The organism is Phenylobacterium sp., assembly GCF_965284355.1.
In the GTDB taxonomy this organism is placed as follows: Bacteria; Pseudomonadota; Alphaproteobacteria; order Caulobacterales; family Caulobacteraceae; genus Phenylobacterium.
Genome location: NZ_OZ260078.1, coordinates 57,100 through 277,915 on the forward strand (window position 1 = coordinate 57,100; position 220,816 = coordinate 277,915).

A 220,816-nucleotide genomic window follows, 5' to 3' on the forward strand; every position below is an offset into this window, starting at 1 on the left:
CGCTCGAGCAGCCAGGTCTTCTCCGCGGGCAGGGCCAGAAGCGCCCCGGTGCCAGAGAGGATGAGCAGCAGCAGGAGACTGCCGAGCCCGAGGAGCTTGTGCAGGTCGTAGAGCCGCCGGCTGCCGGAGGCGTGGCGCTTGTAGGCCAGCGCCTTGCGCAGGCTGCCGCGGGGCCACCAGACGACGAGGCCGGTGAGCAGGAGGACGAGCGTCGCCACGCCTGTCCAGCCGACGACATCGTTGCCGAGCTCGCCCGCCAGCAGGTTCATGTGCAGGTCGTAGAGCCAGGTCATGAGGTAGTCGCCCCAGCGCGCCTCGCGCAGCACCTCGCCGCCATCGGGCGTGAGCCAGACCATCAGGGGATCGATCTCGTGGTGGCTGACGTGGGCGCCGGCGGGCGGGTAGTAGCGGGCCGGGATGGCGCCTGGCCGACCGGTGACCTCGAACGACCACTTGCCCGTCTCGCCCGGCCATTCGGCGCGGACCGTGGCCAGCGCCTGGTCCCAGACGGGCGAGGTCCAGCCCGGCGCGGGCCCGGCCGAAGCCACGCGGATCTCCGGGTGCAACAGCGCGTCCAGCTCGATGTAGAAGACCAGCGCCGCCCCTGAGAGGGCGATCACCAGGAACGGCAGGCCCAGCGCCAGGCCGAGCCAGAGGTGAATCCGTCGGATCCAGGGGCGGAGGTGGAACGGGCGGGGCCTGGAGCCCGCGCCCGCGGGGGAAGCCGTCATGTGAAACTCGTGCGGCCCCGGCGGACCGGGGCCGCGCCTAGGGTCAGAACTTGCGGGTGAACTCGATCTCGACGCTGCGGGGCTGGCCGAGGAAGACCAGGTAGGACGAATACCCCGACCAGTCCGCGTAGAGCGCATCGGTGAGGTTGCGGCCGCGCAGCGTGACCTTGCCGAACGGCGCGTCCCAGGCCACCGCCGCGTCGAGGGTGGTGAAGCCGTCCGCCTTCACGGTGTTGGCGTTGGACGTGAAGAAGGATCCGCTGTGCCGCACGATGCCGCTGAAGGTCAGCGGCAGGGCCTCGGGCGAATAGGTGACCACGAGGTCGGCCAGGGTCTCGGCCACATTGGCCGGACGGTTGCCGGAGCGGTTGGCGCCGCCGGCCTCGATCAGCTTGTCGAACTCCGCGTCGAGCAGCGTTCCGCTGAGTTCGACGCGCCATTCGTCGGTGACCGACCAGTCGAGCGAGGCTTCGATCCCTTTGGAGATCTGGCTGCCGCCCTGGACGGTGACGGCGGGGTTGGCCGGGTCGCGGGTCAGGATCTTGTCCTGGCGGATGTGGTAGGCCGAGGCCGTCAGGGTCAGACGGTCTTCCAGCGCCGTGTGCTTGATCCCCGCCTCATAGGATTCCCCGGTGGTGAGGTCGAAGGTGGCGTTGGCGGCGCTGAGGAACAGCAGGCCGCCCACCGGCGTCGCGGCGCGGGTGAACTGCGCATAGAGCTGGGTCTTGGGACGCACGCTGTAGACCGCCCCCACCCGCCAGGAGATCGGATTGTAGTCCTGGCCGTAGGTCTGGACCGCCCCCGTCGTGGCGTTGAGCACGCGGCGATCCAGCGAGATGTCGTCGAAGCGGATGCCCGCCACCAGCAGCAGGTCCGGCGTCAGGTTGAACGCGTCCTCGGCGAAGAGGGCGCGGGCCTTGACGTCAGCCGTCACGTTCTGCCGGGTCGAGAAGTTCGCCGGGGTGTCGGCGGGAAAGAGGCCGCGGACCGGCGCGTAAGGATCGACCGAGGTGGTGGTCCCGAAGCGCCGCACGGTGAAGAAGTCGGTCTCGCCGATCTCGAACCCGGCGGTGAAGCGGTTGCGACGCCCGCCCAGGTCTCCGTCGTAGGAGGCCTGCAGCCGTTGGTTCCAGTACTGGTGGTCGTGGCTGATGAAGGTGGTCAACCGGTCGAACCGGCTAGTCGCGCGATTGAAGCTGTAGTCGTCGGAGTCGCGGTAGCTGCGGTCGGCGTCATACCAGCTGGTGTCGCTGACGATCTTCCAGTCGTTGGTGACGGCGTACTCGGCGCGGGCGCGCAGCCAGGTGGCGTCAGACTTCACCTTGCCGTCGAGCGTGTCGTAGTTGCGGCTGCGGATCGCCTTGTCGAGCACGAGGCCCGCCGAGCCCGAGATGACGCTGGAGGGGTCGCGGGCCGTTCCGGCCGCCACCAGGGGCGTGCCGTAGTAGGCCGTGCCGAGCCTGTCTTCGAAGTAGTCGGCCGACAGGGTCACCGACAGGCGGTCGGTTGGCTGCCAGAGGAAGGCCGCCGTGCCCGCCAGGGCGCGGGAGTCGGTGTCGTCGATCCAGCCGGAGGATCGGCTGTAGGCCAGGTCGGCGCGGACCGCCGTCGTCTCGCCGACCGGCAGGTTCAGGTCGCCGGCCAGGCGCGTGTTGCCGAAGCGTCCGTAGCTCGCGAGGACCTCGCCGCCTGTCCGGCCGAGCTCGGGCCGCCGCGGCACGAAGTTGATCGCGCCGGCGAGCGCGCCCTCGCCGGAGGTCACCGAGGCCGGGCCCTTGATCACCTCGATGCGTTCGAAGGCCCAGGCGTCCCAGTTGCGGATGCCGACGTCGGAGTTGGCCATCCGTACGCCGTCGTAGAGGTAGTTCACCGCCCGGTAGAAGCCGCGGACCGAGGCCGCCCCCACCGAGCCGGGAATGTTGCCGGAGGCCACCCCCGGCGCGGCGTTCATGGCCTCGATGGCGGTGCGCACGCCCTGGCGCTGGAAATCCACCTGCGTGAGGGTCTCGATCGCGGCCGGCGTTTCGCGGTCGCTGAGCGCGAGACGGCCCGCGACCTCCGCCTGGATTTCGAGCTGCCGCCCGGTGACGACCACGCCTTCCACCTGGTTTTCGGCGAGCGCGACGCCAGGCGCGAGGCAGGCGACCGTAGCGGCGAGGAGTGTGCGGAGTTTCATGAGAGGCCTTATTCTCTGATTGTCGTGTCGAGGTCGAAGGGTGTGGCCGGGCTTCAGCGCCGGGCCGCGTCGAAGAGGCGGTTCGCCTCATTCCAGTTCAGCACCGTCCACCAGCCGGCGAGGTAGGCGCCCCGGTTGTTCTGGTGCTTGAGGTAGTAGGCGTGTTCCCAGACGTCGTTGGCGACGATCGGGGCGCCCTTCACCGGGGCGTCGTCCATCAGCGGGTTGTCCTGGTTGGGGGTGCTGACGACAGCCAGCTTGTCACCCGTCCAGATCAGCCAGGCCCAACCGGACCCGAACCGCTGGGCGCCTGCGGCCTCGAACGCCTTGCGGAAGGCCTCCATCGAGCCGAAGTCGCGCTCGACCTGCGCCTTGAGGGCGGCGGAAGGTTCGCCGCCTTGCCCCACGGGCGCCATGAGCCGCCAGAAAAGGCTGTGGTTGTAGTGGCCGCCGGCGTTGTTGCGCACGGCCGGCGGATGTTTTGAGACCTCCCCCAGGATCGCGTCCAGGGACTTGCCCTGCAGAGCGGGCGTCGCGGCGACGGCGGCGTTGAGGTTGTTCACATAGCCTTGGTGATGCCGGCCGTAGTGGATCTGCATCGTCTGCGTGTCGATGACCGGCTCCAGGGCCGCGGCCGCGTAGGGCAGGGCGGGAAGCGTGAAGGCCGCCGTCGCCGAAGCGGGGGCCGGCGCCGGGGTCTGGGCGCCGGCGGGGACGGCCGCGGACAGCACAAGGACGGCCGCGAGGCTCGCAAAGGTACGCATGTGGAACTCCATCTGTGGGTGGTTCAGGAGTGTCGGGCGGCAAGGCCGCCAGGCGCGCCGTGCGGGGCGTGGGCACCGCAACCGCAGGCGTTGGCCGGCGACACAACCACGACGGGTTCAGCGGCGGGCTTCAGGCGCGGGACCGGGATCGCCAGCCCCAGAAGGGCGCTGGCGACGACTGTCGTCACGAGGGCCAGTGTGCGGAAGGTCATGAGGGGCTCCCTTGGAGGTGGGTTGGACTGCAAATAGGGGCGTGGGCGGCGAGGCCGCCGCGCCGGGCGCGATCGAGGGCCTGGGCGAGCGCTTCGGCGAAGGTGGCCCGCTCGCTCGGGGGCAGGAGCGCCGCGACGGGGGTCGCCGCGTCGCGACGGGCCAGGCGCAGGGCCACGCAGCCGAAGTCGGGGTGATCGTCCCGCTCGAGTCGCGTCCAGAGCGCCGGGAGCCGCAGTTCCTCGTGGACCTCATCGCCGACGCCGCGGCGGATCAGGATTTCGCCGTCGGAGATCCGGACGTCCTCGAAAGCCCGGGCGCTGCGGCGCGCGGCATGGAAGGCGAAGGCCAGCAGCGCCACGTCGAGGCCGATGAAGGGCGCGACGGGCCAGTAGCCGCGCGAGACGAACAGGGCCGCTACCGCGAAGGATGCCGCAGCCATGATGCCTAGGGCGATCCACTGTCCTTGACGCCCAAGCGAGCGGTGGGGAGTGATATGCACGTCGAGGAGTGCGGCGGTTTCTGGCGCCACGCTCATGCGGGCGCCTTTCCGACCAGCGGCAGTATGCGGGCGACGATCTCGTCCGCCGACGCGCCATACCGGATCGGCTCGACGAACGTTCCCTTGCGGTCGAAGAGGTAGACGGCCGAGGAATGGTCGACGGTGTAGCCGCCCGGCGTCGCCACCTTCTGGTGGTAGACCCGGTAGGCCTTGGCGGCTGCGTCGACCTGCGCGAGCGACCCGGTGAGCCCGCGGATGCGCGGGTCGAAGTTGGACAGGTAGAGCTTCATCCGGTCGGGCGTGTCGCGTTCGGGATCGACCGAGACGAAGACGACGTTCACCCGCGCGGCGTCGGGGCCGAGGTCCTTGAGGGCCTGGGACATGACGGCCAGCGTCGTCGGGCACACCTCCGGGCAGAACGTGAAGCCAAAGAAGATCGCGGTCGGCTTGCCGAGCAGGTCGCGCTCGGTGACCGGCCGTCCGTCCACGCCGACGAGGGTGAAGGAGCCTCCGATCCGGACCGCGTCCGCCTGGCTCCCCTGCACGGGCCGGCAAGCGGTCGCGGCAAGCGCCGCCATCACCGAGATGAGGAGCCGGCGGCGTTTCACGGCGCGGTCCCGTGGTCGCCGTGCCCGGCGTGGGGGTCGTGCAAGGCGTGGACGTCCTCGCCGGGCTCCGAAGCGTCGCGCACGGGCGCCTGGAGCGTCAGCGGCGCGGCTTTCCCGAACCGCAGGGTGAGGGTGACAGTGTCACCGGCGGTCAGGGCCTTGGTTGGGGCGATCAGCATGAGATGCAGGCCGCCGGGCGCCAGGGCGACGGGGCGGTCGCCCGGCAGGTCGAGCGCCTCGAGCTGGCGCATGCGCATGACGCCGCCGTCCATGGACATGCTGTGAACGTCGAGGTTGGCCGCCACCGGGCTCGCCGCACCCGTCAGGCGCTCGTCGGCGGACGCGGTCAGGGTCACGTAGCAGGCGGCCGAGGGCGCTCCGGCGGGCGTCGCGCGGCACCAGGGGTCGGCCGCCTGGACGACCGGCGTGGGCCGCGGCGCGCAGGCTGTGGCGGCGAGCGCCATCGTGAGCGCGATTGGAAGGCGCCGCGAGAGGTTCGATCTCAGAGGGTCGGGGAGGGATGGGAACATGGCTCACTCCGTCGGCGAGGCGTAGGTGGTCATCAGCGCCGTCGCGCCCGCCACGGCGGCGATCAGGCCAAGCTCGAGGCCGGCGGCGCGGACCAGGCGCGGAAGGGCTGTCGCGTCGCGATCGAGGCGCGGGGTCAGGACGAGCCGGTTGTGCAGGGCGATGGCCAGGGCGCTGGCGGCGAAGGCGAGCTTGACCAGGAGGAACCGGACGTAGGGCCGCTCGACCGCGAGGTTTCCGTCCAGGAGGCGCAGGCCGAGCGCCAGCCCCAGCGCGACGAGGCCGCCGACGATGACGAGCGCCTGCCGGCCGAAACGCCGGACGAGGTCGGTGAAGGCGGCCGGGCTCAGGCCCTCACGCCCGGCGCGGAGCAGGACAAGGCTGCCCGTCCACCACGCCGTGGCGGCCACGTGCAGGCCTGCCGCGACCCCGGCCCAGGGGGCGGCGGCGACACCGTGGCCGCTGATCGCGAAGCCGGCGAAGACCGGGGCGGCCGCCAGCGCCGAGACCATCGGCCGGCGCAGCGCGACGCCCGCGATCAGCCCGGCCGCGCCGGCGAGATGCAGCCCAGCGGCGCGGCCGGGCCCCGTCTCGAGCGCGATCTGGACCGTGTCCGCGTCGACGCCGCCCAGGCGCAGGAGGAAGACGGCGAAGCCGCCGGCGGCGGCGATCGCGAGGACGCCCGCTCCAGTCCCGACAAGCTTGCGCGCGGCCTGCGCCATGGGCCCCGAGGTCAGGCGCAGGCTCGCGGCCGCCACGGCCCCGCCGGCCCCGGCGAGGGCGCCGGCGTAGACCAGCAGCTTGAGGAAGGCGGCCAGCGCGTCAAGCATCAGCGCGTCGCGGGCCGGATCACGATGAGGATCTCACCCGAGACGGCGTGGCCGTCAGCCGAGACCGCGCGCCAGCGAACAGCATTGCGACCCGGCGCCAGGCGGGGCTCGGCGATCACGACGCTACGGGCGGCGCCCTTGGTGGCGACCGTCAAGCGGCGCTCCGGCTGCCCACCGGCTTCCACCGAAACGGAGGCGACCCGCGTCGGCTCCTTGAAGGTCAGCACGATCTCCTTCGGCGACGCGGCGAGGATGCTGCCGCTCGCCGGCGTAGACCCGGCAAGCGCCGTATGGGCGGCGGCAGGTCCGCCGAGCAGGGTGGCCGCAAGCGCTGCAGCCAAGGTGAGTCTGGTCATGGGGAGGGCGGGCTCCTTTCGGCCGTCCAGGGATCGGCGTAGCGCGGGTCCGTGAGCAGGGACTCGTCGGTGAGGGATTTCAGGAAGGCGATCAGGTCGGCACGTTCTTCGGGGGTGAGGGTGAAGCCCGACATGAAGGCGCTCTTCAGCGGGTTGCGGCTGCCGACACCGGCGTGCGGTCCCGACGCGATCGTCCGGCCTCCCGCGGCGTAGTGGTCGAGCACCTCGTCCAGCGTGGCGATCGATCCGTCGTGCATGTAGGGCGCGGTCAGCGCCACGTTGCGCAGGCTGGGCGCCCGAAAGCGGCCCATGTCCTGCGGCCGGCCGGTGATCTCGGAGATGCCGGGGCTTTCCGGCGGGTATGCGCCCTGGCCGTCGAGGTTGTAGAGGCCGGTGTTGTGGTAGGCGACCTCGCCCAGCTTGTTCCGCTCGTGCAGCACCGTGTCGGCGAAGTGCAGCCCGTTATGGCAATGATGGCACTCCAGCCGCTCGCTGAAGAACAGCGCCTCGCCGCGGATCGCCGCGTCCGAGACGGCGTTCGCGTCGCCCTCGTAGCGGTAGCGGTCATAGGGCGAGCGCATCGAGATGATGGTGCGTTGAAAGGCCGCCAGCGCCCGCGCCACGGTGCCGAGGGTGATCTGGCCGTCGGCCTCCGGAAAGGCGGCGCGGAAGAGGGCCGGGTAGGGCGGCGTCGCCGCCAAGCGACCGCGGATCTCGTCGTCCATCCCCGCGAGACCCAGCTCCACCGGCTCCTGCCCCACGAGCGGGACCATGGCCTGCTGCTCCAGCGTGTGCAGCAGCGGATTGGACCACGTCAGCGCCGGCACGTAGCCGGCGTTGGCCAGCGACATGCTGTTGCGGGCCGTGAGCTGGCCCGTGACGCCCGGCGACACGGTGCGCCCGTCGGTGAAGGCCAGCTCTTGCTCGTGGCAACTCGCACACGACATCGTCCCGTTGCGCGAGAGTCGCGTGTCGTAAAACAGCCGCCGCCCCAGCTCGACCTTGGCTGGGGTGGTGGGATTGCCCTTCGGCTCCAGCGGCGCCGGCGCCCACTTCGGCTGACCGTAGTCATAGGTCCCGCGCACATAGGGGCCGAGTTCGGCGAGCGCGGCCTGGGCCGTCGCGCCGAGGGTGGCGAACGCCGCGGCGGCCGCGCCCAGCGCGGCGAGGGCCCGCAGACGGTTCATTCCACGCGCACCCAGGCCTGCGGCTTGGCCGGCTGGTCGCGGAACGGCAGGCCGATCCGCCGCATCACGCCGACGCAATCGTTGTCGCCCGGCCCGGACATGCAGCCCGCCGGCGTCTTCGGCATGTTGACGGTGATGTCCGTGTCGGCGAGCAGCGCCGAGAGGTCGAAGACGATCGTCTGGCGCGCCGCATCGAACCGTTCGAAGCGATAGGTCGGGCGGTTCTGGGTGCGGCAGGGTGATGATGGCGGCGCCCGCATCGGGCCTTCGCCGCAGTCCGTGGCGCCGATGTGGATCGAGAACCCGGCCGCGTCGGGCTTGCCGGCGGAGCTCGTGTCGATGTCGATCGTCGTGTGCTTATAGCCGGCGCGCCAGGGCCAGGAGAGAGCGGAGACGTTGAGCGGCGGGGCCGCCATCGTCGGGTCCTGGTGGTTCAGCGCCGTCGGCACGCCGAGGTCGAAGGCGAGGCCGCGGTAGCGCCCGGCGGGGACCGTGCCCTTCACGACCGTGTTGGTCGCCGCGTTGCCGTTGCAGTTCCCGCTGGCGTCCTCGAAGTCGAGCAGCGCTACGCCGCCGCCCTGCCAGGTTCCGTCGTCCGCCATCTTCAGCGGAACCTCACGACCCTTGTCGTCGATCAGCCGCACGGCCGACACATAGAGGCGGAAGTCCTGCAGGCTCAGGCCGGCCTTGGTGGTCCCGACGCCGCCGTACGCGCGCCCGCAAGCGAGCGGCGCGGCGCCTGACTTGGCGGCAAAACGAAGGGTCACGTCCTGGTCGGCGGCCAGCGCCCCGCCCGCGACGGCCGTGGCGCCGAGGGTGAGCGCGATGATGGCGATACTGCGAAGGCGCGAGGTCATGATCTGCTCCAAGGACGCTGCGAACGGAGGCGAGGGGTCGTCGTGGACCCGCATGTGGTCTGGGCGGTGTTTCATGGGTCCACCGGCAGGCGCAGCGCGCGGTCGACGAAGGGCGCGAACATGTCGCGCATGGGGCCGGCGATGGGGGCGGGCGTCGTCGTGGGCGTGCCCCCCGGGAAGGGCGGCTCGGGATGGTATTCCGCCTGGAGCATGATCGCTTCCGCGTAGGGCCGTCCGCGAAGCTGGGCGACCATGGCGACGCCCAGGTCGAGGCCGGCGGAAACCCCCGCGCCCGTCACGATCTTGCCGTCGGTGACGACCCGTGCATCGACAGGCGTCGCGCCGAAGTGCGCCAGCGTGTCTCGCGCCACCCAATGGCTGGTGGCGCGCCGCCCCCGCAGGAGGCCCGCCGCGCCCAGCACGAGAGCGCCGGTGCAGACGCTGACAACGGTCTGCGCCCGGGCCGACGCGTCGCGGAGGTAGCGCCGGAGCGCCGGGTCCTCCGCGGCGTCCAGCGTGCCCGTCGTGCCGCCCGGTACGAAGACCACGGTCGGGTCGCGCGGCGCCTGGGCCAGGGTCATCGTGGGCTGGATGGCGAGACCCAGGTCGCTGGGAACCGGGGCCAAGTCGGCTCCCGTGCTGACTAGGTGGACGCGGGCGCCCATCATCGACGCGAAGAAGTAATGCGGCCCCACCAGGTCGAGCGCGGTGAAGCCGGGGTACAGGAGCATCACCACCTGCTCGTTGCCGTGCATCACCAGGCCCGGAACGGACATGAGCTTCATGTGCGCGTCGGCCGCCTTCGCCGCGGGATCCGCCGTCACCTGGGCCATGGCCGACTCGAGCGCGAGGAAGGGCGACAGGGCGCCCATCGTCGCGAGGCTTCCGATCAGGGTGCGTCGATCGAGGGTCATCGGGCGGCCTCCGGCGCCGGACGCGCGAAGGGATCGTCGTTGGCGTCCTCGACCCAGCGGTACTCCAGGCTGCGGGCGAGGCCGCGGGCGCGGTCCTGGCCGTAGAGCTTGGCGACGAGCGCCAGCGACATGTCGGTTCCAGCCGAGACGCCAGAGGAGGTGAAGTATCTGCCATCCTCGACCCAGCGGGCGCGACGTATCCAGGTCACCGATGGGTCCTGATCGACGGCGAGCTGGAAGAAGGCCTTGTTGGAGGTGGCGCGACGGCCATTCAGCAAGCCGGCCTTCGCCAGGAGCGCCGAACCCGTGCAGACCGAGGTCATGTAGGCGACCTGGCGATCCTGCTGGCGCAGGAAATCGAGGAAGCGGGCATTGTCGAGTTGGGCGTAGGTTCCGACGCCGCCAGGGGTCATGAGGATGTCGAGCTTCGGCGTGTCGGCGAAGCCGTGGGCGGCGACGACTTCGAGCCCCTGCGCGGAGCGCACGGGCCCCTTGGTCTCGGCGATCAGCACCACCTCCAGGTCGGGGACGTTGGCCCACATCTCGGCGGGCCCGAACACGTCCAGCAGCTCGAATCCGGGGTAGAGCACGATGCCGACGACCTTGCGGGACGCCGTCGCGGGCGGCGGCTTGGCGGCGTCGGCCGCGGGGCGGATCTCGGGGTTCAGCGCCGCGCGCAGATAAGCCTCGCGGCCCTGGCTGATGGTCGCGGCGTACTCCAGCCGGTTGGGCACGCCGTCGCCGTCCGCGTCGCCATCGGGCCCGAAGTAGCGCCCGAGCATGGCGGCGGAGCTGTAGTCGGACTTCATCGGCGTCCCGAAGCCGGCCGACATGGTCGAGAAGGCCGCCAGCGAGGGCTCGCCCAGCATGGCGTAGCCCGCCGCCACCCGGGGCGCCTGCGGCCAGGTCTTGCCCAACGCGGCGAGATCGGCCTTGGCGCTGAGCTCGGCCCGCACGAAGGCGGCCAGCGCCAGGTCGTGGCTGACGCCGCCCGATCGCCGAAGGTCGACCGAGGCGTCGTTGATCACCTTGGCGACGAGCGCCATTTCGTGGGCGTCGAGCAGGCCGTTCGGCTTGCCGCTGGCGTCGAGGTTGGCGTCCACCTTGTCGGGGGCGAAGCGCAGCGACGTCATGGCCGCGTCGAAGTCGACGCCGAGTCCCGGTCCGGGGCCCGGCGCGGCGTGCGCGAGGCCGCCGAGCATCAGCGTGGCGGCGAGCGCGAGGACGCGGAGCGTTGGATAGGTCATGCGAGAGCTCCTGACGAAGCGGCCTAGAAGGCCTTGCGGAGGGTCACGAACACAGAGCGGGGCTGCACGGGCACGACGAGGGCGCGAGCCAGGTACTGGTAGGGAGCGTAGTCGTCGGAGCCCGCCAGGTTGACGACCGAAGCCGACACTGTCGCCCAGCCGAAGTCGTAGGCGGCCTGCGCATCGATCAGCACCGATCCGGAGACCCGGCGCGTGTTGGGCAGTGTCAGCTCGCGGCTCGAGACGGCGGTCAGGCCGGCGCCCAGCTCCAGCCCCTTCAGGCGTTCCTGGAAGCGATACCGCGCCGCCAGCCGCAGACTGGTCTTCGGGACGCGGGTCAGCTCGTCGCCGACGGGCAGGCGGTTGTCCTCCGTGACCTTGGCGTCGGTGTAGGCGAAGGCGGCCAGGATGGAGAGTTGCGGCCCGGGCTCGTACGCCAGATCGGCTTCGAAGCCTTCCGCGCGCTGTTCGCCGGACTGGATCGATCCGAAGGGGTTGGCCGGGTCGGCCGTGACGACGTTGCGCCGCACGATCCGGTAGGCTGCCAGGGTGCCGGTCAGCCCGGGGATCGGCGCCGCGAGCTTCAGCCCGGCCTCGTAGGACTTGGACGTCTCGGGCTTGGGCTCCGTCACGCCGAACGCAGCCACCAGGCCCTTGAAGCCTTCGGCGTAGCCCGCGAAGGCCGAGACGCCCTCGGCGAGGCGGTAGGTGGCGCCGATCCGCGGCGTGAGGCGATGATAGACCCGGTCCGTATCGACGAACGGAAACCCGCCGCTCTCGTAGAAGCTCTCCACATGGATGCGGGTCCAGCGCAGGCTGCCGGTGATGTCGAGGCGATCGCCGACCGACATCTGGTCCTGGACGAACACCGCCACCGAGCGCATCGCGTCGGTCTGCGTGTCGCTGAGCGCCGGGACCACGAACGGCAGGTTGGTGGCCGGATTGGCGTAGTTCACCAGCCCCAGCGGCCCGAAGCCGACCTGGGCGGTATAGTTGGTGCGGTCGTAGTCCGCGCCGACGAGGAGGTGATGGCGGACCACGCCGGTCGCGAGCTCGCCATCAACGGCCGCCGTGACGAAGGTCTGCCGCACGCGCGACGGCAGCGAGGCGGCCGCGAAGACATAGGTCGTCCCCGATACGGGAACGCCGGTGAACGGGAAGGTCCCGAACTCGTCGAAGTTGTTGGCGTAGCGCCGGGCGGAGACTTCGGCCCGCCAGGTGTCGGAGACGCGGTGTGACAGGGTCGCGGTTACGGCCCGGTTCTCGACCACGGTCCGGGGCGCATTCGGTGAGCCGGCGAAGGTGTCGTCATCGACGCGCCCGATCAGCTCGACAGGAAGTCCGGCATACTCCAGCTGCGCCACGCGGGCGACCTGGCCGCGCAGGGTCAGGGTGGTGTCGGCGCCCAGGTCGAGCGCCGCTGTCGGGAAGATCGACCAGCGCTCATGATTGACCGCCTTCAGATAGCTGTCGGCCGCCTCGTAGTCGCCGGCGAGCCGCAAGCGCAAAGCGCCGATTGGCAGGTTTCCCTCGGCCTCGACGCCACGTGTGTCGAACGACCCGTAGCGGGCCATGATCCGTCCCGAGGCGTTGGCTGCGGGGTCCGCCGAGACGAGGTTGACGATGCCTGACAATGGCGCGCCGGTTCCGCCGCCGTAGAGGGTGCTGGTCGGGCCCTTGGCCACTTCCACGCGGGCGACGTTGACGAGCGCGCCGGAGTCGCTGGCGCTGGCCGGCAGGTTGTAGCTGGGCAGGCCGTCCGTGAAGTAGGCGGCCTCGAAGCCGCGGATCTTCGGCGCCTGCAGCACCAGTTCGGCCTGCGACGACGGCGCGACGCCGGAGACGCTGTTGAGCACGTCGCCGAGCGTGCGCAGCTCCTGCTCCTCGATCAGCGTGCGCGTCAGCGCCTGGATCGACTGCGGGATCTTCTCGATTGGCGTGGCGGTGCGGGTGGCGGCGGTGGCCGACGGGGCGGTGAGGCCGCGGTCGGCGGTCACGACCAGTTCGCTGACCCAGGCGTCGCCGGGTTCGGCCGCGCGGGCGTCCGCCGCGGCCAGGGTGAGCATCGCCGTACCGGCGAGCATGCAGGATTTCATGGAATGTCCCCCGGGCGCGCGAGGGCGCCCCGAACTCAAGGATCAGACAGGGTCGCGCCGCCGGAACCGGCGGGCGACGGCGGCGTCAGATCAGGAGCGTCGGGGGGCCTCGGGCCGGGAGGGGAGGACCGGTGATGCCGGGCCCGTAGCGATGCGGCGCCGGCGTCGCCGAGGGCGGCGCCGCGTAGGCGAAGATGATGTCCTGGGTCGCCAACAGTAGCGGCGGCGTCAGGGCCGCGCCCTGGCCGGCAAAGGCGCAGGGGGCATGCTTCGCCGAGGCATCGCCGGGCGCATCCTGCCCGTCATGGCTGGGCGGGGCCTCGCCGGCGGCCAGCATCATCGCGCCGTCACCGGTGCAGATGACGATCGGGAAGGGCAGGGCGTCGGTGCGGGGCCCGACCATCCAGCCGGTCGGGACCAGGATCTTCACGAGCAGCGCGAAGGCCGCCAGCGTCAGAAAGACGTGGCGCAAACCTTCGGAGGATCGCCGAACAGCCCGCATGGCGTCAGGCTGATACAGGATCGGAGTGGCGCTGTCGCGGGGCATTCAGGCGCTAGGCGGCGCTATTTCGCCGGCCGCCAGCCGCCTTCGACGCACGTGGCGGGCTTGCCGACGGTGTCCCGGGCGCAGGTGTAGAGGGGCTTGGTCTTGTAGGCCCACTGAAGGGCGCCGTCCTCGCGCTTCACCAGCGACCAGTCGCCCGAGGCCTTCGCCTTGGCGGACGCGATGAGGGGCGGCCAGGCTTTCGCGCAGTCGGCGAAGCAGTGGGACATGCCGACCATGGTGTCGTTGTCCCAGGTGTAGAGCGGCAGGCCGCTGGCGGCGACGTAGCCGTCGGCGCCGGCCTTGACGCCCGAGGGCGGCCCGGCCGCCAGGGCCGACGTGGCGAGCAAGCCGGTCGCGGCCGCCGACAGGATGATTCGAAACTTGGACATGGGCGCCTCCCGGCCTCGTGATTTTCCGTCAGGCTCCCGCAGGCGTGTTTCGCCCGCATTTCGGGCGGGTCATCGGGGCGCGGCGCGCAGCTGCCCGTGCACAGGTCATCGTCTGACCGACGCGTCCCTCGACGCAAGCCGGGCTTGCCGCGGCGCGCCGGCTCGCGCGAGGTCGCTCTGCGGCCCCCGGAGGCCCGCGCCAAGGCTCAATCCCGCATGACCGATCCACACCGCCGACATCTGCTTCACGCTGCGCTGGCCGGACCGATCCTGGCGGGCGCGCCGGTTGCCCCCGGAGCGTTGGCCAAGGCGCCGGCGACCCTCGCGCCCGGCTCGATCGATGTCGCCGACCTGCCAGGTCATTTCGACGTGGAGCCCGGCGTTCACAACCTCGAAGCCGGCTACTGGAGCCCGATGCCGCGCGTGGTCGCCGAGGCCTATGCCCGAAACGTCCTGGAGGTGAACCGGACAAACGCGATGTGGGCCCGCAACGTGCTGCCCGACGGCCGCGGCTGGGGCGCGACGTTGCTGGCGGCCCAGTCGGCGATCGCCCGCCAGGTCGGCTGCTCGTCGGATGAGATCGCCGTCACGCGCAGCGGCGCCGACGCGTTGCAGATGCTGATCTGCAACTACCGCAATCTCAGCCTCGGCGACGCCGTCATCCACTGCGACCTCGACTACGATGTGATGATCTCGGCCATCCAGTGGCTGGGCTCGCATCGGGGGGCGAACGTCGTGCGCTTCGCCATGCCGGAGCCCGCCACCACCGCCAGCATCCTGGCGGCCTACGACGACGTGCTGCGCCGCACGCCACGGGCGAAACTGCTGCTCGTCACCCAGGTTTCGAACCGCACCGGCCTCGTCACGCCCGTGCGCGAGATCGTGGCGATGGCCCGCGCCCGCGGCGTGGACACGATCGTCGATGCCGCCCACGGCATCGCGTGCCTGGACTATCAGTTGGAGGACCTGGGCGCCGACTTCGTGGGGTGGTCCGTGCACAAGTGGACCTCCGCCCCCCTGGGCCTGGGCGCGATGTATATCCGCAAGAGCCGGATCGCTGACATCGACGTCGCCTACGAGAACCGCGGGCCGCCGGTCGGAAGCATCGCCGCCCGGGTCCCGGCCGGCACGGTCGACTTCGGGGCGGTGATGACGATCCCGACGGCCGTGGACTTCCATTTCGCGGTGGGGGCGGCAGCCAAAGAACGCCATCTGCGGGGGCTGCGCAACCGCTGGGTGGACGCCGTGCGCGATGTACCGGGCGTGGAGATCTGCGTCCCCGACGACCCAGCCCGCTACTGCGCCGTCACCAGCTTCCGGCTTAAGGGCATGACGAGCGATGCGCAGGCGCAGCAGGTCCAGCGCCGGCTCTTCGAGCGTCACCGCATCATGACTGTCTGGCGCGGCGGCATCGCCAGGGGACCGGCCATCCGAGTGACGCCCGGCCTCTACACGACCGCCGCCGACGTCGACGCCCTGGCGGCGGCCTTGCGGGCGGAGCACGCGATGTTCGCCTGATCGCCGGGGTCGCCCGCACTCGCGGCGGCCGCTGGAAGCGGCCGCCCTAGAAGTTGTAGCGCAAGCTCACGCGGACCTGCCGCGGTTCCATCGGGTGGTAGTGGATGTCCTCGACCCCGTCAGCGGGCTCGCCCGGCAGTCGCGAGGCGTAAAAATAGGTGATGTCGTTGTCCTTGCTGTCGAAGACGTTGAGCACGTCGGCGGTGACCGCGAGTCGGCCGAAGAAGTGGGTGTAGGCGAGGTTCACCACGGTCGCCGATTTCGACCGGGCGGAGTTGTCCTCGATGAGCGGGGCCGGCCCCAGGCGGCGCAAGGTGAGCTGCGCCACGTCGTCTTCGGTGAGCCGCACCGTCGCGCCGGCGGTCACCACATATTCGAGCGCGTTCGGGATGCGGTCTCCGGCGAGCGGCGCGCCGCGGTAGCGCGCACGGGTGGCGGCGCCGGAGACGTCGAGGTTGATGCCGGGCCGCGGGGTCCAGGTCACCAGGAGCTCGGCGCCCAGGCGCTTGGTGCCGTCGGTGCTCTCGGTGTCGCCGGCGTCGCCGACGTAGATCAGCTCCGACTCCAGTTTCAGCGCCCATAGCGCCAGGCTGGCCGAGAAGCCGGGGACCTCGTAGCGGGCGCCGACCTCCGCACCGTCGGCCGCCGCGAACAGCGGGACCCTGTCGACCGGGTCGCCCGTCGACGGCGAGACGCGCTGGACAGCGCCGCGCGCATCGTTTGAGTGGAAGCCACGGCCGGCGTCGGCATAGAGCTCCACCTGCGGCGAGACGCGCCACGCCAAGGTCAGCTTCGGGCTCAGCTGGCCGTCGGTCTCGCGGCCGGAGTTCAGCGGGTTGTCCGCGTCGACATCGACGCCGATGACGTCGGCGCGTAATCCCAGGGTGGCGCGCACCGACCCCGCCGCCCACGTCGCCGCGCCCCAGGCGCCGGCCGACCATTCGGTGAGGTCATCCTGTCGGTCGGTGGAGAGGCGCTGGCGGTCGCGGGTGCGGTAGAGGCCGATCGCGCCGATGTCGTCGAGGCGGGTCTCGGCGCCGACCCGAACCGTCAGGGTCTCGGACGGCCGCCAGGTGCGGAAGCCCGAGGCGCCCAGGATCCAGCGTTTCTCGGCCTGCTCGAACTGGTCGCCGTTGACGGGATCATCGAGGAAGTAGGTGAAGTTGGACCATAGGTTCACGCGGTAGCGCTGGGCGTAGACCACGAGGTCGCTGTCCGCGTCGGGATGCAGGCGCGCGGAAAGGATGAAGCGGCTGGTCTTGCCGCCGTCCGTCGTGTCGACGGCTCCGAGGCGCGAGAGGGCTCCGGCGTCGACGGCGCGCTGCGGAATCTGGTCGGTGGAATCCCATGTCGCGCCGTAGGCCAGGGCCGTCACCGACCAGTCGCCGACGGCGAAGCGGGCCAGTCCGCTGGCCTTCCTGAGGTTCTCGTCGCGCACCCAGGGGCCGTCCGACGTGGTGAGATCGACGCCGATCAGGCCGGAGCCGGCGTTCAGGCCCACGACCGCGCGGCCGAATCCATTCTCCCCGCCCTGGGTTTCCAGGAAGGTCTGCGGCATCGTCTCGAACGTACGGAAGGCGGCCGACCCCGCGGCGGAGAAGTCGCCGGCCTCGGCGAAGTAGGGGCCCTTGCGGTAATCGATGGTTTGCACGAACTCGGGCGTGACGCCGTTGATGTCGAGATACCCCTGGCCATGGGCGTGCGTGCGTAGGTTCAGGGGCACACCGTCCAGCGAGATCGAGAAATCGGTGCCGTGGTCGAGGTTGAAGCCGCGCAGGAAGAACTGGTTGGCCTTCCCCGACCCGGAGTGCTGGGTGGCGGCGAGACCCGGGATGACCTCGGCCAGCTCCCCGGGGCGCAGCAGCGGGCGGTTGGCGTACGCCCCATACGAGACCTCGCCCTGGCTGGCGCTGGCGGCGACGCCAACCTGGCCTTCGCGCTTGCCCCAGACGTAGACTTCGTCGACCTCGGGCCCGGCCGTGGCCATCGCCGCTTCCTCCGCAGCCACTGCGGCGGCGGGCGGCAGGACGGCCGCCAGGGCGGCCAGGGTCAGCAGACGAACGCGCATGGAACTCCCCCGTAGGAACTTCTGGGCAATAGTTCCTACGGGTCGGCGTCCGGAAGTCCAGACGACCCCGAGGACTGGGGCCATGCCAGATGCTTATGATGCGGGCGTGCGAGGAGGATCTAGATGCAACGCGTGACCGTTTCCCTGGAGGAGGACCTCGCCGAGGCCTTCGATGCGCTGTCGACCGAGCAGGGCTACGGCAGCCGTTCGGAGGCCGTGCGCGATCTGATCCGGCGCGCGATCGCCGAGCGGGGCGAGGCGGCCGCCGATGGCGCGTGCGTGGCCAGCCTGTCCTATGTCTACAACCACCATACCCGTGCGCTGGCCCAGCGGCTGACCGAGATCAGCCACGCCCATCACGACCAGGTGGTGGCGACCTTCCACATTCACCTGGACCACGACCACTGCCTGGAGAGCGTGATGCTGAAAGGGCCCACGGCGCGGGTGCGCGCGCTGGCCGACGCTATTCGCGCCGAGCGGGGCGTACGCTTCGGCCAGCTGAACCTGATCACGGTCGAGCCGAACGGGCGTCACGATCACGCCTCCGGCGATCATCGCCACGGCCCGCATGAGCATCTGCGTCCGGCCGTTGGATAGCTTGCCGCCGCAGACGTCGATGCAACGATCTGAGGACGACACGACGCGCCTGGCAGACACCCCATACCCAGCGGTGCGCGCTTTCCAGCCGATCGCGCGGGACGGAATGCGTTGTTCGGTTGGTTGAGTGTGCTGCTGCGATCCGGCCCACAAGCGACGGCGGGGGCGCCCGACTCAGTAGTCTCGCGGGGAACTCTTGTACCTTGAGGCATCAATGCCTAGACCACGCGTCGCGGCCCCTTTGGCGGAATTGGTAGACGCGCACGGTTTAGGTCCGTGTGCCGAAAGGCGTCCCGGTTCGACCCCGGGAGGGGGCACCACATGAGTCTACGTAACGGTAAGCCCCAGGGCTGGCAGCCGTTCACTCTTCGGTAGCGCGATCGGGCGGTGTTGCTCGTTCTCTACGGTCAAGTTCCGCTTCAACCGCTTCGCGGATGAACTGCGCGCGTTGATTGGGGCCCGCGATCGCATCTATCCGTTCGCCAAGCCCCGTTGGTAGCCTCACAAGCATCGGCTTCACGCCTAAAGGTGGGCGGCCCATTGTACATATCCGATATCTGTTATTGACGACCGTAGAGACACTGTCTAGCAAGTAAGCGATATCGCATAAGGCAAGCTGCACTTGACGCTGTGACGCCTGAAGCGACAGCGTTCAATTACAGGAGTCGGGGTTGACGGCACCGAAAGAACCTAAGCGCGGATTTGCTCTTCTCTCGCCCGAACAGCGTTCCGCAATGGCGCGGAAAGGCGGGAAGGCGGTCGATCCCACGAAGCGCACCTTCGCGACGGATCGCGAACTAGCCTCGTCCGCGGGGCGCAAGGGAGGTGAGATCTCAAGAAGGCCAGAAGGGAGTTGAGGTACGCGCGCTATGCAGACCTGCCGCCGCTCACGTGCGAATGGCAGAGAATGAGATTCCGCATCCGGCCCCCGATGAAGAATGCTGATCTCAGCCTGTCTGGATTGATCCAGTGCTCATTGCGAATCCAGCGCGCGTATCCAAGAGCTCGAAGTTGGGGGTTGACTTCCCTTTTCCAAGTATTTTCAGCGCAGTATATTACGCATCCTCGCGTTTGCTGGTTCGGGCATCATGGGGAAAGGCAGAATCCTGTGACAGAGCGCTATTTCGCGTCACATTTTTCACCACATGGCCTAGGCAGTGTCCTTAAAGATCAAAGGGATAGGTATTGGGGGCGCTGGTACCTCAATCCAGTGCGTCTACCAATTCCGCCACATCCGCATGAGGCTGGCGCCTGCCATCGCGGCCCCGCGGCTCCGCGTCAAGGGGCAGGGGGCTTGGAGGCGCCCGCGGGGCGTGACATAAGGGCGCCTTCGCGCCGCCGGGCCCTGTTCGGCGGCCTTCCCCGTTTGGCCTAGAGACGGACACGGGCGGATAGCCGCCCTGGTTCGGGAAACTTGAGAATGTCGATGCAAATCGTTGAGAAATCTGGTGAAGGCCTGAGCCGCGTCTATGGCGTGACGGTTCCGGTTTCCGATCTGAACGAGCGCCTGGAAGCGCGGATCAAGGAAATCGCGCCCACCCTCAACGTGAAGGGCTTCCGCCCCGGCAAGGTGCCGACCGCCCACGTTCGCCGCCTTTACGGCAAGGCGCTGATGAGCGAAGTGGTCCAGGCCAGCCTCAACGAAAGCACCCAGAAGGTGCTCGACGACAACAACCTGCGCCCGGCGGGCGAGCCCGAGCTGAAGCCGGAAGGCGACATCGAGGCCGTCATGGATGGCAAGGCCGACCTGGCCTACGAGCTGACCGTTGACCTGATGCCCGAGTTCACCCCGGTGGACGCCACGACGCTGACCCTGACCAAGCCGGTCTACAACGCGACCGACAAGGAAGTGGACGAGGCCGTCGCCGATCTGGCCAAGCAGAACCGCACCTACGAGACCAAGACCGGCAAGACCGTGAAGGCCAAGGACGGCGACCAGGTCGTCATCGACTTCGTCGGCCGTGTGGACGGTGAGGCCTTTGAAGGCGGCACGGCCACCGACGTTCCGCTGGTGCTGGGTTCGGGCCAGTTCATCCCGGGCTTCGAAGAGCAGCTGGTCGGCGCCAAGCCCGACAGCGATGTTGTCGTGAAGGTGACCTTCCCGGCCGACTATCAGGCCGCCAACCTGGCCGGCAAGGACGCCGAGTTCGAGACCAAGGTGAAAGAGGTCAAGGCTCCGGTCGACGCTCCCGCCGACGATGAGTTCGCCACCCGCCTCGGCCTCGAAAGCCTGGACAAGCTCAAGGAGCTGGTCCGCGGCAACCTCGAAGAACAATACGCCGGCGCCAGCCGCTTCAAGCTGAAGCGCGCCCTGCTGGACGAACTGGACAGCAAGCACGACTTCCCGCTGCCGCCGAAGATGGTGGAAGCCGAGTTCGCCTCGATCTGGGGCCAGGTCCAGGCCGATAAGGAAGCCGGCCAGCTGCCGCCCGAAGACGCCGAGAAGACCGAGGAGCAGCTCCAGAAGGAATATCGCAAGATCGCCGAGCGCCGCGTGCGCCTGGGCCTGGTGCTGGCCGAGATCGGCCGCGCCAACAGCATCCAGGTCAGCGAAGCCGAGCTGAACCAGGCGATCATGAACGAGGCCCGCAAATACGGCGCTCAGGCCCAGCAGATCTACAATCTGCTGCGCGAGAACCCGAACGCCCAGGCCCAGCTGCGCGCCCCGATCTTCGAGGACAAGGTCGTCGACCTCATCATCTCCCAGGCCAAGGTCAAGGAGAAGAAGGTGTCGAAGGACGACCTGATGAAGGAAGACGACCTGCCGGCCGGCTACAGCGAATAAGCCGCCTTACAGGCTGGCATGCAGACGGCGCCGTCCCCCAGGGGCGGCGCCGTTTTCACTCCCTCCCCGGCGGGGAGGGACAGGCCACGTGAGCGGCCAGGGTGGGGCAGTTTCGGTCGGAGTGCTGAGGTCGTGGAGGATCCACGCGCCACCACCCGTCTCCCCAGGACCAGATCCGGGGTCGCCATCCTTCCCAGAGGGGAGGGATTACAGCGACCGCAGGTGCTTCAGCAGTTCGGCGTTTTCGACCTGGGCGCGGCGCTCATTGATCGCGCGGTGCAGGTTGAAGGAGTCCGTCGGGTCGAGCGGCGACAGCGACGAGGCCGGAAGGTCGTCGAAAGCCTCGAAGGTGACGGGCGCGTTTTCGGGCACGCTGGTCGTGGGCATGTCCATGAGTCTCCCATTCCTCCGCACCAGGCGGAGCCTCTCCCGTCATTAAGGTATCATTTACCTGTCACAGGCGCCAACAGCCGGCCCGCACGAAACGTCCCAGGCGCGATCACAGTCTGGTGTGGAAGATCATGCCTCACGAGTTTTGACACGCCGGAGATCGTCGAGAGCTGATCGCGTGGAAATCAGGGAACCGCGATCATGAAACGGTTGGCTTCCGTAGGGTGTGGGACGTAACGTTTGGTCTTAACGCCGCGTCGGGGCGCGGAGCCATCTCTGCCCGAGTGCAGATGAGACTCACGACCTCGAGAGTAGAGCGCCCAGGAAGGAAGTGAGCTTTGCAGCGCACGCGTGAGGTTGGCGCCGACTACTTTCATAAGGTCGTCGATTGCCAGTGGGCCTGTCCGGCCCACACCCCGGTCCCCGAGTACATCCGACTGATCGCCGACGGCCGCTACGCCGACGCCTATATGATCAACTGGAAGTCCAACGTCTTTCCGGGCGTGCTGGGACGCACCTGCGACCGCCCCTGCGAGCCGGCGTGCCGGCGGGGCCGGGTCGAGGAGGAGCCGGTCGCCATCTGCCGGCTCAAGCGCGTGGCCGCCGACAACAAGGGCGACGTCACCGCCCGCATGCCGCCGCCGGCCGCTGTGCGTAACGGCAAGCGGATCGCCCTGGTGGGGGCGGGCCCTGCCTCGCTGACCGTGGCGCGCGACCTGGCGCCGCTGGGCTATGACCTGACCATCTTCGATGGCGACACCCGCTCGGCGGGCATGATCCGCAGCCAGATCCCACGCTTCCGCCTGCCGGAAGAGGTGATCGACGAGGAGGTGGGCTTCATCACGGCCCTGGGCGGCGTGGACCTGCGGCTGGGCCAGCGGATCGATAGCCTGAAGGCGCTGATGGGCGAGGGCTACGACGCCATCTTCATCGGCTCGGGCGCCCCGCGCGGCCGCGACCTGGACATTCCCGGTCGCCAGGAGGCCGCCGCAAATATCCACATCGGCATCGACTGGCTGTCCTCGGTCTCTTTCGGTCATATCGAGAAGATCGGCCGGCGCGTCATCGTGCTGGGCGGCGGCAACACCGCCATGGACTGCTGCCGCAGTTCGCGCCGCCTCGGCGCTGCGGACGTCAAGGTGATTGTCCGCTCCGGCTTCGACGAGATGAAGGCGTCCCCCTGGGAGAAGGAGGACGCGATGCACGAGGACATCCCGATCCTCAACTTCCGCGTCCCCAAGGCCTTCACCCACGAGGGCGGCCGGCTGACCGGGGTGCTGTTCGAGGTGGTCCAGTGGGGTGTCGACGGGCGAGGGCGCAAGGCCCTGGTCCCTTCGGGCCAGCCCGACGAGCACTACGAGTGCGACGACGTCCTGGTCGCCGTCGGCCAGGAAAACGCCTTCCCCTGGATCGAACGCGACACCGGCCTGGAGTTCAACGAGTGGCAGATGCCCGTCGTCGATCCGGCCACGTTCCAATCCACCGTCCCCGGCGTCTTCTTCGGCGGCGACGCGGCATTCGGGCCCAAGAACATCATCTGGGCCGTCGCCCAGGGCCATGAGGCCGCCGTCTCGATCCACAAGTTCTGTCAGGGCGAAGATGTCGCCGTCCGCCCGCCGCCCGGCGCCACGCTGGTCAGCCAGAAGATGGGCATCCACGAGTGGAGCTACGACAACGACGTCTCGAACGACCAGCGCTTCCGGGTGCCGCAGCGCGACAAGCATGAGGCGCTGAAGGACATCCGCATCGAGGTCGAGCTGGGGTTCGACCGCGAGCTGGCCCTGGGCGAGGCGCAGCGCTGCCTGAACTGCGACGTGCAGACGGTCTTCGCCGACAAGCTCTGCATCGAGTGCGACGCCTGCGTCGACATCTGCCCGATGGACTGCATCACGTTTACCGATGACGGGGAGGAGGCGGACCTGCGCGGTCGCCTCAAGGCCCCGGCGGTCGACCTGACCCAGGACCTCTACGTTTCGGGCAAGCTGCCCACCGGCCGGGTGATGGCCAAGGACGAGGACGTCTGCCTGCACTGCGGCCTCTGCGCCGAGCGGTGCCCGACCGGCGCCTGGGACATGCAGAAGTTCTACCTCGAGATGACGCACGCCGGAGGGTGCAATGCCTGAGGCTGCTCAGTCGCAAGGGGGTGTGTCCGTGGCGGGCAAGTCCCGCGTCAACGACTTCGTCGTCAAGTTCGCCAACGTCAACGGCTCGGGCTCGGCCAGCGCCAACGGCCTCTTCGCCCGCTCGGTCATGCGGATGGGCGTGCCGGTGGCGGCCCGCAACATCTTCCCGTCGAACATCCAGGGTCTGCCCACCTGGTACGAGGTGCGGATCACCGAGGCCGGGCATCTGGGCCGCCGCGGCGGCGTCGACCTGATGGTCGCGATGAACCCGCAGACCTGGGACCGCGACGTGGCCGAGATCGAGAGCGGCGGGTTCCTGTTCTACGACTCCACCCGCGCGATCCCGCCGTCGAAGTTCCGCGACGACATCACGGTCATCGGCGTGCCGCTGACGGCCATGTGCAACGAGGCCTACGAGCTGCCGCGCGAGCGCCAGCTGTTCAAGAACACCATCTATGTCGGCGCTCTGGCGGGGCTGCTCGGCATGGAGATCCAAGCGATCGAGGAACTGCTCGCAGACGATTTCGCGGGCAAGGATCGCCTGATCAAGGCCAACGTCGAGGCCCTGCACATGGGCCTGAGCTATGTGCAGAAGTTCTTGGCCCCGCTGCCGCTGCAGGTGCGCCGCGCCGACGCGGTGGGCGACCGGATCTATGTCGAGGGCAACAACGCGGCCGCCCTGGGCGCGGTCTATGGCGGAGCGACCGTCTGCGCCTGGTATCCGATCACGCCGTCGACCTCGCTGGCCGAGGCCTTCACCGGCTACTGCCAGGACCTGCGCGTCGATCCGCAGACCGGCAAGAACCGCTTCGCCATCGTCCAGGCCGAGGACGAGATCGCCTCGATCGGCATCGTGGTGGGCGCCGGCTGGAACGGCTGCCGTTCGTTCACCGCCACGTCCGGGCCCGGCATCTCGCTGATGACCGAGTTCATCGGCCTCAGCTATTTCGCCGAGATCCCGGCGGTGATCTTTGACGTGCAGCGGGGCGGGCCGTCCACCGGCATGCCGACGCGCACCCAGCAGGCCGACCTGGTGGCCGCCGCCTATGCGGGTCACGGCGACACCAAGCACCCGATGCTGCTGCCGGCCGATCCGGGCGAGTGCTTCGAGATGGGGGCCCTGGCGTTCGACCTGGCCGACCGCCTGCAGACGACCGTCTTTGTGATGCTCGACCTCGACATCGGCATGAACGAGTGGCTGACCCACCCCTTCAAGTGGGACGATAGCCGTAAGCTTGATCGCGGTAAGGTGATGACCGCCGAGGAGCTGGAGGCCGGCGCGGACTTCGGCCGCTACAAGGATGTCGATGGTGACGGCATTCCTTACCGCACCTATCCGGGCACGCACCCGACCTTGGGCGGCTATTTCACCCGCGGCACCTCGCGGAACCCTTACGCCCGCTACTCGGAGGAGGGGGCGGTCTACGTCGACAACATGGAGCGCCTGCTCCGCAAGTTCGACACCGCCAAGACCCTGGTGCCCGCGCCGATCCTGCGCGCCGGCAAGCGCAAGACCCGGGACGGGGTGATCTACTTCGGCTCCACGACTCCGGCGATGCACGAGGCGCTGGAGATGCTGGAGGCCCAGGGCCGCAGCCTGGACGCCCTGCGCATCCGCGGCTTCCCGTTCGCCGACGAGGTATTCGACTTCATCGACCAGCATGACCGCGTGTTCCTGGTCGAACAGAACCGCGACGCGCAGCTCAAGACGCTGCTGATGACCGAGGGCGAGGTCGATCCGGCCAAGCTGGTCTCGATGCTCCACTACGACGGCACGCCGATCACGGCGCGCTATATCGCCGGCGAGATCGCGCGCCGGATGCAGCTTGGCCAGAGCGAGGCGGCGGAATGACCTACATCCTCAAGCCCCAGCTGCATCACCCCAAGCTGCCGACCAACAGCCTGGGCTATACGCGCCGTGACTATGAAGGCTCGGTCTCGACGCTGTGCGCCGGTTGCGGCCACGACAGCATCTCGGCCGCCATTATCCAGGCCTGTTTTGAGCTGGAGCTGCCGCCGCATCGCGTGGCCAAGCTGTCGGGCATAGGGTGCTCGTCGAAGACGCCGGACTACTTCCTGGGCAACTCGCATGGCTTCAACACCGTGCACGGCCGCATGCCTTCGGTGCTGACGGGGGCTAACCTCGCCAACCGCGACCTGATCTACCTTGGCGTATCGGGCGACGGCGATAGCGCCTCGATCGGGCTGGGCCAATTCGCCCACGCCATCCGGCGCAGCGTGAACATGCTCTACATCGTCGAGAACAACGGCGTGTACGGCCTGACCAAGGGCCAGTTCTCGGCCACCTCGGACAAGGGCTCCAAGTCCAAGCGCGGTGTCGTCAACACCGACGCCGGCATCGACATGGTCAGCCTTGCGCTACAGATGGGCGCGACCTTCGTGGGCCGCAGCTTCTCCGGCGACAAGGAACAGCTCGTCCCGCTGATCAAGGCCGGGCTCAGCCACAAGGGCGCGGCGTTCATCGACTGCATCAGCCCGTGCGTGCAGTTCAACAACCACAACGGCTCGACCAAGAGCTTCGACTATGTGCGCGAGCACAACGAGGCGGTGAACCGTCTGGACGTGATCACGCCCCGCGACGAGATCAAGGTCGACTACAAGCCCGGCGAGACGGTGCGGGTGCAGCAGCACGACGGCTCGGTGCTGTCGCTGCACAAGCTCAACGAGCTCTACAACCCCAACAGCCGCGCCCAGGCCCTGGGTTATCTCCAGGCGCGGCAGGCGAGGGGTCAGATCGTCACCGGCCTGCTGTTCGTCGATCCCAAGGCCGGCGATCTGCACGACGCCGTGGACACGGTCGAGACGCCGCTGAACCAGCTGAACGAGCCCGAGCTGGTGCCGGGGCAGACGGCGTTGGAGAGGATCAACGCCGCGCTACGGTAGCGCTGCGACGAATATTCGCAGGCGGCGGTTAACCTGTCGTCCACGCGGCTAGATCACATTCGTTCGAGACACATTCGTGAGTTGTGTTGTGGACGAAGCCCCCGTCGTAGACGTCGAAGAAATCGATGCCTCCTCGCCGGCCGATCAGGCGCCGCCTGAGGCCGACCCCTGTGCGCCGTTCACAACGGCCGACGGTCGACAGGTGCGTGTCACCGCGACCCTCGATCCCGTGTTCGAGGCCAAGGGCTTCACCCGCATCGGATTCCGCCTCATCCGGCGCGTGATGCTGCAGCGCTACAACGGCGAAGACGAGTTGACGCCGCAGCAGGTGAGCCATCTTTCATCGGCCGAGCTGCTGCGGGTCGATCTGGCGACCATTGCCCGGGGCATCAGCCGGCTGAGGTCCGACACCGTCCAGCACCTCAGCCTGATCGTGCCGATCTCGTACACAAGCCTGTCCAGCCTGAAGGGCCGCACCGAACTGGTCGCCCGCCTGAAGGAGGCCGGGAGCCTGGTGAAGCTGGGCGTGATCTGCGAGATCCTGGACGCTGACGGGGTGCCGCCGGCGTCGCTGCTGACCGTCGTGACCGTCGTCAAGCCGATCACACTGCTGGCCGTGGGCCGCCTGGCGGACACAACCCCGAAGTCGATCATGCGGTTTGAGGACACGGGGCTACAGGCGCTGTCGTTCGAGTGCCCGCCAAACCTGGGCGACCAGGAGTTCCAGGTCTGGGCGGCCGGCGCCGTCATCGCGGCCAAGCGCGTCGCCAAGGCGGTGCTGGTCTATGGCGCAGGCACGCCCACCCGCGGCGGGGTCCTCGCCGCCCTCGGCGCCAGCCACGTCGGCGTCAGCTGAGTCCGCTGTCCGCGCCGTTGGCCCGAACTTCAGCGAGCCTCGGCCGTCTTGGGCGTGGTGGTCTCGACGCCCTTCGCCCCGCTGAGGTTCGGCACGTAGAGACCGGTCGCCATCTTGGCCAGGAAGCCCTCAGGACGCAGGCGGGGCCCGTAGGCGGCGCAGGGATCGTCGTCGCCGATCTTCCGTGACTTGAGGCCCTCGGGCGTGGCCGCCGCCGCCGCCGCGTCGGCGAACGGCTCGATCAGCTGGAGCGCGTCGCCCAGCCGGCTCAGCGAGGGATTGTCGGTGCCCAGCGGCTGGGCGTCGCGGGTCCAGACGACCGACGCCAGTTGCCGGCCCTGGCGATCCAGCATCTCAGCCTCGGCGCCCAGGCCGCCCGTCGCGCCCGGCACCCGCAGCCCGATGGGGCCGGGGATGAAGAAGCCGGACGCCGCCGAGAGGGCCGAGGCCACGCGGCCGGTGGGTTCGACGCGGGTGATCACGGCGCGCACTCTGGCGTCCGCCTCGGCGGGGCTGGCGGCCAGGGCGTAGCGCTCGGTGAACTCGAAGCAGAGCTGCGCGTCGGCTTCGCGCGCCAGCAACGCCCGTTCTGCGTCGGTAAGCCAGGCGGTCTTGGGGCCGGCAACGACGACCGTAGGCTCGATGGCGACGCTTGCGACCCGAACCTCCGCCTTGCGTTGGGCAAGGCCGGTCCGCACGGCGCCCTCGCGCGTCGCGAGGCCGTCGTAGGTCGAGAGCTGGCCCGACGGCTTGGGGGTGGCGGCGCAGGCCCCCAGCATCAGGAGAAGGGGTAGGGCGGCGACGGCCTTCATGGGCGGCTCCTGCGGCACACGATGTTGCCCCGCCCAACGCCCGAGAGCTCATTTGGCGCCGCCCGCGCCCCATTCAAGCGGCCGCGCCGAGTTTAGGCGCGGGTCAGCTGGCCCATCACGAAGGCGTCTTCCCCGGCCTGCGCCAGACCCGCCAGCACGTCGGGCAGGTCCTGGGGATCGACCACCAGCATCAGGCCCACGCCGCAGTTGAACGTGCGACGCATCTCATGCTCGGAAACGCCGCCCGTCTGCGCCAGCCACTGAAAAACCGGCGGCATCGTCCAGGCCTCCCAGTCGAACTTGGGAACGAGCCCCTCGGCGATGCAGCGTGGCGGGTTCTCGATCAGGCCGCCGCCGGTGATATGGGCCAGGCCCTTCACGCGGCCGGCCTTCAGGTGGGGCAGGACGGTCTTGATGTAGATGCGGGTGGGCTCCAGCAGCGCCTCGGCCAGCGTCTTGCCTTCGGCGAACGGGGCAGGGTCGTCCCAGGCCAGCCCTGAGCGCTCGACGATGCGGCGGATCAGCGAGTAGCCGTTGGAGTGCGGGCCCGACGAGCCCAGGCCGATCAGGATGTCGCCGTCCTTCTGGTCGCCCAGGCGCGGCAGCACCTTGTCGCGGTCGACGGCGCCCACGCAGAAGCCGGCCATGTCGTAGTCGCCCTCGGCGTACATGCCGGGCATTTCGGCCGTCTCGCCGCCCACCAGGGCGCAGCCAGCCTGGCGGCAGCCCTCGGCGATGCCCGCGACGACGGACGCCGCGGACTCAACGTCCAGCTTCCCGGTGGCGTAATAGTCCAGGAACATCAGCGGCTCGGCGCCCTGGGCCAGCAGGTCGTTGACGCACATGCCCACCAGGTCGATGCCGACCGTGCCGTGCAGCCCCGTCTCGATGGCCACCTTCAGCTTGGTGCCCACGCCGTCGGTCGTGGTCACCAGCAGCGGATCGTCGTAGCCCGCGGCCTTCAGGTCGAACAGCGCCCCGAACCCGCCCAGCGAGGGCTCCGACCCCGACCGCCGGGTCGATCTGGCCAGCGGCTTGATGCGCTCGACGAGCTCGTTTCCGGCGTCGATCGAGACGCCGGCTTGCGCATAGGTGAGACCGTTTGGCCGTTCGGACATTTACGAACCCGGACTTGGAGTGCAGAGAGACGCGCTTGCGGGCTGGAGTCGCCCGCGCGCGGGGCTATAGCTGATTTATGACGCCTATCACTACCACCGCCGAACTCGCGGCGTTCTGCGACAAGATCAAGGGCCAGCCGTTCGTGGCGGTCGACACCGAGTTCATGCGTGAAACCACGTACTGGCCCAAGCTGTGCCTGATCCAGGCTGCGGCGCCCACGGCCGAGGCGTGCATCGATCCGCTGGCCGAGGGGATCGACCTCGAGCCCTTCCTCGAGATTCTGCGAGACGAAAAGATACTCAAGGTTTTCCACGCCGCCCGCCAGGACGTGGAAATCTTCAACAACCTGCAGGCCATGCCCCGGCCGCTGTTCGACACCCAGGTCGCCGGCATGGCGGCGGGCTTCGGCGAGCAGATCGCCTATGACGCCCTGGTCCGCCAGATGCTGAAGATCGAGCTCGACAAGAGCTCGCGCTTCACCGACTGGGCGCGCCGGCCGCTGACCGACAACCAATTGACCTATGCGCTGGCCGACGTGACCCATCTGGCCAAGCTCTACCCCATGCTGCGCGAGCGGCTGGAAAAGGAAGGCCGCCTGGGCTGGGTCACCGATGAGATGGCCGACCTGACGGCGCCGGCGAACTACGACGTCGAGCCCGAGAACGCCTGGAAGCGGCTGCGCCCGCGCCGGCACACGGCCAAGTACCTCGCCGTCTACCGCGCGGTCGCCGCGTGGCGCGAGCGCACGGCGCAGCTGCGCGACCAGCCGCGGGGTCGCATTCTGAAGGACGAGGCGATCGACGAGATCGCCACCCAGTCGCCGACCGACGCCGACGGTCTGGACCGCCTGCGCTCGGTGCCCAAGGGCTTCTCCGGCTCGCGGTTCGGCCCCGATCTGGTGGCCGCGATCCGTGAAGCGCTGAAGGATCCCGAGGCCTACGCCCCGGTGATCGAGAAGGTGCGGCAGCAGGCGTCGCCGGCCGCCGGCGCCGTCGTCGAACTGCTGAAGGTGCTGCTGAAGGCCCGCGCCGAGGAGGCCGGCGTGGCCTCCAAGCTGATCGCCACGGTCTCGGACCTCGAGCAGATCGCCAACGACGACAGCGCTGATGTCGGCGCCCTCAAGGGCTGGCGGCGCGAGGCGTTCGGCGAGGACGCGCTCAAGCTCAAGCGTGGCGAACTGGCCCTCGTGCTGGACGGCTCGCGCGTGCGGGTGGTCGAGGTGCGCCGGGCGCCGAGAGCGGCCTCCGCCGGCTGAAAGGCCGTTCCCTGAGGATAACCGAAGCGTCGGATCGTGAAGGTCTTTTGACGCTCGTCCGACAGTTTTCCACAGACGCTCCACCGTCTGTCGCCGCGTCGCTCCACAGGACCTGGATGCGGGCCCATTGCGCCCGCACGGGGTCTGCGAGACCCTCAACTTGCCGAGAGGGAAAGCGGCGCGGCGGACCGGGCGACCGGGCGGCAAGCGGGCAGGAGGCTCTCCGGATTTGAAGGCGCCAGGGGCAACCCCGGCGAGTTCTGGCCCGGAGGCGGCACGGAAGTCGGAGCGGAGTTCAGCTGGGCGACCAGCGGGGCCGAGTTACCCCTTCCGCCTCAAAGGCTCAGGTCCCCCAACGGATCTGGATTAGAGGGCGGTGTTCCGGGCGACCGGTGCGCCGCCCTCTTCATTTGGGCCCTAAGGCCTCGGTGTCCTGACAGTCTTTGCCGAAGGTCCGACTGACCGGGGCGCGACCTGCACCCCCGCGCCCCGGTCAGCTCAATTCCAGCTTCAGCTTCAGCGCCTGTGCCAGGGTCTGGGCCCGGCGCGTAGTCTGCTCGCCCAGCAGCATGTCTTCCCAGCCGCTGAGGGCGGTGAGCACCAGGCGGTCGCCGCGGACTGTCAGCGAGGACTTCTCCAGAAGGCGCACATTGTGGCCCGACAGGTCGCAGCCCAGGCGCAGGGCCGAGCCCAGGGCGCGCGCCCGCTGCCGGCGCTCAGGCGTGAGCACGCGCGCCACCGAGGTGTCCGGCGGCTGGGGCGCTGCGGAGTGGCGCGAGAAGGCCACCGAGGCCAGGAACACCCGCTCGGCGTGGTTCATGCCGGCCAGGGGCGCGCGCAACACCTGCTCGAACGCGAGGTCCGCGCGATGGTCGGGGTGCAGCCGAGAGCCCAGTTCTGCCAACCGGCTGGCGGCGGCGGTCAGGATCATGTCGCGCCCGCCGAACAGCGGCGGCAGCTTCTCGAACAGCGGTGCGACCCAGGCCTCCAGCGCGTGGCCCAGCTCAGGCGAGATGCCCCGCTGTGACGTCAGCGCCTCGCAGCCCTCGATGAGGGGGTTCAGCTGGCGCATCTCGGGCGTCATGGCTTCCAGCAAGAGGCCCTCGCGCACGCCGTAGGCCGAGATGATGATCTTCTCGACGCCCAGTCGCTCGATCAGTCGCTCCAGCACCAGGGCGGCGTAGGGCAGGCTGTCGAAACGCTTCTTCGAGAGGCCCTCGATCCGCTCGAGCGAGCTGCGCGACTGGCGCTGCACCAGTCGCGAAAGGTCGAGCGCGTCGGCGCCGCTGATCTCGTACTGGTGGGCCACGTGCAGCGGATAGTCGGCGATCTGCATGTGGAGCAGGGCGAGGTTGCGCCAGGCGCCGCCGACGGCGTGGAATTCGGGACTGGCGTAGCGGTTGGCGAGCGGCGCGAGATGGTCGTCCACCAGCCGCCGCGTGCGCTCGAGGTTCAGCGGCTTGGGCGCGCCCAGGGCGAACGGCCCCAGGGGCAGGGTGACGCCCTCGATGTGCGCCATGCCGTTCAGGCGCACCAGCTCCAGGCTGGATCCGCCCAGGTCGCCCACCACCCCCTCGGCGTCGGGCTGGCCGCAGATCACCCCCAGGGCGGCGTAGCGCGCTTCCTCCTCGCCCGAGAGCACCCGGATCTCGAGACCGGTCTCGTCCTTGATGCGCTTCAGGAAGGCCTTGCCGTCGGCGGCCTCGCGGACGGCGGCCGTGGCGCAGGCGGTGACCTCGTCCGCCCTCCAGCCGTCCAGCACCGAGCGGAAGCGGCGCAGCGCGCCGATGGCGGCTTCGACGCCCTCCTGTGAGAGACGCCGCGTCGCGGTCAGGTCCTTGCCCAGGCCCGCCACGACCTTCTCGTTGTAGACAGTCCAGAGCGCACGACCATCGACCCGGTAGATCACCAGGCGAACGGAGTTGGATCCGACGTCGATGACAGCCGCCTGACGGCCGTCCGGGCGGCTGGCGCTATCCCCGCGTGGCCACATTTTCGATCGCGCGCGGCATGTCTTTCACTTTCTGCCCGCGACCGGAAAGGCTGGGATTGGTCATGAAGTAGTCGTGCGCCGAAAAAGCGTTCGGGTGGTCCCAGGCAGGATCACGCCTATAGCCGCCGTCGGCATCGAGGGTCCAGCTTTGCGCTTCGTCTTTCAGGTTCGCCACCATGATCTGCTGGAGGACCTGTTGATGCACCGTCGGGTTTTCGATGGGCGTCATCACCTCGACCCGGCGGTCCAGGTTGCGCGGCATCCAGTCGGCCGACGACATGTAGAGGCGCGCGTGCTGCGAGGGCATGGGATGGCCGTTGGCGAAGGCCACGACCCGGCCATGCTCGAGGAAGCGACCCACGATCGACTTCACCCGGATGTTCTCGGACAGGCCCGGCACGCCCGGGCGCAGGCAGCAGATGCCGCGGATCACGAGATCGACCGGCACCCCGGCCTGGCTGGCCTGATAGAGGCCGTCGATAACCTCGGGGTCGACCAGCGAGTTCATCTTGGCCCAGATGGCCGCCGGCTTGCCCGCCTCGGCGTTGGCGATCTCCTGGCGGATCAGCTTCAGGAGGTCGCGCTTCATGGTGACCGGCGAGAACGACAGGCGTTCCAGGCCTACGGGCTGGGCGTAGCCGGTGACGTAGTTGAACAGTTTAGCGGCGTCGCGGCCGAACGGCGGCTCGGTCGTGAACAGCGACAGGTCGGTGTAGATGCGGGCCGTGATCGGGTGGTAGTTGCCGGTCCCGAAGTGGCAGTAGCTGCGCAGCTGCTCGCCTTCCTTGCGGACGACGACCGACAGTTTGGCGTGGGTCTTGTACTCGATGAAGCCATAGACGACGTGGACGCCGGCGCGTTCCAGGTCGCGCGCCCACTTCAGGTTGGCCTCTTCGTCGAACCGCGCCTTGATCTCGATGAGGGCGGTGACGTTCTTGCCGTTCTCGGCCGCTTCGATCAGGGCCGCCACGATCGGGCTGTCCTTGGACGTGCGGTACAGCGTCTGCTTGATCGCCAGCACGTTCGGGTCGCGGGCCGCCTGACGCAGGAACTGCACCACCACGTCGAAGCTCTCGAACGGGTGGTGGACCAGGATGTCCTTCTCGCGGATGGCGGCGAAGCAGTCGCCGCCGTGGTCGCGGATGCGCTCGGGGAAACGGGGTTCGAACGGCTTGAACTTCAGGTCCGGCCGGTCCGACGGAATGAGCTGGGTCAGTTCGTCCAGGCCCAGCAGCCCGTCGAACACGATCACATCCTCCGGCTCCACCCGCAGGCTCTGCAGGATGAAGGCCCGCAGCTCCTCAGGCATGTCGTCTTCGATCTCGATGCGCACCACCGAGCCCAGGCGCCGCTGCTTCAGGCGCGCCTCGAACTCGCGAACCAGGTCCTCGGCCTCTTCCTCGATTTCGACGTCGCTGTCGCGGATCAGGCGGAACACCCCCTGTTCCTCGATCTCGCACCCCGGGAACAGGTGGTCGAGGAACAGCGTGACCATGCTTTCCAGCGAGATTACGCGGCGCTTGGCCTTGCGGCGCGTCGGCCGGCCGGGCGCCACGTCCCAGAAGCGCGCCATCTGGGCGGGCAGGGGCGCCAGGGCATACAGCTGGCGACCGTCCGTCATGCGGCGGATTTTCAGGACCAGCGAAAACGCCAGGTTGGGGATGAACGGGAACGGGTGCGCCGGGTCGATGGCGAGCGGCGTCAGAACCGGGAACAGCTCTGACAGGAACCGCGCCTCCAACGCCGATCGCTCGTCGGGCGTGACTTCGTCGGCCGAGATGTAGTGCAGGCCTTCCGCGGCGAGTTCGGCGCGCAGGTTGCGCCAGCGGCTCTGCTGGTCGGCCATCAGGTCGCTCGCGGCGGCGTTGACCCGCACCAGCTGCTCGGCCGCGGTGAGGCCGTCCAGGCTCAGCGTGCGAACGCCTTCGCGGACCTGCGCCTTCAGACCGGCCACGCGCACCATGTAGAATTCGTCGAGGTTGTTGGCGCTGATCGACAGGAACCGCAGCCGCTCGAACAGCGGGTGGCGCAGGTTCATGCTCTCGGCCAGCACGCGCCTGTTGAAGGCCAGCCAGGACAGCTCGCGATTGAAGAAGCGGGCCGGCGAACCCTTGAGGTCATCGATCGCCCCCGACGCGGCCTCGCCTGTGGCAGACGTGGCGGCTTTCATCGGTGAGACGTCGTTGGGCATACTGATTCTCTAACGCGGTCAGGCGCTCTGCAGAGTTGACCTGGAAAGGTTAACGTCCCTCTTGCGGTCGTCCGGCAGGGACCAGAACGGCCTCACCTTCCGATACGCTTTGAACGCGTCGCTGGCCGCATCGATCACGTCGTCTTCGTCACGGGTCAGGCGGCCGACTTCCAGCCCTGCGGCGAAGGCCAGGTCTCCCGATCGGCGGCCGACGGCGCGCAGAGCGATGGCGCGCGCCACCGCCATGTCGTTCAGTTCGCCGAGATGGTCCTGCAGGGTCCGGAGCGCGGCGATGAACCGCGCGCGCCGCTTGGGATGCTCGGGGAAGGCGCCGCCGAAGAACGCCGCCGCGTAGCGCAGCTTCTTGGCCAGCTTGCGCAGGTCGTGCCGGGCCTCGACGTCGATCTCGCGGAACTTGTGCGACCGGCGTCGCAGCCGCTGGTCCAGGCGGTCCATCACCGGCGCCGCCAGCGCGGCGACCGGCCCCTCGCGCAGCGCGCGCTGGCGGTCATTGGCCAACCGCTGCCAGCCGCCGACCTCCACCCATTCGCCCAGCATGAGCAGGAGCGTGCGGAACCGATCCGAACGGACGGCCGCCAGGGCGTGCTCATAGGCCTCGGCCTGGGCGATCCGCAGGGCGCGGAAGAACGCGGCGCGTCCGGCGCTCTCGTCGATCTCGTCGGGCGTGGCGGCGCGCTGCAGGAAGACGTCGAAATCGCGGGCGTCGGCCAATTCGCCCGCCAGCCAGCGCGTCTCGCTGCGCGCGGCGTTCAGGCCTTCCGGGTCCAGCATCCCGCGGAACACCGACAGGGCCGCGCGGAACCGGCGCAGGCCCACCCGCATCTGGTGCAGGACATCCGGATTGTGGGCGCGCTGCAGCAGCCGCGCGTTGCCGGCGATCTGGACCAGTGCGTCGCGGGCGATCCGCTGGAAGGCTTCGGCGCCGGTGATGGTCGGAATGATGGCGGTGTTCTGGGCTTTCAGCGCCGCGACGCCGTCGTGACCCACCAGGCGATAGCCACGCTCAGCCTTGCTCTCGAACGCCAGGGTCAGCGGGGCCTTGCCCAGCAGCTCCCGCGCCAGATCGAACAGCGCCTGCGGCGGGCCGGAGAGCAGCTCCAGCTCCATCTCGGCCACCGGCTCCTGGCGGTCGCCGGCCACGATCAGGCCGGTGTCGAGGCTGACCTCGATGCGGATGTCGCCCCGCACCCACAGATGCACGCGGCGCTCGACCTCGACGCTGAAGACCGGAGCGAGCGGGGCAGCGCCGATGGCGGCTACCGCCGGCGTGCCCGCCAGGGCCGCGAGGTCCAGATCGGGGCCCGGAACCTGCGTCTCCCACTCGTCGCGTTCGAAGATGCCGCCGCTGGCGCGGTGTTTCAGGGTCTGGATGTAGGCCGAGCCCTTGCGCCGCACCCGCAGGCTGAACGCCCCGTCGCGCAGCGCCAGGCTGGGCGTGTCGAAATAGACGGCATGAAGCTGGGAGACCTTGGCCTGATCCGCGGGGAAGGCTTCGCCCTGCAGCGCCTCGAGGGCGCCGACGCCGAGCTGGAACTTCAATTCCAGCTCCTGGGCGGCCGTTGCCGGGATCCGCGCGAGCATTCCCAGGTCCCGTCGAACGCGGCCCCATGCGCCGCGCTCAGAACCACTGCCGGAAAACGAATCGCTCTGTCTATCGCGCTGCGAAAGATTCTTGGGAAATCGGCTGCAGCGCCCGTGTCAGAGGTCGAGAGCGCCTTGCGCTTCCAGGATCTGCCGCGCCAGCACGCGTGTCACCGGTCGGAACCCCTCGTCGCCGGCCTCGTCCAGGCGCTTCACGATCGCCTCGGCGTCCGGGATCGAGCGGCGCATGCGGGTCAGGAGGTAGGGGTAGACCTCTTCCGGCGGGCGGATGTTGCGATCGCGGAAGAACCGCCGCAGCACGCCTTCGAGCACGGTGTCGTCCGGCGCCTCGATCTCGACCACCGGGAACGCGTTCAGGCGCGAGCGAAGATCGGGCAGGGCGGTGGGCCACGTCGACGGGCGTGTCCGGCCGGTCAGCAGGAGACCTCCGCCCTCGCGGGCCGCCAGGTTGATCAGATGGAACAGGCCTTCGGTCGACGCGCCCCTGTCGGCGTCTTCCAGCAGCACCGGACGCCCCGGCGCCGCCCCGACGTCGGGGTTTCGCGGATCGAGGATCAGGGCGTCGACGCGGGCGGCCCAGGCCCGCGCCAGATGCGACTTGCCGACGCCTTTCTGTCCAAGGATCGCCAGGCAGCCGCCCTGCCATGCCGGCCACGCCTCGACGGCGTTGACCGCCAGCGCGTTGGACGGACCCCGGACAAACGCGTCGAACGACGGCGCCTCGGGTTCCTGGCCCAGACTCAGCCGAAGCTGCCGTGTCATGCGTGGCGCCGATCGATGGATATCACGCGTGGAACTTAGGCCGCAGGAACCCGCCGCGCCAGCTACCCGCGCAGTTTGTCCACGACTACTCGGGCTTTGCGCCGTTCAGTTCACGTGCGCCGGCCAGGCTCCAGCCCTCGGGCTTCAACAGCTCGATCGGCGAGAAGCGCACCTTGTAGTCCATCTTCTCCGACCCGCGGACCCAATAGCCAAGGTACACGTAGGGCAGGTTGGTCAGGCCGGCCTGGATCACATGGTCCAGGATCACATAGCTGCCCAGGCTGCGGCGGCTGATGTTCGGATCATAGAAGCTGTAGACCAGCGACAGCCCGTCGTTCATCAGGTCGACCAGGGTGCAGGCGATCAGGTCGCCGGGGCCGCCGTCCTTCGAGCGGGTGCGGTATTCGATGATGTGGGTGCGGACCGCGGTATCCTCGACCATCGCCACATAGTCCGGCCACGTCATCTCGGCCATGCCCCCGTCGGCGTGGCGGGCGGTCAGGTAGCGGCGCAGCAGGTCGAACTGCTCCATCGTGGCCTCGGCCTCGACCAGGTGGCGCTCGATGTCGTCGTTGCGGTTCAGGATCTTCCGTTCCGAACGCGAGAAGACGTAGTCGCCGGCCGGGATGCGCGCCGAGACGCAGGCCGAGCAGGCTTCACAGGCCGGACGGTAGGCGATGTTCTGCGAGCGGCGGAAGCCCACGGCCGTCAGGCTGTCGTTGACGGCCGCGCCGTCCGACAGGGGCAGGTGGGCGAACACCTTGCGTTCGAAACGTTCGGGCAGGTACGGGCACGGCGACGGCGCAGTCAGGAAGAACCGGAGCTGTCGGGTCGGGAAGTGCTGCGTCACGGACCGGGTGTCGCTTTCTCAGGAGAGCGTGTTCGCCGATTAGGCGTCATGCCGGGGCTCGGCGCAAGAACTCCCTACAGACCCGAATTCTCGGGCAACACCGGCGCCTCACGCAGCAGGACGATCGCGATCCGCCGGTTGCCGGGCAGCATCGGGTCGTCCGGATACAGCGGTTCGGACGCGGCCTTGCCCGAGACCTGGTAGACGCGGTCGGCCTCGACGCCGGCGCCCTGAAGCACCTTGCGCGAGGCGTCGGCGCGGGCCGACGACAGCGACCAGTCGCCTTCGGGCTTGGCCCCGTTCGCGCTGGCGCTGGTGTGGCCGTAGATGCTGATCCGGTTGGGCAGCTGGTTGATGGTCTTGGAGATCGCCCGCAGCAGCACCTTGGCCCGGTCGTTCGGCTGGGCCGAGCCCTGGTTGAACATCGAGCGGCCTTCCTGGTCGATCAGCTGGATCCGCAGGCCTTCAGGGGTCTCGTCGATAATGATGTTCTTCGACAGTTCGGCCAGCTCGGGCATCGACTGCAGCGCTTGGCGCAGCGACTGGGCGGCCGACTGGAAGGCGGCTTCCTCGCGCTTGGCCTGGGCTTCGGCCATGGCGGCGGCGGCGGCCTCCTCGGGCGTCTTGGCCTTGCTGCCTTCCTTGGAGTCGCCGTCGTTGGGGTTCTGCGAGCTGGGGGCCAGTTCTTCGATCACGTCGCTGGAGCCGGCGCTCTTTGAGCCGTCCGAACCCAGGGCCGAGCCGCCCAGGATGCCGCCGGCGCCCGACATGGTCTGCGAGACGCTGGCCGGGGCGAAATAGTCGGCGATCCCGCGCTTCTGCTCAGGCGAGGTGGTGTTGATCAGCCACATCAGCAGGAAGAAGGCCATCATGGCGGTCACGAAGTCGGCGTACGCGACTTTCCAGGCGCCGCCGTGGTGTCCCGCGCCGCCGCCCTTCTTGACCTTCTTGATGACGATCGGCTGTTCGCCCACAGCCATGGTTCACCCGCCTTAACTCTGATTCCCCCGCAAACTGCGCGAGGCGCGTTAAGATGGCGTTGCCCGTAGCTGGTGGGGGTCGTCCTTGGTCGTCCTGGAAACCGAACGTCTGAGCCTGCGCGAGGTCGAGCTGACCGACGCGCCCTTCATGCTGGAGCTGCTCAACTCGCCCGGCTTCCTTGAGAACATCGGCGACCGCGGCGTCCGCGACGAGCATCAGGCCCGCGCCTACATCGAGGAGCGCGTCCTGGGCAGCTATCGCGACCACGGCTTCGGCATGTGGCTGGCGATACAAAAGGCCGACGGCGCGCCGGTGGGGCTGGCCGGTCTGGTTCGCCGCGAAGGACTGGACACGCCAGACGTAGGTTACGCCTTCATCCAGAAGGTCTGGGGCCGCGGCTACGCCCAGGAGGCGGCCGCGGCCGTCCTGGCCCACGCTCAGGGGCCGATGGGCATCCCCAAGCTGGCGGCGATCACCACTCCGGAGAACTTCGCCTCGATGGCTGTGCTGCGGAAAATCGGCTTCACCTACCAGGGCATGATCCAACTGCCCGGCATCGACCGCGAGAGCACCTACTTCACGGCGGGCGGCTGACGCGCCGCGCGCGCGGGGGCCACTCGGCGATTCTACCCCTTCACTTTCGTCGGGGAAGGAAGCTAGGCCGTGGAGAAGGTTCATCTGAAGGCGCATCCCATGCAGACGCGGTTCGTCGAGGCCAACGGTTTCCGCTTTGCGGTGGACGAGGAAGGCGAGGGCGATCACCTGGCCCTCTGCCTGCACGGTTTCCCCGAGAGCCGGTTCTCCTGGCGCTTCCAGATGCCGGTGTTGGCGCAGATGGGCTACCGGGTCTGGGCGCCCGACCTGCGCGGCTATGGCGAGACCGAGCCCAAGCCCAAGGCGATGAAGGACTATCTCATCGACCGGCTGATGGAGGACGTGGGCGCGCTCATCGACGCCAGCGGGGCCAAAAAGGTCACCCTGATCGGGCACGACTGGGGCGCGGGCCTGGCCTGGGCGTTCGCGGCCAACCGCGTGCGGCCGCTGGAGCGGCTGGTGATCATGAACGTGCCGCACCCGGCGGTGATGGCGGCCCAGCTGCGCACCAACAAGGCTCAGCGCAAGAAGTCCTGGTACATGTTCTTCTTCCAGCTGCCTGGCGTGCCCGAGTGGACCCTGACCGCCAACGACGGCCGCGCCATCCGCCGCGCCTTCTTCGACATGGCCCAGGACAAGACCAATTTCGGGCCTGAGGTTCTGGAGCGCTACGCCAAGGACGCTCAGCGGCCGGGCGCGATCCGCGGCATGGTCAACTGGTACCGTGCGGCGCTGCGCCTGCAGGGCAAGATGGCCGGGCCCTGGGATGTGATCGAGACGCCGACCCTGATCGTGTGGGGCGAGGCGGATGCGGCGCTGGGGATCGAACTGCTGGACGGGACCGAGGAATACGTCCGCGACCTCACGATCAAGCGTCTGCCGGGCGTGTCGCACTGGGTCCAGCAGGAAGCCCCGCAGAAAGTGAACCCGATCCTGCAGGAATGGCTGCCCTCGCTCGAGCCCTCCCTCCCTTAATGGGGAGGGACAGCTCGCCTCAGGCGAGCAGGGTGGGGAGGTGTTGATCCTCACCGGACCCCCAGGACTAGCCCCGACTTCCTCACCCTGGCGGCTTTGCCGCCTGTCCCTCCCCATCAAGGGAGGGAAGGATTTGCTCCAGGAGCAGTGGCGCGATCGGCACATCCGGCGGGGCCGCGGGGTCGATCCACAGCACCTCCTCGATCTCGGCCTGGATCGCGATGTCACCCGCAACCTCAACGAGATAGGCCGCGGACCTCACGGTCGCGCCAGGCTCGTTCGCCGCCGCCGCCTCGAACCGACCCAGCAAGGTCGCCGAGACCAGCTCGACCCCCAGTTCCTCCGCCAGCTCGCGGGCCAGGGCTGCCAGATCGTCCTCGCCGGGCTCGCGCTTGCCGCCGGGCAGCATGAACCGCTGTGTCTGGCGTTTGCGCACGGTGAGTAGCCGTCCCGTGTCGTCGCGGATGACAGCGCCCACCACCTCGACGATCATCGGGGCAACCAAACAGAGGAAACGGCATGGGACGGGCGACCAAGGTGCTGGCCGAGGGCATCTACTTCGGCGAAGGGCCGCGCTGGCATGAGGGCCGGCTGTGGTTCAGCGATTTCTACGCGCATGCGGTGAAGTCGGTGTCGCTGGCCGGCGACGTCCGCGTCGAGTTCGAGATCGACGACCGGCCCTCGGGGCTGGGCTGGATGCCGGACGGCGCCATGCTGATCGTCTCCATGACGAGGCGCCAGGTCCTGCGCCGCACGGCGGACGGGACGATCACGGTTCACGCCGATCTGGGCCACATCGCCGACTTCCACTGCAACGACATGGTCGTCGATTCCGCGGGCGGAGCCTATGTCGGCAACTTCGGCTTCGACCTGGATGCCGCCATCGCGGCGAGGGGCGTCGAGCAGGTGCTGGCCGACCATCCGACCGCGAAGCTGGCCTATGTGTCGCCGACCGGCGAGGCCCGTATCGCCGCCGAGGGCATGCACTTCCCGAACGGCCCGGTCATCACGCCCGACGGCAAGACCCTGATCCTGGGCGAGACCCTGGGCGCGGTGCTCACCGCCTTCGATATCGGCCCGGACGGCGCGCTGTCGAACCGCCGTGTCTGGGCGACGACCTCGCCTAGCGTGCCGGACGGCATCTGTCTCGACGGCGACGGCGCGATCTGGATCGCCAATCCCATCGCCCCGATGTGCGTGCGGATCGCGGAGGGCGGCGAAGTGCTGGAGACCATCGAAACGGGCCAGCCCTGCTATGCCTGTATGCTGGGCGGCGACGACGGCAAGACGCTGTTCATGCTCACCGCCGCCAGCTCGGATCACGAGGCGGCTGCGAAGACGGCGACCGGCAAAATCATCGTGGCGCAGGTGGACAGCCCACGGGCCGGGCGGCCCTAGGCCCCCAGCAGGCGCGCGGCGCGCGGGGCGAAGTAAGTGATCACGCCCGCGGCGCCCGCGCGCTTGAAGGCGCCCAGGCTCTCCAGGATCGAGCGCTCCTCGTCCAGCCAGCCGTTCTGGGCGGCGGCCATGATCATCGCGTACTCGCCCGAGACCTGGAACGCGAAGGTCGGCATCTGAAAGGCGTCCACCACCTGGCGAACGATGTCGAGGTAGGGCATCCCCGGCTTGACCATCACCATGTCGGCGCCCTCGGCGATGTCGAGGGCCACCTCGCGCAGCGCCTCGGCATGGTTGGCGTTGTCCATCTGGTAGGTCTTCTTGTCGCCCGGGTTGTCCACTGAGCCCGTGCCCAGCTTCCCTGAGCCGATGGCCTCGCGGTAGGGGCCGTAGAAGGCCGAGGCGTACTTGGCGGCGTAGGACATGATCATCACGTCCTGCAGGCCCTCGCTCTCCAGCGCCTGGCGGATCGCGCCGACGCGACCGTCCATCATGTCGGAAGGGGCCAGGATATCGCAGCCGGCCTTGGCCTGCATGACCGCCTGGCGGACCAGCGCCTCGATGGTCTCGTCGTTGAGAATGCGGCCGTCCTGGATCAGGCCGTCGTGGCCGTGGTCGGTGAACGGGTCCAGCGCCACGTCGCACATGATGCCGACCTCAGGCGCGGCGTCCTTCATGGCCTTTACGGCGTTGGCGACCACGCCGTTAGGATCGTGCGCGAGCTTGCCGGTCGCGTCCTTCTTGGCGCCATCGATATGCGGGAAGACGGCGATGGCCGGGATGCCCAGGGCCCTGGCCTCCTTGGCCGCCTTGGCGCACTCTTTCACCGACAGGCGGGCGACGCCCGGCATCGAGCCGACCGGGACCGTGCCTTCGCCCTCGTGCACCACCATCGACCAGATCAGGTCGTTCGGCGTCAGCACCGTCTCGCGAACCATGCGTCGGATCCAGTCGGCCTGGCGCAGGCGGCGCATGCGAAGGGCGGGATAGGCGGCGAGGGGCGCGTTCGTCATGGCGGCGCATTTGCAGCCATGCCCTCCAAGACGCAAGTCCGCAGGCTCAGCAGTTGTGTAGCACGTGGCATCGGATGCCGGTATATCCCGACATCCCGGGCGCATCCCGGTATCGCTTCACGGCCTAGTTGTGACGCGCCTCTCGGGCGAACTCGTCCGTCCCCTCATTCGGGTCGAAGCCGCGGTTCACGCCTCGGGCGATGGCCCGCTCGCGCTGGCAGGCCGGGCCGGTCATGTCCGGATCGGCGACCGGGTCGCAGGCGATGCGCATCCAGGGCCTGGGCCATTCGCCGTCGGCGAACACCGGGCCGAACAGGTCGACGCCGCGGTCGTTTGCGCCGCTCCTACCGGCAGGAGGGCCGACATAGCGCGGCGCCACCGGAAAGACGGGTCTGATCACCGGAGCCTCCAGGGCGTCCTGCTGGTCGGCTCGCGACGGCGGCCGGGGCAGCTTGGCGACGTCGAGAAGCTGAACCACCACCGCGGGCGCTGCTGCATCCTCCGGTGTGCGGTCCTGCCGGAACGCGAACCAGCCCAGCACCAGGCCGTGCAGCAGGATCGACAGCACGAACACCACGGTCCGCCGCCGCGTTCGCGCCGTCCCGATGCTGCCGATCGCGACGGCGGTCATGCACCCACTCTCCCGCCTCCAATCCAGCCGCCAAAAGCGACCAGCGCGTGGCGCCGGAGCCCAAGATGGTGACCCAGCGGACGAGTTGACAGCCCGCACGCGCCGCGCTCAACCGCTGGCATGGATTTCAACCTCTCAGACGACCAGCGGGCGATCGAGGACGCGGCGCGCGCCTTTGCCCTGGCCGAGCTGGCGCCGCACTCGGCGCGCTGGGACGAAGACAAGGTCATGCCGCGCGAAGTGCTGCGCGCGGCGGCCGAGCTCGGCTTCGCGGGCCTCTATGTCCAGGAGGACGTCGGCGGCTCGGCCCTGGGCCGCCTCGACGCCTCGATCGTCTTCGAACAGCTGAGCTACGGCGACGTCTCGGTCGCGGCGTTCATCTCGATCCACAACATGGCCTCGTGGATGATCGACCGCTTCGGCTCGGACGACCTGCGCCGCCGCTACCTGCCCAAGCTGACCACGATGGAGTTCGTGGCCTCCTACTGCCTGACCGAGCCCGGCTCGGGCTCGGACGCCGCCGCCATGAAGACCACCGCGGTGAAAGACGGCGACCACTACGTCCTCAACGGCTCCAAGGCCTTCATCTCGGGCGCGGGCTACTCGGACGTCTACGTCGTCATGGCCCGCACGGGCGGGCAGGGGGCCAAGGGAGTCTCGGCCTTCGTCGTCGAGAACGGCGCGCCGGGCCTGTCGTTCGGCGCCCAGGAACGCAAGATGGGCTGGAACGCCCAGCCGACCGCCATGGTGAACTTCGACGACTGCCGCGTCCCGGAAGCCAACCGGATCGGGGCTGAGGGCGACGGCTTCAAGTTCGCGATGGCCGGCCTGGACGGCGGCCGCATCAACATCGCCTCGTGCTCGCTGGGCGGCGCGGGTCTCGCGCTCGATACGGCCAAAAGCCACCTCGAAACGCGCAAACAGTTCGGCCAGGCGCTGAAGGAGTTCCAGGGCCTGCAGTGGCGCTTCGCCGATATGGCGACCGAGCTGGACGCCGCCCGCCTGATGGTGCGCCGCGCGGCCCACTCGCTGGACACCAAACACCCCAACGCGACCCAGCACTGCGCGATGGCCAAGCGCTTCGCCACCGACGCGGGCTTCGAGGTCGCCAACCAGGCGCTGCAGCTTCATGGCGGCTACGGCTACCTGCGGGACTATCCCCTGGAGCGGATCGTCCGCGACCTGCGCGTCCACCAGATCCTCGAAGGGACCAACGAGATCATGCGCGTCATCACCGCGCGGGAGCTGTTCCGCTCATGAGCGAACCCGAAGTCCTCTGCCGGATCGAGGGGAAGGTCGGCCGCATCACGCTCAACCGGCCCCAGGCGATCCACGCGCTGACCACGAACATGATCGCGCTGATGGCGCAGGCCCTGCTGGCCTGGCGCGAGGACCCGGCCGTCGAGCTGGTGCTGATCGACCACGCCGGCGAGCGCGGGTTCTGCGCGGGCGGCGACATCCGCATGCTGGCCGAGAGCGGCGCGGGCGACGGCGCCAAGGCCCGCGAGTTCTTCTTCACCGAGTACCGGCTGAACCACCTGCTGTTCCATTACCCGAAGCCGCGGGTCGCGATCATGGACGGCATCACCATGGGCGGCGGCGTCGGTCTGTCGCGGCCGTGCCGGTTCCGGGTGGCCACCGAGCGGACCACCTTCGCCATGCCCGAGACCGGCATCGGTCTGTTCCCCGACGTCGGCGGGGGCTGGTACCTCAGCCGGATGCCCGATCACATTGGCCTGTGGCTGGCGCTGACCGGGGCCCGGATCAAGGCGGCCGACTGCGAGCTGCTGCAGTTGGCCACCGACTACGTCGAGAGCGCCCGCATCCCGGACCTGAAGGCCGCCATCCTGGCCGAGCCCCACCGCACCGAGACGATCCTCACAGAGTTCGAAGGCGACGCCGGCCGCCCCGCGCTGGCCCAGCACCAGGACGAGATCGCCCGCATCTTCGCCGCGCCCAGCGTCGAGGCGATCGTGGAGGGTTTGGAGACCGCCGGCACCGAATGGGCCGCCGAGCAGCTCAAGGTGATGGCCACCAAGTCGCCCCAGACCATGAAGGTCGCCTTCCGCCAGCTGCAGCTGGGCGGCCAGGCCAGGTCGTTTGCCGAGAACATGGCGATGGAGTACCGCATCGGCGCCCGCGTGGTGCAGCGTCACGACTTCCTCGAAGGCGTCCGCGCCGTGATCGTCGACAAGGACAACGCGCCGAAGTGGAGCGAGGCCCGGCCGCACGACGTGAGCGAACAGACGCTCGACGCGATATTCGCCCCGCTCCCTTCCGATCAGGAATGGTCGCCTCTACCTTGACCGGCAAGGCGGCCAGGACCGGCCGCGGGGAGGAATCTAGATGCGAAACAAGCTTCTGACGGGCGTGGCCCTGGCCTTTGTCTTGTCGGCCGGCCTGGCCCAGGCCGCGCCGTCCGCCGCCGTCACCGCCGCCGTGGCCGACAAGGGCCGCCCCGAGGCCGACACCAAGCGCGACGCCGACCGCAAACCTGCCGCGATGATGGACTTCGCCGGCGTGAAGCCGGGCGACACGGTCGTCGATTTCATTCCGGGCGGCGGCTACTTCACCCGCATCTTCGCCAAGACGGTGGGATCCAAAGGCCACGTCTACGCCATGGGCAACCCGCCGCCGCCGAATGCGACCGCGCCGCCCCCGATCGCGGCCGTCGCTGCCGACCCCCAGTACGGCAACATCAGCATCGTCTCGATCGCCGGCGGCGACTTCAAGCTGGACAAGCCGGCCGACATCTTCTGGACGGCCCAGAACTTCCACGACCTCTACGCCCGCCAGCGCAACATCGACGTCGCGAAGGTGACGAAGGCGATCTACGACAACCTGAAGCCCGGCGGCGTGTTCGTGGTCCTGGATCATCAGGCCACGCCCGGCGCGCCGATCGACCCCGACGACAAGCTGCACCGCATCGACGGCGCCGCCGTCCGAAAACAGGTCGAGGCTGCCGGCTTCAAGTTCGAGGCCGAGAGCAACGTCCTGCGGAATCCCGCCGACGACCACACCAAGATGGTCTTCGACCCGGCGATCCGCGGGAAGACCGACCAGTTCATCTACAAGTTCCGCAAGCCCAAGTAGGGCGTCAGACCAAGAGGTATCCATGACCCGCGTTGCGTTCATCGGCCTGGGCAACATGGGCGGCGGGATGGCCGCCAACCAGGCGAAGGCGGGGCGCGAAGTCATGGCCTTCGACCTGTCGCAGGCGGCGCTCGACAAGGCCGCCGGCGCCGGCTGCGGCAAGGCCGCCTCGGTGCCCGAGGCCGTCAAGTCGGCCGACGCCGTGATCACCATGCTGCCGGCCGGCCCGCACGTCCGTTCGGTCTACGCCGAGCAGATCCTGCCGCATGCGCCGAAGTCGGCGCTGATGGTCGACTGCTCCACGATCGACGTCGAGAGCGCCCGGGCGGTGGCGACCCAGGCCAAGGCGGCGGGGTTCCGCTTCGCCGACGCGCCGGTTTCAGGCGGCACGGCGGCGGCCGACGCCGGCACGCTGGCCTTCATGGTCGGTTGCGACGAGGCCGACTTCGCCGCGGTGGAGGACGTCATCAAGCCGATGTCGCGCGCCACTATCCGGGCCGGCGACCATGGGGCAGGGCAGGCGGCCAAGATCTGCAACAACATGGTCCTGGGCATCTCGATGATCGGGGTCTGCGAGGCCCTGGCTCTGGCCGAGAAGCTGGGCCTGGACCCCGTGAAGTTCCACGAGATCTCGTCGCAGTCGTCGGGCCAGTGCTGGAGCCTGACCAGCTACTGCCCTTGGCCGGGCCCGGTGCCGACCGCACCCTCGAATCGCAACTACGAAGGCGGATTCGCCACCGGCATGATGCTGAAAGACCTCAAGCTGGCGCAGGAAGCCGCCGCGAAGGCCGGCGCCGCCACGCCGCTGGGTGCGACCGCCGAGGGGCTCTACGCGCTGTTCGACCGTCTGGGTGGAGGAGCCAAGGACTTCTCGGCGATTCTCGAGATGCTCCGCGGCAATACCCCGCAGGCGTGATCGTGCGGCCGCTGCGAAGCGCGCTTTGATCGGTGTCAACGACGGGTCCGATCACGAAATTTACGTACCCATTCACGAAAGGTGACGCCGGATTCACCTTCGTGTTTGTGGACAAGGTGAAATCCCGGCGCCAAAAGGCAGTCATATCTCAGGGGCCGGGCGAAGCGCGCTCACGTACGCGCGACCGGGAACAAGTCGATGGATTACAGGGAAGCTTTCCAAACCGCCTTGGACCGTGTCCGGTCTGAGGGTCGCTACCGGGTCTTCGCCGACCTGAAGCGCCATCGCGGCGAGTTCCCGCGCGCCACCTGGACCCGCGAAGACGGCACGACTCAGGACGTCACCGTCTGGTGCTCCAACGACTATCTCGGCCAGGGTCAGAACCCCGTCGTCCTGGACGCCATGCACGAGGCCATCGAAGCGGCCGGCGCCGGTTCTGGCGGCACCCGCAACATCTCGGGCACCACCCACTATCACGTCGAACTCGAGCGCGAGCTGGCCGACCTTCACCAGAAGGAATCGGCGCTGCTGTTCACCTCGGGCTACGTCTCGAACGAGGCGTCGCTGTCGACGCTCTACAAGATCCTGCCCGGGCTGCTCATCTTCTCTGACGAGCTGAACCACAACTCGATGATCAGCGGCATCCGCGCGGGCAAGCGCGAGCAGCGGATCGTCTTCCGCCACAACGACCTGCAACACCTGGAAGAGCTGCTGGCCGCCGCCGATCCGGCCGCGCCGAAGGTGATCGCCTTCGAAAGCGTCTACTCCATGGACGGCGACATCGCCGACATGCGCGGCACTGTGGCCCTGGCCAAGAAGTACGGCGCGCTGACCTACCTCGACGAGGTCCACGCGGTCGGCATGTACGGCCCGCGCGGCGCCGGCGTCGCCGAGCGCGACGGCGTCATGGCCGAGATCGACATCATCGAAGGCACGCTGGGCAAGGCGTTCGGCGTCATGGGCGGCTACATCGCCGCCGACGCGGTGATCTGCGACGCCATCCGCAGCTGGGCCGACGGCTTCATCTTCACCACCTCGCTGCCGCCGGCCCTGGCCGCCGGCGCCGTGGCCTCGATCCGATACCTCAAGGAACACAACGAGGTTCGCGTGGCCCATCAGGCTCGCGCCGCGGCCCTGAAGGCCAAGATGCTGCGGGCCGGCCTGCCGGTCATGCCCTCGGTCAGCCACATCGTGCCGCTGCTGGTCGGCGACCCCGTCCACTGCAAGATGATCTCGGACATGCTGCTCGAAGAGCACGGCATCTACGTCCAGCCGATCAACTTCCCGACCGTGCCGCGCGGCACCGAGCGTCTGCGGTTCACGCCGTCGCCGGCCCACGACGACCGGATGATGGACGAGCTGGTCGAGGTGCTCGAGAAGCTCTGGGTCCACTGCAACATCGCCCGTGTGGGCGGCGTCGCGGCCTGACGACCGCTCACCGCTTTCCGCCTTTGCGCGAAAGAGACACCCGTCGATGATGCGCGTCCTATTGTAGCGGAGCGCGTCCATGCTGAACCCGAACACCTTGCCCTGGAGCGGCGGCTGCCGCTGCGGCCAGCTCCGCTTCGAGGTGACCGAGGCGCCGATGGTGACGATGGCCTGCCACTGCCGAGGCTGCCAGCAGATGACCGGCGGGCCCTATTCGCTCAGTACGCTCTTCCCGAAGAGCGGCTTCAAGGTCACGGCCGGCGACCCCGTCGTCGGCGGGCTGCATGGCGAAATCCGCCACATGCACTGCGCGCACTGCCTGTGCTGGGTATTCACCGAGCCGCCCGGTATGCCGATGGTCAACGTCCGTTCGACCATGCTGGACGACGCCGCCGACGCCGCGCCCTACGTCGAGATCTACACCTCTGAAATGCTGCCCTGGGCGGAAACTGGCGCGCCCCATCGGTTCGAGAAGTTCCCGGACGATGGCGCATGGATGCCGCTGATCCGGGCGTACATGGCCAAGGCCGCCGCCGACGGCTGAAGCGCGCCTCCGCGCTAGTGGTGCGACAAGTGCGACCGCGGCGGTTTGGCGCAACGAGAAAGCAACCGAAGCGTGCTCAACTCCTGCGTAGGAGTTGGTTCGAGCACAACCCGACGCGGGCCGGCTCCAGAGCGCCCCTGTTGTTGACGCAGGGGCGCTCTAAACCTCGCGTCGCGCTGCGCTACTTGCGCCGCCGCACGCCTCGGCCCAGGCCGATCTGCTTCGCGAACTCCGACCGGCGCGCCGCATAGGCCGGCGCCACCATCGGGTATTCCGGGGGCAGGCCCCAGCGGCGGCGATAGTCTTCGGGGCTCATGTCGTAACGCGAGCGCAGGTAGCGCTTCAGCATCTTCAGCTTCTTCCCGTCCTCCAGGCAGACGATGTAATCGTGCTGGACGGACCGGCCGACCGGCACGGCGGGCTTCTGGCGTTCCTCGGGCGCGGCCGGGACGGCGCCGCCGCTGACCAGCTGGGTCAGCGCATGGTGCACCGAGCGGATGATGTCGGGTACGGCGTCGGCGGTGACGGCGTTGCGGCTCACGTAGGCCGAAACGATGCCGGCCCCCAGGCGCATCAACTCTTCGCCGGACAGCCCGTCGGTGTCGGATCCTACGCTCATGATCACCCTCTGCTTGATGTACGCGCACGGTGAGAGGCGCGGCGCGGCGTCGCCCCCCGAGCCCTCGGGGGGCTCAACGCCATCACGCGTGAAAGGTTCCACAGAATTCCTGCGCGCGGCTGCGGTTGGAGCCGGAGGCGATCAGGAGTAAAGGGAGCGCCTTCGCCGGACATAGATTCACGCGTCGCCCCAACGAAAGGCCTTGCCCTTGAACCTGCACGTGCAAACCCAGCCTTCCACCGAAGCGTTCTTCAAGGCCGACATCGGCCAGGCTGATCCAGCGATCGCGAAGATCCTCGGGGCGGAGCTGACGCGCCAGCAGGAGCAGATCGAACTGATCGCCTCCGAGAACATCGTCTCGAAGGCCGTCCTCGACGCCCAGGGCTCGGTGCTCACCAACAAGTACGCCGAAGGCTATCCGGGCAAGCGCTACTACGGCGGCTGCGAAGTCGTCGATGAGGCTGAGACCCTGGCCATCGAGCGCGCCAAGCAACTGTTCGGCTGCGAGTACGCCAACGTCCAGCCGCATTCGGGCAGCCAGGCCAACCAGGCCGTCTTCATGGTCACCATGACGCCCGGCGACACGTTCATGGGCATGAACCTCGACCACGGCGGCCACCTCACCCACGGCAAGTCGGTCAACCAGTCGGGCAAGTGGTTCAACCCGGTGGCCTACGGCGTGCGCGCCCAGGACCACCTGATCGACTACGACGAGGCCCGTGAGGTGGCGCTGGCCAACAAGCCCAAGGTGATCATCGCCGGCGGCTCGGCCTATTCGCGCCACATCGACTTCGCCAAGTTCCGCGAGATCGCCGATGAGGTCGACGCGATCCTGATGTGCGACGTCGCCCATTACGCGGGCCTGATCGTGGCCGGCGAGTATCCCAACCCGTTCCCGCACGCCCACATCGTCACCACCACAACGCACAAGACCCTGCGGGGTCCGCGCGGCGGCCTGATCCTGACCAACTCCAAGAAGCTGGCCGGCAAGATCAACTCGGCGGTGTTCCCGGGCCTTCAGGGCGGGCCGCTGATGCACGTGATCGCCGCCAAGGCGGTCGCGTTCGGCGAGGCGCTGCGTCCGGAGTTCAAGACCTACGCCAAGCAGGTGATCGAGAACGCGCGCGCGCTGGCCGACAGCCTGCAGAGCGTGGGCTTCAAGATCGTGTCCAACGGCACCGACAGCCACCTGATGCTGGTCGACCTGACGCCCAAGAGCGTCTCGGGCGCCCAGGCCGAGATCGCGCTGGAGCGGGCCGGCATCACCACCAACAAGAACTCGATCCCCGGCGATCCGCTGCCGGCGATGCAGACCTCGGGCCTGCGCGTCGGCACGCCCGCCGGCACAACCCGAGGCTTCGGCGTCGCCGAGTTCCGTCAGGTCGGCAAGTGGATCGGCGAGGTTCTGGACGCCGTGGCGACCGGGGAAGACTCCTCCGCGGTCGAGGCCAAGGTGCGCTCGGAAGTGGTCGCCATGACGAGCCGCTTCCCCATCTACTCCTAATAGGGGTAAATGGCCGGGAAGGGGGCTAGATATGCGCTGCCCGTTCTGTGGCCATGACGAGACCCAGGTGAAGGACAGCCGCCCGTCGGAAGACGGGGCGGCCATCCGTCGCCGTCGGCTTTGCCCCTCCTGCGAGGGTCGGTTCACAACCTTTGAGCGCGTGCAGCTGCGCGAGCTCACGATCCTGAAGCGGTCGGGCCGCCGGGCGCCGTTCGATCGCGACAAGTTGGCCCGCTCGCTCTCGGTGGCGCTGCGCAAGAGGCCGGTCGAGCCGGAACGTGTCGAGCGCATGATCTCGTCCATCGTCCGCCAGCTTGAGAGCATGGGCGAGACCGAGCTGCCATCGTCGACGATCGGCGAGCTGATCATGAAGCACCTGAAGCAGCTCGATGACGTGGCCTACGTCCGCTACGCCTCGGTCTACCGCGACTTCCGCGAGACCAGCGACTTCGCCCAGTTCCTCAGCGAGGAAGGCCTCAGCGAGGCCCAGGCCGACGAACGCTGAAGGCGCCGGCCTGTCGGCCGACGCCTCCATCTCTCAGGTGAGGACGCCCTAGCAGAAGGCCGGCGCGACCGCGTCGATCTTGGCCCGGCCCTCGGGGCTGATCTCCCCCAGGGCCTTCAGGAAGCCCTGGTTGCGGAGCGCCGAGCCGAGGTAGGTCCACCGTTGCGCCTGATGCTGCCGCGCCAGGAAGGTCTCGCGGTGGGCGTCCGGGAGCGTTCGGCCGATTGCGGCTTCCAGCGAGGCGAGGTCCAGCTGCGTCTGCTGCGACAGGCCGCCGTCGATGAAGGCGCCGATCGCCAAGAAGGCATCTACCGCCGCCAGCGTCTGCTCGGGCCCGGCCTTCATCGCCAGCTCATGGAACACCATGGCGTCCAGTTTGGCGTGCTGGGACTCCTCCAACCAGTGGTGCTTGAGCAGGCTCTTGAACTGCGGGTCGAGGCCCTCGTCGTCCTCCACGGTCTCCAGCCAGTGCTGCTGAGTGGCCCACTCGATCGCCAGGATGAACAGCGCCATGCCCAGATCGCCGTGGCTGCGGATGGTCGCGCCGATCTCCTCGGCTGGGCCAATGAAGCCGCAGTCCACATCGAAGCCCTCACGGAAGGCCTGCCGGAAGCGGACGAACAGCTCGATGTGCTTCATCTCTTCCGTGACGAAGTTGGTCAGAGCCTCGGTGCGGTGCGGGTCCTGGTCGGGCGTCGAGGGCGTTTGCTCCTCGATCGCCGGCAGAATGCAGCGCTCCACCAGCTCGAACATGGCCAGGTAGCCGAAGCCGCGGATCTGGTTGAGCTTCAGCCGCTCGGCGGGCGTGAGGAACGACAGTTCGCCGGTCCGCGCAAAGCTCTCGGGCAGGAACGGCCGGGTGAAATCCATGGGTTTGCCCGGGCCGATGATGTCCTCGATGCGCCAGTTCACGCGCTTCGAAATCTCGAGCAGGCGTTGGTAGTTGTGGCCTTGAAGCATGGTTCTTCTCCTCGCGCGGAGGCGCCGCCCCTCGGGGCGCGCTGGCCGCGATGGGTGAAGTCCGCCGCTAGTTGTTTGCGGTTGTCGGGTCGATGATCTGCGGGATCTCGGTGATGCGCGTCACCGGGAAGCCGCTGAGTTCGGCGTGGGTGTTGATCGTGTCCTCGCCGTCCGCGAGGTAGATGCAGTACGTCCGGTCGCCAGCGACATAGCTTTGCTGCCACTGCACGGTCCCGCCGATCTTCTCGATCGCCTGGTTCGAAGCGCGAGCCACCCCGCACAGCTCGACAATGGACATGCCGCCTATGCCGGGAACGTCCCGTTCGACCAGGAAACGTCTGAGTTGGGCCATGGCGCCGTCCCCTGCATTTCCCTCGATGACCGCAGTGTCGCCGGGGGCAGTGCGGGGCACAACCTAAACAATCTGGCCCTCACTAAAGTTTTTGCTTAGTAAGGCGCGATGGTCGCTCCCACCTATCTTAGGTCGCTACAGGCGCTCGAACTCGCCGTGCGCAAGGGCTCCTTCGTCGGCGCCGCCGAGCGCCTGGGGATCACGCCGGCCGCAGTCGGACAGCGGGTGAAGGCGCTGGAGGACTATCTGGGTGTCGAACTGCTGTCGCGAGGTCGCGCAGGCCTGCGCGCTGCGCCCGGCCTGGAACCCGCCCTGCCACACCTGGCGCGGGCCTTCGAGGCGCTGGACGCCGCCGCCCGCGAGCTCGAGCTGCAGCGCGGTCACGAGCTGCACATCGCCGCCGCCTCCGACTTCGTCGACCTCTGGCTGGCCCCGCGGCTGCATCGGTTCCGCGCCGAGCACCCGAACATCCGCTTCAACATCAACGGCGAGGGCGACGCGCCCATGCGCCTGGGCCGCGTCGACTGCGAAATCAGCTACGGCGCGCCGCGCAATGGCGTGGCGACCGATCTGCTGTTCCGCGACTTCGTGGCGCCGATCACATCACCCGTGAACCTGGCGCGGACGGCCGGGATCGAGTCCCGCGCCCGGCTGGAAGGCTTCCCGCTGGTCCATCTCGACTTCTACAAGGACGATCCGGCCGGCCTGTCGTGGCCCGAGTGGGTGGCGGCCAACGGCGTCGCCCGCACGGCGCCCGAGCGCGGCATGCGCTTCCGGCGGATCACCGCGGCGCTGGACGCCGTGGCGGCCGATGCCGGGGTCACGCTCTGTGGTCTGGCGCTCATCGGCGACCTGCTGGAAGCCGGCCGGGTCGGCTTGCCCTATCCGGTCGATACGGGGCGATGGAGCCGACACGGTTTCCGCGCCCGCTTCCGCGCCGACATCGACGGCCGCCGCCACGTTCAGCGTTTCCGCGACTGGCTGCTGGCCGAGAGTGCGGCCACGGCGGCGGCGCTGGCGCTCAGTGTGGGTGACCCGCCCGACTGAGCCCGGCTTGGCGCCCCGGCGCTTCTCGGCCATGAACGACCGCGAATGACGATCACCCTCAAGCTCGCGACGTCGCTGGACGCCCGGATCGCCACGGCCTCCGGCGAGAGCCGCTGGATCACGGGTGCGGCCTCCCGCGAGCAGGTGCACCGTCTTCGCGCCGCGCACGACGCCGTGGTGGTCGGCATCGAGACCGCGCTGGCCGATGATCCGGAGCTCACGGTGCGATTGCCGGGCTACACAGGCCGCCAGCCGGCGCGCGTGGTGCTGGACAGCCGCCAGCGCCTGTCGCCCGCCTGCAAGCTGGCGGCGACCGCGCGTGAGACGCCGACCTATGTCGTGACCACGGCAGAACCCGACGCGGCGCTGACCCAGGCCGGCGTCCACGTGCTCAGCGTTGCGGCCGATGGTGAGGGGCGTCCGGATCTCATGGGCGTTGTCCAGGCGCTTGCCAACGCGGGCCTGGCGAACCTCTTCCTCGAGGGCGGCGGGCAGGTCGCCGGCAGCTTTCTGCGTCATGGACTGGTCGACGCCATCGAGTGGTTCCGGGCCCCCATCGTCATCGGCGGCGAAGGCCGCCCGGCCATCGGCGCCTTGGCTGTTGCGGCGCTGGCCGGGGCGCCCCATTTCCGGCGGGTGGAGGTCACGCAGCTCGGCGACGACCTCTGGGAACGCTACGCCCGCGTGGCCTGAAGAGGGGCTTGAGCTTTGTTCACCGGCATCGTCACCGACGTGGGTCGCATCCGCAGCGTCCGCGACACCAACCGTGACCGCCGCTTCGAGGTGGAAACCGCGTTCGATCTCTCGACCATCGACATCGGCGCCTCGATCAGCCACGCCGGCTGCTGCCTGACCGTGGTGGAGAAGGGCGAGGGCTGGTTCGCCGTCGAGGTCTCGGGCGAGACCCTGGGCCTGACCACCCTGTCCGACTGGCATGAGGGACGGCCCGTGAACCTGGAACGCGCCGCCAAGGTGGGCGACGAACTGGGCGGCCACATCGTCTCGGGCCACGTGGACGGCGTCGGCGAGGTGCTGTCCATCGAGAGCGAGGGCGGGTCGCACCGCGTGAAGGTGCGCGTCCCCCGTCCGCTGCACCGCTTCATCGCGCCCAAGGGCTCGATCACCGTCGAGGGTGTGTCGCTCACGGTCAACGAGGTCGAGGACGATGTCTTCGGCGTGAACCTGATCCCCCACACCTGGGACGTGACCACGCTGGGGACCTTGAAGGTGGGGAGCCGCGTGAACCTCGAGATCGACATGCTGGCGCGGTATCTCGCCCGCTGGCGAGAAACGGCCTAAGAGCACCTTCCGATATTGAAGGACGATCTATGAGCGACGAACCGATCCGCATCCTCATCGTGGAAGCCCGCTTCTACGACGATCTGGCCGACGCCCTGCTCGAGGGCGCGACCCAGGCGCTGAGCGCGTTCGGCGCCGAGTATGAGGTCGTCACCGTGCCGGGCGCGCTGGAGATCCCCGGCGCCATCGCCCTGGCCGAGGAAGCCGGGCACAAGCCGACGGGCGTGCGCTACGACGGCTACGTAGCCCTGGGCTGCGTCATCCGCGGCGAGACCTATCATTTCGAGATCGTCTCGAACGAGAGCGCCCGCGGGATCATGGACCTGACCACCGGCAAGCGCCTGTGCATCGGCAACGGCATCCTGACCACGGAAGACGACGAGCAGGCCTGGGCCCGTGCGCGCTTCAGCGAGGGTGACAAGGGCGGCGGCGCGGCGCGCGCGGCCCTGACGATGATCGCGCTCAAGCAGCAGCTGATGGGCGGCAAGCGATGAGCCAGCACGCGTCCCGTTCGGTCGCGCGCCTGGCCGCCGTCCAGGCCCTCTACCAGATGGAAGTCTCGGCCATCGGCGTCGAGCATGTGATCCGCGAGTTCACCGAGCACCGCTTCGACCGCGCTCTGGAAGGCGTCGAAGGCGAAGGCGACACCCTGGCCTCGGCCGACGAGAGCTTCTTCGCCGAGCTGGTGCGGGGCGTGGTCGCCGAACAGCGCCGCGTCGACGCCGCCATCGTCAAGCGCCTGGCCGAGAACTGGAAGCTGGACAGGCTGGACGCCACCGTGCGCGCCATCCTCCGCGCGGGCGCCTTCGAGCTGGCGCACCGTCCCGATGTGCCGACCGAGGTGGTGATCGACGAGTACGTCGACGTCGCAAAGAGCTTCTTCGAAGGAACGGAGCCGGGCTTCGTGAACGGGGCCCTGGATGCGGTGGCCCGGGACGTCCGCAAGACCTGAGGCGTTCGCCACGCCACCGCCACCGAATCTGCGTTTGATGGTGTGGCGCCGAAGTTGGCGGAGAGACGAGGCCGATGTCCGAGCCGCCTAGATCGCTCGACGAATTCGGAGAGATCGCCCGGCTGTTCCTGCCGCTGGCTCGCGGCGCGCCCGGCGCGTTCGAGCTGAAGGACGACGCCGCCGTCATCCCCCAGCGCGCGGGCCACGACATCGTGGTGACCAAGGACGCCATCGTCGAAAGCGTCCACTTCCCCACCGGCGAGGCGCCTGACCTCGTGGCCCGCAAGCTGGTGCGGGTGAACCTCTCAGACTTGGCCGCCAAGGCCGCCGAGCCGTTCGCGGCCTTCCTGGCCGTGAGCTGGCCCGCCCACTACACCCTGCGCGACCGCGAACGCTTTGTCCTGGGTCTGGCCTCGGACCTCGAGGCGTTCGACGTGGACCTGCTGGGCGGCGACACGACGTCCACGCCGGGCCCGTTCACCTGCAGCCTCACCGCCATGGGCTGGGTCCCGGCGGGGCGGATGATCCGGCGCGCGGGCGCCCGGCCCGGTGACCGGGTGCTGGTCTCGGGCGCCATCGGCGACGCCACCCTGGGCCTGGCCGCGATCCAGGGCGAGGTCTCAGACCCCGATGGCCGACTGGTCCACCGCTATCGCTTCCCGGAGCCCCGGCTGGACCTGCGCGCCACCTTGCGCCGACACGCCACGGCCGCGGCCGACGTCTCGGACGGCCTGATCGCCGACGCCCGCCACATCGCCGAGGCCAGCGGCGTCGGTCTGATGCTGGACCTGGACCAGATCCCGCTCTCGGGCGCCGCCGCCACCTGGCTTGAGCGCCAGGAGGACGTGGCCTCGTCGCTGCTGCGCCTGGCAACCGGCGGCGACGACTACGAGATCGTCTGCACCATGCCCTCCGGCGCCACCCGGCCGCGGGGCTTCACCGTGATCGGCGAGGTGCGTGAAACGCCTGGCCTGGAGGTCCGCGCCGCCGGCCGGACCGTCGACCCCGGCGCCGGCGGCTGGACGCACGGCTGAGGCCGTTTAGGCTCTGCTCCAACAACGGAGGCGTCGTGCGTAAGCCCAATGTGATCATCATCCTGGCCGACGACCTCGGCTACGGCGACGTGGGCTGCAACGGCTCCACCCACATCCGCACGCCCAACATCGACCGGCTGGCCGCCGAGGGCGCGCGGCTGACCGACTTCTACGCCTCGGCCAACGTCTGCACGCCGTCGCGGGCGGGCCTGCTGACCGGCCGCTATGCCATTCGCTCGGGCCTGGCGCACGAGGTGATCCAGCCGGCCGACACCACGGGCCTGCCGCCGGGCGAGATCACCATCCCCAAGGCGCTGAAGCCCGACTACGCCACCGCCCTCATCGGCAAGTGGCACCTGGGCCATGTCGCCCCGCACTGGCCGCCCACCAACTACGGCTTCGACCGCTTCTACGGCCTGGCCTACAGCCACGACATGCGCCCCCTGCAGCTGTTCGAAGCCGACGGGCCCGAGGTGACGGCCCACGAGGGCCGAGTCGATCTGACGAAGCTGACCCAGCGCTTCTTCGAACAGACGATGGCCTTCGCCGAAGCCCATCGCGAGCGCCCCTTCTTCGTCCTGCTGGCTCTGACCGCGCCGCACATCCCGCTGCGACCCAACCCCGATGATCCCACCGGCTCGCCCGCCGGCGACTATGGCGACGTGGTCGAGGAGATCGACCTGAACGTCGGGCGGCTGCTGGACCGCCTCCAGGCGCTGGGCCTCGACGACGACACGCTGGTGGTTTTCACCTCGGACAACGGTCCCTGGTTCGAGGGTTCGTCCGGACCGTTCCGCGACCGCAAGGGCGGCTCGGCCTGGGACGGGGGCTTTCGCGTCCCGCTGGTGGTGCGCCTGCCCCGGCGCATCCCTGCCGGAACGGTCGGGCGGGGCCTGGCCAGCAACCTGGATCTCCTGCCCACGGTGCTCAGCCTTGCCGGCCTGGAGCCGCCCGCCGACCGGGAGCTGGACGGCCTGGACCTCACGCCCATGCTTATGGGCGGGGAGGGCGGCCACGACGAGATCCTGCTCTTCAACAACAACCATGTGGCGGGCCTTCGCACCCCGCGCTGGAAGTTGGTGGCGCGCTCGTATTATCGCGACATGGACATCCCGCTGGACGGCCTGCCGCTCCTCTTCGACATGCAGGCCGACCCCGGCGAGACCTATAGCGTCGCCAGCCTGTACCCGGAGGTGCTGGCCGACATGCGGGAGCGCCTGGCCCGGGCGCGGGCGAAGTACGAGCCCATCGCCGCCCAGTTCCCGCCTCACGTGGCGCCGGCCAGCGCGAAGGATCATCCGGACTAGATGAACAGCCCCGGCAGTTCACGCAGGGACACCACGATGTGATCGGGCGTGCAGGCGGCGTCGGTCGGAAGGCCCAGGTTGAAGCCGTCGCACCAGACCGCGGTCAGGCCCAGCGTCTGGGGAACGCGGACCTCCCACTCGAGATGGTCGCCCACCATCCAGGTATCGTGGGGCTCGGCGCCCAGGGCCGCCATCGCGTGGTGGTAGGCGCGGGGCTCTGGCTTGCCGAAGCCCATCTCACCTTCGATCTGGATATGGTCGAAGTAGGCGGCCAGTCCGAAGCGCTCGATCTTCGCCCGCTGCGTCGGCGCCGAGCCATTGGTGACCAGCGCCAGCCGGATCCCCAGGTCCTTCAGGGCCTGCAGGCCGTCCAACGCGCCGGGGAAGCAGACCGTCATCGCGTCGCGCGCGGCGCTGAAGTCGGCGGCGAACCGGTCCGCCAGATCCGGGCCCAACGGCGGCAGCATGGCAAAGGTCTCGCGGACCACGCCGCGCCGGGCTTCCGTGATGCTGAACCGCGCTGCCTTGTGTCGCTCGGGATCGCTCCAGAACGCCGTGAGCGCCGCCTCCAGCCGCTCGGCGACCGTGTCCGGCGTATGAGGGAGCAGGTCCGACGCCAACTCGCGCGCAATCGCCAGCAGAACCTGCGGCCGCTGTCCGGCCGCCAGGATCGTGTCGTCCATGTCGACGAGGATGGCGCGTGGCCGACGCGAACTCACCGGCGATCAGATGAAATCGAACCGCACCTGCGAGCGGCCGAAGTCCAGCGCCACTTGCTCGAACTGCGACAGCAGGTCGATGCCCAGCACCAGCGCGGGGCTGTCCTTCAGACCCCAGATGTCGAAGACATGCATGTCGGCGCAGGTCACCTGGACGTTGCCCAGATGCAGCCCGCCCAGTCGCAGGAACGGCAGGAACACCGCCTCGCCGACAAAGACCTCGCCGGCCAGCGACTCCATCCGCACCTCGCGCACGGGTTCGGTCTTGCCCTTGCGGGCCTCGGACGCGCGGACCAGGTCGCGGAGCTTGCTGTTGCAGAGCGTGCCCTGGGCCCCCGAGTCGATGATCGCGCTGATGCGCTTTCCCGACAGGTCGGCGTCGACGATGGTCAGCTGGCCGTGGCGACGACGCGCGGGGACCACGACGACCTTCCCAGGCTCGCTTTCGTCGCTCTGCGACTTGGTGATCTGCATGGACATCTTCCGGAAGTCCATCTCCAGGCGCTGGCCTTTCAGCCAGTCGACGCCCAGGACACCGTCCACTTCCGAGCCCTTGATCGGCAGCGACGGGGCGCGAACGCGCTTGCGATTGCGGGGCCCGACCTGCAGCTCGTCCAGGGTCACGATCGGCCGGTCGCGGACACCCACCACCGTGTGGACCTTGGCCGTCTCGCGCGACTTGAGCGACAGCTTCTCGGCCAGCTTGTGCGACACGCAGCTGGTGTTGGCGCCGGTGTCGAGCAGGAAGTTGAAGGGCCCGCGACCGTTGACGCTGACGGGCGCCAGCATGTGCTCGAAGCTGGACTCGGTCATGGCGAGTTTGGCGTTGGGCTCGTCGGCGTCGGGAAGTTCGACGACGGGCGTGTCGGCCAGCGCCTTCGTGGCGGGTAGGGCGGCGGCGCTCGCGGCGAGGACGCCCAGAGCGGCAGTTCGACGGGTCGGAGACATGTCCCCGCACTCCTCCCACTTCTTGTTCTGCAGGCAGGATACCACCGTTCCGACAGCGTCGCCATGAATGCGACAAGCGGCGCCGGTTGCTGTGGCAACACTACGGAAAGGCTTTGCGGGCAAGATTTACGAGATGCTGCGCAAAGCCCTCATCGCCGCCCTGATGGCCCTCGCGGCCTCACCCGTCTTCGCCGCCGAGAAGGAGGACAAGGGCGACGTCGGCCAGTACGTCGACCTCCAGGCGGTCGGCCTGCCGATCGTCGTGAACCGACAGCTCGTGAACTACGTCTTCGTCTACGTCCGCATCAATCTGACCTCGGGCGCCAACGTTGCGCGGCTCCGCGAGAAGGAGCCCGTGTTTCGTGACGCCCTGGTCCGCGCCGGCCATCGCACGCCCTTCACGCTGGCCTCCGACCTCGGCGCCGTCGACGTTCCCAAGCTGACCGCAACGCTCAAGCGCGACGCCGCGGCGATCGCCGGACCGGGGCAGATCCTTTCGGTCGTCGTGACTCAACAGGCGCCCCGGCGGCGCGCTCGCACGCCCGCCGCCTGATCCTGCAGCCCCGATGTAAGCGGTTCCCCAGCGGCGCCGGTTGCGCGGGTCTTCGAAACCCTATTAGTTTCCGAGGTCTTTCCAGGGCGCGCCTCTGCGCCCGGGACGAAGTTGGGGAAACGCGAAGGGGCAGGGAGCCGGCCTGAGCACGCCCGACCGAGGCGGCCGTCGGCTTTCCTCCGCGCACATAGTCGCAGAGGGGCGATAGCTATCATGAGTTCTGTTCTATTATTGGTGATCGGCGCAGGGGCGCTGGCGGTGCTTTACGGCATCCTCCAGACGGTCGCGCTCCTGAAAGCCTCGCCGGGCAACGCGCGAATGCAGGAGATCGCGGCGGCGATCCAGGAAGGCGCGCAAGCCTACCTGAAGCGCCAGTACACGGCGATTTCGGTCGTGGGCGTCGTCGTGCTGATCGCCCTGTTCCTGCTGATCGGCGCATACGCCGCCGGCGGCTTCCTCATCGGGGCCGTGCTTTCGGGCGCCGCCGGCTTCGCCGGCATGCTGATCTCGGTTCGCGCGAACGTTCGGACCGCGCAGGCGTCGTCGGAAAGCCTGGCGAAAGGCCTGAAGCTGGCCTTCACCTCGGGGGCCATCACCGGGCTGCTGGTGGCGGGCTTCGCCCTGATCGGCGTGGCGGGCTACTACGCCTTCCTCACCGGCTCGCTGGGGCTGCTGCCGTCGGATCGCCATGTCGTCGACGGCCTGGTCTCGCTGGGCTTCGGCGCCTCGCTGATCTCCATCTTCGCCCGCCTGGGCGGGGGCATCTTCACCAAGGGCGCCGACGTCGGCGGCGACATGGTGGGCAAGGTCGAGGCCGGCATCCCCGAGGATGACCCGCGCAACGCCGCCACCATCGCCGACAACGTGGGTGACAACGTCGGCGACTGCGCCGGCATGGCCGCCGACCTGTTCGAAACCTATGCAGTGACCACGGTGGCCACCATGGTGCTCGCCGCCATCTTCTTCGGCGGTTCGGCCGTCGTGGGCAGCGTGATGCTGCTGCCGCTGGCCATCTGCGGCGTCTGCATCATCACCTCGATCCTGGGCACCTTCGCGGTGCGCCTGGGCAAGAGCGGCTCGATCATGGGGGCCCTCTACCAGGGCCTGATCGTCACCGGCGCCCTGTCGGCGATCGCGCTCTATTTCCTGATCCCGTCGCTGGTGACGGAAGACCTGACGGTGGCCGGCAAGACCTTCAACGCCATGGCGCTGTTCTACTGCTCGCTCGCGGGCCTGGCGATCACCGCCCTGATCGTGATGATCACCGAGTACTACACCGGCACCAATTTCCGCCCGGTGAAGTCGGTGGCTCAGGCCTCGGTCTCGGGACACGGCACCAACGTGATCCAGGGGCTGGCCATGTCGCTCGAGGCCTGCGCGGCTCCGGCGATCGTCATCGTCCTCGGCATCATCGTCACCTACAACCTGGCGGGCCTGTTCGGCATCGCCATCGCCACGACGGCGATGCTGTCGCTGGCGGGCTTTATCGTGGCCCTGGACGCCTTCGGGCCGGTCACCGACAACGCCGGCGGCATCGCCGAAATGGCGGGTCTGCCGCCGGAAGTCCGCGTCACCACCGACGCGCTCGACGCCGTGGGCAACACGACCAAGGCCGTGACCAAGGGCTACGCCATCGGTTCGGCCGGCCTGGGCGCCCTGGTGCTCTTCGCGGCCTACACCGAAGACCTGAAGTACTTCGCGGCCAACGCGACGCCGGGGTCGTTCTTCGACGGCCTGGGCGCGGTGGCCTTCGACCTGTCCAACCCTTACGTGGTGGTCGGCCTCCTGATCGGCGGCCTGCTGCCGTTCCTGTTCGGCGGCATGTCGATGACCGCCGTCGGCCGCGCCGCCCAGTCGGTCGTGGTCGAGGTCCGTCGTCAGTTCCGCGAGAACCCCGGCATCATGACCGGCGAGGTGAAGCCGGAATACGGCCGCGCCGTCGACATCCTGACCAAGGCGGCGATCAAGGAAATGATCGTCCCGTCGCTGCTGCCGGTCGTGTCGCCCGTGGTGCTGTTCTTTGTCATCTACGCCATCGCGGGCAAGGTCGACGCCTTCGCCAGCGTCGGCGCGATGCTGATGGGCGTGATCGTCACCGGTCTGTTCGTCGCCATCTCGATGACCTCGGGCGGCGGCGCCTGGGACAACGCCAAGAAGGTGATCGAAGAGGGCTTCAAGGACGTCGACGGCGTGAGCCACGGCAAGGGTTCGGAGGCTCACAAGGCCGCCGTCACCGGCGACACCGTCGGCGACCCCTATAAGGACACGTCGGGTCCCGCCGTGAACCCGATGATCAAGATCACCAACATCGTGGCTCTGCTGCTGCTGGCGGTCCTGGCCAACGGGGCGGTCGGCTAGCCCGACCTCGCTGCGGCGAAAAAGAAGAGGCCCCGGAGAGCGATCTCCGGGGCCTTTTTCATGCCCTGCCCTGGTGGGGAGGGAAGCTCTCTAGCGCCGGTCGCCCGGACGGCTGCCCGGGACGCCTTCGTCGTCCTGCGGGAGCAGGCCGCCGCGGCCCACGCTGCCCAGCAGCTGTTCCAGCACGGTCATTTCGCGACCGCGGGTGGGGGTCTCGCGGTCGTTGAACGCGATCACCTTGCCGTCCTTCAGGGTGTAGACGTTCACCGTCTCCACCATCTCGGTGTCCTTGTTGAACGTGATGGCCGTCACGTTGCGGGCGGTCACCTGCGGCCGGCGGAAGGCCACGCGCTCCTTGATCTGGTTCACGTAGAACCAGACGTTCGGGTCGAAGGTGGACTGCACCGACGGCGAGCCCAGCTTGGCGCGCACGGTCGACTTGGTGTCGGTTCCGACCTTCACGTCCTTGGGGTCGGAATCGATGGCCTGGAAGCCGGAATAGCTGGTGATGGGCGAGCACGCCGAGAGGCCGCCCGAGAGGGTCACGGCGACGAGGAGAGCAAGGGCGGCGTGGCGGGACATCAGGACTCGTTTCTGGCGACCAGACGGCAAGAGGCTTTGACCTATCGCCGGCCGCCCCTTAGTTCAATGCGCCCTTTAGTTCCCACTCGGGGCAAAATCGAGGCCTCCATGCTCAAGCGCCTGTTCAAGCCGAGGCCCGCGACGGCCGCGGGGCGCGCTCTGTACGCCCAGACCGTGGCGCAGTCGCGCACCCCGACTCTCTACGCCGACCTCGGCGCGCCCGACACGCCCGAGGGCCGGTTCGAGATCTACAGCGTGCACGTCTACCTGCTGCTCGAGCGCCTGAAGGGGCAGGGGCCGCTGGCCGCCGAGACCGCCCAGGCGTTGTTCGACACCTATGTCAGCGCGCTCGACCACGCGCTGCGCGAGCTGGGCGTGGGCGATCTGTCGGTCGGCAAGAAGATCCGCAAGCTGGGAGAAGCCTTCTACGGGAGGGTCAACTCCTACGAGACGGCGCTGGCGGCGCTGCCCGACATGGCGCCGCTCGATGCGCTCATAGGCCGGACGGTCTACGAGGGCCGCGAAGCCCCCCGGGCCTCGGCCTTTCGAGACTACGTGCTGAGGCAGCGCGAGGCGCTGGCCGGCCAATCCGTCGACGCCCTGTGCGCCGGCGAAGTGACTTGGGTCGCGCCGTGACCTGGTCGGTGATCGTCAAGCTGCACGAGGTGGCCCGCGGGCCGGTTCGCCTCGATCTGGAGCCCACCGCCGAACAGCGCGCGCAGATCGCCAAGACGCTGAAGCTGCAGAGCCTGCCGGTCTTCAAGGCTCAGGTCACGGTGAAGCCCTGGCTCGACGGCGCCGAGCTCGCCGGCCGCTTCGACGGGATGGTCGAGCAGGTCTGCGGCATCACGCTGGAGCCCTTCGAGCAGGACATCTGGGGCGCCATCGACCTGCGGGTCGTGCCGGCGGGCAGTCCGCACGCGACGACGACGGAAGGCGGCGAGGTGGAGCTGGACCCCGAAGGCCCGGACGCGCCCGACGTCTTGGACGGCGAGGCCATCGACGTGGCCGCCTATGTCGTCGAGCACCTGGCGCTGGAGATCGACCCGTTCCCTCGCAAGCCTGGGGCGACCTTCGACTACCAGGCCCCGGAAGAGGAAACGACGCCCTTCGCGGCTCTGAAGAAGCTCACCGAGCCAAAGGCTTAGTTTCCACTGCGACCACGTCCCGCTAAGGTCGCGGCGAATCCTCTGGGGACGGACTTCACTTGAGCCAGCCGCTGGTTATCTCGGTCGACGCCATGGGCGGCGACCACGGGGCGAGTGTGGTCGTACCCGCCTGCGCCCAGGCGCTGGCCGACAACCCCCACATCCGTCTGCTGCTGCACGGCGACGAAGCCGTCCTGAAGCCGCATATCGCGAAGCACCCGCTGCTGTCTGAGCGGTGCGAGGTGCGCCACGCCGACAAGGTCATCGCGATGGACGAGAAGCCGGCCCAGGCCATGCGCCGCGGCAAGGGCTCGTCCATGTGGAACGCCATCGAGGCGATCCGCGAGGGTAAGGCGGTCGCGGCGGTTTCGGCGGGCAACACCGGCGCACTGATGGCGATCTCCAAACTGATCCTGCGGATGAGCGCCGACCTGGATCGCCCGGCCCTGGTGGCCTCGATTCCGCACGCCTGCGGCGTCACCACGTTCCTGGACGTCGGCGCCAACGTCGATTGCGACGCCGGACGGCTAGTGGAGTTCGCGATCATGGGCGAGGCCTATCACCGCGCGGCGCACGGCGTGGCCCGTCCCTCGGTGGGCCTGCTCAACGTGGGCTCCGAGGAAATGAAGGGCCACGAGGAGGTCCGCGAGGCCAACCGCATCCTGCGCGAGGGCGGCATCGACCTCGACTACAAGGGCTTCGTGGAAGGCGACGATCTGACCGCCGGCACGGTCCAGGTGGTGGTCACCGACGGCTTCACCGGCAACGTTTCCCTGAAGGCCATGGAGGGCGCGGCCAAGTTTATGTACAGCGAGCTGCGCGCCGCGCTGGGCCGTGACCTGATGACGAAGGCGGGCTTCCTGCTGGCCCGCAGTTCGCTGCGCGAGTTCCGCGACAAGATCAGCCCGCCGCCGGCCGCGCCGCTGCTGGGCCTGAACGGTCTGGTGCTGAAATGTCATGGCGGCGCCGACGAACGTGACTTCGCGAAAGCCATCCAAGCCGCCGCCGATGTGGCGCAAAGCGGGTTTGCCTCCGAGATCGAACGGAATATGAGGCGGCTTCCCGCTGCGCTCGCCGATGCGGGCCCCTCCGCCGCGGATGGAGCCGCCTGAAGTGTCCAAAGTTTTGCGTAGCGTCGTCACTGGGGTCGGCGGCTATCTGCCCGATCGGATCGTCACGAACGAAGATCTGTCGAAAGTGGTCGACACCTCGGACGAGTGGATCCGCGAACGCACCGGCATCCGCCAGCGTCGTCAGGCCGACGACGGCACGCCCGTCTCCGACCTGGCCGTCGAGGCGGCGAGACGGGCCCTGGAGGCCGCAGGCCGCACGCCGGACGACGTCGACCTGATCATCGTGGCCACCACCACGCCCGACCTGACGTTCCCGGCCGTGGCCACCATCGTCCAGCGCAAGCTGGGTTGCCCGATCGGCATCGCCTTCGACGTCCAGGCGGTCTGCTCGGGCTTCGTCTACGCCCTGTCGGTCGCCGACGGCTTCACGGCCCGCGGGCGCAGCAAGTGCGCGCTGGTGATCGGCGCCGAGACCATGACTCGGCTGATGGACTGGACCGACCGCGGCACCTGCGTGCTGTTCGGCGACGGCGCCGGCGCCGTGGTCGTCGAGCCCGGCGAAGGCGAGGGCACGACGGCCGACCGCGGCCTGCTGGGCTGGGCGCTGCGGGCCGACGGCACGAAGCAGGACCTGCTCTACGTCGACGGCGGCGTCTCGACCAATCGCCAGACCGGCTACCTGCGCATGCAGGGCAACCAGGTGTTCCGCCACGCCGTCGTGAACATCTCCGAGGCCGTTGTCGCCGCGGCCGCCGATGCTGGCGTCGATGTGCCCAGCGTCGACTGGTTCATCCCCCACCAGGCCAACCAGCGCATCCTCGAGGGCGTGGCCCGCCGTTTGGGCATCGACGAGGCCAAGGTCATCTCCACGGTCGCCGAACACGCGAACACCTCGGCGGCCTCGATTCCGCTTGCGCTCGACCAGGGCCTGAAGGACGGTCGTATCCGCCCCGGACAACTGCTGCTCCTGGAAGCCATGGGTGGCGGGTTGACGTGGGGCGCCTGCGTCCTGCGCCTTTGACGATCGCTTAGGCTTAAGCTGTAAAGCGTGACTTGAAGTCTTTGTGACAATAGGACAATCAGGAACCATGAACGACGTGGCGGCGGGGACCAGGGCGATCATGAAGGGTGCGACCGTCACACGGGCGGATTTGTGCGAGGCCGTGCACGAGCAGGTGGGCCTGACCCGCCAGGATTGCTCCGAGCTGGTCGAACGCGTGCTCGAACTGATGTGCGTCGCCCTGGAAAAGGGCGAGCAGGTCAAACTCTCGGGCTTCGGCGTGTTCCAGGTCCGGGCCAAGCGCGCCCGAATGGGCCGCAATCCCAAGACCGGCGAACCGGCCGCGATCGATCCGCGCCGCGTGATCGGCTTCCGCGCGTCGCAAGTGATGAAGGCTCGCGTCGACCGCGCGTTATCGCGGTAGGGACCGTGTAGTCCGGTGGCCAAGGGGCCCGACGCTTTCCGTACGATCTCCGAAGCGGCGGATGAGCTTCATGTGCCCCAGCATGTGCTCCGGTTCTGGGAAACCAAGTTCACCTTCATCAAGCCGATGAAGCGCGCCGGCGGGCGGCGCTTCTACCGCCCCACCGACATCGCGGTGCTGCGCGGCGTGCGCCGACTGCTCCACGACGAGGGCTACACCATCAAGGGCGTCCAGAAGCTCCATCGCGAGCAGGGCGTGAAGCGTCTGGTGGCGGCAGGCGAGGGGACGGCGGTCGCGCCGCCCGTGGAGAAGCCGGCGCCGGCGCCCAAGGCCACGAAGCCGACGGGCGACAAGACCGCCCTTCTCGAAGCCCTGCGCGACCTCGAGACCGCCAAGGCCCGCCTGGACGGCCTCCTCAAGGGCTGAGCCCGCTCAGGTTTCGCGCGGGGCGCCAGGCGCCACGCCGTATCGCAGTCTTCGATCCAGGAAATCTCGCCGCGCTGCAGGTGGTCCAGGGCCCGAACACTCGATCTTCCGATCAGGCGGCGGATGCGTCTCCTACACCGCGGAACCCGCTGCGGGTCGAAGGTGTTTGGCCGCCACCCCAATCGTGCCGGGACGGATGTCCCGCGAGGAGCCCTCCATGCGTCACCCCCTTATCGTCGCCGGCATCGCCGCCATGTGCCTGGTCCCATCGGTCGCGTCGGCGCAGCAGACCTGTGAGGAGCGGCGCAACAATCGGGCCGCAGGAACGGTCGTAGGCGGCCTCCTCGGGGCGCTCGCCGGCAGCGCGGTGGCGGGCCGCGGAGACCGTACCGAGGGCGCCGTCATCGGCGGCGTCGGCGGCGCGGTCGTCGGCAACCAGTTGTCGAAGGACAGCGGCGACTGTCGCCGCGCCTACGGCTATTACGACAACCAGAACAACTGGCATTCGACCGGCGTCGATCGCGCCGCCGCGCGCGGCTACTACGACCGCAACGGGAACTGGATCGACGGCGCGCCGCCCACCGGCGGCTGGGACCGTGACGGCCGCTGGGCCGCCAATGCCGGCGCCTATGGCAGCGCGGCCAACTACACGGATCGCTCGGACTGGCGCGACGCGCCACAGGACATCGCCCAACGCAGCGAATGGCTCGAGCGGCGCATTGTGCGTAGCCGCAACAACGGCCAGTTGTCGCGTCGCGAAGCTCAGCGCGCGATGGATACCCTGTCCGACATCCGTCGCGAGGAGCGCCGCTACTACCGCGACGGACGTTTGACCGACCGCGAGAGCTACACGCTCATGGCCAAGCTCGACGCGCTGAATAGCCAGATCCGCTGGGATCGCCGCGACTAGGCAGGATGATGCCAGCTCGGCTTCGGACGCTCATCCGGCGTCGGGCTGGAGCAGCCTTGAGCGAGGGAACCGCGCCGAGCCTTGGCCGTTCGGCCGGCATGCCATCACCCCGCCGCGGAGAGGCCGCGCTGCGCGCCGACGAAACCTATGCTCTCGGGCTGGCGCGCGCGGCGGCCGGCGCGTTGATCTTCAGTTTTCCGCTGCTGATGACCATGGAGATGTGGGCGTTGGGCGCTCACATGGATCGGCTCCGGCTGGCCGCTTTCCTGGTGGTCAGCGCCGGAGTCGTGCTGGGCCTCAGCCATTTCGCCGGCTTCCGTGACACCCGTACGCTGGGTGATGACGCGTTGGACGCGCTGGCGGCCCTGCTGATCGGCGCGTTGGTGGCGGCTGTGCTCCTAGTCCTCATGGGCCTGCTGACAATTCATACGGCGGCGCGGGAGGCCGTCGGCATGATCGCCGTGCAGGCCGCGCCCGCTGCCATTGGCGCGGTGCTCGCCAATAAGCAGCTGAAGGCGCGCGATCAGGAACGATCGAAGGAGGATCGGGCCGGCTATCTGGGGCAGCTCTTTCTCATGGCGTCGGGCGCGCTCTTCTTCGCCTTCAACGTGGCGCCTACCGACGAGATGATCCTGATCAGCTTCCGAATGACTCCCTGGCATGCGCTGGCGCTGATCGCCGTGTCGCTGCTCACGCTGCACGCCCTCGTCTTTTCCGTCGGGTTTGCCGGGCAGGAACAGCATGAGAGTCAGCGTCTCGCGTTCCTGCACTACAGCCTCGCGGGCTATGGCGTCGCGCTGCTCGTCAGCGTCTACATCCTCTGGACGTTCGGGCGTCTGGACGGCGGTCTCAGCGACACGGCCCGGGCGATCGTGGTGCTGGGTTTCCCGGCTGCGATCGGTGCGGCCGCCGCAAGGCTGGTGGTTTGATGGCCGCGCGCTGCAAGCCGAAGGAGACACTGACCCAGCGGACCCCGGTGGCCGAATGGACCGCCGCGGCGCTGGGCCTGATGCTCACCCTGGGCTTGGTGGGCTACACGATCTGGGAAGGCGTGACCGCCGATCCGGGGCCGCCCCGCCTCTCGGTCAGCGCCTTGCCCGCGACGCGAAGCGGGACAGGCTACGCGGTCCCAATCGTTGTCCGGAACACCAGTCACGCGACCGCCGCGCAGGTGGACGTGCGCGGCGTGCTGCGTCGCCCCGGCGAGGCGCCGGAGGAACGTCATGCCACCTTCTCGTACGTGCCTGGCCGGGGCGAGACGCGAGGTGGGCTGATCTTCCAGGCGGATCCGGCCACGTCACCGCCGGACGTGAGCGTCGAGGGCTGGGAAGACCCCTGAGCCGGCGCGGCGTCGCGACTGGAACAAGCTGGACTGAACCGCGTTTCCGCGGCCATGTCAGGCGGTGGGAGCAGGGTGCGCCGCGTCGAACTCGTCCACGACCGCGCGGCGAGTGCCGCTGTTGTTCACCCGCGTCGAGGCACGCGCTCGCACGCAAGCCTGCGCAGACCACCCAAATTCCTGAACTTCAGAGAAATCTCGCCGCCGGACGCTGGTCGGAGCGACAGGATTTGAACCTGCGACCCCTTGACCCCCAGTCAAGTGCGCTACCAAGCTGCGCCACGCTCCGTCGGCCCAGCGGCGAGGGGCGTCTTCTAGCGGAACCGGGAATGAGGGCAATCCAAATTTTGGGCGGCGGCGTCGCAGCCTGCGCGTTCGGGTTTGCGGCGGGCTCAGCTCACGCCCAGTGGATCCGCAGCCCGACGTCCGACGAACTCGCCGCGGCCTATCCCGCCGCCGCGAAGGCGGACGGCGTCATCGGTCGGGCCGATCTCTCGTGTGTGGTGACCAATGACGGCAGCCTGGAAGCGTGCAAGATCGCGCTGGAGACGCCTGCCGACAGAGGGTTCGGCGCCGCCGCGCTGTCCCTGACGCCTCTCTTCAAGATGGACATGGCTTCGCCCACCGGCGCGGCGGCGAAGGGAAAGCGGCTGCGGCTGCCCGTGCGTTTCGGGGTGCGCACTCGCGCGCCGCCGCTTCGTGCTGCGAAGTTCAAGGACCCGGGGTCTTACGCCTGGCTGGCGCCCGCCGGACCTTATTGGCCAGATCGCGCCCTCAGGATGGGACGCGGCGGCTTCGTCCAGGTGGATTGTGCCGTTGGCGACGATGAGCGGCTCAAAGACTGCGAGGTCGCTCACGCGGAGGGTGAGGACGTCGGCTTCGCCGACAGCGTGCTGAAGATGGCCCAGCAGCGGTGGATGACGGCGGGACCGCTTCCGCCGAATGTCGCCATTCCCGCCGACGGCGTCTGGCGTTTCGAGGTTGCGTTCGACGCCAAGGCGCACCCTTGGGTGAAGCGCTAGCCCGCAATCGCCCGCGCGTTGATCCCCGAGCCCAGCTCGAACGTCGCCCCCGTTGCGCCATAGGCCGCCGTACGGCGCGTCAGGCCCGTGGCCGCGCGCAGGCGCATCGTGGCTTCGATGCCGGTGCAGTGGCCCAGCAGCATGAACTTCACGCCCGCCGTCTTCAGTTCGGCGCCGGTCCAGTCCAGCCGCGCATCGTTCAGGCCGAAGGTGTGCAGGCCGCCGATCAGGGCCAGCAGCGGCTTGCCGCCGGTGAGCGCCCGGGCGCGGCGCGCGATGTTGATCACGCCGGCGTGGCCGCAGCCGGTCAGCGCCACCACGCCGTCGGCGGTGTCGAACACCATGGCCATGTCTTCCGGCACGTTGTCCTCGACGCCGCTGGCCAGCTTCCAGCCGACGGGAAAGTTCTTCTCGTCGGTCTCGCGCGGCACCGGGCCGGTCAGCCAGACGCCGGGCAGCAGCTCCTCAACGCGGTTGTGGACGATGAATCCGGCGCCCGAGGCCTCCACCTCCGCCCTGAACTTCGCGATCGCGGGGCGGTAGCCCTGGGTCCCGCCTTCGAAGAACCCTTCGGCCACATGCACCCGGCTCAGCGCCTTGGAGTTGCCCGCCGCCAGCGCCTTGCGCAGCACCAGGAAGCCGCCGGTGTGGTCGCCGTGGTGGTGGCTCAGCACCACGTCCTCGATCCCGGACAGATCCACCTTCAGCTCGCGGGCGTTGGCCAGCACCGTCTCGGGCCGCGCGCCGGTGTCGTAGAGGATCTTCTTGCCGTCCACCTCGACCAGGGCCGCATAGCCCCACTCGCCGACGCCCTGGTCGGCCATCATGGTCGACAGCACGGTGACCTTCAGCTTGCCCACCTGGGCGGCCAGCGCGGGCAGGGGCGCGAGCAGGAGGACGGCGAGGGCGATCAGCAGGCGCGTCATGGAGCCTCCAGCAATCAGGAAGGCCCAGCTTAGGTCAGCCTTCGCGGTTCATCCACCGGATCAGCGGGAACAGCGGCACGCCCCAGGCCGTGCCGAAGACGCCGTAGTACAGCGCCTGGGCCGCCCAATGCTTGGGCACCATGTCGCCGACCAGGACAACGGTGACGCTGTAGGCGGCGAGAAACGCGAGGATCGCGATCATTCCCAGGAATTTGCGCAGGCGGGGTGACATGCCTCCTCATAGAGCGCTGGGCCTCGGCGCGTAAGCCCGCTAAAGGACCGCGGCCAAAGTTCGGCCGGAAAGCTGCGCCAATCGCGACACCATGATTTCGTTCCTGAGTTCGGACCGTTCCAAGCCTGTCGCCATCTGGCTCTTCGTCGTGGCCGCCATGGTGCTCGCCATGGTGATCGTCGGCGGCGCCACGCGCCTGACGGACTCGGGGCTCTCGATCACCGAGTGGAAGCCGGTCACCGGCGCGCTGCCGCCCCTGTCGCAGGCCGACTGGGACGCCGAGTTCGCGCTCTACAAGCAGATCCCGCAATACAGCCAGCTGAACGCCGGCATGACCATGGCCGAGTTCCAGACCATCTACTGGTGGGAGTGGTCGCACCGGCTGCTGGGCCGCCTGGTCGGCCTGGTGTTCTTCGTGCCGTTCGCGTGGTTCGCGATCCGGCGACAGCTGCCGCGACGGCTGTTCCTGCGCCTGGGCGGCATCTTCCTCCTGGGCGGCCTTCAGGGCGCCGTCGGTTGGTGGATGGTGGCCAGCGGGCTGACCCACCGCGTCTCGGTCGCGCCCGAGCGGCTGATGGTCCACCTGGGGCTGGCGTTCGCGCTGCTGGGCCTGGTGATGTGGACCGCCTTCGACGCCTGGGCCGGCACGGCCCGCCAGACGCTGCCCAGCCCCTGGGGCCGGCGCGCCGCCGCGCTGCTGGGCCTCATCTACCTGCAGGTGCTGCTGGGCGCCCTGGTGGCCGGCAACGACGCCGGGCTGATCTACAACGACTGGCCCCTGATGAACGGGGCCCTGATCCCCGACGACTACCTGGGCGCCAACCTCTGGGCCACGCTCGCCCACAGCCAGGGCGCGGTGCAGTTCAATCACCGGATCGTGGCCTACGTCCTGACCGGCGTGGCGCTGGCGATGGGGATCTTCGCCTGGCGCTCCAGCTATCTGGCGCGCGAATCCAAGCTGCTGGCCGTCGCGGTGGCCGCCGCCGTCGGCCTCCAGGCGGTCCTGGGCGTCGTCACCCTGGTGATGCGCGCGCCGGTCGGCCTCTCCATCGCCCACCAGCTGGCCGCGGCTCTGGTCCTGATGCTGGCGGTCGCCTTCGCGTGGCGCGTGCGGCGCGTCTGAGGGCGGTCTGAGGCGGAAAAAGGCGCGGTAATATAATACCGTTATAGGATTGTTGTTGAAATACAGAGTGTTGATGCATTCCGAGCGCATCCTCGCGCATTGACAGGGCGATCCCTTTTCGGCATATGCCGCGCCTCACGTCGGGCCGCGTCCAGCGAACCCGCATTCGTTCTATTGGATCGTCCCTCATGCTGAAGAGCACTACGGCTTCGCTGAAGCCCGCCGAGGTCGAGAAGAAGTGGATCGTGATCGACGCTCAGGACGCCGTTGTCGGCCGTCTGGCTTCGTTCATCGCCATGCGTCTTCGCGGCAAGCATCGCGCTGATTACACCCCGCACGTCGACTGCGGCGACTTCGTCGTCGTCGTGAACGCCCACAAGGTGAAGTTCACGGGCAAGAAGGCCACCGACGAGGTCTACTACTGGCACACCGGCCACCCGGGCGGCGTGAAGCAGCGGACCCCGGCCCAGATCCTGGCCGGCAAGTACCCCGAGCGCGTCCTGCAGAAGGCCGTCGAGCGCATGCTCCCCAAGGAGAGCCCGCTGGCCCGCAAGCAGCTGACCCACCTGCGCATCTACAATGCTCCCGAGCACCCGCACGCGGCGCAAAATCCCGAGACCATCGCGTTCGCCGACCTGAACGCCAAGAACGTGCGGAGCGCGTAATGAGCGAAGCTGAAAAGCCGACCGAAGTCGCCACCGGCTTCGACGCCCTGAAGGGCATGGGCACCCAGGCGGAGGCCCCGGTGCACGAGCGCAAGGTCGACGCCCAGGGCCGCGCCTACGCGACCGGCAAGCGGAAGAACGCGGTCGCCCGCGTCTGGATCAAGCCGGGCAAGGGCACGATCACCATCAACGGCCGTGACCAGACGATCTACTTCGCCCGTCCGGTGCTGCGCATGATGATCGCCCAGCCGATGGAACTGACGGATCGCGCCGGCCAGTTCGACGTCATCGCCACCGTGGAAGGCTCGGGCCTTTCGGGTCAGGCGGGCGCCGTTCGCCACGCCATCTCCAAGGCTCTGACCTATTACGAGCCCGGCCTGCGCGCCGTGCTGAAGCCGCACGGCCTCCTGACCCGCGACCCCCGCGTCGTGGAGCGGAAGAAGTACGGCAAGGCCAAGGCCCGACGCAGCTTCCAGTTCTCGAAGCGCTAACTCTTACGCTTCAATTTGTTGAATAAAAACAGGCGTCTAGCGAAGGCTAGGCGCCTGTTTTGCCATTCACAGATGACTCACAAGCGGTTGTATTTTCCGCAGTTTCCAGTTAGCGTTTTGCACAGTTCCTTCACAGGAATTGGCGAGGCGCGTGATGCCCGACAGCTTCTATCAAGAGGTCCACCGCCTCCGTGACGGGGCCGTCATGGTCTACCGCCGCGGCGACACCAAGCAGCAGGTCTATCAGGCTCGCCTGAAGGTCCCCGGCGTCAGCGGCTACGTCATCCGCTCCCTCAAGACCCGCGATCTCCCCACGGCCCTCAACCAGGCCGAGGACCTCTTCTACGAGTTGCGGGCCGAGCAGAAGCTCGGCATGGACGTGCGCGTCTCCGGAAACCTCAAGTTCAAGGACCTGTGGAAGCGCTTCTACGCGGCCCACGAAACCGGGTTGTCGATCCATCGCCAGCGGCTGCACCGATTCATGGCGGAGAAGTACTTCAACCCGTACTTCGGCGACGCCCGCGTCAACGACATGCCGGACGCCTTCGTCGAGCGCTACTGGGACTGGCGCATCAACTACCACAACCCCGACCGGTGGGATGGCGACGAGGACATCCCCGCCAACGCCGTGAAGGTCCCGGCTCAGAAGACCCTGGACATGGAAGCCGGCATGCTCCGGCAGATCTTCCGCTGGGGTAAGCGGATCGGCTTCGTGAAGCGCGAGCCGTGGGTCAAGGCCACCAAGGTGAAGCACACGAAGGGCCGGCGCTGGTCGTGGAGGTGGCGCCGACAACGAAGACGGGCGCCCGCACCGTTGTGTGCCGTGAAGGCACGCAGACCTATCTGGACCGGCTAAAGAAGGTCTCGCGGCACAGCGGGCCCGACGATCTGGTGTTCTGCGGCTATGACGGCAAGCCGGTGGAGAACTTCAACAAGACCTTCGCGAGCATCTTGTCTCGCCTCAAGCTCCTGGACGACCGCTGGGGCAAGCGGCGGACGGTCTACAGCCTGCGCCACTTCTACTGCACCCAATGCCTGCTCTCCGGCATCCCGGTCCACGTCCTCGCCAAGAACATGGGGACCTCGATCACCTACATCGAGAAGCACTACAGCCACGTGCTCACCGTGATGCAGGCGAGAGAATTGCGGACCAAGAAGTTCAAGGCCAAGGCGTAGCGCGTTTCGCCCAGCAGGCGCGGGCGTCAGATGACGCGTCGTTCTTGCCGCCATGAAGATGGCGGCTGTCAGGCGCCGCCCGTAGGGGCGGTGCGGATTGGGCAGGGGGCCCACTTGTGAAGCACCTACGAGCGTTTCGCGCCCACGAACCGGCCGAACATCGGGATTGTCGAGCCAGGCCCCGTTGTTAGTCTGCAACGCGATGTTCGGGTGGGGTTGGGTCCGTGAAAGATACTGAGTTTCGGAAGTGGCTTGAGGCCCGCCGCTGGCGTGGACAACCGCTGACGAGCAAGGCCATTCAAAATCGGCGTCGGCGGTGAGAGAGCGTTCGACGCGCTTCAAGCGGGCGCTCGGAATCAGCGTGCGTGAGCTCGCATCACGGACCGGCGTCGCGGACTCGACGATCCTTCGCTTCGAGACGAACAAGGGCGGCTTGCAGGCTGGGACGAGGGATCGGCTTCAAGCTCAATTGGAAGCTGACGGCGTCGTGTTCCTCTCGCCCGAGGACGGGTTCGGCCCGGGCGTTCGCCTGCGGGCGCCAAGCAGCACAGTTTGAGCTGAAGATCCGCTATGCCGCTGAAGGCCTCCGCCGCAGGGCAGGGCTGATGCATGGCGTTCGGCGGCCGGTCCGGTGACCTCTTGGCGAGGCTGGATAAGTCCTTTGGCGGTTGCGTATCGGTGGCTGGGCGAAGGCTGCAAGTCGTGAGGTCGTGCTCATGCCGCGGGTTGGGCTGGGCCGACGTCGTGGGGACGGCGCGTCCGGCCGTGGGGGCCATCGGCGCTTCTGGAGATCGGTGGGCGCGGGGTGCGGCACCAGGTGTCGGCTCGGCCTGCGCGGCCTCTCGTTGGCGCAAGGGGTTCAAGGGCTGGCGGGCGGCGCAACGGGCGTCCGGCGGCTTTATTCCCCTGGGCTGACGCCCATTCCTCGCGGCCCAAGAAATCCGCCGGCCGCCGTCCTCCGCTGACGCTGCGGGCCTTCGGCTGCGCCGCCCGCCGGCCCTCGACTCCAGGTCCGCCATCGAGGCCGCGGCAGGCGCGGTCCGAAAAACCTCAAGGAGACTTCCCATGGCGACCATCGGCACCTTCATGAAGAGCGACGACGGCAGCTACAACGGCTCGATCAAGACGCTCAGCCTCTCCGTCAAGCAGGCCCAGCTCCGGCCCGTCCAGAAGGAGAGCGAGAACGCCCCGGACTTCCGCATCTTCGCCGCCGGCACCGAGTTCGGGGCGGCCTGGAAGAAGACCTCCCGCGAGAACCGCGACTACCTTTCGGTCAAGCTCGAGGACCCCAGCTTCCCGGCCCCGATCTACGCCAACCTGGTCGACGCCGAGGAAGGCTACAGCCTGGTCTGGTCCCGCAACACCCGTCCGGCGAACTGAGGCCTCAGGCGGCGGCGCTTCCCCGCGCCGCCGCCGATCTCGATCGCGCTTGCGGGTACGTCTGGACCTGAGGGCACTGTGAGCGGAATTCGCCCGTTCTGAACTGGAGAGGACATGGCCGCCAAACCGCCTTCCAATGCGCCGGCCCGTGGTGGCGCTTCGGGGTGTTTCCCACCTCCCGCGCTGACGTCTGCCGGCGGGGGCGAAAGACGCTTCTACGAGGGCGCGGTCACGACGTTCGGCAGGTCCAAGGCTGTCAGGCTCGAAGAGAGGTTCTTCGTCGACCACCCGGAGTTCGGGCCGGGCGCTCGGGTGGAGGTGAGGGCGATCGCGCCCGGCTGTGTGCTGATGGCTGTGGAGGGGGCGAGTGCGGTCGCCGAGAATTCCGACGGCGTCGACCCGCTGGTCGGGGCGTATCTTGCGTTCATCGGGGCGGACCTGAACGCAAACCCGCACAGGGTCCGGCCGCTTGACCTGTCCCCTGTCGTCGCGCTGATCGAGGGCGTGACGCCTTTGCGCGACGACGAGGACTTTCCGGACGATTCCGCGCTTTGACCATGGGGGAGGGCGGCGTGTTCGCCATCGAGGTTGCGGAGATTGAGGTCTATATTATCCGCATATCATGCGGAGAATATAGTTGCCCTTCGCGCATAGGCGTGTAGGATAAACTCCGCGGTGGATGCGGAGAATGGCTATCACCTATATCCACGAACTCGAGGCTTGGCCGCAGTTCCGTTGCCGTGACGAAGCGCTTGCGGCGAAGCTGGCGGCGGTTCGTCATCATCAGGGCCGCCTGATCGGCAGGATGGAAGCTCTGGGCTTCAAATTGCGGGCAGAGGCGATTCTCCCTTCGCTGACCGAAGAGGTCATCAAGTCCAGCGAGATCGAGGGCGAGACCCTCGACCCCACGGCGGTCCGCTCCTCCATCGCGCGTCGCCTGGGCATGGAGGCTGGCGGTCTCAAACCCGTCGACCGCAGCGTCGAGGGCGTTGTGACACTGATGGTCGACGCCACGCAGGGCTTCGATCTCCCCCTCACCACAGATCGCCTGTTCGGATGGTACGCTGAACTGTTCCCGACCGGGCGCAGCGGCTTGAGCAAGATCGACGTGGCGCGTTGGCGGACAGACCGGGATGGCCCGATGCAGGTCACGTCCGGCTACGCGGGCAGAGAGCGCGTCCACTTCGAAGCCCCCGCCGCCGCGAGCCTGGCGGGCGAGATGCAGCGGTTCCTGGACTGGTTCAACGCCAAGAGCGGGCTCGATCCGGTGCTTGAAGCCGCCATTGCTCACCTGTGGTTCGTGACGATCCACCCCTTCGGGGACGGCAACGGCCGTATTGCGCGTGCGATTGCCGACATGGCGCTTGCGCGCTCGGAAAGGACACCCTGGCGCTTCTACAGCATGTCGAGCCAGATCAGGGCGGAACGCGCGGACTACTATGACATCCTAGAGAGAACTCAGAAGGGCGATCTCGACATCACCGCCTGGCTCGACTGGTTTCTCGGTTGCCTGGACCGCGCGTTCGACCGGGCCGAGGAGACGTTTGCCGCGGTGATGGCGAAGGCTCAGTTCTGGGAAGAGCATGGCGCCGGTGGCTTCAACGATCGCCAGCGCCTGATCATGAACCGGCTGCTGGACGGGTTCGAAGGCAAGCTGACGTCGACGAAATACGCGGTCATCACCAAGTGCTCCCAAGACACCGCCTCCCGCGACATCGATGACCTGATCCGGCAAGGCGTCTTGGCGAAGGACCCCGGCGGCGGCCGGAGCACGAGTTACTCGCTCGTCGAGGTTGAGCGCCGGCAAGGCCTCGCATTCCCGGATCGGGAGTATCGCGTCGACGGGGCGCGCGGGGCGATCTTCTGGGGCGAGTCCAATGGCGCGCGCGTGCGCTGCATCATCAGCCGCGAGGCGCTCGATGATCACTTCTCGGAACGCGATACGCTGCGCCCCGAGGCTGCCTTCATGAAACACCGGACCGAGATCGAAGCGCTGGCCAGCCAGAAGTACGCGCTCGGCCAGTGGGAGCCGGACGGCGGCATCGTGATCCGGACACTGGATCCTGTGTTCGATCGAGATGTACGGAAGACCTGAGGGGGTTCTCCTGAGCCTCCGCTGCGCCATGCGCAGGCAGAGTTCTCGGGCGTGATCTCGTCACTACCCGTCGAAGAGGCCTGCGAATTCTCGATCCGCGTAGTGGCGGACCTTGCCGGCGAGCAGTGGGTCGCGGCCTGGGCGTAGCACCAGCATCATGTGGTCGGGCAGTCGGATGACTTCGTCGGGCGTCAGCAGATCGCGACGAACCCGCTGCTCGCTCCAGGACTCGCCATCGCCCGAAGAGCTCGAGCCGCCCTTCAGTGAGCTGGTCGAGCCGGAGTTCATCGACGTGCCGTGGGCGATGAAGGTCTCGGTGGTGACGCCGAGCGTGCGCGACACCCACTGGGCGGTGTCGATGTCCGCGACGTTGAAGACCTGGGTGACGGCGGCGTTGGCGAGGAAGGTGCCGTGTCGCTCGCCGTACAGCGCCTTCAGCTGATGCAGGTCCTGCAGGATGGCCCACAGCTGGACGCCGTAGCCGGCCATCAGGCCATAGGCCTGGGCGAGCGGCTCCAGCCGTCCGAGGGTCGCGAACTCGTCCAGCAGGAAGAGGACCGGGGAGAGCTTCGCGCCGCCGTGCGTTGGGCCGCGGGCCAGGCTGTGCAGGGCCTGGGCGACGAGTAGACGCAGCCAGCGAGCATGCGTGCCGAGCCGTTCGGGCGGCAGCACGAGGAAGATGCTGGCGCGCTGGTCGCGCAGGTCCTCGAAGCCGAAGTCCGCGCGCGCCAGGCTGTCGGTGATCCGGCGGCTGTCGAGGAAATGCGTGTGGCGCTGCGCGGCCGAGAGCACGCCGGTGGCTTCTCGGTCCGCCTTGCCGAGATGGCGGTTGGCGGCGCGGCTGACGAGGCCGTCCGCGGCCGGGCTGGCCTGCATGGCCTTCAGCGTCGTGGCGAAACGCGCGGGCGCCGCCGTCAGCAGGTCACGCACCGCGGCGAGCGTCGCGCCGCCCGCGGCCGGGTGCGTGACGACGTGCATGATCACGCCGGCGATCAGCGCCTTGGCCTCCTCGTTCCAGTGCGCTTCGCTCACCTGTTCCGGCGGATCGTAGACCAGCGCTTCGGCGATCAGCGCGGCGTCCTCGGCGAGGTCGAGGCCGAACGGATCAAGGGCCGCGAGCGGATTGTAGGCAGCGGTCGGCTGGCCGGACGCCTCGAAGGGATCGAGCACATGCACGGGCCCGAAGCGCGCCCGGGCGCGCGCCGCGATGCGGGCGTTCTCGCCCTTCGGATCGACGCAGAGGATCGCGCGGTCGGATAGCAGGAGGTTGGGCAGGACGACGCCGACGCCCTTACCCGATCGCGTCGGCGCGAAGGTCAGCAGGTGGCCGGGGCCGTCATAGCGCATCAGCCAGCCGGTGGCGGCGCGGCCGATGATCAGGCCATCGGGGCCGCCGAGCGCGCCGCGGGCGCGGCGCTCGTCCGCGAACTGCGCGCTGCCATGTGTGGTGACCGGGCCCGCGGGCCCGTAGCGCCCCAGCCAAAGCAGGTACCCCCACGCGCCGCCCGCGAGCGTCGCCGTCAGCGGGATCACCCATTCGACGAGTAGGTCGGGCAGGCCGAAGTGATCGCGAACGATCAGGAAGGGCGCATTGGCCACGACGTTGCCCCAGAAGGCGCCCACCAGCGTCGGCCAGATCGCGCCGAGGGCGAGCCTCATTCGGCGTGTTCCGCTTCGCTGGCGAAGGCGCGCTGGCCGCGGCGTCGCCACAGCAGCTTCGTCCCATCGCCGTCCGGCCCTTGCAGCCGGTCGGCGAGCTCCAGGAATGCGCCGTAAAGCGCGGCGCGATCGTCCTGCGCGAGATCGACGAGGCCGGCCTTGGCGACCAGGCCGCCGAGCTCGATCAGCTGATGGGTGCGTTCACGGCGTTGCACGACCCACGTCCTCGTGTCCGATCTTGCCTGAGCGGCTTCAGCCCGGTGCAGCGCCGCGGCCGTCCGCCGCACCGCGTTCGCCGCCGCGCGCAGGCTTCGCTGAAGACCGGGCCTGACCCTGAAAGAAGCTGGCGCCCGCGCGCCGCCAGGCCTCCCGCGTGGACGCGTCGGCCTTGGCGGCGGCGACGAGCGCCCCGGCCAGTTCTTCGATGGACAGGTGATCGGCGCCGGTGGCGATCACCAGCTCGCCGAACTGCGTGACGCGCCGGCCCTTCAGCGCCTTGGCGCGCTGCTGCAGGGCCTGAAGTTCGGCGTCGAGGTCGCGCGGCTTCTTCATGACATCGCCTCCGAGGATACGGAGACCGAACCCTGCGCGGCCGCGGCTTGGGCGGCCATGGGTAAGTTTACGCATGGCGGTCCTGTCACTCACGGCCGAAGGTCTGAGTGCGCGCTTATACGTCGCTGGCGCGACGTGCTTGGGCGGGGAGGGATCGCATGGCGATCTACCACTTCTCGGCGAAGGTGATCTCGCGGGCCAAGGGCTCGTCGGCCGTCGCGGCCGCGGCCTATCGGTCTGCGTCTCGGCTGCATGATGAACGTCTCGACCGCGCCCATGACTTCTCGGCCAAGGCCGGCGTCGTGCATTCGGAGGTCATGCTGCCCGAGGGCGCGCCGGAGCGTTGGCGCGACCGCGAGACGCTTTGGAACGAGGCCGAGGCGCGGGAAGTCCGCAAGGATGCGCAGCTCGCGAGGGAGGTCGAGTTTGCGTTGCCGCGGGAGCTCTCGCAACGCGACGGCGTCGAGCTCGCCCGGTCGTTCGTTCAGCGCGAGTTCGTCGGCAAGGGGATGGTCGCCGACCTCAACGTGCATTGGGACGTCGGCGCCGACTGCGAGCCCAAGCCGCATGCCCATGTGATGCTGGCGCTGCGCTCGGCCGGACCGGAAGGCTTCGCCGGCAAGGTCCGCGACTGGAACGCGACCGACCAGCTCGTCGCCTGGCGCGAAGCCTGGGCGGATCACGCGAACCGCCGGCTCGCGGAGCTCGGTATCGACGCGCGGATCGATGCGCGCGCGCTGAAGGACCAGGGCCTCGACCTCGAGCCCCAGAACAAGATCGGCGCGTCTGGGGCGCGGCGCGAGCTGCATGGGGAGACGGCGGAGCGGGCGGAGGACCATCGCGCCATCGCGCGGCGCAACGGCGAGCGGATCCTGGCCGAGCCGGAGATCGCGCTGGCGGCGATCACGCACCAGCAGGCGACGTTCACCGAACGCGATCTCGCGCGCTTCGTGCATGGGCATACGGACGGGAAGGCGCAGTTCGACGCGGCGCTCGCGAAGGTCCGCGCCAGCGACGAGACGGTTCGGCTGGGGCGCGACGGCAACGGTCGCGAGCGCTTCACCAGCCGGGAGATGTTGCGGGTGGAGCGCGGCCTCGAACAGGACGCGGACGGCATGTCCGCACGTCCGGGACATGCAATCGGCGAACGTGACAAAGTCGCGGCGCTGGCGCGTTCGTCCGAGCACGGTCTCGACCTCTCCGCGGCGCAGCGCGATGCCCTGGATCATGTCACGCGCCGTGGCGACCTTTCGCTGTTGGTGGGCTACGCCGGCACGGGCAAGAGCGCCCTTCTGGGCGTCGCGCGCGAGGCGTGGGAGGCGCAGGGCTATCGGGTCCGTGGTGCAGCGCTCTCCGGGATGGCCGCGGAGAGCCTGGAGGGCGGCTCCGGCATCCCCTCGCGCACGCTTGCGAGCCTCGAAAACGCCTGGACGCGTGACCGCGACAGGCTCGGTCTTCGCGACGTGCTGGTCGTCGATGAAGCGGGTTTGGTGGGCTCACGTCAGCTGGCGCGGGTGATGGCCCACGCCCGGGCGGCCGGCGCAAAGGTCGTGCTGGTGGGCGACGCCGAGCAGCTGCAGGCTATCGAGGCCGGCGCGGCGTTCCGGGCGCTGGCGGAGCGTTACGGCGCCTATGAGCTCACCGAGGTGCGCCGCCAGCAGGTCGAGTGGCAGCGCGAGGCGACGCCGCAGCTGGCCACGGGCCGGACCGTGCCGGCGCTGTCGGCCTATGCCGCCGCGGGGGCGGTCCGGGCGCACGAGACCTCGGAAGCGGCCAGAGAGGCCACGGCGGCAGGATGGTGGCAGGCGAAAGCGGAGGCGCCCGGCTCCTCGCAGGTCATGCTGGCCTACACGCGCGACGACGTGACGGCGCTCAATGGCCTGGCCCGCGGGCGAATGCAGGCGGCCGGCGCGCTGGGTCCCGACCAGGTGGTGGAGACCACGCGGGGCGCGCGGCTGTTTGCGGAGGGCGAGCGGATCGTCTTCCTGCGCAACGAGCGAGATCTGGGCGTGAAGAACGGCACCCTGGGGACCATCGAGCAGCTTTCGGAGACACGCATGGGGGTGCGGCTGGACGACGGCCGGGGCGTTGGCTTCGACCACAAAGCTTACACGGATCTCGACCATGGCTACGCCACCACCATCCACAAGTCGCAGGGCGTGACCGTGGATCGCGCGCACGTGCTGGCCAGCGGCTTCATGGACCGGCACGCCACCTATGTGGCGCTGTCGCGGCATCGGGAGGCGATGACCCTGCATTACGACCGCACGACCTTTGCCGACGACGCGGCTCTCGCCAAGGGACTGGCGCGCGAGCGCGCAAAGGACTCGACGCTCGACTATCCGGACGTCTTCGCGGAGCGCCGCGGCTTCGGCTGGACCTCGACGCCAGGGATGTTCGCGCAGTTCCGAGGCGCGGCGCTCAGCGAGGGGCTGCCGCGCGAGGCTCGCCAGGACGACCTGGCGCGGACGCAGGCCTTCGCGCGGGCCTGGCGGGACATACACCGGATGCAGGCCTCGGGCCTGGAGGTGTTGCCGCACCAGCAGGTCGCTTTCGACCGGGCCGCGGGCGCGCTGGACCGGGCGCGGCCCGGGCTGGCGGCGGGCATGGATGCAGCGCTCTCCCGTGAACCGTGGCTGGCCGTGGCGGCGGCCCGCGGCCGACCGGAGGCGCTGATGCGCGCCGCCGAGCATCACATGGACCTGGGTCGGGGCGGGCCGGACCTTTCCCGTGGGCCGCAGCGCGGCCGAGACCTGGGGCTCGAGCGGTGAGCCTGCAGCCCACCGATCCGGCGAGCGACGTCTTCGAGCGGCTACGGCTGGAGGTGGCGCTGCTGCGGCGCGCCGTGGAGGGGCTCGCGGCCGAGCGCGATCAGCCGGCGCCGGACTACAGTCCGACCTTGGCGGCCTTGAAGAAGTCGCTCGCGGAGGTGCAGGCGGCTCTGGAGAACCTCGGCGAGCGCCCAGCCCTGGTTCTCGGGCCTGAGCACCTTGGCCCGCTCTTCCATCAGGCCGCCGGGCGCCTGCTTGCGAAGCCGATCGCCGAGCTGGAACGTGACCGGGCGCTGCTGACGCAGGCGGCGGAGGCCCTGCGGGGCGCTCATGCGGCGGAGGCGGCCCATGCCGCGTCATGGCGCCGGCGACTGCGCCTCGTCGGCGGCGGTGCGGCGCTTGGCGCGTTGTTATGGGTCCTGCTGTCCGGCCCTGTGGCGCGGTCACTGCCGACCGGTTGGCAGGTCCCGGAGCGCCTCGCGGCGGCCACCCTCGCCCTGCCTGGGCCGGCGGCAGGCCAGCGCTTACTGCAGGCCCACGATCCATTGAGGTGGCAGAGTGCCGAGCTGCTCCAGAGTCTCGCGGACGATGAGCTGATGGAACTCCGCGAGTGCGTCGACGCGCGGAACCGCTCGGTGAGGCCGGTCACGTGTACGCTCAAGCTTAGGAGGCGCTGAGAGTCGGAAATTCTGCCGGCCCCCAGCGAAGAAGTCCTTGGCAAATAGACGAAAGGTTGTGTTTGTCTGCGATGAGTTGTCGAGGTAGTGTTCGCACTTGGTTTACAAGTGCGCGGTGCGTTCATGCGTATGCTTAAGCTTGCTGATGCTGCGGCATCACATGATGCGGACGATGGGGCCTTGAGGCCCCGCCAGATCGAGTGCCTGACCTGGGCCGAACGGGGAAAGAGCGCCCGCGACACTGGCCAGATTCTCGGCATCTCACAGCGAACGGTCGAGAAGCATCTGGAGCAGGCCTGCGAGGTTCTCGGCGTACGCACGCGCATCCAGGCGGTCGTCAGAGCCCGGGAGCTGGGCCTGCTTCACTGATCCCGCGTGCGACGCCGGTGGGTGCCGCCGGTGCGACTTAGGCGTGGATCCACTTGTCGTTGGTTGGATCGTGTGCCGTGGCCCCGTGCGCAACGGACGGCGGTGCAGGGGCAGGATCAGCAGATCGGTTCGTCGCGCACATGCGGTGAGCGCTGCAGCGTCCTCGACATCGGTCCACTCGCTGATGCCGCCGCGCGATTGGGCGGCCGCTTCCAAGGCGCCTTGGGCGGCCTCCACCTTCTCCGGACGGCGTCTTCGCGGGCGTTGAAGATGCGCTGGGTTTCAGACGCCGAGAGGAGGGCGGCGCCGTCGGCCGGAACGAACGGCGGCGGGATCCGGCTGCGGGCGAACGCACCGAGTAGCGCAGCGTCGAGCGTTGACGCGCGACTGGCCGCATACCTAGCAATGAACATGAGCCCGCCGGCGCGGCCAAGCGCGGCGGCGAGGCTGCCGACCTCCGGCGCCACGCGGTAGACCGCGCCTGCGCGTTGCGTCGGTCCCGTTCGCTGATCGGGTCCTGGCTTCGTGCAACTGATGGCACCCCCGGTCATGCGCTCCGGCATGAAGACGAAGGCAGCTCGGGATTGCGCAAAGGAGCCGCATCACTGGACACGTTGGCCTGCAGGCCCAACTAGTGGGGGGCTTTGCGCTCCGACGGACAGCAATCGCCCGTAGCTTCCAACGCAGGCTGCCACGCCCTGACCAGAACAGACCCTCGCCAGAGCTCAGCGCGGTCTCCATCGATCACGCCCGCAGCGCGATCGATGGCGTCGTCGTCATCATGCGCGGGGAACTGTTCCCTGAGCACTTCATCGTTCAGGAGCCGTTCAATGAGCGTGTAGGTCGGGGCACAATCGACGCTCACGAGCGCTGAGGCGTTTCCCATTACAGAGCCCCATGAAAAAGGCGGGCCGCAACGGGCCCGCCTTGATCTTGACTGCGTCAGTTAAGCAGCCGTCGGGGCGAGCCGCCGCCGGCGGATCAACGATCCGGTCAGCCCGAAGCCCATGATCATCATGGCCCAGGTCGCCGGTTCCGGCACGGCGTTATACTGGCCATTCTTGAACGTCACCCCGTCAGTGGATCCTCCAACCCCCTGGGAGCCGCCTTGGCGCATCCGCATCGTGCCGGTGACCGTGAAGCCGTCGCCGCCGAAGTTGTCGGCTGAGTAGAAGTAGAGATTGTCGCCGCCGACCATGGCTTGGTTGAAGGCAACGCCGTCGACCGTTCCGATGGTCGCGAATGCCAAGTTCTTAACGGCGACCCTTAGCGTGTTGCCGACCAGCGGCGCGGACTTGCCGACGCCCGCGTCGGTCACTGTCGTCACGCCGTTCAGGGTGAAGCTAAGGGAGCTCGCGGTCCACGTCAGCGAGAACGCTTGGTCGACGCCCGTGACCCACGTGGCTTGGCCCTGGTTGAAGTGACCCGCCTGGCTGGTCCCCGACCCGACACCAATCTCCCAATCTTGGGCGCCTGGCTTGCCGCTGCGCACCTCGACGCCGTAGAGGCCTGCGCCGTTCGGGTCGAACGGGGCCTGCACAACGAACTCGCCGACACCAGGCGTTACGAGTGTAACGGCGGCAAGTGCGGGCGAACCGACAGCCATTGCTAATGCAGCAGCCGCGAACAGAATTTTCTTCATAACTTTCCCCGAAATCTGGATCCCGAACTTGGCCGTATGGCACACAACGAGCGGGGGAGGGGGGGGGAATCTCCTCAGAGGGGAAGCATGCGTCTATAGGTGTATGCCACGCTGTTGGGCCGCAGCGTCACATTGTGGCGCGAGCCCGCCGAGCGAAGGGCCGACGTAGGCCCCAATCCCAGGTCGAGACTATGTACTTGAAGCGGACGTTTCGCGGCCTCGGAGGCTTCCGCCCGAAATCCACCCCCTGCAGCAGTTCACAATGTCCGCTGCCAAGCCCGTTGCGGCGGGGCCGGCCGTGGTCTCGGAACACCGCTTACGAAGCAAGCGCACAGACGGGGTCTAGTATCCGTGAAGGCGGGCGTCTGGCGACGGGGAATGAGCTGCCTAACAACAGTGGCCTCAAGACGCCGCTTACCATTCGGCTGCATCTCGGTGCGAATGGATGGGTGTCCTGGAAGGGTACGCCGCGCCTGGCTCCGGGGCGGACGGGCGCGCTCGATCACTGAGGAATGCGACCGGCTGTCGGGTCTCAATGGGACGCGCCTGCGGATGAAGGGCGACAGCGCCGTCCCGCTCGGACCGTAACTGCTCCGGGTTCAGTCGCCGGCGGACCATATCTTTCGCAGGCGCGCACCGCGTTGCCGTCTAGTCTAGGCCAACGAACGAGGCGCCCAGTTTCAGAAGGTGCCTTCTTCGGTTCATCGGACTTGGCCTCGGGATAGACAATCAGACTAACGTTAGATTGAACGGTCGACGATTTCCGGCGCAGGACGCGGTTCAGTTGGCAGGCGCAAATGGTGCACTCAAGGTCTGTTGGGTCCGTGGCCTATCAAGCCGACCACAGTTCGATCCGAACTCCGAATGGCGTCTCGCTCACGCGACTCGCTGGATGCCCATCAAGCTGATGCCGCTGAGTACTCCAAATGTAGCCGATCAATTAGCTGTTGGACGGTGAGAATGTCGCCAACGCCGGATACCGAGTGACCTGCGCTCCATATGTCGCGCCACCGACGTGGTCCGTCACCATCGGCTCCATAGATCTTTCGGGCCTCTTCGGGCTCAATTGGATCAACTAGAGTATCAGGATCCAATCCCGCAGACACGACAGAAGGGCGCAGAATGCTGGTCGGAAGGCCGGTGAACTGGGCCGTGAGCACGATGTCGTCCATCGAAGAGGCAACCAGCATGGCCTTGTAGGACGGGTCGGCCGCGCTCTCTCTCGTGGCGATGAAGCGAGTTCCCATGTAGGCGAGATTGCAACCCAAGACCTGGGCGGCCCGCAAAGAAGTCCCGTCGGAAACGCCACCTGCCAGGACGATCGGTCCATCAAAAAAGGCTCGCACCGCACGCACGAAGGCAAATGGGTTGGCCCAGCCTGTTTGTCCGCCTGCGCCCGCCGACAGGAGCACCAGGCCGTCTGCTCCGGCCGCAATTGCGCTTCTCGCATGCTGTATGGAGGCGACATCAGAAAGGACGATGGCGTCTATCTCATGGAGCGCGGCGACCACCGGTTTGGGTGACCCGACGCTGGTGATGACGATCTCGACGCCGTGCCTGAGGAGGCAGTCGAGATCGGCGCCCAGCGTCTTGCTCCTCATGATCAGGTTCGGACAGAACGGCGCCCCACCGCGATCGAGATGTGATCGAAGATGCTTCAGCCATTCATCCAATTCCGTCGTCGAGCGGCAGTTGGCAGTGGGGAAAGCGCCGATCACGCCTGAGCGGCAACTCGCCTCCACAAGCTCGAGCCCAGACACCCTTAGCATCGGCGCCACGATCATCGGTAACCTCAACCGGGCGATAAGCCGGTGCAGCCTGTCACTTGCGGAACTGGAGATCATGGGTCCGCGTCAATTGGCCTGGCTGCAGGATGAGTCGAGCCGTATGGCGAGATCGCGCAACTCGCGCTTCAGGACCTTATCAAGCAGGCCTTTCGGCAACTCGTCGACGAAGTGGACTGCGCGCGGTCGCTTGAAATCCGACAGGCGTTCGGCGCAGCGGTCGAGGATAGCTGTGCGGATTGCGTCCTCTCGCCCTTCGGCGACGACGAACGCGACCGCGACTTCGTCCAGCATCCTGTCCGGTCGCCCCACGACCGCAACTTCCCGCACCCCTGGGATCGCCAGAATCTCTCGCTCGATCTCAAGGGCGGCCACATTCTCAGCACCCACCTTCAGCATGTCCTTTGCCCGCCCGGCGTAGAAGACGTGACCGTCGGCGTCGGAGATGACTTGATCGCCGGTACAGAACCACCCGCTTGCGTCAAAGGCCTCCGACGTCGCCGATGGGTCGTTCAGGTAGGAGTGGAAAATCGATAGCCCAGGAACACCCTTGATCCAGAGGTCCGCCACCTCCCCCAACTGAGCGGGTTCCCCGCTCGGGCGCCGCAGCGACACTTGATACTCGGGATTTGGTCGACCTACCGAACCCTCGGGACCCGTGTGATGGACATCCGAACTGAGGGGTTGACTGATGAGTTCGGTCATCCCGAAGGCGCCGAGGGTCCGGATGCCCCAGCGAGACCTTACCCGACCCAAATCCCCCGCGCAGACCCACATGCGAAAGCGATGGTCGGCAGGATCGGGGCGTTCGGCGATCGCCTGGAGGGTGAAACCAACCATGTTCGTCCAACTGCACTCGTGCGCCCGCGCGACGTCCCAGAAACGAGATGCCGAAAACCGTGGGACCAGGACGACGCTGGCTCCGGCATGCAGACTGGCGAGAACGTTCCAGCAAAACGCCACCGTGTGAAACAGGGGCAGAAAGACCAAGCATCGATCAGCGGATGTCAGCGAAAAGTGCTCCGCATTCACGCGGGCGCCCCAGAGCACGTTTGCATGAGTCCAAACGACGCCCTTGGGCCGAGAGGTCGTCCCTGACGTGTACATGACGCTGCAGAAGCCGCTCGGGTCGGGATCCCGCGACGGGCAAGCCGCCGGGTCCCCACGCAGGGCCTCAAAAGGCGTGATGTTCGGGGCTGTCGAATGATCGACACAGGCGATCCAATGGAGTCCTGCAGGTCGCGACTCCACAAGGCGGAGATGCGCATTGCTGGTCACCATGCCGACCGCCCGCGAGTGCTCCAGAAAGAACCGTAGCTCGTCCTCCGTCGCGCGGGTGTTCGTCGTTACCGCGAGGGCGCCGATCCGCGCGCAGGCGAACCAGGCGATCAGCAAGGCGGGATGGTTGTCGAGATGGATGACCACGGCGTCGCCAGCCTTGACACCGATGGACGTGAGGCCGGCCGCGTACGCGCGCGTTTCCTCCGAGAAGGCGGCATACGAGTAGGTCTGCGCGGGTCCAACGAGCGCCTGCCAGATCAAGAAAGGCTTGTCGCCGAACCGTCGGGCCTGCTGATCGAGCAGCCAGGAAGCATCTCGACCGACGAAGGCGTGGACCTCTCCGGTCGATCGGGCCGAGATTGCAGTAGCTGACATTAGGTCAAGCGCGCGCTGGCGTAACGAGTGACGGCCTCGGCTATGATCTGAGGCTGTTCAGGCAACATGGCATGCCCCGCCTTCGGTATGTCGACCACCGTAACTTGGTCGCCCAATTCAGCCTTCAGTATTCGAGCGTTCTCCGGCGGGGCAAGAACATCGTCGAGACCCTGTAAGACCAAGATTGGTCGGCCGCCGCCTGCCCACCATTGGTCCAATGGCGTTCGTTCGGAGGCTCGGATTTGCGCCTCCGCGGCAGCGCGCCACCAACCCGTCCGCCACGGGGTGGGGTCGTTCCCGGGTGCGAAGAAGGCCTTTCGGATGGCTTGCAGTCGGTCCTGGTCCGGGAGGGACAGATCGAAACACCGCAAAAACACAGGCTCCATATTCTTGGCCATGTGAACCTTACCGCCAGACGCCAAGAGCATGAGAGCTTTGATGCGATGTGGCTGAAGCGTGGCGAGGCGCCTCGCGACCCGGTTGCCGAAGGCATGACCGACGACCAGGGTCTGGTTGAGACCTAGGTCGTCCAGGACCGCCGCAACATCGAGGGCGAGATCATCGAGTGTGAGATCCGCGAGTGGCCCCAGGCTCTCTCCGATGCTCCGAGGCTGCGGTCTGATGGCCAGGAAACCCGCGTCAGCCACTGCGCGACCGAGCAGGTCGAAGTCCTCTCCGCCGCGTCCAAGCGACGGCAGCATCACTACCGGCGGGCCCTGACCGTCGAAGCGGTAGTGGATTGTAATCTCCCCGCGCCGCAGGCGTGCTTCGCGAGACTTCGCACCGGATGGTGCACTCGCGCCGAGCGCCGCGGCAAACGCGCCGCTGCCTACCTCCCGCCGGGACATCAAGAGACCGCCTCCTGATGCTCGGGATAGCTGGGAGACGAGGCTTTCAGGTAGGCTTGGTTCAGCAGCAGGGTGGCGACAACGTGATCCGATCCGGCGCGGAAAACGCTCGTCCTTATCCAGAGACTCTCAGTGCGACGGCTCCCGCTGATGGCAATGAAGGTCCGCTCGAGCTCATAGGGCTCTCCGACCAGCAGCGGACCGTCGATCAGGCGGATCTCCTGGTCGGCGAACAGGCCGACCACCGGATTGCGCACGGGAATCGGCTCGTCGGCCACGGTATACTGGCCCAGAACACTCACCATCTCGAAAGGCAGGATCGCCCGTCCCCAGGGCGTGTCTAGGGCGGTGGCCGGATCATAGGCGGGCGAGGGCTCGGTGATGCGGCCGAGCTTGTCCTTCAGACTGAAGGGATATAGCGCCCCCATGTTCTGATCGAACCCCATCGTCACCCGGCGCCGCGGTGTGGTGGCGCCGATGACGATGTCGGCCAGGATTCGGCGCTGTTCGAGAGGCTGCAGCTCGGCCAGGCGCTGGTCCAGCGCGGTCGCCGCATGTGCCGGGCCCACCGACATCGTCCCGCGGAGCACTTCCGATCCGTCGCGCTTGACAATCTGGATGTGAGCGCTGCGGCCGTCGTCGGTTGGGTGGGCGAACGCCTGAGTTTCCTCTCCATCATAGCAGGGCGTCCGATAGTGCGCCGATATGCAACCCCAGGCGAGAAAGCCCTCACCCCAGATCGCCACTCCGAGCGGGGCGAGTTGGCTGAAATGCGTTGGCCCCTCCACCGTACCCCCCTGGAAGCCGAGCTTGCTCGCGGTGTCGTCGTCATGGATGGACCTGTGACCGTCATAGGACTGCGCCGACAGCATGTTCTGCGGCGATCTCCATGGACCAGCCAGCGCGCCATCGGCCTGACGCTCGATGGTTGTTTCGAAGAGGGCGTGCATTGCAGCTCCAGTATAGGTTCGCGCGAAATGGAGGGCCTCGCGTAGAGGCAATCGCAGCGACCAGCCTGACCGGCGGTCTAACGACAGCGTCAATTGAACAGCTGGACCTTGCGTCCGTTGACTTCGATGCTGAACTGTCGGCGACTCGTGAACATCGGGGGCGTGTTTCCAGCATCCCAAGCAGAAAACCGGCGCTTCAGCTCTGCGACGACGCTCGGATGGCGTGAGGAGACGTCGCGCTTTTGTCCAGGGTCGGCTCGCATGTCGTAGAGCAGCGTGTACTGCCCGAGCGGGGAAACGGCGGCTGGAACGCCATCGGGGACCGGTCGGCCGACAAGTCCTTCGGGATCTTCGGCAGTGTCAGACTTGTTGACGACGACCAGACTCCACCGTTGTGACCTGACCACATAGTTCGGGCCCATTCTCCAGAACAGGGTGCGATCCGTGCGGGTCTTGGTCGTTGCCCGAAGGTACGGAAGCAGGTCCACCCCCTCCTTCTCAGGCGCAACCCGGCCGCCGGCGGCTTGGACGACGGTGGGAAGTATGTCGAGCGACGAGACGGGTTGATCGAACGTACCGGGCTTCAGTCGGTCTGGCCAAGACACGATGAATGGCACCCGGATTCCGCCGTCCCATGGCAGCGCCTTGTGCCCTGTGAGGGGCGCGTTCGAGCAGGCGCCCCTCACATAGAAGGGGCAGCCATTGTCACTCAAGAAGACGACCATCGTATTGTTGCGCTGGCCTGTGTCCTCGAGAGCCTTGATGAGACGCCCAACGCCGTCGTCAAGAGACGATACCATTGCTGCATAGACCCTATGGTGGGGGTCTTGGATGTGCCGAAAGCGATCAAGGTAAGTCTTGGACGCCATGAGCGGCGTGTGAGGCGCCGTGTAAGACAAGTAGAGAAAGAAGGGATTCCCTCCCTTCCTTGAAACATAGTCGACGGCCTCTTCGGTGAGCCTGTCAGTCAGATAGCCGGTCGTGTCGACCACTTCTCGACCCCTATATATTGGGAACCGTGTCCTGCTGAAGCTTGAATAGTCAGCGGTGATGGCGGCTTCGTCGTCCGGTCCCAGGTGTGGCAAGTACGTCGTCCCGCCGTCGAGCACCCCATAGTAGCTGTCGAAACCCCTATCCAACGGATGGAAGCCGGGCGCCTTCCCGATGTGCCACTTCCCCACCATGCCCGTGGAGTAGCCGAGGGACTTCAGAATGCCGGGCGTCATTGCCTCGGTGGTGGGCGGTCCGACCCTTTCGTCACGACCGACAGGATTGAATTCGAATCCGAATCTCGTCTGCGAGCGACCTGTCAACAGTCCGGCGCGCGACGGCGCGCAAACCGCCGCTGTGACGTATCCGTTGGTGAACCTGACCCCGGAGCGGGCCAGGGCGTCGATGTGCGGTGTGGGAATGCGGCCGCCGTTGGCGCTAATGTCCCCGTAACCGAGGTCGTCGGCCAGAATGACAACGATGTTTGGTCGCGCCTGGCTCGAGGGGGCGGCTGCAAGTGTGAACGCGCCGACGAAGGCGGCGAGGCCGGCCGCGAGGGGATTGGTAAACATGGGTCGTCTCGCTCGGATTTCAGGTTCGCCGCCTGAACTGGCGACGCATGGATTGAGGCCGCGATCTAAGGCGCGGACGTGTTCGCGTCCGGCAGCCATGTCATTGGTCGTGAAAGACGACGCGGCCGCAGTGGAAGACCTGGAACCCCGACGTTGCCGCCCATGCAGGAGGCTTCATTTGCGCCTGCCAAGCCGCAAACCGCGCCTGCAGTTCGCGCGTTCGCTCCGGCTGGTCGAACATCCGGTTGCGTGTCTCGCGAGGGTCTGACTTCAGGTCGAACGTCCACGGGAAACTGTTCGGACGGGTGTTCGACATGAGCTTCCAGTCCCCCATCAGGGCAGCGAACTCCGCGCCCGTGCGCCAGAAGAGGGCTTCGTGGATGGGCTCCACCTTGCCCAGGCGGGGCGTGAGGTCGACGCCATCGAGCGTCTTGTCACCTTTGATGCCTGCGGCAGCAAGGATCGTCGGATACAGGTCCAGGTGCGACACATTGCGGTTCTCTTGAACGCCCTTGGGCCAGCTTCCAGGCCAAGAGACGATGAGAGGAACTCGAGCACCACCTTCATTGTAGCTAAGCTTCCCGCCGCTGAGGTGGGTACAATCCGAAATCCCGAAGTAGGTGGCCGCACCATTGTCGGAGGTGAAGATGACGATGGTGTTGTCGGCTATGCCCGCTTCTACCAAGGCAGCCATCACGCGGCCGACACCATCATCGAGAGCACTCACCATCGCCGCGTAGGTTCTCTTGAGCGGGTCCTTCTCGCGAGGAAAACGATCGTAATATTTCTTCGTGGCTTGGAATGGGCTGTGAGGCGCGGCGTGGGCGAGGTAGAGAAACAGGGGTTGATCCCGCCCGCGCTGTTGCCGGATCTGGCTTACGGCCTCCTCGGTTAGTGCGTCGGTCAGATACTCCCCTTCGTTGCGTATCAGCTCTCTGCCTGCTGTCCCGGCGCGCCAGCGCCCAATCTGATTTGCGTCGCTATCCCGTCGAAAGCTCCGTTCGCCGACATAGGGCGCAGCCTGGTTGATCGCTGACGGGGCCTCGGGGCTGATGTACGACGTCTCGCCTCCCAGGAAGCCAAAGAACTCGTCGAATCCTCGGGCGGTTGGCAGGCGATCGGCCGACACGCCGAGGTGCCACTTGCCGATACCCACGGTGCGGTACCCGGAGACCTTAAGTTTCTCCGCGAGCAGTGTCTGTCCGGGCTGCAGTCCGCCGTCCGGTTGCCGGACACTGGAAGGGGCAAGGTACTCGAAGCCGTGGCGCTGCTGATATTGCCCCGTGAGCAGTCCAGCTCTTGAGGGGCTGCATACACTGGCCGTCGCATAGCCTCGGTTGAACTTCACGCCCCGGGCGGCGATGCGGTCGATGTTCGGTGTCGGGATCGCCGATGGGTAGCCGTACGCGCTGACGTCCGTTGTCCCAAGATCGTCTGCCACGATCAGCACAACGTTGGGCTGCCTCGTTTCGACCGATCGACCCAATGCAGCCCCGGGGGCAAAGCCTACAAGGGTCGCCACAAGCGCCGCGAGAGATCTGACCAGCACTTCGAGTCACTCCGATTTCCGCTGCTTAAAGTGTCGCCAATAAACAATCATAGTGTCGCCGGTTGTGGCAAGAGAGGCAATGTGGTGAGCTATTGGTTGCGAGTTGCCGTGCTGTCGGGGCAGGGTGAAGCACGCGCGCGCTGGCTGCAGTAAGGGCCGGCAGCGAGTCGATTCGACTTGGTAAGGGAGCCTGGCGGCTTGAAGGCGAATACCGCAGAACGTGATATGCGCTCGCCACCGGAGATTGCGCGGTCGGTGCGAGCGATGATCGTGAGCGGCGATCTTCGGCCGGGCGATCACCTCAGCACGATTGAACTCGCGAACCGCTTTGGCGTGAGCCGTGGCCCTGTGCGGGAAGCGCTTCGCCTGCTCGAGTCGCGGGCCCTGGTCAGAATCCTCCCGCGGAAGGGAGCGTTTGTGAATTCCCTTCAAGATGATGAAGTAGGCGTCACCCTGGAGGCGCGCGAGTTCATCTTCGCAGCCCTCGCGGAGTTGGCTGCTGAAAGAGCAACGCGCGGCAACCTCTTAGAACTTCGCAGAAAGCTACAAGTCCTAGGAAAACTAGCTTCCAAACCAACGACGACTGCAAACGAGTTCAAGCTTGCAACCTACGACTATGTACAGGTCCTCTACGGTGCTGCACACAACGCGCGTCTCAATCAGATTATGCGCGACCTTTCAGAGGGAGTCGGCCACGCTTTTGGTCACCTTAGCATGGCAACCCAGGAGATGCGGTCGGCGGAGTACGAAGCCTATCGTGATCTGACAGATGCCGTCGCTCAGCGCGACCGGACGAAGGCCTACGACCTCGCCCGCCGAATGCACGCGGCGGGCGTCGCCCGGGCTCGACAACTCCAAGCCGCAATCCCGGCGGCCGTGGTTGAGTTCAAGGGCCGCAGGCGCCGATCTCGACTTGTCGCAGCTACCACATAGCCGAATCCCACAGCGCGGCCCGCTCGGCCAATTACAAAATGGGGTCCAGGCCACGCCGCACCACGAACAGCCTTCAAGCTGGACCTAGCGCGGAGTCCGCTTACGCTGCACGGTATCCGGCGGCTCGAAGTGGTATGCGCAGTCCTGTGGGGGAGCTGGCCGATGCGGTTCCAGGGGGCGGGGGCGAAGCGCGCGGCGTCATTGCGCAGGAGGGCCTTGAGCTTGGAGAAGTCCATCTCGATGGGTTTCAGATCGGGCAAGGATTTCGGCAGGTAGTTGAGGCTGGCGCCGCAGGCCTCGATGGTCGGGCGGATGCATGAGCTTCGATGCGAGCCAGGCCAGTCGAGAATCGCGATCTTGCCGGGCCTCAGGGTCGGCCAGCAGAGCAGGCCTGACACGCTGACGCTGAAAACCTTCGCCACCTGGTGGCAGCCTATCCGCCAGCCACCCGCGCCACCGCACGAGCCCGCAGATCATCGAGCAGGGTCGGCTCATCGATGCTGACTCTGCCCAACTGGCATCTTGAATCATCATCCGTCCGCTTATGAATACACCGCGATTCACTCGGCCGGATGGCGCTCTGGGCGAAGTGGAGCCAGATCGCGACCCCCCTAGTGATCGCGGGTGGGACGGTCAATTTCTGGGCCCAAATTACAGCAAAAGTGTTGACAGTTTCGCTCTGGCGCGCACTGCTTGTGCAAACATCAAGTTGCGGGGGGAACGCATGCGCGCTCGGATCCATCGTCAGTGGCTTCTAGGAGGGGTCGCCAGCGCGGCGCTCGCGACGGCAGCTCCCGCACCTGCGGCGGCCCAGAGTGGAAACGAGGTCGAAGCTACGTCGATTGGCGAGGTTGTCGTCACCGCAAGGAGACGCGAAGAACGCCTTCGCGACGTGCCGGTGTCGGCGTCCGTGATCGACGTCGGCCAGCTGAATGAGCGGGGGGATATCGTCGATCCGCAGACGGTTCTGAACAGTGTCCCTGGCGTGAAGTTTTTGGACACCTCCTCGCCATCGAACTCAGAGATCACGCTTCGTGGATCAGGGCAGGGACGCGGCACCTCTACCGAAGCGGCGGTCGGTCTGTATCGAAACAACATCTACATCGGCGGCGGCACCGTCGGAGGGCGAAGCCTGAGCCGCATTGACTTGCTCGACCTCGAACAGTTCCAGGTTCTGAGGGGGCCTCAAGGCGCGCTCTATGGTCGCAACGCCGTCGGTGGGGCAATCACGGTGACGTCGGCGCGGCCACAGTGGAACAACTCAGGCTTCATGAACTGGAACTACCAGTTCGAGACCGAGCTGAAGCAGGTCCAAGCAGCGGTCAACCACGCGATCTCCGATGAGGTGGCCATCCGCCTGACCGGAGAGTGGTTCGATCAGCCCGATGGCTTCTTCTACAATGCGGCTCAGGACAATTTCATTGACCGCCAAAAGGGTTATGCCGCCCGCGGTCAGATCCGCTTTCGTCGCGGGAATCTTGACGCCAATTTGCTTGTCGAAGACGGCCTCTACGATCTGCCCGGGCTGCGCGCGTCCTTCGTCGTGCCGCCTGGCGCCAATGGCTTTCCCCGCGGTTACGTCACGCCAAAGTATGTCGCGTTCGCCAACGATGGTGAGCCGGCGAAACAACGCATCCAGTCTGTCATCGGACAGTTCACGTGGGAGTCAGACGCCGGGACCCTTTCGGGCGCCGCTGGCTTCAGGCGCCGGCTGACCCGAACCGAGAACGACACAGATCAGTTTGATCCGGCTACCCTTGCTCGCGAGCAGGCGCGCGGAAACGCGACAACGGTGACAGACGCCAATGCGGCGACCAACAACAACGACGACTTCGAAGCGCTTTACGCGGACTTCCACTTCGCGAGCGCGAAGACGGGGCGGGTGAGCTGGCTCGTCGGCCTCGAACTGCTGGACACCGATGACAAGTTCACGACCGTAACCGGTCGGACTCCGACACGAGCCAACCCCTCCGTGGGAAATTTCTTGCCAGGTCGCGGTCGCTACAAGTCCTGGGCACCTTACGGCTCGTTGGGCTTCGAAGTCACGCCGGCGCTGAACGCCGAGGGTGAGGTGCGTTACTCACGAGACCGGAAGAAGCGGCAGAACTTCGGCTTCTCGCTGCCAACAAATGCGCCCATCGCGGCTCAAACAAGCGCGGACGCTGATCGCTTCTCGAACCTCGACTATGCCTTTTCGCTCACCTACCGCCTCCCGTCGGAGTGGATCGTCTATGGACGGATTGCGACGGGATACAGAGCAGGCGGGTTCAACGCGAACGTCGGCGATCCCCGAGCTCCCGTGCCGGTGGTGCCGAGCTACGAGCCCGAGAACGGCACGTCGTATGAAATCGGTGCGAAGGGGGACCTCGGTCGCAACATCTTCATCACGCTCGCCGCCTACCAGACCGACGTCGAGGATTTCCAGGCCCAGATCGACAATGGTTGCGCAGTCACCAACCCCATCTGCCCTGTCGCGTCCGTGGCCTTCATCTCGAACGTGGGACGCGCGGAGGTCTGGGGCATCGAGTTAACGGCGAGCGGTCGCTGGGATCTCTGGGGGGGGCGTCTTCGGGCAAATGTCAGCGGCTCGCGGCAGGGCGGCGAGCTGAAGTCCACCGGACGCCCGATCCAGCAGAATCCGAAGTGGATTCGTGCGGCTGAGGTGAACTACCGCCGTCCCATTTTTGGCGATGTGGACGGCTTCCTGAACCTCTCCTACTCGGGCCAGTCCGGAGGGTTCCAGGAGATCGACTCCACGCTCGAGCTAGATGATCGCGATCTTCTGGACGCCAGAATTGGTGTGAACTTCGATCGCGTTGAAATCGCCGCATACGCGAACAATCTCGGCCAAGAGAGCTTCGTCGTTTTCGGTAGCGCGACCCAGGCCCGGTACAACGATCCCCGCAAGTTCGGTGTTCAGGTTCGATACCGCTGGTAGCTCCCCGGTTCAAAGATCCTAGCGTCCCTGCCTTCCCTGAGCGTCGAATGGAGTCAGCCGTGATCATTGCTTTCCCGAAGGCGAATATGTTGCGGATCGGCCTGGTCGCGGTCCTGGCGTTGACAGCGGATGTAGCATTGGGTCAGCCACGAGACCGGTCTAGTCTTCCGCGGCCTTCGCTTGCCGCCGACCTCGCAAACCCGCAGCTGATGCAGGGCCTCACCCAACACTCGCTAGGGGTCGGGGATCAGGAGCGAACCTACTTCATTCACTCTCCAAGTCCTGGGCGCGGGGTGATGCCGGTCGTCATTGCCTTGCACGGCGGAAACGGCACGGCTCCTCGACGTGCGCGCCAGATGGGATTCAACGAGATCGGTGACCGGGAAGGCTTCATCGCCGTCTATCCGCAAGGGGTAAACTACGGATGGAACGACGGCCGCGGGACGCCGGAGATGCTGCGGCGTCAGGAGAACGCTGATGATGTCGCGTTCTTCAGGGCCCTAGTAGGCGAGCTACGGAGGCTGCCCGAGGTCGATCCGCGGCGCATCTACATTGTCGGTGGATCCAACGGCGGGATGATGACGCATCGCCTTGCCTGCGAGATCCCGGAGATGTTCGCGGGGGCGGTCGCCATGGTCGCCAGCTTGCCCGAACCGCTCCGACAAACATGCCGGCCTCAAGTCTCGGTTCCGATCTTGATGATGAATGGCACGGCGGACCCGCTGGTGCCCTACGGCGGCGGAAACGTCGGCGGCGCGGGCGCGACCGACCAGGGCCGCGTGATCCCTGCGGAGGAAACACTAGCGTTCTGGATCAAGACCAACGGGTGCGCTGGCGCGCCCGAGGAGACCAAGGCACCGGACCGCGATGTTGAGGACGGCATGCGGACCGATATCCGGACCTGGAAGAGCTGTCGCGACGGGGCGCAGGTTTCCTTTTTCAAGATGAACGGTGCAGGCCACGGGCTTCCCGGCCGTTCTCGAACCAAGGCTGCGCTGGCCGAAGAGCTCGGCGGGCGCTCCACCAACGACTTCGACAGCAGCGAAGAGGCTTGGGCCTTCCTCAAGGATTTCAGACGATGATGCCTGCTCTCCGCCCGGACAAGGGAGTGGTCGAGTTTCTGAGCCCGGTAAGGCTTCTTGCGCCGGCCATCGTAGCCGCGGCCCTCTGGTCGGGTAGCTCGACAGCCTATGCCGAACCTCGACGGCCGAACGTGGTCATGATCATCGCCGATGATCTTGGCGTCGGCGACGTCCGGTACCTTCAGCCTGGGGCGTTCCGCACTCCGAATCTCGACAAGCTCGCGCGCGAAAGCACAGTCTTCTCGAACGCCTATGTCACCGCCGCTGTCTGCAGTCCCTCACGCGCCGGCCTGCATACCGGCCGCTACCAGGCCCGCTTCGGACACGATTTCAATCCGGGCAACGCCAAAGACCTTGAAGAGATGTCTTTGCCACCCGGCGTAGAGACAGTTGCCGGACGGCTGAAGCGAGCCGGCTACTTCACGGGCCTTGTCGGCAAATGGCACCTGGAGGGACGACGTGCTGGCGCCTCACCTCTGGAGCGGGGCTTTGATCAGTACTTCGGGTTCGCGAGCGGTGGCTCTTACATTCTAAATCCCCGCGAGGGCGACATCGTACTACGCACCGAGGGGGAGCCCGCTGAACGCACGCGATCCCAGGGCTTTAGCCGGATGGGGTTGCCCGTAGAGATCGACGGCTACAAGACCGACGTGCTCACCACCGAGGCCTTGGGTTTTCTAGCCAAGGCTGCGACCGAGGAGCGCCCATTCTTCATGGTGCTCGCCCATCACGCGCCCCACGTGCCGCTCGAGGCGACCAAGGCCTACCTCGATAGGGTGAAGCACATCCAGGATCCCCAGCAACGTGTCTACGCTGCCATGGTGACGGCGCTCGACGACAGCGTGGGGGCGGTTCTCAAGGACCTCGATCGGCGCGGCCTCCGAGACGATACCCTCGTACTGTTCCTGAGCGACAATGGGTGCCCCCCCTACATCGCGGGAGCATGTTCCAACGCGCCCTTCTCCGGTCACAAGCGCGACCTTGGCGAGGGGGGCATTCGCTCACCCTTCCTGATCAGCTGGCCCGGCAGCCAGCGGGGTCCGCGGGTCTACAAACAACCCGTCATCTCCCTCGACCTCGCCGCAACGGTTCTAGGGGCAGCGGGCCTTTCGGATCAGCTCTCGGAGTTGGACGGCGTCGACTTGGCTCGCTACGTCAACGCCGCCTCGCAAACGCCCCATCAGGCCCTCTTCTGGCGTGCCGGAACCGACCTGGCCGTCCGCCGGCAGAATTGGAAGCTGATCCAAGTCGATCTTCCCGAAGGCGGACGCCGGAGCTTCCTCTTCGACCTGAAGCGAGATCCCCGGGAACAAGAGGACCTTTCCGCCGCCCAACCAGCCTTGGTCAGGGAGCTCGAGGCTGAGTGGCGTTCGTGGAACGCCAGAAACATCCCGTCGCGCATGCAAGGACGTGTCACAAGGACGCGCATCGCAGGCGTTGAAGTTCAAGCCCGTTACTGACCCCTCCTTCGAGAGCAGCAACATGAAACTACTGGCCGGACTGTTCTTGGCATCGTTGCTCATTGCCCCAGCTTCCGCCGCGCCGCCGAAGCGAACAGTTCAAGAGCTGACGATCCCGTCGGGCGATGGGACCCCTCTCAAGGCCGTCCTGAGTCTTCCGGAAGGCGGCGGACGCTACCCCACCGTCGTAACCGTACATGGTGGTGAGGGCGGGCGTGATTTTGCGACAGTGCGGAACGTCGCGGACCCGGCGAGCGACTCGCCGACCGTGCAGATGCTCAATGACAGCGACTGGGCGATCCTGTCGATAGGGTTCCGACCAGGCGCCATACTGGGCGCGGAAGAAGATGACGTCATCGCGGCAGTTCGGTTCGCGCAGACGAACCCCGCCCTTGATCCGAAGCGGATCGCGCTGGTGGGAGGGAGCCACGGCGGAAATCTTGTGCTCCGCGCCGCCATTCGCACGGGCAAGGCGGCCAACTGCGCCGTAGCGGGTTCGCCTTGGATGACCAACCCCGAGCTCTTCTTGAAGGGGGAGTTCTCCAAACCGCCCCTGTCGAGCCTCAAGCCTGCCGCGCAGAGCTTCATCTCAACCAGCCGGGAAAGGCTCCTGGCGGGTTTCTCGCGCCGAGGCCTCGTAGGCGCTGATCTTGACCGGGCGATTGCCGACAAGAGCATCGAGCGCAACGCCAAGCACATCGAGAGCCCGGTGTTGTTCCTGCTGAGCGAGGCGGATGTGCAGGTTCCGGCAAGTCTCGTTGAGCCGACCATCGCGGCCATGCAGGCCGCAGGACGAGAGGCGGAGGTGCTGAAGGTCAAGGATAGTCTGCACGGCTTCTATTGGGGCCGTACGGGGGAATTCGGAGCACGCGCCGGCGCTGGCCCGAAGACGCCGACCCAATGGGCCGAGGAGGAGACAACCCGTCATGTCATGCGCGATTTCCTGCAGCGCTGCCTTTCGCGCTGAACACGTGCGGCGCGATCCGTGAGTTGCTGCCAGCTCAGTGGGACCGGCCCTGTCGAAGCTCTAGATTCTCATGCTGCCTCCTTAGGAACGTCAAAGGCTCCGGAGCTCGATATCGAATGGCGCCCCGTGCCGGCTGGCGACTATATGCTCGGGGGAAGCGACGAAGACGCAAACCCGGAAGACGGCGAGGGTCCTCCTCGCAACGTCACGCTGTCGGGTTTCCGGATTTCAGCCACGACCGTCACCAATAGCGAGTTCGCCCGCTTCGTGAAGGCGACTGGCTATAAGACGGAGGCTGAGCGGGTCGGCTCCTCACTCGTCTTTCACACACTCGTATCCCAAAGAGTCGCCCGAAGTGTTCGCAGGCGCATCGATGGTGCGCCCTGGTGGCTTGAGGTTCGAGATGCACACTGGCGCTGGCCGGCGGGTCGTGGCAGCCACATACTGCTTAAGGCTGATCATCCAGTCGTGCATGTCTCGTGGAACGACGCGCAGGCATTCTGCGAATGGGCGGGCGTTCGCTTGCCCACAGAGGCCCAGTGGGAAGCCGCGGCCCGTGGCGGCGTGGTGGGGGCTCGCTATCCATGGGGAGACGAGCTGACCCCGGGCGGGGCCCACATGTGCAACATCTGGCAGGGGTCGTTTCCGCACTCGGACACCACTGAGGACGGGTTCCACGGGACCTGTCCCGTAAGGACCTTTCCTCCGAATGGCCACGGTCTCTACGAGGTTGCAGGCAACGTCTGGGAATGGTGCGCCGACTTCTGGACGGCGTTCCCGAGTTCGACCCGCGAAGGAAAAGATCCGCTCGGGCCGTCCAGCGGAACCCACAGGGTCATTCGCGGCGGCTCCTTCCTTTGCCATGCCAGCCACTGCAACCGTTACCGCGTCGCCGCGCGGAGCGCCAATACCCCTGAAAGTGCGACGTCGAATACAGGCTTCAGGGTTGTAGGCCGTCCGCTCCAGATGCGCTAGAAACCATGGAGCCTGCGCGAGGCGACCGGCGGGTGCACATTCGTGACGGTCGCTGAGATCATCAGTCGACCCATAGAGAAGGTCCATCGGAGTTCGCGTCGGCGTCCAGATCAAGGCGACCTCTGGATTCTGCGCGGCGTTGACCTCGACATGCAGGCCGTGCATGGGGTCATTCGAAAGCTTGCTGATCGTCGGGCGTCTCGGGTCCGCGACAGCGGCGAGTGATGTTTCACCTATGCATTCACGTAGGCTTCACCATCAAAGGCGACACGATGGACCTTCTTCACAGATCATTCACAGAGATTTTCCGACGAGATTACTCAAATGAAAACAACAAGTTAGAGAGATTCCAGTTCTCGAAGCGCTAGTCCGCGCAGCGATTACTCGCGTTTGCGGAAGGGGCGCTTCGGGCAACCGAAGCGCCCTTTCTCTTTTGGCCTTTCAGTTCAGGGACCGACCATGGCCCACACGATCTTCATCGACGGCGAAGCCGGCACCACGGGACTTCAGATCCGCGACCGGCTGGCGAAGCGCGCCGATCTCGAGGTGCTCTCGATCGACCCCGCGCGGCGCAAGGACCCCGAGGCGCGCCGCGAGCTGCTGAACGCCGCCGACGCCGTGGTCCTGAGCCTGCCCGACGACGCCTCGCGCGAGGCGGTGTCGATGCTGTCGTCCAACACCGTGAAGGTCATCGACGCGTCCACCGCCTTCCGGACGGCGCCGGGCTGGACCTACGGCTTCCCCGAAATGTCGCCCACCCAGCGCGACGCGGTGCGGAACGCCACGCGGGTGTCGAACCCCGGCTGCTATCCCACCGGCTTCATCGGCCTGGTGCGCCCGCTGGTGGCCGCGGGCCTGATCCCGGCCGACTTCCCGCTGACCGTGAACGCCATCTCGGGCTACTCGGGCGGCGGCAAGGGTCTGATCGCCGAGTTCGAGGACAACGCGCCGCCGGCCGACACCAACGACGCCTTCCGCGCCTACGGCTACTCGCTGGCCCACAAGCATCTGCCCGAGATGAAGATCCACACGGGCATCAGCCACCACCCGGTGTTCGCGCCGTCGGTCGGCCGCTACGCCCAGGGCATGCTGGTCGAGGTGCCGCTTCAGCTCTGGGCGATGCCCGGCAAGCCGTCGCCCGCCGACCTGCACGTGGCCCTCGAGGCCGCCTACGCCGGGGAAACCTTCGTCCAGGTCGCCAGCGGGATGGAGTGCGCCGAGCTCGCCAAGACCCGCGCCGGGGCCGGCGGCTACGTCCGGGCGCTGGATCCCCAGGCCCTGAACGGCACCAACAAGATGCGCCTGTTCGTCTTCGGCAACGCCGACGGCAGCCAGGCCCGCCTGGTCGCCCTGCTCGACAACCTGGGCAAGGGCGCCTCGGGCGCGGCGGTGCAGAGCCTGAACCTGATGCTCGGGCTTCCCGAGGGTGAGGGCCTGTGATCCTGCGGCCGGCGACGCCTGACGACGCGCCGGCCCTGGCGGCGATCCACATCCTGGCGATGCGGACGCTCACGTTCCTGCCGCAGCTCCACACCATCGAGGAGGCGGCCGTCTGGATGTTCGAGACCGTGCTGCCGACCCACCAGGTCACGGTCGCGGACGTGGACGGGGAGGCATGCGGCTACATCGCCTCTTCGGAAGGCTGGATCGACCAGCTCTACGTCCATCCCGACCACCACGGCCGGGGCGTCGGGGGGCGGCTCCTTGAGTCGGTCCTGGCCGAGGGTGGCACACGACAGCTCTGGACCTTCCAGCAGAACGCCCGCGCCCGGGCGTTCTACGAGTCTCGCGGGTTCCGCGCCGTCGAGTTCACCGACGGCTCGGGCAACGAGGAGAAGACGCCGGACGTCCGCTACATCTGGGACGGGCCGGCGCGTTAGTATCCGGGGCGCTATCGGTTCCATGCAGACGATGGACTTGAAACCGCCGCCCTTCGGCGTGCGTAATCCCGCCATGAACACGCTTCTCGATCGCCGCGGCTTCCTGGCCGCCGTCTCCGCCCTGGCGCTGGGCGCCCCGGCCACGTCGCTGGCCGCCGCCAAGGACGCCTACGCCAACTCGCCGTTCCGCAAGATCACCGACGCCGAATGGAAGAAGCGGCTGCCGCAGGACAGCTACGCCGTACTGCGCCAGGAAGCGACCGAGCGGCCGGGCACCAGTCCGCTGAACAAGGAAAAGCGCAAGGGGACCTTCGTCTGCCTGGGCTGCGCCCTGCCGCTGTTCGCGTCCGAGACCAAGTTCGAGAGCGGCACCGGCTGGCCCAGCTTCTACCGCGCCTTGCCCGGCGCCATCGGCACCAAGACCGACTACAAGATCGGCGTCGCGCGCACCGAGTACCACTGCGCCCAGTGCCTGGGCCACCAGGGCCACGTCTTCGAAGACGGCCCACGCCCCACCGGCCTGCGCTACTGCAACAACGGCCTGGCGCTGAAGTTCATCCCGGCCTGAGCCCGCCCACAAGAAAGACCCGGACGTTTCCGCCCGGGCCAGGTTGGCTTGGGTGCTCGAAGTGATCCGGCCCGGGCGCGTCCAGACGCCCGGGCCGGGCCCTGTCGCGCGCCTAGGTCTTCGCGCCCTTGGGTGACGGCGAAGGCGGCGGCGACGGGGTGGCGGGCGGCGAAGGGCCGGAGGCGGGGCCCTCGCTCTGGTGGATCTCGCCGGAGCCCGAGACGTCGGTCTCCAGCTTTGCCGGACGGGTCAGCAGGCGGATGTCGCCGCGGCCCGAGATGTCCAGGTCGGCCCATTCGGTAGGCGCGATGGTAGCGTCGGCCGAGCCCGAGATGTCGACTTCGGCGCCCTTGGTCTTCAGCGCGCCCAGGTCGGCGTCGCCGCTGCCCGACAGGTCCAGCGACACCTCGTCGGTCTGGCCCGAGGCGGTGATGTCGGCCGAGCCCGAGACGTTCAGGTTCAGCTTGGGCTGGCGGTAGCCCTCGATGGTCAGGTTGTTGCTGCCCGAGATGTCGAAGGTCGAGATGTTGGGCGCCCGGACCACGATGTCCAGCTTGGTGCGGTGGGTGTTGTGGCCGCGGTCCTGGTACTTGATGGTGTCGCCCACGACGATCACGTGGTCGATCAGTCGCGCGGGGCCGGTGATGGTCACCGTGGCCGGGCCGTCGGCCTGCACGTAGCGGACGTCGGCCGCCAGATCGAGGTCCAGCTGGTCCGAGCCGGACCATTCCAGCGTGCGGGTGGCGTCGTCGCCCCAGCGGTCGGACCGGTCACCGTCGTGGTCGTGTCGGTCGCCCCAGTTCCAGTCGTTGTCGCCGGCGATCTTCCAGCCGCCCTTGGCCACGATGTCGGGGCCGCCCAGGGCGACGGCTGCGGAGAGGGAGGCCACCGAAAGCACGAAGCCTGCGATGGCGATCATGAAGAGAACGCGGATCATCGGTCTGGCTCCCGGTTAAGCTTCGAGGGCCGGCTTCAGCAGCCGGTAGTGGAGGCGGCCGTACCAGACCAGCGCGTTCATCAGGCCGATCGAGATGATCGTCAGGATCGCGCCGGCCGAGGCCGAGCCGGCCATGAAGCCGATGCCGCCCAGGATCGCCACGCCCGGACCGCCCGGCGGGTCCATGAACGGACCGGCCGCGAACACGAAGGCGCCCACAAAGAAGAGGATGATGATCGCCACCGCGAACCCGATCAGGGCCGCGCCGACGCCCATGAGGATCGGCAGCAGGATCAGGATGTCGATGGCGCCCAGGCCCAGGACCGCAAACACCGCTGCGGCCGCCGCGCCCGGACTGCGCTCTTCGCGCCAGCGGGCCATGGTGCTCTCGGCGCGGATCTCGCGGGCCAGCCGGTCGGGGTCGCCCAGGGCCGCGGCCACCTCGGCCTCGGTGCGCCCGGCGGCCTCGCCGTCGTTGAAGTGGGCCTCGTAGTCGGCCACGATATCGGTCACGGATTGCGCGGGCAGGCCACGGAGCCCCTCGCGCAGCCGGGCCAAGAAAGCCTGGCGTGTCATGCCTTCGCCCCTCCAAAGACGATCTGATCGACGGCGCCCGAGAACGAGGTCCAGGCGGCCTTCTGACTGTTGAAGCTCTGCCTCCCGGCTTCTGTCAGCCGGTAGTACTTGCGCGGCGGCCCGGCCGGGCTCTCGACGAGATAGGTCTCGACGAGGCGCTCGGCCTGCAGGCGGCGCATGAGCGGATAAATGGTGCCTTCGCCCATGCCGATCGCGTCGGCGAGCGAGCTGGCGATCTCGTAGGCGTAGTTGTCGCTGGCGTGGAGCAGGGCCAGAACACAGAGTTCGAGCGCTCCCTTCTTCAGCTGGATCTCGATGGCGTCGGGCACGTCGGGTGCTCCTTCCTTGTCCATGAGGTACGGCAAGGTAGTGAGTGACGCAAGGTAGCTGGCATTAAACCTTAGTAAGGTCGCGCCCGGGTCTTTCCCTTCCGTGATGGGGAGGGACAGGCGGCGAACGCCGCCAGGGTGAGGGAGTTCGGGTCAGGACTCTGAGACAGGTGAGGATCGCCACTCCCTCACCCTGATCGCTTCGCGATCCGTCCCCATCGAGGGGAGGGAGAGCTAGCTCTTCACTTTCACATACGTGCCCGGCGCATCGCCGAGCGGGGGCAGGGGACCCTTAGCCGGATCGCGTGCCGGGACCTTCTTGCCGGACTTCGCGCCGAGCCAGGCGGCCCAGTGGGGCCACCACGATCCGGGGTGCTCGACGGCGCCGGCCTGCCATTCCTCGAGGGATGCGGGCAGGGCGTCGTTGGTCCAGTGCTGGTACTTGTTGGCCGCCGGCGGGTTGATCACGCCCGCGATGTGGCCCGAGCCGGCCATCGTGAACGTGGTGGGTCCCCCGAACAGCCGCGCGCCCTTGAACACCGAGCGGAGCGGGGCGATGTGGTCCTCCTTCGAGGACTGCACGTAGACCGGGATCTTGACCTTCGAGAGGTCGATCTGCACGCCGTCCAGCGTCAGCTCGCCCTTGGCCATGGCGTTCTCGCCGTAGAAGCGGCGCAGGTAGAAGGTGTGCAGGGTCTTGGGCATCCGCGTCTGGTCCGAGTTCCAGAACAGCAGGTCGAAGGGCTTCGGCTCCTTGCCCAGCAGGTAGTTGTTCACGAAGAACGACCAGATCAGGTCGTTGCCGCGCAGCGCGTTGAACGTGTCGGCCATCGTCTGGCCCGAGAGCACGCCGCCGCCCTCGTCCATTTTCGCCTCGAGGTCCTTCAGCCAGTCCTCGTTGGTGAACAGCAACAGGTCGCCGGCTTCCGAAAAGTCCTGCTGGGCGGCGAAGAAGGTGGCCGAGCCGATCGAGGTGTCGCCCTTGGCCGCCATGTGCGCCAGCGTCGCCGAAAGCAGCGTCCCGCCAATGCAGTAGCCGACCGTGTTCACGTGATCGACGCCGGTCTGCTTCATCGCCGCGCCGACGCCCTCGTAGATGCCTTGGCGCATGTAGTCTTCGAAGGTCTTGGTCGCGAGCGTGGCGTCCGGGTTCACCCACGAGGCCACCATCACCGTGAAGCCCTGGGCGGCCAGCCACCGGATCAGCGAGTTCTCGGGCCGCAGATCCATGATGTAGAACTTGTTGATCCACGGCGGGAAGATCAGCAGCGGTATCTCGTAGACCTCGTCTGTCGACGGCGAAAACTGCAAGAGCTCAATGATTTCGTTGCGGAAGATCACCTTGCCCGGGGCCGTGGCCACGTTCTCGCCGATCTTGAACATGTCGTAGTCGGTCTGGGCGATCGACAGCGCGCCGCCGCCGCGCTGCAGGTCGGCCTGGAAGTTCTCCATGCCCTTCACCAGGCTGGCGCCGCCGGTGCTCATCACCTCGCGCAGCGCCGTCGGGTTCGACGCCAGGAAGTTCGAGGGCGAGAACGCGTCAGTCAGCATCTTCATGAAGAACTCGACCCGGCGCTTCTCCAGCGGGTCGACGCCGTCCACCTCGGCCACCATCCCGTTCAGGAAGTTCGCGGTCAGCAGGTACGACTGCTTGATCACGTCGAAGACGGGGTTGTCGGACCAGTCCGGATCGTTGAACCGCTTGTCGCCCTTGGCCGGCGAGACGACGGGGTCGGGGGTCACGCCCGAGGCGCGCCGCGCCGTCGACTGCCACAGGTCGAGATAGCGCGAGAACAGGTCGGCCTGGGCCCGCATCATCCGGTCGGGCTGGGCGGCCAGGCGGCTCATCACCTGGGTCAGCGCCGGGCCCACGTGGAACGGGTCGGGAGACAGGGCGGCGGGCCGGTCGGCCTGGCGCAGCGCCATCTCGGCGATCGCGCCCTGGGCGGTGATCGCGGCCTTGGCCAGGTTCATCGACAGCTGCTCGATCTGGGCGCGCTGCTCGGCAGTGAAGGTCGCGGGATCGAAGCCGGGCGGCATGAAGCCGGCGCCCGGAAGGCCTGAGGGCGCGGGGCCAGGGCCGGGGTCGGACGGCGGCGGCGACGGGGCGGGCTTGAACGTCTTTGATTCGGGGGCGGCGGCCTTCGCGGTCTTGTCCGCTCCGGAGACCTTCTTCGCGCCGGTCTTCTTCGCGCCCTTCTTGGACGGGGCGGTCTGTTCGCTCATCGGGTCGCTCTCCCAGCCGGCGGGAGCGACGTCACGCGCGCTCTTTCGCCGTCAACGATCATCGCATAAGACCTTGGCGCAAATGAATGCCCCGCGCCCGCCTTTTTCGACTGCCGCCCGGTCAATCGCCCTCCTGGGCGTGTGCGCGACCGTGGCCGGCTGCACCGGCGTGCCCTTCACCGACGCCAAGATCGACCCGGCCTCTCCGGTGGCGGCCGACGTCGCCAGGATGTCCCGCGCAGACGGCAAGTTCCCGACGTTCGCCGGCATTCCGGCCAAGCCCACGGATGTGCGCCCGGTGGCGCAGTACGGCCGCGACGCCGAGTCGGTGATCGCGGAGCGCCAGGCGATCATCGCCGCCACCGAGCCGTCCACCTGGACGCTGCAGGGCACCGAGGCCTTCGCCGAACGCGCGCGCAGCGACGCCGGCCCGCAGATCGAGCCGCCCAAGCCCGGTGAGGCCGAAGCCTTCGCCCGCGAGCTGCGCGAACGAGCTACCCCGCCTCCGCCGCGCTGAGCCCGACCCCGGGCGAAGCGGCGCCCGTCCGACCTCCGGTCGGACAGCGAGGCGAGCGGTGGAGGCATAAAAATCCCCAAGCTGGGTTGGCGGACTCTCGCCCGGAGTCTATCGAAGCCCTGACGTCAGCTCGCAGATCGGCCGCAGGGCGTTCGCGGCGAAAGAGCTCTACCTATGACACCTGAATTCCACCGTATCCGACGCCTCCCGCCCTACGTGTTCGAGGAGGTCAACAAGATCAAAGCCCGGCTCCGCGGCCAGGGCGTCGACATCATCGACTTCGGCATGGGCAACCCCGACATGCCGACGCCGAAGCACATCGTCGACAAGCTGGTCGAGACGGCCCGCGACCCCAAGGCCGGTCGCTACTCGGCCTCGAAGGGCATCAGCGGCCTGCGCAAGGCCATGGCCGGCTACTACGGCCGCCGCTTCGGCGTGAAGCTGGACCCTGACCGCGAGGTGATCGCCACCCTCGGCTCCAAGGAAGGCTTCGCCAACCTGGCCCAGGCCCTGACGGCGCCCGGCGACGTGGTGATCTGCCCGAACCCCGCGTACCCGATCCACGCCTACGGCTTCATCATGGCCGGCGGGGTGATCCGCCACGTGCCCGCCGGCAGCCCTGAGGAGTATCTGTCGGGCATCAGCCGCGCCGTGAAGCACTCGGCGCCGCCGCCCAGCGTGCTGATCGTCAGCTATCCGTCGAACCCCACGGCCCAGTGGGTCGACCTCGATTTCTACAAGGAAGTCGTGGCCCTGGCCCGCAAGCACGACCTGCTGGTCCTGTCCGACATCGCCTATTCCGAGATCTATTTCGACGACAACCCGCCGCCCTCGCTGCTGCAGGTGGACGGCGCCAAGGACATCGCCGTCGAGGTCAACTCGCTCAGCAAGACCTTCGCCATGGCCGGCTGGCGTGTGGGCATGGTGGTCGGCAACGAGCGGATGTGCGCGGCCCTGGGCCGGGTGAAGTCCTATCTCGACTACGGCGCCTACACCCCGATCCAGGTGGCGGCCGCCGCGGCCCTGAACGGCCCGACCGACTGCATCGACGAGATCCGCGGCATCTACAAGGCGCGGCGCGACACCCTGGTGGAATCCATGAAGCGCGCCGGCTGGGACATTCCTGCGCCGCCCGCCTCGATGTTCGCCTGGGCCAAGCTGCCGCCCCAGTACGAGGCCGCCGGCTCGATGCTGTTCTCCAAGCTGCTGGTCGAGGAGGCGGGCGTCGCCGTGGCGCCCGGCGTCGCGTTCGGCGAGTACGGCGAGGGCTATGTCCGCATCGGCCTCGTCGAGAACGAGCAGCGCATCCGCCAGGCCGCGCGCAACGTGAAGAAGTTCCTGTCCAACTCGGACGAGATCCTGGGACGGGCGCACAACGCCCTGGCCGCGCAATGAGCGAACCCATGGATCGCAAGCCCTGGGGTATCGGCGTCGCGGGCCTGGGCACCGTCGGCGCCGGTCTGCTGACCTTCCTGTCCGAGAACCCGGCCTTCGCGCCGGCCGGCGGCATGGCCTACGTCAGCGGCGTCTCGGCGCGCTCGCGCTCGCGGCCGCGCCCGTTCGACATTTCAGACCTGCCCTGGTTCGACGATCCCGTCGCCCTGGCCACCGCCGATTCGACCGACATCTTCGTCGAACTGATCGGCGGCTCGGACGGCCCCGCGAAGGCCGCGGTCGAGGCGGCGCTGAAGGCCGGCAAGCCGGTCGTCACCGCCAACAAGGCGCTGATCGCCGAGCACGGCGCCGAACTCGCGGCCCTGGCCGAAGATAAGAACGTCCCGCTGCTCTTCGAGGCGGCGGTGATGGGCGGCGTGCCCGCCGTGAAGGTGGTGCGCGAAGCCCTGGTGGGCGACGACATCCACTCGATCTCGGGCATCCTGAACGGCACCTGCAACTACATCCTGACCGAGATGGAGGCCACGGGCCGCTCGTTCGAGGACGTGCTGGCCGAGGCCCAGCGCCTGGGCTACGCCGAGGCCGATCCGACCATGGACGTGGGCGGCTTCGACGCGGCCCACAAGATCACCATCCTGGCCGCCCTGGCCTTCGGCTGCGCGCCCAACTACGCCGCCGCCGAGATCGAGGGCATCGACCAGGTGGCCCTGCTCGATATCCGCATGGCCAAGGACCTGGGCTACCGGATCAAGCTGGTGGCCTCGGCCGAACGCTCGATCCACGGCGCGCTGGTCCGGGTGCATCCCACGCTGGCCCCGCTGGACCATCCCCTGGCCCGCGCCGGCGGCGCCCTGAACGCGCTCTTCATCGAGGGCGAGCGCACGGGCCGCATCTTCCTGCAGGGCCCGGGGGCGGGCGCCGCGCCCACGGCCGCCGCCGTCTCGGCCGATATCGCCGACGTGATCGCCGGCGCGATCCGTCCGGTGTTCCAGGCCCAGGCCGAGACGCTCGCGCCGTTCGACCCGGTCGACCCGTCCAAGCTGATGAGCCGCGCCTACCTGCGCTTCCTGGTGAAGGACGAGCCGGGCGTCATCGCCGCCGTGTCCGAGACGCTGGCCGAGGCCGGGGTTTCGATCGAAAGCTTCCTGCAGAAGCCGACCGAGGGCGCCGAGGGCGTGCCGATCGTGCTGACGACGCACGCGGTGGCCGAATCGGTGCTCACCGCCGCCGTTGACCGCATCGCAGGACTTCCTGCCGTACTTGACCGTCCGCGACTGTTGCGGATCGCCCGCATCTAGGTTTGATACCGCCTCCTGCAGAGAGGCGTCTTTGGGGTTGGAGACGACATGAGTTCTGAAGTTCTGGACCGCAATCTGATCATGGACGCGGTCCGGGTCTGCGAGGTCGCCGCCATTGCCGCCTGGAAACTGGCGGGCCGTGGCGACGAAAAGGCCGCTGACCAGGCCGCCGTGGACGCCATGCGCACCGCGCTGAACGACCTCGACATCGATGGCGAGATCGTCATCGGCGAGGGCGAGCGCGACGAAGCCCCCATGCTCTACATCGGCGAGAAGGTCGGGAAGGGCAAAGGCGCCAAGATCGACATCGCGCTGGATCCGCTGGAAGGCACGACGCTCACCGCCAAGGCGATGGCCAACGCGCTGGCCGTGATGGCCTGGGCGCCCAAGGGCAGCCTGCTGAACGCGCCCGACACCTACATGGACAAGATCGCCTGCGGTCCCGGCTATCCGGCCGGCGCGATCGACCTCGACAAGAGCCCGGCCGAAAACGTCCAGGCGCTGGCCAAGGCCAAGGGCGTCGATCCCAGCGAGATCACCGTCTGCGTCCTGGACCGTCCGCGCCACGCCGACATCATCGCCTCGGTGCGCTCGGTGGGCGCGCGGGTGCACCTGATCACCGACGGCGACGTGGCCGGCGTGATCAACACGGCCGATCCCGACACCGGCGTTGATCTCTACGTGGGGCAGGGCGGAGCGCCTGAGGGCGTGCTGGCCTGCGCGGCGCTGAAGTGCGTGGGCGGCCAGTTCCAGGGCCGCCTGGTGTTCCGCAACGCCGACGAGAAGGCGCGCGCCGCCCGCGTGGGGATCACCGACTTCGACAAGAAGTACGACCTGCACGAGATGGTCCGCGCCGACGCGATCTTCGCGGCCACCGGCGTCACCAAGGGCGCGCTGCTGGACGGCGTCACCGTCTCGGGCGGCTTCGTGCACACCCACACCCTGGTCATGAACTCCGCGACCCACACGGTCCGCGAAGTCCGCATGAAGCGGCCGGCATAGGGCCCGCCGCCTGTCTTGGGCGCCCGCCCTCGCCCCTATCCCCCAGAACGTCATGGCCGGGCCTGTCCCGGCCACCCAGATACGAGGCGCTCGCAGGAAGGCGCACCGCATCCCCGCCCGCGCCCTCTCCGGAAAACGGCGGCGCTTCTGGGTGGCCGGGACAGGCCCGGCCATGACGTTCCAAAAAAGTGCGAACGAAAAACCCACCTACGACCGCTTTTGTCGTAGGGGCGTGTTCCACTCGCGATCATGTCCGAGCCCGCGCCCGACATCTTCGAAGAGGACCAGCTGCTGGCCCGCGCGGCCCGCATGGACTTCGCCTTCGCCGAGCGCCTCCACACCAAGGCGCTCGCCACCGAGGACACCGCCGAACTCTCCGACCTGGCCCGCGCCTATACCCGCCTGACCCGTTCGCTCCGCCAGACGCTCGCCCTGCTCAGCAAGCTGAGGGCCGAGCGCGCCAGGGCCGAACGCGAAACGCCCCGCGCTTCCGCACAAGACCTCCAGGATCAGGCCATCGATGAGCGCACCGCGCAGGTGCAGGACGCCGTCGAGCGCGTGATCTCCGCCGCCGCCGACGGCGACGAGGCGCTGCACACCGACTGGTGCCACCGCTTCGACCGGGAAGTGGACGACTGGAACGAGAAGCCCGACTGGATCGTGGACGACGTCGACGCCGTCATCCGCCGCGTCTGCAAGACCCTGGGCCTCCCCGACGACTACGCCCAACGCTGGCGGGATCTGCCGGCTCCCACCTTCTTCCCCGACCCCGAACCCGCCACACCCGAAGACGTCGCCGCCGCCAACGCCGCCGCCCGCGCCTTCACCGCCGGCCTGCGGCCCATGGCCCCGGACCCCGCGCCTCGAGGGACCAGCCCCCGACGCCCCCACTGGCGCCCCTCCGGCTGACCCGCTGCCCGCGCGAAGCGCCCTAAATCCAAACCACGAAATACACGAAATACACGAAAGCGAGCCGGCTCCCGCCGCCCGCGGGCCGCCTCATGTTCGTGTATTTCGTGGTTCAGACCATGACAGAGCCTGCGGCGCGCGGGGCCTCGGGCGCTTGCGCAATTCCTGGCGACTCGCGCCCAGGCGACCGATAGTGCCCTCCAACGAAGGCGACAGGCTGATGGCGGACGGAAGCGCGAACGTGGGTTATCTCGGCGTCACGCGCTCGCTGTCCGGCCGCCTGTGGCGCCAGCGCGTCGCCGCGCCCGACATCACCCGCAGCCACCAGCTGAACCACGGCCTGTCCGAGCCGCTGGCCCGGGCGCTCGCCTCGCGCGGGGTCACGCCCGAGACCTGCGCCGACTTTCTCAATCCCACTCTGAAGGCGCTGTTCCCGGACCCCTCGTCGTTCGCCGACATGGACCGGGCCGCTGCGATCCTGGTCGACGCGCTGGAAGCCAGGCGGCGCGTCGTGGTCTTCGCCGACTATGACGTCGACGGCGCCTCCTCGGCCGCCCTGATCGTGCGCTGGTTCCGGGTCATGGGCCTGGAGTTGTCGATCTACGTGCCCGACCGCATGACCGAGGGCTACGGCCCGTCGCCGGCCGCCTTCCGCCACCTCAAGGCCGAGGGCGCCGACCTGGTCATCACGGTGGACTGCGGGGCCGCGGCGCACGACGCCCTGGCCTGCGCCGCCGAGATCGGCCTGAATGTCGTGGTCATCGACCACCACCTCATGCGTCCGGGCGAGATCCCTGCGGTGGCCGCTCTGGTGAACCCCAACCGGCCGGACGATTCGTCGGGGCAGGGGCATCTGGCCGCCGCGGGCGTGGCGTTCGTCCTGCTGGCCGCCCTGAACCGCGAGGCGCGCCGCCGGAGCCTGTTCACCGGCCCCGAGCCTGACCTGCGGGCGTGGCTGGACCTCGCCGCCATGGGCGCCATCTGCGATGTGACCCAGCTGGTGGGCTTCAACCGCGCGCTGGCCGCCCAGGGCCTCAAGGTGATGTCCGGGTGGGCCAACCCCGGCCTGAAGGCGCTGATGGAGGTGGCCAAGGCCCAGGGGCCGGCCTCGGTGTTCCACGTCGGCTACCTGCTGGGGCCGCGAATCAACGCCGGGGGCCGAATCGGCCGCTCCGATCTGGGCGCGCGCCTGCTCTCGACCGACGACCCCGAGGAGGCGGCCGCCCTGGCCTGCGAACTCGACGCGCTGAACGCCTCGCGCAAGCAGGTCGAGGCCGAGGTCCAGGAGGCCGCGATCCGCAACATCGAGCGCGAGAGCAACCAGGCCGACGCGCCGTGCCTCGTGGTCGCCGAGGATGGGTGGCATCCGGGCGTGATCGGGATCGTCGCGGGGCGCCTGCGCGAACGCTATCGCAAGCCGGTGATCGTGATCGGCATCGACCGCGCCGCCGACGTGGGCAAAGGATCGGGCCGCTCGCAGCCGGGTGTGAACCTGGGCCGCGCCGTCCAGGCCGCCTACGAGGAGGGCCTGCTGCTGGCCGGCGGGGGCCACGCCATGGCGGCCGGCCTGTCGGTTCGGCCCGACACCATCCCCGAACTCCGCGCCTTCCTCTGTGAGAAGATGGCGGACGAGGCCCAGGTGGCCGCTGCCGAGGATGGTCTCGACATCGACGCCCTGGTGACGACCCGTGGCGCGGACCGCGGCCTCTGGACCGAGTTTCAGCGTCTGGCCCCGTTCGGCCCGGGCAATCCCGAGCCGGTCTTCGCCGCCGCCGACGTGCGGGTCGAGCGCCCCATGGCGCTGCGCGGCGGCCATGTGCGGGTGACGCTCACCGACGGTTCGGGCGGGCGACTCAAGGCGGTGGCGTGGCGCTGCGAGGACACCGAGATCGGCCGTCGCCTTCTCCAGGAAGGCGGCGCCGTCCACGTCGTCGGCAAGCTGAAACCCGATGACTGGCAGGGGCGGGAAGGGGTGGAGTTGGAGATTGAAGACGTCGCGGACCCGCGCCGCGTTTGATGCGCCAAACAGCCGCTTGCGCCCCAAATCGAAGGTCGCTATAGAGCCGCCTCTCGCGCAAGCGGTCCCTTCGTCTATCGGTTAGGACGCCAGGTTTTCAACCTGGAGAGAGGGGTTCGACTCCCCTAGGGACTGCCACGCGATTTCCCCGTTCAGGTGTAGACGCTTGACGCGCGCGGCATTCGCGCCCGCGAATCACCATTGACGCCATTAGGGTTACGAGAACACTGTTATAGTCGGCCCTGACCCTTGTGTCGGGATATGCGGGCCGAGGGGCATATGGCGGGTTTCGAATTCGAGCATATGGAAGGTCCGCCACCCGTGCGGATCTCCGGGCGGGTCAAGTGGTTCGATGCGGGCAAGGGGTACGGCTTCATCGTACCGGATGACCCCAGTCTGACCGACCTCAAGGACGTGCTGCTGCATGTCACCAGCCTGCGGACATCGGGCCGCGAAAGCTGCCTGGAAGGCTCGCTGATCACCTGTGACGTCGTGCGTCGGCCCAAGGGCTGGCAGGTCGCCGAGGTCGTGCTGGTCGACGAGAGCTCCGCCACCCCCGCCGAACGCCGCCCGACGGTCGCCCGTCCCGAAGGCGCCGCCTTCGCCCGTCCCGCGCGCCGCCCGGTGACGGCGACCGGTCCGCTGGAAGGCGCCAAGGTCAAGTGGTTCAACCGCGCCAAGGGCTATGGCTTCGTCGTCCGCGACAACGAGCCGGGCGACATCTTCGTCCATATCGAGACCCTGCGCCGCTCGGGCATGGAAGACCTCCAGCCCGGCGAAAGCGTCATGGTCCGCTTCGCCGAGGGCCCCAAGGGTCTCGTCGTCGCCGAGATCGAAGCGGCGAACCTCGCCTGACAGCGGACTTGCCTGAGGCCCAGGCCTGCCCCAGATAGGCCTCTCCCGCCCCGGAGACCGGCCTCTTGCGTCTGCGCCTCTCATCCCTTCTGACCGTGATCCTGCTGGGCTGCGCGTCGGCCGCGGCGGCCGCCCTGCCTGTCCACGGCATTCAGGTGAAGGCGGCCTATCCGCACGACGCCCGGGCCTACACCCAGGGCCTGCTGTACCTGGACGGCGACCTCTATGAGAGCACGGGCCTGGAAGGCCGCTCGACCATCCGTCGGGTGCGCCTGTCGGATGGCGTCGTCCTCCAGCAGAAGGCCATCTCGCCCGAACTGTTCGGCGAGGGGATGGTCAACTGGGGCAGCGAACTGATCAGCGTGACGTGGCGCGATCAGGTGGGGTTCCGCTGGGACCTGAAGACCTTCGCGCTCCGCTCGTCGTTCAAGTACCCCGGCGAAGGCTGGGCGCTGACCCAGGACGGCAAGCACCTGATCCTGAGCGACGGCACGCCGAATCTCAGGTTCCTGGACCCGAAGACCTTCAGGGAAGTCCGCCGCGTGCGGATCACCGCCGAGGGGCGCCCGGTGGCCAACCTCAACGAGATCGAGTGGGTGAAGGGCGAGGTCTGGGGCAACATCTGGCAGACCAACCTGATTGTGCGGATTGATCCGAAGACCGGGATCGTGAAGAGCCTGATCGACCTCTCGTCGCTGCCCGAGACCGCGCGCAAGCCGAACATCGACGCCGTGCCCAACGGAATCGCCTACGACAGCAAAGGCGACCGCCTGTTCGTGACGGGTAAGCTGTGGCCCCGCCTCTACGAGGTGAGTCTCACGCCGCCCCGGATGCCTGCAAAATGACGACCGACGAAGAGAACATCCCCGAGCCGCCGCCCGGTTTCGTGCGCTCGTCCGGCCGCGGACAGTTCTCGACCGTGAATGGACCCTATTTCCACAAGCCGGTGGCCGACGGGCTGGTGTCGCAGGCCTTCTACGCGCTGCCCCGCCACACCAACGGCATCGGACTCGTGCACGGCGGCATGCTCTCAGCGTTCACCGACGGGCTGTTGGCGGGCGCGGTCGGCTTCGGGACGGGCAAGGTAGGCGTGACCATCCACCTGTCGATCGATTTCCTGCACATGGCCCGGCAGGGCGACTGGGTGATCGGCGAGGCCCGCATGACGCGCGCGACCAAGGACGTGGCGTTCTCAGAGGGCGTGCTGCGTGCGCGCGGCGTGGACATTGTCCGGGCATCGGGCATCTTCAAGCTCATGGATCGCCGCGGCTAAGCGCCTTTGTCGCCCGTGCAGGTTTGCGGAAACCGAAAAACGCCTATATCGCAAGCCCGCCGGCCCTCGGGGCGTAGCGCAGCCTGGTAGCGCATCTGCTTTGGGAGCAGAGGGTCGGGAGTTCGAATCTCTCCGCCCCGACCAGCCGGTGGGAATTTGAGGGTCTGAAGAACAGCATGCTCGCGCGCATCTACCGTCCGTCGAAGACCGCCATGCAGTCGGGCCGCGCCAAGGCCGCCAATTGGCTGCTGGAGTTTGAGCCGCAGGCCGCGCGCAAGCCCGACCCGCTCATGGGCTGGACCGTCACCAGCGACACCGAGTCGAGCCAGGTGAAGCTGTCGTTCGACACAAAGGAAGACGCCGTCCGCTACGCCGAGACCCACGGCATCGCCTTCCAGCTGATCGACCCGGCCCCGGCCAAGCGCATCATCAAGGCCTACGCCGACAACTTCGCCTTCGGCAGACGCACGCCCTGGACCCACTAGGTCTGCCGCGAGCGCCCGTAGCTCAACCGGATAGAGCATCCGCCTTCTAAGCGGACGGTTGCAGGTTCGAGTCCTGCCGGGCGCGCCATGGGAACTCTCCCGAAAGGCGAACCTGGCTAGCAAGATTCACCTTATTTGTGAGGTGTTTACGCACACAATCTGAGTTGTCGGATCGTTGACCGGCTCTGCTCCCGCACGATAGCCCCCGAGAGCGCGGCTGTAGCGCCATGCGGATGGGGTTTTTGATGACGTCGATCTTGAAAGTGGCTGGCGCTGTCGCGTCGATGGCCCTGTTCGCCGCCGGCGCGGCCCAGGCGGCCGCCTATACGATCACCGTGACCGGTACGATCGACAGCGGGTTCGACAACGAGGGCCTGTTCGGGGGCGGCGACCTGACGGGGCAGACGATCAAGGCCGTGTTCCACGTCGACACGTCGAAGGCCTACTACCAGGACGTCGGCGACAGCCTGTACTTTTCCGGCGCCGACGAATTCAATCCGATCTCCACGACCTTAGAGGTCGTCGGCTTCGCGCCGATCAGCTTCCCAATCCTGGGGGGCTCCGGGAACGTCGAGTTCAATCGGAACCCGTACCTCATGTCGAATTCCTATCATTTCAGGAACGGCTTCAGCGGGTCCGACGGCGTTGGAGCCTTCCAGCTCAGCAGCTACCTCAACGCCTACAGCCAGTCCGGCGCGTTCCAGGACCTCAACTCGCCCCTGCCGTTGGACTTCACGACCATTCCCGACCTCGAAGCGGACGGGCTGTTCGCCTTCACGCGGTTCGTGCCCGCCAGCAAAGGTGAGCTTGAGCAGCGCCAGAGGACGTTCCTCCACTACAAGACCACGACCCTGACCCTGGCCCAGGTCGATGCGATCCCCGAGCCGCAGACCTGGGCGCTGATGCTGATCGGGTTCGCCGGCGTCGGCATGGCCCTGCAGCGTCATCGTCGGTCGGGACGCGTTCTCGCCGACTGAGGCGGGTTCGGCGGCGCGCGCAGCGCCGGGTTCGGCTATGAGACGGGCATGGCCTGGACGCGAACCTACAACGAGACCGAACCCCAGCGGGTGAACAAGTGGCTGGCGCAGAGCGGCGTATGCTCGCGGCGCGAGGCCGAGGCGCTGATCGGCGAGGGGCTGGTCTACATCGACGGCGAGCGGGTCGAGGACGCGGGCCGCAAGATCCTGCCGGGCCAGACGCTGACCCTCACCGACAAGGCCGAGGGGCGGCTGGAAGGCTTCACCGCGATCCTGAACAAGCCCACCGGCTACGTCTCGGGCCAGCCCGAGCCGGGCTACACGCCGGCGGTGCGTCTCCTGACCCGCCAGGCGCTGGTCGGCGAGAGCGGCACGATCCCGGACGCCAGGGTGAGCCTGCCGCCGCTGGGGCGCCTGGACCTCGACAGCCATGGCCTGCTCATACTCTCCAACGACGGCGTGCTGGCCAAGGCCGTGATCGGACCGCAATCCGAGCTGGACAAGGAATACGTGGTCCGGGTCGCGGGCCGCATCGACGAGCCCACGCTCAACCGCCTGCGTCACGGCCTGGAACTGGACGGCCGCAAACTGCGCCCGGCCAAGGTGACGCGGATCGAGGGCCAGACCCTGCGGTTCGTCCTCACCGAGGGCCGCAACCGGCAGATCCGGCGGATGTGCGAACTGGTGGAACTGCGGGTCATGGACCTGCTGCGCGTCCGCATCGGGCCCCTCGAGTTGGGCGACCTGCCCGAGGGGCGCTGGCGTGTGCTCACTGCTGCGGAGCGCGAGGCGATGATCGTGGCCTCTGCGCCGAGGTCGGCGGCGCCTAAGTCTGGGGGACCGGGGTCCGGTCGGCCGTAAGCGGGACGACCCAGTCCGCGCGGGCCGGCATCTCCTCGAGGATCCAGCGGGTGATCCGTTCGTAGTGCTGCACAAACTGCCCGACCTCGGCGTCGCTCATCCCGCGACCAGTCTGGGCCCGCAGCTTGGCTTCCTGTTCGGCGCGCCAACCCCGGACCACCTCGAACCCCGGCGGCTGCAGCATCACCAGCCGGTCCAGTCGTCCCCAGAGGGCCTGATAGCCCTCGCCGAGTTGGCGGTTCACATAGCCGCGCCAGGATCGCGCGGGATCGTCGCGGCGTTCCAGGGTGTTCAGATGCGGTATCAGCCGGTCGGCCGGCTCGGGCCTGGCCCCCACGCACCAGCCTTCCAGGATCACCACATCGGCCGGGCCCTCGATCTGGCGCCAGGCGCTCTTGGGGCGACGCTCGTCGGTCGACTTGTCGAACGCGGGGAGGGGGGTCGTGCCGTCGCCACGCAGGTGATCCAGCACGGCGCAGGCCAGCGCTACATCGTGCGTTCCAGGCGGGCCGCGCACCTGCAGCAGGCGATGCGCCTTCCCCGCCAGCCAGGTCCGCGCGTCGCGTCCCAGGTAAAAGTCGTCCAGCGAGATGGCGACGGTCTTGAGGCCGCGTTGGGTCAGGATGCGGGCGGTGGCGGCCGCGATCGTACTCTTGCCCGTGCCCTGCGCCCCGCAGAGGCCCACGAAGGCCGTCCGGCCGAAGTCCTGGCGCCAGTCGCTGGCGCGGTCGGCCAGCGGCCCGCAGACCTCGGTGAAGGTCGTTCGGAACGCCTCGGGCAGGCGCTCCTTGGCCATGAAGTCGGCCAGCCAGTCGTCCGGGTGATCCGTCGTCATCCGCGATAGGCGTCCAGACCGCGGCGCAGGTCGGCGATGAGGTCGTCGGGATTCTCCAGCCCGACATGCAGTCGGATCAGCGGGCCGCCGTAGTCGTAAGCGAATTTGCGGACCTTGAGCTGGGGATCGCACCAGATCGCCAGGCTCTCGAATCCGCCCCAGGAGAACCCCAGTCCGAAGAGCTTCAGACTGTCCAGAAAGGCGTCCACGGCCTCGGTCGCCCCCGGCTTCAGGACAATGCTGAACAGGCCGCAGGCGCCGGTGTAGTCGCGCGTCCACAACGCGTGACCCGGCGCGCCGGGGAGGGCGGGATGCAGCACCTGCGCCACCTCGGGCTGATCGCGCAGCCAGGCGGCGATGGCCAGGCCGCTCTCAGACTGCCGCGCCATGCGGACCGGCAGGGTGCGCAAGCCGCGGAGCATTGCATAGGCGTCCTCGCCCGAAACCGCCCAGCCCATGTGGTTCACGCCGTCGGCCAGTTGGCGAACCAGCTTCGGATCCCGCGCCGCGGCCGAGCCCATGAACACGTCCGAGTGCCCGCCGACATACTTGGTGAGCGCCTGCAGCGAGATATCGACGCCATGCTCCAGCGGCTTGAAGATCAGGCCCGCGCCCCAGGTGTTGTCGATGGCGGTGAGGATCCCCCTGGCGCGCGCCAGTCCGGCGATCCGGGGGATGTCGAGCATCTCGAACGACAGCGATCCCGGGCTTTCGAGCAGGATCATCCGGGTGGCTGCCGAGGCGGTCTCGACCAGGGTTTCCGGAGAGAGGCGGGGATCAAAGTAGGTTACGCCCACGCCGAAGCGCTTCAGGACGCTGTCGCAGAAACGCCGAACGGGCTTGTAGACGCTGTCGACCACCAGGATCTCATCGCCGGCCTTCAATAGCGCCATCGCGGCGCCCGAGATCGCGGCAATCCCGGACGGGTACAGCGTGACGCCTTCCGCCCCCTCCAGCATGGCCAGAGCGTCCTGCAGGCAGGACTGGGCCGAGAGGCCCGCGCGGCCGTAGGTCAGGTAGTTGTCGTCGTCGTACAGGGCCGCGGCGTTGGGCAGCAGCACCGTAGAGCCCTTCTGGATCGGCGGGCCGACGGTGCGGACCAAGGTCTCCGCGACCTTGCCGGCGTGGATCAGTCGGGTCTCGTCGGACATGCGGGGTTGCGGCTCGTCTCAGCGCTGGCGAAAGTGCTTTCCCCTTAAAGGCCCAACCGACTCGTCGTTTCAAGGAGCAGCGATGATCTCCCGCTTCGCGGCGACGGTTCTGCTACTCGCCGCGCTGGGCGCGTGCAGCGGGCCGACGCCGGCGTCGAAGGGACCGGAGGTGAAGGCCTCGCCCCGGGCGGCCGCGTCTGAGCCCGGCTACAAGCCCGCCGTCAGCGTCACTCTCGGGATGGTGCGGAAGCGGGGCTACGTCGCCTGCGGGGTTCACGCCGGTTTGCCGGGCTTTGCGCTCAAGGACGCCCGGGGCGAATGGCGCGGCTTCGACGTGGACATCTGTCGCGCTGTGGCGGCCGCGACGCTGGGCGACGCCCAGAAGGTGCGGTTCACGGTGGTCGACGCCAAGGATCGGTTCGGCGCGCTGCAGAGGGGCGAACTCGACATCCTGTCGCGGAACACCTCGCACACATTCGCGCGCGAAGCCGGGTTGGGTGTGAGTTTCCCGATCATCACCTACTACGACGGGCAGGGCTTCCTGGTGCGTCGCGAACTGGGGCTGGGCAGCGCCCAGGAACTCACTGGCGCGCGCGTGTGCGTGCAGGAGGGCACCGCCAGCGCCGGCAATGTCGACGACTGGTTCCGGGTGCGGGGCATCAAGTACCGCGCGGTCATGGCGTCGTCCGAGCAGCAGGCGCGCTCGATGTATGAGGGCGAGACCTGCGACGCCTTCACGGCTGACATCTCGGCGCTCGCCGCATCGCGTTCGGTCATGAACAACCCCGGCAGTCACGTGATCCTGCCCGAGGTGATCTCCAAGGAGCCGCTCGGGCCGGTCGTGCGGCGCGACGACCCGGTGTGGGCCGAGATCGTGCGCTGGACTGTCTACGCCACGTTGTTGGGCGAGGAGTTGGGGGTCACCTCGCGGACGGTCGAGCAGGCGCGCGAGACGGCGACCGACCCCGAGACCCGGCGCCTGTTGGGCGTGGAGGGCGACCTGGGGCCGCTTCTGGGTCTGGAGAAGGACTGGGCCTTCCAGGTGATCCGGCAGGTGGGCGCCTATCACGAGATCTTCCGCCGCGACCTCGGCGGCGACTCGGCGTTGCGTCTCGACCGCGGCCTGAACGCCCTGTGGAACGCGCCCAAGCCCGGCCTGATGTACGCTCCTCCGATGCGCTAGAGGGGCATCACCATGGCGCAACGGTCGGGAAGGCCGTTGGCGGCTTCCTGGCGGAGGGCCTGGCGGATGCTGGCGGGCGCCTGATCGGGATCCCACTCGGAAAATCCGAAGGACGCATAGTAAGGCGCGTTCCAGGGGATGCTGCGGAAGGTGGTCAGGCTCAACGACTTCAGGCCCTGCGCCCGCGCCCAGTCGCGGGCATGGCCCAGCAGGCGCTTGCCCAGGCCCTTGCCGTGCTGGCCATCCTGGACATCCAGTTCGTCGATATGGAGCCGATCGCCCTCGACCCTGGCGGCGAGGAAGGCCACCGGGTCAGAGCCCTCGTCGGCGACCCAGAGGGTGCCGCCCGCGAGGTGAGGCCTGTAGGCGTCCGGGGGCGCGCAGTCGGTGAGCAGGAAGGCCGGCGTGTCCTGGCCGACGAACTTCTGCGCGGCGCTGAGCTCGATGCGCGGCAGGTGCTGGAGATCGGACTCTCGGGCGAGGCGTATGTCTATGGGTCAGGCTCCGGTCACGACCGCGGTGTCAGGGCGTCCGCCCCACTCGGTCCACGAGCCGTCATAGACCGCGACATCGAGGCGTCCAAGCCGCGCCAGGGCGAGCGCCAGCACCGAGGCGGTGACGCCCGAGCCGCAGCTGGTCACGATGGGCCGGGTCAGGTCGATGTGGCCGAAGACGGCCGTGAGCTCTCTCGCCGACTTCAGCGTACCGTCGGCGTTGACGACCTCGTTGAACGGTAGGTTCAGCGCGCCCGGCATGTGCCCCGAGCGCAGGCTGGCGCGAGGCTCCGGCGCCTCGCCGCGGAACCGTCCCGCGGAACGGGCGTCGACCACCTGCGCTGCGCCGCTGGCCAGGACGGCGGCGACGGCGGTGATGTCAGCCACCAGATCGGGGACGAACGCCGGGGTGACGGCCACCGGGGTCGGCGAGGGCTCTGAGGTCTCGGCGGGGCGTCCCTCCGCGGCCCAGGCCTTGAGCCCGCCGTCGAGGACGAACGCGTGCGGATAGCCCATGACCCGCAGCGTCCACCAGACGCGCGGCGCCGAATAGATGCCGTGGGCGTCGTAGACCACGATCGTGTGGTCGCGCCCGAGACCGAGCTGTCCCGCCGCCTCGGCGAACGCACCAGGGCTGGGAAGCATGTGGGGCAGATCGGTGTCTTGATCGGCGATCGCGTTGATGTCGAAGAACACCGCGCCCGGGATGTGACCCGCCACATAGCTGTCCCGGCCGTGTCCGGGCTGGCCAACCAGCGGCAGGGTGGCGTCCACCACGCGAACGTTCGGATCGCCCAGGCGTTCGGCGAGCCAGGCCGTGGAGACGACGGGATCGGTCGACGCGTCGGCCATGCGCTACTCCAGCCAGCTCGGAGCGGGGAGGCCCCTCTCGCGAAGGAAGGACGGGTTGAAGATCTTGGATTGGTAGCGCTGGCCGTGGTCGCAGAGCACCGTGACGATGGTGTGTCCGGGACCCAGGTCCTTGGCCATGCGGATGGCGCCGGCTACATTGACGCCGGTCGATCCACCCATCACCAGGCCCTCGAACTCCATCAGGTCGAAGATCGCCAGCAGCATCTCTTCGTCCGAGATGCGGTAGGCGTGGTCGATGGCGAGACCCTCGAGGTTGGCGGTGATCCGCCCCTGGCCGATGCCTTCGCTGATCGAGCCGCCCTCGGCCTTCAACTCGCCGTCGGTGTAGTAGCTGTAGAGCGACGCGCCGTGCGGGTCGGCGAGGCCGATCTTCATCTTGGGGTTCCGTTCCCGCAGCGCCTGGGCCACGCCGGCCAGCGTGCCGCCCGAGCCCACGGCGCAGATGAAGCCGTCCACCTTGCCGTCGGTCTGGCGCCAGATCTCGGGGCCGGTGCCCTGGACGTGGGCTTCGCGGTTCGCGACGTTGTCGAACTGGTTGGCCCAGACCGCGCCGTTCGGCTCCTTCGCGTCAAATTCCGCCGCCAAGCGTCCGGAATACTTCACGTAGTTCATTTCGTTGGCGTAGGGCACGGCGTCCACCTCGACCAGTTCCGCGCCGAACAGCCGGATGGCGTCCTTCTTCTCCTGGCTCTGGGTGCGCGGGATGACGATGGTGCATTTGTAGCCCAGCGCCTTGCCCACCATCGCCAGCCCGATGCCGGTGTTGCCGGCCGTTCCCTCGACGATGCGGCCGCCGGGCCGCAGCAGGCCCTTCTTCTCAGCGTCGCGGATGATGTAGAGCGCCGCGCGGTCCTTCACCGACTGGCCCGGGTTCATGAACTCGGCCTTGGCGAGGATCTCGCACCCCGTCATCTCGCTGGCGCGGCTCAGCCGCAGAAGCGGCGTCTCGCCGATGAGATTGAGGATGGAGGGCGCGACTTGCATGGCCGCCTACTTAGGCAAGCTGCGCCCAGGAGAACAGGGGGTCAGCGGTTCAGGACTTCTGTCCGGGACCTAAGCTTTGATGAGGCTGAGCTGCACCACGTCGGTCCGCGCGGTGCGGAAGCCGGCCTCGCAGTAGCTCAGATAGAATCGCCACAGCTTGCGGAAGCGCTCGTCGAAGCCCAGGTGCACGATCTCGTCCCAGGCCGCCTCGAACCGCCGCGCCCACTCGGCCAGCGTGTCGGCATAGTGGACCCCGAACCGGCTGATAGGACCCCATGCGAGACCCGCGCGATCCGTCGCCGCCTTGAGCCGTTCCTCTGACGGCAGCATGCCGCCTGGGAAGATGTACTTCTGGATGAAGTCGGGCGTGCGCTTGTAGTGCTCGAAGTACTCGTCGCGGATGGTGATGATCTGCAGGCCCGCCTGGCCGCCGGGCTTCAGGCTCTCGCGCACCTTGTCGAAATAGGTAGGCCAGTAGCGCTCGCCGACGGCCTCGAACATCTCGATGGAGGCGACCCGGTCGAACTGGCCGCCGACGTCGCGGTAGTCAACCAGCCGGATGTCAGCCCGCTCGTTCAGGCCCTGGCGGAACATCCGTTCCTTGGCGAACTTGAACTGCTCTTCCGAGATCGTGATGGCGGTGACCTTGGCGCCGACATCCTTCGCGGCGAACTCGGCGAAGCCGCCCCAGCCGCAACCGATCTCCAGCACGTGATGGTCACGGGCCAGGCCCATGCTCTCGCACAGGGTCCGGTACTTGCGGGCCTGGGCCTCCGACAGCTTCTCGCCGGGCTTCTCGAACCGCGCAGCGGAGTAGGTCATCGAGGAGTCGAGCCAGCGCTCGTAGAAGGCGTTCCCCAGGTCGTAGTGGGCTTGGATGTTCTTCTTCGACCCGGCGCGGCTGTTGGCGTTGCCGAAGGCGTGCTCGAGCACGTTGAGCGCCGCCATGAACCGGTTGCCGAACGACACCTTCTCGAAGCGGGCGTAGTTCGAGGCCAGCACTTCCAGCAGCACCGACAGGTCGGGCGTGTCCCACTCGCCGGCCATGTAGCCTTCGCCGAAGCCGATGGTGCCGTTCGAGATGGTGCGCTTGATGAAATCGTAGTCGTTGACGATCAGGCGCGCTTCGGGACCGGGCGTCGCGCCCTCAAGCCGAATCTCGCGGCCGTCCGGCAACACGAAGGTCATGATCCCCGTGTTCCAGTTCCGGATTATCGTCCGGGCCGCCGTTCGAAACACAAACGGCGTTCCTGAAAGGTCCGTCACGGGCGAACCTCTAACCATTCCTGACGCCCCCATACGCATGCCGAGGATAAACACCGACAGCGGTGCGCGCTATCGGATGCCCGAGGGATACGGTCAAGACACTGGTAGGGACGCGTGGCGATTGAAGTTGCTCCAATTGATCTTGACTGATCAACGGGCCGGGCGACTTAGGGCGCCACTGCCTACGCAAGGAACATCATGGCCGTCCTCACCCTGAAGAGCCGCGACCTCTCCATCGGCGACGGATGCCCCCTGGTCGTGATCGCCGGGATCAACGTCTTCGAAGACCTGGGGATGGCGCTGGAGGTCGGGCGCGAGCTCAAGACGACCTGTGCCGGTCTGGGACTGCCCTACATATTCAAAGCCAGTTTCGACAAGGCGAACCGCTCTTCGATCACCAGCTACCGCGGGCCGGGCCTGGCCGAGGGGCTGAAGATGCTGGCGGCCGTCAAGGCCGAGCTGGACGTCCCGATCTGCACCGACCTTCACGAGATTGACCAGGCGGAGCCGGTGGCCGCGGTCGCCGACCTCGTCCAGATCCCGGCCTTCCTGTGCCGCCAGACCGACCTGGTGGTCGCCACGGCCCGGGCGACAGCGGCGGCCGGGGGCCTGCTTCACGTGAAGAAGGCGCAGTTCCTGGCGCCCTGGGACACGCGAGCTATCGTCGACAAGATCCGGGACGCCACCGACGGTCAGGACCTGACCATCCTGTGCGAGCGTGGCGCCTCGTTCGGCTACAACAATCTGGTCGTCGACATGCTGGGCATCGGCCGCATGAAAGACCTGGGCGTGCCGGTGACGATCGACGCCACCCATGCCGTCCAGCTGCCGGGCGCCGACCCCCGGGGCAACAGCATCGCGACGGGCGGCCGGCGCGAGGGCGTGCCGATCATCGCCAAGGCGGCGGTGGCGGCCGGCGCCGACGGCGTTTTCCTGGAGTTCCATCCGGATCCCGACCGCGCACTGTGCGATGGACCCAGCGCGCTGCCCATGACCGACGCGGCGGGGCTGCTGGCGACGCTGAAGGCCGTGCACGAGGCGGTGCGCGCCGCTTGACCGGGCCGACAACGCGCCGCACAGGCTAGCGCCATGGATTTGGCCGCACTCCAGAGCCTGCTCGGCGCGCTCCCGGGCACCCGCGTCGCCTGCGTTGGCGACCTCATGGTCGACCGTTTCGTCTACGGCGCCGTCACGCGGGTCTCGCCCGAGGCGCCCATTCCGGTCCTGGCGCGCTCGCATGAGCTGAAGATGCTGGGCGGGGCCGGCAACGTGGCGCGAAACGTCGCCGCGCTGGGCGGGTCGGTGGCTCTCGTGGGCCTCGTCGGCGGCGACGGGGAGGGGCACGAGGCGTCACGTCTGGTCGGCGAAGAAGAGCCGGCCATCGAGGGCTACCTCGTGACCGACGCCGATCGGCCGACCACGCTGAAGACGCGTTTCGTCTCCAGCGGCCAGCAGCTGCTGCGCGTCGACCTCGAGGAGAGCCGCCCGGTCACCGGCGAGGTCGAGCAGCGGGTGATCCGGACGCTGCGCGATGCCGCGCGGGGGGCCGGCGTGATCATGATCTCGGACTACGGCAAGGGCGTCGTCACCGACGGGGTCATCGCCGCGGCGCTGGAGGCGGCCGCCGAGGCCGGCGCCAAGCTGATCGTGGATTCCAAGGCCCGGTCGTTCGCCCGCTACGGCGAGGTCGACCTGGTGAAGCCCAATGCGGCCGAGTTGTCATACGCCACCGAACTCCCCACCGAGACCGACGAGCAGATGGAAGTCGCCATCGCCCGGGCGCTCGAGCTCTGGGCGACCAAGGGCGTGCTGGTCACCCGGGCCGCCAAGGGCGTGTCGCTGGGCCTGCGCGGCCAGCCGGTCCGCCATTTCCGGACCACCGCGCGGGAGGTGTTCGACGCTTCGGGGGCCGGAGACACAGCGCTGGCCGCCCTGGGACTGGCGCTGGCGGCCAACGCCAGCCTGGACGACGCCATCGCCTTCGCCCAGCTGTCGTCAGGGGTCGCCGTCGGCAAGGCAGGCACGGCGACGGTCGGGCCGGAAGAGCTGATCGAGGCGGTGCTGTCGGCTCACTCCGCCCAGGCCGAAGGCAAGGTCGCCACAGCCCAGCGCATGGTCGAGGAGGTCGCCCGCTGGCGCGCCCAGGGCCTGCGGGTCGGCTTCACCAACGGCTGCTTCGACATCCTGCACAGGGGCCACGTGGCCTACCTGGCGCAGGCCCGCAGCTGGTGCGATCGCCTGATCGTGGGCGTGAATTCCGACGCCTCGGTCCGGGCGCTGAAAGGCGAGGGGCGACCGGTGAACGATCTGGAGTCGCGCGCCCTGGTGCTGGCCGGACTGCGCAGCGTCGACCTGGTGGCGCCGTTCGACGAAGCCACGCCCATCAAGCTGATCGAGGCGGCCCGGCCCGACGTCCTGGTCAAGGGCGCCGACTACTCCGAGGACCAGGTGGTCGGCGGCGCCGAGGTGAAATCCTGGGGCGGCATCGTGCGGCTGGCCGACATCGTCGACGGACAATCCACGACCGCCGCCATCGCGCGCATGGCGCTGAAGGAGGCGAAGGGATGAGCAGGCGGATCGTCTTCGTCACCGGCGGCGCCGGCTTCATCGGCTCGAACATCGTGGCCAAGCTCGCCGAGGATCGTTCGCTGGACCTCGTGGTGTGCGACCGCCTTCGCGAGGTCGAGACCGGCAAGTGGCGCAACCTCGCCAAGCACCCGATCGGCGACTTCGTCCACCCCGAGGACATGTTCGACTGGCTGGAGAAGCGCTGGCGCGACATCGAGCTGGTGGTCCACATGGGCGCGGTGTCGTCGACGACCGAACTCGACGCCGACAAGATCGTCCGCTCGAACTTCCAGCTCAGCCGCGACCTCTTCCGCTGGTGCGCCGACCGGCAGCGCCGGATGATCTACGCCAGTTCGGCCGCCACCTATGGCGCAGGCGAATACGGCTTCGACGACGATAACGACTACGAGGCGCTGGCCCGGCTGAAGCCACTCAACACCTACGGGTGGTCGAAGGCGTTGTTCGACCTGTTCGCCGCGCGCCAGGCGGCCCGCGACTACGCGCCGCCGCAGTGGGTGGGACTCAAGTTCTTCAACGTCTACGGGCCCAACGAGGAACATAAGCACTCGATGAAGTCGGTGGCCTCGCAGATCTGGCCCAAGGTGCGCGAGGGCCACGCCGTGCAGCTCTTCAAGAGCTATCGGCCCGACGTGGCAGATGGCGGACAGAAGCGCGACTTCGTCTACGTGCGCGACGTCGCCGACGTGACCCGCTGGCTGTTCGAAAACCCACAGGTGAACGGGATCTACAACCTGGGCTCGGGCACGGCGCGCAGCTTCGAGGACATGGCGCGCCAGGTCTTCGTTGCAGCGGGCAAGACCGCGCAGATCGAATACACGCCCATGCCGCCGGCGATCCGCGACAAGTACCAGTACTTCACCGAGGCGAAGATGCATCGGCTGGCCGCCGCCGGCTATGAACGCCCGCTCACGGGCCTGGAGGAGGGGATCGGCGACTACGTCGGGCGCTACCTCAGCCAGCCGGACCCGTACCGCTGAGCATGACGCAGGCCCCGCGACGCACGCGCTGGTGGCTCGCAGGGCTGCTCGGGCTGCTGATCGTGCTGTCGGCGGGGATCGCGGTGTTCTGGGGCGACCTGGTGTCGACGGCGCTGGACCCCAAGGTGCCCTTCCAGACCTACGATCCCCCGCCCGGACCCGACTACGCGACGAAGGCGGCCTGGCATCTGCGGCCCCAGGCGAACAACACGCTGGACGCCGACATCTTCTTCATCGCGCCCACGACCTATGACGGCGGCCGTAACTGGAACTCGCGGCTGAACGCCAAGCGGGCCAACCGGCAGTTCCAGAATGTCATGGCGCCCAACTACGTCGGTCCCTTCGTCAGCGTGGGCCGGGTCTTTGCGCCGCGCTATCGGCAGGCCAGCCTCTACAGCCTGACCACCTTGCGTGAGGACGCCCGGGAGGCGCGCCAGTTCGCCTACGGCGACGTCCGCGACGCCTTCCGCTGGTACGCCGATCAGGACAACGGCGGTCGGCCGTTCGTGCTGGTGGGCGTGGAGCAGGGCGGCACGCTGGGCCTGCGGCTTCTGACCGAGGAGATCGCTCGCGACCCGGAGTTGCGCAGCCGGCTGGTGGCCGCCTATCTTATCGACACCGTGAGCCCCGCCGACGCGCCGCCGCTCGCGACTTGCGTGAAGCGCGACCAGGCGGGCTGCCTGGCCGCGTGGGCCACGGTCTACGAGGGCGATTTCGACGCGGGCAAGCGACTGCTGGAGCGCGCCCTGGTCTGGAATACCCGCGGAGAGCTCGAGAACATCAGCCCCCGACCGGCGCTATGCTTCAACCCGATCCTGGGCGCGGTGACCGACCAGCCGGCGCCGATGCGCCTGCACCTGGGCGCCGCCAACGCCACGGGACTGGAGTGGGGCGCGCGGCCGGCGTTCATGGCCCGTCAGGTCGCGGCCCGCTGCGAGGACGGCGTGCTCCACGTGACCCGACCCCGCTCGGCGTCCCTCAAGCCTACGGGCAGTTGGGCCGACCGGCGCAAGGCTCCGGGGTTCAACCTGTTCTACGCCGACCTGGAAGCCGATGCGAAAGCCCGGCTGGCGGCGTGGCGCGCGCGGTGATTAGGTCGCGCGCAAAGAGAGGGAGCCGCCCATGACCAACCGCCAGATCGTGCTCGACCGCCTGCCCGGCGGCGAGCGCCTCGCGCCCGAACACTTCGCGCTGCAGACCGGAGAACGGCCGACGGCTGGGCCCGGCGAGGTGCTGCTGAAGACCCGCTACGTCTCGCTGGACGCCGCCAACCGCGCCTGGATGCAGGGGGCGACCTACCGCGCCGCGCTGGCGGGCGGTCAGGTGATGGCCGGCGGGGGTCTGTCGGAAGTCGTGCAGTCCAACGTCGATCACCTGAAGCCGGGCGACCTCGTGTTCGCCGACGCGGGCTGGCAGGAGTACGCGGCGCTGCCGGGCAAGCATCTGACGAAGCTGCCCGACCTGAAGCCCGAGACCCACCTGCTCAGCGTCTACGGCGTCGCGGGCCTGACCGCCTATTTCGGCTTCCTGGAGTGCGGCCAGCCCAAGGCCGGCGACACCGTCGTCATTTCGGCCGCCGCGGGCTCGGTGGGTTCGATCGTGGGTCAGATCGCCAAGATCAAGGGCTGCCGGGTGGTGGGCATCGCCGGCGGCGAGGAGAAGGGCCGCTGGCTGACCGACGAGCTCGGGTTCGACGCGGCGGTCGACTACAAGAGCCCCGAGTTCAAGCGCCAGCTGCGGGCCGCCGTGCCGGACGGGATCGACGTCTACTTCGACAACACCGGCGGCGACATCTTCGAGGCCTGCCTGTTCGCCATGAAGAACCACGGTCGCATCGCTTGCTGTGGCGCGCTCTCGTCGTACGACGGCGCGCCGCCGCCGCACGGGCCTCGCGGAATCCCGGGCCTGATCGTGACCAAGCGCCTGACGCTGCGCGGCTTCGTGGTGATGGATTTCGCCGACCAGAACGCCAAGGCCCTGGCCGATCTGCAGGGGTGGGTCGCGTCGGGCCAGCTCAAGGTCCAGGAAGACATCATCGACGGCCTGGAGAACCTGCCGAGCGCGCTCATCGGCCTGCTGGGCGGCGAGAACCGCGGCAAGCGGATGGTGCGCGTCTAGTGGCGGAGAGCCCCTTTAGCGCCACCTACGCCGTGGCCCGCAGCAAGTTTCTGGATGCGGCCCAGGCGGCGGGCGCCTCGATCGCCAGCTACGGCCATCCCGAAAGGGGGCCTGATAGTGGGGAACTGGCCACGGACACGGCCTGGATCGGGCCCGCCGACGCGCAGGCTGTTCTGGTCCTGGTGTCGGCCACCCATGGGGTCGAGGGCCACTGTGGCTCGGGCGCCCAGGTCGACTGGCTCCGGCGCGGGGAGGCGGCCCACATCCCGACCGGCGGCGCCGTCCTGCTGATCCACGCCATCAACCCCTACGGCTTCGCCTGGAGCCGGCGGGTGACGCACGAGAACGTCGACCTGAACCGCAACTTCATCGACTTCGCCAGGCCGCTGCCCGCCAATCCGGCCTACGACGCGCTGGCGCACGCCGTGAAGCCGCAGGCCTGGACCGAAGACGCCCGCAACCGGTCCCGAGCCGAACTGCTGGCCTATGCGCGGGAGCACGGCTTCCCGGCGCTGGTCCAGGCGATGTCGGGCGGCCAGTACGCGCATCCCGACGGGATCTTCTACGGTGGAGCGACGCCCACGTGGTCACGTCGCACGCTGGAGGCGATCTTCCGCGAGCGGCTCTCGGCGGCCCGCGATATCGGTATCGTCGACTACCACACCGGCCTCGGCCCCGAGGGCTATGCCGAGCAGATCGTCAGCGCCTTGCCCAGCTCCGACGAGTATCGCCGCGCCGCGCAGTGGCACGGTCTGGCCGTCGCCAGCCAGAGCGGCGGCGAGTCGGTCTCGGCCAAGCTGGCCGGCGACTGGCTGGACGCCGCGCCGAAGCTCCTGGCCCACGCGCGGGTGACCGGGATCGCACTGGAGTACGGCACGGTCGCGACCGCCGAGGTCCTGGAAGCCCTGCGAGCCGACAACTGGCTGCACGCCCACGGCGACCCGCTGAGCCCCGAGGGCCAGGCGATCAAGGCCCAGGTGCGCGACGCCTTCTACGTCGATACGGACGTCTGGCGCGGCATGGTCCTGGGCCAGTCCCTGATCGCGGTGCGCCAGGCGCTGGCGGGCCTGGCGCGGGCGCTGGGCTAGCCGATGTCGAGTTCCGGCCGCACCTCGATGGTGCCGTGCCGGGCCATCGGGATGCCCTGGGCGATCCGCAGGGCTTCGTCCCCGTCGGCGGCCTCGATGAAGATGAAGCCGCACAGCACTTCCTTGGTCTCGGCGAACGGGCCGTCGACCACCAGAGGCTTGCCCTGGCGCACGCGCACGCTGCGCGCGGTCGTCACGCTCTGCAGCGCCGAAGCGGCGAGGAAGTGGCCGGCCTTCTCCAGGTCCTGGTCGTAGGCGAGGGAGTCGCGGTCCAGTGCGGCCCGCTCGTGAGCGGTCAGACGCGAGAGGGCGTCGGGTTCGGCGTAGACGAGGCAGATGAACTTCACGGCAGGCTCCACGTGGGGTTCCGCCCAAGGTCGAATGGCGCGGGCGCGATCCGACATTTTCGTCAGCCGGCGTCGCGCAGGGCGAGGCCCGCCCTCCAGTCGAACAGTTCCGACAGGATGTTGAGCGCCTTGCCGCGCTCGGAAGTCATGCCCGGATCGCGGTTGACGATCAGCCGCGCGTCGTCCCCGGCCGTCGCGATCAGGTCGCGGTGGATGAACGGGTCGGCGAAGACGTAGTCGGGCAGCCCACTCTGGCGCAGGCCCAGGGCGTCCCCGCCGCCGCGCAGCTCCAGGTCCTTCTCGGCGATGACGAACCCGTCGTCGGTGCGCCGCAGGATGTCGAGCCGCTGTTGCGCGGTCTCGCTGAGCGGCGGATCGTAGAGCAGGACGCACGCGCTTTCGCGGCGACCACGGCCCACTCGGCCGCGCAACTGGTGCAGCTGCGCCAGGCCGAACCGCTCGGCCTGCTCGATCACCATGATGGTGGCGTTGGGCACATTGACGCCCACCTCGACGACCGTGGTGGCCACCAGCACCGAGATCCGCCCGTCGGCGAAATCGGCCATGACGGCGTCCTTCTCGGCGCCGCTGAGCTGGCCGTGGACGAGGCCCACCTGGTTTCCGAGCACCTTGCGCAGCGCGATCGCCCGCATCTCTGCGGCCGCCAGGTCGCTGACCTCGGACTCCGAGACGAGGGGACAGATCCAGAAGGCCTGGGCGCCGCCGGTCACCGCGTCGCGCAGGCGCCCGACGATCTCGTCCAGCCGCGGCATGGGCACGGCGCGGGTGGCGACCGGCGTACGCCCCGGCGGCTTCTCGTCGATGCGGCTGACGTCCAAGTCGCCATACATCGTCAGTTCCAGCGTGCGCGGGATGGGCGTGGCGGACATCGCCGCCAGGTGCACGGCATGGCCCTTCGCCTGCAGTCGTTGCCGCTCGGCCACGCCGAACCGGTGCTGTTCGTCGATAACGACCAGCTCCAGTTTGTGGAACGCGACCTCGTCCTGAAACAGGGCGTGGGTGCCAACCGCGACTTGCGCCGCGCCGCTGGCCAGCGCCCGAAGCTTCTCGGCTCGCGCGGCGCCCTTGTCGCGCCCGGTCAGCAGCACCACGCCGATCCCATGCGCGGCCAGCGGCGCGGACAGGGTCTCGAAGTGCTGGCGCGCCAGGATCTCGGTCGGCGCCATCAGAGCGCTCTGGCCGCCCGCTTCCGCGACATCGGCCATCGCCAGCATCGCGACCACCGTCTTGCCCGAGCCCACGTCGCCCTGGATCAGGCGGCTCATCCGTTCGCCGGCCTGGAAATTGGCGTGCACGTCGGCCAGCGCGCGCTCCTGGGCTCCGGTCAGCGCGAAGGGCAGATCGGCGCGGACCCTACGGGCGAGTTCCCCGGTCGGAATCGTGGGCGCAGGCTCGCGTCGGCGAGCCGCCTTGCGCTGGGCCATCGCCAGCTGGTGGGCCAGCAACTCGTCATAGGCCAGCCGTCGGCGATGGACGCTGAGCGGCGAGAGGTCGGCGTCGCTCTCGGGATGGTGCATGCGCACCAGCGCCTCGCGCCACGTCGGAAACCGCTCGCGGGCGACGAACGCTGGATCCTGCCATTCCGGTAGGTCGGGCGCGTGCGCCAGCGCCTCCAGGGCAAAGCCGCGCACCCGGCGCGGCGGCAGGCCCTCGGTCGCTGGGTAGATCGCCTCGACCTCGGGGATCTCCTCGGCCTTGGCCGGGTCGACCATGTAGTCCGGGTGGACCATCTGTCGGCCGAACTTTGTCTCCTCGACACGGCCTGAGACGAGGCGGCGCGCGCCCACGGGATGGCGCTGCTCCAGCTGGCCGCCAAACCCGCCGAAGAAGGCCAGGGTGAGAAAGCCCGTCTCGTCAGTCACCCGGACGCGCCACGGCTGGGCGTTGGTGCGCGGGCGCTGGAAGTCGTTGATGACGACGTCGAAGGTCATGACCTGGCCGTCGATGGCGTCGGCAAGCGTCCCGGTCGTGCGGCGGACGACCGAATGCGGTCGCAGCCATAGGACGTCGCGCACGATCGGCCCCGCCACGCGCTCGAGCAGGGGCGCGACGCGGGGGCCGACCCCCTTCAGGGTCGTGATCGGCGAATAGAGCGAGAACAGAATCTCCGGCCGCATGACTGCACCATAGCCTTCCGGCGAGAGCCCGCGCATCATGCGCCGTACGCACCGGCCGCGCGCCGGGCCAGAGTTGGGGGCAGGGATGCGAGCAGGGGCTCTTGGCGCGGCGCTGGCCGCGATGATCTTGGTGGGCTGCAGTTCAGGCGCGCCCGACGAGAACGTCGCCGCCGTCGTGGGCGGGGAAACGATCACCATCGCGGAACTGGATCGCGAGCTGGCCATCTCGGGCGTCGCCAAGGCGACCGATCCCGCGGTGCGCAAGGCTGCGCTGGAGGACATCGTCCTGCGCAAGTTGCTGGCGAAGGCCGCACGGGCCGAAGGCCTCGGCAAGTCTCCCGAGGCGCAGGAGGCCAAGCGGATCGCCGACGAGTCGTTCGACGCAAATCTGGAGCGGATAGACATCATCGCGAAGACGCCCAAGCCGACCGCAGCCGAGGTCAAGGCGTTCATCGCGGCTAGGCCGGAGCAGTTCGCGCGCCGCACCGGCTACCTGATCGATCAGCTGCAGGTGGCCCAGGCTCACACGCCCGACATGGTCGCTGCGTTCCTCCCGACCAAGACGCTGGAGGAGGCCGAGGCGGTGCTGAAGGCCCGGCAGATGACCTACCGTCGCGTCGTGCTGCCCATGGATACGCTGCGCACCGATCCCCGGCTGTCGGCCGCCGTCGCCAAGGTGCCCGCCGGAGAGCCGTTCGTGCTTCCCGGATCCGGCAGCTTCACCATCAATCGAATCCGCGGCTCGCAGGTCCGGCCGGTCACCGGGCCCGAGGCCGAAGCGATCGCGCGCGAGATGATCCAGTCCGAGCGGATCAACAAGGCGCTTAAGGATCACATCGACGCACTTCGCAAGGAGCAGGTGATCTACGGTCCCGCCTTTGCAACCGCGACAAGGGCCGCCGCGCCGCCGACCTGACGAGTTCCGCTGGCGCGCCGGCGCCGGGGGCCCTATATGCGCTCGTCTCCGAATGAGCACCGACGAAGCACGCCTTAAGAAACTGAAGCTGCGCGCATGGCGCCGAGGCTTCAGGGAAGCGGACCTCATTCTGGGGCCGTTCGCGGATCTGCACGTCTCGACGTTCGCGCCCGACGAACTCGACTGGTTCGAGGGACTGCTCGACGTGCCGGACCAGGATCTCTACGGCTGGATCCTTGAGCGCGAGCCGACCCCCGCCGAGTACGATGGCCCGTTGATGAATAAACTCAAGGCCTTCCGCGATCAGGCCTACAAGGGCATTTCCCCCAAGGGTCAGGCCGGTGGCTGACGGCAATCGGCCCTCTGGCCCGGCCCTGATGCGCCGGGTGGCCGACGATCCCGGCCGCCTCGATCTGGTGGGCGCGCCCGAGGGGTTCGACGCCCTGGTGATGGCCGACCTGATCAAGGCGCGCAAAGGCCTGTCGGTGTTCGTGGCCCGCGACGCCGCGCGCCTGTCGGCTTTCGCCGACGCCTTCGCCTTCTTCGGCCAGGGCGTCGAGGTGCTGACGTTTCCGGGGTGGGACTGCCTGCCGTACGACCGGATCGGCCCCTCGGCCGGGGTCGCCGCGCAGCGCATGGCGACGCTGTCGCGGCTGGGGCAGGGGCTGGACGACAAGCCGCGCCTTCTGATCACCACCGTGCCTGCCCTGATTCAGCGTGTGCCCCCCAAGGTCGCGGTCCAGCGCGCTAGCTACTCGGCCAAGGTGGGCAACTCGGTCGATATCGCCGAGGTCGAACGCTATTTCGCCGTCAACGGCTACAGCCGCGCCTCCACCGTGTCGGAGAAAGGCGAGTTCGCCATTCGCGGCGGGGTGATCGACGTCTACCCGTCCTCGGCCGATGAGCCGGTGCGTCTGGACCTGTTCGGCGACACGCTGGAAAGCATCCGCGCCTTCGATCCCGAAACTCAGCGCTCGACGAAGCAGCTTCGCGAGATCTCGCTGCTGCCGGTCAGCGAGGCGTTGCTCGACAAAGAGGCGGTGAGCCGCTTCCGCACCGGCTATCTGGAGACGTTCGGCGCGCCGGGCGGCGATCCGCTATACGACACCATCTCCGAAGGCGGTCGCCGCGCGGGCATGGAGCACTACCTGCCGCTGTTCTATGCGGACCTGGCGACGCTGTTCGACTACCTGCCCGCCAAGACCGCCATCGCCCTGGATCACCTGGCCCGCGACGCCCGTGACGAGCGGCTGGCGATGGTGGAAGACGCCTACGACGCCCGGGCCAACACCGAACGGAAGTCGCACTACCATCCGCTGGAGCCCTCGCGACTCTACCTCGACGCGGCCGAATGGGACGAGCAGCTGAAGGTTCGGCCCGTCCGCCGGTTCTCAGCGTTCAACGAGGCCGAAGGCGAGGCCGTTGTCGACATGGGCGCGCGGGCCGGGCGCAACTTCTCGGCGGAGCGGAAGCTCGACAGCGTCAACCTGTTCGAGGCCACGGTCGATCACGCCAACAATATCTCGGCCGACGGCAAGCGCGTGCTGTTCGCCTCGTGGTCCGACGGCTCGTCCGACCGGCTCAGCCATATGCTGGCCGACCATGGCCTGAAGACCCTGCCGCTCGCGCCCTACTGGGACGCCGCAAAAGCGGCCGATCCCAAGAAGCCGCAGCGCGTCGTCCTGCCGCTCGACGCCGGCTTCGAGACCGACACGCTGGCGGTCATCTCCGAGACCGACATCCTGGGCGACCGACTGGCGCGCCCGCGCAAGCGCCGGCGGGCCGCGAACTTCCTGGCCGAAGCCTCGGCGCTGACGCCCGGCGACCTGGTCGTCCACATCGACCATGGCATCGGCCGCTACGAGGGCCTGAAGACCCTCGACGTCCAGGGCGCGCCGCACGACACCCTGGAGTTGCAGTACGGCGGCGAGGCCAAGCTGTACCTGCCGGTCGAGAACATCGACCTGCTCACTCGCTACGGCGCCGACAGCGAGGGCGTGCAGCTCGACCGCCTGGGCGGCGCGGCGTGGCAGGCGCGCAAGGCCAAGGCGAAGGAACGGCTGCGCGAGATGGCCGGCGGCCTCATTCGCATCGCCGCCGAACGCGCCACCAAGAGCACCGACCCGGTCGAGCCGCCCAGCGGCCTCTTCGACGAGTTTTGCGCCCGCTTCCCCTACGAGGAGACCGAGGACCAACTCAACGCCATCGGCGACGTGCTGGAAGACCTGGGCGCCGGACGGCCGATGGATCGCCTGATCTGCGGCGACGTGGGCTTCGGCAAGACCGAAGTCGCCCTGCGCGCCGCCTTCGTGGTGGCCATGAGCGGCCAGCAGGTGGCGATCGTGGCGCCGACGACGCTGTTGGCGCGCCAGCACTACAAGACCTTCTCCGAACGGTTCGAAGGGTGGCCGGTTCGGGTGCGCCGTCTGTCTCGCCTGGTGCCTGCCAAGGAGCAGGCCGAGACTCGTGACGGCCTTTCGAAGGGCGAGGTCGAGATCGTCATCGGGACCCACGCGGTGCTCTCGCAGCAAGTCAGCTTCAAGAATCTGGGCCTGGTGATCGTCGACGAGGAGCAGCACTTCGGGGTCAAGCACAAGGAGAAGCTCAAAGAGCTTCGCGCCGACGTGCACATGCTGACGCTCACCGCCACGCCGATCCCGCGCACGCTGCAGATGTCGCTCTCGGGCATCCGGGAAATGTCGATCATCGCCACCCCGCCGGTCGACCGTCTGGCGGTGCGCACCTACATCACGCCCTGGGACCCGGTCGTCATCCGCGAGGCGTTGCTGCGCGAGAAGTACCGCGGCGGCCAGGCCTACTTCGTGTGCCCCCGCATCAGCGACCTGCCCGATCTCGAGCGGTTCATCCGCGAGCAGGTGCCCGAGGTGAAGTTCGTGGTGGGCCACGGCCAGATGGCCCCGACCCAGCTCGAAGAGGTGATGACCGCCTTTTACGACGGCCAGTACGACGTCCTGCTGTCGACGACGATCGTCGAGAGCGGCCTGGATATCCCGACCGCCAACACCATGATCATCCACCGCGCCGACATGTTCGGCCTGGCTCAGATGTACCAGCTGCGGGGCCGGGTGGGACGCTCGAAGGCGCGGGCCTACGCCTACCTGACAACGCCGGCCGAAAAGCAGATCACGTTGTCGGCCGAGAAGCGACTGAAGGTGCTGCAGTCGCTGGACAGCCTGGGCGCCGGCTTCCAGCTGGCCAGCCACGACCTGGACCAGCGCGGCGGCGGCAACCTGCTGGGCGAGGAACAGTCGGGCCACATCCGCGAGATCGGCGTCGAGCTGTATCAGCAGATGCTGGAGGATGCGGTCAACGAGCTGAAGGCCCTGGTCGACGCTGGCGAAGTCCCCGACCGCGGCTGGTCTCCGCAGATCAATACCGGCGCCGCCGTGCTCATCCCGGACGACTATGTGCCGGATCTCACGGTCCGTCTGTCGCTTTACCGCCGCCTCTCAGAGGCCGAGAAGGCGCAGGACCGCGAGGCCCTGGCCGCCGAACTCATCGACCGCTTCGGCCCGCTGCCGCCCGAGGCCGACCAGCTGCTCAAGGTGGTGGCGATCAAGGGCCTGTGCCGCGAGGCCAACGTCGCAAAGATCGACGTCGGGCCGAAGGGCGCTGTGGTGAGCTTCCGGAACGACGTCTTCAAGAATCCGGGAAACCTGGTCGCCTTCCTGGCGAAGAACCAGATCGCCTGGCGGCTTCGGCCGGACAACAAGGTGGTGGTCAAAGGCGAATGGGAAACGCCCAAACAGCGCCTCGATGCCGCCGAGAAAGTGCTCGCCGAGCTGGCCAGGCTGGCCGCTTAGCTCTGAAAAGGAATGCGCCGATGCGCCGTGTTGTGTCCCTGCTCGCCCTGACCGCTGCGCTGGTCGGGGGCGTCGGCCCCGCCGCGGCCCAGGCCCCGCTGACCGCCGACCAGGCCGACGTGCGCTGCCTGATGGTCATGCAGGTCGTGGCCCGCGATCCGAAGGTGAAGGAGCAGGGCGCGAAGGGCGTGATCTTCTACACAGGCCGGCTTTCGGGGCGTGGCGCGGTGTCCCGCATCGAGGCGATCGTCAAGGCCGAGGCGGCCAAGATGTCGCCTCAGCAGGCGAAGATCGAACTGCAGCGCTGCTCCAACGATATCAATGCCCGGGGCCAGGAGCTCAACGCCGTCAATCAACGCCTCGCGGCGTCTGCCAGGCCGGCCGCCGCCAAGAAGTAGAGCTCTGGCGCAACGCTGTTCGTCGGCGCATCCTTGAACCCACGTCGCTACAGATGACGGGGGGAGACGATGAAGATGCTTCTACTGGCGGCGAGCTTGCTCGCCGCGACGCCTGTCGTGGCCGCCGCCGAGGAAGACGCGGTGCGCGAGGCGAACCGGCAGGATGTTCGCTGCTTCATCGGCATGGCCGTGATGAGCCGCAATGAGCAGTACAAGTCCTGGGGCGCGCTGGGCATGTTCTTCTATGCGGGCCGTATCGAGGGCCGCACGCCGGGCCTCGATCTCTCCGACGCCGTGAAGCGCGAGGCGCGGGTCATCCCGCCCGCCAGCTACAACGACCTGATCAAGGACTGCAGCGACCGGCTGGGTGAGAAGAGCCGATCTCTGGAGGCGATGAAGCCGCCCGCGCCGCGCGGAGTCGGGCGCTAGCTAGCCCGCTGTCGCTTTCGCCTCGGCGATCATCCGGCGCGCGCGGATCCACCACTCCAGGCGCTGCGTGGTGACCACGCCGACGGCCAGCAGCAGGAAGCTGTCGGTGATCTCGGCCGCCGTCAGGTGCAGGACGGATGCCTCACTGCCCAGCACGCTGCGCAGGATGTAGCGAAGGCCGAAAATCCCGAGGATCAGCAGCATGCCCACCGGCGAGACGCGGCTGGTCACGACATGAGTTGCGGGGTCGATCGTGAAGCGGCTGGCGCGGCCGCGCCACCAGCCCAGCAGGGCGCCCAGGCCGACGGCCAGGATGTCGATCCCGACCCCCAGCGGCCCCGGCGGGGGGTTCGTCGCGAACACCGCAATGGTCAGCGTCATCAGGATTGCGGGCGAGATCCACAGGCGCTCAACCTTGAGCGTTCGCGCCCGCGCGTTGCGCAGGATCACGAGGCCGATGATGAGGAGGGGGATCAGGTAGGACCAGGTCTCGGAGCCTTTCGGCAGGGCTCCGGGAGAGATCTGAAGCATCAGCTCGCCTTGAGTGAGTGCGCCATCGCGGCCGCCTGCTCCAAGGCGTACCCCACACTTTCGGGCGACGCCACCTCGGCGACCCCCAGGTCGAACTCGACGACGAAGGGCGTGGCGCCCTGGCCGGCTTCGAAGGCGGTGCAGCCGATGACGGCGGCGATTCGCTCGCCGGCGGCGCGCGCGGCGTGGAGCGGCGTCGCGGGGAGGGCCAGTGCGAACACCTCAGGCGCAAGGCGCGCGGCGGTGTCTTCCACACGGACCAGCCGGCCGATCATCGAGCCGATCTGCGGCACGGCGCGGGCCACCCAGCCGCCGGCGCGGGGCGCCTTCAGCTCGGCCTTCTCCGAGACCTTCAGCATGCAGACGCTCAAGGGGCGGTTGCGCTCGCGGGCGCTGCGGGCCAGCCGCATCAGGTGGCTGGCGAAGAGGTCGCGGGTGAAAAGACCCGTCGCGGCGTCCATCAGGCCCGAGTTGCGCGCCTGTTCCAGCGCGGTCCGCACCGACTTCTGCCGCCGAAAGGCCCGGGCCAGCTCTACAACGCGCACCGCGGTTTCGGCTTCCGGCGTGTCGGGCGAGGCCACGTCCGAGATACCGCGATGGAAGGCCTCCGAGGCCGTCACCGCCGATTCGGCGCGCATGTAGAGCAGGGCGGGTGTGTGGTAGAGGCGCGTGTTGCGGCGCAGGCCGGCCGCGATCGAGAGCGCCTCGTGCGGATTGTCGCCGGCCCAGAGCACCACGGCGTCGAACGGCTTCTCGTGCAGGTAGTCGAACGCCGTGAAGGCGGTGAAGGCCCCCACGACCTCCGCGCCGTTCTGGGCCAGAGCGTTGGACAGGGCCAGGAACTGCGGCGCCGGCTCGCCGATCGCCAGCACCCGGAAGGGCGTGGGGTCGCTGGAGGGCGCGTCGAGCACGTGCCCGCGCTCGGAGAAGGTCTCGATCCGGACCTCGAACTCCTCCTCGGCGACGGAGGTGCGCACGAGGGATTCCAGGCGCATCGCAGCCTGCGCGGGATGCAGCGGGCCCGTCAGGGTCAGGTCGTAGCCGCGGTCGCGCAGCAGGGGGTCGGGCGAACCCATGGCAAGCACCGGGAGACGCCGCGGCGCGCAGGACGCGCGCAGACGTTCGGCGATCCCTTCAGGGGCGCCCTCGACGCCGGCGATATCGACGATGGCGGCCTGGATCTGAAGGTCGGCCAACGCGGCGCAGGCCGCCGCCTCGGTCCGCGCCGTGACCGTGCGCCAGCCCAGGCGATCGAGCCCCTCGGCCAGAGGACCAGCCGTGGAATCGTCGCGCGCCAAAATCAGAACCCGCGCCTGGACCCCTGCCGTCATATCCCCATCCAATTGCGCCGGTACGATCCAGAGCATGGAATCGCGCCCGGCCCGAAGGTCTTCCCATACCTCGGGTCAGGTTGCAGAAGGGTTTCTTGTCGCACGGGGAGGTTGGTCTTTGACTGCAGATCTGAAGGGAAGCGTCGCGTTCATCACGGGCGCGAGCGGAGGACTGGGCGCGCACTTCGCACGCCTGCTGGCTCGACGGGGCGCCTCGGTGGCGATCACGGCGCGTCGGGTCGACAAGATTTCGGCCCTCGCCGACGAGATCTGCGCCGCGGGCGGCAAGGCCATCGCCCTGTCTCTGGACGTCGCCCAGGCCGAAGCCATCGGCCCGGCGCTGGATGCGGCCGCCGCCCAGCTGGGCCCGATCAATATCCTGGTCAACAATGCCGGCGTGGGCGGCGAGGGGTTGGCCCTGGACCTGTCGATCGAGGATTTCGACGCCACGTTCGCGGTGAACGTCCGGGGGACGTACTTTGCGGCGCGCGAGGCGGCCAGGCGGATGATCGCCGCCGGGATCGAGGGGCGGATCGTGAATATCGGCTCGATCGCCAGCCATACGGTCCTGCCGGGCCTGTCGGCGTACTGCGGTTCGAAGGCGGCGGTGGCGATGCTGACCCGCAGCATGGCGCGCGAATGGGCCCGCAAGGGCCTGGCGGTGAATGCGCTGTGCCCGGGCTACATCGAGACCGCCATCAACGACACCTGGTGGCCCACCGAGGGCGGGCAGAAGCAGCTGAAAGGCTTCCCACGCCGCCGGCTCATGGATGCGCACGACCTGGACGAGGCCTTCCTGATGCTGGCGGGGCCGGGCGCCAAGGCGATCACCGGCAGCGTCATCACCATAGACGACGGTCAGTCGCTGCCGGGCGGCGGTTGATCCAGCGGCTTGGCTGACCGAGCGGCAAGGCGGCTAGATTCCGCCAAAGACCAGGGAGACATGGATGCGTCAGGGACCGCTTACCGGCCTGAAAATCGTTGAGTTCGCGGGCATCGGGCCGGGCCCGTTCTGCGGCATGCTGCTCTCGGACCTGGGCGCCGACGTGGTCCGGGTGGACCGCAAGGGCCAGGGCCGCGGCGCGCCCAGCGACATCACCAGCCGTGGCCGTCGCTCGGTGGCGCTCGATCTCAAGAAGCCGGAATCGGTCGAGGCCTGCCTCAAGCTGATGGAGCAGGCCGACGCCATCATCGAGGGTTTCCGCCCCGGCGTGATGGAGCGCCTGGGCCTCGGCCCCGAGGTGGCGCTGAAGCGGAACCCCAGGCTCGTGTTCGGCCGCATGACCGGGTGGGGCCAGACCGGCACATACGCCCAGGCCGCCGGTCACGACATGAATTACATCGCCATTTCGGGCGCGCTCCACGCGATCGGCACCAAGGACAAGCCCATCCCGCCGCTCAACCTCGTCGGCGATTTCGGCGGCGGCGCGCTCTACCTCGCCTTTGGCGTCCTGGCCGGCGTGATCAAGGCGCGGGAGACAGGGCAGGGGCAGGTCGTGGACTGCGCCATGAGCGACGGCGCGGCCTCGCTGATGGCGATGTTCTACGGGTTCAAGGCGGCCGGCGGCTGGAAAGAAGAGCGGCGCTCCAACCTGCTCGACGGCGGCGCGCACTTCTACGACACCTACCAATGCAGCGACGGGAAGTGGATTTCGATCGGCTCGATCGAGCCCCAGTTCTATGCGCTGCTTCTGGAGAAGACCGGTATCAACGACCCGGAATTCCAGCGGCAGATGGACCGCGGCGCCTGGGATGGCCTCCGCGAGAAGCTGGCGCACGTGATCGCCCAGAAGACCCAGGCCGAATGGGACGAGATCATGGGCGGCACCGACGTGTGCTTCGGCCCGGTTCTCGATCTGGACGAGGCGCCCAAGCATCCGCACAACGTGGCGCGCGAGACCTTCGTCGAGGTTGGCGGCGTGATCCAGCCGGCGCCTGCGCCCCGCTTCTCGGCGACGCCAGGCAAGATTCAGGGCCCGCCGCCGTCGATCGGGGCGCACGACCAGGAAGCGCTCAGCGACTGGGGCTTCTCGGCGGATGATATCGGGGCGCTGAAGGCGGCCGGGGCCCTCGCGTAAGCTGAGCCATAACAGTCGTTTGTCTGAAAGCGCCGTTCAGCCTGGGTTCAGCCGCTCGGCGCGATATTGACGCTCGGATCGGACGTCGCGCTCTCCCGTCCCTCGAAGCGGCGGACGACCCGGATGGAACGACACGCCCATCGGCGGCGCGCTGCCTACTAACCCAGGCGGCGCGCCGTTATGGTATGGGGCGGCCCCTTTAGCGCCGAGTCGGCCCGGACAGACCGCCCGTATGAGACTTCCCAAGCTGATCACCCGCCTTCGGGCCCGGGATTTCGATCCCCTGATGGCCCTGCGGATCAGCCTGATCGTCCTGGGCAAGTCGCTGACCCGCCTGTGGGGACGCGACGTCATGCTCTACAACGGCGGCGTCTCGTTCTTCGTGATGCTGGCGATCTTCCCGGCCATCGCCATCCTGATGGGCGTCTACTCGATCCTGTCCGATCCCGCGTTGGTGGCGCAGCAGGGCGAGGCGCTGGCCCAGGTCATGCCCGATGCGGCGCGCCTGATCTTCCAGAGCGAGCTGATCCGCCTGTCCCAGGCGCCGCCCACCGCCGTATCGGTCCAGAGCGGCCTGGCGCTGTTCATCGGGGGCTACGCGTCGCATCGGGGGTTCAAGGCTCTGCTCGCCGGCCTGTCGTTCATTCACGACGAGGACAAGCCGCGCGGCTTCGTGGGGTTCAACCTGCTGGCGCTGGCGGTGCTCATCGCGGCGATGGGCGCGCTCGGGGCCCTGTCGGCCGTCTTCTTCACCTTCCGCATCCTGGGCGAGACCCTGGACCTGCGTCCTCTGCGGGGCACGCTGTGGCTCTACAGCGAGTGGACCTGGGCCAGTGTCGGGATGACCCTCGGGATGACGTTGATCTACCGTTGGGCGATGTCGCGCGAGCCCGTGGAATGGCGCGCCTCCCTGCTGGGCGGGGCCGTGGCGGCCGGGCTCTGCATCTTTGCGTCCTGGGGGCTGGGGATTTACGTCGAGCAGATCGTGCAGCTGGGCGCGACCTATGGCTCGGTCGCGACCGTCGTCATCTTCCTGATCTGGCTGTCGTGGAACGTGAACGCGATCTTCTTCGGCGGCGCTCTGGCGACCGAGGTTGAGCTGGCGGCCCACAGCCGCCGCGTGCCCCTGGCGTCGGAGCACCCGACCTAGCGGCGCGCCACCAGGAAGCTGAGCGCCCCGTCCGCATCCGCCACCTCGAGCACCTCGGCGCCCGCGTCGGCGGCGAAGTGGGGCACGTCGATGCGGGCAAGAGGATCGTCGGCCAGAAGCCGGATCCGCGCTCCCGGCGGCGCAGCCTCCAGCGCCCTGCGCAGGCGCAGCGTCGGGACAGGGCAGCGATGTCCCCGGGCGTCGACCAGGATCTCCGTCATGTCCGCCGCATACACCAACCCTCTCATCTGGCCCAGGGCTGGCCACCGACCGAGCGGATCGCTAGCAAGGCTCCCATGAAACCTCCGCAAGCGAGTGTCGTGGCCGTCAGCCGCAAGGCCGGGCACGGCGTCGACAAGCCCAATCAGCTGATGATCCGCCTGGTCGAAGGGCATGGCGTCGAGGGTGATGCCCACTACGGGACGAAGGTGAAGCACCGCAGCCGCGCCCGCCATAATCCCGACCTGCTCAACCTGCGTCAGGTCCATCTGATCCACGCCGAACTGCACGACGAGCTGGCGTCCCAGGGCTATCGGATGACGCCGGGTCTCATGGGCGAGAACATCACGACGCGCGGGGTCGACCTGCTGGGCCTTTCGCGCGGCGCGCGGTTGCGGCTGGGGGCTGATGCGATCGTCGAGGTGACCGGCCTGCGCAATCCCTGCACCCAGCTGGACGCGCTCAAGCCCGGCCTGATGGCGGCCTGTCTGGGGCGCGGCCCCAATGGCGAGCCGATCCGCAAGGCCGGCGTGATGGCCGTGGTCCTTCAGGGCGGCGAGGTGAGGGCAGGCGACCCCATCGTCATGGAGCCGCCCCCCGGCGATCCCGAGCCGTTGAAGCCCGTCTAGACCGCGCTCTAGCGCGAGAGATGCAAGGCGGCGATCTGGCCGGCCACGCTCTCGAACACCTGCGTCAGGGTTCCCGAACTCTGCACGTCATAGAAGTAGTCCCGGCCCGAGGCGCAGTTCTTTAGGAGGTCGCTGGTGCCGGTGTCGACCTCCACTCGGATCGTATAGATCTCGATCTGCTTGGCCTTGATGTTGTCGCACAGCTTGCTGAGGCGAGAGTCGAGCGCTGCCGTCCGGTCGGCCTTCGAGGCGCCTTGCTGAAGCGGCGTATTGTTCGACTTCAGCACGCGGCCTTGCCATATGTAGCCGGTGGCCGCGTAGCTGCCGTCGTTGGGCGTGTCGCGCTGCGAGATGGTGTTCTCGCCGTCGGTCATCAGCACGATGACCTTCTTGGTCTTCGGCTCGCCGTACGCCGAGCCGTCGCTGAACGGCGCGTGCGGCGTCAGCGTGTTCCACCCCCACATCAAGCCGATCGGGATGTTGGTGTTGCCATCGGCGTTCAGGCCGTCGACCCAGCCCCTCAAGGCGGTGAAGTCCGTGGTCAGACGACGGATCATCGACACCCCGCAGCCGGCGTTGGGGCCGAACGAGGTGCTCATCGAGCCCTTTTTGTTGCCACCGTACTTGTTGATCATCCCCTGGCGCACCCGCCAGTTCGAGCTGCTGGAATTGTCGGGAATGTAGTCGTTGGCATAGTCGTCGCCGTAGCCGCTGGTCTTGCTGTCGGGTTCGTCCACGGCGAAGAACGGCGTGTACAGCGTGACCGGCGTGGCGGTTGTCGGCGCGTCGTCCTGAATGTCGTAGGGAGCCTTCCGCATCTCCAGGCAGCCGCGCCAAGTGACACCGAGCGTCGAGAACAGCTGAAACCGGTTGGCGTGCTGGTTGCCGCTCGAGGTGGTGAAAATCTCGTCGTTGATCGGCGAGGCCCCGGTCTGATCCACCCAGGTCGCGTTGCGGAAGGCCGTGCCGTCGACGCGCACGGTGTTCGCGAAGGGGACCAGCGAGATCTTCACGGCGTTCGGCTCGACGTGCTTGTCCGACACGTCCTTCATCTTGTCGATGAAGGCCTTGGCGGCGTCCTTCATGTCGCGAAGCTTGTTGCCTTCGTCCATCGAGCCCGTGGTGTCGAGAACCAGGGCGATCTCCACCTTCATGTCGGCGCGCACCACCTCGGTCGAGGCGTTGATCGCCATCGGCCCGCCGGTGACCAGGCCGGCCACGAAGGGGTTGACGCTCACCTGGGCGGTGGCCTGCACCTTGCCGTCCGCCGAGAATTTGAAGTTCGAGGCGACCAGCCGGTAGTCGGTCCCCAGCTTGAGGTTCTGGCCCAGATAGCGGTCGCCGTAGGTCTTCAGCTGAGCGTCAGTGGTGGCGTTGGTGCGCGCCGCGGCGAGGGCTGCGGCGTCCAGGGCGTCCTGCAGCTGCGACTTGGCGCTGGTGGCGCGGGCAAGGTCGGCGGCGCCCAGGCCGGCCACACAGATGGGGCCCATGGCCAGCGCCGCCACGATGGCCACGTTGCCCCGGTCGTCAAAGGAGCGAAGTAGCCGCCGGGATCCGGCGAGAAGTGACCTGCGCATTGCAATCATCCTGACGGAAGTCGTGATCGTCAGGCAGGGAGATATCGCCAGGAGGGCTAACGGCCCTTTAGGTCAATACGTTAAGTCGCGTTTACTATTCTTGCCGACGTATTGTTTGCTGAACGGCGTCACTCTGACGCCATGTTTCGCTCCCCGCGTAGATCTTGGGCCGCGCGCAGTTTCCGGCGCGACGAGCAGGGTGCGACAGCGGTCGAGTTCGCCTTCGTGGCGCCGGTGCTGTTCTTCGCGCTGCTGTCGCTCGTGGAGATCGGCATGCTGGGCATGATGATGATGAGCGTGGACGCCGCCGTCCTGGACGCCGCCCGGCGTATTCGCACGGGGCGCGACGACGCGGCGACCTCGGCCCAGGCCTTCGAGGATCAGATCTGCAGCCACATCGGCGGCGGTCTGACGACGTGCCGCAATCGGCTGATCATCAGCGTCAAGAAATACGCGAAGTTCTCCGACGCCAACGCGGTGGCCGCGCAGGCGCCCGACGGGACGTTCAACAAGGGCGGCGCCGGCGACATCATCATCGTGAAGGCCAACTACACCTGGCCGCTGCTTACGCCGTTCCTCGGCAACCTGGAGCGCACCGGCCCGACCAATGTCGTCATCCCGGCCCGCGCGGCCTTCAAGAACGAGCCATTCGATTGACCCGCTTCCTCAAAAGGATGGCGGCCGACCGACAGGGGGCCGCCGCCGTCGAATTCGCGCTGATCTTCCCGATGCTGTTCGTTCTGAACATCGGGGCGGCCGAAGCGCTGCAGGTCTACCAGGTGCAGCGGAACGTGGCCCACATGGCCGCGGTGATGGCCGACATCACCGCCCAGAGCCGCACGGTGACCGACGCCGACCTGCAGGACATCCTCAGCGCCAGCCTGTCGATCATTCATCCGTTTCCGCGCACGAGCCTGCAGCAGCGGGTGACCAGCCTGTCGGCCAACTCGACGGGGACGGTGTCGCAGGATTGGACCGCGAAGAAGGACTACTCCGGCTCTGCGCCCGCCAGCGTGCCCAGCGGCTATCTGGGCGCCAATGAGAGCGTGATCGTTACGGACGTGGTCTATGACTACAAGCCCACGTTCGGCCTGTTCCTGCCCGAGACGATCCGCTTCACCCGCCACGCCTACTCGCGCCCCCGCCTGACCCAGAAGGTGGAAAAGGTCGCCAGCTGAAGTGCGCCCGGCCTGAATTCGCGGTTCAAGCGAACCTGCGAATGTTCTAGAAGCCCCGCTCCGGATGGGTGGCCGAGTGGTTTAAGGCAGCGGTCTTGAAAACCGCCGTGGGTGAAAGCCCACCGTGGGTTCGAATCCCACCCCATCCGCCACTCGGCTCGCGGCGTAGTCCTAGCCCAGGTAGTCGTGCAGAACCCGGCCGTAGGGCAGGGTCATGTCGGTCACCAGGTGGAGACCGCCCATCTGCTCGAGCACGGGCAGATCGGCCATGGGGCAGTTCACCGAATCGACCAGGTCGAGCCGCGCGGCTCCGGTCCAGGCGCCCTTCACCACGATGTTCTCGAAGGTGATGCCGACCAGTTGCGCGATGGCCGGCGAGCCGTCGATGTCGGGGATCAGCTTCAGCGTCACCTGGGTGCGCTTCAGCATGGCTTCGACCTCGCCGATGTCGCTGGGGCTGCCGTGCTTGTAGACCATCGTCCCGGTGGCGACGTGCTGCTTGGCATAGGTCAGCTCGCCGGTGAGCGTGTCGCTCGCCGTCTCCAGCTTCGCGATGCCGAACTTCATCGGGTAGCCCCAGATCTCTCGACCGCCCGCCAGAGGGGGGCAGTTGTCGACGTACATCTGGACCAGGAAGTTGCACTTCTCGCCCTTGAAGGTGCAGGGGATGGCCTGCAGCGCCGCGGAGTAGGCGCCGAAACCCTCGCCGTCCGGCAGGTCGAGCCACTGCACCGAGACGACATCGCCATCCGGCTGCAGCGGCTCGGGCAGCATCTGCCGGATCTTCGCCGCGTCGGTGCGGTAGTAGATGATCATGTACTGGCGTTCGAAGAACTTGTACGGGCCCGTCGGGTAGGTGGGGCTCTGAAGCGGCATCGAGCTCAGCTTCAGCACATCCTGCTTGTTCATCTGCCGCCCCCCTACGCTGCGGCGTCTTTGATGTAGTCGAACAGCACCCGGCCGTGGGGCAGGGTCAGGTCGCTGATGTAGTGCTTGCCGCCGACGACCCGCAGGATCGGCAGGTCGGCCACCGGGGCGTTGACGTGCGGGATCAGCTGCAACCGCGCCGGGCTGACCCAGCAGCCCTTCACCGTGATGTCTTCGAGATTGTAGGCGACCAGCTGGCAGATCTTGGGGCTGCCATCGACGTCGGGAATGATCTTGAGATTGCACGACGTCTTGGTCATCGACTTGGCCTGCGCCTCACAGCCGCCGGGCGCTTCCTGCCACTTGTAGGCCATCGTCCCCATCGCCACGGTCTGGCCGGCGTACGACAGCGTGCCCGTCAGGGTGTCCGACGCGACTTCCAGCTTGGGTAGGGCGTACTTCTTGGGGAAGCCCCAGATCTCGCGGCCCGCGCTGATCGGCGGCTCGACGTCGAGATACATCTGGGCGGTGTAGTTGATCGGCTCACCGTTGAAGGTGCACGGAATGACGATGCCGCTTTCGGTGTAGTCGCCGAAGCCTGAGCTGTCGGGCATCCGGATCCACTCGTACCAGACCAGGTTGTCCGTGTTGGGCACCAGCGGCTCAGGCACCGCGGCGCGCAGGGCCGCGGGATCGGTCTCGTAGATGATGATCAGGAACTCGCGATTGATGAAGCGGTAGGGCCCCAGCGGATAACTGGGCGCCGCCGCAGGCATCGACGGCAGTTTTAGAATCTCTTCAGGCGTCATCGTTCGGCAAGCCCCCTGACCACAGACGATTTAGAGAAAGACGTCACGGATATCGGTCGATGAGCGGACCCCAAGGTCTGCGAAATGCTCGTCGAGCCATTTGCTGGCGCAGGCGCGGCCCACGTCACGCAGCTTGAGCATGAAACTCCACTCGGGGTTCAGCTTGCTGGTCACGCCCAGGCTGGTCATGAACGCCTCGTCCTGGATCGAGTGGATCAGCATCCGGCGGTGCCTGTCGTCCTGGAGTTGACCGTCCTCGATAAGGTGGCTCACGAAGGCGATGGCGCGCATCTCGCGCATCAGGCTCGAGTTGAAGCTGATCTCGTTGATCCGGTTCATGATGTCCTTGGCGGACTTCGGGATCTCGTTACGAGTCAACGGGTTGATGTGGACGATGACGACATCGTTCGTCGTGCTGCCGTAGATCAGCGGGAAGATGGCTGGGTTGCCCATGTAGCCGCCGTCCCAGTACCCCTCGCCGTCGATCTCGACGGTCTGGAACATGAACGGCAGGCAGCCTGAGGCCAGCACCTGGTCGGGGCCGATCTCGTGGTTCTCGAACATCCTGACCTTGCCGGTGCGGACATTCGTCGCCGACAGGAACAGCTTGATCGGACAGCTGGCGCGCAGGACCTCGAAATCGACGCTGCTCTCCAGCACCTTGCGGAGCGGGTTCACGTTCAGCGGATTCAGTTCGTACGGCGACATCACCCGCGAGAGCACGTCCATGAACGTGAAGATGGGGCTGTAGTCGAGGCTGTGATTGTCCAGGACCTTGTCGATCCACGACGGCTGAAGCGGCCCCTTGGCGCCCTCGTCGCTGATCTTCTTCCAGAACTTCTCGAGTTCCGCGCGGGCTCCGTCGGCGCCGCCGATCGTCAGGCCATAGCCCAGAACGGTCGCGTTCATCGCCCCCGCGCTGGTGGCGCTGACGGCGTCGAAGGTTACGCGACCGTCTTCAAGGAGACGGTCCAGAACCCCCCAGGCAAAGGCGCCATGGGCGCCGCCGCCTTGCAGGGCAAGGTTCACGGTCTTGCTGTTCGCTCCCGCAACATAGGCGCGCGAAATCGGCTTGGTCTTCGTTGCCACAGGCCCCCCAAAAACCACATTATGACATTGATTTTACAGTAGAAGAAAGCGCCTTGTCCCGTTAGATAGGATGATCAAATCAACTGGGTGCACATGCGAACATTTCATCTAATGCACCTGCGAACAAGCCCTTTGAGGCGGCTATTGCAACTGTGAATGGGGGACTTTGATGCTTAAGGGAAAGAGTGCTGTCGTAACGGGCTCGACGAGCGGAATCGGGCTGGGTATCGCCACTGTTCTGGCCTCGAAGGGCGCGAACCTGGTGATCAACGGCTTCGGCGAGGCCGCGGCGATTGAAGCCACGCGCGCCGAACTTGAGGCCAAGCACGGCGTCAAGGTCGTCTACAGCGGCGCCGACATCTCCAAGCCCGACGAAGTCAAGGCGATGATCGACCTCTGCGTCAGCAGCTTCGGCTCGGTCGACATCCTGGTGAACAACGCGGGCATCCAGTTCACGGAGAGCGTCGAAGACTTCCCCCTGGAGCGCTGGAACGCGATCATCGCGATCAACCTCTCGGGCGTCTTCTTCGGGGCCCAGGCCGCCCTGCCGCACATGAAGGCGAAGGGCTTTGGCCGGATCATCAATATCGGCTCGGTCCACGGGCTGATCGGCAGCACGCACAAGGTCGCCTACGTCGCCGCCAAGCATGGCGTGGTCGGCATGAGCAAGGTCATCGCGCTGGAGACGGCCGGCACCGGCGTCACCTGCAACACCATCTGCCCGGGCTGGGTGCATACGCCGCTGGTGCAGAAGCAGATCGAAGCCATCGCCGCCGGCGAGGGCATCAGCATCGAGGCCGCGTCCGAAAAGCTGCTGATCGAGAAGCAGCCGTCGAAGCAGTTCGCGACGCCCGAGCAGATGGGTGAACTGGCCGCGTTCCTCTCCAGCGATGCGGCCGCACAGATCACCGGCGTGGCGATCCCGGTCGATGGGGGCTGGACCGCCCAATAGGCGGCGAAAACCACGAGAGAGAGCGGCAGACACCGGGGCATTGCGCCGGTGGGGCCGCTCTCTTTCCGTCTGGGGCTTCAGGACGCCTCCGCAAGGTCTGGTTAACCCTGTTGCAAGGTTCCCCGCCGACCCTTCCGCGGAAGAGTCGGAGGCGATCATGGCGAACTCCAAGCGCAGCGGGCAGACCGTTCGGCTGGCGATCATCCTGCTGGCGGGTGGTTCGCTCGCGGCGTGCGCGTCGGTGCAACCGCGCTATCCCAGCCAAGGGCCCAGCGCCTCGAACAAGCCCGGCGCCACGGCGGCCGTCCGCAAGGTGGGCAAGCCCTATGAGGTGGGCGGCGTCTGGTACGTGCCTCAGGAAGATCCGAACTACGACCGGCGCGGCGTGGCGTCGTGGTACGGCGACGCCTTCCACATGAAGGCCACCGCCAACGGCGAGATCTTCGACATGAACGCGGTTTCGGCGGCGCATACGACCTTGCCGCTGCCGTCAATGGTCGAGGTCACGAACCTCGACAACGGCCGGAAGCTGGTGGTTCGGGTGAACGATCGCGGGCCGTTCGTGGACAACCGTCTGATCGATCTCTCACGTGAGGCCGCCGTCCAACTGGGCTTCGATCGCCAGGGCCTGGCCAACGTTCGCGTCCGCTATGTGGGCCCCGCGCCGCTGCTGGGGCCGGCCGACGGCCTGCGCTACGCCAGCGCCAAGCCGCTCCCGACCCGCGCGGCGGCGATCCCCGCGACGGCGGCCCCGCTGGCCGCGTCGTCAGACGCCTTGATGGAGATCGCCTCGGGCGCGCCCGCGCCGCGCGCCGCGATGGCCCGCAGCGAACCGATCGGCGCCCAGTCGCTGCCCCCGGTCACCGGCTCCGAAATCTCCCGCGGCCCGCTGGGCCCGCTGCCGTCCGGCCAGCCGGTCGTCATGGCCCAGGCGACGGCGACGCCCGGCCTCAGGATCCAGGCGGCCGCCTTCTCCAGCCAGGTGAACGCTCAGCGCGCGGTCGCCCAGCTTTCGGGCGCGGGCGCGGCCAGTATCGAGACCATCGAACGCGACGGCATGATGCTCTACCGGGTGGTGATGCCCGCGCCGGCCGACGAGGCGGCGGCCTATGCGCTGCGCGATCGGGTCGCGGAGATCGGCTTCACGGACGCACGCGTCGTCCGTCTCTACTGACGCCTGTGACTGGGCGGTAGACAAACCCTCCGAACCGGCCAATTTGGCCCCGTGGCACGCGGTCGGTTCATCACGTTCGAAGGCGGCGAGGGGGCCGGGAAATCCACCCAGGTCGGTCGGCTGGCCGCAAGGCTGAGGGCCGGGGACCGCGAGGTGGTGACCACGCGCGAGCCCGGCGGATCGCCCGGCGCCGAGAGCATCCGCGAGCTGGTGCTGAAGGGCTCGGCCGACCGCTGGAGCCCGGCCACCGAGACGCTCCTGATGTACGCCGCGCGTCGGGATCACATCGAGCGCGTCATCCGTCCGGCGCTGGAGCGCGGCGCCTGGGTGATCTGCGATCGCTTCGCCGACTCGACGCGGGCCTATCAGGGCGCGGCGGGCGGCGTGGACCCGAAGTTCATCTCGGCGCTCGAGACCTACATCCTCGAGGGTACGCGGCCCGATCTGACGCTGGTGTTCGACCTCCCGGCCGCCGTGGGGCTGGAGCGCGCCCATGCCCGGGCCGGCGCCGAGATGCGGTTCGAGTCCAAGGGCATGGCCTTCCACGAGCGCCTGCGCGAGGGCTTTCGCGCCATCGCGGCGGGCGAACCCGGCCGCTGCGCGCTGATCGACGCCACGGCGGCGATGGACGCCGTGGAGGCCGCCGTCTGGTCGGCCGTCTCCGGCCGCCTGACCGTCCATGGCTGACGCCGAGGTTCCGCATCCGCGCGAAGTGTACGACCTGCAGGGGCAGGAGCCGGCCGAGGCCGCCTTCGAGGCCGCCCGCGCCCGCGGCCGCCTCCACCACGCCTGGCTGCTGACCGGCCCGGAAGGCGTGGGCAAGGCCACCTTCGCCTACCGCGCCGCCCGTCGGCTCCTGGGGGCCCCCGCCGACCTCGACTATGGCGTGCTGGGCGTCGATCCCGGTCACCCGGTCGCCCGCCAGGTCGCCGCCCGCAGCCACCCCGATCTGCTGGTGCTGGAGCGGGAAGGCCCCGACGGCAAGCCGCGCAAGGTCATCCCCGTCGATGACGCCCGCAAGCTGGCGGAGTTCTTCTCGAAGTCGCCGGCCAGCGCGCCGCATAGGGTGGCCATCGTCGACGCCGCAGACGATCTGAACGTCAACGCCGCCAACGCCATCCTGAAGACGTTGGAAGAGCCGCCGCCGCGCGGCGTGCTGTTGATGACGTCTCATTCGCCGGGACGTCTTCTCCCCACGATTCGCTCGCGCTGCCGCAGGTTGGCGTTCCAGCCTCTGGGGATCGGGCCCACGACCGACTTCGTCAGCGCCCGGACCGACCTGGGCCATGAGGAGGCCCAGCGCCTCGCCGAGATGGCCGACGGCGCACCGGGCCTGGCGCTGTCGCTGGCCGCCTCCAATGCGCTCGCCATGGATGACGCCGCCCGCGACCTGCTGGCCGATCTGCCGCGCGTGGACGAGAGCCGGGCCCTGTCGATCGCCGAGAAGTTCCGGGGCGGGGAGGGGCCGGCCCAGTTCGCGCTGCTGTTCGACCGTCTCGCCGACCGCGTGCACAGGCTCTCCGTCGACCGGGCGAGCCAGGGGTTCGGCCGGCTTGATCCGTGGGCCCAGGCGTGGGAGACGCTCCAGCGCCTTCCGCGCGAGGTGGAGGCGCTGAACCTCGACCGCGCCGACGCGCTGTTCACGGCCCTTTCGGAGCTCCGCCAGGCCGCCCGTTCCTAGGTTTGAGAGGGGCCTAGCTACGACACCATGCTGATCGACAGCCACGTCAACCTGCACGCTCCGCAATTCGACGAGGACCGCGACGCCGTGATCGCCCGCGCCCGCGAGGCCGGCGTGCAGCTGATGGTCAACATCTCGGACCGGCTCTCGAACTTCGACAAGGTGCGCGCGCTGGCCGACCAGCCCGACATCTGGTGCACCGTCGGCACGCATCCGCACGAGGCCAAGGAAGATCCCGATCTCACGCCCGAAAGCCTGATCCGCCTCGCCGCCGATCCCCGCGTCGTCGGCATCGGCGAGTGCGGCCTCGACTTCCACTACGACCTCAGCCCGAGGGATGTTCAGGCCCAGGTGTTCCGCGCCCATGTGGTGGCCGCGCGCGAGACCGGCCTGCCGCTCGTGGTCCACACCCGCGAGGCGGACGATGTGATGGGCCAGATCCTCGAGGAAGAGTACGCCAGGGGCCCGTTCCGCCTGCTGATGCACTGCTACACCTCGGGCGCCGACCTGGCCCGACGCGCAGCAGCGATGGGGGCTTGGTTCTCGGTCTCGGGCATCGCCACGTTCAAGGCCGCGGAGGACGTGAGGGAGGTGATCCGCGAGATGCCCGGCGACCGGATCATCGTCGAGACCGACTGCCCCTACCTCGCCCCTGTCCCGCACCGGGGCCGCCGAAACGAGCCGGCCTACATCGGCCACGTGCTGGCCAAGCTGGCCGAGGTGCGCGGCTGGTCGCTGGACGAGGCCGACGCCAGGACCACGGACGCCTTCTTCAACCTGTTCGACCGGATCCCAAGGCCATGAGCGGCACGCTGGAGGTCACGATCCTGGGCTGCGGCTCTTCGGGCGGGGTGCCGCGGGCCGACGGCGACTGGGGCGACTGCGATCCGGCCAATCCCAAGAACTTCCGGATGCGCTGCTCCTTGCTGGTGCGCAGGCTGGGGGAGGGGCCTCAGACCACGGCCCTGATCGACGCCTCGCCCGAGCTGCGCATCCAGACCGCGCGGGCGGAGGTCAAGCGCGTCGACGCCGTCCTGCTCACCCACGACCACGCCGACCAGGTCCACGGCCTCGACGACGTGCGGGCCTTCTACCTGCGCCAGCAGTCGCGGATCCCCTGCTGGATGGACGAGGCCACCGACACCACCATGATGCGCCGCTTCGGCTACATCTTCGAAGGCGAGGGCGGCTATCCGGCCATTTGCGACCGCCAGCGGATCCCGCCGCACGGGACGGCCTGGAGCGTCGATGGGCCCTCGGGCGCCATCCCGATCACCACCTTCGACCAGGATCACGGCGGTGTCCGCTCGGTGGGTTACCGGTTCGGCGGCGTGGCCTATTCCAGCGATGTGGTGGGCCTGGACGACGCGGCGTTCGAGGCGCTGGCCGACCTGGACGTCTGGATCGTGGACGCGCTGCGCCGCCGCCCGCACCCGACGCACGCGCACCTGGACCGCGCGCTGGAATGGATCGAACGCGCCCGGCCCAAGCGCGCGATCCTGACCAACATGCACATCGACCTGGACTACGAGCAGCTCATCGCCGAGCTGCCCGCGGGCGTCGAGCCGGCCTACGACGGCATGCGCTTCGAGCACACGCTGTGACCTTGAAGCTGGGCTTCCTCGCCTCGGGCAACGGTTCCAGCGCCGAGGCCATCGTCGACGCCATCGCGGCCGGACGCCTGGACGCCGAGGCGCGGCTGATCGTCAGCAACAAGAAGGGCTGCGCCGCCTTCGACTGGGCCGCCGCCAAGGGCTTGAACACGCTGGCCATTCCCACAATCACCGACCCCGAAACGGCCGATGCGGCGCTGGCCCGGGCGATGTCGGACGCGGGCGTCGAGCTGATCGTGATGTCAGGCTACCTGCGCCGTCTGGGGCCCGTGACCCTGGCCCGCTACGCCGGCCGGATCGTCAACATCCATCCGGGTCCCCTGCCGCAGTTCGGCGGGGAGGGGATGTACGGCGCCCGCGTGCATCAGGCCGTGGTGGCGGCCGGCCTTACCGAGAGCGCCATCGTCATCCACGTGGTCGACGAGGAGTACGACCACGGCCCCGAGATCGACCGCCGCGCCGTCCCCCTGCAGGCCGGCGACACCGCCGAGACGCTGGAGGCGCGCGTGAAGGCGGCTGAGCCGATCTTCTTCGTCGAGACCCTGCAGCGCCTGGCGGCCGGCGAACTGGCGCTGCCTTAAGCCGGAGCGGCCGCCGCCTTTCGTCCCGCGAGATGGGCGGCGAAGTAGCAGGGGATCGCCAGCGCCGACAGGCAGGTAAACGCGAACAGCGTCCAGCTGTAGGGATGGACCACGCCCTGGGCGATCAGCTGGTCCACCATGATCCCGCTGCCGGTGATGCCCAGACCCAGGCCCACGACGTTCAGCGACATGATGTAGAAGGCCACGACCGTCGCGCGCACCTGAGGCGGACACAGTTCCTGCACCGCCGAGAACGTCGGCCCATAGAAGGCGCCGAGCTGGAAGTAGGCTACCGACAGGCACGCCCAGAAGATCGGGCTGTCCGGCTCGATCAGGCGGTAGGTCAGGTTCACCGGCAGCAGCGCCAACAGCAGCCAGACCATGAACATCGGCCGGCTCTGGCCCGTCGCGGCCACCCAGCGATCGCTGGCGACACCGCCGAACAGGTTTCCGGCCACACCCGCCACGCAGGAGATCAGGCCGCTGAGGATGGCGATCTCCGCCTTCTCGAAGCCGCGTTCGCGCACCAGCCAAAGCTGGTCGAAGGCCGCTGCGCCGAGCACGAAATGCACGCAGACGCCGGCCAGGATGGTGAGCTGCAACGCCGGCGACGCCTTCAGCGCACCGACGAACACCTTCACGAGCGAGCCGATGTTGGGACGGGCGACGTGCATCTCAGGCTTCGGGCGAGGGTCCTTCACGGTGAGGACCACCAGGGAGAACACGGCCCCGACCGCGCCCAGGATGAAGAAGCAGTTCCGCCAGCCGATCGCGGGGCCCAGGAAGCCCGCGATGAGCAGGCTGACGCCCACGCCAATGGGTACGCCCATGTAGTAGAATCCTGACGCAAACCCCCGTTTCTCTGGGGGAAATCGATCCGCGATCAGCGACATCGACGTCGGCGTCAGAGCCGACTCGCCCACGCCGATGAACACGCGGGGGATCGCCAGGCCGATAAAGCCCTTGGCCAGTCCCGAGGCGGCGGTGAGGGCGCTCCACGCGAACATCGCCCCGGCGATCAGCCGTGGCCGATGCACCAGGTCGGCCAGCGCGCCCATGAACACGCCCGCCACCGCGTAGAAGACGATGAAAACCAGGCCGGTCAGCAGCCCGAACTCGGTGTTGGTAAGGTTCAGGTCGGGTACGATGAAGTTCGCGAAACTGGACAGCAGCTGTCGGTCCACGAAGTTCAGCACGTTCATAAAGGTAAGCAGCACGAGCAGGCCGTAGCCCCCGCGCGTCAGGTCCGCGTCGCCGCCGGACTGCGCCATCATCTTCCTCCCAGCGCGGCGGGTCTGACGCCCGTCTCACGCAGCCACGATTGAGGACCTGTCCGACGACGCTTGCAATGCTGTCTCTACGGAACGAGCCTGGGCGCCATGCTGGAACGACGCGAACTGATCCTCGGAACCGCTGCGGCGGCGCTTGGCGGCGGCGCGGTCGCCAACACGCCGGCCGACAAGCCGATGTACGGCCTGATCGGCAAGATGCTGGCCAAGCCTGGCCATCGCGACGCGCTGCTGGCGATCCTGCTGGACGGAACCGGCGCGATGCCGGGCTGCCTCAGCTACGTCCTGGCCAAGGACCCGACGAACCCCGACGCAATCTGGATCACCGAAACCTGGGACAACGCCGAGAGCCATACGGCGTCTCTACAGCTCCCAGCCGTCCAGGCGGCGATCACCAAGGCCCGGCCGCTCATCGCCGGCTTCGGCGAGCGGTTCGAGACTCAGCCCGTAGGGGGCGTTGGCCTCGGGGGCCCCACAGCGTAATAGGTCTCGTATTTCTGATAATCTTCCTTAGGCGCAATTCGGATACACCTCACGAGCCCGGCGACATCCCCCGCCTTCAGGGCCGGTAGGTACTGGCTGTCCATGACGGCCCAGAATTTCTGGACCTCCACGTCAGATCGATCCAGCTCAGCCTGGATTTCGGGAGACAGCGGGTTTTCGGACCAGTAGGCGCGTCGCGCATCGTATTCGCTGCGCAGCTTGGCGATCGTGGCCGCCAGCTCCTTGGGCTTGTCCAGTTCGTCGGGACCGCGGTGCGCGGTCAGCAGCGCTTCGACCAGATAGAGCGGCGGCGGCAGGATATCCGCGACCAGCGTCTGGGCTTCGGATTGCACCTTTGAGACCGGACCACCGACCCGGAGTTCCAGCAACGAGTAGACGGCCGCGCCGGTCGCCAGAACAAAACCGCAGATAAGAAGGGTCGCGAAAAGGTTCAAAACCCCACTGATACGGATTGCCATAGAGCCCCCTCTGAATTTACGAGCGAGAGTTGCGTCCCTGAACCTTAACGGTGTGGAAATCAGGGGTAGAAGTGGCCACGGGACTGCCCATTTCGGGTAGTTTTGGCGGTCCAATCTGGTATGACTACATGTCAAAGTTGAGCGCGGGTCCGCCACACCCGCGTCTAATCGTCACGCCTGGACTACGGCCTTCACAGCTCCGCCCTGCGCGTGCCCCAACCCAAGCCTTGATGGGCCGTCCCTTCTTGGAGCCTCAAGCTGATGACCTCACCCCAACTCGTCCCCGCTGTCGCCGGCGCCGTCATTCTGGCGCTCGGCGCGGCGGCCGGCGGCGCGTTCATCGGCAAGGGCGTCGAGAACGCCCGCGTCGGCGCGCGCAACGTCACGGTCCGCGGCGTCTCCGAGCGCGAGGTCAAGGCCGACCTGGCGGTCCTGGCGCTGAAGTTCGCCGCGGCCGGCGATGACCTGGCGGCGGTGCAGGCCGATGTGGACGCCGACCTGGCGGCCACGCGTCGGTTCCTCGCCCAGCGCGGGTTCGCCGCCGGGGAAATCGATCTCGGCCGCTTCGAGGTCACCGACCAGTACGCCCGCGAGTACCAGGCCAGCGACATCCGCGCCCGTTATCGCGTCGCCCAGACCGTGATCGTGCGGACGCCGAATGTGGATCGCGTCCAGCAGACCAGCCGCGCTCTGGACGGCCTGGTGCGGCAAGGCGTCGTCCTGCAGGACTACAACGGCCCGTCCTACATCTTCACCAAGCTGAACAGCGTGCGCGGCCCCATGATCGCCGAGGCCACGGCCAGCGCCCGCAACGGCGCTCAGCAGTTCGCCCGGGATTCGGACTCCAACCTGGGCGGCATCGCCCAGGCTACGCAGGGCTCGTTCGAAATCCTGGGCCGCGACGAGATCGGCGACGAGTCCTCCCAGGTCTTCAAGCGCGTGCGTGTGGTGACGACCATCACCTACCAGCTCCGCTAGCGGCCAAGGCCCTTGCCACGGCAGGCTCACCGACTTGTCATGTGCATCCGAAGCCCCATCTGTTAAGTAAGTACTGTATCCCCCTCGGAGATCCGCCCATGCGCAGCCTTATCGCCCTCTCGGCCGCCGCACTCCTCGTCAGCGCCGGCAGCGCCCTCGCCGCCCCGGCCTCGGTCAGTGTCACCGTGGGGCCCGAGCTGCAGAAGAAGTTCGACAAGACCTACGGGGTGCGCGAGGCCGAGCGTCTGACCGCCGAACTCCGGAAGTCGGTGGAGAGCGAACTCGCCAAGTCGACGGCGCACGACGGCGCCCGGATCGAGCTGATCCTCACCGACGTGAAACCCAACCGGCCCACCTTCAAGCAGCTGGGCGATACGCCCGGCCTGTCGATGGAGAGCTTCGGGGTCGGCGGCGCCAGCATCGAGGGCCGCATCGTGGCCGCCGACGGCCGCGAACAGCCGGTGAAGTACAGCTGGTACGAGAGCGACATCACCCAGGCCTACGGCAACTGGATCTGGCACGACGCCGAATGGACCTTCGACCGCTTCGCCCGGCGCCTGGCCCGCGGCCAGGAAGTCGCCAAGCGCTGATCACCCGGTCCATTGCTTGCGCTGAACCACGGCGCGCGGTCTGATCGCCGCGCGCCGTTTTCATGCCCTGCCGAGTCCCCCATGCCCCGCCCTGCCCCGTCCGCCGATCTGCGGCCCATCGACCGGCTCAAGGAGATCATGGCGCGGCTGCGGTCGCCCGAGGACGGCTGCCCCTGGGACCTGGAGCAGACCTTCGCCACGATCGCGCCCTACACGGTGGAGGAAGCCTATGAGGTGGCCGACGCCATCGAGCGCGGCGACCTGGCCGACCTGAAGGACGAGCTGGGCGACCTGCTCTTCCAGGTGGTCTTTCACGCCCGCATGGCCGAGGAGCGCGGCGACTTCGCCTTCGACGACGTGGTCCGCGCGATCAACGACAAGATGGTCCGCCGCCATCCCCACGTCTTCGCTGACGAGACGTACGCCGACCTCGACGCCCAGAAGGCCGGCTGGGAGCAGCTGAAGGCCGCCGAGCGCGCCAGCAAGGGCAAGGCCGCCAGCCTGCTGGACGACGTGCCCGTGGGCCTTCCCGGGCTGACCCGGGCCGTGAAGCTCTCCAAGCGCGCCGCCGGCGTCGGCTTCGTTTGGCCCACCGTCCAGGATGTCGTGAAGAAGCTGCACGAAGAGGTCGGCGAAATGCTGGCCGAGATCGAGGCCGGCGACCTGGAGAAGGCCAGGAATGAGATCGGCGACGTTCTCTTCGTCGTGGCGAACCTGGCCCGCACACTCGACGTCGATCCCGAGGACGCCGTGCGCTACACCAACGCCAAGTTCGTTCGTCGCTTCAAATACATCGAAGCGAAACTTGCGGAACGCGGCAAGACGCCGGATCAGTCCGACCTCGCCGAGATGGACGGCCTCTGGGACGAGGCGAAGGCGGTGGAGCGGGCCGGCTGACACCGATCGTCTGTATTTTGCAATTTGCGTACTGCAAAATCGGTGGCCATTGAGGGGCTTCTTATCCCCTCAAGAGTTTCCAATGACCGACGTACTGTCTCGCAACCTCGCCGGCGCGGCGTGCATCGCGGGCGGGGCCCTGCGGATCACCGCGCCGCTGGCGCAGGGTCTTGAGCCCCTCGCAGCCCACCTACTCTACCTCACGGTCGACGCGCTGCTCCTGCTTGGGCTCACGGGCCTCTATGGCTTGGAGGCGCCTCGGCTGGGCCGACCCGGGCTCGCAGCCTTCGCGGTCGCGGTCATCGGAATCTGCATCATCCGATCACAGGGCGCCGTTGGCGACTGGGCCTACCCTGTCGGCGCGGGCGTGCTCGGCGCCGCGATGGCGCTGCTGGGGATCGTCGGGCTGCGAGCACGGCTCTATGGCCGCCTGGCGCCGGCGTCGTGGATCGCAGCCTTCGCTTTGGGCGCGCTCGCTTCAGCCGTGGCCAACCCCGTCGCGATGACAGCGGCCGGCGTGGTCTTTGGGCTCGGCTTCGTGTTTGCGGGCCAGCGGCTCCTGGCGCCGCCGCGCCCTTAGCGACCGACCGAGACCTGCGGATACAGCTGCTCGAACTGCCCCAGGGCCTGCGCCGTGAGGCTGACCGACAGCCGTACGCCGCCGTCCTCGCTCTCCTCACGCTCGATCACCCGCCCATGGCTGTAGAGCCAGGCGATCGCGGCGCCTTCGCCCGGCGGGGTCACGACGTCCACCGGCGGCGCCTCGTCCACCAGGCCGGCGACGGCGGCCAACAGGGCCGCACACCCCTCCCCGGTCACCGCCGAGACCACGACGGCCGGCGGGTGGGCGCGGCGGGCGTCGCGCAGGACCTCGTCGCGCAGGTCGTCGGGCAGCAGGTCGGCCTTGTTCCAGACCTCCAGGATGCGGCGCTCGTCCATGTCGACTTCCAGCCGCTTCAGAACGCTGCGGACATCGGCGGCCTGGGCTGCCGTCTCTTCGCTGGCGATATCGCGCACGTGCAGCACCACATCCGCCTCGCGCACCTCCTCCAGCGTGGCGCGGAAGGCCTCGACCAGTTCGTGCGGCAGGTCCGAGATGAAGCCCACGGTGTCCGACAGGATCGCCGGCCGGCCATCCGGCAGCTTCAGCGACCGCAGGGTCGGGTCCAGGGTCGCGAACAGCATGTCCTCGGCCAGCACCTTGGCCTCGGTCAGGCGGTTGAAGAGGGTCGACTTGCCGGCGTTCGTGTAGCCCACCAGCGCCACGCTGGGGAACGGCACCCGCCTACGGGCCGAACGCTGCAGCGTGCGGGTCCGGCGCACTTCGACCAGTTCGCGCTTCAGTTTGCCGATCTTGTCGGCGATCAGGCGACGGTCGGTCTCGATCTGGGTCTCGCCGGGGCCGCCCATGACCCCGAACCCCCCGCGCTGACGCTCCAGGTGGGTCCAGGTGCGGACCAGCCGGGACCGCTCGTAGGTCAGGCGGGCCAGTTCGACCTGCAACCGCCCCTCCCGCGTGCGGGCGCGCCGGGCGAATATCTCGAGGATCAGGCCCGTGCGATCGATCACCTTGGCCTTGAGGGCCTTCTCGAGATTGCGCTGCTGCACGGGCGTCAGCGCGTCGTCGATGATCACGACGTCGAGCTCTTCCACCTCAACGATGGTGGCGAGTTCCTGCACCTTGCCCGACCCGAACAGGGTGGCGGGCGTCAGCTTGCGCAAGACGACGACCATCGTCTCACGCACCTCGAGATCGAGGGCGCGGGCGAGGCCGGCGGCCTCTTCCAGCCGGGCCTCGGGATGGCGCGCGGAGCCGCGGCCTTCCCGATCCGGATGGATGACCAGGGCGCCCTGGACGGGCGCCTCACGGTCTACGGATTTTGAACTGCTCAATCGGCCTCGTCGTCGGCCGGCTCATAAAGCTGCACGGGCTGAGCCGGCATGATGGTGGAGATGGCGTGCTTGTAGACGAGCTGCGATTGCCCGTCCCTGCGAAGAAGAACGCAGAAGTTGTCGAACCAGCTCACCACGCCCTGCAATTTTACGCCGTTCACCAGGAAGATGGTGAGGGGCGTCTTGGACTTCCGCACGCTGTTGAGGAAGGTGTCCTGCAGGTTTTGTTTCTTGTCACTCACGGCTTTCCGCCTTTTCGTTTTGATCGGGCGGAAGGCCGCCCACACACAGTTTCAGGCTATGCCGCAAATGGCGGCAGTTTCAATCGCGGGTTTTCCACGTCAGACCGCTGTGGCCTTCGCCCGCTCGATATAGAGGCGCCGGAGCTCCATCGCTACCGGTCCCGGCGAACCGCCACCGATCATCTTTCCATCCACCGTCACGACGGGGAGCACAAGACTGCCGGCGCCCGTGATGAAGGCCTCCCGGGCCGTCAGCGCCTCTTCCAGCGTGAACGGCCGCTCTTCGACCTTGAGACCGGCCTCGCGAGCCACGTCGAGCAGCGTCAGACGGGTGACGCCGCGCAGGATGTTGGCCTGCGTGTCGCGAGTGCGCAGGACGCCGTCCCCATCGACGATCCAGGCGTTGGAGGACGCGCCTTCGGTGACCAGACCCATCTCATCCACGAACCAGGCCTCGACGGCCCCAGCCTCGCGCGCCTTCTGCTTGGCAAGCGCGTTGGGCAGCAGGCCGACGGTCTTGATGTCGCAGCGGCCCCAGCGGTTCTCGGGCGTCGTGACCACGCCCACGCCCTTGGCGGCGCGGGCCTCGGTTGCGGCCCGGTCCACGCGGCTGACGGTCACCACGACGGCCGGCGCCACGGGTTCGGTCGGGAAGGCGTGATCGCGGCGCGCCACGCCGCGGCTGATCTGCAGGTAGACCATGCCCTCGCGGATGCGATTGCGGCGCACGGCTTCCTTCAGGACCACGGTCAGCGCCGCACGGCTCATCGGCATGTCGATCGACAGCTCGCCCAGGCTGCGCTCCAGCCGGGCGAAGTGGCCCTCGGGGTCAGCCAGCTTGCCGTCGAACAAGGCCCAGACCTCGTAGACCGCGTCGGCCAGCTGGTAGCCCCGGTCCTCGATGTGGACCACGGCGTCGGCCTTCGGCACGAAGCGGCCGTTCACATAGGCGATGCGCGACACGATCTAGACCTCTTCGGATTCCAGCGCCCGGGCGCCCGACAGGCCCAGCGACTTCAGCTTACGGTGCAGCGCCGATCGTTCCATGCCGATGAAGGCTGCGGTCCGTGAGATATTGCCCGAGAAGCGGAGCATCTGGGCGTTCAGATACTCGCGCTCGAACACCTCGCGGGCCTCGCGCAGCGGCAGCGCGATGATCCGCTCGGCCCCCAGCGAGGTCGCGTTGTCGTTCACCGAGGCTTCGGGCGGCAGCATGTCGGCGGTGATAGGATCGGCGGGGGAGCCCGAGGCCAGGATCAGCATCCGCTCCACGTTGTTCTTCAGCTGCCGCAGGTTGCCCGGCCAGGCGCGGACCTGGAGCATCGCCAGCGCGTCGTCTGAAAGCTTGCGGCGCGACATGCCCGAGGCCTCGCAGATGCGCTCGATGAAGTCTTCGATCAGTTCGGGGATGTCCTCGCGCCGCTCGCTCAGTCCCGGCACGTTCACCGGCACCACGTTCAGCCGATGGAACAGATCCTCCCGGAAGCGGCCGGCCGAGATCTCCTCCCGCAGGTCCTTCGACGTCGATGAGATCACGCGGACGTCCACCTGCACATCCTGGTCGCCGCCGACGCGGCGGAACCGCTGCTCGACCAGCACCCGCAGGATGCGCCCCTGGGTCTCGCGCGGCATGTCGGCCGCCTCGTCCAGATAGAGCGTGCCGCCGTGGGCGCGCTCGAACACGCCGATCTTGGCGGGCCGGTTGTCGGCCCCCTCCTCGCCGAACAGCTCGACGTCCATGCGTTCGGGCGTCATGCCCGCGGCGCTGATGGGCACGAACTCGTTGCGCGCGCGGAAGCTCGCGGCGTGGATCAGACGGGCCACGGTCTCCTTGCCGGCGCCCGCGGGTCCTGAGATCAGCACCCGGCTGTTGGCCCCGGCCAGCTTGGCGATCATCTGGCGCAGCTGCTGGGCGGCCATCGACTTGCCCAGCAGGCCCTCGGGCGCGATGGCCTGGGTGCGCAGCCGCCGGTTCTCGCGCTTCAGGTTCGCCGTCTCCAGCGCGCGCTCGACCACCAGGATCAGGCGGTCCGACTTGAACGGCTTTTCCAGGAACTCGTAGGCGCCGCGCTTGATGGCGCTGACGGCGGTTTCGATGTTGCCGTGGCCCGAGATCATGATGACCGGCAGGTCGCCGTCCAGACCCTTGACCATGTCCAGCAGCTCCAGCCCGTCCATGCCGCCCCCGGACATCCAGATGTCCAGGATCAGCAGGGCGGGCTTGCGCGCGCGGATGGCCGCCAGTGCGCTTTCGCCGTCATTGGCCGTGCGCACGTCATAGCCTTCGTCGGTCAGGATGCCGGCGACCAGCTCGCGGATGTCGGCCTCGTCGTCGACCACAAGAACGTCAGACGCCATTCTTCACCTCATCTCGTACGTACGGCCGCGGCCGGGCTTGCGACGCGTTGCGCCGGGGCGGCCGGCAGGCGCAGGATCGCCAGCGCCCCCTGCCCGCTCCGCGCGTCGGCCAGCTCCAGCTCGCCGCCATGGTCTTCCAGGATCCGCTTCACGATCGCGAGACCCAGGCCGGTGCCCTTCTCGCGGGTCGTCACATAGGGTTCGGTCAGCCGGTCGCGATCCTTGGCCGGCAAGCCCACGCCGTTGTCCTCGACCTCGAAGGCGACGGCCGCCTCGTCGACCACAAGGCGGGCGGTGATCTTGCCCTTTACGTTGGGCGAATGCGCGCGGCGGCCCTCGACCGCCTCGGCGGCGTTCTTGAGGACATTGGTCAGCGCCTGACCAATCATCCGGCCGTCGGCGTAGAGCACCGCATCGCTCGACGCCTCCTCGAGTTCGACGGTGATGTCGGCGCTGGCCACCCGCTGGGCGAACACCGCGGCGCGCAACAACTCCGCCGCCTCCAGCTTGGCGAACTTCGGCGCCGGCATCCGAGCGAAGGCCGAGAACTCGTCGACCATGCGGCCGATGTCGCCCACCTGGCGGATGATGGTGTCGGTGCAGCGGTCGAAAATCTCCAGCTCCGTCGGCGCAATGTCCTTGCGGTACTTGCGCCGCAGCCGCTCGGCCGACAGCTGGATCGGCGTCAGCGGATTCTTGATCTCGTGGGCGATGCGCCGTGCCACGTCGCGCCAGGCGGCGTTGCGCTGGGCGGCCACCAGGCGTGTCACGTCATCGAAGGTCAGCACCAGGCCGCCCTCGCTCTGGCTGGCCCGCACCCGCAGCCGGCGGGAATCGCGGCCGCGCACCACGTCGATCTCTTCCTCGGCTTCGCCACTGCGGCCGGCGGCGGCCAGCTCGGCGAACTCAGGCGCCACCTCCGCGAGCCTGCGGCCGCGTCCAAGGTCGTTCTCCAGCGCCAGCAGGACGGCGGCCTGCCGGTTCAGGACCGAAATTCGCCCGTCGGGCTCCAGGCCGATGACGCCCGCGCTCACCTCGGCCAGCACCGTCTCGATGAACTGGCGCCGCGCCTCGGCCTCTTCGCCGGCCCGGCGGAGGGCTTCCTGCTGGGCCTGCAGGTCGTGGGTCATGCTGTTGAAGGCGCGCGAGAGCACGGCGATCTCGTCGGGATCATTGTCGGCGTCGACGCGGGCGCTCAGGTCACCCCCCGCGACCTTGCCGGCCGCCTGCACCAGCCGGCCGATCGGCGCCGAGATCGTGCTGGCAGCCCCCAGACCCAGCCAAACCGCGCCCACCAGCACCAGCAGCGCGGTCTCCACATAGCTCAGGGCAAAGATGGTCTGGATCTTGGCGCGGCTGTCGCGGATCTCGCGGTACGACACCAGCGAGCTCTCGGCCTCGCGCAGGTTGGCGACCACGCCGCGCTCCAGCGGCCGCACCGCATAGACATAGACCTGATCGTAGTCCGGCAGTCGGTAGAGCGAGCGGATGACGTCGTCGGCGCGGACATAGATCTCGCCCTGATCGGCCGCGGCATAGGCCGAGGCCGGCAGCGCTTCGAACTTGGGCGCGCCGGAACCCTCGGCGCGCGCCATCACCTGGCTCTGCTTGTTGACGAGATAGATCGCCGGGAAGCCATGGAAGCTCGCCAGGGCCGAAAGCGCCTGGTCGAACCCGCGGGCCTTGCCCTGCAGTCCCGGCGCCTCGCGATTGATGACCTGGGCGATCTCGGTGACGTCGCGCGCGACGTCTTGCTGTTCGGTGTCGATGTACGACCGGAACACCGTGGCCGAGTTCTCGACGACGGTGTTGACCCGCTGGCTGAACCACTTGTCGACCCCCTGGCTGACCAGCACGCCGGAGAACACGAACACCACCAGAGCCGGCGCCAGCGCGGCCAGCGCGAACAGCCAGACGAACCGCACGTGCAGGCGGGCGCCCGCGTCATGCGACCGCGCCCGGATGAGGTCGAGCAGGCGCAGCGCCACCGAGGTGATCAGGCCCAGGATCAGCAGCAGGTTGACACCGAGGACCCAGAGGATCACGCCGCTGGCCGGGCCCAGAGGCCCCTGCTCGGGCGGTGACGAGGCCAGCAGAATCGCAAGGCCCGTCAGCGCCGCAGCGATCCCGTAGCCGACGCCCAGGACCAGCCGCGACTGGAGGGCGCTCCGGATCCGGACCAGGGCCGGGTGCCCCAACGCTCGATGCGCAAACGACGCCATTGGGGCCGGAGCCTAGGGACCTGTGCTCCAAAATCAACAGCTATGTTGCCGTGCTGCACGGCGTCGCTTTCGGGCCCTTTGCGACTTCGAGCCGTTTAGTCGGTCTATCGCCGTCCGCGCGCCATCTCGACGCCCAGGTCCTGGATCTTCTTGCGCAGAGTGTTGCGGTTGAGGCCAAGAATCTCGGCGGCCCGGACCTGGTTGCCGCGGGTGGCGCCCAGGGTCAGCTGGATGAGCGGCCGTTCGACTTCCTCGAGCACCCGGTCGTAGAGGCCGGCCGGTGGGATGCCGTCGGGCTGGTCGGCGAAGTAGGCCGCCAGCTTCTGCTCCACCAGCTGCGACAGCGTCGCCGGACCCTCCTGGCCCTGCACGACGGGCTGCTGGTCGGCCAGCTCCTTCTCGATGATGCGGGCGGTGATCAGGTCCTCGCCGTAGAGCGCGCAGACCCGGCGGATCAGGTTCTCGAGCTCGCGCACGTTGCCTGGCCAGGCGTGGCGCTTCAGGCGATCCAGCGCGCCGGCGTCAATGGTCTTGGACGGCAGCCCCTCGCGGTTGGCGCGGAGCAGGAACGCCCGCGCCAGATCCGGAATGTCTTCGGCCCGGTCGCGCAGCGGCGGGATGCGCAGCGGCGCCACGTTCAGTCGGAAGAACAGGTCCTCGCGGAACAGCCCCTGCTGGATCAGCGCCCGAAGGTCGCGGTTCGTTGCGGCGATGATCCGCACGTTCGGCCGCCGATTGGTCTTGGGGTTGAGCGTCGGCTCGGAGCCGTCGATCACCCGCAGCAGCCGCGTCTGGGCGTCCAGCGGCATGTCGCCGATCTCGTCCAGGAACAACGTGCCCCCATCCGCGTCGATCAGCTTGCCGTGGTCGGTGTCGTCCTTGCCGAACAGCTCGGTCTCGACCCGCTCGCGCGGCGTGGCGGCCAGGTTGATGACCACGAACTTGCCGTCGCGCCGACGGCCCATGTCGTGCAGCGCGCGGGCGACGAGTTCCTTGCCGGCCCCGCTCTCGCCGGTGATCAGCACCGTCAGGTCGGCGCCCACCAGCCGCGCGATCGTGCGGTAGACGTCCTGCATCGGCCCCGAGCGGCCGATCAGCGGCAGGCGGTCGTCGCGCACCGCCCGGGCCTGGGCCTTGGACGCCTCGGCGTCGGCCGGCCGCGCCAGGGCGCGCCGCGCGGCCGACGTCATGTCGTCCAGGTCGAAGGGCTTCGGCACATACTCGAACGCCCCCACCTCCGCGGCGTTGACCGCGGTGATCAGGTTGTTCTGGGCGCTCATCACGATGACGGGCAGCTTGGGCCGGTGCTTCTTGATGCGGGGCAGCACGTCGAAGACGTTCTCGTCCGGCATGACCACGTCGGTCACCACCAGATCGCCCTCGCCGTCCGTCACCCATTTCAGCAGGGTGGTCGCGTTGCCGGTCGCACGGACCTGATAGCCCAGCCTCGTAAACGCCTGGCTGAGCACCAGCCGGATCGACGAGTCATCGTCGGCGATCAGGATCTTCTTGGAAGCCGCGTTCATGCAGTGACGTCCTCATTGGACACGATCGGCAGCAGCACGCGGAAGACCGTGCGGCCCGGCTCGGACTCGAAATCGATCAGGCCGCCATGGCCGGCGACCAGCTTGGCGACCAGCGCCAGGCCCAGGCCCGCGCCGTTGTTCTTGGAGGTGACGAAGGGCTGGAACAGGCTCTCCCGGATGTGCTCGGGCACGCCCGGGCCGTTGTCGACGATCCTGACCTCGAGCGGCGCGCCGCGCAGGGCTTGGCCCTTGGCCGAGCGCACCCGCACGCCGTGGCGATAGGCGGTGTGGATCGAGACCTCGCCACGTCCGTCGTTGCGCGAGTGCGCGGCCTCGGCGGCGTTCTTCACCAGGTTCAGGAAGATCTGGATCAGCTGATCCTCATCGCCCATCACCGGCGGCAATGAAGGGTCGTAGCGTTCCTTCAGCCCCAAGCCCTCGCCGAAGCCATTGGCCGCCAGCGCCCGCACCCGGTCCAGGATCTGGTGGATGTTGATCGGGGTCAGCGTCGGCAGGGCGTCGTCCGAGAACGCCTCCATCCGGTCCACCAGGCGGCGGACGCGGTCCGTCTCGTCGACGATCAGCTGCGCCAGCGGCGCGTCCTCGGCCTTGGCCCCGGACTTCAGCAGCTGGGCGGCGCCGCGGATCCCCGCCAGCGGGTTCTTGATCTCATGGGCCAGCATCCGGCCCAGGCCGACCAGCGAACGCAGGCCGGCCGCCTCATGCGCGCTGCGGTCCACGCCCAGGCCGTTCTTCACGGTCAGGGTCAGCAGCACCGAGCCGTCGCCAAGCGGCGCCGCCGCGCCGTCGGCCTCGAAGGGCGGCAGGCCGAACAGGCTGATCTGAACGCCCCGCTCGCGGACCCGGGCGTCCTCTTCGATCGCCCGATTCAGCAGTGACACCAGCGCCGAGCCCGGCGGCAGGGCCGCACGGAAGCGGCCCTTGGCCAGCAGGCCCAGGCCCTGGCCGAACAGCGCCTCGGCCGCCTCGTTCACCGCCACCAGCGCGCCGTCTGCGCTGACCACCAGCGCCGGGTCGGGAGAGAGCTCGAAGGCCGCAGCCTTCAGGGCGGCCACGTCGGCCCCCTTTTCCTGCAATCGCGTCGTTCCACTCATGCCGCAAGCCTGTGGTCTGGGGTTCGCCAGAGCGCGGACAGTCCCCGCTCCACCGATTGGGCGTCCTCCAGCCGGCACAGGGCCGACCTCGCTTCTCGCCGGGCCTGCGGATCCGCGGGCCAGGGGGCGTTTTCGATGTAGGCGGCCAGGTGCTTGCGGAAGATCCGCAGACCCAGGCGTTCGCCGTAGAACTCGAGGCTGTCGCGCAGGTGGGCGATGGCGATGGCCAGACGCTCTTCCGACGGAGGCTCGACAAAGGCGCGGCCGTCCATCTCGGCTTCGATCTGGGTGGCGATCCAGGGCCGGCCGTAAACGCCGCGCCCCACCATCACCGCGTCGGCGCCCGACAGCTCCAGAGCCTTCGCCGCGCTGGCGCCGTCCACGATGTCGCCGTTGGCGATCACCGGGATCGACACCGCGTCCTTCACCGGGCGGATCGCGGCCCAGTCGGCGGCGCCTTTGTAGAACTGGCAGCGGGTGCGGCCGTGCACGGTCACCGCCTTCACGCCGATGGCTTCGGCCGTGGCCGCCAGCTCGGGCGCGTTGCGGCAGTCGTTGTCCCAGCCTAGGCGCATCTTGACCGTCACCGGGACGCTCACCGCCTCGACCGCCGCCGCCATCAGTTCCGCCGCAAGCTCGGGCTCGCGCATCAGCGCCGAGCCGCCATGGCCGCCAGTGACCTCTCGGGCCGGACAGCCGAAGTTCAGGTCGATGATCTCGGCCCCGGCCGTCTGCGCCATCCGCGCGCCCTCGGCGATCGCGGCGGGGTCGCGCCCCACCAGCTGGATCACCATCAGCGGCAGGCCCTCGCCCACCGCCGCGCGCCGCACCACGTCCGGACGCCCACGGGCCAGCTCGGCGCACGCGACCATCTCGGTGGAGACGTACGAGGCGCCCAGGCGGCTGGCTGCACGCCGGAACGGCAGGTCGGACACGCCAGTCATCGGCGCAATCCAGACCCGTCCCCCCACGCGAACACAACCGATGTCGAGCGCACTGCTCATTTTGTAGACAACCCCATCGCCGTATTTCTAGGCAGAATGCTGCGGCGCCGTAAAGCCGGAAAGCTGGCGCGGCCCGCGGCAGTTCCGTAAATGCGGCCCATGACTTTTTCAGCTGTCGTCGTCGCCGCAGGCGAAGGTCTCCGCGCCGGGCCGGGCGAACCCAAGGCCTGGCGCCAGCTCGCGGGCCGGCCGATCGTGCGCTGGTCGGTCGAAGGATTCCTGGCCGCCGGCGCACAGGAGGTCGTCGTCGTCGTGGCCCAAGATCGTCTGGCTGCGGCCGACGAAGCTCTGTCGGGCCTGGCTGGTTGGAAGGCGGTTGTCGGCGGCAAGACCCGCGCCCAGTCCGTCCAGGCGGGCCTGGTCGCCATCACCGCCCCGGAGGCGCTGCCGGTCTTGATCCACGACGCGGCGCGGCCCTTCGTCACCTGCGGCCATGTGGACGCGCTCCTGGCTGCGCTGGAGCACGCCGACGGCGCGATCCTCACCCTGCCCGTGCCCGACACCCTGAAGCGGGGAGACGGCCAGGTCGCCGAAACGGTGTCGCGCGAAGGGTTGTGGCGCGCCCAGACGCCTCAGGCCTTCAAGACGCTGCACCTGAAGGCCGCCTACCGCGGCTGGCCCAAGGGCGAGGAGCCCACCGACGACGCCTCGGTGATGGAGCGCGCCGGGGGACGCGTCGCCATGATCCCCGGCGATCCGATGCTGATGAAGCTGACCTATCCCGAGGACTTCCTGATGGCTGAGCAACTGGCCGCGGGCCGACGCATCGTGCGCATGGGCCAGGGCATCGACGCCCACCGCTTCGGTCCCGGCGACACCGTCTGGCTCTGCGGCGTCCCCATCCCGCACGACAAGGGCCTGATCGGCCACTCCGACGCAGACTGTGCGCTGCACGCGCTGACCGACGCGGTCCTGGGCGCGATCGGCGACGGCGATATCGGCGAGCATTTCCCGCCCTCCGACCCGCAGTGGAAGGGGGCCTCGTCCGACCGGTTCCTGAAGCACGCCGTCAGCCGCGTGGCGGCCTGCGGCGGCCGCATCCTCAACGCCGACGTCACCCTGATCTGCGAGCGACCCAAGATCCGCCCGCACCGCGACGCCATGCGCGCCCGGGTGGCCGAGCTTCTGGACCTGCCGCTCGATCGGGTCAGCGTGAAGGCCACCACGACCGAGGGCATGGGCTTCACCGGCCGCGAGGAGGGCCTCATGGCCCAGGCCGTCGTCGCGATCGAGGCGCCGGTCTAGGCGCTACTCCTCGGCCGGCTTCATCCGGTTGCGCAGGTTGGCGACCAGCGACCCGGCCAGGTTGGTGTAGTCGTCGGTCCAGGGGCGCGCCTTGTACGGATTGGTCGGCTCCCACCGGGCGTCGTTCCGGAAGGGGTTCAGCCCCTCGCGGGTCCGCGTCACGATGATCGCGTCCTCCGGCGACTCCCAGGCGCCGCGCGCCTCCGGCGTGTCCAGCGGCCGGTACTGCTGGATCGCCGCGTAGCCGCCGGCCGCCTTGGCCACGGCCGCGGCCGGCCCCAGCAGATCGAGGTTGCGGTTGGACAGGTGCAGGATCAGCACGCCGTCGGGCTTCAGTTTCGTCAGATAGCCTTTGACCGCCTCCACCGTCAGCAGGTGGGCCGGTACGGCGTCGGACGAGAAGGCGTCGATCAGCAGGATGTCGAAGCTGCCCGCGGGCTGCTTGGCCACCGTCAGGCGCGCATCGCCGATGATGTAGTCCACCAGGCTCTTGGCGCAGGTGGTGGTGTAGCTGAAGTTGACCGGGTCGCTGGAGATCCGCACCACCAGCGGGTCGATCTCGAAGAACGACAGGTGGTCGCGCTCGCGGACATAGGCCGCCACCGAACCGGTCCCGAGGCCGACGGCCCCGATCCGCAGGTTCGGATACTGGGCCTGCTTGGCGGTGAAGACCTGACCGATGGGCGTGTTGGGCGTGTAGTAGACCAGCGGCCGGCAGGCGTGCGCCGGATCCTGCGCCTGGGCGCCGTGCAGCGTCGTGCCATGGGCCAGCATCTTCACCGGACCGCCCAGCGCCGCCACGTAGGTCTCGGACTGCCGCAGCACGCCGAAGAAGCTGCGCCAGGTCTTGCGCGTGTCGACCCGGTCGGCGGCCACCTCCGAAGCGTAGGACATCACGGCGACGATCGCGAACATCAGCAGCGCCCGCTTGCGCACCATGAACGCGGCCAGCACCGAGCACAGCAGCAGAACCCGCATGCCCATGTCGAACAGCTCGCGCTGGTCGAACTTGCCGACGACCGTCTCCTCGGTGAGGCCGGCGCCCATCACCTTCACGGCCACGAGGATGATGAGCGAGGCCAGCAGACCCATGCCCAGCATCGTCCAGGTTGCGATCGGAACCTTGCCGCGCAGTCCGCCGCCCCAGGGCCGCGCCAGCACCGCCAGCGCCAGCACGATGGGGTACTCCCAGACGTTGTTGAAGATCACCGGCGCCACGAAGGCGTTGAAGGCGCCGCCGACGACCCCGCCCAGCGACAGGCAGAGGTAGAACTCGGTCAGGTGCGCCGGGTCGGGCCGCCGCGCCACCAGCCGCTGGTGGCACATCAGCGTCGTCAGGAAGAACGCCAGCAGCTGGACCGCGAACTGCAGCAGGAACGACGTCGACCGGAACGGCAATAGCGCCGCACACGCCGCGAGCGCCGCCGCCTGGAGGATCAGCGTCAGCTCCAGCCGAATGATCGGCTTCTCCGAGAACGCGATGATGAAGGTGATCAGGTACAGCGCCAGCGGCACCACCCAGAGGAACGGCGCCGAGGCCACGTCTGTGGTGATGTAGGTGGTCACCCCAAGCATCAGGCTGGACGGGATCGCCGCCAGCGCCACCCAGGCCAGGCGGTCGCGCCAGGCGGGCGGCGGCGCGGTCGCCTCGGCGGTTTTCAGCTCGACGGACCGGGCGCGGGACACAGCGATCGCCAGGCTGCCGATGAGCAGCACGAACAGCGCGTAGCCCCCGCTCCAGCCGTAGCGTTGGCCCACCAGCGACGTCAGCGGCTCCACGGCGATCGGATAGGCCAGCAGCGCGATCAGGCTGCCCAGGTTGCTGGCGGCGTAGAGGACGTAGGGCTCCTTGCCCTCGGTGGCCCCGATCGTCCGCGCGTGCCAGGCCTGCACCAGCGGCGCCGTGGCCGACAGGATCGCGAAGGGCGCCCCGATCGAGACCGCCAGCACCGCGACCAGCCACAGGTTCGGATAGTCGGACGAGGGCGGACCGACCAGTTCGCTGACCCGCAGCGGCAGCGCGATGGCCGCCACGATCAGCGCCGCGACGTGGGCGATCGCCTGCGCCCGCACCGACCGCAGCCGCTGCAGCAGGTGGGCGTAGAAGTAGCCCGCCAGCAGCGCGAGCTGGAAGAACGCCATCGAGGTGTTCCACACCGACGGGCTGCCGCCCAGCAGCGGCAGCACCAGCTTGGCCACCATGGGCTGCACCAGAAAGACCAGCGCTGCGCTCGTGAAGACCGTCACGGCGAACAGCGCTGGCGGCGCCTGGCGAGCGGAGGCGTCGGCGGCAAGCGTGGTCATGGGTATCGAATCGCCTTGATCGGGGGAGACGAGCAATGCTCTGTGGTCGGGCTTAAGTAGAGGGACGTTCACGCTGATGTTCAACCTGGAGATCGTCACCCTGGCGCGCCTCCTCATCGACGAGGCGCGAGAGCGTTCCCTCCGCATCGTGACGGCCGAGAGCTGCACGGGCGGGCTGGTGGCCGGCGCGATCTGCTCGATCCCCGGGTCGTCCGATGTGTTCGAGCGTGGCTTCGTCAGCTATTCCAACCGCGCCAAGCAGGAGCTGCTGGGGGTTCCCGGCGACCTGATCGCCGACCTGGGCGCCGTGTCCGAGCCCGTGGCGCGAATGATGGCCGAAGGCGCGCTCGAGGCCTCCAACGCCCACTTGGCCGTCGCGATCACGGGCGTGGCGGGCCCTGGGGGCGGGACGCCGATGAAGCCGGTCGGCACCGTGCATATCGCTACAGCGCGGACCAACCAGCGCCTCGTGCACGAGGAATTCTTCTTCGAGGAAGAGACCCGCGAGGGCGTCCAGCTCGCGGCCGTGCAGGCCGCGCTGCAGATGATGCGGGACCGCCTCACCTGAGCGAGGCCCCACCCCTCCTCCGCGCCCTGCGCCGACGCGATCTCACCGGGATCGTGCTCAACGCCATGATCGGGGCCGGCATGCTGGCCGCCCCGGCCAAGGTCTACGCCCTTGCGGGCGGGTGGAGTTTCGTCGTCCTGGCCGCGGCGGCCCTGGCGCTGACCCCGCTGATCCTCTGCTTCGCCGATCTCTCCAGCCGCTTTTCCGGTACGGGCGGCCCCTACCTCTACGCCCGCGCCGGCCTGCCCGCCCTGCCCGCCTTCGCGGTGGGGTGGCTGATGTGGTTCAGCCAGGCGATGTCGGTGGCCACGCTGTCGAGCCTGTTCGTGACGTATCTGGCGGGCTTCGTTCCGGCGCTGGAGACCGGTCTGCCGCGCTACCTGACCATCGCCGCCCTGGGCGTCGCGCTGACCGGCATCGTCCTGGTGGGCATCCGCCAGTCGGCGCGGGCCAGCAATGTGCTGATCGTCCTGAAGGTGGGCTTTGTGATCGCCTTCGCCGCCGCCGGGGTCTGGTTCGTCCAGGGCCAGCGCCTGGCTATCGACCAGCCTCTGCCCACCGCCATCCCCTTCGCTCAGGCGATGCTGATCTACCTGTTCGCCTACTCCGGCTTCGAGCGCGGCTCGGTCGTGGCGGGCGAGGCTCAGGACCCTCAGCGCGACGTCCCCGCCGCCCTGATCGGCGGCGTCCTGGCCGTCACCTTCGCCTATGCCGCGGTGCTCCTGGTCTGCATGGGCGTCCTCGACCAGCCCGCCGCCAACGACCGTCCACTGGCCGAGGTGGGGCGTCAGCTGTTCGGCCCGGCCGGGGCCATCGCGGTTTCGGCCGGCGCGGTGGCGGTGATCGTGGGCACCATCCTGGTGATCACCATCTCCATGCCCCGCATGCTGCTGGCGCTGTCGGAGCAGGACCAGCTGCCGCAATGGCTGGGCGCCGTGCATCCGCGCTGGCGCACCCCGCACGTGGCCATCATCATCTCCAGCGTGCTGGGCTTCGGCTTCGCGATGATGAGCGACCTGCTGACCGCACTGACCATCGCCACCGCCGCGCGCCTGACCGGCTATGTGCTGTGCTGCATCTCGCTCTGGCGCATGTCGGGCCGACCCGATGCGCCGCAGCCGCGCTTCTCGCTGCCGTTCCGGGGCCCCATCGCCCTCTTCACCGCGGTCCTCTTCACCGGCGTCCTGGCCCTGGGCGCGACGAAGGAGCTGCCGCCCCTCGCGGCCGTGCTGGCTGTCGGCCTCGTGCTTTGGGCGCTCAGCCGTAGAGCGTCTTCGCGCGGTCCTCGAAACAGCCCATGAGCCGCTCCACGGCGTGATGGAAGTTGGCCTGCAGCAGGCCCTCCAGCAGCCGCGATTTGAACTGGAAGTCGATGTCGAACTCGATCCGGGTTCCCTCCGGATCGTCCAGGAACCGCCAGCTGTTGGTCAGCTTGCGGAACGGCCCGGACAGCAGGTTCACGTCGATCTGCCTGGCGATCGCATCGCGCCGGACCCGGGTGGCGAAGCGCTCCTTCAGGAACGAGAAGCCGACGCCCGCCTCGGCGTCCAGGGTCTCGACCCCGTCCGCCAGGGTGCGGGGGTTCCACGTCCGCATCGATGTGATCCACGGCACGAACTCGGGATAGCGCCGCACATCGCCCACCAACTGGAACAGCTGGTCCGGCGTGTAGGGCAGCACCCGCGAAACGTGATGGCGCAAACCTAGGCCGCCGCTTCCTTGGCCCGCCGCGCTTCCTGCAGCCGGGCGAAGTCTTCGTCGGCGTGGTGCGACGAGCGGGTCAGCGGGCTGGACGAGACCACCAGGAAGCCCTTGGCCTTGGCGATCTCTTCGTAGGCCTTGAACTCGTCGGGGTGGACGAAGCGGTCGATCGGCGCGTGCTTGCGTGTGGGCTGCAGGTACTGGCCGATCGTGATGAAGTCGACGCCGGCCGAGCGCATGTCGTCCATGACCTGCATCACCTCGTCCTTGGCCTCGCCCAGGCCGACCATGATGCCGGACTTGGTGAACTGCGTCGGATCCCGCTCCTTCACCCGCTCCAGGAGGCGCAGCGAGTTGTAGTAGCGCGCGCCCGGCCGGATCGAGAGATACAGCCGCGGGACGGTCTCGAGGTTGTGGTTGAACACGTCGGGCCGCGAATCGATCACCTCGTGCACCGCCGACAGCGGCTTGCGCAGGAAGTCCGGGGTGAGGATCTCGACCGTCGTGCCCGGCGAGGCCCCGCGGATCGCCAGCACCACGGCGGCGAAGTGCGCCGCGCCGCCGTCGGCCAGGTCGTCCCGGTCCACCGAGGTGATGACCACGTGCTTCAGGCCCATCTTGGCCACCGCGTCGGCGACGCGCGCCGGCTCGGTCGGATCCAGCGCATTGGGCTTCCCGGTCGCCACGTTGCAGAAGGCGCAGGCCCGCGTGCAGATCTCGCCCATGATCATCATGGTGGCGTGGCTCTTCGACCAGCACTCGCCGATGTTCGGGCAGGCGGCCTCCTCGCACACCGTGACCAGGCCATGGCCCTTCACGATCTCGCGGGTGGCGTTGTAGCCGGGCGAGCCCGGCGCGCGGACGCGCAGCCACTCGGGTTTGCGCAGGATCGGCGTGTCGGGCCGGTTCTGCTTCTCGGGGTGGCGCGGGCGCGGGCTGTTGAGGGTGTCGATGACGACGGCCATGCCCCTAAATCGTCTCTCTGGGCCCGGGGATCAAGCCGCCGCCTTGACGCGGCTGTACGGCGAAGCTTCCTCACGCCTCGTTACCGATCTTTTCAGCACCGGCTCCGGCCGCTAGGGTCGGCGGAACGATAATGTTGGGAGGCGCCGCTCTTGCGTGCGTTCGACAGCGCCAAGGCGCAGTCCACAGTCTTTGATGCGCTGATCGCCGCGTCTAGGAAGTACGGGCAAAAGAAGCTGATCCTGGAGGACCAGGAGCGGAACCCCCTCTCCTACCTCGACCTGATCCGGGGCGCGTTCGCCCTCGGCAAGAAGATCGCGGCCTTCACGACGAAGGGCGAGCGAGTCGGCGTCATGCTGCCGTCCAGCGTGGGCGGCGTGGTGACCTTCTTCGCCCTGCACGCCTTCGGGCGCGTGCCCTGCATGCTGAACTTCACGGCCGGCATCCGGAACCTGAAGGCCGCCTGCGAGCTGGCGGGCGTCAAGACGGTGCTGACGTCCCATCGCTTCGTCGAACAGGGCAAGCTGCACGACCTGATCGACGCGCTCGAGACGTTGACCAACGTCGTCTACCTGGAGGACGTCCGGAAGACGGTGGGCCTGTCCGACAAACTGTTCGCCGCGGCCGCGGGCGCGCTGCCCAAACAGTTCCGCACGCCGCTCGATCCGTCCGAGCCCGGCGTGATCCTCTTCACCTCAGGCAGCTTCGGCGCGCCGCGCGGCGTGGTGCTCAGCCATTCCAACCTGGTCGCCAACAGCCGCCAGATCCTCCAGCACATCCCGCTGGACACCAACTGGGTGTTTTTCAACCCGCTGCCGATCTTCCACTGCTTCGGCCTGACGGGCGGCGCGCTGCTGCCGATCTTCTCGGGGCTGAAGGCCTTCCAGTACCCCTCGCCACTGCACATCAAGCAGATCCCGGCGCTGGTGAAGGACACCAAGGCCAACGTCCTGTTCGCCACCGACACCTTCATCAACCAGTACGCCCGCTCGGCCGAGCCCGGCGAACTCAGCGGCCTCACCTTCGTGGTGCTGGGCGCCGAGAAGGTGCGCGACGAGACCCACAACCTGATCGCCGAGAAGTTCGGCCCGATCCCGCTGCTGGAGGGCTACGGCGCCACCGAGGCCTCGCCGGTGATCGCGGTGAACAAGCCCACCGACAACCGTCGCGGCACCGTCGGCGGCCTGCTGCCCGGCATCGAGGCGAAGCTGGAACCCGTCCCGGGCATTCCCGGCGGCGGCAAGCTGCTGGTCCGTGGGCCCAACATCATGTCGGGCTACCTGAAGGCCGACGGCAGCGTCGAGCCGCTGCCCGACGGCTGGCATGACACCGGCGACGTGGTGTCGCTCTCCGACGACGACTGGGTGAAGATCCTGGGCCGGGTGAAGCGCTTCGCCAAGGTGGGCGGCGAGATGGTCTCGCTGACCGCCGCCGAGGATCTGGCCTCCGCCGTCTGGCCGGATTGCCGCCACGCCGTGGTTGCGCTGCCCGACCCCAAGAAGGGCGAACGCCTGATCCTGGTGACCGACCGTCGCGACGCCGATGCGGCCGCCCTGCTGGCCCACGCCCAGCAGATCGGCGCGCCCGAGCTGGCCGTGCCGCGCAAGATCATCAAGGTCCAGGAAATCCCCGTCCTCGGCACCGGCAAGACCGACTACCCGGCGATCCAGCGCATCGTCGACGCCGAGCGGGTGTCCTAAGGTCCACCCTTCCCTCCCTTGATGGGGAGGGACAGGCCGCGCCAGCGGCCAGGGTGAGGCGGTCAGGGCCAGGGTGCGGAGCCAGAGCTTGACCCCGACTCCCTCACCCTGATCGCTTCGCGATCTGTACCTCCCCATCAAGGGAGGGGGTCAGATGTGCAGGACCTTGCCGTAGGCGTCCAAGGTCGCCTCGTGCATCGCCTCGCTCATGGTCGGGTGCGGATAGACCGTCGCATGCAGCTCGGCCTCGGTGGCCTCCAGGGTCATGGCCAGCACATAGCCCTGGATCATCTCGGTGACCTCGTGGCCGATCATGTGCGCGCCGATCAGCGCGCCGGTCTTGCCGTCGAAGATGGTCTTCACGAAGCCGTCGGTCTCGCCCGCGGCGATCGCCTTGCCGTTCACCTTGAACGGGAAGCGGCCCACCTTCGGCTCCAGCCCCTGTTCCTTGGCCTGGGCCTCGGTCAGGCCCACCGAGGCCACCTGCGGCGTCGTGTAGGTGCAGCCTGGGATCGGCGAGGTCAGGTTTGTGGGCGCCAGGCCCGCGATGTGCTCGATGCAGTGCACGCCCTCGTGGCTGGCCTTGTGCGCCAGCCAGGGCGGCCCCGCCACGTCGCCGATGGCGTAGAGTCCAGGCACGCCGGTCCCGCCATGGCTATCGGTGACGATGTGCGTGCGGTCGATCTTCACGCCCAGGGCCTCCAGGCCCATGTCCTCGACGTTGCCCACGATGCCCACCGCCACGATGGCGACGTCGGCTTCCAGGGTTTCAGCCTTGCCGCCGACCTCGATGTCGACCGCGACGCCGGTCTTGGTCTTCGAGAGCTTCTTCACGTTGGCCGGGACGCGGAACTTCAGGCCGCGCCTCTCGAAGCTCTTGTGCGCCGCCTTCGACACCTCCTCGTCCTCGACGGGCAGGATGCGGGGCAGCATCTCGATCACTGTAACATCCGAGCCCAGCGCCCTGTAGAAGCTGGCGAATTCCATGCCGATGGCGCCCGAGCCGATTACTACCAGCGACTTCGGCGCCGCCTTCGGGACCAGGGCCTCGCGATAGGTCCAGACCCGCTCGCCGTCCGGCTCAAGGCCGATGGCCGGGATCGTCCGGGCGCGCGCGCCGGTGGCGACGATCACATGCTTGGCGGTCAGCTTGCGGCCGCCCACCACGACGGTCGGCGCGGCCCCGCCCTTCTCCAGCTTGGCGAAGCCCTCGACCACCTCGATCTTGTGCTTCTTCATCAGGAAGGTGACGCCGGCGTTCAGCTGGGCCGCCACCTTGCGCGAGCGCTGGATCACCGCGCCGAAGTCAAAGGAGGCCTTCTCCACGGATAGGCCATAGTCCTTCATGTGGCTCAGATGCTCGTACATCTCGCCCGACTTCAGCAGCGCCTTGGTCGGGATGCAGCCCCAGTTCAGGCAGATGCCGCCCAGCTCGGATCGCTCGACGATGGCGGTCTTGAAGCCCAGTTGGCTGGCCCGGATGGCGGTCACATAGCCGCCAGGCCCCGAGCCGATCACGATCACGTCGAAGGCGTCGGCCATCAGAGCAGCCTCTCAATCGCGCCCTCGAGCGCCTTGGGTTCAACGGTGGGGGCGAAGCGGCCGACGACCTGGCCCTTCCGGTCGATCAGGAACTTCGTGAAGTTCCACTTGATCCCCTCGGTGCCCAGCACGCCCTTCTTGGCGGCCTTCAGATAGGCGTAGAGCGGGTGGGCCTTGGGGCCGTTCACGTCGATCTTGCGCATCATCGGGAAGTCCACGTCGTAGGTCAGCGAGCAGAAGGTCTTGATCTCCTCCTCGTCGCCCGGCTCCTGCGCCCCGAACTGGTTGCAGGGGAAGCCCAGGACCACGAAGCCGCGGTCGCGGTGCTTGCGATACAGCTCCTCCAGTCCGGCGTACTGCCGGGTGAAGCCGCACTGGCTGGCCGTGTTGACGATCAGCACCACCTTGTCGCGATAGTCCGCGAGCGGCGCCGGCGCCCCGTCGATGGTCTCGGCCGTGAAGTCGTAGATGCTGCCCATGGTCATCCGTCCTCAGACGATCATCCGGAGCGGCTCTTCCAGCATCTCCTTGAAAGCCGCCAGGAAGCGGGCGCCGACCGCGCCGTCCACCACCCGGTGATCGCAGGTCAGGGTCACGCTCATGACGTTGGCGATGACGATCTGGTCGCCCTTCACCACGGGCCGCTTTTCGCCCGCGCCCACCGACATGATGCAGCCCTGCGGCTCGTTGATGATCGAGGCGAAGCTCTTGATGCCGAACATGCCCAGGTTCGAGACGCTGAACGTGCCGCCCTGAAACTCCTCGGGCTTCAGCTTCTTGTCGCGGGCCCGGGCGGCCAGATCCTTGGCCTCGGTGGCGATCTGCGCCAGGCCCTTGGTCTCGGCCTTGCGGATGATCGGCGTGATCAGGCCGCCGGGGATCGCCACGGCCATCGCGATGTCGGCGTGGTGGTGCATCGCGATGCCTTCCGGCGAGTACGACGCGTTGGCCTCGGGCACCTTCATCAGCGCCACGGCGCAGGCCTTCATGACAATGTCATTGACCGAGACCTTCACCCCGGATTTCTCGAGCAGCCCGTTGATCTTGGTGCGCGCCGCCAGCAGCTCGTCGATCTCGATGTCGATGGTCAGCGGGAAGTGCGGCACGTCGCGGAAGCTGTCGGTCATCCGCCGCGCCACCGTCTTGCGCATGCCGTCCAGCGGGATGAGGTCGTAGCTGCCGGGCGCGATACCCATCTGCTCCAGGCTCTTGTGCTCGCGCGGCGCAGCCGCCGCCGCAGGCGCCGCGGTCGGGGCGGCCAGAGCCGCGGCAGGCGCAGGCTTGGCCGCGCCGGGCTGAGCCTTGTCGATATCCGCCTTCACGATGCGGCCATGCGGGCCCGACCCTGCCACGCCGGCCAGGTCGATCCCCTTCTGCTCGGCCAGCCGCCGGGCCAGCGGCGAGGCGAAAATCCGCCCGCCGTCCGCCGCCTTGGCGGGGGCGGGCGCAGGCGCTGCCGCCACCGGGGCCGGAGCGGGCTTGGCCGCCTCGGCCTTGGCCGGTTCGGGCGCCTTCGCAGGCTCGGCCGCCTTGGGCGCTTCGGCCTGTGGGGCCGGCGCGGCCTCGCCCTCGCCGCCCAGGCGGGCGATCGGGGTGTTGACCTTCACCCCCTCGGTCCCCTCCGCCACCAGGATGTCCTCGACCACGCCCTCGTCGACTGCCTCCACCTCCATGGTGGCCTTGTCGGTCTCGATCTCGGCGATCACGTCGCCGGAGCGGACGGTGTCGCCCTTCTTCACGTGCCACTTGGCGAGGGTGCCCTCCTCCATGGTGGGGGACAGGGCGGGCATCAGGACGTCGATGGGCATGTCGTCTCCGGGCTCTCCGATCATTCGTCGCCCAAGGTGGGTCAGGCTCAGAGCGACGAATGGTCTATTCTCAGGCGAGAGTCTCGAGCAATGGGCGGTTCGCCGGAACCGCCCATTGCTCTAGGCGCTCGGTTGGAGTTCGGTCAGGTCGGCGGGCGACCAGCGGGCCTTCCGCCGGGTCGCACGCGTTTCAGGGGTCTCGTCGTCGAAGACCATCGGCTCGGGCGTGCGACCTTCAAAGCCCGGCAGGTCGACGCCGGTGACATTCACGATCGCATAGCGCGCGCCGTCGATCTCGACCGCGGCCCCCACGCAGCACCCGCATTCGGTGCAGAACATGTAGTCCGACTGGCGGTGGCCAAAGCGGTAGTTGTGCAACTGGGCGCCGATGAAGGTGACTTCCGCCTGTGGATGGCTGGTCCAGACCGCGCCGTGCCGGCGGCAGAACCCGCACTGGCAGGCGCGAAGCGGCAACTCGGTCGCCTCCACGCCCTCTATGGCGACGCGCATCGCCCCGCAGTGGCATTGCCCATGCAGTCGCTTCATGCGGGCTCCCTCGACAGGTGCGCCAGGCTGGCGCCGTTGGCTTCCCAATTCTGGCCGTCAAAGGCCTCGATGACGATCTCGAGCCCCTCCACCGAGTCCAGGCAGCGGGCGTTGACGCTCCAGCCGTCCGGGTTCGACCGCGGCCGGTAGAAGCTCTTGATCCCGCATTCCGAGCAGAACAGGTGCTTCGCCACACGCGTGTTGAATGTGTACTCGGCCAGCCGATCGATGCCGCGGGTGATCCGGAAGCGGCTCTCCGGCACGATCACGTGGACGAACCCCGTCTTGGCGCACATCGAGCAGTTACAGCTCTGCGCCTCCACGCGATCCGGCACGGCCACCTCGAAGCGCACCCCGCCGCAGTGGCAACCGCCCGCCCGCCATTGGAACGGGCTGTCGCTCACATCAGCACCTTGTTGCTGAAGTCGCCGCTCATCGTCGGGTTGTCCGAAAGGCGTTCTCGCAGCCCCTTCTCTATCGCCGCAAAGGCCTCGGCCGCCGTCGCTGTCCCACCATCCTGATGGTAGGCGCGAACAGCATGCGCGATGAGGTCTGCCGCAAGCGACCCCCAGATCTCCAACTCGCGCGCCTCAAAGATTCCGTAGTTCAGAGCGATGTGAGATCGCCCCTCCTCCGCTGCGATCCAGATGCGCGCCATCTCGACCGGCCGCTCCTTCTCGTCCAGCGGAGGTGCGTGCAATTCGTTCATCGATATGAGACCGCTTTCGCCGCCGCCACGATCCGCTCCACCGACGGCATGGACAGCAGTTCCAGGTTGGCCGCGTAGGGCAGCGGCACGTCTTCCTGGCAGACCCGCAGCGGCGGGGCGTCCAGGTAGTCGAAGGCCAGCTCGGTCACCTTGGCGCAGACCTCAGCGCCGACGCCCATCGGGCCCCAGCCTTCCTCGACCGTGACCAGGCGGTTGGTCTTCTTCACGCTCTCGACGACCGTGCCGATGTCCATGGGCCGCAGCGTGCGCAGGTCGACCACCTCAGCCTCGATGCCGTCCTTGGCCAGCTCCTCGGCCGCCTGCAGGCAGAAGCCCACCATGCGCGAGTAGGCCACCAGCGTGACGCCGGTCCCCTCGCGGCGGACCTTGGCCTTGCCGATCGGCACGACCCAGTCGATGCCCTCGGGCACGTCGAACTCCTGGCCGTAGAGCATCTCGTGCTCCAGGAAGACCACAGGGTTCGGGTCGCGGATCGCGGCCTTCAGCAGGCCCTTGGCGTCGGCGGCGTCATAGGGCGCCAGCACCTTCAGGCCCGGCACATGGGCGTACCACGCGCCATAGTCCTGGCTGTGCTGGGCGCCGACCCGGGCAGCCGCGCCGTTCGGGCCGCGGAAGACGATCGACGTCTTGATCTGGCCGCCCGACATATAGAGCGTCTTCGCGGCCGAATTGATAATGTGATCAATGGCCTGCATGGCGAAGTTGAACGTCATGAACTCGACGATCGGCTTCAGGCCCGCCATGGCCGCGCCCACCCCGATGCCGGCGAAGCCGTGCTCGGTGATCGGCGTGTCGATCACCCGCTTGGGACCGAACTCGTCCAGCAGGCCGCGGCTCACCTTGTAGGCGCCCTGGTACTGCGCGACCTCCTCGCCCATCAAGAAGACGTCCGGATTGGCGCGCATCTCCTCGGCCATCGCGTCGCGCAGGGCGTCGCGGACGGTCACCTTCACCAGGTTCACGCCCTCGGGCAGCTCAGGGTCCTTCAGCGCTACGGCCGGCGCGGCCGGAGCCGCCGCCGCGGCGCGCACGGGATCGCCCTTGGCCTCGCCGCGGGACGCCGGTTGCGGGTTGGGATCGACCGCCGCCTCGGGCTCAGGCGCGGCCTTGGCCGGCGCCGCCGCCCCGCCCTCGCCGGCCAGCCGCGCGATGGCGGTGTTGACCTTCACCTCCTCGGTGCCCTCGGGCACCAGGATGGCCTCGACCACGCCCTCGTCCACGGCCTCCACTTCCATGGTGGCCTTGTCGGTCTCGATCTCGGCGATCACGTCGCCGCTCTTCACGGCGTCGCCCACCTTCACGTGCCACTTGGCGAGCGTGCCCTCTTCCATGGTCGGAGAGAGAGCCGGCATCAGGATGTCGGTCACGGCTCAGGCCCCCATCACGCTTCGGTATAGACGTCGGTATAGAGCTCGGACGGATCCGGCTCGGGGCTGGTGCGGGCGAACTCGGCGGCGTCGGCGACGATGCGCTTCACCTCGGCGTCGATGGCCTTCAGCGCCGCCTCGTCGGCCCAGCCGTTCTTCTCCAGCAGCTCCTCGCAGTGGTCGATCGGGTCGCGGGTCTTGCGCACCTCATCGACCTCTTCCCGCGTCCGGTACTTGGCCGGGTCGCTCATCGAGTGTCCGCGGTAGCGGTAGGTCTTGAGCTCGAGAATGTAGGGCCCCTTGCCGCTCCGGCAGTGCTCGGCCGCGCGCTCGGCGGCGGCCTTCACGGCCAGCACGTCCATGCCGTCCACTTCCTCGCCCGGGATGTTGAACGAGATGCCGCGCTTGTGGAGCTTGGTCTCGGACGAGCTGCGGTCGATGGCGGTGCCCATCGCGTACTCGTTGTTCTCGATGCAGTAGACGACCGGCAGCTTCCAGACCTGAGCCATGTTGAAGCTCTCGTAGACCTGGCCCTGGTTGGCCGCGCCGTCGCCGTAGTAGGCGAAGCACACCTTGCCGTCGCCGCGGTAGGCGTTGGCGAACGCCAGGCCCGTGCCCAGGCTCACCTGGGCGCCCACGATCCCATGGCCGCCGTAGAACGCCGCCTCGGTCGAGAACATGTGCATCGACCCGCCCTTGCCCTTGGACGAGCCGCCCGAGCGCCCGGTCAGCTCGGCCATGACCTCTTTCGGGTCCATGCCGCAGACCAGCATGTGGCCGTGGTCGCGATAGCCGGTGATCATCTGGTCGCCCGGCCGCTTGGCGGCCTCGCAGCCGACGGCGATGGCTTCCTGGCCGATGTAGAGGTGGCAGAAGCCGCCGATCAGGCCCATGCCGTAGAGCTGGCCCGCGCGCTCCTCGAAGCGGCGGATGAGCAGCATCTGCCGATAGTATTCGAGGAGATCTTCCTTCGTGGCCGCGGCGGCCGCTGGCGCCTTGGCCGGGCCCTCCGCGCCATTGGCTTTACGTCGACCAGCCGTGCCGGTCTGCGCGCGCGCCATGCGTCTCTCCGTGTGATCGATCGTTCAATGTCGAAGGACCGGCGGACCCGGGCCTAAGGCTTCACCCGGATCACATAATCCCTTGGGTCGGCGAAGCCTAGCAGGGAGCGCGCCCTTTCCTCCAGCAGATCGGCGGAAAGGCTGCTGTCACGCAGGAGTTGAGCCCGGACTTCCAGATCGTGCCGCTGGGCCGTCAGCCGCTTCAATTCCTGGGCCTTGGCGGTCAGGGTCGCGTCGCGCTTGTCCGATTGCAGCAGCCCGCCCTCGCCGGTGAAGGCGTGGTACGCGAAATAGAAGATCAACAGCGCCAGGGCGGCGGTCGACAGGTAGGGGCGCAGGCTTGCGAGCACGGCGATTCTCGAACGGGACTGGGCCTATGTCGCGCCACAATCCCTAACGCGGCGCTAACCAAGCTTAAGGAGCGTTTCCCTTCCCTCCGGGGAGGGGCAGACCGCGAAGCGGTCGGGGTGGGGAAGTGTGGTCCGAAGTGCCGAGGGTGGGGAGGATCGTGACTCCCCCACCGTGCTCGCTGCGCGAGCTGTCCCTCCCCGACGGGGAGGGAAAGTCCTACAGCCGCTTCAGCGCACCACGCCCTGCATAGATCGCCTGGTCGCCCAGCTCTTCCTCGATGCGCAGCAGCTGGTTGTACTTGGCCGTGCGGTCCGAGCGGGCCAGCGAGCCCGTCTTGATCTGACCGCAGTTGGTGGCCACCGCGAGGTCCGCGATCGTGGAGTCCTCGGTCTCGCCCGAGCGGTGGCTCATCACGGCGGTGTAGCTGTTGCGGTGCGCCATATCGACGGCGTCCAGCGTCTCGCTCAGCGTGCCGATCTGGTTGACCTTCACCAGGATCGAATTGGCCAGGCCCTTGCCGATGCCCATGCCCAGCCGCTCGGGATTGGTCACGAACAGGTCGTCGCCCACCAGCTGCACCTTGCCGCCCAGCGTGTCGGTCAGGATCTTCCAGCCCTCGAAGTCGTCTTCGCCGCAGCCGTCCTCGATGCTGACGATCGGGAACTTGGCGACCAGGTCGGCCAGGTAGGCGACCATGCCGGCCGGATCGACCGTCTTGCCCTCGCCTTCCATGACGTACTTGCCGTCCTTGAAGAACTCGGTCGAGGCCACGTCCAGGCCCAGGTGGAAGTCGCGACCCACCTTGTAGCCGGCGCTCTCGCCCGCCTTCACGATGAACTCCAGCGCCGCTTCCGCCGAGCCGATGTTGGGGGCGAAGCCGCCTTCGTCGCCGACGTTGGTGTTGTGGCCCGCGGCCTTCAGCTGCGCCTTCAGGGCGTGGAAGATCTCGGCGCCGGTCCGCAGGCCTTCGGCGAAGGTCGCCGCCCCCGTCGGCAGGATCATGAACTCCTGGATGTCGATCGGGTTATCCGCATGCGCGCCGCCGTTGATGATGTTCATCATCGGCACCGGCAGCACCCGCGCCGACACGCCGCCCACGTACTTGTACAGCGGCAGCGCCGCCGAGCTGGCCGCCGCCTTCGCCGTCGCCAGGCTGACGCCCAGGATGGCGTTGGCGCCCAGGCGGGCCTTGTTCTTCGTGCCGTCCAGCTCGATCAGCAGCTTGTCGATCCGGCGCTGGTCCTCGGCGTCCGAGCCCGAGAGCGCGTCGTAGATCTCGCCGTTCACGGCATCGACGGCCTGCAGCACGCCCTTGCCGCCGTAGCGCGTCTTGTCGCCGTCGCGCTTCTCCGAGGCCTCGTGAGCGCCGGTCGAGGCGCCGGAGGGCACGGCCGCGCGGCCCATCGAGCCGTCTTCCAGGATCACGTCCACCTCGACCGTCGGGTTGCCCCGGCTATCCAGGATTTCACGGGCGGTGATGTCGACGATCTCGGTCATGGGGGCTCCCCTCGGGCGGCTGGCTGGGCGGGCCGGACCCTTAGCCTAAGCCGCGCCGAAGGGGCAACGGTCAGCGCCCCTTCACCACGAGGTAAGTGAGGGCGCTCAGAGCCTGAACTTGGGCGGCGGCAGGCTCAGCTTCGTGTCGGCCACCGCCTCGCCCGCAAAGAACCGCACCAGCAGCGCCTGCACCTCGGGATGGGCCTCGAAGACGTTGTGCCCGGCGTTCTCGACCGTCACCTGCGCCTTGTTCCGGAACTGCGCGGCCACCTCGGCCTGCTCCTCGAGCACCGTGCGCCCGTCCAGCGTGCCCTGCACCAGAAGGCTCGGGTGATCGATGCGGATGGGCGCCCGGAACCCCTCGCCGAGGTCCACGCCCGGCACGACGCCCAGCATGTGCGGCATCGGGAAATTCAGCGCGTCGCCCAGCACCGCCGTCCTCGCCTCGCGCGCCACCGTCCGAAGCTTGGCGCGCGAGATGCCCGACGCCAGGTCCATCGTCTCGGGCATCCCGCCGATGCCCAGCCCGCCCAGCATCTGGCCCACGAAGGGCGCCACGGCCGACAGGTCGCCGGCGTCCAGCTTGCGATAAAGCGCCGGCAGCCTCACCAGCGTCTCGGGGTTGGCGATCAGGCTGCCGGCCAGCAGCTGCACCGCGAAGCCGCCGACCTGCACGTCGGTCGGCGCCCCGCGGAACGTCGCGCGCAACGTGGCGGGCTCGGCTTCCATCCGGGCATGCACCCGCCGCATCAGGGCCGGCAGGTCCGGCACGGCCGCCCGCACCGCGGGATCGGCGTCCAGCAGGGCGTCCACCCGCTTGAGGTAGAGGTCGCTCCGCCCGGGGCGCTTCACCGTCTGGTCCTGGCCCTCCAGGCTGGCGAGGGCCACGCGCCGCACCCGATCCCCGTGTCGCTTCAACACCGACAAGCCCAGGTGCGAGCCATAGCTGATGCCCCACAGGTCGACCTGCTCGGCGCCCAGATGCCTGCGCAGGTCGTCGATGTCGTCGGCGCTCTGTTCGGTGTTGTAGCCGGCCATGGCGACGCCGGCCGCCGTCCACTCGGCCCAGGCCTTGGCGAACTCGTCCCGAACCTGCGCCGTCATCCCGGCCCGCGTGAACGTCGGCGGTGGGCCGGCGAACGGCGCCCGGCGCGGGATGTGGTTCGAGGCCCCCGTGCCCCGCTGGTCGAAGGCGATCACGTCGGCATGCTCGCGCAACGCCTGCAGGATCGGGAACCGGGGCCCCATCATCGTGCCCGTCGCGGTCCCGCCCGGTCCGCCCGCCAGGTAGACGATGGGCGGCGCGGGCTTCGACGCGGTCGAGGCGAACCGCACATAGGTCAGCCGGATCTTCCGGGATCTGGGATCGCGCCGGTCCTCGGGAACCTCGAAAAAGCCCCGCTCGGCGTCTGTCTCGGCGCCGCGCCAGCCCGTGAAGCGAAACGGGCCGGGCGGGGTTTGCGCCAGGCCCCAGGACGGGATCGCGAGGCCCGCGGCAGCGAGGATGGCGCGACGGTGGAGATGTGCATGACTCATCCGTCGATCCAAGCCCCCGTCCGCGGCCTTCCGCCTGGGCGCATCGGCCAAACGACGCGCCGCATCGGTGAATGGACGCGCGCCTCGGCCAGCGGCGCCGTAGACTGACGCGATGTGGCGCTGGCTCACGATCGCGGTCCTCATCGCCCTCGGCGCCGCCACGAGCGCGCAGGCGCAGCCGCTCCGTTGGGACGTCTGTCGTGGCGTCGCGACGCCGGCTGGCCCGCGGCTGTCCGACTGCCGGCCCCTTGTCGGCGCGATCGATCCGCAGGGTCGGGAACTCTGGCTCCGCGCCGCCACACCACCCCGCGCGTCGGGCGATCCCAGGGCGGTGTTCGCCATCGGCGCGGCGTCGTCCGAGGTCTGGTTCAACGGCCTGCGCCTGGGCGCCAACGGCCAGCCCGGTCCCACCGCCCAGACCGAACGTCCCGGCCGCTATCAGGCCGACTTCCCTATTCCCGAAGCGCTCTGGCGGCCGTCGGGCAACGAACTGGTCGTGCGCCTGTCGACCCATCACGCCGGCCTGAGGTTCGCGACGCCCATCGGCTGGCTGGGCATCGGCGCGGCCCGACAGCCGTCGATGCTGCCCCTGCTGGCGATCACCTTCGTCGCGGCCGGCGCCCTGGCGGCGGCCACGTTCGGTTTCGGCGCCATCTACGCCATGCGCCGCACGGGCTCTAGCCTCACCCTGGCGGCGCTCTCGGCCGTGGCCGCGCTGCAGGCTGGCGCAGAGAACCTCCGCCACCTCTGGCGCTACGATTACCCGGTCCACGCCTACCGAATGGTCGGCATCTGGGCGCTGTCGCTGGCGTTCGCGTTCCTGCTGATCTCCTGGGCCGGCTCGCGTTTCCTGCCCCGCCGCCGCGCTCAGTTGCTCGCACTCGCCGCCGCCGCCCTGCCGCTGACCTGGTTCATCCCCGGCTTCGACATCAAGACCGGCGTCGCCCTGCTGCTGGGCGTGGTCCTGGCCGGTGTCGCGGCGCTGGGCGGCGTCCTTGCCCGCCGCTCCGGCGCGCGACCTACCCTGGCCTGGCTGGCCGTCTTTCTCACGATGGGGGTACTGCAGCCGGTCTGGCTGCTGGACCTGTCGTTCTTTGTGCTGGCCGCCGCGCTGGTCCTGCCGCTGCTGATCGCCGAGGTGGTCCGCCTGGGCCGCGACGACACCGCCCGCGAGGCCGCTCTCACCCGCGCCGCCAGCCGCCCCGACCGGCTGACCGTCGCTTCGGCTCGCGGCGTCCAGCTGGTCCCGATCCCGGACATCCTCGCCATCGTCGGCGCCGACGACTACGTCGAGCTGCGACTCACGGGCGATCGCACCCTGCTGCACGCGGCCCGCCTCGACGCCCTGGAAACCCAGCTGCCGCCCAGCTTCCTGCGCATCCACCGCTCGGTGATCGCCAACCTGGCCCACGTCCAGCGTCTCGAACGCGACGGCAGCCGCTGGCGGCTCCACCTGGCCGAGGGCCCGCCCCTGCCGGTCAGCCGCGCCCGGCTTGCAGGCCTGCGCGACGCCCTCGACGAACCCGCCCCCTTGCGCGCCACGGCTTGACCGACGTCCCTTGACCGACGTTGCGGCGTCGGGCCAACGGGAGCGCATCCCGGAGGATTCCATGCTGCTCGTCGAAAAGCCCTCGGACGGCGTCGCCGTCGTCACGCTCAACCGCCCCGAGGCGATGAACGCCCTGTCCAAGGCGCTGCGCGCCGCCCTGCAGCAGGCGATCGCCGAGTTGGACGCCGACCCCGACGTCCGCGTCATCGTCCTGACCGGCGCCGGCGAGCGCGCCTTCACGGCGGGTCTCGACCTCAAGGAGCTGTCCACCGACCCGCTGGGCATGGGCGCGGCCAACGCCACCGACCCGGCCGAGAACCCCGCCCGCGCCGTGCTGTCGTGCTCCAAGCCGATCATCGGGGCGATCAACGGCGTGGCGATCACCGGCGGCTTCGAGGTGGCGCTGGCCTGCGACGTGCTGCTCTGCTCGACCAACGCTCGCTTCGCCGACACCCACGCCCGCGTCGGCATCACGCCCGGCTGGGGCCTGTCCCAGAAGCTCAGCCGCTGCATCGGCCCCTACCGCGCCAAGGAGCTGTCGCTGACCGGCAACTTCCTCTCGGCCCAGCAGGCCTACGACTGGGGTCTGGTGAACCGGGTGGTCGCCCCGGAAGAGCTGATGCCCGCGGCTCTGAAGCTCGCCGGCGAGATGGCCTCGATCGAGGCCGACATGCTGGTGACCTACAAGGCGATGATCGACGACGGCTACGCCGCCACTCTGGGGGAAGGCCTGGAGCTCGAGCACCAGCGCTCGGTCGTCCACAACCGCGAGGTCACCCCCGAGATGGTCGCCGCCCGCCGCGAGAAGGTGCAGGCCCGCGGCCGCACGCAGTAGGCTCAGAAACGCAAAACGCCGGCCTCACGGCCGGCGTCTCGGGACAAGCGTCCAGAACAGGTGCGCTTAGTCTTCCTTCGGCGTCAGGACCTGGCGGCCCTTGTACATGCCGGTCTTCAGGTCGACGTGGTGCGGACGCTTCAGCTCGCCCGTTTCCTTGTCTTCGTGGAAGGTGTTGGGGCCGAGCGCGTGGTGCGAGCGGCGCATGTTCCGCCGCGAGGGCGAAGTTTTGCGTTTAGGAACAGCCATCGGAAATCTCGCGGGCGTGAAAAAGGTTGCGGCGGCCAATAAGGGGGCCGCCACGTGAGCGGGGGCTTATGCATGAAACCCCGCGCGCAATCAAGTCAGGTGCAGGACCTCATCGGAACCCGCGCCGGCGGAGGTCCGCAGCCGGCTCTCCATGACCGTCACCGCGCGTCCGCGCAAGACGACGCGCTCGCCCTCAAGCCGCCCCTCGAAATCCGCCCCTCGGCCGGGACAGGCCTGCCGGAATCGGATCGGCCGCGACGGCAGCCGTTCGGCGAAGATGGGGACCAGGATGGCGTGGAACGAGCCGGTCGCCGGATCCTCCCGCAGGCCGTAGCCCGGGGCGAAGAAGCGATCCACGACGTCATGAGGTGCCCCCTCCGTCGCCAGCGCCACGACGCCCACATTGCCCTGGCCCCCCAGCCTTTCCGAGATTCGGCGCAGGTCGTCGTACCGGGGATCCAGGCGCGCGATCGTCCCCGCGTCGTCGAAGCGCGCCACCAGGTAGGGCCCAGCCCACACTTCAGCAGGTTTCGCTCCCAGCGCATCAGCGAGGCCTGCCGGCGTGGCGATCCGGCGGGCTGCCGGTCTGGGGAACGAGAGCTCGTACCGATCGTCGCCGACGGCGGTCGCGATCAGGTCGCCGGACGCCGTCTCGAACGCGAACTGGGGTTCGTCGAGGCCCTGCTCCACCCGAAGCGCATGCGCGGCGGCCAGCGTCGCGTGCCCGCACAGTGGGACCTCGGTCGCCGGCGTGAACCAGCGCAGGCCGAATCGGTTCGCCGCCCCCGTCCGCAGAAGGTAGCCGGTCGCCCCTGCGCCGTTCTCCGCCGCCAAACTCTGCATCCAGGCATCGGGCGGCCAGAGGTCGAACGGCTCCAGGACACAGGCGGCGTTGCCCAGAAACGGCCCGGCCGCGAAGGCGTCGATGGTCCACTGCCGCATCGGTCAGCTCGCGAGTCGGTGACGGAAGAAGTCGAGGATCTCGTCCCGCGCCACCAAGGTGGGCTCACCCTCGGCGTCGATCAGATGGACGGTCACCACGCTGTGCGGCGTCGTGACGAAGCGTTCGAAGAACGGGGGCAGGTTCTTGGTATTGGCGGCGCTGTCGGGCAGCACGCGCGGCTGGAACCGCGGCCCCAGCGCCTTCGCATAGGCCGCAAACCGCTCCGCCCGGCAGAAGCTGTCGCCCTCGAACCGGTAGGCCAGCACCGTGAGATCGTCGCGCTCCAGCCGCTGCGCCACCTGGGCCAGCTCCGCGTCGGCGATTTCCAGCCCGTCGGGGACGTCCAGGGGCAGCGAGGGCTGGGCAAGCACCGGCGCCAGCATCACGGGCTCCAGCATCATCGACAGCGCGAAGTTGCCCGTGAAGCACATCCCGATCGCCCCCACGCCCGGCCCGCCGCATTCCCCGTGCGCCAGGCGGGCCAGCGCGCGCAGCCAGTCGGTGACCGGGCTGGATACGCCCGCCCCGAACGCCCTGAACTCGGCGCTGACACAGGCCCGCCGAAACACCTGACCCGCCGTCTCGGCGTCCGGCAGTGCGCCGTCGCGCCCGAACAGCGACGGCATGTAGACGGTGAAGCTGGCCTCGCGCACCCATCTGGCGAAGCGGGCCACATGCGGGCTGATACCCGGCATCTCGGCCATCACGATCACGGCCGGCCCCGCGCCGGAGACATAAACGACCTTCGTGGCCTCCTGCAGGGTGATGTCCCGCGCCTGGAAATCGGCAAGCGCGTCCTCGGTCATCAGATCCGTCGTCATCATTCGGTCCCCGTCATCCTCATCGAAGACTGGCGTTCCCGGCCGGACCGAGCCAGTGTCGTAAATGACACCCTTCAGGGATTTTCGGCCAAGATGATCGTGGACGTCCTCACGCCTGCCGGCGCTTCGCCCTCCAGCGTCGCGATCACCTTCGAGGTCCTGTCGACCGCCAATAGCATCCTGCGGGGCCGGCGTCGCGACCCCGCCTTCGCCGTCCGCGCGACGGGGGACGCAGCCCTGGCCGCCATCGCCTTCGCAGGCGTACACGAACCCGCGCCACGCGGCCCGGCGGGGCTCGTGATCGTGCCTGGCTTGGCCCTGGCGAGCGAAGCGGCCGTGAACGAGGGTCTGGCCAGACCGGAACTGGTTGCGGCCTGCCGCACACTCACGGAGGCCGCGGCCAGCGGCTCCGAGATCGCGGCGTCGTGCTCGGGCGTGTTCCTGGTCGCCCGGGCGGGACTGCTGGAGGGCCGACGCGCCACCACCTCTTGGTGGCTGGCCCCCGCCTTCCGCCGGATGTTCCCGAACGTGCGCCTGGACACCGCGCCCCTGGTCGTGCGCGACGGGACGGTGACCACGGCGGGGGCCGCGATGGCCCAGCTCGACCTGATGCTGGCCCTGGTGGCCCGACACGCCGGCGCCGACATCGCGGCGGACTGCGCCCGCTACCTCGTCGTAGACGAGCGCCGCTCGCAGCTGCCCTACATGGCCATCAGCCTGCTGGCCGCGAGCGATGTCCACGTGGCGCAGGCCGAGGGCTGGGCGCGCTCACGGCTGCATGAGGGTATTCGGGTCGAAGACCTGTCCGCCGCCGTCGGGATGGCGCCGCGGACCTTCGCCCGGCGCGTCGAAAGCGCGACGGGGCTGTCCCCCGTCCGCTTCCTGCAGCGGCTGCGGATCGAGCGCGCGCTCGAGCTCATGGCCACGACACGGGCGTCCCTCGAGGCCGTGTCCCATCAGGTCGGCTATGCCGAACCGTCCACCCTGCGCCGCCTGTTGCGGGCCGAGGGCGTCACCCTGCCCCGCCGTCCGCCGCCCGGCCGTGGCGACCCCTCGCTGGCGGCGGCGTCCAGCCGCGTGCGGGCGGGGGACGGCTGACGCTACTCGAAATCGTCGAAGGCGATGTCGGCCAGCGTGCGGCCCACCAGCATGACCGCCGAATCCGCGCTGCCGTTGTTGCTGGCGCTGTCGGCGAACACGATCACATCGGCGCCCACCTGCACGGCCACATAGTTCTGCCCGTTCGCGATCTGCCCGTTCGCGAAGCTCAGCGCCGCCGCGTAGTCGGCCTGCGTCGACTCCACATAGTTCCCGGCCGTTCCGGCCCCCGCCGGCGCATTGCTGCCGTCGGCGAAGAACAGCCGGTCCTCGCTGGCCCAATCGGTGATGCGATCCAGTCCCGACGCCGTGGTCGGAACCGCGCTCTGGAAGAACTGGAACTGATCGGCGCCCGCGCCCCCCGAAACCGTGTCGGCCCCCTGCCCGCCGTCGATCGTGTCGAGCCCGACGCCGCCCAGGATCGTATCCGAACCCCCGGTTCCGGTGATCTCGTCGTTGCCGGCGCCGCCATCGACCGTCGCGGAACCGGCCACCACCAGGTCCAGCGCGACACACATGTCATCGCCGTCGCCCAGTTGGATGTTGTACTGGCCGACATCGAAGCCCACGACGTCGTTCCCGGCCCCGCCGTCGATCGTGTTGTTCGCCCGCGCGATCATCGTGTCGTTGCCGTTCCCGCCGATCAGGGTGTTCGAGCCCCCGCCGTCCTGCAGGAAGTCGTCGCCGTCCTCGCCCAGGATGGTGTCGTTGCCCTCGCCGCCGAAGATCGTGTCGTTGCCCAGGTTGCCGTTCAGGAAGTCGTTGCCGCCGCCCGAGAAGCCCTGGCGGTTGTCCAGCAGCCCGAGATCCCGGGGCGTGCCGGGGTCGGTGATGTTGATCACGTCGTTGCCCTGGCCGCCCAACAGGGTGTCGTTGTCGGTCCCGGAGCCCGAGAGTGTGTCGTTGCCCCGATTGCCCTGGCCGAAGTTGCTCCCGCCCGGGTTCGGGCTCGCGCCGACGACGATGCGGTCATCGTCCTGGCCGCCATAGATGACGTCAAAGGCGGCGCCGCCCGTCAGGCTGTCGTTGCCCTGGTTGCCCTGCAGCAGGTTCACGCCGTCGCCGCCGTTCAGGGTGTCTGCGGAAGCCCCGCCGTACAGGCCGTCGCCGCCCGCCCCCGTGGTCGCCTGGTCATTCCCGGGCCCGCCAATGAACAGCACGCCGCCATCAGTGAAGGTCTTGGTCGCCTGGGCGATCGCCGTCCCGAACATCACGACCCGGTCGCCGACCATGATGCTGGTGACGTCCGACGAGCTGAACAGCACGGTCGTCGTCGCGCCCGTCCCCTGATCCAGGATCAGCGTGTCGGCGGCGGTGATGGCCATCGCCTGCATCGCCGTGATGGTCGAGAAGTTGTAGGTCGCCACGGCTGATCTCCTCGTACGCCGAAGGGGTTCGGCTAACAGCGAAGCTCAACGGGCGACTGTCAACTCGGTCTCCCCTAATGGGCGAACAGGGGCGCCGTACGCCCAGGGCGGCGACCCGCGGCTTCGTGCGCCACGCCTGGCGCGTCTTGGAGGCCGAATGGGAGCGGATTGGCCGGGACTAAGTCCTGAACGCGCCCGCCGCGACGCTTGCGATGCTCGCATACATCGCCCGCATATGGTTCGCACACGAAACGGCGAGGCCGCGCACGTCCGCGGAGGTCGCGAAATCACGCCGCACCTTGAACCCCTCCTCATCACGCTCGGCGAGGCCCCTCTCGACCAGCACCATCGCGCGGCGTCTCGTGCTCTCGAGGGGCCTTTCCATGGACTGGGCGAGACCCAGGAAGGTCAGCCGACGTGGCGTGCCGTCGGACTTCACCGCCTCCAGCAGCGCGAGGTAGATCAATGCGGCTTCATGGCTTCCGGTGAGGCGCGAGACCTCGCGTAGAAAGTCGATGGCGAAAGCGGCGGTGGCGCGATTGACCACGCGAACGGGACTGACCGGATCGATTGGGCGGAGGATCGCCTCCACGACCGAGGAGGCGCCGACATCGAGCCCCGCCCTTTGGACATCGGCTGTAAGCCGTCGGAGCGCTTCGTAGGCTTCGATGGCCAGTGCGCGACGCTCGGGCCCACTCATCAGTTCCACAGGAACGACGTACCCGCCGTAGGACCGGACGCAGCGCTTGCGAGCGACCAGCGCTTCCAGCCGGCGGCGGACGGTTTCCCTGGGCAGGCCCGTGCGCGCCGCGAGCATCGGCACCGACGCGGGCTCTCTCAGGTCCGCTGGCACCGGTTCGTCGAACGTATCGTACGCCCCGGTGTCGAGCGCGCGTCTGACGTTCGCCTGGACCACGGCCGCCACGATGACCGCGTCGGTCGAGTCCCCGCCGCCCGTGTGTCGCCGGGACGCCACGGTCCGCAGAACGAAGCGCGAGCCCGCGATCAGGCAAGCCAGTCGCGTTGACTCCTCGGCATCCCTCCCCGGTGCGTTCGCGCTGGCGGTCATCGTCGGACCCTTGCGATTCCACCGCCGACTATGCGGCGGCGCGACCCATTCCGCTACGGAAAGTCGGGCGCCGGCGTGGCGCAGGATCCGCCCGCCCTAGACGAGGCGGCTCCGCTCCTTCGCCGCGCCAACGAAGCTCTGGAACAGCGGATGGACGTCGAAGGGGCGGCTCTTCAGTTCCGGGTGGAACTGGACGCCCACGAACCAGGGGTGGTCGGATCGTTCGCACAGCTCGGGCAGGACGCCGTCGGGCGACAGGCCGGTGAACTTCAGGCCCGTCTTCTCGATCGCCTCGCGGTAGGCGATGTTCACCTCGTACCGGTGGCGGTGGCGTTCCGAGATGTTGGACGCGCCGTAGATTTCAGCCACCCGGCTGCCAGGCGTCAGGACGGCCTCGTAGGCGCCGCACCGCATGGTGCCGCCCAGCTCGCCGCCCTCCGAGCGCACTTCCTTCTCGTTGCCGCGCACCCACTCTGTCATCAGGCCGACGATGGGCTCGGACGTCGGGCCGAACTCGGTGGACGAGGCCTGCTTGATGCCGGCCAGGTTCCGCGCCGCCTCGATCATCGCCATCTGCATGCCGAAGCAGATGCCGAAGTACGGCACCTCGTGCTCACGGGCGAACTGCACCGAACGGATCATGCCCTCCGAGCCGCGCTCGCCGAACGCGCCCGGCACCAGCACGCCGTGCACGCTGTTCAGCCGCTCGGCGATCAGGGCCTCTTCCTTCTCGAAGACCTCGCCCTCGATCCAGTCGAACTTCACGCGGACGTTGTTCGCCACGCCGCCGTGGACCAGCGCCTCAATCAGCGATTTGTAGGCGTCGGTCAGGGCCGTGTACTTGCCGACGATGGCGATGTTCACCTCGCCGTCGGGATGGCTCAGGCGGTGGGAGATCTCCTGCCACTTCGTCAGGTCGGGCGCGGGAGCTTTCTCGGCCAGGCCGAAGACGTCCAGCACCTCGGCGTCCAGGCCTTGGGCGTGATAGTCCAGCGGCACGGCATAGATGTTGTCGGAATCCATCGCCTGGATCACGGCGCTTGGGCGCACGTTGCAGAACAGGCCCAGCTTCTTCCGCTCGCTCTCGGGGATCGGCATCTCGCAGCGGCAGAGCAGGATGTCGGGCTGGATGCCGATCGAGCGCAGCTCCTTCACCGAGTGCTGCGTCGGCTTGGTCTTCATCTCGCCCGCCGTCTTGATGAACGGCAGCAGGGTCAGGTGGATGAAGCACGCATGGCCGCGGGGCAGCTCCTGGCCCAGCTGGCGGATCGCCTCGAAGAACGGCAGGCCCTCGATGTCGCCCACCGTGCCGCCCACCTCGACCAGGACGAAGTCGACGCCCTCGCCCGGATCCGACAGCACGAAGTCTTTGATCTCGCCGGTCACATGCGGGATCACCTGCACGGTCGCGCCCAGGTAGTCGCCCCGGCGCTCCTTCTCGATGATCTTCTTGTAGATCTGGCCGGTCGTGATGTTGTCGGCCCGCGTGGCGTTGACGCCCGTGAACCGCTCGTAGTGGCCGAGGTCCAGGTCGGTCTCGGCGCCGTCGTCGGTGACGAACACCTCGCCGTGCTGGGTCGGGCTCATCGTGCCCGGATCCACGTTGAGATACGGGTCGAGCTTACGAAGGCGGACCTTGTAGCCTCGCGCCTGAAGAAGCGCGCCGAGAGCGGCGGACGCGAGACCTTTTCCCAGGGAGGAGACCACGCCGCCGGTGATGAAGATGTACCGGGCCATGGGCGTTCAGATTAGCGGTGATTCGGGCACAGTTCGCCGCGCGTTTCGCCGCTATCCCCAGGCTTCTTCCTACTTCTTGGCCGGCTCGGCGGGCGCAGGCGCGGCCGGCGCGGGTTGCGCGGCGGGCAGCTGGCCGAACGGGCTCTGAATCGTGGGCGTCGGGGCCTGGAGCGGCGCCGGGGCCGAGCCGGCGGGGCCGGGCTGGGCGGTGCCGGCCGGAGGTTGCGGGACTTCGCGGTTCAGGTCGGCGGGGTTGATCGCGTTGACCTTCATGCGGTCGACGACCGAGGCCGAGCCGCGCTCGCGACCCGCGACGATGGTCAGCAGCAGGCCCAGCACGAAGAACGTGGCGCCCAGAATCCAGGTGATCCGGGTCATCAGGTCGCCGGCGCCGCGCACCGACATCAGCGAGCCCGTGCCGCCGCTCACCAGGCCGCCGCCCTCCGAACGCTGCAACAGCACCACCACCACCAGGAACAGGGCGACGATGACCTCGATCACGAGCAGGAGGTTCAGGAGCATTGCGGTCTATCCCGTGCGGGCAAGGTGAGCCTGGGCGGCCACACCCAGCCGAAATGAAGCGCGCGCTCTATCACCGAGCCCGCGCCAAAGCCATAGCTAGTGCGTCGCACCCAGGAGGCAATGGGTGCGGGGCTGGGTGGACGATGTTCGATTTTGAGCGGCTTCCGATCCTGGAGACCGAGCGGCTGCGGCTGGAGCCCCTGCTCGCCGGCGACGCCGATGACCTCTTCCCGATCATGGGCGACCCCGAGGTCATGGCCTACTGGGACCTGCCCGAGGTCGACGATCCCGACCTCGTCGCGACGATCGTCCAGAGCCAGGTCGACGCGATGGCCGCCGGCCGGGCGCTGTACTGGGCGATGCGGACCCTCGACGGCGGCGCCTTCCTGGGCAGTTGCGACCTCTCCGAGATCGACCTGTGGCATCGCCGCGCCGAGGTGGGCTTCATGCTGGGCCGCGAGGCCTGGGGCCAGGGCTATGCGCTGGAAGCCATGACCACGGTCGTCGCCTTCGCCGCCAGCGGCGGGATCCGCAAGCTGACCGCGCGCACGCACCTGGGCAACCGCCGCTCCGAAGCCCTGCTCCAGAAACTAGGCTTCACCGAGGAGGGCCTGCTCAGGGGCCACATCCTGCGGGCCGGCGAACGCCGCGACTGCCGCCTCTTCGGCCTGTTGCCGTGACAAGGCGGCGTCTACCGCGGCGCGCTGGGTAGGGCCCGCCAGAGATATTGGGGAACCACGAAATACACGAAATACACGAAAGGCTCAGAGGGCGATCCGCGCGATCTCGGCCTTGTTCGGCGACCCGAAGTTGACGAGCAGGCCGAGCCTGAGACCTGTTGCTCGGAGGTAGTTGATCAACTGCGCCCGGTGCTCGGGCGCGATTTCGCGCACGGCCTTCAGTTCGACGATGATCTGCTCGAAGCAGATGAAGTCGGGCGCATATCGCGTGCGCAGTTCTCGCCCTCTGTGTTCAAGCCGGAGCGGCCGCTGCGCCAGGAGTGGAATGCCTCGGAACTCGAATTCGATCTCCAGGCATTCCTGGTAGACGGCCTCCAGGAAACCCGCGCCCTTGGCGCGGTACACTTCGAACACGGCGCCCTGAATGCGAAACACTTCATCTGCGAGCAGGAGCGTATCGGGCCGGCCGGAGAGCATGCCGGCCTGTATTTCGTGTATTTCGTGGTTCCTGCGCTTACAGCGCCCGGATGATCCCCAGGAAATCGGCCGCCTTCAGCGAGGCGCCGCCCACCAGCGCGCCGCCGACCTCGTCGGCGTGCAGGATTTCGGCGGAGTTGCCGGGCTTCACCGAGCCGCCGTACAGGATCGGCACGCGCTTGCCGGCGTCGCCGAACATCTCGACCAGGGACGCGCGGATCGCCCGGTGGACCTCTTCGATCTCCGGAGTCGTGGGCGTCAGCCCCGTGCCGATCGCCCAGACCGGCTCGTAGGCCACCGAGAACGCCTTGCCGGCCAGCTCGGAGGGCAGCGAGCCCCGCACCTGCCCCGTCACGATCTCCAGCGCCTTGCCCGCCTTGCGCTCGTCCAGGGTCTCGCCGACGCAGACGATGGGCTCCAGGCCGAACTTGAGCGCCGCCTTCACCTTCGTCGCCACCAGCTCATCCGTCTCGCGATACCCGGCCCGCCGCTCGGAGTGGCCCAGGATCACCAGGCTCGCGCCGGCGTCGGCCAGCATTTCGGCCGACACGTCGCCCGTGAACGCGCCCGCGTCGTCCCAGTGATGGTCCTGCCCGCCGACCAGGACCGGCCCCCCGCTCAGGGCGGTCGCCAGGCGGTGGATCAGGATCGACGGCGGACAGATCGCCACCCGCGCGGGCGCGTCGCCCAGGCCCGCGGCGACGGCGCGGGCCTCCTCCAGCGAGGCTCCCAGCCCGTTCATCTTCCAGTTCCCGGCGATCAGCGGCTGCGGCGCGGTCATCTCGAACCCTTGCTCTTGAGGAGAGAGCGCCGCGGTTAAGCCATGCCGCGGCTGCTGTCACGTGCTTGCCCCACGGAACCCCCCTCCACTATACCGGCCCGCTAGCTCGCGCTGTGTCGCGGGGAAAGGACCCGAATGCTCGCTTCCATCCGCCAGTTCGCCAAATCCTGGCCCGCCCGGATTCTGCTCATCATCCTGGCGATCAGCTTCGTGGGCTGGGGCGCCCAGCAGGGCGGCTCGGCGATGTTCACCGGCGATCAGGTGATCAAGGCGGGCTCGCGCGTCCTCACGTCTCAGGACTTCGCGCGCGAGTACGACAACTACAAGAAGCGCATCGAGCAGGAGAGCGGCCAGCAGGTCACCCGCGAGCTCGCCGAGCAGAACAACCTCGACGCCACGGTGCTGAACGGCGTCGCCACCCGCGAGGCCTTTTCCGAGGTGCTCTCGAAGGCCGGCGTGAAGCCCGGCGACAAGCTGATCCTCGACCAGATTCAGAAGATCCAGGCCTTCTTCGACCCCATCACCGGCAAGTTCGACAAGAAGACCTTCGAGGCGCGCCTGCGTGAAAACGGCATGACGCCCGAGAACTTCGACGCGGGCCTGCGCGACCAGATGGCGACCCAGCACTGGGCCGTCGCGGTTCAGAACGGCCTCTCCGCCCCGCGCAGCTACGGCGCCCTGGCCGCCATCTACGGCCTGGAAGCCCGCGACCTCGCCTTCGTGACCCTCGCCCCCAGCAGCGTGCCGACCCCGGCGGCGCCCACTGACGCCCAGCTGCAGAGCGTCATCAACGAGAACAAGGACCGCCTGACCGTCCCCGAGACCCGCGTCCTGTCGGTCGTGCTGTTCACGCCCGCCGGGGTCCAGGCCCAGGCCTCGGCCCCGATCGACCCGGCCGAGCTGCAGAAGCGCTACCAGTTCCGCAAGGACACGCTCTCGACGCCTGAGGTCCGCAGCCTCGTGCAGATCCCCGTGAAGGACCAGGCGTCGGCCCAGCAGGTCACCGCCCGCCTGGCCCGCGGCGAGGCCCCGGCGGCCGTCGCCAAGTCGCTGGGCGTGGACGCGGTCGTCTACGACGCCAAGCCGATGTCGGCGATCAGCGACCGCAAGGTCGGCCAGGCCGCCTTCCGCCTGCCCGCCGGCCAGCCCGCGACCGTCCAGGGCGACCTGGGCCTGGCCGTCGTCCGCGTGAATGCGATCACCCCCGGCCGCGAAGTCAGCCTGGACGAAGCCCGTCCGATGCTCGAAGCCGAGATCCGCAAGGACATGGTCGCCGAGAAAGTCTACGCCCAGACCCAGGCGTTCGACGACGCCATCAAGGCCGGCGGCGACCTCGCCTCGGCCGCCAAGAAGGCCGGCGTCACGGTCACCCCGCTGGGCCCGATCTCGGCGCAGGGCGTCGACGCCCAGGGCCGCCAGCTGCAGGGCCTGCCGCCCAAGATCCTCGAGACCGCCTTCGCCCTGCCCACCGGCGCCGAGAGCGACATCACCGACCTGGGCGACGGCGCCTATTTCGCCGTGAAGGTCGACCGCGTCGTGGCCGCCCATGTGCCGCCGCTGGCCGAGGTCCGCCCGATGGTCACCCAGTTCTGGATCCAGCGTGAGCTGGTCCGGGCCCTCGAAGCCAAGGCCGCGGGCCTGAGCGAGCGCATCCGCAAGGGCGAGACCCTCGAGGCCGTCGCCGCCTCGGCCGGCCTCACCGTCAGCCGCGTGCCGGGGCTGACCCGCCAGACCGCCCAGCAGCAGCAGGCCCTGGGCCGCGAAGTCATCGGCCGCGCGCTGGCCGCCAAGCCCGGCGAGGTCTGGACCGCCGGCGCCCCGAACGGGATCGTCGTCGGCCGCGTGGACAACATCCGCATGGAGGGCGGCCCCACGGCCGCGCGCCTGTCCGAGATGGCCCGCCCCGAGCTCTCCCAGGTGCTGTTCCGCGAGATGGGCGAAGCCGCCCAGACCTATGCGCGCAGCAAGCTGAAGGTGAAGGTCGACCGTGACCGCGCCCGCGCGGCCATCGGCTTCGAGCCCCTCAAGCCCGAGGCGAAGGCCGGGGCCGCGGCGGAGAAGAAGAAGTGACGTCCGAGCCTCCGTTCGACGCCTTTCGATCGTCCTACGAAGCCGGCGCGCCCCAGGTCGTCTGGACCCGCCTGATCGACGACCTGGAAACTCCGGTCTCGGCCTTCCTGAAGATCGGCCACGGCAAGCCGTACGCCTTCCTCTTCGAGTCGGTCGAGGGCGGGGCCTTCCGCGCCCGCTATTCGATCATCACCCTGAACCCTGACCTCGTCTGGCGCTGCCGCGGCGACCAGGCCGAGATCGCCACCGGCGCCGACATCGCGGCGGGCCGCTTCACCGCCCAGAACGGCGGCGCACTGGACTCCTTGCGCGACCTGCTGGCCGCCTCGCGTATCGAGCTGCCACCGGGCCTGCCGCCCATGGCCGCCGGCGTGTTCGGCGCGCTGGGCTACGACACGATCCGGCTGGTCGAGAAGCTGCCCGACATCAATCCCGACCCGCTGGGCCTGCCCGACGGCGTCCTGGCGCGGCCCTCGATCATCGCGATCTTCGACGCCATCGCCCAGGAGATCCTGCTGGTCACGCCCGTCCGCCCGGGCGGTTCATCGGCCGCCGACGCCTACGCCGCCGCCCAGGCGCGCCTGCAGGCCGTGGCCGCGGATTTCCGCAAGCCCGCGCCGCCGCTGAAGGGCGACGCCCAGCCCGAGCCCGACCGCTTCACCACCCCGGTCAGCCGCGAGGACTACCGGGCCATCGTCGAGCGGGCGAAGGACTACATCCGCGCCGGCGACATCTTCCAGGTAGTGCCCAGCCACCGCTTCCGCGCGCCCTTCGCGCACGACCCGTTCGCGCTGTACCGCTCGCTGCGCCGCTCCAACCCCTCGCCGTTCCTGTTCTTCCTGAACTTCGGCGACTTCCAGCTGGCGGGCTCCAGCCCTGAGATCCTGGTCCGCCTGCGGGACGGCAAGATCACCATCCGCCCGATCGCCGGCACCCGTCCGCGCGGCGCGACGCCCGAGGAGGACCGCCGCCTCGAGGAAGAGCTGATCAACGACCCCAAGGAGCGCGCCGAGCACCTGATGCTGCTCGACCTGGGCCGCAACGACGTCGGCCGCGTCGCCATGCTGAAGCAGGCGGGCGCCAACGAGCCGCCGCAGCCCACCCGCAGGCCCCGCGTCCGGGTCACCGACAGCTTCTTCGTCGAGCGCTACGCCCGCGTCATGCACCTGGTCTCCAACGTCGAGGGCGACGCGCCCGACGGCCTGGACCCGGTGGACGTGGTCATGGCCGCCCTCCCCGCCGGCACGCTCTCGGGCGCGCCCAAGGTCCGGGCCATGGAAATCATCGACGAACTCGAGATCGAGAAGCGCGGCATCGGCTACGCCGGCGCGGCGGGCTACTTCGGCTCGGACGGCTCGGTCGACACCTGCATCATCCTGCGCACGGCCCTGTTCAAGGACGGGACCATGTACGTCCAGGCCGGCGGCGGCGTCGTGGCCGACAGCGACCCGGACGCGGAGTACGACGAAACCCTGCACAAAGCCCGCGCGCTGAGAGACGCGGCCGTGGAGGCCTGGCGGTTCGTGTAGGCGGCTAGGCGGAGTTATGGATGGATCGGCGAACCGCTGATCGGACGCTAGAAGCCGTATCTCGCCATGTAGGGGTAGGACCTGAACCCAGCGGGGCGCTCGTCCTCAGCCGTGTGAGCGCGAGGAAGGTCCCAGAGCCGCGGAACCCCCGGCGGCAAAGCCAGGTAATTCATGTCTCCGTCATCGTTCGCGGATGGCACCCGCCGCTCTGACGTTGGAGTGCGGAAGGGCGCAAAGAACCAGAACAATTCATAACCTGCATCGAGCAAGATCTGGGCAGATTCCGCGCGACGGGGGCCGCTTGGATTTGCCTCGATCAAGAAGACGGGACGAACCTCGTTGAGAAGACGGCTCGCGCCCCGCAGCACGTCAGGCTCATGCCCTTCCACGTCGATTTTGACGAAGCGCACATCCGCCGTCGCGAACTCGTCAAGCTTGAGGAGGCGCGTCGGTGTCATGCGCCGCACCGGCGTTTGTGCGTGGATGGCGCCCAGGTTGCCGGAGGACTGGAGGGTCGGATCGGGGAATCGAGTGAGACCGCGATCCCTGCCAGCAGCTGCGTGATAGACTTCGACGTTCCCGAGGCCATTGAGGTGAACATTAGCCACCAGGACCCCGGCCATGCTGCGATTGGCCTCGATCGCCAGGATCATCGACTGGGGGCATGCTTTGGCGACTGGCAAGCTAATCGCGCCCAAATTGGCGCCAACATCGATCAAGACGCCATGCCCGACGGCGGTCATGTAGTCTCGGATTAGATCGGATTCCGGCTTGGCAAACTCTCCGCTGTCACGAAGCGCCGCGCTGATCGTGTCATCGTTTGGAAGGACGTAAAACTTCAGGCCAAGGGCGTCGACTGTCTCCAGCATTGCCTGCCTATAACATGGCACGAGCGAACCGCATCCCAGACGTCAGAGTTCGCCGATGCGGGACCGTCGACTGACTCTAAATCTCCCAGAGATAGCTACGGCAATTCCCTCACCCAGATGTTCCGGAAGCTGATCGCCGGGCTGGGATCCCCATGCGCCTGCAGCTTGATCGGCGAGGCGCCGTGGGACTTGTATTGCGGCTTGCCGATGTAGCGGGTCTCGCCGGTCAGGACGAAATTGTTCTGCACCACCACGCCGTTGTGGATTGCGGTCACCCGCGCCGGAGACGTCACCTTCCCCGCCGCATCGAACACGGGCGCCGTCCAGATCACGTCGTAGGTCTGCCACTCGCCGGGCCTGCGCATGGCGTTCGCCAGCGGCGGGGCCTGCTTGTAGATGCTGGCCGCCTGCCCGTTGACGTAGGTCTCGTTCTCGAAGCTGTCGAGGATCTGGATCTCGTAGCCGTTGTCGCCGCCGCCGGTCGACGCCAGGAACACCCCGCTGTTGCCCCGCGCCTGCCCCGACCCGGTCGTCCCGGCCGGCACGCGCCACTCCAGGTGCAGCTGATAGTTCCGGAACGACCGCTTGGTTTCGATGTTGCCGCTGAGCTTGTTCACGGTCAGCAGCCCGCCCTCCACCTTCCACCCGGCCGGTCCCTTGTCGCGGGTCGAGACCCATTCGCTCAGGTCCTTGCCGTCGAACAGGACGACGGCGTCCGAGGGCGCCGCCGCATCCGTCGCGCCCGGCGTCACCACGGGCGGTTTCGGCGCCCACTGTTCGGTGTCCTGCGGCTTGGCCGCCTCCTGCGCGCACGCCGCGCCGACCAGCAGCGCCACCGCCCCGACCCCCAACAGAACCCGCTTCACAACCTGCCCTCACGCTCTTTGTCGCCAAGTTGGCCCGCCGCTCAAGCCCTGTCATCCCGGTTTGGGCGCCACGCGCTTCACCCCCCCGGAGAACGTCATGGCCGGGCCTGTCCCGGCCACCCAGATACGAGGCGCGCGCAGCAAGGCGCACCGTACTCCCCGCCCGCGCCCTCTCCGGAAACGGCGGCGCTTCTGGGTGGCCGGGACAAGCCCGGCCATGACGATCCAAGAAAGTGCGAACGAAAAACCCACCTACGACCGCTTTTGTCGTAGGGCCGTGTTCCACTCGCGATCATGTCCGAGCCCGCGCCCGACATCTTCGAAGAGGACCAGCTGCTGGCCCAGACGGCCCGCATGGACTTCGCCTTCGCCCGCCATGTGCAGCAGAAGGCGCTCGCCACCGAAGACACGGCCGAACTCTCCGACCTGGCCCGCGCCTACACCCGCCTGACCCGTTCGCTGCGCCAGACGCTCGCCCTGCTCAGCAAGCTGAGGGCCGACCGCGCCAAGGCCGAACGCGAGGCGCCGCGCCGTTCCGCACGAGATCTCCATGACCAGGCCGTCGATGAGCGCACCGCGCAGGTGCAGGACGCCGTCGAGCGGGTGATCTCCGCCGCCGCGGATGGCGACGAGCAGCTCCACACCGACTGGTGTCACCGCTTCGACCGCGAAGTGGACGACTGGAACGAGAAGCCCGACTGGATCGTGGACGACGTCGACGCCGTCATCCGCCGCGTCTGCAAGGCCCTGGGCCTCCCCGACGACTACGCCCAACGCTGGCGGGATCTGCCGGACCCCACCTTCTTCCCCGACCCCGAGCCCGCCACACCCGAAGATATCGCCGCCGGCAACGCCGCCGCCCGCGCCTTCACCGCCGGCCTGCGGCCCATGGCCACGGATCACACCTCGGCGCGTCCCGCGAAACCGCCCTGGCGCCCCTCCGGCTGACGCGCCGCCCGCGCGAAGCGCCCTCAATCCAAACCACGAAATACACGAAAGCGAGCCGGCTCCCGCCGCCCGCGGGCCGCCTCGTGCCTGTTCGTGTATTTCGTGTATTTCGTGGTTCAGATCATGACAGCGCCTGCGGCGCGCAGGGCGTCGCCCGCCCCTTACTCCGGCGCGCCCTGGGCCGTGTGTTCGGTCTGCACCGGCGGGGCCAGCACCATCACCGTGGCGAACACGACCGACGTCACCGCCAGCGCCGTGGCCGCCAGCAGCGCCGGCCACATCGGATCCCGACGCACAGGGCTCTTCAACAGCGAACGCGCGCGCGCCACTTCCCGGGGATCGAGAGCCGAATCGCTCATGGACATGTCCGCAGCATCCCGCCAGGCGCCTTCCGCCGCAAAGCCCCATGGCGCATTCCCTTCGAAAGCGTCCCTGGAACCCTTATTTGACGACGGCGCACGCCGAAGCGGAGTCCACTTCGGCTGGAAATCGTCTATGGAACCCCAATGATCCTCGTCGTCGATAACTACGACAGCTTCACCTACAACCTCGTCCACTACCTGAACGAGTTGGGGGCGGAGACGGTTGTCCATCGCAATGATGCGATCTCCGTCCACGAGGCGTTGGGTCTTCGGCCGGAGGCCGTCCTGCTCAGCCCGGGACCATGCACCCCGAACGAAGCCGGCATCTGTCTCCAGCTCATCGGCGAGGCGCCGGAATCCCTGCCGATCCTCGGCGTCTGCCTGGGCCACCAGGCCATCGGCCAGGCGTTCGGCGGCGAGGTCGTCCGCGCCCGCGCCCTGATGCATGGGAAAACCAGCCTTATCCATCACACCGACACGGGTGTCTTCAAAGGCTTGAAGAACCCTTTCACGGCGACGCGTTATCACAGCCTGTCGGTGGAAAAGGACGTTCTGCCGCAGGTTCTCGAGGTCACCGCCCGCACCGAGGACGGCGAGATCATGGGCGTCCAGCATCGGACCCGGCCGATCCACGGCGTGCAGTTCCACCCCGAGAGCATCGCCACCGAATGCGGCCACGAACTCTTGGGCAACTTCCTCGACCTGGCCGGCGTGAAGCGCCTGGCGCAGATCTGACCGCCGCCGGTCAGCCTTCATGTCCGCCGCCTTCAAGCCCCTGCTGATGCGCCTCGCCGACGGCGGCACGCTGTCGGAGGAGGACGCCGGCGACTTCTTCGCCGCCTGCCTGCGCGGCGAGCCGACCCCGGCGCAGGTGGGCGCGGCGCTCACCGCCATGCGCATGCGCGGCGAGACCATGGGCGAGATCACCGCGTGCGCGCGGGCCATGCGCAAGGCGGCCATCCATATCGAGCCGCCCTACCCCACGATCGACGTCTGCGGCACCGGCGGCGACGGCCAGCACACCTACAACATCTCGACCGCCGTGGGCTTCGTGGCGGCCGGCGGCGGCCTCAAGGTCGCCAAGCACGGCAACCGGGCGCTCTCCTCGAAGTCGGGCGCCGCCGACGTGCTGTCGGAACTGGGCGTGGCCATCGACGCCGGGCCCGAGCGCCAGTTCAAGGCGCTGGATGAAGCCGGCATCTGCTTCCTGTTCGCCCAGTCGCACCACGGCGCCATGCGCCACGTCTCCCCGATCCGCAGCGAGCTGGGCTTCCGCACGATCTTCAACCTGCTGGGCCCGCTGACGAACCCCGCCGGCGCCAAGCGCCAGGTCGTGGGCGTCTTCGCCGAGCGCTGGGTGGCCCCGTTGGCCCAGGTGCTGGGCGCCCTGGGCTCGGAGCGCGCCTGGGTGGTCCACGGCGGCGGCATGGACGAGATGACGACGACCGGCGAGTCCAGCGTCGCCGAGTATCGCGAAGGCCAGGTCCGCCTCTTCACCGTGACGCCCGAAGCCGTGGGCCTGCCGCGCGCCGCGCTGGCCGACCTCACCGGCGGCACGCCGGCCGAGAACGCCGTGGCGCTCCGCGACCTGCTGAAGGGCAAGCCCGGCCCCTACCGCGACATCGTCCTGCTGAATTCCGCCGCCGCCTTCCTGGTCGGCGACAAGGTCGAGACCCTCCGCGAAGGCGTCGAACTGGCGGCCCGGGTCATCGACGACGGCCGCGCCCAGGCCTCACTCGACAAGCTGGTCGAGATCGCGCCGCGGTCGCTGGACTCCTGATGGCCGATATTCTCGAGAAGATCGCTGCCTATAAGCGTGACGAGGTCGCAGAGCGGAAGGCCGCCCGCCCCGCGATCTCCACGGCCGGCGTCAGCGCGCCGCGCGGCTTCCGCGCCGCCCTGGAGCGCGCCCACGGCCCCGGCCGCCTGGCCCTGATCGCCGAGATCAAGAAGGCCTCGCCGTCCAAGGGCCTGATCCGCGCGGACTTCCATCCGCCGGCACTGGCCCGCGCCTACGAAGCCGGCGGCGCGGCGTGCCTGTCGGTGCTCACCGACACGCCCAGCTTCCAGGGCGCCGACAGCTACCTCACCGCCGCCCGCGGCGCCGTCTCGCTGCCCTGTATCCGCAAGGAGTTCCTGGTCGACCCGTGGCAGGTGGCCGAGAGCCGCGCGCTGGGCGCCGACGCCATTCTGGTGATCCTGGCGATGGTGGACGACGCGCTGGCCGCCGACCTGATGGCCGAGGCCCGCGCCCACGGCATGGACGCGCTGGTCGAGGTGCATGACGAGGCCGAGATGGCCCGCGCCGGACGGCTGGGCGCCGACCTCGTCGGGGTGAACAACCGTGACCTGCGGACCTTCACCGTCGACCTCGCGATCACCGAGCGCCTCGCCGCGCTCGCGCCGGCGAACGCCCTGCTGGTCACCGAGAGCGGCCTGTTCACCGCCGCCGACGCCGCTCGCCTCGAGGCCTCCGGCGCCCGCGCCATGCTGGTCGGCGAGAGCCTGATGCGCCAGGCCGACGTCACCGCGGCGACTCGCGCCCTGCTGGGCTGAGTCGGCTCTACATGAGAAAAACCGCAACGATTTCAGTGGGCCTAGGTGTAACTTGACATTAACGCGGAACACCTAGAGAACATCGACAGAAGTTGGCGGTTTGTTCTGCGAGGTCCTGAAATGCTTACCCGCAAGCAGCATGAGTTGCTCATGTTCATCCACGAGCGGATCAAGGAATCGGGCGTCTCACCGTCGTTCGACGAGATGAAGGAGGCCCTCGATCTGGCCTCCAAGTCCGGCATCCACCGGCTGATCACCGCCCTGGAAGAGCGCGGTTTCCTTCGCCGCCTTCCCCACCGCGCCCGGGCGCTGGAAGTGGTGAAGCTGCCGCAGCAGGCCACCGCCGCCGCCCCGCCCAAGGGTCGGGCCCCGTTCAAACCCCAGCTGGTCGAGGCCGGCTCCGCGGTCGCGGTCGCCGCCAACGACAGCCGCGAACTGCCGATCCTCGGCAAGATCGCCGCCGGCACGCCGATCGAGGCGATCCAGCAGGAACGCGACCGCATGCCGGTGCCTGAGAGCATCCTGGGCGCGGGCGAGCACTTCGTCCTCGAGATCGCCGGCGACTCGATGATCAACGCCGGCATCCTCGACGGCGACTTCGTGGTCATCAAGCGCACCGACAGCGCCGTCTCGGGCGACATCGTGGTCGCCCTGGTCAACGGCGAGGAAGCCACCCTCAAGCGCCTGCGCAAGAAGGGCGCGTCCATCGCCCTCGAAGCCGCCAACCCCGCCTACGAGACCCGCATCTTCGGCCCTGACCAGGTGGCCGTGCAGGGCAAGCTGGTCGGCCTCATCCGCCGCTACCACTGACCCATACGAAATCGACGATGAAGACCCGCTCGCCACGCCCGTGGCGGGCGGTTTTCATGAGCGCCTCCAGGCTCTCGAACCCGCCCTCCCGCGCCATGGCCTCGGTGACGTCGTCCAGGTCCACTTCCCGCAGGCGCGTCACCTCGATGAACCCGTCCAGCAGCCGGTAGCGCCCGCCCACCTTCACCCGCGGCGTCAGCCAGATCCGCACGCTGGTGGTGATCTCGCCCGACCGGACCCGCTCGCGCAGCGGCCTGGCGAACATCATCGCGGGTCATACCCCCAGGTCCACGGCCGCCGCCCCCGCTGGTCCTGCGCCCAGACGATCCGCCAGCCGCCGCCCTGCCGATAGAGCTCGGCCGAGCCGCCCGCCGCGAAGTCGGCCCCCGTCAGCACCAGCGGCGCCGCGCAACTCTCCGGCTTGAAGCTGTTCCGCAGGATCACCACGTCAGCTCCCGTGCAGAGCGCCTCCAACCTGCCCGCCTTCAACGGCCGCTTCAGGTTCCACGCCGCCGCCAACTTCACCGGAGCCTCGGCCTTCGCCAGGCAGCTCCACCGGTCGCACTGGAACCGCGCGTCCCGCTCGGGCTCGCTGATCACCGGCGTCAGCCCGCGTCGCCGCGACCACAACTCAGCGCCGAACAGCTTCACATCGGGCCGCAGCAGGACGCTCTCACGCCCCTCCCGAACCGCCACCGCCGCCCCGTCGGCGCTCACCCACACATCCGGAGCCGCAGGCCGGGGCGCCCACAGGATCGCCAGCGCCAACGGCAGGCCAGCCCACCGGAACGGCCCGCGCCACAGGCAGACGAACAGCAGTCCGAGGAAGCTGGCCGGCAGCACCCAGTCCGGCGCGCTGGGGATCACCACCTGCGCCGCTGGCGCGCCGGCCGCAGTCGCCGCCACCTGGTTCATCAACCCGATCGACCACCCCGCCACCTCCAGCGGCGCCTGCCCCAGGCCGAATGGCGTGAGCGCCGCGCCCAGCGCCAGGCCCGGCATCATCAGGAACGACGAGATCGGCGCGACGACGAGGTTGGCGAACAGGCCCCAAGTCGAGACGCGGTTGAAGTGCTGGATCGCGAAAGGCCCCGTGGCCAGGCCCGCCACGAAGCTCACCGCCAGGCTCGCCGCCGTCCAGGTCATCGCCGCCTGCGGCCAGCGGATCCACCAGGGGACCTCGATCTCCTTCACCGGCCGCGGCCAGACCTCGGCCAGGGCGACCAGCGCGGCGGTCGCGGCAAAGCTCATCTGGAACCCCGGCTCGGTCACGGCCTCGGGCTGCAGCAGCAGCACGCCCATGGCCGCCAGCGCCAGCGCATGCAGGCTGATCGCCTGCCGGTCGGCCAGGATCGCCCCGAACGCCACCGCCGCGGTGATCGCGGCCCGCTCGGCCGGCGGCGGCGCGCCTGACAGCACCAGATACCCACCCACCGCCGCCAGCCCCACCAGCGCGGCCACCTTCTTGCCCGAGACCCGGAGCGCCAGCCATGGCCAGGCCGCCACCAGAAGCCGCGCGGCAGCGAACGCGAAGCCGCCCACGATGGCCATGTGCAGGCCGCTGATCGAGATGATGTGCGCGAGGCCCGCAGCCCGCAGGTTCTCCACCTGCTCTTTCGGGATGAACGCCTCGTGACCCGTGGTCATCGCCGCCGCCAGCCCGCCGGTCTCGGGACCCAGGGCCGCCACGATCTTCTCGGTCAGCGCCCAGCGCTGGGCGTTCACCCACATGGTCAGCCTGAGCCGCCAGGGCGCTTGGTTCTCCGGCGTCGTCACGCGTGGCGCCCGCAACGCCAGGCCGACGCCGCCGACACTCTCGAAGTAGGCGTCCCGGGCGAAGTCGTAGCTGCCCGGGCTGGCCGGCGGCGGCGGCGGGTTCACAATCGCCAGGAGACTCACCACCTCTCCCGGCCGCGGCAGCGGCGTCCCGGGCCGCAGCGTGACGCGCATCCGGATCGGCGTCGTCTGGGCGTCCCAATCGCCCACCCGGATCGGGGCCAGCAACAGCCGCTGGCCGCCCTCCCCCGGTTGCGCGATATCGACCACCCAGGCCTCGACCGGCTGCGGTCGCGCGCCGGCCCGGGCCACCGGCGCCTTGACCGCCTCGGCCCGCAGCTTCGCCACGATGAAGCTGCCGACGGCGCAGGCCGCCAGCACCAGGCCCATCGTCATCGCCCGTGTGACGCTCCACCGCGTGGCGACCAGCAGCGCCGCCACGACCGGCAGCAGCGCCCACGCCACCCACGCCTGCGGCTCGCGCATCAGGCCGAAGTACGCCGCGCAGCCGCACCCCAGCGCCACTGGCGTCCACAGTGTCCACCGCTCGATCTGTGCGTCGGCCTGATCGGTCAGCCACGCCCCGATCCGTCGCAAACTCGGAGGTGTCAGATTAGGCCGGGGCCGATTCCGCGTGCTAAGAGGCGCCGCCGCGACGCTGGCCGCGCGGTTCCCATTCCCCTCGAGTTCGCCCACGCCCTCTATGACTGATCGCCCCGTTCGTACCCGGATCGCCCCGTCGCCCACCGGCATGATGCACATTGGCACGGCGCGCACCGCCCTGTTCAACTACCTATACGCGCGTCACCGCGGCGGCGCGTTCCTGTTGCGCGTCGAAGACACCGACCGCGAGCGCTCGACCGAAGCCGCCGTGGACGTGATCTTCGAGGGTCTCAAGTGGCTGGGCCTCGAGACCGACGAGCCGGCGGTGTTCCAGTTCCAGCGCGCCGACCGCCATCGCGAGGCCGTGGCTGAACTGCTGGAGCGCGGTCAGGCCTATCGCGACTACTTGACCGCCGAGGAGCTCGACGCCGAGCGTGAGGCCGCCCGCGCCGCCGGCCGCGTCGTCCGTTCGCCCTGGCGCGACGCGGATCCGTCGACCTGGCCCGACCGGCCCTATGCCGTGCGTCTCAAGTGCCCCCTCGACGGCGAGACCATCGTCCGCGACGCCATCAAGGGCGACGTGACCTTCCAGAACACGACGCTCGACGACCTGATCCTGCTGCGTTCGGACGGAAACCCCACCTACAACCTGGCCGTCGTCGTCGACGACCATGACATGGGCATCACCCATGTGATCCGCGGCGACGACCACCTGAACAACGCCGCGCGCCAGACGATCATCTACCAGGCGCTGGACTGGGACATCCCGGTCTGGGCGCACCTGCCGATGATCCACGGCCCGGACGGCGGCAAGCTCTCGAAGCGTCACGGCGCCCAGGCGCTGACCGAGTTCGACGATATGGGCTACCTGCCCGAGACCATGCGCAACTATCTGGCCAAGCTGGGCTGGGGCCATGGCGACGACGAGATCTTCTCGGACGAACAGGCGATCGCCTGGTTCGACATCATCGACGTGGTCAGCGCCCCGGCCCGTCTGGACTGGGCCAAGCTCAATCACCTCAACAACCACTACATCCGGCAGGCCGACCCGGTTCGCCTCGCGGACCTGGTGATCAAGATCCTGAAGAGCCGCGACGTTGCGGTGAAGCAGGGCGATGAGGCGCTGATCGCGCGGACCATCCCCTTCGTGCGCGACGGCGCCAAGACCACCCTGGAGCTGGCCGACGCGGTTCTGTTCGTCCTAAAGACCCGACCTCTGGGCCTGC

General features: G+C 68.4%; 221 protein-coding genes, 6 tRNA genes and 1 pseudogene (2 of these 228 running past the window's edge). 122 read left to right on the forward strand and 106 right to left on the reverse strand.

What is annotated here, in order from left to right; all coding sequences use genetic code 11:
• From ACQ66R_RS00245 to ACQ66R_RS00320, 16 genes are all read right to left on the reverse strand, one after another.
• A protein-coding gene (locus ACQ66R_RS00245; RefSeq protein ID WP_430418177.1) for a PepSY-associated TM helix domain-containing protein crosses the window boundary here: on the reverse strand, positions 1–731 show its 5' portion. The gene continues 472 nt to the left of window position 1, outside the view; only the first 731 of its 1,203 coding nucleotides appear in the window; its start codon is at positions 729–731; its stop codon lies beyond the left edge, outside the window.
• Positions 732–774: 43 nt separating this feature from the next.
• Positions 775–2,907: a TonB-dependent receptor gene (locus ACQ66R_RS00250; RefSeq protein WP_430418179.1), complete on the reverse strand. Its 2,133-nt coding sequence runs from the start codon at positions 2,905–2,907 to the stop codon at positions 775–777.
• A gap of 53 nt (positions 2,908–2,960) precedes the next feature.
• Positions 2,961–3,671 carry a superoxide dismutase gene (locus tag ACQ66R_RS00255; RefSeq protein WP_430418181.1) on the reverse strand — a complete coding sequence of 237 codons (711 nt, stop codon included), beginning with the start codon at positions 3,669–3,671 and terminating at the stop codon, positions 2,961–2,963.
• A 23-nt stretch (positions 3,672–3,694) separates the two neighbouring features.
• A complete protein-coding gene (locus tag ACQ66R_RS00260; RefSeq protein ID WP_430418183.1) occupies positions 3,695–3,883 on the reverse strand; it encodes a hypothetical protein in 189 nt (62 codons plus the stop codon).
• Positions 3,880–4,419, reverse strand: coding sequence for a DUF2244 domain-containing protein (locus ACQ66R_RS00265; RefSeq protein WP_430418185.1), 540 nt, complete (start codon positions 4,417–4,419; stop codon positions 3,880–3,882). The genes ACQ66R_RS00260 and ACQ66R_RS00265 overlap by 4 nt, the downstream gene beginning before the upstream one ends.
• On the reverse strand, positions 4,416–4,991 hold the full coding sequence (locus ACQ66R_RS00270; protein WP_430418187.1) for an SCO family protein: 576 nt from the start codon (positions 4,989–4,991) through the stop codon (positions 4,416–4,418). Before ACQ66R_RS00270 ends, ACQ66R_RS00265 begins: the two co-directional genes overlap by 4 nt.
• On the reverse strand, positions 4,988–5,455 hold the full coding sequence (locus ACQ66R_RS00275) for a copper chaperone PCu(A)C (protein WP_430418189.1): 468 nt from the start codon (positions 5,453–5,455) through the stop codon (positions 4,988–4,990). The genes ACQ66R_RS00270 and ACQ66R_RS00275 overlap by 4 nt, the downstream gene beginning before the upstream one ends.
• Before the next feature lie 69 nt (positions 5,456–5,524).
• Complete coding sequence (locus ACQ66R_RS00280; RefSeq protein ID WP_430418191.1) at positions 5,525–6,349, reverse strand: CopD family protein; 825 nt, start codon at positions 6,347–6,349, stop codon at positions 5,525–5,527.
• Positions 6,349–6,705 carry a copper resistance CopC family protein gene (locus ACQ66R_RS00285; RefSeq protein WP_430418193.1) on the reverse strand — a complete coding sequence of 119 codons (357 nt, stop codon included), beginning with the start codon at positions 6,703–6,705 and terminating at the stop codon, positions 6,349–6,351. The genes ACQ66R_RS00280 and ACQ66R_RS00285 overlap by 1 nt, the downstream gene beginning before the upstream one ends.
• On the reverse strand, positions 6,702–7,892 hold the full coding sequence (locus tag ACQ66R_RS00290; RefSeq protein WP_430418195.1) for an MbnH family di-heme enzyme: 1,191 nt from the start codon (positions 7,890–7,892) through the stop codon (positions 6,702–6,704). Before ACQ66R_RS00290 ends, ACQ66R_RS00285 begins: the two co-directional genes overlap by 4 nt.
• Entirely contained in the window at positions 7,889–8,749 is an 861-nt protein-coding gene (locus ACQ66R_RS00295) for an MbnP family copper-binding protein (RefSeq protein WP_430418197.1), read from the reverse strand. Before ACQ66R_RS00295 ends, ACQ66R_RS00290 begins: the two co-directional genes overlap by 4 nt.
• A 71-nt stretch (positions 8,750–8,820) precedes the next feature.
• Positions 8,821–9,663, reverse strand: a complete 843-nt coding sequence (locus tag ACQ66R_RS00300; protein ID WP_430418199.1) for a DJ-1/PfpI family protein — start codon at positions 9,661–9,663, stop codon at positions 8,821–8,823.
• A complete protein-coding gene (locus ACQ66R_RS00305; RefSeq protein WP_430418201.1) occupies positions 9,660–10,910 on the reverse strand; it encodes a DJ-1/PfpI family protein in 1,251 nt (416 codons plus the stop codon). Before ACQ66R_RS00305 ends, ACQ66R_RS00300 begins: the two co-directional genes overlap by 4 nt.
• 23 nt (positions 10,911–10,933) lie before the next feature.
• Positions 10,934–13,006, reverse strand: a complete 2,073-nt coding sequence (locus tag ACQ66R_RS00310) for a TonB-dependent siderophore receptor (protein WP_430418203.1) — start codon at positions 13,004–13,006, stop codon at positions 10,934–10,936.
• A gap of 85 nt (positions 13,007–13,091) precedes the next feature.
• On the reverse strand, positions 13,092–13,553 hold the full coding sequence (locus ACQ66R_RS00315; protein WP_430418205.1) for a DUF2946 family protein: 462 nt from the start codon (positions 13,551–13,553) through the stop codon (positions 13,092–13,094).
• A 17-nt stretch (positions 13,554–13,570) separates the two neighbouring features.
• Positions 13,571–13,942: a COG4315 family predicted lipoprotein gene (locus tag ACQ66R_RS00320; RefSeq protein WP_430418207.1), complete on the reverse strand. Its 372-nt coding sequence runs from the start codon at positions 13,940–13,942 to the stop codon at positions 13,571–13,573.
• Between the two features lie 216 nt (positions 13,943–14,158).
• Here ACQ66R_RS00320 and ACQ66R_RS00325 point away from each other — a divergent pair, with 216 nt between their 5' ends.
• Positions 14,159–15,460 (forward strand): aminotransferase class V-fold PLP-dependent enzyme, encoded by a 1,302-nt coding sequence (locus tag ACQ66R_RS00325; RefSeq protein ID WP_430418209.1) that lies wholly within the window; start codon positions 14,159–14,161, stop codon positions 15,458–15,460.
• A 46-nt stretch (positions 15,461–15,506) separates the two neighbouring features.
• Here ACQ66R_RS00325 and ACQ66R_RS00330 read toward each other — a convergent pair whose 3' ends face one another.
• Entirely contained in the window at positions 15,507–17,528 is a 2,022-nt protein-coding gene (locus ACQ66R_RS00330) for a TonB-dependent receptor (protein ID WP_430418211.1), read from the reverse strand.
• 123 nt (positions 17,529–17,651) lie between these two features.
• Here ACQ66R_RS00330 and nikR point away from each other — a divergent pair, with 123 nt between their 5' ends.
• The 4 genes from nikR (at position 17,652) to tig (ending at position 20,910) form a co-directional block, all read left to right on the forward strand.
• Positions 17,652–18,125, forward strand: coding sequence for a nickel-responsive transcriptional regulator NikR (nikR, locus tag ACQ66R_RS00335; protein WP_430418212.1), 474 nt, complete (start codon positions 17,652–17,654; stop codon positions 18,123–18,125).
• 235 nt (positions 18,126–18,360) lie between these two features.
• Positions 18,361–18,445 (forward strand) — tRNA-Leu (locus ACQ66R_RS00340).
• A 414-nt stretch (positions 18,446–18,859) separates the two neighbouring features.
• Positions 18,860–18,982, forward strand: a complete 123-nt coding sequence (locus tag ACQ66R_RS00345) for a KGG domain-containing protein (protein WP_430426166.1) — start codon at positions 18,860–18,862, stop codon at positions 18,980–18,982.
• A gap of 569 nt (positions 18,983–19,551) precedes the next feature.
• Positions 19,552–20,910 carry a trigger factor gene (tig, locus tag ACQ66R_RS00350; RefSeq protein WP_430418214.1) on the forward strand — a complete coding sequence of 453 codons (1,359 nt, stop codon included), beginning with the start codon at positions 19,552–19,554 and terminating at the stop codon, positions 20,908–20,910.
• 207 nt (positions 20,911–21,117) lie between these two features.
• On the opposite strand, the gene ACQ66R_RS00355 is transcribed toward tig, so the two are convergent.
• The gene (locus ACQ66R_RS00355) at positions 21,118–21,297 is read right to left on the reverse strand and encodes a hypothetical protein (RefSeq protein ID WP_430418216.1); all 180 of its coding nucleotides are present in this window, start codon (positions 21,295–21,297) and stop codon (positions 21,118–21,120) included.
• A 341-nt stretch (positions 21,298–21,638) separates the two neighbouring features.
• Between ACQ66R_RS00355 and ACQ66R_RS00360 the strand changes: the two genes are divergently transcribed.
• The 4 genes from ACQ66R_RS00360 (at position 21,639) to ACQ66R_RS00375 (ending at position 27,183) form a co-directional block, all read left to right on the forward strand.
• Complete coding sequence (locus tag ACQ66R_RS00360) at positions 21,639–23,423, forward strand: FAD-dependent oxidoreductase (protein WP_430418218.1); 1,785 nt, start codon at positions 21,639–21,641, stop codon at positions 23,421–23,423.
• A gap of 28 nt (positions 23,424–23,451) precedes the next feature.
• A complete protein-coding gene (locus ACQ66R_RS00365; protein WP_430418219.1) occupies positions 23,452–25,275 on the forward strand; it encodes a 2-oxoacid:acceptor oxidoreductase subunit alpha in 1,824 nt (607 codons plus the stop codon).
• Positions 25,272–26,327: a 2-oxoacid:ferredoxin oxidoreductase subunit beta gene (locus ACQ66R_RS00370; protein ID WP_430418221.1), complete on the forward strand. Its 1,056-nt coding sequence runs from the start codon at positions 25,272–25,274 to the stop codon at positions 26,325–26,327. The genes ACQ66R_RS00365 and ACQ66R_RS00370 overlap by 4 nt, the downstream gene beginning before the upstream one ends.
• A gap of 88 nt (positions 26,328–26,415) precedes the next feature.
• Complete coding sequence (locus ACQ66R_RS00375; protein WP_430418223.1) at positions 26,416–27,183, forward strand: hypothetical protein; 768 nt, start codon at positions 26,416–26,418, stop codon at positions 27,181–27,183.
• Positions 27,184–27,212: 29 nt separating this feature from the next.
• Here the strand turns inward: ACQ66R_RS00375 and ACQ66R_RS00380 are convergent, their stop codons facing one another.
• Both ACQ66R_RS00380 and purM read right to left on the reverse strand, forming a co-directional pair.
• On the reverse strand, positions 27,213–27,995 hold the full coding sequence (locus tag ACQ66R_RS00380) for a DUF3313 domain-containing protein (protein ID WP_430418225.1): 783 nt from the start codon (positions 27,993–27,995) through the stop codon (positions 27,213–27,215).
• 92 nt (positions 27,996–28,087) lie between these two features.
• A complete protein-coding gene (purM, locus tag ACQ66R_RS00385; protein WP_430418227.1) occupies positions 28,088–29,113 on the reverse strand; it encodes a phosphoribosylformylglycinamidine cyclo-ligase in 1,026 nt (341 codons plus the stop codon).
• Between the two features lie 77 nt (positions 29,114–29,190).
• Between purM and rnd the strand changes: the two genes are divergently transcribed.
• Complete coding sequence (gene rnd / locus ACQ66R_RS00390; protein WP_430418229.1) at positions 29,191–30,369, forward strand: ribonuclease D; 1,179 nt, start codon at positions 29,191–29,193, stop codon at positions 30,367–30,369.
• Between the two features lie 493 nt (positions 30,370–30,862).
• On the opposite strand, the gene ACQ66R_RS00395 is transcribed toward rnd, so the two are convergent.
• From ACQ66R_RS00395 to ACQ66R_RS00420, 6 genes are all read right to left on the reverse strand, one after another.
• Positions 30,863–32,362, reverse strand: coding sequence for a Ppx/GppA family phosphatase (locus tag ACQ66R_RS00395; protein ID WP_430418231.1), 1,500 nt, complete (start codon positions 32,360–32,362; stop codon positions 30,863–30,865).
• Positions 32,343–34,532, reverse strand: a complete 2,190-nt coding sequence (locus tag ACQ66R_RS00400) for an RNA degradosome polyphosphate kinase (RefSeq protein WP_430426168.1) — start codon at positions 34,530–34,532, stop codon at positions 32,343–32,345. Before ACQ66R_RS00400 ends, ACQ66R_RS00395 begins: the two co-directional genes overlap by 20 nt.
• Before the next feature lie 39 nt (positions 34,533–34,571).
• On the reverse strand, positions 34,572–36,155 hold the full coding sequence (locus ACQ66R_RS00405) for a CHAD domain-containing protein (protein WP_430418233.1): 1,584 nt from the start codon (positions 36,153–36,155) through the stop codon (positions 34,572–34,574).
• A 117-nt stretch (positions 36,156–36,272) separates the two neighbouring features.
• Positions 36,273–36,938 (reverse strand): DnaA ATPase domain-containing protein, encoded by a 666-nt coding sequence (locus ACQ66R_RS00410; protein ID WP_430418235.1) that lies wholly within the window; start codon positions 36,936–36,938, stop codon positions 36,273–36,275.
• 85 nt (positions 36,939–37,023) lie between these two features.
• Positions 37,024–37,788 carry an arginyltransferase gene (locus ACQ66R_RS00415; RefSeq protein ID WP_430418236.1) on the reverse strand — a complete coding sequence of 255 codons (765 nt, stop codon included), beginning with the start codon at positions 37,786–37,788 and terminating at the stop codon, positions 37,024–37,026.
• A 74-nt stretch (positions 37,789–37,862) separates the two neighbouring features.
• Entirely contained in the window at positions 37,863–38,768 is a 906-nt protein-coding gene (locus ACQ66R_RS00420) for a flagellar motor protein MotB (protein WP_430418238.1), read from the reverse strand.
• An 85-nt stretch (positions 38,769–38,853) separates the two neighbouring features.
• On the opposite strand from ACQ66R_RS00420, the gene ACQ66R_RS00425 reads away from it, so the two are divergent.
• Positions 38,854–39,363 (forward strand): GNAT family N-acetyltransferase, encoded by a 510-nt coding sequence (locus ACQ66R_RS00425; protein ID WP_430418240.1) that lies wholly within the window; start codon positions 38,854–38,856, stop codon positions 39,361–39,363.
• Positions 39,364–39,432: 69 nt separating this feature from the next.
• Positions 39,433–40,338: an alpha/beta fold hydrolase gene (locus tag ACQ66R_RS00430; protein ID WP_430418242.1), complete on the forward strand. Its 906-nt coding sequence runs from the start codon at positions 39,433–39,435 to the stop codon at positions 40,336–40,338.
• A gap of 82 nt (positions 40,339–40,420) precedes the next feature.
• Here the strand turns inward: ACQ66R_RS00430 and ACQ66R_RS00435 are convergent, their stop codons facing one another.
• Positions 40,421–40,831 (reverse strand): NUDIX hydrolase, encoded by a 411-nt coding sequence (locus ACQ66R_RS00435; RefSeq protein ID WP_430418244.1) that lies wholly within the window; start codon positions 40,829–40,831, stop codon positions 40,421–40,423.
• Between the two features lie 26 nt (positions 40,832–40,857).
• Here ACQ66R_RS00435 and ACQ66R_RS00440 point away from each other — a divergent pair, with 26 nt between their 5' ends.
• Positions 40,858–41,736 carry an SMP-30/gluconolactonase/LRE family protein gene (locus ACQ66R_RS00440; RefSeq protein ID WP_430418246.1) on the forward strand — a complete coding sequence of 293 codons (879 nt, stop codon included), beginning with the start codon at positions 40,858–40,860 and terminating at the stop codon, positions 41,734–41,736.
• Here ACQ66R_RS00440 and hemB read toward each other — a convergent pair.
• Entirely contained in the window at positions 41,733–42,749 is a 1,017-nt protein-coding gene (gene hemB, locus ACQ66R_RS00445) for a porphobilinogen synthase (protein WP_430418248.1), read from the reverse strand. The two genes, ACQ66R_RS00440 and hemB, sit on opposite strands and share 4 nt — an antisense overlap.
• A 124-nt stretch (positions 42,750–42,873) precedes the next feature.
• The gene (locus tag ACQ66R_RS00450; RefSeq protein WP_430418250.1) at positions 42,874–43,380 is read right to left on the reverse strand and encodes a hypothetical protein; all 507 of its coding nucleotides are present in this window, start codon (positions 43,378–43,380) and stop codon (positions 42,874–42,876) included.
• 120 nt (positions 43,381–43,500) lie between these two features.
• Here ACQ66R_RS00450 and ACQ66R_RS00455 point away from each other — a divergent pair, with 120 nt between their 5' ends.
• The 6 genes from ACQ66R_RS00455 (at position 43,501) to ACQ66R_RS00480 (ending at position 49,361) form a co-directional block, all read left to right on the forward strand.
• Complete coding sequence (locus tag ACQ66R_RS00455) at positions 43,501–44,640, forward strand: isobutyryl-CoA dehydrogenase (protein ID WP_430418252.1); 1,140 nt, start codon at positions 43,501–43,503, stop codon at positions 44,638–44,640.
• Positions 44,637–45,686, forward strand: a complete 1,050-nt coding sequence (locus ACQ66R_RS00460) for an enoyl-CoA hydratase/isomerase family protein (protein WP_430418254.1) — start codon at positions 44,637–44,639, stop codon at positions 45,684–45,686. Before ACQ66R_RS00455 ends, ACQ66R_RS00460 begins: the two co-directional genes overlap by 4 nt.
• A 40-nt stretch (positions 45,687–45,726) precedes the next feature.
• Positions 45,727–46,473: a class I SAM-dependent methyltransferase gene (locus ACQ66R_RS00465; protein WP_430418256.1), complete on the forward strand. Its 747-nt coding sequence runs from the start codon at positions 45,727–45,729 to the stop codon at positions 46,471–46,473.
• A gap of 22 nt (positions 46,474–46,495) precedes the next feature.
• The gene (gene mmsB, locus ACQ66R_RS00470; protein WP_430418258.1) at positions 46,496–47,389 is read left to right on the forward strand and encodes a 3-hydroxyisobutyrate dehydrogenase; all 894 of its coding nucleotides are present in this window, start codon (positions 46,496–46,498) and stop codon (positions 47,387–47,389) included.
• Positions 47,390–47,587: 198 nt separating this feature from the next.
• On the forward strand, positions 47,588–48,817 hold the full coding sequence (gene hemA, locus ACQ66R_RS00475) for a 5-aminolevulinate synthase (RefSeq protein ID WP_430418260.1): 1,230 nt from the start codon (positions 47,588–47,590) through the stop codon (positions 48,815–48,817).
• Between the two features lie 79 nt (positions 48,818–48,896).
• Positions 48,897–49,361: a GFA family protein gene (locus ACQ66R_RS00480; RefSeq protein ID WP_430418261.1), complete on the forward strand. Its 465-nt coding sequence runs from the start codon at positions 48,897–48,899 to the stop codon at positions 49,359–49,361.
• Between the two features lie 181 nt (positions 49,362–49,542).
• Here ACQ66R_RS00480 and ACQ66R_RS00485 read toward each other — a convergent pair whose 3' ends face one another.
• A complete protein-coding gene (locus ACQ66R_RS00485) occupies positions 49,543–49,980 on the reverse strand; it encodes a MucR family transcriptional regulator (protein WP_430418263.1) in 438 nt (145 codons plus the stop codon).
• A 214-nt stretch (positions 49,981–50,194) separates the two neighbouring features.
• Between ACQ66R_RS00485 and glyA the strand changes: the two genes are divergently transcribed.
• Positions 50,195–51,484: a serine hydroxymethyltransferase gene (gene glyA / locus ACQ66R_RS00490; protein ID WP_430426170.1), complete on the forward strand. Its 1,290-nt coding sequence runs from the start codon at positions 50,195–50,197 to the stop codon at positions 51,482–51,484.
• 31 nt (positions 51,485–51,515) lie between these two features.
• Entirely contained in the window at positions 51,516–51,989 is a 474-nt protein-coding gene (nrdR, locus tag ACQ66R_RS00495; RefSeq protein WP_430418265.1) for a transcriptional regulator NrdR, read from the forward strand.
• A gap of 48 nt (positions 51,990–52,037) precedes the next feature.
• Here the strand turns inward: nrdR and ACQ66R_RS00500 are convergent, their stop codons facing one another.
• Both ACQ66R_RS00500 and ACQ66R_RS00505 read right to left on the reverse strand, forming a co-directional pair.
• On the reverse strand, positions 52,038–52,949 hold the full coding sequence (locus ACQ66R_RS00500) for a hypothetical protein (protein ID WP_430418266.1): 912 nt from the start codon (positions 52,947–52,949) through the stop codon (positions 52,038–52,040).
• Positions 52,950–53,016: 67 nt separating this feature from the next.
• The gene (locus tag ACQ66R_RS00505; protein ID WP_430418268.1) at positions 53,017–53,301 is read right to left on the reverse strand and encodes a DUF4242 domain-containing protein; all 285 of its coding nucleotides are present in this window, start codon (positions 53,299–53,301) and stop codon (positions 53,017–53,019) included.
• A 108-nt stretch (positions 53,302–53,409) separates the two neighbouring features.
• Between ACQ66R_RS00505 and ACQ66R_RS00510 the strand changes: the two genes are divergently transcribed.
• The 7 genes from ACQ66R_RS00510 to ACQ66R_RS00540 all read left to right on the forward strand — a co-directional run bounded on the left by ACQ66R_RS00510 (position 53,410) and on the right by ACQ66R_RS00540 (position 58,940).
• Positions 53,410–54,348: a LysR substrate-binding domain-containing protein gene (locus ACQ66R_RS00510; protein ID WP_430418270.1), complete on the forward strand. Its 939-nt coding sequence runs from the start codon at positions 53,410–53,412 to the stop codon at positions 54,346–54,348.
• A 45-nt stretch (positions 54,349–54,393) separates the two neighbouring features.
• Positions 54,394–55,041 carry a RibD family protein gene (locus ACQ66R_RS00515; RefSeq protein ID WP_430418272.1) on the forward strand — a complete coding sequence of 216 codons (648 nt, stop codon included), beginning with the start codon at positions 54,394–54,396 and terminating at the stop codon, positions 55,039–55,041.
• A 15-nt stretch (positions 55,042–55,056) separates the two neighbouring features.
• Entirely contained in the window at positions 55,057–55,647 is a 591-nt protein-coding gene (locus ACQ66R_RS00520; protein ID WP_430418274.1) for a riboflavin synthase, read from the forward strand.
• 29 nt (positions 55,648–55,676) lie between these two features.
• Positions 55,677–56,141, forward strand: coding sequence for a 6,7-dimethyl-8-ribityllumazine synthase (gene ribH / locus ACQ66R_RS00525; protein ID WP_430418276.1), 465 nt, complete (start codon positions 55,677–55,679; stop codon positions 56,139–56,141).
• Positions 56,138–56,599, forward strand: coding sequence for a transcription antitermination factor NusB (gene nusB, locus ACQ66R_RS00530; RefSeq protein ID WP_430418278.1), 462 nt, complete (start codon positions 56,138–56,140; stop codon positions 56,597–56,599). Before ribH ends, nusB begins: the two co-directional genes overlap by 4 nt.
• Positions 56,600–56,673: 74 nt before the next feature.
• Positions 56,674–57,633, forward strand: a complete 960-nt coding sequence (gene thiL, locus ACQ66R_RS00535) for a thiamine-phosphate kinase (RefSeq protein WP_430418280.1) — start codon at positions 56,674–56,676, stop codon at positions 57,631–57,633.
• A 35-nt stretch (positions 57,634–57,668) separates the two neighbouring features.
• Positions 57,669–58,940, forward strand: a complete 1,272-nt coding sequence (locus ACQ66R_RS00540) for a sulfatase-like hydrolase/transferase (protein ID WP_430418282.1) — start codon at positions 57,669–57,671, stop codon at positions 58,938–58,940.
• On the opposite strand, the gene ACQ66R_RS00545 is transcribed toward ACQ66R_RS00540, so the two are convergent.
• Positions 58,937–59,659, reverse strand: coding sequence for an HAD family hydrolase (locus ACQ66R_RS00545; RefSeq protein ID WP_430418283.1), 723 nt, complete (start codon positions 59,657–59,659; stop codon positions 58,937–58,939). The genes ACQ66R_RS00540 and ACQ66R_RS00545 overlap by 4 nt on opposite strands.
• 6 nt (positions 59,660–59,665) lie before the next feature.
• The gene (locus ACQ66R_RS00550; protein ID WP_430418285.1) at positions 59,666–60,607 is read right to left on the reverse strand and encodes a retroviral-like aspartic protease family protein; all 942 of its coding nucleotides are present in this window, start codon (positions 60,605–60,607) and stop codon (positions 59,666–59,668) included.
• A gap of 133 nt (positions 60,608–60,740) precedes the next feature.
• Between ACQ66R_RS00550 and ACQ66R_RS00555 the strand changes: the two genes are divergently transcribed.
• Together ACQ66R_RS00555 and ACQ66R_RS00560 are read left to right on the forward strand one after the other, a co-directional pair.
• Complete coding sequence (locus ACQ66R_RS00555) at positions 60,741–61,160, forward strand: hypothetical protein (protein WP_430418287.1); 420 nt, start codon at positions 60,741–60,743, stop codon at positions 61,158–61,160.
• Positions 61,161–61,373: 213 nt separating this feature from the next.
• Positions 61,374–63,518 carry a sodium-translocating pyrophosphatase gene (locus ACQ66R_RS00560; RefSeq protein ID WP_430418288.1) on the forward strand — a complete coding sequence of 715 codons (2,145 nt, stop codon included), beginning with the start codon at positions 61,374–61,376 and terminating at the stop codon, positions 63,516–63,518.
• Positions 63,519–63,608: 90 nt separating this feature from the next.
• Here the strand turns inward: ACQ66R_RS00560 and ACQ66R_RS00565 are convergent, their stop codons facing one another.
• Positions 63,609–64,100, reverse strand: coding sequence for an outer membrane protein assembly factor BamE (locus ACQ66R_RS00565; RefSeq protein WP_430418290.1), 492 nt, complete (start codon positions 64,098–64,100; stop codon positions 63,609–63,611).
• Between the two features lie 108 nt (positions 64,101–64,208).
• Between ACQ66R_RS00565 and ACQ66R_RS00570 the strand changes: the two genes are divergently transcribed.
• The 9 genes from ACQ66R_RS00570 to ACQ66R_RS00610 all read left to right on the forward strand — a co-directional run bounded on the left by ACQ66R_RS00570 (position 64,209) and on the right by ACQ66R_RS00610 (position 70,420).
• On the forward strand, positions 64,209–64,736 hold the full coding sequence (locus ACQ66R_RS00570) for a ubiquinol-cytochrome C chaperone family protein (RefSeq protein WP_430418292.1): 528 nt from the start codon (positions 64,209–64,211) through the stop codon (positions 64,734–64,736).
• Positions 64,721–65,248 carry a YceD family protein gene (locus tag ACQ66R_RS00575; RefSeq protein WP_430418294.1) on the forward strand — a complete coding sequence of 176 codons (528 nt, stop codon included), beginning with the start codon at positions 64,721–64,723 and terminating at the stop codon, positions 65,246–65,248. The genes ACQ66R_RS00570 and ACQ66R_RS00575 overlap by 16 nt, the downstream gene beginning before the upstream one ends.
• A gap of 59 nt (positions 65,249–65,307) precedes the next feature.
• Positions 65,308–66,360, forward strand: coding sequence for a phosphate acyltransferase PlsX (gene plsX, locus ACQ66R_RS00580; RefSeq protein WP_430418296.1), 1,053 nt, complete (start codon positions 65,308–65,310; stop codon positions 66,358–66,360).
• Entirely contained in the window at positions 66,347–67,342 is a 996-nt protein-coding gene (locus ACQ66R_RS00585; RefSeq protein ID WP_430418298.1) for a beta-ketoacyl-ACP synthase III, read from the forward strand. The genes plsX and ACQ66R_RS00585 overlap by 14 nt, the downstream gene beginning before the upstream one ends.
• A gap of 100 nt (positions 67,343–67,442) precedes the next feature.
• Entirely contained in the window at positions 67,443–67,745 is a 303-nt protein-coding gene (locus tag ACQ66R_RS00590; protein WP_293364679.1) for an integration host factor subunit alpha, read from the forward strand.
• A 15-nt stretch (positions 67,746–67,760) separates the two neighbouring features.
• A complete protein-coding gene (locus ACQ66R_RS00595; RefSeq protein WP_430418300.1) occupies positions 67,761–68,171 on the forward strand; it encodes a MerR family transcriptional regulator in 411 nt (136 codons plus the stop codon).
• A 217-nt stretch (positions 68,172–68,388) separates the two neighbouring features.
• Positions 68,389–69,081: a glycine zipper 2TM domain-containing protein gene (locus ACQ66R_RS00600; RefSeq protein ID WP_430418302.1), complete on the forward strand. Its 693-nt coding sequence runs from the start codon at positions 68,389–68,391 to the stop codon at positions 69,079–69,081.
• Between the two features lie 56 nt (positions 69,082–69,137).
• Entirely contained in the window at positions 69,138–70,010 is an 873-nt protein-coding gene (locus ACQ66R_RS00605) for a TIGR02587 family membrane protein (RefSeq protein ID WP_430418304.1), read from the forward strand.
• Positions 70,010–70,420 (forward strand): hypothetical protein, encoded by a 411-nt coding sequence (locus tag ACQ66R_RS00610; protein WP_430418306.1) that lies wholly within the window; start codon positions 70,010–70,012, stop codon positions 70,418–70,420. The genes ACQ66R_RS00605 and ACQ66R_RS00610 overlap by 1 nt, the downstream gene beginning before the upstream one ends.
• Positions 70,421–70,632: 212 nt before the next feature.
• Here the strand turns inward: ACQ66R_RS00610 and ACQ66R_RS00615 are convergent.
• Positions 70,633–70,709 (reverse strand) — tRNA-Pro (locus ACQ66R_RS00615).
• Between the two features lie 40 nt (positions 70,710–70,749).
• Between ACQ66R_RS00615 and ACQ66R_RS00620 the strand changes: the two genes are divergently transcribed.
• Complete coding sequence (locus tag ACQ66R_RS00620; RefSeq protein ID WP_430418308.1) at positions 70,750–71,442, forward strand: TonB family protein; 693 nt, start codon at positions 70,750–70,752, stop codon at positions 71,440–71,442.
• On the opposite strand, the gene ACQ66R_RS00625 is transcribed toward ACQ66R_RS00620, so the two are convergent.
• Positions 71,439–72,368, reverse strand: a complete 930-nt coding sequence (locus ACQ66R_RS00625) for an MBL fold metallo-hydrolase (RefSeq protein ID WP_430418310.1) — start codon at positions 72,366–72,368, stop codon at positions 71,439–71,441. The two genes, ACQ66R_RS00620 and ACQ66R_RS00625, sit on opposite strands and share 4 nt — an antisense overlap.
• Before the next feature lie 34 nt (positions 72,369–72,402).
• The gene (locus tag ACQ66R_RS00630) at positions 72,403–72,600 is read right to left on the reverse strand and encodes a DUF2842 domain-containing protein (RefSeq protein ID WP_430418312.1); all 198 of its coding nucleotides are present in this window, start codon (positions 72,598–72,600) and stop codon (positions 72,403–72,405) included.
• 91 nt (positions 72,601–72,691) lie between these two features.
• Between ACQ66R_RS00630 and ACQ66R_RS00635 the strand changes: the two genes are divergently transcribed.
• From ACQ66R_RS00635 to ACQ66R_RS00670, 8 genes are all read left to right on the forward strand, one after another.
• Complete coding sequence (locus ACQ66R_RS00635) at positions 72,692–73,723, forward strand: COX15/CtaA family protein (RefSeq protein ID WP_430418314.1); 1,032 nt, start codon at positions 72,692–72,694, stop codon at positions 73,721–73,723.
• A 191-nt stretch (positions 73,724–73,914) separates the two neighbouring features.
• Positions 73,915–74,388: a 50S ribosomal protein L13 gene (gene rplM, locus ACQ66R_RS00640; protein ID WP_430426173.1), complete on the forward strand. Its 474-nt coding sequence runs from the start codon at positions 73,915–73,917 to the stop codon at positions 74,386–74,388.
• The gene (rpsI, locus tag ACQ66R_RS00645; RefSeq protein ID WP_430418316.1) at positions 74,388–74,879 is read left to right on the forward strand and encodes a 30S ribosomal protein S9; all 492 of its coding nucleotides are present in this window, start codon (positions 74,388–74,390) and stop codon (positions 74,877–74,879) included. Before rplM ends, rpsI begins: the two co-directional genes overlap by 1 nt.
• Positions 74,880–75,033: 154 nt before the next feature.
• Positions 75,034–75,735, forward strand: coding sequence for a hypothetical protein (locus tag ACQ66R_RS00650; RefSeq protein WP_430418318.1), 702 nt, complete (start codon positions 75,034–75,036; stop codon positions 75,733–75,735).
• Positions 75,696–76,055, forward strand: coding sequence for a hypothetical protein (locus ACQ66R_RS00655; RefSeq protein ID WP_430418320.1), 360 nt, complete (start codon positions 75,696–75,698; stop codon positions 76,053–76,055). Before ACQ66R_RS00650 ends, ACQ66R_RS00655 begins: the two co-directional genes overlap by 40 nt.
• Before the next feature lie 1,065 nt (positions 76,056–77,120).
• Positions 77,121–77,435 (forward strand): DUF736 domain-containing protein, encoded by a 315-nt coding sequence (locus tag ACQ66R_RS00660; RefSeq protein WP_430418322.1) that lies wholly within the window; start codon positions 77,121–77,123, stop codon positions 77,433–77,435.
• 114 nt (positions 77,436–77,549) lie between these two features.
• Positions 77,550–77,990, forward strand: a complete 441-nt coding sequence (locus tag ACQ66R_RS00665; RefSeq protein WP_430418324.1) for a hypothetical protein — start codon at positions 77,550–77,552, stop codon at positions 77,988–77,990.
• A 133-nt stretch (positions 77,991–78,123) separates the two neighbouring features.
• Positions 78,124–79,530: a DUF1488 family protein gene (locus ACQ66R_RS00670; RefSeq protein ID WP_430418326.1), complete on the forward strand. Its 1,407-nt coding sequence runs from the start codon at positions 78,124–78,126 to the stop codon at positions 79,528–79,530.
• Between the two features lie 63 nt (positions 79,531–79,593).
• Here the strand turns inward: ACQ66R_RS00670 and ACQ66R_RS00675 are convergent, their stop codons facing one another.
• The 3 genes from ACQ66R_RS00675 to ACQ66R_RS00685 are packed head-to-tail and all read right to left on the reverse strand — an operon-like array spanning position 79,594 to position 81,741.
• Positions 79,594–81,189 carry a type IV secretory system conjugative DNA transfer family protein gene (locus tag ACQ66R_RS00675; protein ID WP_430418327.1) on the reverse strand — a complete coding sequence of 532 codons (1,596 nt, stop codon included), beginning with the start codon at positions 81,187–81,189 and terminating at the stop codon, positions 79,594–79,596.
• Positions 81,186–81,404: a conjugal transfer protein TraD gene (locus ACQ66R_RS00680; protein WP_430418329.1), complete on the reverse strand. Its 219-nt coding sequence runs from the start codon at positions 81,402–81,404 to the stop codon at positions 81,186–81,188. Before ACQ66R_RS00680 ends, ACQ66R_RS00675 begins: the two co-directional genes overlap by 4 nt.
• A gap of 37 nt (positions 81,405–81,441) precedes the next feature.
• The gene (locus ACQ66R_RS00685; protein WP_430418331.1) at positions 81,442–81,741 is read right to left on the reverse strand and encodes a conjugal transfer protein TraD; all 300 of its coding nucleotides are present in this window, start codon (positions 81,739–81,741) and stop codon (positions 81,442–81,444) included.
• 158 nt (positions 81,742–81,899) lie between these two features.
• On the opposite strand from ACQ66R_RS00685, the gene traA reads away from it, so the two are divergent.
• From traA to ACQ66R_RS00700, 3 genes are all read left to right on the forward strand, one after another.
• Positions 81,900–84,512 carry a Ti-type conjugative transfer relaxase TraA gene (gene traA / locus ACQ66R_RS00690; RefSeq protein WP_430418333.1) on the forward strand — a complete coding sequence of 871 codons (2,613 nt, stop codon included), beginning with the start codon at positions 81,900–81,902 and terminating at the stop codon, positions 84,510–84,512.
• A complete protein-coding gene (locus ACQ66R_RS00695) occupies positions 84,509–85,189 on the forward strand; it encodes a DUF6118 family protein (RefSeq protein WP_430418335.1) in 681 nt (226 codons plus the stop codon). Before traA ends, ACQ66R_RS00695 begins: the two co-directional genes overlap by 4 nt.
• A 180-nt stretch (positions 85,190–85,369) precedes the next feature.
• Positions 85,370–85,558, forward strand: coding sequence for a response regulator transcription factor (locus tag ACQ66R_RS00700; protein WP_430418337.1), 189 nt, complete (start codon positions 85,370–85,372; stop codon positions 85,556–85,558).
• Positions 85,559–86,504: 946 nt separating this feature from the next.
• On the opposite strand, the gene ACQ66R_RS00705 is transcribed toward ACQ66R_RS00700, so the two are convergent.
• From ACQ66R_RS00705 to ACQ66R_RS00735, 7 genes are all read right to left on the reverse strand, one after another.
• Positions 86,505–87,200 carry a choice-of-anchor W domain-containing protein gene (locus ACQ66R_RS00705; protein ID WP_430418339.1) on the reverse strand — a complete coding sequence of 232 codons (696 nt, stop codon included), beginning with the start codon at positions 87,198–87,200 and terminating at the stop codon, positions 86,505–86,507.
• An 899-nt stretch (positions 87,201–88,099) separates the two neighbouring features.
• Entirely contained in the window at positions 88,100–88,984 is an 885-nt protein-coding gene (locus ACQ66R_RS00710) for an NAD(P)H-dependent flavin oxidoreductase (RefSeq protein ID WP_430418341.1), read from the reverse strand.
• A 69-nt stretch (positions 88,985–89,053) separates the two neighbouring features.
• Positions 89,054–90,640: an AMP-binding protein gene (locus ACQ66R_RS00715; RefSeq protein WP_430418343.1), complete on the reverse strand. Its 1,587-nt coding sequence runs from the start codon at positions 90,638–90,640 to the stop codon at positions 89,054–89,056.
• Positions 90,640–91,488, reverse strand: a complete 849-nt coding sequence (locus tag ACQ66R_RS00720) for an alpha/beta fold hydrolase (protein ID WP_430418345.1) — start codon at positions 91,486–91,488, stop codon at positions 90,640–90,642. The genes ACQ66R_RS00715 and ACQ66R_RS00720 overlap by 1 nt, the downstream gene beginning before the upstream one ends.
• Positions 91,488–92,438, reverse strand: a complete 951-nt coding sequence (locus tag ACQ66R_RS00725; RefSeq protein WP_430418347.1) for a hypothetical protein — start codon at positions 92,436–92,438, stop codon at positions 91,488–91,490. Before ACQ66R_RS00725 ends, ACQ66R_RS00720 begins: the two co-directional genes overlap by 1 nt.
• An 89-nt stretch (positions 92,439–92,527) precedes the next feature.
• Positions 92,528–94,000, reverse strand: a complete 1,473-nt coding sequence (locus tag ACQ66R_RS00730; RefSeq protein ID WP_430418349.1) for a sulfatase-like hydrolase/transferase — start codon at positions 93,998–94,000, stop codon at positions 92,528–92,530.
• A 100-nt stretch (positions 94,001–94,100) separates the two neighbouring features.
• On the reverse strand, positions 94,101–95,450 hold the full coding sequence (locus tag ACQ66R_RS00735; protein WP_430418351.1) for a sulfatase-like hydrolase/transferase: 1,350 nt from the start codon (positions 95,448–95,450) through the stop codon (positions 94,101–94,103).
• 297 nt (positions 95,451–95,747) lie between these two features.
• Here ACQ66R_RS00735 and ACQ66R_RS00740 point away from each other — a divergent pair, with 297 nt between their 5' ends.
• Entirely contained in the window at positions 95,748–96,482 is a 735-nt protein-coding gene (locus ACQ66R_RS00740; protein WP_430418352.1) for a GntR family transcriptional regulator, read from the forward strand.
• Between the two features lie 212 nt (positions 96,483–96,694).
• Here ACQ66R_RS00740 and ACQ66R_RS00745 read toward each other — a convergent pair.
• A pseudogene (locus ACQ66R_RS00745) lies at positions 96,695–96,904 on the reverse strand (transposase); the annotation flags it as partial.
• Between the two features lie 302 nt (positions 96,905–97,206).
• On the opposite strand from ACQ66R_RS00745, the gene ACQ66R_RS00750 reads away from it, so the two are divergent.
• From ACQ66R_RS00750 to msrB, 8 genes are all read left to right on the forward strand, one after another.
• Complete coding sequence (locus ACQ66R_RS00750) at positions 97,207–99,420, forward strand: TonB-dependent receptor (RefSeq protein ID WP_430418354.1); 2,214 nt, start codon at positions 97,207–97,209, stop codon at positions 99,418–99,420.
• Positions 99,421–99,716: 296 nt separating this feature from the next.
• Complete coding sequence (locus ACQ66R_RS00755; RefSeq protein WP_430418356.1) at positions 99,717–100,502, forward strand: alpha/beta hydrolase family esterase; 786 nt, start codon at positions 99,717–99,719, stop codon at positions 100,500–100,502.
• On the forward strand, positions 100,499–101,962 hold the full coding sequence (locus tag ACQ66R_RS00760) for a sulfatase family protein (RefSeq protein WP_430418358.1): 1,464 nt from the start codon (positions 100,499–100,501) through the stop codon (positions 101,960–101,962). The genes ACQ66R_RS00755 and ACQ66R_RS00760 overlap by 4 nt, the downstream gene beginning before the upstream one ends.
• A gap of 22 nt (positions 101,963–101,984) precedes the next feature.
• On the forward strand, positions 101,985–102,929 hold the full coding sequence (locus ACQ66R_RS00765; protein ID WP_430418360.1) for an alpha/beta hydrolase family protein: 945 nt from the start codon (positions 101,985–101,987) through the stop codon (positions 102,927–102,929).
• 126 nt (positions 102,930–103,055) lie between these two features.
• Positions 103,056–103,904, forward strand: coding sequence for a formylglycine-generating enzyme family protein (locus ACQ66R_RS00770; RefSeq protein ID WP_430418362.1), 849 nt, complete (start codon positions 103,056–103,058; stop codon positions 103,902–103,904).
• 459 nt (positions 103,905–104,363) lie between these two features.
• Positions 104,364–105,344, forward strand: a complete 981-nt coding sequence (argC, locus tag ACQ66R_RS00775) for an N-acetyl-gamma-glutamyl-phosphate reductase (RefSeq protein WP_430418364.1) — start codon at positions 104,364–104,366, stop codon at positions 105,342–105,344.
• Positions 105,341–105,784, forward strand: coding sequence for an N-acetyltransferase family protein (locus tag ACQ66R_RS00780; RefSeq protein ID WP_430418366.1), 444 nt, complete (start codon positions 105,341–105,343; stop codon positions 105,782–105,784). Before argC ends, ACQ66R_RS00780 begins: the two co-directional genes overlap by 4 nt.
• Before the next feature lie 73 nt (positions 105,785–105,857).
• Positions 105,858–106,352 (forward strand): peptide-methionine (R)-S-oxide reductase MsrB, encoded by a 495-nt coding sequence (gene msrB / locus ACQ66R_RS00785; protein WP_430418367.1) that lies wholly within the window; start codon positions 105,858–105,860, stop codon positions 106,350–106,352.
• Positions 106,353–106,464: 112 nt separating this feature from the next.
• Here msrB and ACQ66R_RS00790 read toward each other — a convergent pair whose 3' ends face one another.
• The 4 genes from ACQ66R_RS00790 to phaC form a co-directional block, all read right to left on the reverse strand.
• Positions 106,465–107,289, reverse strand: a complete 825-nt coding sequence (locus tag ACQ66R_RS00790) for a GIN domain-containing protein (RefSeq protein WP_430418369.1) — start codon at positions 107,287–107,289, stop codon at positions 106,465–106,467.
• Between the two features lie 15 nt (positions 107,290–107,304).
• On the reverse strand, positions 107,305–107,865 hold the full coding sequence (locus ACQ66R_RS00795) for a DUF1700 domain-containing protein (protein WP_430418371.1): 561 nt from the start codon (positions 107,863–107,865) through the stop codon (positions 107,305–107,307).
• A complete protein-coding gene (locus tag ACQ66R_RS00800; RefSeq protein ID WP_430418373.1) occupies positions 107,862–108,194 on the reverse strand; it encodes a PadR family transcriptional regulator in 333 nt (110 codons plus the stop codon). Before ACQ66R_RS00800 ends, ACQ66R_RS00795 begins: the two co-directional genes overlap by 4 nt.
• A gap of 234 nt (positions 108,195–108,428) precedes the next feature.
• The gene (gene phaC / locus ACQ66R_RS00805; RefSeq protein WP_430418375.1) at positions 108,429–110,420 is read right to left on the reverse strand and encodes a class I poly(R)-hydroxyalkanoic acid synthase; all 1,992 of its coding nucleotides are present in this window, start codon (positions 110,418–110,420) and stop codon (positions 108,429–108,431) included.
• A gap of 151 nt (positions 110,421–110,571) precedes the next feature.
• Here phaC and ACQ66R_RS00810 point away from each other — a divergent pair, with 151 nt between their 5' ends.
• The 15 genes from ACQ66R_RS00810 (at position 110,572) to ACQ66R_RS00880 (ending at position 122,009) form a co-directional block, all read left to right on the forward strand.
• Positions 110,572–110,937 carry a hypothetical protein gene (locus ACQ66R_RS00810; protein ID WP_430418377.1) on the forward strand — a complete coding sequence of 122 codons (366 nt, stop codon included), beginning with the start codon at positions 110,572–110,574 and terminating at the stop codon, positions 110,935–110,937.
• Positions 110,938–111,111: 174 nt separating this feature from the next.
• Entirely contained in the window at positions 111,112–112,332 is a 1,221-nt protein-coding gene (locus ACQ66R_RS00815) for an LL-diaminopimelate aminotransferase (protein ID WP_430418379.1), read from the forward strand.
• An 8-nt stretch (positions 112,333–112,340) separates the two neighbouring features.
• Complete coding sequence (locus tag ACQ66R_RS00820; RefSeq protein WP_430418381.1) at positions 112,341–113,630, forward strand: homoserine dehydrogenase; 1,290 nt, start codon at positions 112,341–112,343, stop codon at positions 113,628–113,630.
• Positions 113,631–113,678: 48 nt separating this feature from the next.
• Positions 113,679–114,632 (forward strand): class II fructose-bisphosphatase, encoded by a 954-nt coding sequence (gene glpX, locus ACQ66R_RS00825; RefSeq protein WP_430418383.1) that lies wholly within the window; start codon positions 113,679–113,681, stop codon positions 114,630–114,632.
• Positions 114,633–114,881: 249 nt separating this feature from the next.
• Entirely contained in the window at positions 114,882–115,541 is a 660-nt protein-coding gene (locus ACQ66R_RS00830) for a hypothetical protein (RefSeq protein ID WP_430418385.1), read from the forward strand.
• Between the two features lie 220 nt (positions 115,542–115,761).
• Positions 115,762–117,558, forward strand: a complete 1,797-nt coding sequence (gene recJ / locus ACQ66R_RS00835) for a single-stranded-DNA-specific exonuclease RecJ (RefSeq protein ID WP_430418387.1) — start codon at positions 115,762–115,764, stop codon at positions 117,556–117,558.
• Positions 117,559–117,621: 63 nt separating this feature from the next.
• A tRNA-Glu gene (locus tag ACQ66R_RS00840) sits at positions 117,622–117,696 on the forward strand.
• Between the two features lie 141 nt (positions 117,697–117,837).
• Entirely contained in the window at positions 117,838–118,413 is a 576-nt protein-coding gene (locus tag ACQ66R_RS00845) for a cold-shock protein (protein WP_430418389.1), read from the forward strand.
• Between the two features lie 65 nt (positions 118,414–118,478).
• A complete protein-coding gene (locus tag ACQ66R_RS00850; RefSeq protein WP_430418391.1) occupies positions 118,479–119,258 on the forward strand; it encodes a glutaminyl-peptide cyclotransferase in 780 nt (259 codons plus the stop codon).
• On the forward strand, positions 119,255–119,686 hold the full coding sequence (locus ACQ66R_RS00855) for a PaaI family thioesterase (protein WP_430418393.1): 432 nt from the start codon (positions 119,255–119,257) through the stop codon (positions 119,684–119,686). The genes ACQ66R_RS00850 and ACQ66R_RS00855 overlap by 4 nt, the downstream gene beginning before the upstream one ends.
• A 67-nt stretch (positions 119,687–119,753) precedes the next feature.
• A tRNA-Pro gene (locus ACQ66R_RS00860) sits at positions 119,754–119,830 on the forward strand.
• Positions 119,831–119,862: 32 nt separating this feature from the next.
• Positions 119,863–120,171: an ETC complex I subunit gene (locus tag ACQ66R_RS00865; RefSeq protein ID WP_430418395.1), complete on the forward strand. Its 309-nt coding sequence runs from the start codon at positions 119,863–119,865 to the stop codon at positions 120,169–120,171.
• Positions 120,172–120,182: 11 nt separating this feature from the next.
• A tRNA-Arg gene (locus ACQ66R_RS00870) sits at positions 120,183–120,259 on the forward strand.
• A gap of 157 nt (positions 120,260–120,416) precedes the next feature.
• Positions 120,417–121,148: a PEPxxWA-CTERM sorting domain-containing protein gene (locus tag ACQ66R_RS00875; RefSeq protein WP_430418397.1), complete on the forward strand. Its 732-nt coding sequence runs from the start codon at positions 120,417–120,419 to the stop codon at positions 121,146–121,148.
• A gap of 48 nt (positions 121,149–121,196) precedes the next feature.
• On the forward strand, positions 121,197–122,009 hold the full coding sequence (locus ACQ66R_RS00880; protein WP_430418399.1) for a pseudouridine synthase: 813 nt from the start codon (positions 121,197–121,199) through the stop codon (positions 122,007–122,009).
• Here ACQ66R_RS00880 and ACQ66R_RS00885 read toward each other — a convergent pair.
• Entirely contained in the window at positions 121,975–122,844 is an 870-nt protein-coding gene (locus ACQ66R_RS00885) for a kinase (RefSeq protein ID WP_430418401.1), read from the reverse strand. The two genes, ACQ66R_RS00880 and ACQ66R_RS00885, sit on opposite strands and share 35 nt — an antisense overlap.
• Positions 122,841–123,995: a cystathionine beta-lyase gene (gene metC / locus ACQ66R_RS00890; RefSeq protein ID WP_430418403.1), complete on the reverse strand. Its 1,155-nt coding sequence runs from the start codon at positions 123,993–123,995 to the stop codon at positions 122,841–122,843. The genes ACQ66R_RS00885 and metC overlap by 4 nt, the downstream gene beginning before the upstream one ends.
• A gap of 82 nt (positions 123,996–124,077) precedes the next feature.
• Between metC and ACQ66R_RS00895 the strand changes: the two genes are divergently transcribed.
• Entirely contained in the window at positions 124,078–125,178 is a 1,101-nt protein-coding gene (locus ACQ66R_RS00895; RefSeq protein ID WP_430418405.1) for an amino acid ABC transporter substrate-binding protein, read from the forward strand.
• Here the strand turns inward: ACQ66R_RS00895 and ACQ66R_RS00900 are convergent.
• The 4 genes from ACQ66R_RS00900 to ACQ66R_RS00915 form a co-directional block, all read right to left on the reverse strand.
• On the reverse strand, positions 125,175–125,672 hold the full coding sequence (locus tag ACQ66R_RS00900; RefSeq protein WP_430426175.1) for a GNAT family N-acetyltransferase: 498 nt from the start codon (positions 125,670–125,672) through the stop codon (positions 125,175–125,177). The two genes, ACQ66R_RS00895 and ACQ66R_RS00900, sit on opposite strands and share 4 nt — an antisense overlap.
• A gap of 3 nt (positions 125,673–125,675) precedes the next feature.
• Positions 125,676–126,524 carry a 3-mercaptopyruvate sulfurtransferase gene (sseA, locus tag ACQ66R_RS00905; protein WP_430418407.1) on the reverse strand — a complete coding sequence of 283 codons (849 nt, stop codon included), beginning with the start codon at positions 126,522–126,524 and terminating at the stop codon, positions 125,676–125,678.
• A 3-nt stretch (positions 126,525–126,527) separates the two neighbouring features.
• Positions 126,528–127,529 carry a cysteine synthase A gene (locus ACQ66R_RS00910; protein WP_430418409.1) on the reverse strand — a complete coding sequence of 334 codons (1,002 nt, stop codon included), beginning with the start codon at positions 127,527–127,529 and terminating at the stop codon, positions 126,528–126,530.
• A 69-nt stretch (positions 127,530–127,598) separates the two neighbouring features.
• Positions 127,599–128,813 carry a class I SAM-dependent methyltransferase gene (locus ACQ66R_RS00915; RefSeq protein WP_430418411.1) on the reverse strand — a complete coding sequence of 405 codons (1,215 nt, stop codon included), beginning with the start codon at positions 128,811–128,813 and terminating at the stop codon, positions 127,599–127,601.
• A 180-nt stretch (positions 128,814–128,993) separates the two neighbouring features.
• Here ACQ66R_RS00915 and kdsA point away from each other — a divergent pair, with 180 nt between their 5' ends.
• Genes kdsA through ACQ66R_RS00945 form a run of 6 tightly spaced genes read left to right on the forward strand, consistent with a single transcriptional unit; the run spans position 128,994 to position 135,567 of the window.
• Entirely contained in the window at positions 128,994–129,851 is an 858-nt protein-coding gene (kdsA, locus tag ACQ66R_RS00920; RefSeq protein ID WP_430418413.1) for a 3-deoxy-8-phosphooctulonate synthase, read from the forward strand.
• Between the two features lie 33 nt (positions 129,852–129,884).
• Positions 129,885–131,363, forward strand: a complete 1,479-nt coding sequence (gene rfaE2, locus ACQ66R_RS00925; protein WP_430418415.1) for a D-glycero-beta-D-manno-heptose 1-phosphate adenylyltransferase — start codon at positions 129,885–129,887, stop codon at positions 131,361–131,363.
• Positions 131,360–132,361, forward strand: a complete 1,002-nt coding sequence (gene rfaD, locus ACQ66R_RS00930) for an ADP-glyceromanno-heptose 6-epimerase (RefSeq protein WP_430418417.1) — start codon at positions 131,360–131,362, stop codon at positions 132,359–132,361. Before rfaE2 ends, rfaD begins: the two co-directional genes overlap by 4 nt.
• A 2-nt stretch (positions 132,362–132,363) precedes the next feature.
• Positions 132,364–133,452 (forward strand): DUF3089 domain-containing protein, encoded by a 1,089-nt coding sequence (locus ACQ66R_RS00935; protein ID WP_430418419.1) that lies wholly within the window; start codon positions 132,364–132,366, stop codon positions 133,450–133,452.
• 31 nt (positions 133,453–133,483) lie between these two features.
• The gene (locus ACQ66R_RS00940) at positions 133,484–134,479 is read left to right on the forward strand and encodes an NADP-dependent oxidoreductase (protein ID WP_430418420.1); all 996 of its coding nucleotides are present in this window, start codon (positions 133,484–133,486) and stop codon (positions 134,477–134,479) included.
• Entirely contained in the window at positions 134,479–135,567 is a 1,089-nt protein-coding gene (locus ACQ66R_RS00945) for a M14 family metallopeptidase (protein ID WP_430418422.1), read from the forward strand. The genes ACQ66R_RS00940 and ACQ66R_RS00945 overlap by 1 nt, the downstream gene beginning before the upstream one ends.
• On the opposite strand, the gene ACQ66R_RS00950 is transcribed toward ACQ66R_RS00945, so the two are convergent.
• Both ACQ66R_RS00950 and recG read right to left on the reverse strand, forming a co-directional pair.
• Positions 135,564–135,914, reverse strand: a complete 351-nt coding sequence (locus ACQ66R_RS00950) for a YciI family protein (protein ID WP_430418424.1) — start codon at positions 135,912–135,914, stop codon at positions 135,564–135,566. The genes ACQ66R_RS00945 and ACQ66R_RS00950 overlap by 4 nt on opposite strands.
• Before the next feature lie 62 nt (positions 135,915–135,976).
• Positions 135,977–138,052: an ATP-dependent DNA helicase RecG gene (gene recG, locus ACQ66R_RS00955; protein WP_430418425.1), complete on the reverse strand. Its 2,076-nt coding sequence runs from the start codon at positions 138,050–138,052 to the stop codon at positions 135,977–135,979.
• An 85-nt stretch (positions 138,053–138,137) separates the two neighbouring features.
• Here recG and ACQ66R_RS00960 point away from each other — a divergent pair, with 85 nt between their 5' ends.
• From ACQ66R_RS00960 to ACQ66R_RS00980, 5 genes are all read left to right on the forward strand, one after another.
• A complete protein-coding gene (locus ACQ66R_RS00960) occupies positions 138,138–138,968 on the forward strand; it encodes a hypothetical protein (RefSeq protein WP_430418427.1) in 831 nt (276 codons plus the stop codon).
• A 52-nt stretch (positions 138,969–139,020) separates the two neighbouring features.
• Positions 139,021–139,317 (forward strand): succinate dehydrogenase assembly factor 2, encoded by a 297-nt coding sequence (locus ACQ66R_RS00965; RefSeq protein ID WP_430418429.1) that lies wholly within the window; start codon positions 139,021–139,023, stop codon positions 139,315–139,317.
• A gap of 28 nt (positions 139,318–139,345) precedes the next feature.
• Positions 139,346–142,792, forward strand: coding sequence for a transcription-repair coupling factor (gene mfd, locus ACQ66R_RS00970; RefSeq protein WP_430426177.1), 3,447 nt, complete (start codon positions 139,346–139,348; stop codon positions 142,790–142,792).
• Positions 142,793–142,812: 20 nt separating this feature from the next.
• Positions 142,813–143,190 carry a hypothetical protein gene (locus ACQ66R_RS00975; RefSeq protein WP_430418431.1) on the forward strand — a complete coding sequence of 126 codons (378 nt, stop codon included), beginning with the start codon at positions 142,813–142,815 and terminating at the stop codon, positions 143,188–143,190.
• Between the two features lie 69 nt (positions 143,191–143,259).
• Positions 143,260–143,619, forward strand: a complete 360-nt coding sequence (locus ACQ66R_RS00980) for a hypothetical protein (RefSeq protein WP_430418433.1) — start codon at positions 143,260–143,262, stop codon at positions 143,617–143,619.
• Here ACQ66R_RS00980 and ACQ66R_RS00985 read toward each other — a convergent pair whose 3' ends face one another.
• Together ACQ66R_RS00985 and ACQ66R_RS00990 are read right to left on the reverse strand one after the other, a co-directional pair.
• Entirely contained in the window at positions 143,620–144,150 is a 531-nt protein-coding gene (locus tag ACQ66R_RS00985) for a CcdC protein domain-containing protein (RefSeq protein WP_430418434.1), read from the reverse strand.
• Positions 144,150–145,481: a diguanylate cyclase domain-containing protein gene (locus ACQ66R_RS00990; protein ID WP_430418436.1), complete on the reverse strand. Its 1,332-nt coding sequence runs from the start codon at positions 145,479–145,481 to the stop codon at positions 144,150–144,152. Before ACQ66R_RS00990 ends, ACQ66R_RS00985 begins: the two co-directional genes overlap by 1 nt.
• A 118-nt stretch (positions 145,482–145,599) precedes the next feature.
• Here ACQ66R_RS00990 and ACQ66R_RS00995 point away from each other — a divergent pair, with 118 nt between their 5' ends.
• The 3 genes from ACQ66R_RS00995 to ACQ66R_RS01005 all read left to right on the forward strand — a co-directional run bounded on the left by ACQ66R_RS00995 (position 145,600) and on the right by ACQ66R_RS01005 (position 148,709).
• Positions 145,600–146,364 carry an SDR family NAD(P)-dependent oxidoreductase gene (locus ACQ66R_RS00995; protein WP_430418437.1) on the forward strand — a complete coding sequence of 255 codons (765 nt, stop codon included), beginning with the start codon at positions 145,600–145,602 and terminating at the stop codon, positions 146,362–146,364.
• Between the two features lie 64 nt (positions 146,365–146,428).
• On the forward strand, positions 146,429–147,559 hold the full coding sequence (locus ACQ66R_RS01000; RefSeq protein WP_430418439.1) for a CaiB/BaiF CoA transferase family protein: 1,131 nt from the start codon (positions 146,429–146,431) through the stop codon (positions 147,557–147,559).
• A 232-nt stretch (positions 147,560–147,791) separates the two neighbouring features.
• Complete coding sequence (locus tag ACQ66R_RS01005; protein ID WP_430418441.1) at positions 147,792–148,709, forward strand: YihY/virulence factor BrkB family protein; 918 nt, start codon at positions 147,792–147,794, stop codon at positions 148,707–148,709.
• Here ACQ66R_RS01005 and ACQ66R_RS01010 read toward each other — a convergent pair.
• Entirely contained in the window at positions 148,706–148,930 is a 225-nt protein-coding gene (locus tag ACQ66R_RS01010) for a sulfurtransferase TusA family protein (RefSeq protein WP_430418443.1), read from the reverse strand. The genes ACQ66R_RS01005 and ACQ66R_RS01010 overlap by 4 nt on opposite strands.
• Before the next feature lie 75 nt (positions 148,931–149,005).
• Between ACQ66R_RS01010 and ACQ66R_RS01015 the strand changes: the two genes are divergently transcribed.
• On the forward strand, positions 149,006–149,557 hold the full coding sequence (locus tag ACQ66R_RS01015; RefSeq protein WP_430418445.1) for an MOSC domain-containing protein: 552 nt from the start codon (positions 149,006–149,008) through the stop codon (positions 149,555–149,557).
• Positions 149,558–149,565: 8 nt separating this feature from the next.
• Here the strand turns inward: ACQ66R_RS01015 and ACQ66R_RS01020 are convergent, their stop codons facing one another.
• Entirely contained in the window at positions 149,566–151,071 is a 1,506-nt protein-coding gene (locus ACQ66R_RS01020; protein WP_430418447.1) for a pilus assembly protein TadG-related protein, read from the reverse strand.
• A 204-nt stretch (positions 151,072–151,275) separates the two neighbouring features.
• On the opposite strand from ACQ66R_RS01020, the gene ACQ66R_RS01025 reads away from it, so the two are divergent.
• The 3 genes from ACQ66R_RS01025 (at position 151,276) to ACQ66R_RS01035 (ending at position 152,464) form a co-directional block, all read left to right on the forward strand.
• On the forward strand, positions 151,276–151,791 hold the full coding sequence (locus tag ACQ66R_RS01025; RefSeq protein WP_430418449.1) for a TadE/TadG family type IV pilus assembly protein: 516 nt from the start codon (positions 151,276–151,278) through the stop codon (positions 151,789–151,791).
• Positions 151,788–152,312 carry a TadE/TadG family type IV pilus assembly protein gene (locus ACQ66R_RS01030; RefSeq protein ID WP_430418450.1) on the forward strand — a complete coding sequence of 175 codons (525 nt, stop codon included), beginning with the start codon at positions 151,788–151,790 and terminating at the stop codon, positions 152,310–152,312. The genes ACQ66R_RS01025 and ACQ66R_RS01030 overlap by 4 nt, the downstream gene beginning before the upstream one ends.
• 62 nt (positions 152,313–152,374) lie before the next feature.
• A tRNA-Ser gene (locus ACQ66R_RS01035) sits at positions 152,375–152,464 on the forward strand.
• 19 nt (positions 152,465–152,483) lie between these two features.
• Here the strand turns inward: ACQ66R_RS01035 and ACQ66R_RS01040 are convergent.
• From ACQ66R_RS01040 to ACQ66R_RS01050, 3 genes are read right to left on the reverse strand one after another with little or no spacing between them, the layout of a single operon-like run.
• Positions 152,484–153,221: an acetoacetate decarboxylase gene (locus ACQ66R_RS01040; protein ID WP_430418452.1), complete on the reverse strand. Its 738-nt coding sequence runs from the start codon at positions 153,219–153,221 to the stop codon at positions 152,484–152,486.
• Positions 153,222–153,232: 11 nt separating this feature from the next.
• On the reverse strand, positions 153,233–153,988 hold the full coding sequence (locus ACQ66R_RS01045) for an acetoacetate decarboxylase (RefSeq protein ID WP_430418454.1): 756 nt from the start codon (positions 153,986–153,988) through the stop codon (positions 153,233–153,235).
• A 30-nt stretch (positions 153,989–154,018) separates the two neighbouring features.
• Positions 154,019–155,017, reverse strand: coding sequence for a patatin-like phospholipase family protein (locus ACQ66R_RS01050; protein ID WP_430418456.1), 999 nt, complete (start codon positions 155,015–155,017; stop codon positions 154,019–154,021).
• A 229-nt stretch (positions 155,018–155,246) separates the two neighbouring features.
• Between ACQ66R_RS01050 and ACQ66R_RS01055 the strand changes: the two genes are divergently transcribed.
• From ACQ66R_RS01055 to purN, 7 genes are all read left to right on the forward strand, one after another.
• Positions 155,247–156,029 (forward strand): 3-hydroxybutyrate dehydrogenase, encoded by a 783-nt coding sequence (locus ACQ66R_RS01055; RefSeq protein ID WP_430418458.1) that lies wholly within the window; start codon positions 155,247–155,249, stop codon positions 156,027–156,029.
• A 157-nt stretch (positions 156,030–156,186) separates the two neighbouring features.
• On the forward strand, positions 156,187–157,203 hold the full coding sequence (locus ACQ66R_RS01060; RefSeq protein ID WP_430418460.1) for a septal ring lytic transglycosylase RlpA family protein: 1,017 nt from the start codon (positions 156,187–156,189) through the stop codon (positions 157,201–157,203).
• Between the two features lie 51 nt (positions 157,204–157,254).
• Positions 157,255–157,890: a dTMP kinase gene (gene tmk / locus ACQ66R_RS01065; RefSeq protein ID WP_430418462.1), complete on the forward strand. Its 636-nt coding sequence runs from the start codon at positions 157,255–157,257 to the stop codon at positions 157,888–157,890.
• Entirely contained in the window at positions 157,883–158,884 is a 1,002-nt protein-coding gene (locus tag ACQ66R_RS01070) for a DNA polymerase III subunit delta' (protein WP_430418464.1), read from the forward strand. The genes tmk and ACQ66R_RS01070 overlap by 8 nt, the downstream gene beginning before the upstream one ends.
• 27 nt (positions 158,885–158,911) lie before the next feature.
• Positions 158,912–159,688: a TatD family hydrolase gene (locus tag ACQ66R_RS01075; protein WP_430418466.1), complete on the forward strand. Its 777-nt coding sequence runs from the start codon at positions 158,912–158,914 to the stop codon at positions 159,686–159,688.
• The gene (locus ACQ66R_RS01080; protein ID WP_430418468.1) at positions 159,685–160,488 is read left to right on the forward strand and encodes an MBL fold metallo-hydrolase; all 804 of its coding nucleotides are present in this window, start codon (positions 159,685–159,687) and stop codon (positions 160,486–160,488) included. Before ACQ66R_RS01075 ends, ACQ66R_RS01080 begins: the two co-directional genes overlap by 4 nt.
• Complete coding sequence (gene purN, locus ACQ66R_RS01085; protein WP_430418470.1) at positions 160,485–161,078, forward strand: phosphoribosylglycinamide formyltransferase; 594 nt, start codon at positions 160,485–160,487, stop codon at positions 161,076–161,078. The genes ACQ66R_RS01080 and purN overlap by 4 nt, the downstream gene beginning before the upstream one ends.
• On the opposite strand, the gene ACQ66R_RS01090 is transcribed toward purN, so the two are convergent.
• On the reverse strand, positions 161,075–162,349 hold the full coding sequence (locus ACQ66R_RS01090) for a spinster family MFS transporter (protein WP_430418471.1): 1,275 nt from the start codon (positions 162,347–162,349) through the stop codon (positions 161,075–161,077). The genes purN and ACQ66R_RS01090 overlap by 4 nt on opposite strands.
• A gap of 108 nt (positions 162,350–162,457) precedes the next feature.
• Between ACQ66R_RS01090 and ACQ66R_RS01095 the strand changes: the two genes are divergently transcribed.
• Positions 162,458–162,850, forward strand: a complete 393-nt coding sequence (locus ACQ66R_RS01095; RefSeq protein WP_430418473.1) for a putative quinol monooxygenase — start codon at positions 162,458–162,460, stop codon at positions 162,848–162,850.
• On the opposite strand, the gene ACQ66R_RS01100 is transcribed toward ACQ66R_RS01095, so the two are convergent.
• Positions 162,808–163,329, reverse strand: coding sequence for a hypothetical protein (locus tag ACQ66R_RS01100; protein WP_430418475.1), 522 nt, complete (start codon positions 163,327–163,329; stop codon positions 162,808–162,810). The two genes, ACQ66R_RS01095 and ACQ66R_RS01100, sit on opposite strands and share 43 nt — an antisense overlap.
• Before the next feature lie 261 nt (positions 163,330–163,590).
• Here ACQ66R_RS01100 and ACQ66R_RS01105 point away from each other — a divergent pair, with 261 nt between their 5' ends.
• From ACQ66R_RS01105 to ACQ66R_RS01120, 4 genes are all read left to right on the forward strand, one after another.
• Positions 163,591–164,307, forward strand: coding sequence for an SIMPL domain-containing protein (locus tag ACQ66R_RS01105; protein ID WP_430418476.1), 717 nt, complete (start codon positions 163,591–163,593; stop codon positions 164,305–164,307).
• A gap of 98 nt (positions 164,308–164,405) precedes the next feature.
• Entirely contained in the window at positions 164,406–164,897 is a 492-nt protein-coding gene (locus ACQ66R_RS01110) for a hypothetical protein (RefSeq protein ID WP_430418477.1), read from the forward strand.
• 81 nt (positions 164,898–164,978) lie between these two features.
• Complete coding sequence (mazG, locus tag ACQ66R_RS01115; RefSeq protein ID WP_430418479.1) at positions 164,979–165,794, forward strand: nucleoside triphosphate pyrophosphohydrolase; 816 nt, start codon at positions 164,979–164,981, stop codon at positions 165,792–165,794.
• Positions 165,795–165,876: 82 nt separating this feature from the next.
• On the forward strand, positions 165,877–166,374 hold the full coding sequence (locus ACQ66R_RS01120) for a hypothetical protein (RefSeq protein WP_430418481.1): 498 nt from the start codon (positions 165,877–165,879) through the stop codon (positions 166,372–166,374).
• Here the strand turns inward: ACQ66R_RS01120 and hflX are convergent.
• The 8 genes from hflX to dusB all read right to left on the reverse strand — a co-directional run bounded on the left by hflX (position 166,371) and on the right by dusB (position 176,154).
• Positions 166,371–167,687, reverse strand: a complete 1,317-nt coding sequence (hflX, locus tag ACQ66R_RS01125) for a GTPase HflX (protein ID WP_430418483.1) — start codon at positions 167,685–167,687, stop codon at positions 166,371–166,373. The two genes, ACQ66R_RS01120 and hflX, sit on opposite strands and share 4 nt — an antisense overlap.
• Complete coding sequence (hfq, locus tag ACQ66R_RS01130; protein WP_111274395.1) at positions 167,684–167,929, reverse strand: RNA chaperone Hfq; 246 nt, start codon at positions 167,927–167,929, stop codon at positions 167,684–167,686. Before hfq ends, hflX begins: the two co-directional genes overlap by 4 nt.
• A gap of 99 nt (positions 167,930–168,028) precedes the next feature.
• Complete coding sequence (locus ACQ66R_RS01135; RefSeq protein WP_430418485.1) at positions 168,029–168,892, reverse strand: D-amino-acid transaminase; 864 nt, start codon at positions 168,890–168,892, stop codon at positions 168,029–168,031.
• Positions 168,893–168,895: 3 nt separating this feature from the next.
• Complete coding sequence (locus tag ACQ66R_RS01140) at positions 168,896–170,287, reverse strand: sigma-54-dependent transcriptional regulator (protein ID WP_430418487.1); 1,392 nt, start codon at positions 170,285–170,287, stop codon at positions 168,896–168,898.
• A gap of 8 nt (positions 170,288–170,295) precedes the next feature.
• Positions 170,296–172,509 (reverse strand): ATP-binding protein, encoded by a 2,214-nt coding sequence (locus ACQ66R_RS01145; protein WP_430418488.1) that lies wholly within the window; start codon positions 172,507–172,509, stop codon positions 170,296–170,298.
• A 104-nt stretch (positions 172,510–172,613) separates the two neighbouring features.
• Positions 172,614–174,035 carry a nitrogen regulation protein NR(I) gene (ntrC, locus tag ACQ66R_RS01150; RefSeq protein ID WP_430418490.1) on the reverse strand — a complete coding sequence of 474 codons (1,422 nt, stop codon included), beginning with the start codon at positions 174,033–174,035 and terminating at the stop codon, positions 172,614–172,616.
• Positions 174,032–175,150 carry a two-component system sensor histidine kinase NtrB gene (locus ACQ66R_RS01155; RefSeq protein WP_430418492.1) on the reverse strand — a complete coding sequence of 373 codons (1,119 nt, stop codon included), beginning with the start codon at positions 175,148–175,150 and terminating at the stop codon, positions 174,032–174,034. Before ACQ66R_RS01155 ends, ntrC begins: the two co-directional genes overlap by 4 nt.
• Entirely contained in the window at positions 175,147–176,154 is a 1,008-nt protein-coding gene (gene dusB, locus ACQ66R_RS01160; RefSeq protein ID WP_430418494.1) for a tRNA dihydrouridine synthase DusB, read from the reverse strand. The genes ACQ66R_RS01155 and dusB overlap by 4 nt, the downstream gene beginning before the upstream one ends.
• A gap of 99 nt (positions 176,155–176,253) precedes the next feature.
• Here dusB and ACQ66R_RS01165 point away from each other — a divergent pair, with 99 nt between their 5' ends.
• Positions 176,254–177,399: a bifunctional 2-C-methyl-D-erythritol 4-phosphate cytidylyltransferase/2-C-methyl-D-erythritol 2,4-cyclodiphosphate synthase gene (locus ACQ66R_RS01165; RefSeq protein WP_430418496.1), complete on the forward strand. Its 1,146-nt coding sequence runs from the start codon at positions 176,254–176,256 to the stop codon at positions 177,397–177,399.
• Between the two features lie 3 nt (positions 177,400–177,402).
• On the opposite strand, the gene ACQ66R_RS01170 is transcribed toward ACQ66R_RS01165, so the two are convergent.
• Positions 177,403–179,703, reverse strand: a complete 2,301-nt coding sequence (locus ACQ66R_RS01170; protein ID WP_430418498.1) for a spermidine synthase — start codon at positions 179,701–179,703, stop codon at positions 177,403–177,405.
• Positions 179,704–179,779: 76 nt separating this feature from the next.
• On the opposite strand from ACQ66R_RS01170, the gene ACQ66R_RS01175 reads away from it, so the two are divergent.
• Positions 179,780–180,271, forward strand: a complete 492-nt coding sequence (locus ACQ66R_RS01175) for a CinA family protein (RefSeq protein ID WP_293359735.1) — start codon at positions 179,780–179,782, stop codon at positions 180,269–180,271.
• A gap of 50 nt (positions 180,272–180,321) precedes the next feature.
• Positions 180,322–181,572: an APC family permease gene (locus ACQ66R_RS01180; RefSeq protein WP_430426179.1), complete on the forward strand. Its 1,251-nt coding sequence runs from the start codon at positions 180,322–180,324 to the stop codon at positions 181,570–181,572.
• Here the strand turns inward: ACQ66R_RS01180 and ACQ66R_RS01185 are convergent.
• Positions 181,529–181,972 (reverse strand): type II toxin-antitoxin system RatA family toxin, encoded by a 444-nt coding sequence (locus ACQ66R_RS01185; protein WP_430418501.1) that lies wholly within the window; start codon positions 181,970–181,972, stop codon positions 181,529–181,531. The two genes, ACQ66R_RS01180 and ACQ66R_RS01185, sit on opposite strands and share 44 nt — an antisense overlap.
• A 2-nt stretch (positions 181,973–181,974) precedes the next feature.
• Positions 181,975–182,937: a lipoyl synthase gene (lipA, locus tag ACQ66R_RS01190; protein WP_430418503.1), complete on the reverse strand. Its 963-nt coding sequence runs from the start codon at positions 182,935–182,937 to the stop codon at positions 181,975–181,977.
• Positions 182,938–183,087: 150 nt separating this feature from the next.
• Here lipA and ACQ66R_RS01195 point away from each other — a divergent pair, with 150 nt between their 5' ends.
• Complete coding sequence (locus ACQ66R_RS01195; RefSeq protein ID WP_430418505.1) at positions 183,088–184,635, forward strand: AMP-binding protein; 1,548 nt, start codon at positions 183,088–183,090, stop codon at positions 184,633–184,635.
• A 150-nt stretch (positions 184,636–184,785) separates the two neighbouring features.
• Here ACQ66R_RS01195 and lpdA read toward each other — a convergent pair whose 3' ends face one another.
• The 11 genes from lpdA to ACQ66R_RS01250 all read right to left on the reverse strand — a co-directional run bounded on the left by lpdA (position 184,786) and on the right by ACQ66R_RS01250 (position 195,073).
• Positions 184,786–186,177 (reverse strand): dihydrolipoyl dehydrogenase, encoded by a 1,392-nt coding sequence (gene lpdA, locus ACQ66R_RS01200; RefSeq protein ID WP_430418507.1) that lies wholly within the window; start codon positions 186,175–186,177, stop codon positions 184,786–184,788.
• A complete protein-coding gene (locus tag ACQ66R_RS01205) occupies positions 186,177–186,656 on the reverse strand; it encodes a glutathione peroxidase (protein WP_430426180.1) in 480 nt (159 codons plus the stop codon). The genes lpdA and ACQ66R_RS01205 overlap by 1 nt, the downstream gene beginning before the upstream one ends.
• A 12-nt stretch (positions 186,657–186,668) precedes the next feature.
• Positions 186,669–187,985, reverse strand: coding sequence for a pyruvate dehydrogenase complex dihydrolipoamide acetyltransferase (locus ACQ66R_RS01210; protein WP_430418509.1), 1,317 nt, complete (start codon positions 187,983–187,985; stop codon positions 186,669–186,671).
• A gap of 120 nt (positions 187,986–188,105) precedes the next feature.
• Complete coding sequence (locus ACQ66R_RS01215; protein WP_430418511.1) at positions 188,106–188,531, reverse strand: GFA family protein; 426 nt, start codon at positions 188,529–188,531, stop codon at positions 188,106–188,108.
• On the reverse strand, positions 188,528–188,935 hold the full coding sequence (locus tag ACQ66R_RS01220; protein ID WP_430418512.1) for a GFA family protein: 408 nt from the start codon (positions 188,933–188,935) through the stop codon (positions 188,528–188,530). Before ACQ66R_RS01220 ends, ACQ66R_RS01215 begins: the two co-directional genes overlap by 4 nt.
• Entirely contained in the window at positions 188,932–189,240 is a 309-nt protein-coding gene (locus ACQ66R_RS01225) for a DUF5076 domain-containing protein (protein WP_430418514.1), read from the reverse strand. Before ACQ66R_RS01225 ends, ACQ66R_RS01220 begins: the two co-directional genes overlap by 4 nt.
• Positions 189,237–190,628 carry a pyruvate dehydrogenase complex E1 component subunit beta gene (locus tag ACQ66R_RS01230; protein ID WP_430418516.1) on the reverse strand — a complete coding sequence of 464 codons (1,392 nt, stop codon included), beginning with the start codon at positions 190,626–190,628 and terminating at the stop codon, positions 189,237–189,239. The genes ACQ66R_RS01225 and ACQ66R_RS01230 overlap by 4 nt, the downstream gene beginning before the upstream one ends.
• A gap of 14 nt (positions 190,629–190,642) precedes the next feature.
• Entirely contained in the window at positions 190,643–191,689 is a 1,047-nt protein-coding gene (pdhA, locus tag ACQ66R_RS01235; RefSeq protein WP_430418518.1) for a pyruvate dehydrogenase (acetyl-transferring) E1 component subunit alpha, read from the reverse strand.
• Positions 191,690–191,742: 53 nt separating this feature from the next.
• Positions 191,743–192,039: an FtsB family cell division protein gene (locus ACQ66R_RS01240; RefSeq protein WP_430418519.1), complete on the reverse strand. Its 297-nt coding sequence runs from the start codon at positions 192,037–192,039 to the stop codon at positions 191,743–191,745.
• Positions 192,040–192,256: 217 nt separating this feature from the next.
• The gene (gene eno / locus ACQ66R_RS01245; RefSeq protein WP_430418520.1) at positions 192,257–193,537 is read right to left on the reverse strand and encodes a phosphopyruvate hydratase; all 1,281 of its coding nucleotides are present in this window, start codon (positions 193,535–193,537) and stop codon (positions 192,257–192,259) included.
• A 105-nt stretch (positions 193,538–193,642) separates the two neighbouring features.
• Positions 193,643–195,073, reverse strand: a complete 1,431-nt coding sequence (locus tag ACQ66R_RS01250) for an alpha/beta hydrolase (RefSeq protein ID WP_430418522.1) — start codon at positions 195,071–195,073, stop codon at positions 193,643–193,645.
• 112 nt (positions 195,074–195,185) lie between these two features.
• On the opposite strand from ACQ66R_RS01250, the gene ACQ66R_RS01255 reads away from it, so the two are divergent.
• Positions 195,186–196,622 (forward strand): LytR/AlgR family response regulator transcription factor, encoded by a 1,437-nt coding sequence (locus ACQ66R_RS01255; RefSeq protein ID WP_430418523.1) that lies wholly within the window; start codon positions 195,186–195,188, stop codon positions 196,620–196,622.
• A 61-nt stretch (positions 196,623–196,683) separates the two neighbouring features.
• Entirely contained in the window at positions 196,684–197,457 is a 774-nt protein-coding gene (locus tag ACQ66R_RS01260; RefSeq protein WP_430418524.1) for an enoyl-CoA hydratase, read from the forward strand.
• A gap of 66 nt (positions 197,458–197,523) precedes the next feature.
• Here ACQ66R_RS01260 and rpmF read toward each other — a convergent pair whose 3' ends face one another.
• The 3 genes from rpmF to ACQ66R_RS01275 all read right to left on the reverse strand — a co-directional run bounded on the left by rpmF (position 197,524) and on the right by ACQ66R_RS01275 (position 199,470).
• Positions 197,524–197,706 (reverse strand): 50S ribosomal protein L32, encoded by a 183-nt coding sequence (rpmF, locus tag ACQ66R_RS01265; RefSeq protein ID WP_293359783.1) that lies wholly within the window; start codon positions 197,704–197,706, stop codon positions 197,524–197,526.
• Between the two features lie 90 nt (positions 197,707–197,796).
• Entirely contained in the window at positions 197,797–198,648 is an 852-nt protein-coding gene (locus tag ACQ66R_RS01270) for a PhzF family phenazine biosynthesis protein (protein WP_430418525.1), read from the reverse strand.
• 3 nt (positions 198,649–198,651) lie between these two features.
• Positions 198,652–199,470, reverse strand: a complete 819-nt coding sequence (locus ACQ66R_RS01275) for a dienelactone hydrolase family protein (RefSeq protein WP_430418526.1) — start codon at positions 199,468–199,470, stop codon at positions 198,652–198,654.
• A 93-nt stretch (positions 199,471–199,563) separates the two neighbouring features.
• Between ACQ66R_RS01275 and ACQ66R_RS01280 the strand changes: the two genes are divergently transcribed.
• Complete coding sequence (locus ACQ66R_RS01280; protein ID WP_430418527.1) at positions 199,564–200,568, forward strand: GlxA family transcriptional regulator; 1,005 nt, start codon at positions 199,564–199,566, stop codon at positions 200,566–200,568.
• Between the two features lie 2 nt (positions 200,569–200,570).
• On the opposite strand, the gene ACQ66R_RS01285 is transcribed toward ACQ66R_RS01280, so the two are convergent.
• The 4 genes from ACQ66R_RS01285 to secG all read right to left on the reverse strand — a co-directional run bounded on the left by ACQ66R_RS01285 (position 200,571) and on the right by secG (position 205,263).
• Complete coding sequence (locus ACQ66R_RS01285) at positions 200,571–201,935, reverse strand: calcium-binding protein (RefSeq protein ID WP_430418528.1); 1,365 nt, start codon at positions 201,933–201,935, stop codon at positions 200,571–200,573.
• 178 nt (positions 201,936–202,113) lie between these two features.
• The gene (locus ACQ66R_RS01290; RefSeq protein WP_430418529.1) at positions 202,114–203,004 is read right to left on the reverse strand and encodes a hypothetical protein; all 891 of its coding nucleotides are present in this window, start codon (positions 203,002–203,004) and stop codon (positions 202,114–202,116) included.
• 96 nt (positions 203,005–203,100) lie between these two features.
• The gene (locus tag ACQ66R_RS01295) at positions 203,101–204,741 is read right to left on the reverse strand and encodes a CTP synthase (protein ID WP_430418530.1); all 1,641 of its coding nucleotides are present in this window, start codon (positions 204,739–204,741) and stop codon (positions 203,101–203,103) included.
• Between the two features lie 69 nt (positions 204,742–204,810).
• Positions 204,811–205,263 (reverse strand): preprotein translocase subunit SecG, encoded by a 453-nt coding sequence (secG, locus tag ACQ66R_RS01300; RefSeq protein WP_293359807.1) that lies wholly within the window; start codon positions 205,261–205,263, stop codon positions 204,811–204,813.
• Positions 205,264–205,406: 143 nt separating this feature from the next.
• On the opposite strand from secG, the gene ACQ66R_RS01305 reads away from it, so the two are divergent.
• Positions 205,407–205,943 carry a GNAT family N-acetyltransferase gene (locus ACQ66R_RS01305; protein WP_430418531.1) on the forward strand — a complete coding sequence of 179 codons (537 nt, stop codon included), beginning with the start codon at positions 205,407–205,409 and terminating at the stop codon, positions 205,941–205,943.
• 84 nt (positions 205,944–206,027) lie between these two features.
• Here ACQ66R_RS01305 and ACQ66R_RS01310 read toward each other — a convergent pair whose 3' ends face one another.
• Both ACQ66R_RS01310 and tpiA read right to left on the reverse strand, forming a co-directional pair.
• Positions 206,028–206,420, reverse strand: coding sequence for a GxxExxY protein (locus ACQ66R_RS01310; protein ID WP_430418532.1), 393 nt, complete (start codon positions 206,418–206,420; stop codon positions 206,028–206,030).
• A 37-nt stretch (positions 206,421–206,457) separates the two neighbouring features.
• On the reverse strand, positions 206,458–207,201 hold the full coding sequence (tpiA, locus tag ACQ66R_RS01315; protein ID WP_430418534.1) for a triose-phosphate isomerase: 744 nt from the start codon (positions 207,199–207,201) through the stop codon (positions 206,458–206,460).
• Between the two features lie 135 nt (positions 207,202–207,336).
• Here tpiA and ACQ66R_RS01320 point away from each other — a divergent pair, with 135 nt between their 5' ends.
• Both ACQ66R_RS01320 and trpE read left to right on the forward strand, forming a co-directional pair.
• Positions 207,337–209,271: a SurA N-terminal domain-containing protein gene (locus ACQ66R_RS01320; protein ID WP_430418536.1), complete on the forward strand. Its 1,935-nt coding sequence runs from the start codon at positions 207,337–207,339 to the stop codon at positions 209,269–209,271.
• On the forward strand, positions 209,268–210,800 hold the full coding sequence (trpE, locus tag ACQ66R_RS01325; RefSeq protein ID WP_430418537.1) for an anthranilate synthase component I: 1,533 nt from the start codon (positions 209,268–209,270) through the stop codon (positions 210,798–210,800). Before ACQ66R_RS01320 ends, trpE begins: the two co-directional genes overlap by 4 nt.
• A gap of 47 nt (positions 210,801–210,847) precedes the next feature.
• Here the strand turns inward: trpE and ACQ66R_RS01330 are convergent, their stop codons facing one another.
• A complete protein-coding gene (locus tag ACQ66R_RS01330; protein WP_430418539.1) occupies positions 210,848–211,669 on the reverse strand; it encodes an FkbM family methyltransferase in 822 nt (273 codons plus the stop codon).
• A gap of 95 nt (positions 211,670–211,764) precedes the next feature.
• Positions 211,765–212,535, reverse strand: coding sequence for a 3-keto-disaccharide hydrolase (locus ACQ66R_RS01335; protein ID WP_430418541.1), 771 nt, complete (start codon positions 212,533–212,535; stop codon positions 211,765–211,767).
• A gap of 294 nt (positions 212,536–212,829) precedes the next feature.
• On the opposite strand from ACQ66R_RS01335, the gene ACQ66R_RS01340 reads away from it, so the two are divergent.
• Positions 212,830–213,483, forward strand: coding sequence for a hypothetical protein (locus ACQ66R_RS01340; protein WP_430418543.1), 654 nt, complete (start codon positions 212,830–212,832; stop codon positions 213,481–213,483).
• Between the two features lie 161 nt (positions 213,484–213,644).
• Here ACQ66R_RS01340 and ACQ66R_RS01345 read toward each other — a convergent pair whose 3' ends face one another.
• Complete coding sequence (locus tag ACQ66R_RS01345; RefSeq protein ID WP_430418544.1) at positions 213,645–213,842, reverse strand: hypothetical protein; 198 nt, start codon at positions 213,840–213,842, stop codon at positions 213,645–213,647.
• A 147-nt stretch (positions 213,843–213,989) separates the two neighbouring features.
• Here ACQ66R_RS01345 and ACQ66R_RS01350 point away from each other — a divergent pair, with 147 nt between their 5' ends.
• From ACQ66R_RS01350 to lexA, 4 genes are all read left to right on the forward strand, one after another.
• Positions 213,990–214,580: an anthranilate synthase component II gene (locus tag ACQ66R_RS01350; RefSeq protein WP_293361731.1), complete on the forward strand. Its 591-nt coding sequence runs from the start codon at positions 213,990–213,992 to the stop codon at positions 214,578–214,580.
• A 19-nt stretch (positions 214,581–214,599) separates the two neighbouring features.
• A complete protein-coding gene (trpD, locus tag ACQ66R_RS01355) occupies positions 214,600–215,625 on the forward strand; it encodes an anthranilate phosphoribosyltransferase (protein ID WP_430418546.1) in 1,026 nt (341 codons plus the stop codon).
• Complete coding sequence (gene trpC / locus ACQ66R_RS01360) at positions 215,625–216,401, forward strand: indole-3-glycerol phosphate synthase TrpC (protein ID WP_430418547.1); 777 nt, start codon at positions 215,625–215,627, stop codon at positions 216,399–216,401. Before trpD ends, trpC begins: the two co-directional genes overlap by 1 nt.
• Positions 216,402–216,521: 120 nt before the next feature.
• Positions 216,522–217,211 carry a transcriptional repressor LexA gene (gene lexA, locus ACQ66R_RS01365; protein ID WP_293361737.1) on the forward strand — a complete coding sequence of 230 codons (690 nt, stop codon included), beginning with the start codon at positions 216,522–216,524 and terminating at the stop codon, positions 217,209–217,211.
• Here lexA and ACQ66R_RS01370 read toward each other — a convergent pair.
• Entirely contained in the window at positions 217,192–217,479 is a 288-nt protein-coding gene (locus ACQ66R_RS01370; protein WP_430418549.1) for an ASCH domain-containing protein, read from the reverse strand. The two genes, lexA and ACQ66R_RS01370, sit on opposite strands and share 20 nt — an antisense overlap.
• The gene (locus ACQ66R_RS01375) at positions 217,476–219,584 is read right to left on the reverse strand and encodes a ComEC/Rec2 family competence protein (protein ID WP_430418550.1); all 2,109 of its coding nucleotides are present in this window, start codon (positions 219,582–219,584) and stop codon (positions 217,476–217,478) included. The genes ACQ66R_RS01370 and ACQ66R_RS01375 overlap by 4 nt, the downstream gene beginning before the upstream one ends.
• 106 nt (positions 219,585–219,690) lie before the next feature.
• On the opposite strand from ACQ66R_RS01375, the gene gltX reads away from it, so the two are divergent.
• Positions 219,691–220,816 carry the 5' portion of a glutamate--tRNA ligase gene (gltX, locus tag ACQ66R_RS01380; RefSeq protein WP_430418552.1) on the forward strand. Its footprint extends 284 nt past the window's final position, so only the first 1,126 of its 1,410 coding nucleotides appear in the window; its start codon is at positions 219,691–219,693; the stop codon falls past the right edge of the window.

What these genes read in the sequence shown, in the direction of transcription:
- ACQ66R_RS00250 (WP_430418179.1), bottom strand. Translation starts at nt 2,907, where the DNA reads ATGAAACTCCGCACACTCCTCGCCGCTACGGTCGCCTGCCTCGCGCCT.
- ACQ66R_RS00255 (WP_430418181.1), bottom strand. Translation starts at nt 3,671, where the DNA reads ATGCGTACCTTTGCGAGCCTCGCGGCCGTCCTTGTGCTGTCCGCGGCC.
- ACQ66R_RS00260 (WP_430418183.1), bottom strand. Translation starts at nt 3,883, where the DNA reads ATGACCTTCCGCACACTGGCCCTCGTGACGACAGTCGTCGCCAGCGCC.
- ACQ66R_RS00265 (WP_430418185.1), bottom strand. Translation starts at nt 4,419, where the DNA reads ATGAGCGTGGCGCCAGAAACCGCCGCACTCCTCGACGTGCATATCACT.
- ACQ66R_RS00275 (WP_430418189.1), bottom strand. Translation starts at nt 5,455, where the DNA reads ATGGCGCTCGCCGCCACAGCCTGCGCGCCGCGGCCCACGCCGGTCGTC.
- ACQ66R_RS00280 (WP_430418191.1), bottom strand. Translation starts at nt 6,349, where the DNA reads ATGCTTGACGCGCTGGCCGCCTTCCTCAAGCTGCTGGTCTACGCCGGC.
- ACQ66R_RS00285 (WP_430418193.1), bottom strand. Translation starts at nt 6,705, where the DNA reads ATGACCAGACTCACCTTGGCTGCAGCGCTTGCGGCCACCCTGCTCGGC.
- ACQ66R_RS00290 (WP_430418195.1), bottom strand. Translation starts at nt 7,892, where the DNA reads ATGAACCGTCTGCGGGCCCTCGCCGCGCTGGGCGCGGCCGCCGCGGCG.
- ACQ66R_RS00295 (WP_430418197.1), bottom strand. Translation starts at nt 8,749, where the DNA reads ATGACCTCGCGCCTTCGCAGTATCGCCATCATCGCGCTCACCCTCGGC.
- ACQ66R_RS00300 (WP_430418199.1), bottom strand. Translation starts at nt 9,663, where the DNA reads ATGACCCTCGATCGACGCACCCTGATCGGAAGCCTCGCGACGATGGGC.
- ACQ66R_RS00305 (WP_430418201.1), bottom strand. Translation starts at nt 10,910, where the DNA reads ATGACCTATCCAACGCTCCGCGTCCTCGCGCTCGCCGCCACGCTGATG.
- ACQ66R_RS00310 (WP_430418203.1), bottom strand. Translation starts at nt 13,006, where the DNA reads ATGAAATCCTGCATGCTCGCCGGTACGGCGATGCTCACCCTGGCCGCG.
- ACQ66R_RS00315 (WP_430418205.1), bottom strand. Translation starts at nt 13,553, where the DNA reads ATGCCCCGCGACAGCGCCACTCCGATCCTGTATCAGCCTGACGCCATG.
- ACQ66R_RS00320 (WP_430418207.1), bottom strand. Translation starts at nt 13,942, where the DNA reads ATGTCCAAGTTTCGAATCATCCTGTCGGCGGCCGCGACCGGCTTGCTC.
- ACQ66R_RS00325 (WP_430418209.1), top strand. Translation starts at nt 14,159, where the DNA reads ATGACCGATCCACACCGCCGACATCTGCTTCACGCTGCGCTGGCCGGA.
- ACQ66R_RS00330 (WP_430418211.1), bottom strand. Translation starts at nt 17,528, where the DNA reads ATGCGCGTTCGTCTGCTGACCCTGGCCGCCCTGGCGGCCGTCCTGCCG.
- nikR (WP_430418212.1), top strand. Translation starts at nt 17,652, where the DNA reads ATGCAACGCGTGACCGTTTCCCTGGAGGAGGACCTCGCCGAGGCCTTC.
- ACQ66R_RS00345 (WP_430426166.1), top strand. Translation starts at nt 18,860, where the DNA reads ATGGCGCGGAAAGGCGGGAAGGCGGTCGATCCCACGAAGCGCACCTTC.
- tig (WP_430418214.1), top strand. Translation starts at nt 19,552, where the DNA reads ATGCAAATCGTTGAGAAATCTGGTGAAGGCCTGAGCCGCGTCTATGGC.
- ACQ66R_RS00355 (WP_430418216.1), bottom strand. Translation starts at nt 21,297, where the DNA reads ATGCCCACGACCAGCGTGCCCGAAAACGCGCCCGTCACCTTCGAGGCT.
- ACQ66R_RS00370 (WP_430418221.1), top strand. Translation starts at nt 25,272, where the DNA reads ATGACCTACATCCTCAAGCCCCAGCTGCATCACCCCAAGCTGCCGACC.
- ACQ66R_RS00380 (WP_430418225.1), bottom strand. Translation starts at nt 27,995, where the DNA reads ATGAAGGCCGTCGCCGCCCTACCCCTTCTCCTGATGCTGGGGGCCTGC.
- purM (WP_430418227.1), bottom strand. Translation starts at nt 29,113, where the DNA reads ATGTCCGAACGGCCAAACGGTCTCACCTATGCGCAAGCCGGCGTCTCG.
- rnd (WP_430418229.1), top strand. Translation starts at nt 29,191, where the DNA reads ATGACGCCTATCACTACCACCGCCGAACTCGCGGCGTTCTGCGACAAG.
- ACQ66R_RS00395 (WP_430418231.1), bottom strand. Translation starts at nt 32,362, where the DNA reads ATGTGGCCACGCGGGGATAGCGCCAGCCGCCCGGACGGCCGTCAGGCG.
- ACQ66R_RS00400 (WP_430426168.1), bottom strand. Translation starts at nt 34,532, where the DNA reads ATGAAAGCCGCCACGTCTGCCACAGGCGAGGCCGCGTCGGGGGCGATC.
- ACQ66R_RS00405 (WP_430418233.1), bottom strand. Translation starts at nt 36,155, where the DNA reads ATGCTCGCGCGGATCCCGGCAACGGCCGCCCAGGAGCTGGAATTGAAG.
- ACQ66R_RS00410 (WP_430418235.1), bottom strand. Translation starts at nt 36,938, where the DNA reads ATGACACGGCAGCTTCGGCTGAGTCTGGGCCAGGAACCCGAGGCGCCG.
- ACQ66R_RS00420 (WP_430418238.1), bottom strand. Translation starts at nt 38,768, where the DNA reads ATGGCTGTGGGCGAACAGCCGATCGTCATCAAGAAGGTCAAGAAGGGC.
- ACQ66R_RS00435 (WP_430418244.1), bottom strand. Translation starts at nt 40,831, where the DNA reads ATGATCGTCGAGGTGGTGGGCGCTGTCATCCGCGACGACACGGGACGG.
- ACQ66R_RS00440 (WP_430418246.1), top strand. Translation starts at nt 40,858, where the DNA reads ATGGGACGGGCGACCAAGGTGCTGGCCGAGGGCATCTACTTCGGCGAA.
- hemB (WP_430418248.1), bottom strand. Translation starts at nt 42,749, where the DNA reads ATGACGAACGCGCCCCTCGCCGCCTATCCCGCCCTTCGCATGCGCCGC.
- ACQ66R_RS00450 (WP_430418250.1), bottom strand. Translation starts at nt 43,380, where the DNA reads ATGACCGCCGTCGCGATCGGCAGCATCGGGACGGCGCGAACGCGGCGG.
- ACQ66R_RS00455 (WP_430418252.1), top strand. Translation starts at nt 43,501, where the DNA reads ATGGATTTCAACCTCTCAGACGACCAGCGGGCGATCGAGGACGCGGCG.
- ACQ66R_RS00460 (WP_430418254.1), top strand. Translation starts at nt 44,637, where the DNA reads ATGAGCGAACCCGAAGTCCTCTGCCGGATCGAGGGGAAGGTCGGCCGC.
- ACQ66R_RS00465 (WP_430418256.1), top strand. Translation starts at nt 45,727, where the DNA reads ATGCGAAACAAGCTTCTGACGGGCGTGGCCCTGGCCTTTGTCTTGTCG.
- mmsB (WP_430418258.1), top strand. Translation starts at nt 46,496, where the DNA reads ATGACCCGCGTTGCGTTCATCGGCCTGGGCAACATGGGCGGCGGGATG.
- hemA (WP_430418260.1), top strand. Translation starts at nt 47,588, where the DNA reads ATGGATTACAGGGAAGCTTTCCAAACCGCCTTGGACCGTGTCCGGTCT.
- ACQ66R_RS00480 (WP_430418261.1), top strand. Translation starts at nt 48,897, where the DNA reads ATGCTGAACCCGAACACCTTGCCCTGGAGCGGCGGCTGCCGCTGCGGC.
- ACQ66R_RS00485 (WP_430418263.1), bottom strand. Translation starts at nt 49,980, where the DNA reads ATGAGCGTAGGATCCGACACCGACGGGCTGTCCGGCGAAGAGTTGATG.
- nrdR (WP_430418265.1), top strand. Translation starts at nt 51,516, where the DNA reads ATGCGCTGCCCGTTCTGTGGCCATGACGAGACCCAGGTGAAGGACAGC.
- ACQ66R_RS00500 (WP_430418266.1), bottom strand. Translation starts at nt 52,949, where the DNA reads ATGCTTCAAGGCCACAACTACCAACGCCTGCTCGAGATTTCGAAGCGC.
- ACQ66R_RS00505 (WP_430418268.1), bottom strand. Translation starts at nt 53,301, where the DNA reads ATGGCCCAACTCAGACGTTTCCTGGTCGAACGGGACGTTCCCGGCATA.
- ACQ66R_RS00510 (WP_430418270.1), top strand. Translation starts at nt 53,410, where the DNA reads ATGGTCGCTCCCACCTATCTTAGGTCGCTACAGGCGCTCGAACTCGCC.
- ACQ66R_RS00515 (WP_430418272.1), top strand. Translation starts at nt 54,394, where the DNA reads ATGACGATCACCCTCAAGCTCGCGACGTCGCTGGACGCCCGGATCGCC.
- ribH (WP_430418276.1), top strand. Translation starts at nt 55,677, where the DNA reads ATGAGCGACGAACCGATCCGCATCCTCATCGTGGAAGCCCGCTTCTAC.
- nusB (WP_430418278.1), top strand. Translation starts at nt 56,138, where the DNA reads ATGAGCCAGCACGCGTCCCGTTCGGTCGCGCGCCTGGCCGCCGTCCAG.
- thiL (WP_430418280.1), top strand. Translation starts at nt 56,674, where the DNA reads ATGTCCGAGCCGCCTAGATCGCTCGACGAATTCGGAGAGATCGCCCGG.
- ACQ66R_RS00550 (WP_430418285.1), bottom strand. Translation starts at nt 60,607, where the DNA reads ATGTCTCCGACCCGTCGAACTGCCGCTCTGGGCGTCCTCGCCGCGAGC.
- ACQ66R_RS00555 (WP_430418287.1), top strand. Translation starts at nt 60,741, where the DNA reads ATGCTGCGCAAAGCCCTCATCGCCGCCCTGATGGCCCTCGCGGCCTCA.
- ACQ66R_RS00560 (WP_430418288.1), top strand. Translation starts at nt 61,374, where the DNA reads ATGAGTTCTGTTCTATTATTGGTGATCGGCGCAGGGGCGCTGGCGGTG.
- ACQ66R_RS00565 (WP_430418290.1), bottom strand. Translation starts at nt 64,100, where the DNA reads ATGTCCCGCCACGCCGCCCTTGCTCTCCTCGTCGCCGTGACCCTCTCG.
- ACQ66R_RS00570 (WP_430418292.1), top strand. Translation starts at nt 64,209, where the DNA reads ATGCTCAAGCGCCTGTTCAAGCCGAGGCCCGCGACGGCCGCGGGGCGC.
- ACQ66R_RS00585 (WP_430418298.1), top strand. Translation starts at nt 66,347, where the DNA reads ATGGAGCCGCCTGAAGTGTCCAAAGTTTTGCGTAGCGTCGTCACTGGG.
- ACQ66R_RS00590 (WP_293364679.1), top strand. Translation starts at nt 67,443, where the DNA reads ATGAAGGGTGCGACCGTCACACGGGCGGATTTGTGCGAGGCCGTGCAC.
- ACQ66R_RS00600 (WP_430418302.1), top strand. Translation starts at nt 68,389, where the DNA reads ATGCGTCACCCCCTTATCGTCGCCGGCATCGCCGCCATGTGCCTGGTC.
- ACQ66R_RS00610 (WP_430418306.1), top strand. Translation starts at nt 70,010, where the DNA reads ATGGCCGCGCGCTGCAAGCCGAAGGAGACACTGACCCAGCGGACCCCG.
- ACQ66R_RS00620 (WP_430418308.1), top strand. Translation starts at nt 70,750, where the DNA reads ATGAGGGCAATCCAAATTTTGGGCGGCGGCGTCGCAGCCTGCGCGTTC.
- ACQ66R_RS00625 (WP_430418310.1), bottom strand. Translation starts at nt 72,368, where the DNA reads ATGACGCGCCTGCTGATCGCCCTCGCCGTCCTCCTGCTCGCGCCCCTG.
- ACQ66R_RS00630 (WP_430418312.1), bottom strand. Translation starts at nt 72,600, where the DNA reads ATGTCACCCCGCCTGCGCAAATTCCTGGGAATGATCGCGATCCTCGCG.
- ACQ66R_RS00635 (WP_430418314.1), top strand. Translation starts at nt 72,692, where the DNA reads ATGATTTCGTTCCTGAGTTCGGACCGTTCCAAGCCTGTCGCCATCTGG.
- rpsI (WP_430418316.1), top strand. Translation starts at nt 74,388, where the DNA reads ATGAGCGAAGCTGAAAAGCCGACCGAAGTCGCCACCGGCTTCGACGCC.
- ACQ66R_RS00650 (WP_430418318.1), top strand. Translation starts at nt 75,034, where the DNA reads ATGCCCGACAGCTTCTATCAAGAGGTCCACCGCCTCCGTGACGGGGCC.
- ACQ66R_RS00660 (WP_430418322.1), top strand. Translation starts at nt 77,121, where the DNA reads ATGGCGACCATCGGCACCTTCATGAAGAGCGACGACGGCAGCTACAAC.
- ACQ66R_RS00665 (WP_430418324.1), top strand. Translation starts at nt 77,550, where the DNA reads ATGGCCGCCAAACCGCCTTCCAATGCGCCGGCCCGTGGTGGCGCTTCG.
- ACQ66R_RS00670 (WP_430418326.1), top strand. Translation starts at nt 78,124, where the DNA reads ATGGCTATCACCTATATCCACGAACTCGAGGCTTGGCCGCAGTTCCGT.
- ACQ66R_RS00675 (WP_430418327.1), bottom strand. Translation starts at nt 81,189, where the DNA reads ATGAGGCTCGCCCTCGGCGCGATCTGGCCGACGCTGGTGGGCGCCTTC.
- ACQ66R_RS00685 (WP_430418331.1), bottom strand. Translation starts at nt 81,741, where the DNA reads ATGAAGAAGCCGCGCGACCTCGACGCCGAACTTCAGGCCCTGCAGCAG.
- traA (WP_430418333.1), top strand. Translation starts at nt 81,900, where the DNA reads ATGGCGATCTACCACTTCTCGGCGAAGGTGATCTCGCGGGCCAAGGGC.
- ACQ66R_RS00705 (WP_430418339.1), bottom strand. Translation starts at nt 87,200, where the DNA reads ATGAAGAAAATTCTGTTCGCGGCTGCTGCATTAGCAATGGCTGTCGGT.
- ACQ66R_RS00710 (WP_430418341.1), bottom strand. Translation starts at nt 88,984, where the DNA reads ATGATCGTGGCGCCGATGCTAAGGGTGTCTGGGCTCGAGCTTGTGGAG.
- ACQ66R_RS00715 (WP_430418343.1), bottom strand. Translation starts at nt 90,640, where the DNA reads ATGTCAGCTACTGCAATCTCGGCCCGATCGACCGGAGAGGTCCACGCC.
- ACQ66R_RS00720 (WP_430418345.1), bottom strand. Translation starts at nt 91,488, where the DNA reads ATGTCCCGGCGGGAGGTAGGCAGCGGCGCGTTTGCCGCGGCGCTCGGC.
- ACQ66R_RS00725 (WP_430418347.1), bottom strand. Translation starts at nt 92,438, where the DNA reads ATGCACGCCCTCTTCGAAACAACCATCGAGCGTCAGGCCGATGGCGCG.
- ACQ66R_RS00730 (WP_430418349.1), bottom strand. Translation starts at nt 94,000, where the DNA reads ATGTTTACCAATCCCCTCGCGGCCGGCCTCGCCGCCTTCGTCGGCGCG.
- ACQ66R_RS00750 (WP_430418354.1), top strand. Translation starts at nt 97,207, where the DNA reads ATGCGCGCTCGGATCCATCGTCAGTGGCTTCTAGGAGGGGTCGCCAGC.
- ACQ66R_RS00755 (WP_430418356.1), top strand. Translation starts at nt 99,717, where the DNA reads ATGCCGGTCGTCATTGCCTTGCACGGCGGAAACGGCACGGCTCCTCGA.
- ACQ66R_RS00760 (WP_430418358.1), top strand. Translation starts at nt 100,499, where the DNA reads ATGATGCCTGCTCTCCGCCCGGACAAGGGAGTGGTCGAGTTTCTGAGC.
- ACQ66R_RS00765 (WP_430418360.1), top strand. Translation starts at nt 101,985, where the DNA reads ATGAAACTACTGGCCGGACTGTTCTTGGCATCGTTGCTCATTGCCCCA.
- argC (WP_430418364.1), top strand. Translation starts at nt 104,364, where the DNA reads ATGGCCCACACGATCTTCATCGACGGCGAAGCCGGCACCACGGGACTT.
- msrB (WP_430418367.1), top strand. Translation starts at nt 105,858, where the DNA reads ATGAACACGCTTCTCGATCGCCGCGGCTTCCTGGCCGCCGTCTCCGCC.
- ACQ66R_RS00790 (WP_430418369.1), bottom strand. Translation starts at nt 107,289, where the DNA reads ATGATCCGCGTTCTCTTCATGATCGCCATCGCAGGCTTCGTGCTTTCG.
- ACQ66R_RS00795 (WP_430418371.1), bottom strand. Translation starts at nt 107,865, where the DNA reads ATGACACGCCAGGCTTTCTTGGCCCGGCTGCGCGAGGGGCTCCGTGGC.
- phaC (WP_430418375.1), bottom strand. Translation starts at nt 110,420, where the DNA reads ATGAGCGAACAGACCGCCCCGTCCAAGAAGGGCGCGAAGAAGACCGGC.
- ACQ66R_RS00815 (WP_430418379.1), top strand. Translation starts at nt 111,112, where the DNA reads ATGACACCTGAATTCCACCGTATCCGACGCCTCCCGCCCTACGTGTTC.
- ACQ66R_RS00820 (WP_430418381.1), top strand. Translation starts at nt 112,341, where the DNA reads ATGGATCGCAAGCCCTGGGGTATCGGCGTCGCGGGCCTGGGCACCGTC.
- glpX (WP_430418383.1), top strand. Translation starts at nt 113,679, where the DNA reads ATGAGTTCTGAAGTTCTGGACCGCAATCTGATCATGGACGCGGTCCGG.
- ACQ66R_RS00830 (WP_430418385.1), top strand. Translation starts at nt 114,882, where the DNA reads ATGTCCGAGCCCGCGCCCGACATCTTCGAAGAGGACCAGCTGCTGGCC.
- recJ (WP_430418387.1), top strand. Translation starts at nt 115,762, where the DNA reads ATGGCGGACGGAAGCGCGAACGTGGGTTATCTCGGCGTCACGCGCTCG.
- ACQ66R_RS00845 (WP_430418389.1), top strand. Translation starts at nt 117,838, where the DNA reads ATGGCGGGTTTCGAATTCGAGCATATGGAAGGTCCGCCACCCGTGCGG.
- ACQ66R_RS00855 (WP_430418393.1), top strand. Translation starts at nt 119,255, where the DNA reads ATGACGACCGACGAAGAGAACATCCCCGAGCCGCCGCCCGGTTTCGTG.
- ACQ66R_RS00865 (WP_430418395.1), top strand. Translation starts at nt 119,863, where the DNA reads ATGCTCGCGCGCATCTACCGTCCGTCGAAGACCGCCATGCAGTCGGGC.
- ACQ66R_RS00875 (WP_430418397.1), top strand. Translation starts at nt 120,417, where the DNA reads ATGACGTCGATCTTGAAAGTGGCTGGCGCTGTCGCGTCGATGGCCCTG.
- ACQ66R_RS00880 (WP_430418399.1), top strand. Translation starts at nt 121,197, where the DNA reads ATGGCCTGGACGCGAACCTACAACGAGACCGAACCCCAGCGGGTGAAC.
- ACQ66R_RS00885 (WP_430418401.1), bottom strand. Translation starts at nt 122,844, where the DNA reads ATGACGACGGATCACCCGGACGACTGGCTGGCCGACTTCATGGCCAAG.
- metC (WP_430418403.1), bottom strand. Translation starts at nt 123,995, where the DNA reads ATGTCCGACGAGACCCGACTGATCCACGCCGGCAAGGTCGCGGAGACC.
- ACQ66R_RS00895 (WP_430418405.1), top strand. Translation starts at nt 124,078, where the DNA reads ATGATCTCCCGCTTCGCGGCGACGGTTCTGCTACTCGCCGCGCTGGGC.
- sseA (WP_430418407.1), bottom strand. Translation starts at nt 126,524, where the DNA reads ATGGCCGACGCGTCGACCGATCCCGTCGTCTCCACGGCCTGGCTCGCC.
- ACQ66R_RS00910 (WP_430418409.1), bottom strand. Translation starts at nt 127,529, where the DNA reads ATGCAAGTCGCGCCCTCCATCCTCAATCTCATCGGCGAGACGCCGCTT.
- ACQ66R_RS00915 (WP_430418411.1), bottom strand. Translation starts at nt 128,813, where the DNA reads ATGGTTAGAGGTTCGCCCGTGACGGACCTTTCAGGAACGCCGTTTGTG.
- kdsA (WP_430418413.1), top strand. Translation starts at nt 128,994, where the DNA reads ATGGCCGTCCTCACCCTGAAGAGCCGCGACCTCTCCATCGGCGACGGA.
- rfaE2 (WP_430418415.1), top strand. Translation starts at nt 129,885, where the DNA reads ATGGATTTGGCCGCACTCCAGAGCCTGCTCGGCGCGCTCCCGGGCACC.
- rfaD (WP_430418417.1), top strand. Translation starts at nt 131,360, where the DNA reads ATGAGCAGGCGGATCGTCTTCGTCACCGGCGGCGCCGGCTTCATCGGC.
- ACQ66R_RS00935 (WP_430418419.1), top strand. Translation starts at nt 132,364, where the DNA reads ATGACGCAGGCCCCGCGACGCACGCGCTGGTGGCTCGCAGGGCTGCTC.
- ACQ66R_RS00940 (WP_430418420.1), top strand. Translation starts at nt 133,484, where the DNA reads ATGACCAACCGCCAGATCGTGCTCGACCGCCTGCCCGGCGGCGAGCGC.
- recG (WP_430418425.1), bottom strand. Translation starts at nt 138,052, where the DNA reads ATGCGGCCGGAGATTCTGTTCTCGCTCTATTCGCCGATCACGACCCTG.
- ACQ66R_RS00960 (WP_430418427.1), top strand. Translation starts at nt 138,138, where the DNA reads ATGCGAGCAGGGGCTCTTGGCGCGGCGCTGGCCGCGATGATCTTGGTG.
- ACQ66R_RS00965 (WP_430418429.1), top strand. Translation starts at nt 139,021, where the DNA reads ATGAGCACCGACGAAGCACGCCTTAAGAAACTGAAGCTGCGCGCATGG.
- mfd (WP_430426177.1), top strand. Translation starts at nt 139,346, where the DNA reads ATGCGCCGGGTGGCCGACGATCCCGGCCGCCTCGATCTGGTGGGCGCG.
- ACQ66R_RS00975 (WP_430418431.1), top strand. Translation starts at nt 142,813, where the DNA reads ATGCGCCGTGTTGTGTCCCTGCTCGCCCTGACCGCTGCGCTGGTCGGG.
- ACQ66R_RS00980 (WP_430418433.1), top strand. Translation starts at nt 143,260, where the DNA reads ATGAAGATGCTTCTACTGGCGGCGAGCTTGCTCGCCGCGACGCCTGTC.
- ACQ66R_RS00985 (WP_430418434.1), bottom strand. Translation starts at nt 144,150, where the DNA reads ATGCTTCAGATCTCTCCCGGAGCCCTGCCGAAAGGCTCCGAGACCTGG.
- ACQ66R_RS00990 (WP_430418436.1), bottom strand. Translation starts at nt 145,481, where the DNA reads ATGACGGCAGGGGTCCAGGCGCGGGTTCTGATTTTGGCGCGCGACGAT.
- ACQ66R_RS01000 (WP_430418439.1), top strand. Translation starts at nt 146,429, where the DNA reads ATGCGTCAGGGACCGCTTACCGGCCTGAAAATCGTTGAGTTCGCGGGC.
- ACQ66R_RS01005 (WP_430418441.1), top strand. Translation starts at nt 147,792, where the DNA reads ATGAGACTTCCCAAGCTGATCACCCGCCTTCGGGCCCGGGATTTCGAT.
- ACQ66R_RS01010 (WP_430418443.1), bottom strand. Translation starts at nt 148,930, where the DNA reads ATGACGGAGATCCTGGTCGACGCCCGGGGACATCGCTGCCCTGTCCCG.
- ACQ66R_RS01015 (WP_430418445.1), top strand. Translation starts at nt 149,006, where the DNA reads ATGAAACCTCCGCAAGCGAGTGTCGTGGCCGTCAGCCGCAAGGCCGGG.
- ACQ66R_RS01025 (WP_430418449.1), top strand. Translation starts at nt 151,276, where the DNA reads ATGTTTCGCTCCCCGCGTAGATCTTGGGCCGCGCGCAGTTTCCGGCGC.
- ACQ66R_RS01040 (WP_430418452.1), bottom strand. Translation starts at nt 153,221, where the DNA reads ATGAACAAGCAGGATGTGCTGAAGCTGAGCTCGATGCCGCTTCAGAGC.
- ACQ66R_RS01045 (WP_430418454.1), bottom strand. Translation starts at nt 153,988, where the DNA reads ATGACGCCTGAAGAGATTCTAAAACTGCCGTCGATGCCTGCGGCGGCG.
- ACQ66R_RS01055 (WP_430418458.1), top strand. Translation starts at nt 155,247, where the DNA reads ATGCTTAAGGGAAAGAGTGCTGTCGTAACGGGCTCGACGAGCGGAATC.
- ACQ66R_RS01060 (WP_430418460.1), top strand. Translation starts at nt 156,187, where the DNA reads ATGGCGAACTCCAAGCGCAGCGGGCAGACCGTTCGGCTGGCGATCATC.
- ACQ66R_RS01070 (WP_430418464.1), top strand. Translation starts at nt 157,883, where the DNA reads ATGGCTGACGCCGAGGTTCCGCATCCGCGCGAAGTGTACGACCTGCAG.
- ACQ66R_RS01075 (WP_430418466.1), top strand. Translation starts at nt 158,912, where the DNA reads ATGCTGATCGACAGCCACGTCAACCTGCACGCTCCGCAATTCGACGAG.
- ACQ66R_RS01080 (WP_430418468.1), top strand. Translation starts at nt 159,685, where the DNA reads ATGAGCGGCACGCTGGAGGTCACGATCCTGGGCTGCGGCTCTTCGGGC.
- ACQ66R_RS01090 (WP_430418471.1), bottom strand. Translation starts at nt 162,349, where the DNA reads ATGGCGCAGTCCGGCGGCGACGCGGACCTGACGCGCGGGGGCTACGGC.
- ACQ66R_RS01095 (WP_430418473.1), top strand. Translation starts at nt 162,458, where the DNA reads ATGCTGGAACGACGCGAACTGATCCTCGGAACCGCTGCGGCGGCGCTT.
- ACQ66R_RS01100 (WP_430418475.1), bottom strand. Translation starts at nt 163,329, where the DNA reads ATGGCAATCCGTATCAGTGGGGTTTTGAACCTTTTCGCGACCCTTCTT.
- ACQ66R_RS01105 (WP_430418476.1), top strand. Translation starts at nt 163,591, where the DNA reads ATGACCTCACCCCAACTCGTCCCCGCTGTCGCCGGCGCCGTCATTCTG.
- ACQ66R_RS01110 (WP_430418477.1), top strand. Translation starts at nt 164,406, where the DNA reads ATGCGCAGCCTTATCGCCCTCTCGGCCGCCGCACTCCTCGTCAGCGCC.
- mazG (WP_430418479.1), top strand. Translation starts at nt 164,979, where the DNA reads ATGCCCCGCCCTGCCCCGTCCGCCGATCTGCGGCCCATCGACCGGCTC.
- ACQ66R_RS01120 (WP_430418481.1), top strand. Translation starts at nt 165,877, where the DNA reads ATGACCGACGTACTGTCTCGCAACCTCGCCGGCGCGGCGTGCATCGCG.
- ACQ66R_RS01140 (WP_430418487.1), bottom strand. Translation starts at nt 170,287, where the DNA reads ATGGCGTCTGACGTTCTTGTGGTCGACGACGAGGCCGACATCCGCGAG.
- ACQ66R_RS01145 (WP_430418488.1), bottom strand. Translation starts at nt 172,509, where the DNA reads ATGGCGTCGTTTGCGCATCGAGCGTTGGGGCACCCGGCCCTGGTCCGG.
- ntrC (WP_430418490.1), bottom strand. Translation starts at nt 174,035, where the DNA reads ATGAACGCGGCTTCCAAGAAGATCCTGATCGCCGACGATGACTCGTCG.
- ACQ66R_RS01155 (WP_430418492.1), bottom strand. Translation starts at nt 175,150, where the DNA reads ATGAGTGGAACGACGCGATTGCAGGAAAAGGGGGCCGACGTGGCCGCC.
- dusB (WP_430418494.1), bottom strand. Translation starts at nt 176,154, where the DNA reads ATGAGCAGTGCGCTCGACATCGGTTGTGTTCGCGTGGGGGGACGGGTC.
- ACQ66R_RS01165 (WP_430418496.1), top strand. Translation starts at nt 176,254, where the DNA reads ATGACTTTTTCAGCTGTCGTCGTCGCCGCAGGCGAAGGTCTCCGCGCC.
- ACQ66R_RS01170 (WP_430418498.1), bottom strand. Translation starts at nt 179,703, where the DNA reads ATGACCACGCTTGCCGCCGACGCCTCCGCTCGCCAGGCGCCGCCAGCG.
- ACQ66R_RS01175 (WP_293359735.1), top strand. Translation starts at nt 179,780, where the DNA reads ATGTTCAACCTGGAGATCGTCACCCTGGCGCGCCTCCTCATCGACGAG.
- lipA (WP_430418503.1), bottom strand. Translation starts at nt 182,937, where the DNA reads ATGGCCGTCGTCATCGACACCCTCAACAGCCCGCGCCCGCGCCACCCC.
- lpdA (WP_430418507.1), bottom strand. Translation starts at nt 186,177, where the DNA reads ATGGCCGACGCCTTCGACGTGATCGTGATCGGCTCGGGGCCTGGCGGC.
- ACQ66R_RS01205 (WP_430426180.1), bottom strand. Translation starts at nt 186,656, where the DNA reads ATGGGCAGCATCTACGACTTCACGGCCGAGACCATCGACGGGGCGCCG.
- ACQ66R_RS01210 (WP_430418509.1), bottom strand. Translation starts at nt 187,985, where the DNA reads ATGCCCATCGACGTCCTGATGCCCGCCCTGTCCCCCACCATGGAGGAG.
- ACQ66R_RS01215 (WP_430418511.1), bottom strand. Translation starts at nt 188,531, where the DNA reads ATGAAGCGACTGCATGGGCAATGCCACTGCGGGGCGATGCGCGTCGCC.
- ACQ66R_RS01225 (WP_430418514.1), bottom strand. Translation starts at nt 189,240, where the DNA reads ATGAACGAATTGCACGCACCTCCGCTGGACGAGAAGGAGCGGCCGGTC.
- pdhA (WP_430418518.1), bottom strand. Translation starts at nt 191,689, where the DNA reads ATGGCGCGCGCGCAGACCGGCACGGCTGGTCGACGTAAAGCCAATGGC.
- eno (WP_430418520.1), bottom strand. Translation starts at nt 193,537, where the DNA reads ATGACCGAGATCGTCGACATCACCGCCCGTGAAATCCTGGATAGCCGG.
- ACQ66R_RS01250 (WP_430418522.1), bottom strand. Translation starts at nt 195,073, where the DNA reads ATGAGTCATGCACATCTCCACCGTCGCGCCATCCTCGCTGCCGCGGGC.
- ACQ66R_RS01255 (WP_430418523.1), top strand. Translation starts at nt 195,186, where the DNA reads ATGTGGCGCTGGCTCACGATCGCGGTCCTCATCGCCCTCGGCGCCGCC.
- ACQ66R_RS01260 (WP_430418524.1), top strand. Translation starts at nt 196,684, where the DNA reads ATGCTGCTCGTCGAAAAGCCCTCGGACGGCGTCGCCGTCGTCACGCTC.
- rpmF (WP_293359783.1), bottom strand. Translation starts at nt 197,706, where the DNA reads ATGGCTGTTCCTAAACGCAAAACTTCGCCCTCGCGGCGGAACATGCGC.
- ACQ66R_RS01270 (WP_430418525.1), bottom strand. Translation starts at nt 198,648, where the DNA reads ATGCGGCAGTGGACCATCGACGCCTTCGCGGCCGGGCCGTTTCTGGGC.
- ACQ66R_RS01275 (WP_430418526.1), bottom strand. Translation starts at nt 199,470, where the DNA reads ATGACGACGGATCTGATGACCGAGGACGCGCTTGCCGATTTCCAGGCG.
- ACQ66R_RS01280 (WP_430418527.1), top strand. Translation starts at nt 199,564, where the DNA reads ATGATCGTGGACGTCCTCACGCCTGCCGGCGCTTCGCCCTCCAGCGTC.
- ACQ66R_RS01290 (WP_430418529.1), bottom strand. Translation starts at nt 203,004, where the DNA reads ATGACCGCCAGCGCGAACGCACCGGGGAGGGATGCCGAGGAGTCAACG.
- ACQ66R_RS01295 (WP_430418530.1), bottom strand. Translation starts at nt 204,741, where the DNA reads ATGGCCCGGTACATCTTCATCACCGGCGGCGTGGTCTCCTCCCTGGGA.
- secG (WP_293359807.1), bottom strand. Translation starts at nt 205,263, where the DNA reads ATGCTCCTGAACCTCCTGCTCGTGATCGAGGTCATCGTCGCCCTGTTC.
- ACQ66R_RS01305 (WP_430418531.1), top strand. Translation starts at nt 205,407, where the DNA reads ATGTTCGATTTTGAGCGGCTTCCGATCCTGGAGACCGAGCGGCTGCGG.
- ACQ66R_RS01310 (WP_430418532.1), bottom strand. Translation starts at nt 206,420, where the DNA reads ATGCTCTCCGGCCGGCCCGATACGCTCCTGCTCGCAGATGAAGTGTTT.
- tpiA (WP_430418534.1), bottom strand. Translation starts at nt 207,201, where the DNA reads ATGACCGCGCCGCAGCCGCTGATCGCCGGGAACTGGAAGATGAACGGG.
- ACQ66R_RS01320 (WP_430418536.1), top strand. Translation starts at nt 207,337, where the DNA reads ATGCTCGCTTCCATCCGCCAGTTCGCCAAATCCTGGCCCGCCCGGATT.
- ACQ66R_RS01330 (WP_430418539.1), bottom strand. Translation starts at nt 211,669, where the DNA reads ATGCTGGAGACAGTCGACGCCCTTGGCCTGAAGTTTTACGTCCTTCCA.
- ACQ66R_RS01340 (WP_430418543.1), top strand. Translation starts at nt 212,830, where the DNA reads ATGTCCGAGCCCGCGCCCGACATCTTCGAAGAGGACCAGCTGCTGGCC.
- ACQ66R_RS01345 (WP_430418544.1), bottom strand. Translation starts at nt 213,842, where the DNA reads ATGAGCGATTCGGCTCTCGATCCCCGGGAAGTGGCGCGCGCGCGTTCG.
- ACQ66R_RS01350 (WP_293361731.1), top strand. Translation starts at nt 213,990, where the DNA reads ATGATCCTCGTCGTCGATAACTACGACAGCTTCACCTACAACCTCGTC.
- trpD (WP_430418546.1), top strand. Translation starts at nt 214,600, where the DNA reads ATGTCCGCCGCCTTCAAGCCCCTGCTGATGCGCCTCGCCGACGGCGGC.
- trpC (WP_430418547.1), top strand. Translation starts at nt 215,625, where the DNA reads ATGGCCGATATTCTCGAGAAGATCGCTGCCTATAAGCGTGACGAGGTC.
- lexA (WP_293361737.1), top strand. Translation starts at nt 216,522, where the DNA reads ATGCTTACCCGCAAGCAGCATGAGTTGCTCATGTTCATCCACGAGCGG.
- ACQ66R_RS01370 (WP_430418549.1), bottom strand. Translation starts at nt 217,479, where the DNA reads ATGATGTTCGCCAGGCCGCTGCGCGAGCGGGTCCGGTCGGGCGAGATC.